Origin of the sequence: Bradyrhizobium sp. AZCC 2176, assembly GCF_036924645.1 — a bacterium.
Classification (GTDB): domain Bacteria; phylum Pseudomonadota; class Alphaproteobacteria; order Rhizobiales; family Xanthobacteraceae; genus Bradyrhizobium.
In genome coordinates, this window is sequence record NZ_JAZHRX010000001.1 from 2,803,300 (window position 1) to 3,030,384 (window position 227,085).

The window sequence follows — 227,085 nt, forward strand, 5'->3', positions numbered from 1 at the left end:
ATAGGCGACGAGGCCCATGCGGATGTCGGCGTCGGGATTGGAATCGACGATCGCGGTCGCGATCGACCAGATCTTGCGCTTGGCGCCTTCGAGCAGGCCACCCATCGAGCCCGTGGTGTCGAGCACGAACGCCACTTCGACGGCAGGCTTTGCAACGGCCGACGACAGGCCAGCGGATAGCGACAGGGCAGTGAGCGCGAGGGCAAAAGCGGGGGTAGCGATGCGTGGCATCGTCAAATCTCCTCCAGTGTTTTGTCCCTCAAAGCCAAGGTTCCCTGGCTTCACGGTGCGCTGAGGTCCAAAAATGGGCGGGCTGCAGACAAATTTGTCGCCGGCTTGGCGCCGGACTTAGCATCGCTGCTGGGTGGTCGCCGTGAAATCGGATAGGGTTCACGACCATGGAATCATCCGCCCGCCAGATCAGCCTCGTGCCTCCATTGGACCGCCGCCAATCCGAAACGGCGCTGGCGATCGCGCGCGGCACCGCGCGGCTGTTGCGGTCGCTGGGGTTTTCCTGCATCAGCGAGTTGCCGCTGCCCTCCGGGCGCCGCGCCGACCTGGTGGCGCTGAACGAGCGCGGTGAAATCTGGATCGTCGAGATCAAGTCATCGGTGGAAGATTTGCGCGCCGACCAGAAATGGCAGGACTACCGGATGCATTGCGACCGGCTGTTCTTCGCCTTCACGCAGGACCTTCCTTGCGAGATCTTTCCTGAAGGCACCGGCCTGATCATCGCCGACGCTTACGGCGCCCATCTGCATTGCGAGGCGCCCGAGCATCGCCTGCCCGCGGCGACGCGCAAATCGATGACGGTGCGTTTTGCGATGGCGGCAGCGCTGCGGATCAACCGCCTGGTCGATCCGCAGGGGCACGGGGAGTTTTAAGACGCGGCCGTAGGATGGGCAAAGCGAAGCGTGCCCACCATCAAGCAGCACGGTCGACGACAGATGGTGGGCACGGCGCAAGCGCGCCTTTGCCCACCCTACAATTGTTCGCAATCACCGCGGCGCGCGCTTGGCCAAAATCCGCTGCAGGGTGCGGCGGTGCATGTTGAGCCGCCGCGCCGTCTCCGAGACGTTGCGGTTGCACATCTCGTAGATGCGCTGGATGTGTTCCCAGCGGACGCGATCCGCCGACATCGGGTTTGACGGCAGTTCGGATTTCTCGGTGCCGCTGGCGAGCAGCGCCGCAACGACGTCGTCGGCGTCGGCAGGTTTCGAGAGATAATCCACCGCGCCCATCTTCACCGCGGTGACGGCGGTTGCGATGTTGCCGTAGCCGGTCAGCACGATGGTGCGCGCGTCCGGGCGCTTGCGCTTCAGCGCCGACACCACGTCGAGCCCGTTGCCGTCGCCGAGCCGCAGGTCCACCACGGCGAAGGCCGGTGCGGCCTTGCTGATTTGCGCCAGCCCGTCGGACACGGTGTCGCAGGACGTCACCGCGAAGCCGCGGGTTTCCATCGCGCGCGACAGGCGCTCGAGAAACGGCTTGTCGTCCTCGACGATCAGCAGCGAGCGGTCGGCGAGATCGTTCAATTCGGCGATGGCGTTCAAGGTCGGGTTCCCCCGGGGTTGCGGATGCAGGGCATGATATAGAGCATATGGCGCGGCAGTTTTGCACTGCCAAGGCCCCAAGTCGATCGGCTAAGTCGATCGGCGCGCTTTCCCCTAATCCGCTGGCCCGGCAGCACTTTCCTCAGCCTCGAAGCGGGCGCGGGGCCAGGCGATATGCACCACGGCGCCGTGATCGGGAAAGGTCCGGTTGGAGAAGGAAACCTTGGCGCCGGTCCGTTCCAGCAGCGTGCGGGCGATGAACACGCCAAGGCCGAGGCCGGTGCGTTCGCGGTCCGCCTCATCGGCGCTGCGACGCCTTGATAAATAGGGTTCCCCGATCCTATGCAGCATATCGGGGGCAATGCCTGGGCCATCGTCCGAAATGACGATTTCGACCGTATCGGCGTTCCACCAGGCGTTCACCTCCACCGTGGTCCGCGCGAAATCGACAGCATTTTCCAGGATGTTGCCGACGCCGTACAGGATAGCCGGGTTCCGGGCGCCGACCGGCTCGCGCGTGGCTGCGACAGCTAGCCGCACCTTGATGGCGACGCCGAAATCGCGATGCGGCGCCACCACTTCCTCGATCAGCGTCGAAATCGGCATGCGGTCGAACGGCGCGCCGGAGGAGGACAACTGGGTGATCTTGGCCAGGATGTCGCGGCAGCGCTGCGCCTGCTCGCGCAGGGTTTTCAGATCGGAGGCCAATGGGTCGTTGCCGTCGACCGTCTTTTCCAGCTCCCGTGAAATCAGGAAGATCGTCGACAGCGGCGTGCCGAGTTCATGCGCGGCGGCAGCCGCAAGTCCATCGAGCTGGGTCAGATGCTGCTCGCGCGTCAGCACCAACTCGGTCGCGGCCAATGCATCGGAAAGCTTTCGCGCTTCCTCGGTTGCCTGGAACGCATAGAGGCTGGTGACCCCGATCGCGAGCACGATCGAGAGCCAGACGCCGAACAGATAGATCGGCGGCAGCACCAGCGGATCTTCGCTGTCCCAGGGTAGCTGCAGATGGAAGAACACGAGCGCCGAGGCGCAGGCGACCGCAAGCAGGCCGAGACCGACCGTCATCCGGATCGGCAGCACCGTCGCGGAGATCAGGACCGGGCCGAGGAACAGAAATGAAAACGGATTCTGCAAGCCCCCGGTCAGGAACAGCAGCGCGGCCAGTTCGACGATGTTGAGTGCGAGCAGCGCCGCCGCATAGACCGGTTCCAGCCGCTGCATCGGGTTGAAGGCAATTTGCAGCGCGAGATTGAGCAGCGCCGAGACGCCGACAACGGCGACGCAGGCGATGACGGGAAAGTCGAATTCCAGCCCATGCCCCACGATGAAGATCGCGGTGAGCTGGCCGAGCGCAGCCAGCCAGCGCAGCCGGAGGATCGTATCAAGACGGACATAGCGGTGCGGAAGGCGGAAGTCGGAGGCAACGTCGGACATGGCTGGAGTTTAGCTGTCGGAGCGTGCGATCACAAATTCGCGCGGTCAGGTTCGCTTTCTCCGTCTTGGCCGGGCATAGCCGTCCGGAAGGACGGCGTCGCCGCCGCTCGCCTATGCCCGGCCATCCACGTGTTTCCTGCCGACGGATCGAAAGACGTGGATGCCCGGGACAAGCCGGGCATGACGACCTTGTATGACGAGCTTCTTGCGCTCACCTCCGCAATGGCTCAATGAACGGATCGCATGATGACGGGTGACGCCACGCCAGCCCAATCGCCCGCGGCAGGGCCGGAAGGCCCCGCCGCGATCGACGTCGCGCATCTCATAAAACTCTACAAGACCACCCGCGCGGTGGATGATTTGTCGTTTCGGATCGCGCGCGGCAGCGTCACCGGGCTGCTCGGCGGCAATGGCGCCGGCAAGACCACGACGATCGCGATGATCATGGGACTGGTGCTGCCGACCTCGGGACGCGTCCAGGTGCTCGGCCATGCGATGCCGGACCAGAGCGCCGACGTGCTCGGCCGGATGAATTTCGAGAGCCCGTATGTCGATATGCCGATGCGGCTCACGGTCCGGCAGAACCTCACCATCTTCGGCCGGCTCTATGCGGTGGCGAATCTCGCCGACCGCATCGAGCAGCTCGCCTCCGACCTCGATCTGAAGGATTTTCTCGATCGCGCCAATGGCAAGCTCTCGGCCGGGCAGAAGACCCGCGTCGCGCTGGCGAAGGCGCTGATCAACCAGCCGGAGCTGCTGTTGCTCGACGAGCCGACGGCCTCGCTCGATCCTGATACCGCCGACTGGGTGCGGCAGCATCTGCAGAATTATCGCAGGACCCACGACGCCACGATCCTGCTGGCATCGCATAACATGCTGGAAGTGGAGCGGCTGTGCGACCGCGTCATCATCATGAAGCGTGGCCGCATCGAGGACGACGACAGTCCCGACCAGATCATGGCGCGCTACAACCGCACCACGCTGGAAGACGTATTCCTCGACGTCGCGCGCGGCCGGGTGGCGGAGGGGACGCCATGAACAACGTCGCCCGCGAGGTCGGGATCGCCACGCATCATGGGGTTTCGGCGCATCGCATCCATGCGATGGTGCTGCGCTACTGGTATCTCCTGATGTCGTCGTGGCCACGGCTGCTGGAGCTGATCTATTGGCCGGCGCTGCAGATCATCACCTGGGGCTTTCTGCAGAACTACATTGCGCAGAACGACGGCTTCTTTGCGCGCGCCGGCGGCTCGCTGATCGGCGCGGTGATCCTGTGGGACATCCTGTTCCGCGGCCAACTCGGCTTTTCGATCTCGTTTCTCGAGGAGATGTGGGCGCGCAACCTCGGCAATCTGATGATGAGCCCGCTAAAGCCGATCGAGTTCCTGATCTCGCTGATGATCATGAGCCTGATCCGGCTCGCGATCGGTGTGATTCCGATGACGCTGTTGGCGCTGTTCTTCTTCGATTTCAATTTCTTCGCGATCGGGCTGCCGCTGATCGCATTCTTCTGCAACCTGATCTTCACGAGCTGGTCGGTCGGAATTTTCGTATCCGGCCTGGTGCTGCGCAACGGGCTCGGCGCCGAGAGCATCGTCTGGACGCTGATGTTCGGCCTGATGCCGCTCGCCTGCATCTATTATCCGGTCGCGGTGCTACCCACCTGGCTGCAAACCATCGCCTGGACGCTGCCGCCGACCTATGTGTTCGAGGGCATGCGCGCGCTATTGATCGATCACGTCTTCAGGGCCGACCTGATGGTCTGGTCGCTTGGCATCAACGCGGGCCTGTTCGCTGCCTCCTTTGCGACCTTCCTTGCCCTTTTGCGCAGCGCCAAACACCACGGATCTTTGCTCGGGGGTGGCGAATAAGTCACAGTTTCCCGTGGTTTCGCGGGGGTTTTAGGCCTTTTGATGCGTGGACATAACTAATCGGTCCATTGACGCATTATTACGCATTCTGCACTATGCTGCGGCGCAAAACAGAGGTCAGAAATAAAATGCCGATTGGTGAGTTTGGTGGCGCACCGCCACTGGTGGCAGAAGGCAGTCCGGCGCTTACGACGCCGATGTACTGGATGTACGAAATGGGCCACGCGTCGCTCAACCCGGCTCGCGCCGTGACCGATGCGACCAAGATCCTGTTTCAAAATCCGCTTAATCCCTTTTCGCATACGCAGTTCGGCAAATCGATAGCGGCGGCCTGCGAATTGTTCGAGCGCACCACGCGCCGCTACGGCAAGCCCGAATGGGGGCTCGACTTCACCGAGGTTAACGGCATCCGCACGCCGGTCGAGGTCCGCTCGATCTGGGAAAAGCCGTTCTGCCGTCTGCTGCATTTCGATCGCAAGCTGCTTCGGCCGCTGCGCAGCCCCCATCCGCGCGTGCTGATCGTGGCGCCGATGTCCGGCCACTACGCAACGCTGCTGCGTGGCACGGTCGAGGCCTTCCTGCCGACGCATGAAGTCTACATCACCGACTGGTCCGACGCGCGCATGGTTCCCCTCGCCGAGGGCCGTTTCGATCTCGACGACTATGTCGACTACGTCATCGAGATGCTGAACGTGCTCGGCGGCAACATGCATGTGATCGCAGTGTGCCAGCCGTCGGTACCCGTGGTGGCGGCGGTTTCCGTGATGGAAGCCGCGCGCGATCCATTCGTGCCGCTGTCGATGACGCTGATGGGCGGCCCAATCGATACAAGGCGCAATCCGACCTCGGTGAACAACCTCGCGGCCGAGCGCGGCAGTGAATGGTTCCGCAACCATGTGATTACCAAGGTGCCGTTCCCGCATCCCGGCGTGATGCGTGACGTCTATCCGGGCTTCCTGCAGCTCTCGGGCTTCATCACCATGAACCTCGATCGCCATACCGACGCACACAAGGCGCTGTTCAACAATCTGGTGAAGGGCGACGGCGACATGGTCGACAAGCACCGAGAGTTCTACGACGAGTATCTCGCGGTGATGGATCTGACGGCTGAATATTACCTGCAGACCGTCGACCTCGTCTTCGTCAAGCACGCGCTGCCCAAGGGTGAGATGACCCATCGCGGCAAGCCGGTCGATCCGTCGAAAATCCGTCGCGTGGCGCTGATGACGGTCGAAGGCGAGAATGACGACATCTCCGGACTCGGACAGACCGAAGCGACGCACGCGCTGTGCCCTGCGATTCCCGATCATCGCCGTGTGCATTACGTGCAAAAGGGCGTTGGGCACTACGGCGTGTTCAACGGATCGCGATTCCGTTCCGAAATCGTGCCGCGCATCTCCGATTTCATGCTGTCGGCAGCCAATACCAACATTTCAGCGGCTAGTACCAAGCCGACATTGGTCCGTGCAGCCGAATAGTGCCCCAGGCGGCATCGATTCCGAGCCGCCGATAAGCTGCTGAGAAGATTCAAACATTCCGGATTCAGGTCGAATCAAGGGGTGAGTTCAGACTCACTCCTTGAGGCCGCTTTTGACCCCCGGTTCCAACCAAAATTTTGGGTTCCAGCCCCTGCCGGTAGAGGCTATTTGAGCCCCAGCCCCTGTATATTGGGCAAATGATTTGTTTTTGCGCCGAGCAATTTAGATGCGATTTCCCTGGCGGCGGATATGGCAGAATCCGGGCGAACTCCTGCTCCCCGGACTCCAAGACATGGCTACTCGCGCCCTCCTTTATCGGCGGCCCGCCGAACCCGCGACTCTTTTGGTCAAACACGGCTCGCAAGTCTTTGCGATCAGGTTGCGCCGGCACCGCCGCGCGCGGCGTTACACCTTGCGCATTCATCCGACGGATCGCGAAGCCATCCTGACGATGCCCCCGCGGGGTACGATCATGGAGGCCAAGGATTTTGCGCAGCTCCACGGCGGCTGGATCGCCGCGCGCCTTGGTCGCTTGCCGAAGGCGGCGCCGTTTCAGGCCGGCACTGTCATACCGTTGCGCGGTGTTCCGCATCGGATCGTGCATCGCGCAGGCGAGCGCGGCACGGTATGGACCGAAACGCGCGACAGCGGCGAGAAGCTTCTCTGCGTGGCCGGCGGTTTCGAGCATATGGACCGGCGCGTCCACGACTTTCTCAAGCGCGAAGCGCGCAAGGATTTGCACAAGGCGTCGCTGGCCTACGCGGCGGATCTCGGTGTCCGGGTCCGACGGGTATCGATCCGCGACCAGTCGAGCCGCTGGGGATCATGCACCTCGGCCGGCTCATTGTCGTACTCCTGGCGATTGATCCTCGCGCCGCCCTATGTGCTGGACTACCTCGCCGCCCATGAGGTCGCCCATCTCGTCGAGATGAACCACTCGCCCAGGTTCTGGCGGGTCGTCGACCGTATCTGCGACCATGTCGAACGCGCCAAGCGCTGGCTCGACACCTACGGCAACGATTTGCATCGCTATGGGGCCGAGGATTAGGGGTCAATCGCAAGCGGGTAAACTGATCCCGGATTGCGCTGCGCTCCATCCGGGCTTCTGGCTCCGACTTAACTCATCTTCCAAACAACCGATCAACGAGCCAGCCATCAAGCCCCGCTGCCGCCTCGGGGCGCGCATTTGGATTCGGCGGCGGCGCGGAGTTGCGCGCCGACGGCGGCCGGTATGAGCCGCCTGAGGAAGCCGGCGCCGGCTGAGACGCCGCGCTGACTTGCGAGGTCTGGAACAGGTTCGACATGAAGCCGCCGCGCTGCGAGTTCGGCAAACCCGCTACTGCCACGCCCTGATGCGCCGTGCGCATGAAGCGGGTCCAGACTTCCACCGGCAGGCCGCCGCCAGTCGCCTTCTTGGTCGGCGAATTGTCGTCATTGCCCAGCCAGACGCCGGTGACGAGGTTCGCCGTATAGCCGATGAACCAGGCGTCGCGGAAATCCTGGCTGGTGCCGGTCTTGCCGGCGGCCATCCAGCCCGGAATCTCCGCCTTGCGGGCGGTGCCAGAGAGCAGGGTCTCCTGCATCATCGCGTTCATCATCGCGACATGGCGCGGTTCGATCACCTGGCCGAGCTGGTCGGGCTGCCGCGCATACAGCAGCTTGCCTTCATTGGTGCGGATCTTGGTCACGACATGCGGGGAGACGCCGAGCCCGCCATTGGCAAACGGCGCATAGGCGCCGACCAGCTCTATGACGGACACCTCCGAAGTACCCAGCGCGATCGAGGGATTGGCCTCGAGCTTCGATGAAATCCCGAGCCGGTGCGCGGTCCGCACCACGTTCTTCGGTCCGACTTCGAGGCCGAGCCGCACCGCGACCGTGTTGAGCGACATCGCCAGTGCCTGCGTCAGCGTCACTGCGCCGAAATATTCATGGGTGTAGTTCTCCGGGCGCCATCCCTTAAGATCGAGCGGCGCGTCCTGGCGGATCGTTTCCGGCGTCAGGCCGCCTTCGATTGCGGTCAGATAGATGAACGGCTTGAACGCCGAGCCCGGCTGGCGTTTTGCGGTCACCGCGCGGTTGTACTGGCTGTCGGCATAGTTCCGTCCGCCCACCATGGCGCGCACCGCGCCCTCGGGTGTCATCGCCACCAGCGCGCCTTGCGTGACGTTGAATTTCACGCTCTTTGCAGCGAGCTCGTCGATGATGGCGGCTTCGGCTGTGCTCTGCAGCTTCGGATCGATCGTGGTTTCGACCACGATGCTCTGGTCGATCTGGCCGACGAGATCGTCTAGCACCTCGCCGATCCAGTCGGCGACGTAATTGACCGTGCCGGCGCCGGCCGGCTTCACACTATAGGAGGGATGTCCGATCGAGGCCTTGGCCTGGGCGCTGGTGATGAATTTGGCCTCTGCCATTGCCGCGAGCACGATCTGGGCACGCGCTTCGGCGCCTTCGGGGTTGCGGTTCGGCGCCAGTCGTGACGGCGACTTGACGAGGCCCGCCAGCATCGCGGCTTCCGCGACCGTGACGTTTTTCGCGGACTTGCCGAAATAGCGCTGGGCCGCAGCCTCGACGCCATAGGCGCCGGAGCCGAAGTAGACGCGGTTGAGGTAGAGCTCAAGAATTTCGTTCTTGGAGTGCTTGCGCTCCAGCCACAGCGCGAGTTCCACCTCCTGCAGCTTGCGCGCCATGGTGCGTTCCTGGGTCAGGAACAGGTTTTTGGCGAGCTGCTGCGTCAGCGTCGAGCCGCCCTGCGAGACGCCGCGATGCAGGACGTTGGCGACCGCCGCGCGGGCGATGCCGACCGGGTCGATGCCGTAATGCGAATAGAACCGGCGGTCCTCAATCGCGATGAAGGCCTTCGGCAGATAGGGCGGCAGGTCCTTCAGCGCGACATTGGTGCCGGCCATTTCGCCGCGTGAGGCCAACAGGCTGCCGTCGACACCGACGATCTGGATGGTCGGCGGACGCTTTGGAATTTCCAGCGACTGGATCGCCGGCAAATGCGCGCCGACCCAGATCACGACGCCGATGATGGCGATCGCCGCCCACAGGCCGAGCACTGCGCCCCAATATACCAGCCGGCCGAACCTGAACCGGCCGCGCGATTTCGAGCGCCGCTTGGCGCCGCCTCTCGCTGCGCGCGGCTTGCGCTCGCGCGGCGGCGGCTCGTCGTCGTCCTCGTCGTGCTTGCGCTTGGGCACTGGCTTCTTGGGCTTGTCGTCGTCGACGGCGGCTGGAATCCGATCCTCAGGTGAAAGCCGCAAGTCCGCGAGCGCTGCCGGAAGCCCGAACAGCGGCTCCTTGCGTCCGCCGCTCTTTTTCCGTCCCCACGCCATGACAAACGCCGTTCACACCCGTCCAGCCGCAGGCTACCGGGCGCTGTTTAAGGGTCGGTTACGGAAAGGTTAATGCGGGATTAGGAGGTGCGGCGGGGCCATATTAGGATGACAGCAAACCACAGCGTTCCCAGGGAAACACCGCATGGGCCACATCGATCCGACCAAGGAAGTGTTCGCACAATTCAAGGCCAACGACCGGCCGGGGCCCATCCACATGCTCAACCTGGTCCGGTTGCGCGCCCAAGCTGCCTATCCCGACGGGCGCAAGGCGACCGGCGCGGAGGCCTATGCGGCCTATGGAAGGGAAAGCGGCCCGGTGTTCGAGCGGCTGGGCGGCAAGATCGTCTGGCAGGGCCGGTTCGAACTGATGTTGATCGGGCCCGAAGCCGAGCGCTGGGATCACTGCTTCATCGCCGAATATCCCAGCGTCGCTGCGTTCGCCGAGATGATCCGCGATCCCGTCTACCGTGAAGCCGTGAAGCACCGCCAGGCCGCCGTCGAGGATTCCCGCCTGATCCGGCACGCGGTGCTACCGGTCGGCAAGACGTTTGGGGAGATACCTGCCTAGATCGTCATGGCCGGGCTTGACCCGGCCATCCACGTCTTTCTTGTTGCTATATCGTCAAGACGTGGAAGCCCGGGCATGACGAATGCAAAAAAATCGGCGGCCCCGAGGGGCCGCCGATCGCTTCGTTCCGCCGATCGTTTCGATTGTGTTATCGGGGCTAGCCCGCAGGGCCTGCGTCCTCGAGGATCGGGCCGAACAGTTCCCAGCGCTCGCCATTGAACCGCATCATCTGCAACTGCTTGTTGACGCGATAATCGGTCGGCGACGTGTTGGCGAGGATGCCCGGCAGCGACAGATCGAGCACGACGTCCTTCAGGCTGGTCGCCTGCTTCATGACGTTTTCGCGGGTGAGGTTGTCGCCGCACTTCTGGAGCACATGAATCATCAACTGCGAGGTCGAGTAGGCATAGGAGTTGAAGCTCGAATCCTTGTCGCCGTCGGGATAGTACTTCGCCATGAACTCGAAATACTTCTTCATGCCCGGATCGTCCTTCCAGGTCGGATCGAGCGGATCCTTGCCGTAGTTGACGCTGATCACGCCCTTGGAGGCTTCAAGCCCTGCCGGCTTCATCACGGCGCCGACCGAGGTGGCGTTGATGTCGAGGATATGCACCGGCTTCCAATTGAGCTCGTGGATCTTCTTGATGGCCTGCGCCGCCTGCTTGGGCGTCGTCGCCGAGAAGAACAGGTCCGCGCCGGCGTCCTTGATCTTGAGGATCTGCGAATCGATGGTCGGATCGGAAACTTCGTAGGAGGCTTCCGTCACGATCATCTTCGCGGCCTTGTCGCCGAGGCCGGCCTTGATGCCGTTCAGATAATCCTTGCCGAGGTCATCGTTCTGATAGAGCACGCCGATCTTGGCGTTCGGATATTCCTTGATGATGTATTGGCCGTAGATGCGCCCTTCGACGAAGTAGTTGGGATTGAAGCCCATCGTCCAGGGGAAGTTCTTTGGGTCGGTGAACTTCGACGCGCCGGTCGCGGCGAAAAGCTGCGGCACCTTCTTCGAGTTGAGGTATTTCTGAACAGCCGCGTTCGAAGGCGTGCCGAGGAGCTGGAAGGTGAGCAGCACTTCGTCGCTCTCGACCAGCTTGCGCACCTGCTCGACCGCCTTCGGCGGCGAGTAGGCGTCGTCATACTGGATCAGGTTGATCTTGCGGCCGTTCACGCCGCCCTGATCGTTGATCATCTTCATATAGGCGGCTTGGGTCTTGCCGATGGTGGCATAGGCGGAGGCCGGTCCGGAGAATGGATTGGTCTGGCCGATCTTGATCTCGGTATCGCTCGCGCCGGTGTCGTATTTTTTCTGCGCGGACGCTGTCGAGACCGACAGCGCAAGCGCGAGCGCCGTGCCGGTGGCCAGATGGAAAATACCCTTCCTCATAATGCTGCATTCCTCGTGTGTTTTATGATTGGCGCTGATCGTGCCGCGGGCCGGTCCGGCCGCACGGATGTCGTCGCTGTCACAATAGTGGCGGAAGCCATATTGCAATGCAAGGCATCCAAAAGCCGGGTTTCGGACATCAGGTTCCGTCTGCCCAAAAAGAATCCACTACCTGGCGTCAGCCGTAAAATGATGCATGGGTGCGCGGGCAGGGACATCACGGGACTCAAAACAAAGGCCGTCGGCATCGTGGGCGACGCCGACGGCTTCTGTCTTGAATCAGGACAGGGATGCTAACCGGCCGGTCCGGTATCCTCGATGATCGGGCCGAACAGTTCCCAGCGCTCGCCGTTGAACCTCATCATCTGCATCTGCTTGTTGATGCGATAATCGGTCGGCGAGGTGTTGGTGACCATGCCGGGCAGCGACAGGCTGCCGGTGACGTTCTTCAGATTGGCGGCCTGCTTCATGATGTTTTCGCGGGTGAGATCGTCGCCGCATTGCCGCAGGATCTTCACCAGCAATTCCGCGGTCGCATAGCCATAGGTGTTGACGGTGTTGAGCTTGTCGCCTTCCGGGTAATATTTGTCCATGAAGGCGAAATAGGCCTTGATGCCGGCATCGTCCTTCCACTGCGGATCGCCCGGATCCTTGCCGTAGTTGGTCGAGATGATGTCCTTGGAAATGTCGAGGCCAGCGGGCTTCAGTGTCGCCGACACCGGGCTCGCGTTGATGTCGAGGATGTGGACCGGCTTCCAGCCGAGGTCGGCAACCTTCTTGATCGCTTGGGCTGCAAATTTCGGCGTCGAGGCGTCGTAGAGCAGGTCGGCGCCGGCCGCTTTCAGCCTGACGATCTGCGAGTCGATGGTCGGATCGGTCAGTTCATAGGAGGCTTCGGCGATGATCATGGTGGCGGCTTTGCCACCCAGGCCTTCCTTCAGGCCGGTGATGTAGTCGCGGCCGAGATCGTCGTTCTGGTAGAGAATGCCGATCTTGGCGTTGGGGTGATTTTGCAGGATGTATTTTGCGTAGATGCGCCCCTCGGACTGGTAGTTGGGATTGTAGCCCATCGTCCAGGGAAAGTTCTTGGGATCGGTGAATTTCGACGCGCCGGTCGCGGCGAGGAGCTGCGGCACTTTTTTGGCGTTGAGGTATTTCTGGACGGCGGCGTTCGATGGCGTGCCGATGATCTGGAAGGTGAACAGAACCTCGTCGCTCTCGACCAGCTTGCGCACCTGTTCGACGGCTTTCGGCGGCGAGTAGGCGTCGTCATACTGGATCAAATTGAGCTTGCGCCCGTTGACGCCGCCCTGCTCGTTGATCATCCTGAAATAGGCGGCCTGGGTCTTGCCGATGCCGGCATAGGCGGAGGCCGGGCCCGAGAACGGAACCGTCTGGCCGATCTTGATTTCGGTATCGCTGGCGCCGGTATCGTACTTCTTCTGCGCGCTTGCGGATGTCGCCGATAGCGCGATCGCAACCGCCGCGCCTGCAAGCAGATGAAGAATGCCACTTCTCATGTCGCTGCCTCCGTCGTGTTGACCGATGATCGTGTCCGGTCATCGGTTCGGATGGCCAGCCGTCATCGTTATCAGGGAGTTTGGCGGAACGGATTTGGCAACGCAAGGCAGGGACGGAAGCTGAGCCTCTCAAGCCAGCCAGAGCACGATCAGGGCGAGCGCTGCGGGCCCCGCCTGCACATAGAGGATCCGGCGGCTGACCGTCGCCGCGCCATAGGCGCCCGCCACGATCACGCAGAGCAGAAAGAACATCTTGATCTGGAAGGCGAAGCCTGGATTGGGGTGGAACAGGCTCCAGACAAGGCCCGCGGCCAGGAAGCCGTTATACAGGCCCTGGTTGGCAGCCAGCACCGCAGAATCCCTTGCCTTCTCGATTCCGTTGCGGAAGATCTTCAGGCCCAGCGGCTTGGTCCAGAGAAACATCTCCAGTACCAGAAAGAACACATGCAGCGCGGCAACCACCGCGACCAGAAAATTGGCGATGAAGATCATGTCGCGGTCCCCCAACCGGCTGCGGAATTCGGGTGGACGCTAGCACGGCACGTGTGAAAAATGCGATCGCGTGCCGATATTTTTCAGGGAATGACGATGACAGAGCGTTTTCCAGTGAAGTGGAGTCCGGTTCGTATCAAGAAAACGCGCCAAATCAAAAATCCAGCGACCCGTTCCGATTCCATCGGAACGGAAAAGGTTCTGGAAAGCTTCAACCTCGACCGCCTGCCAACGCCCATCGGGACGGCGCTTTTGGTCACCGATGCGGACGGCTTGCTCCGCGCGCTGGACTGGGAGGATTATGAGCTGCGCATGAAGCAGTTGCTGCGCCTGCATTATGGCGCGGTGGATTTGAAGGACGCGCGGGCGCCGCGCGAGCTGCGCGCCGCATTGACCGGCTATTTCAAGGGCGACCTCGACCGCCTCGCCGCCATCGAATGGCGCGTTGCCGGCACGCCGTTCCAGCAGAAGGTCTGGAACGCGCTGCCCCGGATTCCGGCGGGGACGACGCTGAGCTACGGCGCGCTCGCCGCGAAGCTGAAGATGCCGCGCGCCGTCCGCGCCGTCGGCCACGCCAACGGCTCGAATCCGATCAGCGTGGTCGTGCCGTGCCACCGCCTGATCGGCGCCAACGGCTCGCTGGTCAAATACGGCGGCGGGCTGGAGCGCAAGCGCTGGCTGCTCCAGCACGAGGGCGTGGAGATCTAGCTGTTAGCGTTGATCGGGGTCGCGCGGGGCGCTTCGCAGGTCTCGCAGGATATAGATGAATACAAGCAGCAAAGGCCCCCACGCGAGTATCGCTCCTATCATCATCGCATTTACGGTCGCCATGATAGCTCCTCGCAGGCGCTGGCTGCGTCAACGCTCGCTTCGGACGGCCTGCTCCGGCGCCTGGTAGAGCCACTTCCAGTAGGTCCGGTTGCGCTCCAGTTGGCGCTTGTAGATTTCGCGGCACCTCGCCGAGCAGAACTGTTCGAAGTACCAGCTACGCCGGACCAGCCCAAAGGGACGCTTGCAATCTGGATTGCTGCAGCAGTTTGTCATGACGCGACCTCCGCATTCGCCCGCCGCATCCAGCGGATAAAGTCGTCCTGACCTTTGTGAAAACAAAGCCGTCCGCAGTAGCGTTCGCGCGCAGGATTTCGCAGAGAGATGATTTTCGGATATTCGCTGTCACACTCCGAGCAACGCGGTTCTGTACGCATGGCGACCTCCTCCCGGGGAATTGCCACTTGCCAATTAAAATGTGTGATGCCTGCGCCTTCGCGCCTCGAAGGACGACGGTGCGAAGTCTCGCCGCGTCGCCGTTTTTCTTCAACTTGTCTAGATGTTTGGCGAAATCATCCTTGCGTATAACCCGCCCGCGCGGGCAGCGGATCGGCTCATTTGATCAGTGTCTCGCCGTTTCGCGCCAGCGCAGCTTCGAGGCACGTGATCAGGGCTTCTCCGTCAAACGGCTTGATCAGGAAGCAGGTTGCCCCCGCCTTCAGGGCCCGCGCGCGATCGCTCTCGACGGAAAAAGCCGTAACGAAGATGAACGGAAAGCGGCGACCGTTGGCAAGCAAATGGGCCTGCAGTTCAAGCCCGCTCATGGTGGGCATTCGGACATCCGTTATGACGCACGACGTGTCGTCAAGACCGGGCGATCGCAGGAACTCTTCGGCTGACGCAAATGCATGGACGACGTAGCCGAGCGACCTCACGAGGTTGCAGGTTGCGGCACGAACCGACCCGTCGTCGTCGATGATTGATATGACCGGCGGGTTGGACAAGGAAGTCCTTCCTGAAGACGACCGGAGGGTGTCCCTCGCTATGCTGTCGCGTCCCGGCAGAGTGCGTTGCGAATCAGGTGTGGAGAATCATACTTAGGTTTGCGCTTAGGTTTGGGATTTGCTCTTAGGTTTGCGGCCCGCCGGTGGAGGGGCTGATTCCGAGCACCTGGGCCATCCTCACCAGATCGGGCAGCGATTTCGCGGCCATTTTCCTCATGATGTGCCCGCGATGTATCTTCACGGTGATCTCGGCGACCCCGATTTCGGCTGCGATCTGCTTGTTCATGAGCCCGGCCGTGACGAGTGCCATCACCTGCCGCTCCCGGGGTGTCAGAGTCGCGAACAGCGCATGCACGTTTGAAACAACCTTTGCTTCGTCGCGGCTGCTCCGGTCGCGTTCGATGGCCGAGGTTACGGCATCCAGCATGTCCTGATCGCGGAATGGCTTGGTCAGGAAGTCGACGGCTCCGGCCTTCATCGCCCTGACCGTCATCGGGATATCGCCGTGACCCGTCATGAAGATGATCGGAATGTGGATGTCGGCCTTCGCCAGCTCGGCCTGAAAATCGAGGCCGCTCAGCCGGGGCAGCCTGATGTCGAGGATCAGGCAGCTTGGGACATTCGGCAGCTTGCCGCGCAGAAACTCGTGCGCCGAACCGAACACCTCGACACGCAAGCCTACGGATCGGAAAAGGCTGCTCAGGGCTTCACGCACCGATGCGTCGTCGTCGATGACGAAGACGACCGGTTCTTCGGCGCCTGCGGTTGTGTGAGGCAGTGTCGGGCGCCCGGTCACGGTACATTGTCCTTTTGATGCAATGGCAAGGTGAACTGAAACGTCGCGCCGGGCCCGATATTGTCGGAGGCTGACAGCCGTCCCCCGTGGGACTCGACGATCGAGCGGCAAATCGACAGGCCCATGCCCATGCCGCCGGATTTGGTGGTGAAGAAGGCGTCGAACAGCCGGTCGGCGTTCTCGGGGGCGACGCCGACACCGCTGTCCCTCACCATGACCAGAACGCGGTCGGGTTCATCCTGGCAGGTTCTGATTACCAGTTCCCGCGGCCGGTCCGTGACCGGCTGCATCGCTTCGATGCCGTTGATGACCAGGTTGAGGACGACCTGCTGTAGCTGGACCCGATCGGCAAGGACCGGAGGAAGGGCAGGCGCTAGCTCCAGTTGCAGCGCCACCCGGTGGATGGATAGCTCATGCTGCACGAGGCCGATGATCTCGTTGACGACGTCGTTGATGTAGAGTGGCTCTTTCTCGCCGGCGGTCTTGTTCACGAGCGCGCGGATGCGGAGGATGACTTCTCCCGCCCGATTGCCGTCCTTGACAATCGACTGCACCGTGCTGCGCGCCTCGTTCAAATTGGCAGGTTCGCGGTCGAGCCATCGCAGGCACGCCGCGGCGTTGGTGACGATGGCGGCGAGCGGCTGGTTCACTTCATGGGCGATCGATCCGGCCAGTTCGCCGAGGGCGGTCACGCGTGCGACATGGGCAAGGTTCGCCTGCGCTTCATGCAGTTCCGTCTCGGCTCGCTTGCGGGCAGTGACATCCGTCACCGCGCCGACAAATGCGATGCCGCCGGATGCATCCGTCACAGCACGCGCCGTGGCATGGACATGCTTGACCGAGCCGTCGGGCATCAGCAGTCGATATCCGTGCTGGAAATCCTTGGCGTCGCGGGAGGCACGGTCGATGGTCCGTTGTACGCGCGCGCGATCATCCGGATGGACACGTTGCATGACCGTGTCGTGCTTGACGATGGGGGCCCGCTCAAACTCGAAGATTCTGAAGGTTTCTTCCGACCAGACAATCTCGCCGCTGGCGACGCGCCAGCCAAAGCTGCCGGTGCGGCTCAATCGCTGGGCTTCCGCCAGATACATTTCGCTCTGCCGCAGCGCATTTTCGGCATGCTTGCGCTCGGTGATGTCCTCGCAGGCGATCAGGACGATCAATTGATCGTCCAGCCGCCGCACCGCTTTGGCGTTCTCGCGGACCCAAAGCGCTGAACCGTCCTTGCGAACCTTGCAGATCTCCCAACTGTGGGTTTGGCCGATGTTTGCGAGGCATACGGCAACATTGTTCTGGGCTGTGCGTCGCTCATCGGCAGGAAAGACTTTCAGCACGGATTGTCCGAGCAATTCGTTGACGGAGTAGCCAAGTTGTGCCGCGCCGAATGTGTTCACGGAAAGCACAGTCCCAGTCGCATCGACCATGAAGTACATGACCGGGTTGTGCTCAAACACTTCCTTCCATTGCGCCTCGCTGTTTCGCAGCGCCTCGATTGCGTGTTGCTCGGCCTTCGCTCGGCCGTGGAGCACGGCTTCCGTCTGCCTGCGGGTGCTGCCCACCAGGCGCATCATGATCAGTGAGGCAACCAGCGCGGCGAAGAGGAGTGCGACGGCAACCAGATAGGCGGGAGCCGTCGGTGCGGGGCCGAGGACAAGCCAGATGCAGGCGGACGTCGCCAACGCCAGCACCATGCCGCCGAGCACCCACTGTTCGGCCGAGCGCCAGGAACTCATCGTCTGGTTACGCATCATCGGCAGGACTACATACCGAGCCAAGCTCGCCGCGCCGCTAGGTGACCGAGATCATCAGCGGCCCGCAACGCCGCACTCCTAACGGATTGGATGTTAGCAGCTTTTCGTTGTCCGGAGGACAAAATGGAGGCCCCGTCAGCGACACTCGGTCGCCGGGCGGCCGTCTCGGGTCGCGCGGCGGGCCGGGCAGCGACCCTAAACCTGGGTATGATCCTCCCAACCAGAGGTAATGTTTCGATCAACCTCCGTTCAATGGCCGGTCCCATCTCAATGACTAAGCTGGTCGGGGTACCCCGATGGCGATCATCGAACCGCACGATCCGGAGGTTGAGATGTCGAAAGCACGCCTGCACCTGATCTGTTGCTCCGATGACGTCGAGCCCGAAGCAATGCATCGGAGACGCGGACGCGGCTTCCGGCTATCCGTTATCGACGGAGACAAGCGAGCAATCGCCGCGCCGGGAGAGAAGCTTTGGGAAGCCATGCTTGATCTGTTCGATCTGGGCATCCTGGTTTCCCAGGCAAACTATCTGGCCTTCGTCGCCGCGGGCCTGACAGCTATCGAGCTCCAGGGTTGGGCTGGTCCCAAACAGACCGGCTAGATCGCACGCGAGACCGCGGGTGCAGCAAGCACCCGGTCTTCCCTGCGCCCCCTGACAATGAGGGCGGGAAGTTATCCAGCAAACCTCGGGCGCAACGCGCCGCGAGATGGCGGAGGCACACTCCGTCGTCATTCCGGGCTCGCGAAGTGCGAGCTATGATGTGCGATTGCACATCAGAGAATCCATCGAGCCGCCGTGGTGCAATGGATTTTCCGGGCCTGCGCCCAAGGGCGCATCCTCAGGTGCGCAATTGCGCACCGGGGAATGACGAGTGGCGCGCAATGACGGCAAGGACCGTCCTACGCCGCCGGCTGCGCGACGTTGTCCTCGCTGGCGAGCAGATGAATCAGCGCGCTCTTGATCGCGGCCTGCCGGGTCGGTGCGTTGATCTGGGCGCCGAGCAGGTCCGTCACATAGAACACGTCGCGGGCGCGCTCACCGAAGGTCGCGACATGGGCGGAGGCAATGTTGAGGTTGAGCTTCGAGATCGCGGTGGTCAGTTGATACAACAGGCCGGGGCGATCGAGGCCGGAGACCTCGATCACGGTGTAGCGGTCCGACCACTGGTTGTTGATGGTGACCTCAGGCTCGACCACGAAGGCGCGCACCTTGCCGCGGTTGGCCGCCTTGCGGGCCACCACTTCGGGCAGCCGCAATTTGCCTTCGAGCACCTGCTCGATCATCTCGCCGATGCGGGTCGCGCGCCGTCCCTCGTCCTCGTCGCGGTCGTATTCCCTCGAGATCGCGATGGTATCGAGCGCGCGGCCATCGGTCGTGGTGTAGATCTGCGCGTCGACGATGTTGGCGCCGGCCGATGCGCAGGCGCCTGCGATGATCGACAGCAGCCACGGATGGTCGGTCGCCAGTATCGTCAGTTCGGTGACGCCGCGCGCCTCGTCGAAACCGACATTGATCGCGAGTTGGTGGCCGGCCTGTTCGCTGGCGCGGATGAAACGCGCCTGGCGGATCTTGCGTTGCAGGTCGACCTTGAGCCAGTAGGCGGGATAATGCCGCCCGATGTAGGCGTTGAGCTCCTGTTCCGGCCATTCGGTGAAGGCGGCGCGGAATTCGGATTGCGCGACCGCGATGCGCTGCGCGCGGTTGACTTCCGAGAAGCCGCCGGTCAGCACCGGTTCGGTTTCATAATACAGCGTGCGCAGCAACTGCGCCTTCCAGCCGTTCCACACGCCGGGGCCGACGCCCCGGATGTCGGCGGTGGTCAGGATGGTCAACAGCTTCATCTGCTCGACCGATTGCACGACGGCGGCGAAATTCTCGATCGTCTTGCGGTCGGAGAGGTCGCGCGACTGCGCCACCGTCGACATCGTCAGATGCTCTTCGATCAGCCATGCCACCAGCTCGGTATCAGCAGTGTTGAAGCCGAGCCGCGGGCACAGCCGCCGCGCCACCTTGGCGCCGGCGATCGAGTGATCCTCGAGGCGGCCCTTGGCGACGTCGTGCAGCAGGGTCGCGATGTAGATCACCGCGCGATGCTCGGGCTGGATCTTGCGGAACAGGTCGCTGGCGACCGTGAACTCGTCATTGCCGCCGCGCTCGATGTCCTGCAGGAAGCCGATACAGCGGATCAGATGCTCGTCCACCGTATAATGGTGGTACATGTTGAACTGCATCATCGACACGATCTTGCCGAAGGCGCGGATGAAGTGGCCGAGCACGCCGGTCTCGTTCATGCGCCGCAGCACGATCTCGGCGTTATCGGACGTCAGGATCTCCATGAACAGCCGGTTGGTTTCCGGATTTTCGCGAAGCTGGGCGTTCACCAGCTTCAGCGAGCGCGTCACCGTTCGCATCGCGTCGGGGTGAAAGGCGAGGTTGTTCTTCTGCGCCAGATGGAAGATCCGGATCAGATTGACCGGGTCGTGCTTGAAGACGTCGGGCGCGGCGAGATTGATGCGGTTGTTGTCGATGATGAAGTCGTCGCTGTCGGGCACCCGCCGCCGCTTGGTGCCCGGCCGCAGCCGCGCCACCATGCGGCTCAGCACCGGCGCGGGCTTGGCCTGCTCTTCCTCCAGCTTGGCGCACAGGATCGCGGTCAGATCGCCGACGTCCTTGGCGACCAGGAAGTAGTGCTTCATGAAGCGTTCGACATCCTGCATGCCGGGATGCGAGGTGTAGCCGAGCCTGACTGCGATCTCGCGCTGCATGTCGAACGACAGGCGCTCTTCGGCGCGCCCCGAGACGAAATGCAGATTGCAGCGCACCGACCACAGGAAATCGGCGCAGCGGCGGAAGGTGCGGTATTCCTGCGCGTCGAACACGCCGCGCTCGACCAGTTCGCCGGTCTCACGCACGCGGTAGACGTATTTGGCGATCCAGAACAGGGTATGCAGGTCGCGCAGTCCGCCCTTGCCGTCCTTGACGTTGGGCTCGACCAGATAGCGCGATTGCCCGGCGCGGCGGTGGCGTTCTTCGCGCTCGGCGAGTTTGGCGGTGACGAATTCGGAAGCGGTGCCCTGCACCACGTTCTTGTCGAACCGGGCGACAAGTTCGTCGTAGAGCGGCTGGTCGCCGGTCAAGAAGCGCGTCTCCAGGATCGCGGTGCGGATCGTCATGTCGCCGCGCGCCTGGCGGATGCATTCGTCGACCGAGCGCGTGGCATGGCCGACCTTCAATCCCATGTCCCACAGGCAATAGAGAATCGCTTCCGCGACCTGTTCGCCCCAGGCGGTCTGCTTGTAGGGCAGGATGAACAACAGATCGATATCGGATTCCGGCGCCATCAGCCCGCGGCCGTAACCGCCGGTGGCGACCACGGCCATGCGCTCGGCTCCGGAGGGCACGTGCGAGCGATAGAGGTGCCGGGTGGCGGCCGCGTAGAGGATGCGGATGATTTCATCCTGCATGAAGCAAAGCCGCTCCGCGCAGCGGCGGCCGTGGCGATCCTTCAGCAGGATGGCCTGCGCGGTGGCGCGCGCCGCGACCATCTCGGCCTTCAGGAGTTGCGCCAGCGCCGAGCGAAACACATCCTCGCGTCCGGCATGTTTTTCGGCCAGCGCATCGACCGCCGCGGTGATCCGCACGGTATCGAAACGATCATCCTCCCCCGAAGGGGCCTCAATCACGATGCTGTCCATGATCTCCCCGATATCGGACGGCGCAGGGGCTGTCACGGGCGATTGTACGATCAAATCAAAGCTATGCCGCCGTGCGTGCGAATGCCAGCCATAACCTGTTGGAAAAGCGTGGATTTCCGATGTTTCATGCGGACGGCGCGGAGACTGTGATGACAGCGCGTCGATAGCCCATTATATCCGATGCACAAACAAAAGTCGGGAGAACAAAATGGACGCCGCCGAACTTCGCGCGATGCAGGCGCCGATCAAGGAACGTTACAAGTCCGATCCTTCGGCCGCGGTCATCACCCTCAAAGCCAAGGGCTCGATCGACAATGAAGGCATCGCCTGCAAGGTCGAGACCGGCCGCGCGCTGGCGGTAGCCGGCCTCCACCCCGCTACCGGCGGCTCCGGCCTCGAACTCTGCTCCGGCGACATGCTGCTGGAAGCCCTCGTCGCCTGCGCCGGCGTCACGCTGAAATCGGTCGCCACCGCCATCGAAGTGCCGCTCAAAAGCGGCAACGTCATCGCCGAAGGCGATCTCGATTTTCGCGGCACGCTCGGCGTCGACAAGGAAGCCCCGGTCGGCTTCGAGGAGATCCGCCTGCGCTTCGAGATCGGCACCGACGCGCCGCAGGACAAGCTCGACCTGCTGTTAAAGCTCACCGAACGCTATTGCGTGGTCTATCAGACCATCAGGAACGGCCCGAAAATCTCGGTGTCGATGAAGCGGGTGTAGCTCGGTGTCGCCCCTGCGAAAGCAGGGGCCCATAGCCACCGAAGTTCATGGGTGCGGGAAGGGCCAACCCCGAATCCCTAAAATCGATAAGCCGCGGCGTATGGGTCCCTGCGTTCACAGGGACGACAGAAAAATGTCCCCCGAACTCGCCTTCATCCTCACGCTCGCCCTGCGCATGGCGGTCACCGCGGCGTTCGTGGTGACGGCCTCGATCGTCACCGAACGATCCGGACCCGTAATCGGTGCGCTGATCGCCACGCTGCCGATCTCGGCGGGGCCGTCCTATGTGTTCCTCGCGCTCGATCATGACGCGGCCTTCATCGCCGAGGGCGCGCTGGCGAGCTTGCCGATCAACGCCGCGACGATCCTCCTCGGCTTGACCTATGTCGTGCTGGCGCAGCGCCACGGCGCGCTGCTCAGTTGCCTCGCGGCCGTCGCCGTATGGCTCGTGCTCGCCACGGTCATCCGCTCGGTGCAATGGTCGCTAATCGGCGGGCTGATTGCCAATGTCATCGCTTACGCCATCTGCGTGCCGCTGCTCGCCCGCTATCGCCACGCCAAAATGCCGCCGATCCGGCGACGCTGGTACGACATCCCGTTACGGGCATCGCTGGTCGCGACACTGGTGGCAACAGTGGTCACGACATCGAGCTGGGTCGGTCCCAAGGTGAGCGGCATGATCGCGCTGTTCCCGGCGGTATTCACCAGCATGATGCTGATCCTGCACCCGCGTATCGGCGGCCCGCCGACCGCCGCCGTGCTCGCCAACAGCGCCTGGGGCCTAATCGGGTTAGGCATTGCGATCGCGGTGCTGCACGTCGCCGCGCTGCAGTTCGGCTCGGCGATCGGGCTGAGCCTGGCTCTGGCAACGTGTATCGGTTGGAATCTGAGCCTGTGGTGGATCGGGCGGAGGAAGGCGGCGCTTTGATGCCCGTTACCCCATCTACGAGTGCGTCACCGCTTCGGCAATTTCGCCTTCAGCGCATACAGCGCCTCCAGCGCCTCGCGCGGCGACATCTCGTCGGGATGCAGCGCCTTCACGGCTTCCATCATCTGCTCGGCTTCGCTCGGGGCTACGGGTTCGGCAGCGGCACGGGAAGGGACGGCGAACAGCGGCAGATCATCGGCGAGCGCGCGCGCGGTCTGGCCGCGGTCCTGCGCTTCGAGCTTGGCCAGCACCGACTTGGCGCGCGTGATCACCGCCGGCGGCAGGCCTGCGAGTTTCGCGACCTGGATGCCGTAGGAGCGGTCGGCCGAACCCGGCAGCACCTCGTGCAGGAATACGACGTCGCCCTGCCATTCCTTGACGCGCACGGTGGCGTTGAACATCCGCGGCAGCTTGGCCGAGAGCGCGGTCAGCTCGTGGTAATGCGTGGCGAACAGCGCGCGGCAGCGGTTGGCTTCATGGAGATGCTCGATCGCGGCCCAGGCGATCGACAGGCCGTCGAAGGTCGCAGTCCCGCGGCCGATTTCATCCAGGATCACCAGCGAGCGTTCACTGGCTTGATTCAAAATGACGGCGGTCTCGACCATCTCGACCATAAAGGTGGAGCGGCCGCGGGCGAGATCATCCGCCGCGCCGACGCGTGAGAACAGGCGATCGACGACGCCGATCCGCGCCCTCGACGCCGGCACGTAGGAGCCGATCTGCGCCATCAGCGCGATCAGCGCGTTCTGCCGCAGGAAGGTCGATTTACCCGCCATGTTCGGGCCGGTGATCAGCCAGATCTGGCCGGATTTTTGCGCAGGCCCCGGCGAGAGATCGCAGGCGTTCGCAATGAACGGCTGGCCGTCGCGCTTCAGCGCCTGTTCAACCACGGGGTGCCGGCCGCCCTCGACGGCGAAGCCGAGCGAGGTATTGACCTCGGGCCGCACGTAGTTGTCGTCGACCGCGAGCTTCGCCAGCGCGGTCGCGACGTCGAGCAATGCAAACGCATGCGCAGCGGCGCGGAGATCGTCGCTGGCCGCGAGCGCCATGGCGCAGAGCCGCTCGAAGATTTCCAGCTCCAGATTGAGCGCGCGGTCGCCGGCATTCGCGATCTTGGCTTCGATCTCGCCGAGCTCGGACGTGGTGAAGCGAACCTGCCCCGCCAGCGTCTGGCGATGGATGAAGGTCGCATTCAACGGCGGCGCCATCAGCTTGTCGCCGTGCTGCGCCGTCACCTCGACAAAATAACCGAGCACGTTGTTGTGGCGGATCTTGAGCGCCTTGATGGAGGTCACGTCGGCGTAGCGCGCCTGCATCGCGGCGACGACAAGGCGAGAAGCGTCGCGCAGGTTGCGGCTCTCGTCGAGGGCGGGCTCGTAGCCTTCGCGGATGAAGCCGCCGTCGCGCTTGATCAGCGGCAGTTGCTCGGCGAGCGCACGCTCGAACTCGCGGGCGAGATCGCGCGAGGGGCGGCGCAGTGCCTCCATCACCGCAATGATTTCAGATGGCGGCGCTTCGAGCTGCGCGAGCCGCGCCAGTGCCTGGTCGGCGGCAAGGATGCCGTCGCGCAGGCCCGCAAGGTCGCGCGGCCCGCCGCGTCCGACCGACAGCCGCGCCAGGGCGCGCGACATGTCGGGCGCCGCGCGCAGCGTGGTCCTGACATCGTCGCGCGCCGCGCTATCGGCGACAAAAGTGGCAATCGCATCCAGCCGCCGTGCGATTCCCGCGCTATCTGTGAGCGGCGCGGCGAGGCGTTGCGCCAATAGCCGCGAGCCGGCGGCGGTGACTGTGCAGTCGATCGCATCGAGCAGCGATCCACGCCGCTCGCCGGCCAGCGTGCGGGTCAGTTCGAGGTTGGCGCGGGTGGCAGGGTCGATCGCCATCGTGGTGCCGGCCGCTTCGCGCGAGGGCGGCGATAGCGGCGGACGCTTTCCGACCTGCGTGCGGTCGATATAGGTGACGGCAGCGGCCGCCGCGGTTGCTTCCAGCCGCGACATCGCGGAGAGACCGTCCATGGTCGCGACCGCGAAATAGTCGCATAGTCGGCGTTCCGCGGTGGCGCCGTCGAAGACGTCGCGGGTGAGCGGCGTTACCGACGGCAATTCGCGCAGCAGCGGGCCGAGCTCGGCATCGCCATAGAGCGCGTCGGTGATGATGGCCTCGTTCGGATTGATCCGCGCCAGCGTCGCCGCCAGTTCCACGGTCGAGCATTCCGTGACCATGAATTCGGACGTGGAGATGTCGATCCAGGCGAGCCCGATGCGGTCGCCGCCGGACGAGGCGCGGGCGCGCGCGATCGCCAGCAAATAATTGTTGGTCCGCGCGTCGAGTAGCGTGTCCTCGGTCAGCGTGCCCGGCGTCACCAGCCGCACCACGCCGCGGGCCACCACGCTCTTGTTGCCGCGGGCGCGTGCCGCGGCGGGATTCTCGGTCTGCTCGCACACCGCGACGCGGTGGCCGGCATTGATCAGGCGATGCAGATAGTCCTCGGAGCGCTCCACCGGCACGCCGCACATCGGGATGTCCATGCCCTGGTGCTTGCCGCGCTTGGTCAGCACGATGCCGAGCGTTTTGGAGGCGATTTCGGCGTCCTCGAAGAACAGCTCATAAAAATCGCCCATCCGGTAGAACAGCAAGAGCCCGGGATGGGTGGCCTTGATCTCCAAATATTGTTCCATCATCGGGGTGACGCGCGAATTTGCGTCAGCGGCGGGCGCAGTCTCGGGCGGCGCAGGGGCGGGGATGGATTGCTGGATCGTCATCAGAGCGTTTTCAAGTGAAGTGGGTACCGGTTCGCGTGAAGAAAACGCGTCCAAACGAGAAGCTGGAGCCGGCCAAGGTTCTAGGGCCAAGGCTCCAGGGGCGGCAAACTACAAAATTTCACCGCGCGGTCCTATTCCCATCCCCCCGTTGTCAGAGTTTTCCACGTATCACGCCAGCGTTGAGGGCATGACGGACCTCCCGCGAAAGCACCACCCGGGAACGATGCCTCAATTGACCTGCCGCGGGCACGCTCCTAAAACTCGCCATCAGTTCCGCGGGGCTCGACGCCTAAAGGCCGGCATTCAGGGAGAGATTCAATGCGTGATGTGTTCATTTGCGATGCCGTCCGGACCCCGATCGGCCGCTTCGGCGGCTCGCTCGCCAAGGTGCGCGCCGACGATCTGGCCGCAACCCCGATCAAGGCGCTGATGGCGAAGCACCCCAATCTCGACTGGTCGCAGGTGGATGAGGTGTTTTTCGGCTGCGCCAACCAGGCCGGCGAGGACAACCGCAACGTGGCGCGGATGGCGCTGTTGCTGGCGGGCATGCCGGAATCGGTTCCCGGCCAGACGCTGAATCGCCTCTGCGCGTCGGGCCTCGATGCGGTCGGCGCCGCGGGCCGGGCGATCCGCGCCGGCGAGATCGATTTTGCGATTGCCGGCGGCGTCGAATCAATGACCCGCGCGCCGTTCGTGATGGGCAAGGCGCCGGAAGCGTTCGCGCGCTCGGCAGAGATTTACGACACCACGATCGGCTGGCGCTTCATCAATCCCTTGATGAAGGCGCAGTACGGCGTCGATGCGATGCCGGAAACCGGCGAGAACGTCGCCGAGGAATTCCAGGTGTCGCGCGCCGACCAGGATGCGATGGCGATCCGCTCGCAGCAGCGCGCAGGCGCCGCGATTGCATCAGGCTATTTCGCCGAGGAGATCACGCCGGTGTCGGTGCCGGGCGGCAAGGCGGGACCTGTCATCGTCGACAAGGATGAGCACCCGCGTCCCGAGACCACGCTGGAGGGACTGACGAAATTGAAGTCGATCGTGCGCAATCCCGGCACGGTGACGGCGGGCAATGCATCCGGCGTCAATGACGGCGCGGCCGCGATGATCCTGGCGTCGGAAGCCGCCGTGAAGAAGCACGGGCTGACGCCGCGGGCGCGCATCCTGGGGTTAGCCTCGGCCGCAGTGCCGCCGCGCATCATGGGCATCGGCCCGGTGCCGGCGACCAGGAAACTGATGGAGCGGCTCGGCATCAAGATCTCTGATTTCGATTTGATCGAGCTTAATGAAGCCTTCGCCTCACAGGGCATAGCCTGTTTGCGGCAACTGGGCGTCAAGGACGATGCCGACTTCGTCAACCCGCATGGCGGCGCGATCGCGCTCGGCCATCCGCTCGGGATGAGCGGCGCGCGGCTAGCGCTGACGGCGGTGCACGGCATGGAGAAGCGGGGCGGGAAGCTTGCCTTGGCAACCATGTGCGTCGGCGTCGGCCAAGGCGTTGCGGTCGCGATCGAAAAGGTCAATTAAGACAATGATTTGGGAGGACAAAAAATCGCCCTTTCCCAAATTAGTTATGTCATATAATGATCCGGCGGCGCGGCTCAGCGACAAAATTGCAAAGTAATTTTGTGCTGCGAGCGCGATGCGAGGGAGGAATTCGTCATGACATTGGTCTATCCAGTGCAAAGTCTCGCGGCGCATCCGCCGCGGCTGTCTCCCGCCTACAAGAGCACGGTCAAGCGCTCGCCCTCCAAGCCGCTGATTCCAATGCGGCATACGCTGTCGGAATTGACCGGACCGGTCTACGGCCACGAGACGGTGCGCGCGAACGATCACGACCTCACCGTTCAGGGCAAGGGCGAGCCGATCGGCGAGCGCATCATCGTGCACGGCCATGTGCTCGACGAAGACGGCCGCGGCGTGCCGAACACGCTGGTCGAGTTGTGGCAGGCCAATGCCTGCGGCCGTTACGTGCATGTCGTCGACCAGCATCCCGCGCCGCTCGATCCGAATTTCACCGGCGCCGGCCGCGCGCAATCTGACGCCCAAGGCTATTACCGCTTCGTCACGATCAAGCCCGGCGCCTATCCTTGGGGCAATCACCACAACGCCTGGCGGCCGGCCCACATCCACTTCTCGGTGTTCGGCCACTCGTTCGTCTCGCGTCTCGTCACGCAGATGTATTTCCCCGGCGATCCCCTGTTCCCGTTCGATCCGATCTTCAATTCGGTCACCGACGAGAAGGCGCGCAACCGGATGATTTCCGCATTCGATCTGGAGAATACCAAGCCGGATTGGGCGCTGTGCTACCGCTTCAACATTGTGCTGCGCGGGCGCAACGCTACGCCGATGGAGAACAGATAAGTGCAACAGACCAAGCCCGACGGCGTTACCCCGTCGCAGACCGTCGGTCCGTATTTCGCCTACGGCCTGACCTCGAACGGCAGGTACGACTGGAACGACGCCTTCAGCAACAACCTCGCCACGCCTGATGCATCGGGCGAGCGCATTCGCATCGAAGGACAGGTGTTCGATGGCGACGGCGCGGTCGTGCCGGATTGCATGCTGGAGATCTGGCAGGCGGACGCGCAGGGCAGGTTCAGTGATCCGCAGGACAAGCGGGCGTTGCCGAATTCCACCTTCAAGGGATTCGGCCGCGTCGGCACCGATGCGAAGGGTGGTTACGCCTTCGACACCATCAAGCCGGGCTCCGTGCCCGATCCCGACGGCAAGCCGCAGGCGCCGCACATTGTGCTCGCCGTGTTCGCGCGCGGCATGCTCTTGCACAATTATTCGCGGATCTATTTCGAAGGCGAGGCCGCCAATGCCGCCGATCCCGTGCTGGCGCTGGTGCCGGCCGACCGCCGCTCGACGCTGATCGCGACCCGCCAGCCGGGCAGCGGCAATGCGGTCTACCGCTTCGACATCCATCTGCAGGGCGACAAAGAGACGGTATTTTTCGACGTGTAAGCCTCGACGTTGCAGCGTTTTGCCCTGTCATGGCCGGGCTTGACCCGGCCATCCATCCACCTTCGAGAGGCTTCATGCGAAGAAACGATGGATACGCGGGTCAAGCCCGCGTATGACATCGAGGGTGTGGCGCGTTGCGCTGCCTCATTGTGGGTTGTCAATGACACCTGACTCCTTGCCGCCGCCGGCCAATGCCGAACGTCTTACCGACGCGCTTCGTAAGTCCGGCGTTCTGGGTCCGGCGCGGGTTTGCAGCGTCGAGATGATGACACCTCCGATCAGGAAGTTGCGTTCACATACATTCCGCCTGCGTTTGAACTATGAAGGTCAGGCCGGAGACGCCCCGAACTCCGTCATTGTCAAGATGGGTCATCTCGATGATGCGGGTCGTTCAACATACACGAACGGTCGCGAGATTTCATTCTACCGCGACGTTGCCCCGGCATTGCCGGAACGATTGGTGCCGCGCTGTTTTGAGGCCGTCGAGGCGACGGATACCAGTGCGTGGCATCTCCTGCTGGAAGACCTGACGGATTCGCATTTCGTCGCAACCGCGTGGCCCCTGCCACCCACGACAAAGCAATCGGAGCAGATCGTGGAGGCTCTCGCGCGTATCCATGCCGCGTGGTGGGATGATCGACGTCTCGGTGTCTCGGTCGGGAGCTGGTACGACGCCGATGGCTGGGACAGGATTTTGCGAGATTTCGGCGTTCAGTTCGCGCGGTTCACCGACCGGTACGGAGAGATGATACCAGCCGAGCGGCGGAATCTTTACGAGAGATTGCTGGATCGCGGGCCTGAGTTGCTGGCGCGCTACCATGTGCGGCGCAACCTTACCATCATCCATGGTGACGCCCATCCATGGAATTTCTTCCTGCCCCAGGCGGTTGGAAGCGATAACCCGAGGCTGCTGGATTGGGAAGGTTGGAGCATCAATACGGCGACCGACGACCTCGCTTATATGATGGCGATGCTTTGGTATCCCGATCGCCGAAGGCGGATCGAGCAAACCATGTTGACCCGCTACCACGTAGCGCTATCGGCTTACGGCGTGACCGGTTATGATCTCCAGTCGCTGAGCGATGACTATCGGTTGTCGGTGCTCTGGCTGATCACGCGCCCGGTGAAGCAAGCGATGGCTGGGATCGGCGGTGGGGTCTGGTGGAATAATCTTGAGCGGATTTTTCTCGCGGTCAACGATCTCGGCTGTCGAGAACTGCTCGACTGATGGCATGAACAATTCACGCGACAGGGCAAGACCTCGCACATGATGACGCTTCGCCAGGTCGAGGTGATCCGCGCCGTGATGGTGACCGGCACGATCGGCGGCGCGGCGCGGCTTCTGAACGTATCGGCGCCGGGCATCAGCCGGCTGGTGAAATACACCGAGAAGTCGCTGGGCGTCCGCTTCTTCCAGCGCCAGAACGGGCGCTATTTCCCGACGGCGGAAGCTCGCAACATCTTCGAGCAGATCAACGGCGTCTACGAGAAGATGGATGATCTTTCCGAGATCATCTCCAAGATCGGGCGCGGCGATCTGTCCGAACTGCGTATCGGCTCGGTGCCCAGCATCTCGCAGGTCATGGTGCCGCGCGCGATCGAGCGGGTGCGGCGGCGCTATCCGGAACTGCGGATCGACATCAACATCCTCAAGATCGAGGAGGCGGTCGATTATCTGCTGCTGGGCCGTGGCGATTGCGTCGCCATGAGCTACCGGCTCGATCATCCCGGCCTCGACTTCCTGCCGCTGGCGTCGGGCGAATTGTTCTGCATCGTGCCGGCAGGACATGAGCTTGCCGGATGCAAGCAGGTCTCGGCCGCCGAGATCATCCGCTATCCCCTGATCGGCATCGATCCGAATGATCCCTATGGGCGGATCATGGCCGAGATATTTGCGCGCAACAAACTCGACTACGACATCACCATCCGCGCGCGGTTCGGCACCACCGTGTGCGCGCTGGTCAAGGCCGGCCTCGGCATTGCCGTGATCGACCAGTTCACCGTCGCCGATGGCGGCTATCCCGGCGTCGAATTGCTGGGGATCGTCGAGCCGACCAGGTTTGACACTTACATTGCGGTGAAGCGCGGCGCGCCGCTATCGCTTCACATCGAGCATTTCATCGAATGTCTGCGCTCGGAAATGCGGGCGGTGGGACCGGGAAAGGCTGCGCCGCGTAAGCCCGATGCCAAGCCCCGCAGGGAAGCAACATCCCGCAAGGAAGCCCGCAGGAAATAACATGATGTTATCTATCTGGCATAAATGGGTAATTGTGTTAGGTCGGCAAAGCGCTATCGTCTGGGCGGATCGGGCGTGCCCCGAACCGACCGCTGCCGTTAACGCGCATTGCGCCCGATGACGAGATCATGAGCCCTGCCGCCCGACCGCTTGCTCCAGCCGATCGCCGCTTTCTCACCGGCCTGATCGGCGCGCCGATCGCGCATTCGGCGTCGCCGGCGATGCATGAGCGGGCGGCCGAGGCACTCGGCGCACATTGCCATTATCAGCTCATCGAAGTCGCGGGCGCCGGCCGCGAGGAATTGCGGCTGCTGCTCGACGGCGCGCGCCGTCTTGGATTTGCGGGCGTCAACGTCACCTTTCCGTACAAGGAAGCGGTGGTGTCCCTGCTCGATGAGATGTCCCCAGGCGCGCGCGCGATCGGCGCGGTCAACACGGTCGTGGTCCGGGATGGCCGGCTGATTGGATACAATACCGACACAACAGGGTTTGCCCGGGCGATCACCGAGCTTGGCCGTGATCCCGCGCAGAGCCGCGTCGCCGTGATCGGCGCAGGCGGCGTCGGCAAGGCGATCGCCTTTGCGCTGGCGGCGACCGGCGTGAGCGAGATCAGGATCTTCGATACCGATCGCGCCAAAGCTGAGCAGCTCGCCACGCAGCTCAAGAGCCATGGCGAAGCAAGGCCCGCCGACAGCGTCGAGGACGCGATGCGCGGCGCCACCGGGGTCGTCAACGGCTCGCCGGTCGGCATGTTGCCGAACCGCGGCACCCCTGTGCCGGATGCCTTGCTGCATCGGGACATATGGGTGGCCGACGCGGTCTATACACCGCTGTGGACGCCGCTGCTGAACGCCGCCAAGGCAAAAGGCGCCGAGGTCATGACCGGGCGCGAGCTTGCGATCTATCAGGCCGCGGACGCATTCGAACTGTTCACGGGACTGAAGCCATCGGCTGTCGAGATGGGAAATGCATTCGACGCCGTGATGGCCAGGCGCTACGCTAAAGTGAACGCAGCTTAGAGCATGATCCGGAAAAGTGGGTACCGGTTTTCCCTCGCGACAAACGCGGCACGCGTTTGCGCGGAGATCATGCTCACTCCAAGAACACGGCCGGTCACAAGGCCGCTTATTGTAACGCGAAGAGGGGATGGAAATGAGATCTGGAATTTTTGCAGGACTCCTGCTTGCCACCGTGTCAGCCGCCGCCGCATTCGCGCAAGGGGCGCCGATCAAGCTCGCCAATGTCGCCGAACTGTCCGGCGGCGGCGCTACCGTCGGCAACAACTGGAAAAACGGCATCGACCTTGCGATCGAGGAGATCAACGCCAAGGGTGGGTTGCTCGGCCGCAAGCTGGAAGTCACGCATGCGGATTCGCAATCGAATCCCGGCGTCGCACGCGCGCAGGTGCAGAAGGCGCTCGACAACGAACCTTATGTGCTGCTCGGGCCCGGCTACTCCGGATCCGTCAAGGTTACTTCGCCGCTCGCCGCCGAAGCCGGTATCACCCAGATCATGGGCGGCGAAGCCGCCGAACTGACACAGGGCGGCAACAAGTTGCTGTTCCGCACCTCGTTCGGCCAGCAATCCTCGATGCCGAAGGTCGCCAAATACATCAACGACGAGCTGAAGGCGAAATCGGTCGCGATCGTCTGGGTCAACAACGACTTCGGCAAGGGCGGCCGCGACGTCATCACCAAGGAATTCGCCAAGTACAACATCAAGGTTGCCGCGGACATTTCCACGGAAGCGGGTCAAGCCGATTTCGCCGCCGACGTCAGCAAGATCAAGGCCGCGGCGCCCGATGCGGTGTTTGTCTATGTCAACGAGGAAGAGAGCGCGCGGATGCTCAAGGAGCTGAAGCGCCAGGCGATCACCGTCCCCCTGATGGGCGAGACAACGCTGGTCGGCCAGAAAGTGGTCGAACTCGCCGGCGATGCCGCCAACGGCGCGCGCGGCCATGTCGGTCTTACCACCGATGCACCGGTCGATCTGGTCAAGGCATTCAGGGAGAAGTTCGTCAAAAAGTACAATTACGTCCCTGATCATAACGGGCTGAAGGGCTATCTCGCGATCTACATGATCAAGGCCACCACCGAGAAGATGGGCAAGGTCGATTCCAAGGCGTTCGCCGACAACCTGCACGGTCTCACCATCAAGGCCGCGAGCGAGCCCGGCATCCTGATGGATGTGACCTTCGATGAGAAGGGCGACATCGATCGCCAGGGATTCCTGGTCGAGATCGTCGAAGGCAAGCAGGTCGTCAAGCAGGTGCTGCCGAAACTGAACTGAGCCGCGACGGGGCGTGCGCTTGAACGTCCGCCCCCGAGATCAGCATGGTGAAATGATTGACGCCGTCCACATGTGACGGGTGAGGGGAGGAGCATGTCCAATCTGCTCGATCTGCTCGTGGCAGGCCTTGCGACCGGGGCGATCTACGCTCTCGTCGCGGTCGGTTTCACGCTGCTGTGGCAGACGTCGCAAACCATCAATTTCGCGCAGGGCGAATTCGTGATGTTGCCGGCGTTCCTGATGCTGGCGGTGATGCATGCGGGTGCGCCGTTCTGGCTCGCGATCATTCTCGGCATCCTGCTGTCATTGCTGCTCTTGGGGCTCGGCTTCAAGCTGCTATTGGTCGATCCGATGCTGCGGCACGGCGTGCTGCCGCTGGCGATTGCGACCATGGCGCTCGCGATCGGCATGAAGGAGGCGGTGAAGCAGTTCTTCAGCGCCGAAGCATCGCCATTTCCCTCCATCGTGCCTGCCGGTGACGTCTGGATCCTCGGCCGGGTGGTATCGTTGCAGAGCCTCGGCGTGCTCGCGCTCGCGATCGCGGTCGTGATCGGCCTGACCGCGCTGTTGAACCGCACGTCGATCGGCCATCAGATGCAGGCGACAGCGCAGAACCCGACGGTCGCCCGCATCATCGGCGTGCCGGTCGAGCGCATGATCCTGCTGACCTTCCTGATCAACGCCTTCCTGGTGGCGCTGGCCTCGCTGCTGATCACGCCGATCTATCTGGCGAAATTCTCCTCCGGTGAAGTGCTGGGGCAGGCGGCGTTCATCGCGGCGATCGTCGGCGGCTTCAACCAGGTGCGCGGCGCCATTGCCGGCGGGCTTTTGATCGGCGTGGTCGACAATCTCGCCGCCGCCTACGTGTCGACGCAGTACCGCGCCGCGGTGCCGCTGATCCTGCTGATCGTCATCATCCTGTTCCGCCCGCAGGGACTGCTCGGCCGGCCCGAGGAGCGCACGGTATGACCGCAACGGGGAAATATTTGCGCATCGCGCTCGGCATCTTGGTGATCGCGGCATTGATCATCTTGCCCATGAACTTCAATCGCTACGGCCTGTTCATCCTGAGTCAGTGGGCGGTGATGACGATCGCTGCGATGGGGCTCAATCTGACGCTCGGATATGCCGGCCAGGTCTCGCTGGCGCAGGGCGCGTTCGTCGGCATCGGCGCCTATGCGGCGGCGATCATGACCACGCAGGGCCTGCCGTTGATCGCAGCGCTCGGCGTCGCCATCGTGCTGTGCTTCGCGATCGGATGGATCCTCGGCTATCCGGCGCTGCGCGTGCAGCATCACTACCTTGCCTTCGTGACGCTGGCGTTCTCGACGCTGGCGTTCCTGGTGTTCCGCAACGAGGATTGGCTCACCAAGGGCATCTACGGCATCTCCAATATTCCGCGGCCCAACGTCATGGGCTTCGCCACCAACCGGCCGCTGCCGTTCTATTATTTCTGCCTCGGCTCGCTTGCGCTCGTCTCGCTGGCGATGTGGTGGCTGATCCGCTCGCCCTGGGGCCGCGCTTTCGTGGCGCTGCGCGAAAATCCGGTGCGGGCGCTGTCGCTCGGCATCGATACGCGGCGTTATACGCTGATGGCGTTCGCGATCGGCTCGGCGCTCGGCGGTGTCGCCGGCACGCTCTATGCGCCGCTGACGCAATATATCGATCCGGTTCCCTTCAATCTCTCGCTCTCGCTCGATCTGCTGATGATGGTGATTGTCGGCGGCTCCGGATTCTTCTTTGGGCCGTTCCTTGGCGCGATGATCGCCGTGCTGTTGCCGGAATGGCTGCGCTTCACGCAGGGCTATTACCTGATGCTCTATGCGGTCGCGGTAATGCTGCTCTTGATCTATTCGCCGACCGGCATCCTCGGCATTCTCGATCGCTATCTGGCCGAGCGGCGCACCAAGGCGGCTTCCGCCTTACGCGCAGTCGCCAAATCCAGGCTGGAGACGGCGCCATGACCGCGGTCCTCGAAGTCACCAATGTCAAAAAGAGCTTTGGCGGCATCAAGGCCGTCGACGGCGTCAGCTTCGACGTGCAGGAAGGGGAGATCCTCGGCCTGATCGGCCCGAACGGTTGCGGCAAGTCAACGCTGTTCAACTGCATCCTCGGTCAGCTCGCGCCGACGGTTGGCGAGGTCAAGGTCGACGGCAAAATCGTCACCGGATTGCGACCGTCCGAATTGAATCGTCTCGGTGTCAGTCGCACCTTCCAGCTTCTGCAGGTATTCCCGAAACTGTCGGTGCGGGAGAACCTGATCCTCGCCGGGCAGGAACACCAGGGCAACATGATGTCGCGGCTGCTCGGTCCATCCGATGCCGGACTATCAGCAGCGGCCGACCAGATGATCGGCTTCTTCAAGCTCGATCATCTCGCGACCGAAGCCGCCGGCGGCCTGTCCTACGGCCAGCAAAAACTGCTCGATGCGGCGATGGCATTCATGGGCGGGCCGCGGCTGGTGCTGCTGGATGAACCTGCCGGCGGCGTCAACCTCACCATGCTCGGCGATCTCAAGGAGCGGCTGGCTGCGATCAACCGCGAGAAGCGCGCCACCTTCGTCGTCATCGAGCACAACATGGAGTTCGTGATGTCGCTGTGCACCCGCGTCATGGTGATGGCGGAAGGCAAGCTGCTGGCGATGGGCACACCAAGCGAAGTGCGCGCCAATCCCGCCGTCATTGAAGCCTATCTCGGTCATTAGAGGAACAGCCCATGAGCGACGCCATCCTCGATGTTCAAGGCCTCGTCGGCGGCTACGGCAAGATGACGATCCTCAACGGTACCACCTTCTCGGTGCCGGTGGGCTCCATCACCACCGTGATCGGGCCGAACGGCGCAGGGAAGTCCACCGTGTTCAAGGCGATCTTCGGCCTGTTGAAGCTGCGCGAAGGCAGGATCGTCTTCAAAGGACGCGACGTTACCGGGCTGAGCCAGCGCGAGTTGCTGACATCAGGCATTTGCTACGTGCCGCAGGGCCGAAATATTTTTCCTGAGCTGTCGGTACGCGACAACATCCAGCTCGGCGCCGTCGTGGCGGGGCGCGACATCACCGACCTGCCTGACCGGATCGAGGCGGCGCTCGACAAGTTCCCGGTGCTGCGCAAGAAGGCGACCCAGCAGGCGTCCACGCTGTCGGGCGGCGAGCAGAAGCAGCTTGAGGTCGTCCGCGGCCTGTTGCTTAATCCGCAACTGGTGTTGATCGACGAGCCGTCGATCGGGCTTTCGCCGCTGATGGTGCAGCAGACCTTCAACATTCTAAAGGATCTCCGCGACCGCGGCGTATCGATCCTGATGATCGAGCAGAACGCGCGCTCCGCGCTGGAGATTTCCGACTACGGGATCGTGCTCGAACTCGGCCAGACCCGGCTTGTCGATACCGCGCAACGCGTACTGAACGATCCACGAATCGGGCAATTGTTCCTGGGCGGCGCGATGACGGAAACAGCAGCATGAACAAGCGCTCGATCGCCACGGTATCGCTCAGCGGTGCACTCGACGAAAAGCTGCGCGCCATCGCCGCAGCGGGCTTCGATGCCGTCGAGATCTTCGAGAACGATTTGCTGTCGTTCAGCGGCAGCCCGCGCGACGTCGGCCAGATGTGCCGGGACCTCGGGCTTTCGATCTGCGCCTTCCAGCCATTCCGTGACTTCGAGGGCATGCCGGAGCCGCAGCGCACCCGCAACTTTGCGCGCGCCGAGCGCAAGTTCGACCTGATGCAGGAATTGCAGACCGACCTGATGCTGATCTGCAGCAACATCTCGCCAGCCTCGCTCGGCGGTATCGACCGTGCGGCCGCCGATTTCTGCGCACTGGGCGAACGCGCCGCCGCGCGCGGCCTGCGCGTCGGCTATGAGGCGCTTGCCTGGGGGCTTCACGTCAACGATTACCGCGACGCCTGGGAGATCGTGCGGCGCGCCGATCACAAATCGATCGGCATCATTCTCGACAGCTTTCATGCGCTGGCGCCGTCGTTTCCGACGCTGACGATCCAATCGATCCCGGCCGACAAGATATTTCTGGTGCAGCTCGCCGATGCACCAAAGCTCGGCCTCGACGTGCTGTCCTGGAGCCGGCACTTCCGCTGCTTCCCGGGTCAGGGCGACCTGCCGGTCGCGCGCTTCGCGGAAGCCGTGCTCGCCACCGGCTATGCGGGCCCGCTGTCGCTGGAGATCTTCAACGACCAGTTTCGCGCCGGCTCTGCGGTCCGCACCGCGACCGACGGGCTGCGCTCGCTGATCCTGCTCGAGGATGACGTTCGCGGCGCGGCGGCGGGCGCGCCGGCCATGCCGCTGCAGCCGAAGCCGAAAAGCCGCGGCGTCGGCTTCATCGAGTTCGCCGTCAGTGACGAAAAAGCCAACAGCCTCGCCGCGCTGTTCGGCCAGCTCGGCTTTCGCAAGACCGGCGCTCATCGCAGCAAGGACGTCGAACGCTGGTCGCAGGGTCATATTGACCTCGTGATCAATTGCGAACCCGATGGCTTCGCGCATTCGCACTTTGTCGCGCACGGCCCCGGCGTCTGCGCCATCGCCATCGACGTGGATGATGCCGGCAGGACCATGGCGCGGGCGGAAGCGTTGCAGGCGCGGACCTTCTACCAGCCGGTCGGGCCGGGTGAACTCGAGATTCCGGCGATCCGCGGCGTCGGCGGCAGCCTGCTGTATTTCCTGGAACAGGCCGGCAAGAACTGGGATCTCGATTTCGAGCCGCTGCGCAGCGATGCGGCTACCGATCGGCTCGATGCCGTCGACCATATCTCGCAGTCGATGCCTTATGACGAGATGCTGTCGTGGCTGTTGTTCTACACCGGCATTCTCGATCTGGAGCGCTTGCCGCAGATGGAGATCGCGGATCCGGTCGGGCTGGTGCAGAGCCAGGCGCTGATCAATGCCAATCAGGGCCTGCGCGTGGTGCTCAATGGCTCGTCGGCGACCCGCACGCTGTCGGCCCGCTTCATCCATGAATTCTTCGGCTCCGGCGTGCAGCACGTCGCGTTCTCCTGCCGCGATATCTTCGCCGCGGTTGCCGAGATGCGCTCGCGCGGTGCGGACTTCCTCAGGATTCCCGACAATTACTACAACGATATCGAAGCCAAATACGGCCTCGATGCCGCGACCATGACGGCGCTTCGCGAAAACCAGATCCTCTACGACCGCGAAGGCGAGGGCGAATTCTTCCAGGTCTATACCCACGCGTTCGACGAGCGGTTTTTCTTCGAGATCGTCGAGCGGCGCAACTATCACGGGTTCGGCGCCGCTAACGCCGCGATCAGGCTGGCGGCGCAGACGCGGGAATCGCGGCCGCTGACCATGCCCAAGGCGTGACACTTCGGGCTGAAAAAAAGAAGACTGAAAGGGGAGCGAGACGATGTCGATCAAAGGGAAGGGTATTCGCGCGGGATTACTGCTCGCCGCCTGCGGTTATCTGACGCCGGCGTTGGCAGATTCGCTTTCCTGCGATGACGGCATCAAGGCCGCCTTTCGCCCGGACACCGACACAAAGGTCGTCGCGGTTCGGCTGGTAAAGAAAGGCGAGGAGCTGAAGGCGCCCGACGCGCCGCAGCCGGTGACAGCGGCGGCCGACCTGTGTCTCGTGAAGCTGCTGGTCGGCCCCGGCGCGACGGCGGAAAAGGACAGGAACGCGCGCTCCTATTCGGAAGGCATCGGCATCGAGGTCTGGCTGCCGACGCAGGCCAACTGGAACGAGCGCATCCGCAATTACGGCGGTGGCGGCTGGGTCGGCGGCGGTCATCGCTATGCCGACAAGATCGGCAGCAAGGTGCCGGCTATCGTCAACGCCAATATCGGCTACGCGTCGGGCACGACGGACGCGGGTCAGCCCTGGTACCAGGATGGCTCGTTCGCGTTCCTGTCCGATGGCAAGGTCAACGTGGAATCGCTTCGCGATTTCTCGGTGCGAGCCATGGTGGAGCAGGCCGTCAAGACCAAAGCGCTGGTCAGCCTCTATTACGGCAAGGCGCCGAAATATACCTACTATGACGGCCATTCGCAGGGCGGCCGGCAGGGCATGAAGCTCGTGCAGGAATACCCTGAACTCTATGACGGCTACATGATCGCCCAGCCGGCGCTGAACATCGCGAAATTCGGCACGGCGGGACTGTATCCTCAAATCGTGATGAAGACCGAGCTCGGCTTCACGTCGGCGAACAAGATCGAAGCCGCCGCCTTCGCGGCCAAGGTCGCCGCTGCCAACAAGCGCGCGGTTGCGGTCTGCGACAAGGCTGGCCTCGGCTTCCTGCTCGATCCCCTTGCCTGCGACTACAATCCAGCGCGCGACGCCGAGCTGCTGTGCGCGCGCGAGGTCGGCGAGGGCGTCACCGGAAATAACGCCGACGCCGCGACCTGCATGAGCCTGAAGGAGGCGAACGCGCTGAACAGAATCTGGTACGGCGCCACCAGCGATGGAAGTTTTGATGTCGCGCAGGGCGCCGACGCGCGATCCGGTAAATCGCTCGGCAAGAACCAGCTCTGGTGGACATTCACCAGGAGCACCGGGATCGGGCCCCTGATCACCAGCGCCTCCTCCTACGGCGTCGCCTTGGCGCTGCAGGATGTCAGCTACGCGCCCGATGCCAGCACGGCGTCGTCAGGCGAACCGATTACCAACGGTTCGACGAATGTACGCAACAAATGGCTGGAGCTGGATTACGCCGGGCTCGCCGACGCCGTGAACAAGGGCGTCGCGTTGCAGCCGACGCTGTTCAGCGACCTCATCACGGACAAGGCGGACCTCGGGAAGCTGCGCGATCTCGGCCGCAAGGTTATCGCCTACAGCGGCCTGGTCGACGACGCGATCCCGCCAGCCGGCAACATCAATTATCACGAGCGCGTGGTGGCGGCGATGGGCGGGCACGCCGAGGTGCAGAAGTTCATGCGGATGTATCTCCTGCCGGGCTCGGCGCATTCCTCGCAAGGCCGGGCCTATACGGTTGGCGGCAAGAACGACACCGTGCCGCTGCCGAAATTGCCGGGTAATGCCAACCAGACGCCGACCCGCGAGCAGGACCAGTTCTTCACCGCACTGGTGGATTGGGTCGAGAAAGGCGCGACGCCGGGCGAGATCATGCTGACGTCGCGCGACAACAGCGTCAGCTATCCAGTCTGCGTCTATCCTTTGCGCACGACGTGGAACGGCAATGGGGATGCAAAGCAGGCTTCAAGCTATCGCTGCCGGTAGCCCGTAGGGGTAGGATCTTATCGTCGGGCATACAAACACCGGATTGAACATGACCGAAGCCAAGGAAGCCACCGGCAGGGCACGCGAAGTGCTTGGCTTGCTCGGCTTTCTGCTGGTTGCCACCGCCCAGGTCTCCAACATGATCCTGGCGCGCGGTGTTGCCGGGAGTGTTCCGCCATTCTCGATCGCGTTCTTTCGCTGGAGCATTGTGGCGCTCGGCCTGCTGCCGGCTGTCGTGATGGCGCTGCGGGAGAGCCCCGGCCTGTTGCGCAAGGATGGTTTCGGCATCGCGCTGGCCGGCTTTCTCGGTATGTTCATCTGCGGCGGTCCGGTCTATCTCGCCGGCGTTACAACCTCGGCCATCAACATCGCGTTGATCATGGCGCTATCGCCGCTTGTCGTGCTGCTGTTTTCCTTCGTGTCGGGTCGCGAAACGATCGACCGATGGAAAATCATCGGAATGATTGTTGCGCTGGCGGGCGCCTTGCTGATCATCACCAAGGGGCAAGCCGCCACCGGAGCGGGCCTGTCGCCCGGCGATCTGCTCGCATTGCTCGCGATGCTGGGCTGGGCGGGATACACGTTGATGCAAAACAACGTGGGCCAGGGTGCGAGCTTTCTGGCAAGGATCGGGCTGTTCGCAGCGGCAGGCGCGTTGTTCTCGCTGCCTTTTGCCATCCATGAAATCTGGTCGATGCCGTCGGCCGCGTTCAGCGGGCGCGCAGCGCTGGTGTACTTGTTCGCCGGACTCGTTCCCGGCCTTTTTGCGTATTCGGCCTATGCCTATCTCGGCTCGATGTTCGGCGCAGTGTCGACGTCCTTGAGTCTCTATCTGGGCCCGATCGTCAGCGCAGTGCTATCGATCATCTTCCTTGGCGAGGCACCGACCATGATCCATCTGATCGGCGGCGCGCTGTCGCTCGGCGGCATGTGGTTGTGCCTGCAAGCCGAACAGAGTGGATCGCGATAGACCGTGGCCGAGCCCCGGGCGGCGTGACCACCGCCGGTCCATCGCCGCATGAGCCGCCGCCGATCGATCGTCGTCGAATCTGGCTTGACAATGCGCAACTTGTTATATAACTGATATATTATATAAAGGGTTGAGCATATGCCAAATCTTGATGCGGCCTTTTCTGCGCTGGCAGACCCGACACGGCGGGCGATCCTTGCCCGCCTCGCATTGGGCGAAGCGACCGTCATGGAGCTGGTCGAACCGTTCGACCTGACCCAGCCCGCCATTTCCCGTCACCTCAAGGTGCTGGAGGGCGCGGGGCTGATCGTCCGCCGTATCGAGGGCACCAAGCGGCCGTGCCGACTGGCGCCGGCTGCCGTCACCGAGATCGACCAATGGCTTGGGATGCTCCGAAAGGCCCTGGCCGCAAATTACAACCGGCTGGATGACGTTCTGGCCGCCATGAAGGCCGAAGAGTGAAAGGCAAATCCATGAGCAAGATGACGCTGAAGACCGAAGGCGACCGCCATGTCGTCGTTACCAGGCGCTTCGCCGCCGCGCCGGAATCGGTGTATCGCGCGCATACCGAGCCGGCGCTGATCCAGAAATGGCTGCTCGGTCCGGACGGCTGGACAATGCCGGTCTGCATCAACGAGGCGCGACCGGGCGGCAAGATCCGCTACGAGTGGACGAACGGCGAAGGCGGCGGCTTCCATGTGACTGGCGAGTATCTCGAACTGGTGCCATTCAGCAGGCTCGTCCATGTCGAGCGGATGCACATGCCTGATGTGACGCCGGACAACCATGTTGAAACAACCTTCGCGCCGGACGGGGCCGGTACGTTGATGACGATGCGGATGACATTGCCCGATGCCGCGACGCGGGCCGCCATGCTGTCGACCGGCATGGAGCACGGAATGGAAGCGAGCTACGCCCGGCTCGAGACGACACTCAAATCATAAGCAGCGCGCAACCAGCGATGCATGCACCGTGCTCTACGTCAGCCGCGTGAAGCGACCGTGGGGCTCGTTTCGCCAACACGTCAAATCTGGAGGCCCACCGTGATCGAACCGCTTCGCGTCCTTCAAACCAAGCCGCAGCTCACCGCCTTGATTCCGATCAAGGTTCCGCGCGAAGACATTCGCAGGGTCATGGGACCCGGCCTTGTCGAACTAAAGGCCGCCGTCGCCGCGCAGAACGTTGCGATCGTCGGCCCATGGTTCACCCACCACCTTCGCAATCCCGGTGAGATTTTTGATTTCGAAATATGCCTGCCGGTCGCTGCGCCAGTCGCGCCGGCAAATCGCATGAAGCCAGGACAGTGGTCCGCGATGAATATCGTCCAGACCACCTATCACGGCGGCTACGAAGGGCTCGGCGGTGCGTGGGGTGAATTCATCGGCATGATCAAGGCCGCGGGACGCAGAACCGTGGATGGCCTCTATGAATCCTACGCGGTTGGCCCGGAGGAGAGCGCTGATCCAAACGCCTGGCGGACGGTGCTCAGCAAGGAACTGGTGGAGGTCTAGAACAATCCAGCCTCGAAGCGGAGAAAATTCGCGGCGGAACGTTCTACTCCATCACCGCGTGATCCGGCGCGGCCGACTGCTCGCGCAGCGTGGCTCTGGTCGAGCCGATCATGATCGCGAGCGGGATGGCGCAGGCGGTGAAGATCATCACCATCTGATAGTCGTGTGAGAACGCGATGATTTGCGCCTGCACCTTGACCATCATGTCCGCCATGGCGCGGCCCTTGTCGGTGGCGAGATCGATCATGCCGCGCACCGCGGGCATCTGCAGGGCGTGATTGAACGGGTTGATATGCTCCGACAGCACCGCGTAGGTATAGCGCGTGCCCTGCGTCAGTTGCGAGATGACGAGCGAGATCCCGATCGAGCTTGCGACGTTGCGCATCAAGGTCAGCATCGAGGTGCCGTCGGTGCGCAGATGATTGGGCAGCGTCAGGAACGCCACCGTGGAGAGCGGCACGAACACCAGGCCGAAGCCAAAGCCCTGGACCACGCTGATGACGACGATCTCGGTCACGCCGGTCTGGTCGGTCCAGCCGGTCATGTAGAACAGCGAGGCCGCGGTCAGGCTGAGGCCTGCGACGATCAGCGTTCGCGCCTCGATATGGCGCATCAGGCGGCCGACCAGCATCATCGCCACGAACGTGCCGCAGCCGCGGCTCGCCAGCAGAAGACCTGCCGTAATGATCGGGTAGCCGATCACGTTCTGCAGGAAGGGTGACGACAGCGCCATGGTCGAGAACAGCACCAGGCCCATGACGGCCATGAACACGCAGCCGCCGACGAAATTCTTGTCCTTGAACAGCGCGAACTGGATGAACGGCTGTGGCGTAGTCAGCGAATGCGCCAGGAAATAGTAGAAGCCGATGGCCGATATGATGAACTCGGCGATGATCTCGTTGGATTCCAGCCAGCCGAGCTGTTCGCCGCGGTCGAGCGCGAGCTGCAGCGCGCCGATGGCGATCGCCAGTGCCGTGAAGCCGAACCAGTCGAAGCGCAGCTCGAGGGCCTTCTTGGTCTCGTCCATGAAGATCATGAGGCCGAGCACGGTAAAGACGCCGAACGGCAAATTGACGAAGAACACCCAGTGCCAGGAATAGGTCTCGGTCAGCCAGGCGCCGAGTGACGGACCCATGATCGGCCCCATCATCACGCCCATGCCCCAGATCGCCATCGCTTTGGCCCGCTCATGCAGCGCGTAGGAGTCGAGCATCACCGCCTGGGACAGCGGCACCAGCGCCGCGCCGAACACGCCTTGCAGCAGGCGGAACAGCACCATCTGGCCGATATCCTGCGCCAGCCCGCACATCACGGAAGCAATGGTGAAGCCGGCCGAGCAGATGATGAAGATGCGCTTGCGGCCGAAGCGGTTGGCGATCCACCCCACAGGCGCGGTCATGATCGCGGCAGCGACGATGTACGACGTCAGCACCCAGTTGATCTGGTCTTGCGACGCCGACAGCGTGCCCTGCATGTAGGGCAGCGCGACGTTGGCGATGGTGGTGTCCAGCGCCTGCATGATCGTCGCGGTCATGGCGCAGATCGTCACCATGTTCCGGCGCAGGCCGGGAACGGCAGCCGATGGTGCGCCGGTCGTCATGGCGCTATTCGTGGTCCTGGTTCGCCGCCGCCGGCGACAGGCCTAGCAGGGCGGAAAGCGACCGGCGATGGTTGGTGTCGATCGTGGCGTAGACGCTCATGCCGGCCTTCAGTTTTCGGACGAACTTGTCGTTCTTGTCGAAATAGATCCGCACCGGGACGCGCTGCACTACCTTGACGAAATTGCCCGACGCGTTCTGCGGCGGCAGGATCGCGAACTGCGCGCCGGTGCCGGGCGAGAGCGAACCGACCGTGCCCTTGAACACATGATTGGGGAACGCATCGACCTCGAGCGTGACGGACTGGCCAACCGCGACATGGGTGAAATCGGATTCCTTCGGGTTGGCGTCGACCCAAGGGTTGGAGGTGTCGATGATGCTGAACACCGGGCTGCCTGCCATCACGAAGCGGCCGAGCTGAATCTGGTCCACCTGCGTGGCGATGCCGGCCATCGGTGCGCGCATCACCGTGTGATCGAGATTGCGCTGGGCCTGGTCGAGCGCCGCCTTGGCCTGGGCGTAGGGCGGGAATTCCTCGAGCGGCAGCTCAGGATTGCCGAGCAGTTGCGCTTTTGCGGTGGCAATCTTCTGCTGCAGTAACTGGAACTGAGCGCTCGCGGTGACGAGGGCGGTTGAGGCATTGTCGAGGTCGAGCTGCGAGCCGAAATTGTTCTTCACCAGTGAAGACTTGCGTTCGACGTCGCGCCGCTTCAGGTCCATGCCCTGCTGCGAAAGCTCGCTCATCTGGCCGTAGATCCTGAGGTCGGCGATCAGATTGTCATAGGTGACCTTGGCCTGCGCGAGGTTGGCCTTGGCCTGCGCCAAGGCGAGGCGGAACGGGACGGGATCGATCTCGAACAGCACATCGCCCGGACCGACCTGCTGGCCCTCCTTCACCACGACCTTCTCGATCTTGCCGGAGATGTCGGGTGTGATCAGAACCTTCTGCGCGCCGACATAGGCGTCGTCGGTGGTCACGTAGCGGCCGCCATTGAGATAGAACGTCACGCCGGCCACCAGTGCGACCAGCGGCAACACCACCAGCAGCAGGAAGCGCCGGTAGCGGCGCATGCCGGCCATCAGCCGGCGGCGCGGCTCGGCCGCCAGTTTCGGCCGCGGCGTCGCAGGACTGCCCTTCTGTTCGGGCGGGAATTTGAGCACGGGATCAGCCATAACGCTGCTCCTTTCGCGGAGGTTCGTTCGCCGGATGCTGGATCGCGTTGCGAACGTTTTCCTTGATCTGGTCGAGTTGGGCTAGCAGGCGGTGGGCGTCAGTGGGGTTGATGCCGTCGAGCGCGGTCGCCGTCAGTTCGGAGCGAAGCCCGGCGAGCTTGCCGAGCAAGGGACGCGCAGCCTTGCGCAGATAAAGACGGTTGACGCGGCGGTCGTTCTCGTCGCCGCGGCGTTCGATCCAGCCATTGTCGCAGAGCTTGTCGATCAGCCGCGTCAGCGTGATCGGCTGCATCTCCATCTGTTCGGCGAGTTCCGACTGCTTCAGGCCTTCGGTTCGCTCGACCTTGGCCAGGACCGCCCACTGCGCGCGCGTGATGCCGTAGCGCGCCGCCTGCCGGTCGGCGTAGGCGCGCATCATCCGCTGCACCTCGCCGAGCGTAAACAGGAAGTTCATATCCACGGAACCGCGCATCGTCCTCCGCCTCCATAAGCTTGCAATATAATAAGCTTGCTTATGAATTCCGCATGCCGAGTTAACAATGGCCTGATCCGCTTCCAGCACATGGCTGGGAACCAGCGGGGCGACCGGGCTTTGGAATTGGCTCCCAAACTGCTACAAAAGCCCGATATGACCCTGACAAAGCCGACGTTTCCCGCGCCCGACCACGATCACGGCCGCTGCACTGCGGAAGCGATCGCGCATGCCGAACAGGTTTGCGCGCGGCGGGCGCAGAAATTCACCCCGATCCGGCGTCAGGTGCTGCAGGCGCTGCTGTCGAGCCACCGCCCGCTCGGGGCCTATGAGGTGATCGACGAACTCGCCAAATCGATGCCGCGGCCGGCGCCGATCACGGTCTACCGCGCGCTTGATTTTTTGATGGAGAACGGCCTCGTCCACCGGATCGAGAGCCGCAATGCGTTCCTCGCCTGCGCGCATGACCATGACGAGACCTCGATGGTGGCATTCCTGATCTGCGACCATTGTGGCTCCGTCGGTGAAATCCCGGCAGCCCCCGTGGCGCAAAGCCTCAATGCGGCGGCGCGCGCGTCGGGTTTCGCGCCAAAGCTCTCCGTCGTCGAGATTGCCGGCACCTGCGCTCACTGTCAAAAATGAAGAACACGGCGCCAGGCCGGCCACGAGGATAGATGTCGTCCAAGCCAGTACAACTGTCCGCCGGGCGTGCGCTCAGCCCGGGCGCCGTCGCCTTGATGCTGATGCTGTGCCTGAGCTGGGGGTTCAACCAGATCGCGGTGAAGCTGGTGTTGGCAGACGTGCCGCCAATGCTGCAGGCGCTGATCCGCTCTGCCGGCGCGTTGCCGGTGTTGCTCGCGATCGGCTGGTTCCGCGGCGTGAAATTCTTCGAACGTGACGGCACGCTTTGGGCCGGCGTGACCGCAGGCGCGATCTTCGGCATCGAATTCGTGCTGATCTATCGCGGCCTGCTGCTGACATCGGCGTCGCGCGCGGTGGTGTTTCTGTATACGGCGCCGTTCTTCGTCGCGCTCGGCTCGTATGTCTTTCTCGGCGAACGGCTGCGGGCGCCGCAATGGGGTGGGCTGGCCCTGAGTTTCGCCGGCGTCGCGCTGGCGATCGGGGTCCCCCAGACCAATGTCGATACGACGGTTTTGCTGGGCGACCTCCTGATCGTCGCCGGCGGCGCGCTCTGGGCGACCACGACGCTGATCGTCAAGACGACGGCGCTGATCAAGGCCCCGGCGGAAAAGGGGCTCGGCTATCAGGTGGCGCTGTCGATCCCGATTCTCGCCCTTGCTGCGTGGATATCGGGCGAAACCATCACTCATGTTCCAGGGCTGCTGTCGCTGTCGTTGCTGGCCTATCAGGCGTTTTGGGTGGTGGGTCTGACGTTCCTGTTGTGGTTCGCATTGGTCAAAAGCTACTCCGCCAGCAAATTGTCAGCGTTCACCTTCGTCACGCCGCTGTTCGGCGTCGCCGCCAGCTATTTCATCTTGCATGATACGCTGACCATCGCCTTCGGCGTCGCGGCGCTGCTGGTCATCGCCGGACTCTATCTCGTGAACAAGCCGGATCCGAAGGTCGTGCCGGATCCGAACTTGCCGGCGTGATGGCGGACGGAGTCCGCTGCCAAGTTCGTCATTGCGAGGAGCGCAAGCGACGAAGCAATCCATCTTTCCTCACTCTCGGATGGATGGAGCTCCGCTCGCAATGACGTTGAGAGAGAGCGGGGAATCGCCTACCCCGTCTCGATCGGTAGCGACGTGTCCTTGGCCCACTCGCCCATCGAGCCATCATACAGCGTGAGCTTGTCGTAGCCGAGCTGGTAGAGCAGGAACAGATCGACGGTCGCCGAGATGCCGCCGCCGCAATAGGCGACCACGCGTTTGTCCTTGGTGATGCCCTGCGCCTTGAATTTGGCTTCCGCCTCGCCAAGCGGAACGAACGCCTTGGTCTTGGGATCGAGCAATGTCGCTGCCGACACGTTGCAACTGCCGGGGACGCGGCCAGGCCGGCCGTAGCGGCTGGGCTCAAGGCCCTTGTGGAATTGCGGGCCGAGCGCGTTGACGACGATGGTACCCTGCTCGGAGGTGGCCGCCAGCGTTTCGTGCTTGTCGACGAAAAATCCGTCCTTCGGTTTGGCCGTGAATGTTGCCGGCTTGTATCCTTTCGCCGGTCCGGTTTCGAGCGGGCGGCCTTCGAGCTTCCATTTGTCGAGCCCGCCGTCGAGCACTGCCGCATTCTCGAAGCCGAGCGATTGGAGCATCCACCAGAACCGCGTCGCCCACATCGGCGTGCCGATGCTGTACAGCACGACCTGGCTTCCGTTGGACACGCCGTGACGGCCGAACGCCCGTTCGAGTTGCGTAACATCCGGCATCATGAAGCGAAGCTCGGTGCTGAAATCGGAGAACTCGCCCTGCAGATCGAGAAAATCTGCGCCCGGAATGTGCCCGACCTCGAACGTGTGTCGCCCGGGTACGGCGAGATAGGGGAGGCCAGAGCCTTCGGGCGCGGGTTCGAGATAGGTTGTGCAGTCGAACAGGCGCAGATCGGCCTGGCCCAGAATATCAGCGAGTTCCGCCGTGGAGATGAGCCCGTTACGCCCCGACATTTGTTGGCCTCCCGTTGTTTCAGCCGATGCTAGGGCCCGCATCGAGCTATGAAAAGACGGCGGGGGCGTGCGCTCGCCCTTTCAATTCGGCGATTCCTGTCCAATATAGCGGTTGATCGAAGCCGAGGTATTTCTGTCCGGATCCCGGCTGCTGTGATCGCCCTAAGCTATTGAATGTGCAATAAAAAATCCGAAGCGTGACGAGGCGCACAGACCGTTCGCCACCCCCTTGGTGAATGTCACCAAAACCTGATATTCGAGGCCCCATGAACAAGCCCGAAATAATTCCGCAAGACGACGTCGCCGGCCCGAAGGCCCGGCATCAAACCACCCAGGTCATGGTCGGCAATGTTGCCGTCGGCGGGGGGGCGCCGATCGTCGTCCAGTCGATGACCAATACCGACACCGCCGATGTCGATGGCACGATCGCGCAGGTCGCGGCGCTGTCGCGCGCCGGATCGGAAATGGTGCGCATCACCGTCGATCGCGAGGAAGCCGCCGCCGCCGTTCCGCACATCCGCGACGGCCTGCGCAAGCGCGGCATCACCACGCCGCTGATCGGCGATTTCCATTATATCGGCCACAAGCTGCTCGCCGAATATCCGGCCTGCGCCGAGGCGCTCGACAAATACCGCATCAATCCCGGCAATGTCGGCTTCAAGAACAAGCGCGACACGCAATTCGCCGACATCATCGAGATCGCCAACAGGAACAACAAGCCGGTCCGCATCGGCGCCAACTGGGGTTCGCTTGATCAGGAGCTGCTGACCAAGCTGATGGACGAGAACACGGCGTCAGCCAACCCGCGCGACGCACGCGCGGTGACGCGCGAAGCCATGGTGCAGTCGGCCTTGCTGTCGGCGGCGCGGGCGCAAGAGCTCGGCGTGCCCAAGAACCGCATGATCCTGTCGGCAAAGGTTTCTGCCGTGCAGGACCTGATCGCGGTCTATCAGACCCTCGCCTCACGTTCGGACTACGCGATCCACCTCGGCCTCACCGAAGCCGGCATGGGATCGAAGGGCATTGTGGCCTCGTCGGCCGCGCTCGGCATCCTGCTACAGGACGGCATCGGCGATACCATTCGCATTTCGCTCACCCCCGAACCCGGCGGCGACCGTACGCTGGAAGTGCAGGTCGCGCAGGAGTTGCTGCAGACCATGGGCTTCCGCACCTTCGTGCCGCTGGTTGCGGCCTGCCCGGGTTGCGGCCGCACCACCTCGACCACGTTCCAGGAACTGGCACGCTCGATCCAGGATTTCATCCGCGAGGAAATGCCGGGCTGGAAGACGCAATATCCCGGCGTTGAAACCCTCAACGTTGCCGTCATGGGCTGCATCGTCAACGGCCCCGGCGAATCCAAGCACGCCAATATCGGCATCTCCCTGCCCGGCACCGGCGAGGCGCCGGCAGCGCCCGTGTTCGTCGACGGCAAGAAGTTCCGTACCCTGCGCGGGCCCACGATCGCCGCCGACTTCAAGGCGCTGGTGATCGATTATATCGACCAACGCTATGGCAGCGGTGCCAAGGCGCCGGAGACGACGGCGGCAGAGTAGAGCGTAGCCCGGATGCAGCGTTAGCGAAATCCGGGACACTTCTCGAAAGCTGATAGACCGATCCCGGATTGCGCTTCGCTCTATCCGGGCTACGATGTGTCCCAATCAAAAAGATTGGGAGAATCGCAGATGTCTTCGCTGTCCGGCAAGCAAGGTCCGCGCTATCGCCACGCCGCCGGCGACGCCGAACCCTACGAGACTATCGCCGTCGAGAAACTCACCCCCATCATCGGTGCGGAAATCTCCGGCGTCGATATCGGCAAGCTCGTCTCGGATGACTCGCGCTCCAATCGCCAGATGGGCGAGATCCACCGCGCGCTCGCCGAAAACCTCGTGATCTTCTTTCGCGACCAGCACATCAGCCCCGACCAGCATCTCGCCTTCGGCCGCAAGTTCGGCGAATTGCATGTGCATCCGGCGGCGCCCAACGAGGGCGACCCGGCGCTGATGAAGATCTATGCCGACAAGGATTCGCCACGCGCCAATGGCGAGGGCTGGCACACCGACGTGTCCTGCGACGTCGAGCCGCCGATGGGGTCGATCCTCTATATCAAGCAATGCCCGCCAAGCGGCGGCGACACGCTGTTCGCCAACATGTATGCGGCCTATGAGGCGCTGTCGGACCGGATGAAGGCCTATCTCGACGGGCTGACCGCGCTGCACGACGGCGAGCAGACCTATCGCGGGCTCTACGCCAATTACGGCGTCGCCGACCGGGTGGAATATCCGCGCGCCGAGCATCCGGTGGTGCGCACGCATCCGGTCACCGGCAAGAAAGCGCTCTACGTCAACCGCGGCTTCACCCGCTATATCGTCGGCATTCCCCGCGACGAGAGCGACGCCATGCTGGCCTATCTCTACCAGCACGCAGAAAACCCGCTGTTTCAGTGCCGCTTCCGCTGGACGGAAAACGCCATCGCGTTCTGGGACAACCGCTGCGCCCAGCACCGCGCGATGTGGGACTACTGGCCGCACACAAGATCGGGGACGCGCGTCACCGTGAAGGGCGAGCGGCCGGTGTAGAGACGCGTTGACGTCTCGCGCCTCCTGCGCCAAGCCTGGCCAAAAGCAATAACAATCGGAGGTCGCCCCATGCTCCGCGCTGAAGACAACAAATTCCTCACCGAAAGCGGTGCAGGTACCGGCATGGGAGAATTGCTGCGCCGCTTCTGGATTCCGGTGCTGCTGTCGGAAGAGTTGCCCGAGCCCGACGGCACGCCAAAGAAGATCGTCGTGATGGGCGAGGAGCTGCTCGCCTTCCGCGATACCCGCGGCGTGGTCGGCGTCATCGATCAATATTGCCCGCATCGCGGCGCCAATCTCTGGCTCGGCCGCAACGAGGAATGCGGTATCCGCTGCGTCTATCACGGCTGGAAGTTCGATACCGACGGCCGCTGCATCGACATGCCGACATCCTATCCCGATCTCAACGCAAAAGACCTGATCCGCATCAAGTCCTATCCGGTGCGCGAATGGGGCGACATGGTCTGGACCTATATGGGCCCGGCCAATCAGGCGCCCGAATTGCCCGATCTGGAAATGGCGCTGGTGCCGCCGTCCCACCGCTACGTCTCGAAGAAGTGGCAGGACTGCAATTGGGTGCAGGCGCTGGAAGGCTCGATCGACACCGCGCATTTCACCTTCGCGCATCTGTCGTTCGAGAAGGAAGAGAACGAAATCCTCGACATCAAGAAGCACTTTGTGAATCCATTGACGCGGGTCGCGACCGATCACATGCGATGGATCGCGGAAGACCCGCGCCCCGTCATCAAGATCAGGCCGCACGAGGCCGGCCTGACGGTCGCGGGCGGGCGGTTGACCGGCTCCGACAATATCTACTGGCGTATCGCCCAGTTTCTGATGCCGGTGCATGCCTATGCGCCAAGCTCGATGCCCGGCGAGAATATTTTCGGGCAGACCTTCGTTCCGGTGACGGATACCAGTTGCTGGATCTACACCTATGCGTGGAATCCGGAACGTCCGCTGACGGAGGCCGAGCGCGATGGTTACGATCGCGGCAATGGCGTGATGTCGGAGGTCGACGAGAACTATATTCCACTGCGCAACAAGTCGAACGATTACCTGATCGATCGCAAGCTGCAGAAGACCAAGAGCTACACCGGCATCAGGGGCGTGTCCGAACAGGACGCCGCCGTGCAGGACAGCCAGGGCCCGATCGCCGACCGCACCCGCGAACATCTCGGCCCGACCGATCTCGGCATCATGCATTTCCGCAAGCTGGTTATGGATGCAGCACGCGCGCTGCAGCAGGGCGAGGCGCCGCCGCATCTCAAGCATCAGGATCGTTATGCGGTGCGCTCCGGCGCCTGCGTCACCAGCAAGGCCAAGGACCTCACAACCGTTATGATCGAGCGGTTCGGCGACGCGGCCGGCTATGTCGGCCGTCCCGGCAGGAACGCGGCGGCGGAGTAGCTGCGCTCTCTCGGCGAGTCGTCCCCGCGGAACGCGGGGACCCATAACCACAGGCTTGCGTTGTGGAAGAAAACCGTCGACCGACGTGCCGGACAATTACCGCCGCGGCGTATGGGTCCCGGGTCGCGCTTCACTTGCCCAGGACGACGGAGCTACAACGTTATCTTCCGATACTCCCGATTGCTCAGGCTCGCTTCCTCCAGATCGAGGTCGCGTTCGATCCGCCGCCTGGTTTCGTCGGTGATCTTGCCATTGCGGAGCAGGACGTGGATGAATTTCCGTTCCGCCGCGATCAATTCCCGCGTCAGTGCGGTGCCGGCTGCCGTGATGTCGTGCGCGCCGGGGTCAAGCGAATTGGGTAGCTGGTTGGCGCGGATTTCATGCCGTGCCCTGAGCAGCTTCACGACTTCATCGGAGAGTTCGCGGTCGTCGGTGATGGCGTCGAGCGACTTGAGCGCGGCATCAAGCGCCTCGCGCCGGGCCGCGATCTCGGCCTGATGTTCCGCGACATGCTCGCTGCGGCCGTCTCTGGCGACCCCGAGCCATCGCACCACCGCCGGCAATCCAAGCCCCAATCCCACCAGGGTGATGAAGATGACGCCGAAGGCGACGAACAGGATCATGTCGCGGTGGGGAAAGCCCTCACCGCCGGGCAGTGCCAATGGCAACGCCAGGGCCGCTGCGAGCGACACCGCGCCGCGCACGCCGGTGAAGGCCACCACGAACACGGTCTGCCAGGATGGCGGCGGATCACGTTCACGGATTCGTCTGCTGATCAGACGCGGCAGATAGGTTGCGGGATACACCCAGGCAAAGCGCGCGACGACGACGATGATGGCGACCAGCGCGGTGGCGAACAGGATTTCCTGCAGCGGAAACGCCTTCGATTTCTCGAACAGCAGCCGCATCTGGAATCCCGTCAGCAGGAACAGCAAGCCTTCGACCAGATAGATCACGAGGTCCCAGAAGAAGATGCCCTGCAGGCGCGTCGCCGATGAAATCAAAAGCGGTCCGTTCCAGCTAATGTAGAGCCCGCAGGCGACCGTTGCGATCACGCCGGAGCCGCCGAGATGTTCGGGGATCCAGAAGGCGAGGTACGGGGTGATCAGCGACAGCGTGATCTCGACCTGCGGATCCCGCGCGCGGTGCCGTCCGCGCAAGGAGAGCCAGCCGATCGCCACACCGAACAGGATTTCGCCGAACACGATGACGGCGAAGGTGCCGGTGGCCTTCGGCAGCGAGAACAGCCCGGTCGAAATCGCCGCCACGGCGAATCGATAGAGGATCAGCGCGGTGGCGTCGTTGGCCAGCCCCTCGCCCTCGAGCACGACGAGGATGCGGCGCGGCATGCCGAGCTTGCGCGCAATCGCCAGCGGCGCCACCACGTCCGGCGGCGCGACGATCGCCCCCAGCAGGAAGCCGACACCCCAGGGCAGCCCGATCAGATAATGCGTCGCGGTCGCGACCGCGAAGGCAGTGAAGATCACGCAGCCGACCGACAGCAGGATGATCGGACGGAGATTGGATTTGAATTCGCGCCAGCTCATGGCGACGCTCGCCGAATAGATCAGCGGCGGCAGGAATACGAGCAGCACCAGCTCGGGCGGCAATTCCACCGTCGGCATGCCGGGCACGAAGGCGAGCGTGATGCCGGCGAGCAGCAGCAGGATGGCCGGCGCGACGTTGATCCGCCGCGCCAGCAGCGCTGTCCCTGCCAGCACGGCGAGCAGGATCAAGAAGATCTGAAATTTGGCTTCCATGATCGCCCCCATTCGCAGGGAAAAACCGCAAGGTCAATGCGCAAGGCGCGCGTGCTCACGGGCGAAGGGCGAAGCGGGTTCAGGCCGTCCCTGACAGATTTGTGACGCATGCATCAGAACCCGCCCCGATCGTTTCCCCGTACCAGCGAAGACCTTGCGGCGGCTGGCGGAAGAGGACGGGACGCCGACGGGTGCCCAAGCCCGAGTGGATATTACTCGCGCAGGTCGTAGCGGTAGGATTTCGAGACGATCTTCCAGCCGTCGCGCAGTTTCATCGCCACCAGATAGTCGGTGAAATAGCGCGGCGGCAACTGGCAGCGCACCTTGATGAAGGCGGTCTGATCGTCGGAGCGGTCGATGGTGACGATGAAATCCTCGCGCGGCTTGCCTTCAGCCTTGGCCGAGGGGCGCTTGCGCACGCGATCGAGCCAGTCCGGCACGGTGAGCACCTGCAACTCGCCTTTTTCAAGCCAACGCAGATCGGCAGTGGGGTCGAAGATCGCGCCGAGCTTCTCGGCATCGCCTTCATACAGGCCATCGAAATAGTTCTTGACCACGGCTTCGACGGACGATCGGTCAGGGCTCACGGCTGTCCTCCCGGCAAAAAGAAATTTGTTCGAGCTGAATTAAGCCACGAACCTCTTCGTTGCGCTAGGCTGACTTGATCACGGTTGCGAGGAGTTGTAGGTGGCGGGTTCAGCAAAATCGAATGCTCGCATTCTTGCCGGAGAATGCTTTTGCCGCGCGGTCAGCTATGCCGTGGCTGACGAATTCGGCTACGCCTTGAACTGCCATTGCTCGAATTGCCGGCGCACCACCGGTGCGGCGTTCAAGCCGTTCGCCGGCATCGCGCGCGACAAATTCAGCGTCACCAAGGGCGAGGACGATCTCATGATCTATGGCGACGAGGCCGGCCACGACGCGCATTGCCGGAAATGCGGCTCGTTGCTCTATTCGGTGGTGCGTGAAGGCGCTTTCGTCCATGTCGCCATGGGCACGCTGGTCGATGATCCCTCGATCCGCCCGACGGCTCACATTTTTGTCGGGTCCAAGGCATCGTGGTTTGCGATCACGGACGACCTGCCGCAATACCGGGAGCATGTCGTGCCGCGTTGAGCGGCTCACGCTGCTCCGGGAATACATGCTCGTCGCCGGAGGTTTATATCGGGGCGGGAACCCGGCGGAAAAGGTGATCGGCCACGGCCGAACCGACGGGGCGCTCGCCCGACTAAGGATATAGCGAGGGCGCGATTCACGTTGGCGTGGTTCGTGACTTAACTCACAAAGCCGGGCTGTGGCTTCTGATAGGCAGGCCGGAGTGGTAAAAAAGTACGAGGCTCCGGAGGAGTCACAATGATGTCTGGATCGCTAAAATTGTGCCGATGGGCCCTTGCAGCCGCCGCCTTCCTGCTGGTGAGCGGGCCGGCTTTTGCCGAGAAGCGCGTGGCGCTGGTGCTCGGCAATTCCAACTACCAAAATGTCGCCCCGCTGGCCAATCCGGCTAACGACAGCGCCAGGATCGCGGCGACGCTGAAAGACGCCGGCTTCGACGTCGTCGATTCCCGCCGAGACATGGCCGCAGCCGAAACCCGTCGCGCGTTGCGCGACTTCGCCGACCGCGCCCGCGATGCCGATATCGCGGTGGTCTATTATGCCGGCCACGGCATCGAGGTGGACGGCGCGAACTACCTGATTCCCGTCGATGCGCGGCTGGAACGCGACACCGATATCTACGACGAGGGCCTCTCGCTCGACCGCATTCTGATCGCGATCGAGCCGGCCAAGAAGCTGCGGTTGGTGATTCTCGACGCCTGCCGCGACAATCCGTTCTCCCGGACCATGAAGCGCACGGTCGCTTCGCGCGCGATCGGGCAGGGACTGGCCAAGGTCGAACCGACCAGCCCGAACGTCCTGATCGCCTATTCGGCCAAGGCCGGGTCCACCGCGGCCGATGGTGACGGCAAGAACAGCCCGTTTACGGCGGCGCTGTCGCACCATTTGACGAAGCCCGGGCTCGACGTGCGCCGCGCCTTCGGCTTTGTCCGTGACGAGGTGCTCAAGACCACCAACAACCGGCAGGAACCCTTTGTGTATGGTTCGCTCGGCGGTGACGACGTGCCGCTGGTACCGGCGCCGCGTCAGGCGCCCGCGGCGGCGGCCGCTCCGACGCCGGCCCAGAGCGCGCAGGCGGAGGCTCGCCGCGATTACGAACTCGCGCTGCAGGTCGGCAACAAGAGCGCGCTCAACGCCTTCCTCGCGCAATATCCCGATGGCTTCTATGCCAGCCTTGCCAAGCTTCAGCTCGACAAGATCGCCGCCGAGGAAACACGCGTCGCGGCGACTGAAAAAGCGCGGCTGGCCCAACAGGAGCGGGCGCGGCTCGCCGCCGAGGGCGCCCAGAAGTCACAGCAGGCCAAGGCCGAGGCCGAAGCCAAGGCTGCCGAGCAGGCGCGCATCGCGGCCGAAAAGGCCAAGCAACTGGCGCAGGAACAGGCGGCCGCGGCCGAACAGAAGCGCGTCGCTGCCGAAAGCGCTGCCGCCGACAAGGCGTCCGCTCCGGCGCCCGCTGACAAGGACAAGGCGGTGAACGTGGCTGCCCTCGCCGCGGGGCCGCCGCAGGCCGACGTCACCAAATCGGTGCAGGCGGAGTTGCGCCGCGTCGGCTGCCTGACCGGCAACGCCGATGGCAACTGGAACAGCGCCTCGCAGCGATCGCTGACGCTGTTCAACCGCTACGCCGGGACCAAGCTCGATACCAAGGTCGCCAGCGTCGATACGCTCGATACGATCAAGCTGAAGTCGTCACGGGTGTGCCCGCTGGTCTGCGAACATGGCTTCAAGGCCGAGGGTGAGCAGTGCACCAAGATCACCTGCGCTGAGGGCTCGTTCCTCAACGACGGCAATGAATGCGAGAAGCGTCGCGCCAGGAAGCCGGTCGCCACGCGCGAGAAGCCCGAACCGCGGCAGGCGCCGGAAGCGAGGCCGTATCGGGCGCCGCAGGCCAGGCAGGCTACCGCCGGACGTTATCAGGGACGGGATCCGAGCATTGGGGCCAATGGCCGCCCGCTCACCGGCCTCGAACGCCAGCAGGGCTGCACTGGCTACCAGGCCATCATGTCGGGCGTGTGCCCGTAACCGCGGCCGGCATCAGATCAAGCCCACATTGGTGCCGCGACAGCGGCACCAATTGCTTTTCAAATCGCGCTCGCGGCGATATTCACCATCAGCGCCAGCAAGGCCGTGTTGAACACGAACGAGATGATGCCGTGCACGGTCGCGGTGCGGCGGATGATCCTGTCGGTGATGCCGACGTCGGAGACCTGCGCGGTCATCCCGATCACGAACGAGAAGTAGACGAAGTCCCAATAATCCGCCTCGACCTGCGTGTCGCCGCTTGGAAACTGCAGGCCGCCTGGCTCGCTGCCGCGATAAAACTCGTGCGCGTAGTGCAGCGAGAAGGCGGTATGAACCACCGTCCATGACAGTACGATCGTCACCGTGGCCAGGATCAGCCCGGCCGGGTTGCCCTTCGAGGCGCCAAGCTCGAACACGATCGCGGCAAGGCTCGCAAAGGCGCCGAGCGCGGTGACCAGCAGCATCACGAAACGCCCATCGTCCTGCAAAACCGCGCTGCGCCTTATATGGCCGACGTCACAGCGCAGCATCATGCTGTAGGCGAGCACGAGATACAGTGCGGCGAAGACATCCCAGCCGACAACGAGCCGTGTCACCAGCCGCAGCGCATCAGGCAGCAGCAGGAACGCGACGATGCCGATCGCGATCGCGATGAAGGTCCGCGGTCTCGCGTACACGACGCGGACCGGCAACGGCAAGTTACGGAAGCGAACAAGGTGTTGTTCGAATTCCTTGTTCATCTCTCGCCTTTGGTTTGCGTTAGTTCTTGCGCTCCGCGACGAAGTGCGCGGCTGCCCGCAATACGTTGCCCTTTGTCCCGAAGATCGACAGCGCCGAATCCGCCCGCGCCAAGAGATCGCGCACGCGCTGCTTGGCGCCGTCGATACCGAGCTGGGTGACGAAGGTGGTCTTCCCGAGCGCCGCATCCTGCCCGGTCTGCTTGCCGAGCGCCGCCGCGTCGCCCTCGACGTCGAGCAGATCGTCGGCGATCTGGAAGGCCTCGCCGAGCGCGCGGCCGTAATCGTCGAGCGCCTGATACTCGCTCGGAGTGGACTGGCCGAGGATCGCGCCGGCGATACAGCCATAGCGCAACAGCGCGCCGGTCTTCATCTGCTGCAGCCGCGCCACGTCGACCGGTTCGCGGTCGCCGAACCGCCCCTCCCCGGCGAGGTCCAGGATCTGGCCGCCGACCATGCCGCCGATGCCGGAGGCGCGCGCCAGCGCTCGCGTCAGGAGCAGGCGTACCGTGGCGTCCTCGTGGATCTCGTCGCGGGTGACAATGTCGAACGCCAGCGTCAACAGACCGTCGCCGGCGAGGATCGCGGTGGCGTCGTCGGTCTTCTTGTGCAGCGTGGGCCGGCCGCGGCGCAGGTCGCTGTTGTCCATCGCCGGCAAATCGTCATGGATCAGCGAATAGCAATGGATGCATTCCAGCGCCGCGCCGACCAGTAGCGCCGCCTCGCGCGGAACACCGAACACCGCCGAACTTTCGGCCACCAGAAAGGGCCGCAGCCGCTTTCCGCCGCCGAGGCTGGAATAGCGCATCGCCTCCATCAGCCGCTTCGGCCGGGTGATCTCGTCGGGCAACAGCGTATCGGACAGCAGCTTCGCCAGCAGGGCTTCGGTGTCCTCCGCGGTCTGGTCCAGGCGTTTGGTAAAATCGGCTGTGGCGGTCGTCATTAAGAATAGCTCCAGATCAATTTGGCCGGACAATCGTTGATGGCAACGGCTTCGTCAATTCCATGACCCCGGTCACAAAAGCGCTGGAAAACGCACGAAATATCATGGAGATGTCACGTGATTGGGGCCAATTCATCGGCCCCGGGCCGGCCTGGGCTGAACCGGAAGCGTCCAATTTGCGCATTGTCCGAATTTTGCTGCTGATCCTGCTTGCGGTGCTGTTGCTGCCCTATCTGGTGACGCCGTTCTATCGAACGGGCCATCCGGTATCGGCGCTGATGGCCTGGCGCTGGCTCGAGGGCGCGCCGGTGTCCCGGCAATGGGTCGATTTCAAAGCGATTTCGCCCTCACTGCCGCGCTCGGTGGTGGGCTCCGAAGATGCCAGATTCTGCAGCCATCGCGGGGTCGATTGGGGCGCGCTGCAGGATGCGATCGACGATGCCGAGGACGGCGAGCCCGCCCGCGGCGGCTCGACGATTACCCAGCAGGTCGCCAAGAACCTGTTCCTGTGGCCCGGCCGCAGCGTGGTCCGCAAGGCGCTGGAATTGCCGCTGGCGATGTGGATCGATCTGGTGCTGCCCAAGCAGCGGATCCTGGAAATCTACCTCAACATCGCCGAACTCGGCCCGTCCGGGCAATTTGGGGCCGAGGCCGGATCAATGTACGCATTTGGCCGTCCGGCCGCGACACTTTCCGCGCGCGAGGCCGCTCTGCTGGCGGCGATCCTGCCCAATCCGGTCAGGCGCAGCGCCCGGAACCCCGGCCCCGGGGTGCGCCGCCTGGCGGGGACCTATATGGCACGGGCCAACGCCGTGCCCCGATGTTGGAGTGAAAATCGTGTTTTCTGAGCTAATTTTCGGCCGTTTTTAACGCAAGCTGGCCTAGCTTTACGCCATCCCATCCTCTATAAGCGCGGCCTTATCGGCATCGCAGCCCGTGCGCGACGCGCTGGGCTCGTCCGGTTGCGGACGATGCCTCCGACAACACCCCTAGAGGACCGTTATGGCCGTTCCCAGAAGAAAAACATCGCCCTCGCGGCGTGGCATGCGCCGTTCGGCGGACGCCCTGAAGAAGCCGACCTATGCCGAGGACAAGGATTCCGGCGAACTGCGCCGTCCGCACCACCTCGACCTGAAGACCGGCATGTACAAGGGCCGGCAGGTGCTGAAAAAGAAGGAATCCTGATCGGGTTCGGGGGACAAGGCGCCGTTTCCAGCGGCGTCTGCCCGAATTTGGCCAACGAGTAGGCCAACGGTTCCAGAGGGCGAAGCGATGCTTTGTCCGGGGACATTCCGGTATTCCTGGGAAGGCGCGATACCCATGGTCGGTTTTCCGCTGCTTCTGATTCCGCTCGCGATCTACAACATCATCGTCTTCCTGATGCCCGACGTGTCGTTCACCGATCCGTTGGTGAAGCTGACGTTGATGTCAGGGGCGGAATGGACGGTGACGCTGAGCGACGTGCTGCTTGCGCTCGCCATCCTGCTGTTGCTCGCCGAAGTGATCAAGGGCGCGCGTCCCGGCGCGAAATATCTCACCGACCATCTGCTGTCGCTGATCGTGTTCGGCGCGGCGGCGGCCGAATTCGTGCTGTGGCCGAAATTCGGCACGTCGACCTATTTCCTGATGACGGCGCTGTCGCTGGTGGATTTCCTCTCCGGCCTCGCATTGCGAACGCGGCGACGAGCGGTGGCAGCGGCACCTGCACCTACACCTACACCTACACCTACACCTACACCTGCGCCTCCGCCAAAAGCCGCCGAAAAGGTCGAGGCCCCGGCGGCCAAGCCTCAAATCGAGCCCGCGCCGGCAGCCGCATCTGCGCCTGCTGCGCTATCAGTTCCCCCGGCAGCCGCTGTTGCCGAATCGGTGTTGAAGGATCAGCCCGAGCCGACACCGGTGCAGCCCGCTGTCGCGCCGGAGGCGACCTCGCCGAAAACGCCGGCACCCGAAGTCCATTCACCGGATGTCGCTTCGCCGGAAGTTCCGTCACCAGAAGTCCCGTCACCGGGACTGCAGCCGGGCCCAGGCTTTCCGCCATCGCCGGATAAGCCGGACACGCCTCAGCGCTGATCCATCGCGTTTTCGAGCCAGGCTCTAGAGCCTGTTCCGTTCCGATGGAATCGGAACGGAGCTCTAGATTTTTGATTTGACGCGTTTCTTGACGCGAACCGGTCTCCACTTCGCTGGAAAACGCTCTAGATGGTTTGCCGCGTCCGGAAGCCGGTGTCGCAACGCCGGATCTGGCTGGCGCCATAGGCCGTCTGCGCATCTGCCGGCGAACCCCGCCTCAGGCCACGGGTTTGCGGCGCCTGGTCGGCGGTCGCAATCAACTGCGCGACGAAGGTCGGATCGGGCCGCGGCGCCCGTCTCGGCGACCAGCGCACGGACTGGGTCACCGGCACCAGTTCGACGCAGGCCGGCTCGTCGAGGTTGACGAACTCGCCGTCCGAAATTTCGTCTGATCGATCGATATCCAGCATCGCACACCGTAACCCGGCTAAACTGTCACGTTTTGGGACGTTACGCCCCACCTGCGATCTGACCTCGCAAGGCCTATGCCGCTCCCTTTCGATTCGTTCCTGCCGGGCCCGGGAAGTCGGTGAAACGTGGTTTCCGGATTATTTATGAACTTTGCCTAGCCTGCGATTCGAAAGACCCACTATCCTCAGGATGTTGGGAATCACCCGGTGGTGTCCCGAATTGAGGCGACCCGATGCCCCCTGTCCCGCCAGCCGCCAGCATCCTAGCCTCGCTCGGGCAGGCTGCGTTCGTCTGGGACCTGGCGGCCGACACCATCGCCTGGAGCGACAATGCCGGAGCGGTCTTTACCGACATTCCGGCGGCGGCGCTGGCCAGCGGCGCCGGGTTCGCCCGGCTGATCGAGCCCTCCCCTTCGATCCGCAACGAGGCGCTCGCTCAATCGGCGCCGGCGCGGGGCGGCGAAGGCGTCGCCTACCGGATCGAATATGGCGTGCGGGCCTCGACCGCCGCGCCTGTGATCTGGATCGAGGAGACCGGTTGCTGGTTTGCAGGGCCCGACGGCAAGCCGGCGCGCGCGCAAGGCATCGTCCGCGTCAACAATGAGCGCCGCGCCCGCGACGAACAGCTCATGCGGCTGTCGAGGCACGATCCGCTGACCGGTGAACTCAATCGCACGCATCTCATCGCCGCATTGGCCGAGGCGATCGAGGAAGCCATGCGGTTCCGATCGTCCTGCGCCTTCATGCTGATCGGCATTGATCATTTGGCGCGCGTCAACGACGCCTTCGGCTTCGACGTAGCGGACGCCGTGATCGCCGAAGTCGGAAAACGCATTCGCGCCAAGCTGCGCGGCGGCGACGTGCTCGGCCGGTTCTCCGGCAACAAGTTCGGGTTGGTCTTGAGGAACTGCTCGGTCGACGACACCAACACCGCGGCCGAGCGCTTCCTGGCAGGTATCCGCGACGAGGTGATCCCGACCAAGTCCGGCCCCGTCTCGGTGACGGCCTCGATCGGCGCCGTCACGATACCGCGCCACGCCCGCAGCGCGGATGAGGCCGTCAACCGCGCCCATGAAACACTTGACGACGCGAAGCGCCGCCGCGCGGGGTCGTTTGCGCTGTGGCGTCCGAATGTCGAACGCGATGCCCAGCGCCGCGTCAACATCCGCGTCACCGACGAAATCGTCACCGCGCTGAACGAGCGCCGCATCGTCACGGCGTTCGAGCCGGTGGTCGAAGCGCGCTCGCGGCAGCCGGCATTCTACGAATGCCTGGTGCGGATGGAGCAGGCGGACGGGCAGGCGCTGCTGGCGCCCGATATCGTTCCGGTCGCCGAGCGATTGGGCCTGATCCGGTTGGTCGATCACCGCGTGCTCGAACTCGCGGTCGCCGAACTTGCGGCGTCGCCGAACGTCCGGCTCAGCCTCAACATCTCGCCCGACACCACGATGGATCCGGATTGGTGGGCCGGAATCGAATCGCTGATGCTTGCCCATCCCGGCGCTGGCGAACGGCTGATTGTCGAAATCACCGAGACGGTTGCGATCCAGGATATCGACGATGTCCGCGGCTTCGTGGCCCGGTTGAAGAATTTCGGCAGTCAGATCGCGATCGACGATTTCGGCGCCGGCTACACTTCATTCCGGAACTTGCGCAAGCTCGGCGTCGATATCGTGAAGATCGACGGCGCCTTCGTGCAGAACATCGCGCGCTCCGCGGATGATCGCGCCTTCGTGCACACGCTGATCGATCTGGCCAACCGCCTGCAGATCAAGACGGTGGCGGAATGGGTGCAGGACGAAGAAGCCGCCGTGATGCTGCGCGAATGGGGCTGCGATTACATCCAGGGCCGCCTGATCGGGCTGGCCTCGCCGGAGCGGCCGTGGAGCACAGGGGGTGATGCGGCGCTGCCGGCGGCTGGCTAGACTAGGCTATCTCCTCGTACTGAAAAATCTCTCCGTCGTCCCCGCGAACGCGGGGACCCATACGCCGCGGCCTATCGGTGAGGCGATGGACGTAGAGATCGTCAGCTACAACAAATGTCGGTGGTTATGGGTCCCGCGTTCGCGGGGACGACGAGGGAGTGAACCCTCTCACTCTTCCTTCTTCGGCTCTTTCGACATGCGCTCGAGGCGTTCCTGCATGTCTTTCATCTGGCGGCGAAGGTCGTCGATATTGTCTTCGTCAGCCGCCGGCTCCGGCACCTTGTCCGGCTCGGTCGTGCTCGCGCCGGGGCGCGGCGGCACGAACGGCTTGAACATCGAGAACGTCTGCTGAAACAATTCCATGTTGCGGCGGACATGTTCTTCCAGTGGTGCGAACGGCGTTCCGCTGAACGTGTTGGTGAGCTGCTTGCGGAATTTTTCCTGCTCGCGCGTCAGCGTGTCGATCGACTGCTCCAGATATTTCGGCACCACCATCTGCATGCTGTCGCCGTAGAAGCGGATCAACTGCCGCAGGAATGTTGTCGGCAACAGATTCTGTCCGGCCTTGTTTTCCTGCTCGAAGATGATCTGCGCCAGCACCTGGCGGGTGATGTCGTCACCGGTCTTGGCGTCATAGACGAGAAAATCCTCGCCTTCCTTCACCATTGCCGCGAGATCCTCGAGCGTCACATAGGTGCTGGTGCCGGTATTATAGAGCCGCCGGTTGGCGTATTTCTTGATGGTCGTAGGTTGGTCTGACTTTGCCATAAGCTCACACATCGACACCGAGAGCGGGAACCCGACGGCATCGCCGACGGGCAGACGAGCAACGCAACGCAGCAAAGTAAGCATTTTCAATGCGGTTCGGCTACCGTTTTGTGCGGCACGGTTAATTCCAAGGCATGGACGCTGCTATGGAAACCCTCACGGGGATCAATTTGAATGCGCCGCGGCAGGAATTTGGGCCTTGGCCGATTGACATGGCTCAATGGGGTTAACAGGATAAGGTGAGAGACAGGCACGCCATCCGGCCCGCCCGCCGTCAAAGAAACCCAAGCCCAAGAAACCCCATAAGGAGATGTCCATGTCAGACGATGTCGTCATCGTCAGCGCCGCCCGCACCCCGGTCGGCAGCTTCAACGGCGCGTTCGCCACGACCCCGGCCCATGACCTCGGCGCCATCGCCATCAAGGCCGCGCTGGAGCGGGCGGGTGTCGAGCCGGGCCAGGTCTCCGAGGTCATCATGGGCCAGATCCTGACCGCGGCGCAGGGCCAGAACCCGGCCCGCCAGGCCTCGATCAATGCCGGTATTCCGGTGGAGAGCCCGGCCTGGGGCGTCAACCAGCTCTGCGGCTCGGGCCTGCGCTCGGTCGCGCTCGGCTATCAGGCGCTGCTCAACGGCGATTCGTCTGTCGTCGTCGCCGGCGGCCAGGAATCGATGAGCATGGCTCCGCATGCGCAATACCTGCGCGGCGGCGTCAAGATGGGTGGCCTCGAGCTGGTCGACACCATGATCAAGGACGGACTGTGGGATGCCTTCAACGGCTATCACATGGGCAACACCGCCGAGAACGTCGCCAAGCAGTGGCAGATCACCCGCTCCCAGCAGGACGAGTTCGCCGTCAATTCGCAGCAGAAGGCCGAGGCGGCGCAGAAGGCCGGCAAGTTCAAGGACGAGATCGTCGCCGTCACCATCAAGACCCGCAAGGGCGACGTGGTGGTCGACACCGACGAATATCCCCGCCACGGCGCGACGCTGGAGTCGATGGCCAAGCTGAAGCCGGCCTTCGAGAAGGACGGCACCGTGACCGCCGGCAGCGCGTCAGGCATCAATGACGGCGCTGCCGCCGTCGTGCTGATGACCGCCAAGGAAGCGGCCAAGCAGGGCAAGAAGCCGCTCGCCCGCATCGTGTCGTGGGGCCAGGCCGGCGTCGATCCCAAGATCATGGGCTCCGGTCCGATCCCTGCCTCGCGCGCCGCCCTGAAGCGGGCCGGCTGGAGCGTCGGCGACCTCGACCTGATCGAGGCCAACGAGGCGTTCGCGGCGCAGGCCTGCGCGGTCAACAAGGACCTCGGCTGGGATACCGGCAAAGTCAACGTCAACGGCGGTGCGATCGCGATCGGTCACCCGATCGGTGCGTCGGGCGCGCGCGTGCTGGTGACGCTGTTGCACGAGATGCAGAAGCGCGACGCCAAGAAGGGCCTCGCCACGCTATGCATCGGCGGCGGCATGGGCATCGCGATGTGCCTCGCACGCGACTGAACTAAAGGCAGAGTGACGGGTTGAATGATGAAAAGATCATCTCGTAACCGCCACTCGAATTGGTAAAAGATGAAATGCCCGGTCTCGCGCCGGGCATTTTCATCTTACGCAAGCGTTTTCGAGGGCGCTTGAAAACGAGAACGCTTCAAAGCCTGAAGATTGAGTTTCGTCAAAAGACCGGGACAATTCCGGCGTACCAGGAAGATTACCAAGGAGGACTACGACATGGCACGTGTTGCATTGGTTACGGGGGGTACGCGAGGCATCGGCGCTGCGATCAGCAAGGCGCTGAAGGCCGCCGGTTACAAGGTGGCGGCAAGCTACGCCGGTAATGACGCCGCCGCCGAGAAGTTCAAATCCGAGACCGGCATCCCCGTCTACAAATGGGACGTCAGCTCGTTCGACGCGTGCGCCGAAGGCATCAAGAAGGTCGAGGGCGACCTCGGTCCGGTTGACGTGCTCGTCAACAATGCCGGCATTACCAAGGACGGCGCCTTCCACAAGATGACGCTCGACCAGTGGAACGCGGTCATCAACACCAATCTCGGCTCGCTGTTCAACATGACGCGCCCGGTGATCGAGGGCATGCGCGCCCGCAAGTTCGGCCGCATCATCAACATCTCCTCGATCAACGGCCAGAAGGGGCAGTTCGGCCAGGTCAACTATTCCGCGGCCAAGGCCGGCGACATCGGCTTTACCAAGGCCTTGGCGCTGGAGAACGCCAAGGGCGGCGTCACCGTGAACGCGATCTGCCCCGGCTACATCAATACCGAGATGGTGCAGGCGGTGCCGAAGGAGGTGCTCGAGAAGAGCATTCTGCCGCTGATCCCGGTCAACCGGCTCGGCGAGCCCGAGGAAATCGCCCGCGCCGTGGTGTTCCTCGCCGCCGATGAGGCCGGCGGCATCACCGGCTCGACCATGACGATCAACGGCGGCCAGTACATGGTGTGATGGCGTCTCGTCCTTGCGAGGAGCGATAGCGACGAAGCAATCCATCTTAGCTATACAGGCAAGAAAGGTGGATTGCTTCGCTTCGCTCGCAATGACGGACTATATGACTCCCCGCACCGCCACACTGATCGGACTGACCGCGATCCTGATGTGGTCGCTATTGTCAGTGTTGACAGTTGCTACCGGGAAAATTCCCGCGTTCCAGCTCGCCGCGATGACGTTTGCGATCGGCGCGCTGGTCGCCTTTGCGAGCTTTTTGTTCCGGCCCTCCGCCTTCGGCGCATTGAGACAGCCGCCGGTCGCCTGGGTGGTCGGCGTTGGCGGATTGTTTGGTTATCACGCGCTGTATTTCCTCGCGCTGCGCTTTGCGCCGCCGGCCGAAGCCGGCCTGTTGAACTATCTCTGGCCGCTCCTGATCGTGCTGTTCTCCTCGCTTTTGCCGGGCGAGCGGCTGGCGCCGCATCACATCGTCGGTGCGTTGCTCGGGCTCGTTGGAACGGTGCTGCTGTTCGTCGGCAACACCGGCGCCTTCGCACCGGGCCAGATCCCAGGGCTGGCCGCAGCCTTCGTCGCCGCCTTCGTGTGGGCCGCCTATTCGGTGATGTCGCGCAAGCTCAAGGCGGTGCCGACCGACGCGGTGGCCGGCTTTTGTCTTGCGACCGCGCTGCTGGCCGCGCTCGTCCACGGCATGGTCGAGACCACAGTGTGGCCGGAGACGGCCGGGCAGTGGCTGGCGATCGTTGCGCTCGGCGTTGGCCCCGTGGGGGCCGCGTTCTTCGTATGGGACATCGGCATGAAGCGCGGCGATATCCGTGTGGTCGGCGCCGCGTCCTACGCGACGCCATTGCTGTCGACATTGTTTCTGATACTGGCCGGCTTTGCGCAGCCGACCGCCACGATCGCCATCGCCGCAATCCTGATCGCCGGCGGCGGCCTGATCGCGGCAAAGGATATGGTGTGGAAAAAGTAGGGTGGGCAAAGGCGCTCTTGCGCCGTGCCCACCATCTGCACTCCGGAGGTAATGGTGGGCACGCGGAGCCTGTCATCGGGCGCGCCATCGCGCGACCCGGTGGCTGTGTGCCGAGTATGAACGACAGCTTGGAGGTGGAAGTCCTCTGTCTAGCCTGATGACGGCGAAGGACTAGCGAAGCGCAAGGGCGTCACCGCGAGGTGGGGTCTGAAGAAAGCGTGGAGCAAAGCCGCGGCCCGATGGACAAACACCGGATAACGAGGCCTGCCCGGCCGGACGAGCGAGCAGCCAATCGCGAAGTCCATGGTCATCAAAGGTCGGGGTGGTAGATCCGGCGGGCGTGCGGTGAAGGCGGTCGGTCTTACCTCGGGAGGTCTGCGCTGCGTCCCAGCTTTGGGACTGAGGCCGCCGCAAGGCGGCCTGACCGCAGCGCAGAAGTCAGCAGAGGGCGTAGTAGGCGGCAGCGCGCCGCCGAAGGCCTGAACGGTGGAAGCGGTTAGTAGAGCGGCGATCTCGTGCGAGCCATGCGGCAGAAGAACCAGGTCGAGCTGAACTTGGGCACCGGAGCGGAGGGTGAAGCCCGAAGCGCCGCCGCCCGAGAGCCCGAAGCGCGCCCGGCGAGAGCCTGTCCCGAACGCCCGGCGGTTGCGGGACCGTCGATGGAAGACGTGGTTGAGCGTGAGAACCTGAAGAAAGCGTTGGCGCGAGTGAAGCGCAACAAAGGTACGGCAGGCATTGACGGTATGAATGTCGATGACTTGTCGGCCTACCTGAAGGAGCACTGGCCTACGGTTCGGGTCCAGTTGCTTGAAGGCATCTACAAGCCGCAGCCGGTGTGGCGCGTCGAGATACCGAAGCCGTCGGGTGGCATGCGGCTGCTCGGCATTCCGACGGTGCTCGACCGCTTTATCCAGCAGGCGGTGATGCAGGTGCTGCAAGCCGACTGGGACGGAACGTTCTCCGAGACGAGCTTCGGCTTCCGGCCGAAGCGCTCGGCGCATCAGGCGGTAGAGCGGGCGCAGACGTATATTGCGTCCGGACACGCCATCGTCGTGGACATCGACCTGGAGAAGTTCTTCGACCGGGTCAACCACGATATCCTGATGGGGCTTGTTGCCAAGCGGGTTGCCGACAAACGCATCCTGAAGCTGATCCGCGGCTTTCTGACCGCGGGTGCGATGGAAGGAGGCCTTGTCAGCCCGACGGAGGAAGGCACGCCGCAGGGTGGGCCGCTCTCGCCGCTGTTGTCGAACCTGATGCTGGATGTGCTGGACAAGGAACTGGAGAAACGCGGCCATCGCTTCGTGCGCTACGCCGACGATTGCAACATCTATGTGCGCAGTCAGAAGGCGGGCGAGCGGGTGCTGGCCGGGATCGAGCGGTTCATCGAGAAGCGCCTCAAGCTCAAGGTCAACAAAGCCAAGAGTGCGGTTGCCAAACCGAGCGTTCGCAAGTTCCTGGGCTTCAGCTACACGAGTGGACGAAAGCCGCGACGGCGCGTTGCGCCGCAGGCCATCGCCCGCTTCAAGGCGAGAATTCGGGAGCTGACGCGGCGCACGCGTGGACGAAGCCTTGCGCAGATCGTCAAGGAGCTGTCGGTCTACCTCATCGGGTGGCGGGGTTACTTCGGCTTCTGCCAAACCCCGTCGGTGTTGCGCGCGCTTGAGGAATGGATCAGGCGGCGGTTGCGCGCCATCGCCTGGAAGCAATGGAAGTGTGGACCTGCTCGCTTTGCCGAGCTGCGACGCTGCGGCGTCGGCCGGGACCTGGCGGCGCGAACCGCCGGAAGCCCGCGTGGCCCTTGGCGGCTCGCAAGCAGCCCCGCGCTCACCACTGCAATGCCAATTGCTTTCTTCGGTTCACTCGGCCTGACTTCCATCACAGAACTACGACATGCATAATCCACCGAACCGCCGTATACGGACCCGTACGTACGGTGGTGTGGGAGGGGAGGAGCCGAGAGGCTCCCCCCTATCCCGATTTGCCCACCTTACGAAATCACTTCGGCACCCAATCTTTCGGCGCCATCTCGAAATTTGCGAACTCAAACCCGGGCGCCACCGTGCAGCCGACGAGCGTCCAGTCGCCCGTGCTCTCGGCGGCCTGCCACGCATGAGCGGGCACGACCGCTTGCGGGACTTCACCGGCGGCGAGGTCGGCGCCGAGCGCGACGCTGCGCCCGCCGCTCTCATCAGCGATTCGCAACGTCAGTGCAGCGCCTGCGTAATAGTGCCAGGTCTCGACGGCATCGATGCGATGCCAGTGCGAGCGCTCGCCACGCGCCAGCAGGAAATAGATCGCAGTCGATCGTGAACGTCCATCGGCGTCCACGCGTTCATCGCGAAAGGTCTCGCGATAGTAGCCGCCTTCCGGATGCGGTTTGAGATCGAGCCGTGCGATGATGGCGGCGGCTTCCTCCGGCAGCGCCATCAGGACTTGTTCTTGCGTTCGCGCAGCTCGCCGAACACTTTGTCGGCGCTCGCGCCCTTCATGTGCAGCTTCGCTGCCACCGAGGGCTCGTCGGCACGCAGGAAGACGTTGGCTTTCTTCTCCTCGCCGAGCAGGACAGGGATCGTCGGCTTGTTCTCCGCACGCAACCGCGTCACTTCCTCCGCGCGCGCCTGCAGCGCGGGATTGTCGCCATCGACGGTCAGCGCAAACTTGACGTTGGAAGCGGTATATTCATGGCCGCAATAGAGTTTGAAATCGTCCGGCAGCGCGCGCAGCTTCAACAGCGAGTCCCACATCATCGGGTAGGTGCCCTCGAACACCCGGCCGCAGCCGATCGAGAACAGCGTGTCGGCGGCAAACACCGCCTTATCGGTATCGAACACGTAGGAGATATGATCGAGCGTATGGCCGGGCGTTTCCAGCACCCGCGCCAGCAGGCTGCCGACCTTGATCACGTCGCCATGGGCCGCGCGCAGGTCGACATTGGCGATCCTGGTGGACTTGTCATTGGGGGCAACGACCCGGCAATTATATTTCTGCTTTAGTTCAGCGACGCCGCCGACATGGTCGTGATGGTGATGGGTGATGAGAATGTCCGTCAGCGTCCAGCCCTCGCGCTCCAGCGCCTTGATGATCGGGCCGGCTTCCGGCGCGTCGATCGATGCGGTGGCTTTGGTCGCGGGATCGTGGATCAGATAGCCGAAATTGTCGTTGAGGCAGGTGAAAGTGCGAATGTCCGCGGCCATGACAGCTCCGTGAGTAAGGCTTTCAGCCCCATTACTTCTCCAGAAATATGGCGTTAACGCTGGCGCGGCAATGCCATTTTCGGCGCGCCGCAAGGAAACACGGTGTGGTAGATTGCGCTCATGACCATCGACGTCATCGATCTTCGCGATTTCTATTCGCAGCGGCTCGGCATCGTGGCGCGGCTGTTGATCAACCGCGGCATCCGGGCGCGCTGGCCCGATGCGGTAGGGCAACGCGTGCTCGGGCTCGGCTATCCGACGCCCTATCTCGGGCTGTTTCGCGAGGATTCGGAGCGCTGCATCGCCTTCATGCCGGCAGCGCAGGGCGTCTTGAAGTGGCCGACGGGGCGGCCTGCGCTGGCTTCCCTGATCGATGAATTCTCGATGCCATTGCCGGACGCTGCAGTCGACCGCATTCTGCTGGTTCATGCGCTGGAGATGTCCGACGATCCGGAGCGCTTGCTGCGCGAAGTATGGCGGGTACTGGCGCCATCCGGCCGCTTGATCGCGGTGATTCCGAACCGGCGCGGCGTGTGGACGCGCACCGACAATACGCCGTTCGGTCACGGCCGGCCCTATTCGCGGGCGCAGATCACGCAATTGCTGCGGCAGACCTGGTTCACGCCGGCGGCGTGGGGCGAAGCGCTGTTCCTGCCGCCGGTCGGCAACAGCTGGTTCCTGCGCTCGGCCATGGTCTGGGAGCGCGTCGGTGCTGCGTTGTCGCTGCCGTTCGCGGGCGTCCATATCGTGGAAGCGACCAAGCAGGTCTATCGTGCGATCCCCGCGGGCCGCGAACGCACGCGGCTGATTCCGTCACTTGAGCCGGTGCTGGTGCCGTCGTCGACGGCGACAAGGGATAAGGCGTAGACTCTCGGCTCGTCGTCCCTGCGAACGCATGCGAACGCAGGGACCCATAATCACCGTCGGTACTTGTTTTAAAACGTCGTCCACCCGCGTGCCTCAAATGAAGGCCGCGGCGTATGGGTCCCTGCGCCCCGTGCGCAATTGCGCACTAGGCAGGGACGACTACTGTCGGTGAACTACCTACTCGTTCCCCGGGTTGAAATCTTCGCTGGGGGCGGCCGGCGCGGCCATGCTGTCGGGACGCGGGCCATGCGGCCGGCGGCGACGGCGCGGGAAACGCTCGCCGCCACGGCCTTCTTCGTACCCGCCGGGCGCGCCATTCACCTGCGGCTGGGGGCCGGTGATGAAGGAGGGCAGGCGGTCGACGCCGCCGGTATCGGCTACCACCGGCTGCGGTTGGGGCTGCGGCTGATATTGCGGCTGCGGGCGGTGCTCGCGTTCGCGATGATGTTCGCGCGGCTGCTGGTCGCGCTGGTAGGGCTGGCCGTCGCCGCGCTGCTCGCGCGGGTTGTTGTCGCGGATATAGGGCTGCGGCTGCTGCGGGACGAAGCCCGGCTCCTGGCCGAAATGCGAGAAGCTCTCGCCCTCGTCGTCGCCATCTTCCGTCGGCGGCGCTTCGCTGTCGATGCGCGGCTGCGGCTGGTTCTGCCGGAACTGCTCCTGGGCGGCGGCGATCAGGCGGAAGTAATGTTCGGCGTGCTGGTAATAGTTTTCGGCCGCGACCGGGTCGCCGGAAGAGCGCGCGTCACGCGCCAATTGGACGTATTTTTCGGCGACGTGCGAGGCGGTGCCGCGGATCTTGATATCGGGGCCGTTCGATTCGAACACCCGGGTCATCGGGTTTTGACCGCGCCGGTTATTGTTGTTGTTATTGTTGTTGTTGTTCCGGTTACGCATCCGCTTGTTGTTCTGACCGTTTCTCATGTCTCGCCTTTATTCCAGCCCTGAAGTTATGCAGTTGCCGTTGTCGCCTGATCCGACCCGGCGCGCGCTTATGCGCACCGAATCACGATGCCATTCAGTTTCATGTCGTCGATTTCGCCAATCATCGCGTTCAGCAAAGACGCGTTCCCCACCCAGCGGCGTACATTCGCCTACCGGACCAAATCATTCAGCCTGCCAAAACCAACCTAATCGTCTTGCGTGACGGCTTCGCGTGACCAGTCTGTTGCGTAAGTCTTCAAGCGCAATATCAGGCTTTCGTTCGCTTTGCGGTCGAGAGCAGCACAGCTCCAGCTATTGCGCTCGATTCGACCTGCGTTTTGGAACCTTTCACCCGGCGGGCTCTCATTTCGAGAACTCTGGCCTCACCCGTACGATCTTACGGGGCCAGCGACCCTGGACCGATGTTGTGGCCGGAACGTAGTCGCTCCGGAGGAATATTCCCAAGGGGTTTTTTTGCGTTCCAAATGGACTTTATCGGGCCGTTTTGTGGCCTGCGACGGCCCTCGGAATACCCGCCAGATCGGCTTTCGGGGCAACCACAGGCATTAACCCTGCGGCCGCCATCAAAGCCTGGATCTGGGCGCTTTGACCCTCGCCGGCCTCCACAACAAGGGCCGCACCCGGGGCGAGGAGGCCGGCCGCCTGGGGAACCAGCGCGCGGTAGGCGTCCAGCCCGTCGGCGCCGCCATCGAGCGCGGCCGGCGGATCGTATTTCCTGACGTCAACGGCCAAGCCGCCGATGTCAGCCGTACGGACATAGGGCGGGTTCGAGACGATCAGGTCGAACGGGCCGGATAGTCCGCTGGCATAATCGCAGGCCACGAACGTCGCGCGCTCCGAGAGGCCAGCGCGTGCCGCGTTGGCCGAGGCCGTCTGCAGCGCGGCTTCGGCGGTGTCGGTCCCGAATCCTTGCGCCGCCGGCAACTCGGACAACAGCGCGAGCAGAATTGCGCCGGAGCCGGTGCCGAGATCGGCGATGCGCAACGCGCGATCGAGGCTCCCGCCGGCGCGCAGCAGTTCCAGCGCCAGCTCGACCACCGTCTCGGTATCGGGCCGTGGCACCAGCGTCGCGGACGAGAGCTGCAGCGGCAGACCCCAGAACTCCTTCTCGCCGAGAATGCGGGCGACCGGTTCTCCCGCCAGGCGGCGGCGGGCGAAGGCCTCGAGGCGTGCCGATTCGTTCCGTCTGAGTTGGCGCTGTGCGGCCGATATCAAGCCGGTCAGGTCGAGGCCGAGCGCATGGCCCGTCAGAATCCGCGCGTCGAGTTCGGCGGAATCGATGGCGGCGGATTTGAACTGCGCGGCAAGTACGCGCCGCGCAGCCTCGACGGTCTGGTTGACGAAGGAGCTCATGCGGCGTCCTCGCGCCCAACCATCCACGCGTCGTCCCTGCGAACGCAGGGACCCATACGCCGCGGCCCGTCAACTGAGGCGATGTGGGTTGATATCCTTGGTAGTAACGAACGCCCGGGGTTATGGGTCCCTGCGTTCGCAGGGACGACATCGAAACTGTTGATGGGTCCCCGCGTTCGCGGGGACGACAGCCGGTTGTTGCTCACGCCGCCGCGCCTTGGGCTGCAAGCTGGGCGGCCTGGTGCTCGGTCGTCAGCGCGTCGATCAATTCGCCCAATGCCTCGCCTGATATCACCAGCGGCAATTTGTAGAGCGTCAGGTTGATGCGGTGGTCGGTGACGCGGCCTTGCGGGAAATTATAGGTGCGGATGCGCTCGCTTCGGTCGCCGGAGCCGACCTTCTCCTTGCGGTCGGCGGAACGCGCCGCATCGACGCGCTGGCGCTCGGCGTCATAGATGCGCGAGCGCAGGATGTTCATCGCGGAGGCGCGGTTCTTATGCTGCGAGCGGCTGTCCTGCATCATGACGACGATGCCGGTCGGGATGTGGGTGATGCGGATCGCCGATTCGGTCTTGTTGACGTGCTGACCGCCGGCGCCCTGCGCGCGCATGGTCTCGATCCGCAAATCCTCGTTCTTGATGTCGACGTCGACATCCTCGACTTCGGGCAGCACCGCCACGGTGGCGGCGGAGGTGTGAATACGCCCCTGCGTTTCAGTATCAGGCACGCGCTGCACGCGGTGCACGCCGGATTCGAATTTCAGCTTGGCGAACGCGCCGCGGCCCTGCACTTCGGCGATGACTTCCTTGAAGCCGCCCATGGTGCCCTCGGAGGCCGAGATCACCTCGACCTTCCAGCCCTGCAGGGAGGCAAACCGCTCATACATCCGGAACAGATCGCCGGCGAACAATGAGGCCTCGTCGCCGCCGGTGCCGGCGCGGATTTCCAGCATCACGTTGCGGTCGTCCATGGCGTCCTTGGGCAGCAGCGCCACGCGAATCTTCTGCTCCAGTTCGGCCACGCGCGCCTGGAGAGTCTCGAGCTCGGCTTCGGCCATGCTGCGTATTTCCGGATCGCTGGCGGAATCCGCCAGCAGCGATTCGGCGCCGGCAATCTCGGCCCGCGCCGTGCGATAGGCCTTTACCGCATCGATCAGCGGATTGAGCTCGGCGAGCTCGCGCGTGATCTGGACGTATTTTTCGGAGTTCACCTGGCCCAGCAGTTCGGCCTCCAGCGAGGCGTGGTGGGCGAGCAGGACATCGAGTTTGGCTTCGGGTAGCATGGCGTTGTTCTCAAGGGCCGGATGCGGGCGGCTAAGTTGTCGGGACCGAGCCTCGCTACAATGACAACCCCTCGCGTTCGGCGAATTCCGTCAGCTTCTGCCGGATCGAGACGCTGCCGGCCGGCGCGTCGAGCAGCGGCATGATGACCGACTCGGCTTTTTTGGCGTCGAGATCGAGGATCATCGCCTTGACCGGGCCGTGACCGGTGGCGGACAGCGACAGGGAGCGGTAGCCGAGCGCGATCAGCGCCAGCGCGCCGAGCGGCTTTGAGGCCATCTCGCCGCACAGCGACGCCGTCTTCTTGGCCGCTTGCGCTTTTTGCACGATGTCGCGCAGCGCACGCAGGATCGGCGCGGACATGGTGTCGAACCGCTCGGAAACCTTGGCATTGCCGCGGTCGACCGCGAACAGGAACTGGAACAGGTCGTTCGAGCCGACCGAAACGAAATCGACCTTCTTCAGAAGTTCGTCGAGCTGATAGAGCAGCGCCGGCACCTCCACCATGGTGCCGACATCGATACGTTCCGGCAGCGCATGGCCGTGCTGGCGCAAGTATGTCAGCTCGCGCTCGACGATCGCCTTGGCCTGGTCGAATTCGGCGACATCGGAAATCATCGGGAACATGATCTTCAGCGCGCGCCCGCCGCCGGCCCGCAGCAGCGCGCGGATCTGGCCGCGCAGCAATCCCGGGCGGTCCAGTCCGAGCCGGATCGCGCGCCAGCCGAGCGCCGGGTTTTCCTCGATCACGGTCTCCATATAGGGCAGCGCCTTGTCGCCGCCAATATCGAGCGTCCGGAACGTCACGGGCTTGGAGCCGGCGGCGTCGAGCACCGTGCGATAGAGCGCCAACTGGTCCGAGCTGCGCGGCAGGCTCTGGCCGACCATGAACTGCAACTCAGTACGGAACAGCCCGATGCCGGCGCTGCCGGTATCGTCGATATGCGGCAGGTCGACCACAAGGCCTGCATTGATCATCAGTTCGACGGCCTGGCCGTCCTTGGTGACGCAGGGCTTGTCGCGCAGCGCGGCGTATTGCGCCTGCCGCCGCGCACGAAACCGTACCCGCTCGGCATAGGCCGATTCGATTTCGGCCGACGGGCGGACATAGATCGAACCCGAGGTGCCGTCGACGATGATGGCGTCACCGGGATCGGCGATGCCGGGGGCATTCGGCACTTCGCCGACCGCAGGGATTCCGAGCGCGCGCGCTACGATCGAGACATGTGAGTTGGCGGTGCCTTCCTCCAGCACCAGGCCCCGCAGCCGCTTGCGGTCGTAGTCGAGCAGCGCTGCGGGACCCATCGCGCGCGCGATCAGGATAGCGTTCTCGGGAAGCTGCTCGCGCGACGGCGCATGGTCCTGTCCGACCAGTTGCCGCATCAGGCGATGGCCGAGGTCTTCCAGGTCGTGCAGGCGGTCGCGCAAATAGGGATCGGTCGAGCGCAGCATGCGGGCGCGGGTATCGGACTGCACGCGTTCGACGGCGGCTTCCGCGGTGAGGCCGGTGGCGACCGCCTCATGCAGCTTGTGCGACCAGCCGTGGTCGTTGGCGAACATCCGATAGGCTTCGAGCACCTCGCGGTGCTCGCCGCCATCGGCGACGTCGCCGCGCTCCAGCATGCGGTCGAGATCGGCGCGCAGCTTGGTCAGCGCCGCGTCGAGTTTCTTGATTTCCTTCGGCAGGTCTTCGGCGATGTAGTTGGTGATGACGACGCGCGGCTCGTGCAGCACGACATGGCCAAGCGCGATGCCGTCGGAGAGGATCGCGCCCGTCTTGTGCAGGGAATGCCGCGCCGCCGGTTCCGCGCCGGGCTGCGCCAACGCCGCCAACTCGCCGGACGCGATCATTTCCGCCAGCACCATGGCGGTGGTCTGCAGCGCCTCGACTTCTTCCTCGACATAGGTGCGCTTGGCGCGGTTCTGGACGACCAGCACGCCAAGCGTGTTGCCGGCCCGCAGGATCGGCACGCCGAGGAACGAATGGTAGATTTCTTCGCCGGTTTCGGGCCGGAACGAGAACGCCGGGTGGCTTTGCGCGTCCGAAAGGTTGAGCGGGCTCGCCTCGCTGGCGACCAGGCCGACGAGGCCTTCATGCGCGTTCAGCACCGTTCGGTGCACCGCGTCGCGGTTCAAGCCTTCGGTGGCATAAAGTTCGAGCGTGTTATCGACGCGCAGCACGTAACAGGAGCAGACCTCGGCCACCATGTTGGCCGCGATCAGCACCACGATCTTGTCCAGGCGTTCCTGCGCCGAGACCTTCTCCGCCATGGTTTCGCGGAGCCGTCTCAACAAGACGCGGGGACCTCCCGACGTGCTCCGCATGTGCTGGTATCCTCCCCCGCGAGTCCAACCCGCCGGCTAGCCGGCGGCTGGCGTGAAACGCACGAAAACTACAATTTTATTCATTCGGCGCGGCCGCAGGCACCCTGATCCCGGCCGAATCGGGATCGCCAAAACCGTGGCGCAGTTTGCGGCAACCCACCTCACAGGCCGTATAGCCAATCGAGGCTTGCTTTGCCAAGCAAAACGCCTGCCAGAGCCAATAACGTGTGTGTCAGAGCCGATGCTGCGCCAGCGAAGCGCATGGTCCGCCAAAACGCAAGCGGTCTGGCGATCAGACCATGCGCCAAATTTGAGAGAAAATCGTTCTAAGTCTGGTCGAGCCCGTAGAGCGTGTGCAGCGTGCGCACCGCAAGTTCGGTGTAGGCGGCGTCGATCAGCACCGAAAACTTGATCTCGGAGGTGGTAATGGCGCGGATGTTGATATTGCGCTCGGACAAGGCCTTGAACGCCTTCGCCGCGACGCCGGCATGGCTGCGCATGCCGCTGCCGATCACGGAGACCTTCGACACGTCGGTGGCGCTGTCGAGCCGGGCGTAGCCGATCTTGCCCTTTGACGAGGTGATGGTTTCGCGGGCGCGGTTATAGTCGGAGGCCGGAACGGTGAAGGTGAGGTCGGTGGTCTTGCCGTCCTCGGAGACGTTCTGGACGATCATGTCGACGTTGATATTGGCGTCCGCCAGCGGCCCGAAGATCGCGGCGGCGACGCCGGGCTTGTCCTCGATCTGGCGCAGGGAAATCTGGGCTTCGTCCTTGGTGAAGGCGATGCCGGTGACGACGTGGCTTTCCATGATTTCCTCCTCGCTGCAGATCAGCGTGCCCGGCGGCGTGCCGTGCGGGTCGATATCCTCGGGCTTGTCGAAGCTGGAACGGACGAATACGGGGATGTTGTGCACCATGCCGAGTTCCACCGAGCGCACTTGTAGAACCTTGGCGCCCAGCGAAGCCAGTTCCAGCATGTCCTCGAAGGCAATCTTGTCGAGCCGCCGTGCCTTGGGAACCACCCGCGGGTCTGTGGTGTAGACGCCGTCCACGTCGGTATAGATGTCGCAGCGGTCGGCGCGGATCGCTGCCGCAATGGCCACCGCCGAGGTGTCCGAGCCGCCGCGTCCGAGCGTGGTGATTCGGTTGGTCTGCGGATTGATGCCCTGAAAGCCGGCCATGACGGCGACTTCCTTGCGATCCTTGAAGCGGGCGCTGATCTCGGTGCCGTCGATCTCCAGAATCCGCGCCGAGGCGTGGGCGTCGGAGGTCTTGATCGGGATCTGCCAGCCCTGCCAGGAGCGGGCCTGGATGCCCATGCCCTGCAGCACGATCGCAAGCAGGCCCGAGGTGACCTGTTCGCCGGATGCCACCACGGCGTCATATTCCCGCGCATCATGCAGCGGCGAGGCGTCGCGACACCAATCCACCAGCTCGTTGGTTTTGCCGGCCATGGCTGACACCACGACGGCGACATCGTGCCCGGCATCGACTTCACGCTTGACGTGACGCGCGACGTTGCGGATTCGGTCGATATTGGCGACGGACGTACCGCCGAATTTCATCACGAGGCGGCCCATGACGACGCGTGCATTCCCTGTGAGGATAAGTTAGATGACCGGCACGGAAATTGGAGCGCCCGGGCCGAAAGCGGCGTATACATAGCGGCGCGGTCCGGGGCAAGCAACCAGCTTCGTTTTTGGCCTAAAATGGCGCAAATTGCTGTGGTAGCGGGTTAATTCAAGGCAGGCGTATGGGCCGTTATATCGACGAAATCCTGCAGCCCGGCGAGAGGGTGCTGTATTCGACCAACGCGCACTGGATGTTTTTCCTGCCCGCGATGGCAGCGTGGGCCGTGGCGATCGCTTTCCTGGTGGCGTCGCGGATCGTTGCCGCCGACGCCTTGACCTTGGTCTGCCTGGCGCTAGCCGCCATCGCAGCCCTTGCGGCATTGTACTGGACGGCTACGGCCTGGTTTCATCGTTGGACCACCGAAACCGACGTGACCAACATGCGCATCGTCCACAAGACCGGATTCATTACGCGCAAGACGTTTGAAATGAGTCTCGACAAGGTCGAGAGCGTCGACGTCGACCAGAGTATTCCCGGTCGCATTCTCAACTACGGCAACGTCACGGTCCACGGCGTCGGCGAAGGCGAGGAAACCATCTCCACCATTGCGTCGCCGCTGGCGTTTCGCAATGCCATCACGACGCGACCCGCCGGTACGTAAATCATGGCCATGCAGCAAAATTCATCCGCGGGTTTCTCCGCCACAGGCTCCACGGTCGACCCGGCTGAAGTCGCAAAATTCTCGAAGTTGTCGGAGGAGTGGTGGGACCCCAGGGGCAAGATGGCCCCGCTGCACAAGATCAATCCGCTGCGGCTCGCCTATATCCGTGATGCCGCCTGCCGCAAGTTCGATCGCAACGCCAGGAGCCTGAGCTGCCTGTCGGGCCTGCGCATCCTCGACATTGGCTGTGGGGCAGGCCTGTTGTGCGAGCCGTTCACGCGGCTGGGCGCGCAGGTGATCGGGATCGATCCGTCCGCGACCAATATCGCCGCCGCGCGGCTGCATGCCGACAAGGGGCATTTGTCGATCGACTATCGCTGCACCACCGTCGAGGCGATGGACGTGCGCGAGCGCTTCGACGTCGTGCTGGCAATGGAAGTGATCGAGCATGTCACCGATGTCGGCGCGTTCCTTGCCCGCTGTGCGGCCATGGTCAAGCCGGGCGGCTTGATGGTGGTCTCAACCCTGAACCGCAACTGGAAGAGCTTTGCGCTTGCGATCGTCGGCGCCGAATATGTGCTGCGCTGGCTGCCGCGCGGCACCCATCAGTGGGACAAGTTCGTCACGCCCGACGAACTCGCCCAGCATCTCGCCCACAACAAGTTCACCATCACCGAGCAGGCCGGCGTGGTCTACAATCCACTTGCCGACCGATGGAGCATCTCGTCCGACATGGACGTGAACTACATGGTGGTGGCCGAGGGGGCGTAGCTCTGGCGATGCAATTTGTTCGGTGTTGAGACTTTGGCTTAATCGCAATCCTGTCATGACGCCGGTCCTGTTGACCTAACGCATCCCGCCCGGCACGGTACGCCAGCTTCCCGCCGGTATCCTTCATGCTCTCCGTCGCCTCGCTCTGGATTCCCTTCACCATCATTGCCGCGCTGGGCCAAGTCGCCCGCAATGCGATGCAGCGGTCGTTGACGGGGCCGCTCGGGACCTGGGGCGCGACCAATATCCGCTTTCTGTTCGGTTTTCCCTTTTCGATCATCTTCTTTGTGGTCGTGGTCGTCGTGACCGGCGACAGCGTGCCGTGGCCGACCGCGCCGTTCTGGCCGTGGCTCATGCTGGGCGCCCTCAGCCAGATCGTCGGCACGGGCATGATGCTGCTCGCGATGAACGACCGTTCGTTCGTGGTAACGACGGCATACCTGAAGACTGAGGCGATCCAGACCGCGATCTTCGGGTTCATCTTTCTCAGTGATCATTTGACGGTGCTGAAAGTGATCGCGATCCTGATCGCGACCGCCGGCGTGGTCATCGCCGCGCTGCGACCTGGCTCCGAGAAGGGCTTTGCGGATCTGAAGCCGACGCTGCTGGGCCTCGCCGCCGCCGCGGCGTTTGCGCTCTCCGCCGTCGGCTTTCGCGGCGCGGTCATCGTCGTGCCCGGCGTCTCGTTCGTGACGGCGGCATCCTACACGCTGGTGTTCGGCCTATTCGTGCAGACGCTGGTGCTGACGATTTATCTGTTGTTCCGCGCCCCTGATGTGTTGATGAAGATCATCGGACTATGGCGGCCCTCGATGCTCGCGGGCTTCATGGGCGCGTTCGCCTCGCAATTCTGGTTCCTGGCGTTCGCGCTGACGGCGGCTGCCAATGTGCGCACGCTGGCGCTGGTCGAGGTGCTGTTCGCGCAGGCGGTGTCGTACTATTCGTTCAAGCAGCCGCTGTCGGCGCGTGAACTGTCGGGGGGATCGTGCTGATCGTGGTGGGCGTCGCGCTGCTGGTGGCGGTGTAAAGACACTGTCGTTCCGGGGCGATGCGAAGCATCGAACCCGGAATCTCGAGATTCCGGGTCTGGTCCTTCGGACCATCCCGGAATGACGGTCTACGTCAGTTCAATTCCGGTCGTCCGGCAGCACCGGTAGCGGGGAGACCTCGACACCTTCGTCGATCAGCGCCCGGGCCTCGTCCGGCGAAGCCTCGCCGTAGATCGGGCGGTGCTCGATTTCGCCGTAATGCATCTTGCGCGCTTCGTTGGGGAAGCGTTCGCCGACATTGTCGGCATTCTTCACGATGTGATCGCGCAATTCCTTCAGCTTGGCGCGCAATTCGCGTTCCTGCGCCATCAACAGCGGCGTCGATTCGGATGATGCTGTTGCTTCCGCAGGCGCGGCCGGCGCAGGCGGGGCGGCCTCGCGGCCCTTCTTGCTCACGATCTGCGGGGCCATGATGGCGCGCTCGACCTTGACCGAGCCGCAGTTGGGGCAGCTCACCAGCCTGCGTTTCTCTTGGCTCTCATAGGCCGCGGAGCTTTGAAACCAGCTTTCGAACGCATGGCCCTTCTCGCAGCGAAGGTTGTAGCGGATCATGCCGAGCCCCGGACAATATGAAGATGCTCCGGGCCGGCCTTGGGGTCGGCGATGCCGAAGCGCCGTCCGTGCTGCAACGACGGCACGGCCGTGCGCGCGGCCTCAACCTTCGCGGGGTCGATCTCGGCAAGAAATACGCCGGGCTCGACGCCGCCCTCGGCAAGAATCTCGCCCCAGGGGGCGATGATCAGCGAATGGCCGTAGGTCTCGCGCTTGTTCTCATGCATGCCGGCCTGCGCGGCGGCGAACACGAAACAGCCGGTCTCGATGGCGCGGGCGCGGAGCAGCGTGTGCCAATGCGCCTCGCCGGTCTTTTTGGTGAATGCCGACGGCACCGTGAGGAACGACGCGCCGGCTTCCGCCAATGCGCGATAGAGCGCCGGAAAGCGCACGTCGTAGCAGATCGTGAGCCCGATGCGGCCCCACGGCAGATCCGAGATCACGGCCGTCTCGCCCGGCTGGTAGTTGGCGGACTCGCGATAGCTCTCGCCGCCGGGCAGATCGATGTCGAACATGTGGATCTTGTCGTAGCTGGCGAGCAAATTGCCGTCAGGCCCGATCAGGAAGGACCGATTGACCGCGCGCTCCGGCGAATAGCGCAGCGCCAGCGAGCCGATATGGAGATGGATCTTCAGTTCCGCGGCGAGCGCGCGATAGGCTTTCAGCGAGAGATCGTCCTGTTCCGATGCGAGATGCTCGAACAGCGCCTTGCGGTTCAGTTGCATCATGTTGCTCACCTCAGGGGTGAGCACGTAATCGGCGCCTTGCGTTGCCGCCTCGCGGATCAGCCTGGTGCCCTGCTCGAGGCTCGGCTCGGGCAGCAGCCCGGTGCGCATCTGCACCATGGCGGCGGTAAAGATCGAGCCAGCGCTCATGAGGAGGCCTCTTCTCCCGCCAGCAGGCCATCGAGCTTGCCCGCGCGGTCCAGCGCGTAAAGCTCGTCACAGCCGCCGACATGGGTTGTGCCGATGAAGATCTGGGGAAAGGTCGAGCCGTGGCCGGCGCGAACATACATCTGCTCGCGATAGACCGGGTCGGTCGCCACGTTCAATTCGGTGAACGCGGCGTTCTTGCGCGTCAGCAGCGATTTGGCGGCGGTGCAATAGCCGCAGCCCGGGCGGGTGTAGATTTCAATGGCAGTCATGGCGCGCTCTGGTTGGCAAGTATTTGAATTATATGGGAGCCCGGTGGCTGTCCACAACCCGCGCGAATACCAGTACGTCGACCTGCGCGGCCTTGGCGCGCAGCAGCGCGCGGGCACAGGCGTCGGTCGTGGCGCCTGACGTCAAGACATCGTCGATCAGGACGACGCGGCGGCCCTGGATATCAGCCATGCGATCGGCGGCGACCTTGAAGGCGCCCTGCACATTGCTGGCGCGTTGCGGCCGGGACAGCCCGATCTGCTGCTCGGTCGCCCGGATGCGCCGAAGCGCCTCGGTGGCCAGTTTCACACCGCTTTGGCGCGAAATCACCCGCGCCAGCGCGCCGGACTGGTTGTAGCGACGGCTCCAGCCGCGCCGCCAGTGCAGGGGAACCGGCACCAGCACGTCGGCCTCGTCGAGCAATTCCTGGCCCGCGCGGGCCATCCAGCGGCCCATCGCCGGCGCCAGATCGGTGCGGTCCTGATACTTCAGCGAATGCACCAGCGTGCGGGCGACGTCGTCATAGCGCACCGCGGCGCGGGCGCGCTGATACGCCGGCGGGTTGGCGATCGCCTCCATCGACAGCAATTCCGGACCGGGATCGTAGACAAAGGGAATGCCGAGCCGCGGACAGAACGGCGGCGCGATGAACGACAATTTGGCCCAGCACGCCGCGCAGACGCCCTCGCCATCGACCGGCTCGCGGCAGGACACGCATAGCGTCGGCAACGCGATGTCGAGCGCGAGCCGCGGAAGATGCGCGAATGCGTCGCGGCAGGCGCCGAGCGCGCCGCGCAGATGGCTGGAGATGGATCGTGGTGGTGATGCGTCGGCGTCCATGGGCCAAGGCTAGCGCTGGTGGCCAGCGTGCTCAAGCGCAGGATTGCCAGAGACGGGGCAGCCAGCGTACCAACCGGCATGGCTCAAAACCTGACCACCGCACCCAACCTGTTCGACCGCGCATTGCTGAGCGCACGGATCGAGCGCGCGCGGCGCAGTGGGCCGGTGACGTTCCTGCTTGACCGCGTCAGGGAGGACATGGAGGAGCGGTTGCAGGCGGTGATGCGGAATTTTGCCGATGTCGCCGATATCTGGACGCCGGGCGAATTGCTGCGAAAGCCTGCCGCGGATCGCTTCCAGTCGATCAGGCGCATCGATCCCGATCAATCGGAAATGCTGCGCTTGCCGCCGCAGTCGCTCGACCTCGCCGTCTCGGCGCTCGCGTTCCAGTTCGTCAACGATCTCCCCGGCGTGCTGGCGCAGATCCGCCGCGCGTTAAAGCCGGACGGGCTGTTGATCGCGGCGATGATCGGCGGCGATACGCTCACCGAACTCAGGCAATCCTTTGCCGCCGCAGAAGCCGAATGCGAGGGTGGGGTATCGCCGCGCGTCGCGCCGTTTGCGGATTTGCGCGATATCGGCGCGCTGCTGCAGCGTGCAGGCCTTGCACTGCCGGTGACCGACGTCGATCGCGTTGTGGTGCGCTACGACAGCGCGTTTGCACTGATGGCCGATCTCAGGCGGATGGGCGCCACCAATATCCTGATCGAGCGGCGGCGCACGCCGACCCGCCGCGGCACCCTGCTGCGAATGGCGCAGATTTACAGCGAACGTTTTGCCGACGCCGACGGCCGCATCCGTGCCACCTTCGATCTTGTCTGGCTGTCCGGCTGGGCGCCGCATGAAAGCCAGCAGAAGCCGTTGAAACCGGGCTCGGCGAAAGCAAGCCTGGAAGCGGCGGTGAAGAAAACTGCTCCCAAATAGACAACCCAAAGCGGGATGAGGTTGGGCCGTGTGTACGCAATCTGTCGGCGTGACGCGACGAAGGCTATGTCCGCTTTGCCCAGTTTGCGACCAGGCTCGCGCGGCGGCGCAATATGTCGCGAAGGGCAATAGCAGACGCAGCTACGATCCGAAGCCAAGCTCCGGTTCGATGCGACCAGTCGCGACATTGAGCAAGAACGACTGAGACCCGGGTTGAACTTTCACAGCTTCCCCGTCGAGTTTTGGCCTGCGATTGAAGTTGGCACTTGCCACCGAGCCGCCAGGGCTTGCCACAGTTCATCGGCCGTTTGGTTTCGGCAGTCGGGCGAGCGGAACAGCCTGATCTCAATCGGGATGTCTAAGTGTTCGGCGCTGGCGCGGACGAGGCGACCATGTTCCATGTCTTCCTTGGCCAGCGTTTGCGGGAGCCACGCGACACCATCCCCTGCGCGAGCCATGGTCATCAGCGTTGCGGCGAGATGAGACGTGAAGATTGCCTCCGTGTTTGCAATTGCATTTCCGCCGGTCTGATGGGCCGAAAGGATGCGGCCCAGGCCCGAGGCTTGGCTGTAACCGAGAAGACGAGCTGGGCGAGTAGGAGAAGCTGGCAACGGCCATGCAGGCTGCCCATCAGTTGCAGGCGCACACAGAGGCACTAGCAGATCGTCGCCGATCCGAATGCTTTGGAAGCGTTCGGGCTCGAAGCGGGTCGGCGCCTCCGGATGATAGTGGCACAGCAGGAAGTGGACTTCCCCGCTCAGCATGATTTGCTCACAAGCTTCCATACTCTCGGAGATCAAGCTGAGAGCGCCCAGCAGTTCAAAGCGAAGGTCCCTTATCCACGCAGGAAAAAAAGTGAAGGAAAGCGCATGCGTCGCCGCTATGGCCAAGGCGACCGTGTTTCGCTCGCCGACCGACCGGGTGTCCCGCCGCGCCCGCTCCAAGCTGCGGATCATGTCGGCGGCCATCGACTCAAAGTGGGTGCCAGCGGGCGTTAGATTGGCTCCCTGGGCGCTCCGGACGAAGAGCGGTGTTCCGATCCAGTCTTCCAGCGCGCGAATCCGCCGGCTGAAAGCCGGTTGGGTAACATTCCGCGCGTCGGCCGCCCGAGAAAAGGTTTTCAGTTCCGCAAGCGCCGAGAAGTCCTTGAGCCAGTCGAGATCCATGTCGATGCCGTTTGCGCATCAGGCGAACCGATCATGGCATTGGCCACCAAGGCCTGTCCAGCAGTACCTATCCGCACAGCTCCCCCAAATGAGGAGCCCTCTGAACTCTCGGTCAGAGCGTAGACGAAATGGGAGGTAGAAGCTTTGGGACCGTGGCTCAGCAGACTTTATGTACAAGTATTCATCGGCATCGTGCTCGGCGCGCTGGTGGGCTACTTCCTGCCCGACGTTGGTCTCAAGCTACAGCCTCTGGCCGACGGCTTCATCAAACTGATCAAGATGCTGCTGGCACCCGTCATCTTCGGCACGATCCTGGTCGGAATTGCCAAGATGGGAGACCTCAAGGAGGTTGGCCGCATCGGCGTGCGGGCGCTCCTTTACTTCGAGGTCGTCTCGACCCTCGCCTTGGTCATCGGTCTTGTCGTCGTCAACCTCATGCGACCGGGCGTGGGCATGAACATTGATGCGTCGCGGATCGACGGTGGTGCGATTGCCGGCTACGCCAAAGCGGCCGAAGCACAGCCCGGCTTCGTCGGCTTCCTGATGGATATCATCCCGTCCACGATGGTCGATGCTTTCGCCAAGGGAGCGATGCTGCAGATCATCTTGATCTCCGTCCTGCTCGGTGTCGCCTTGGTGCAAATCGGCGAGCGCGGCCGGCCCGTTGTGGTCGTCGTTGAGAGCTTCCTCGATGCACTGTTCCGTGTGGTGGCGATGGTCATGCGATTGGCCCCAGTCGGCGCGGGCGCGGGCATCGCCTTCACGATCAGCAAGTACGGTTTGAGTACTGTATGGTCGCTCGCCTACCTGATGCTGGGCGTGTACATCACCTCCATCGTTTTCGTCGTGGTCGTGCTGGGGGCCGTGACACGATGGGCCGGCGTGCCGCTCGGCAAGTTTCTTGGTTACTTCAAAGACGAGATTCTGATCACCTTCGGCACGTGCTCGACAGAGGCCGTCATGCCTCGCATGATGACAAAGCTGGAGCGGCTCGGTTGTGACAAGTCCGTGGTCGGATTGGTCTTGCCCACCGGTTACACGTTCAACGCGGATGGTACCTGCATCTATCTCACGATGGCGGCGATCTTCGTCGCGCAGGCGACCAACACGCCCCTGAACATCGGCGACCAACTCGTTGTCCTCGCCGTTCTGCTCCTAACGTCCAAGGGTTCGGCGGGCGTCGCCGGCGCCGGTTTCGTGACGCTCGCGGCGACCTTGTCGAGCATCCACACCGTACCGGTCACGGGCCTTGTCCTGCTGCTCGGCGTCGATCGCTTTATGAACGAAGCCCGCGCGGTAACGAACCTTATCGGCAACGGCATCGCAACGATTGCCATTGCGCAGTGGGAAGGCGCGTTCGATCACAGCAAGGCCAAGAAGGCTCTTGATGGCCGTGCCGCCCAGCCAATTCAGCAGACCCCGTACGTGACGCACACCGAGGGGACCGATGAGGCACCGATTCCGGTTGGCGGAAGCCCAGCATCGCTCCTATCGCGTCACTAAGGTGCAGAGAAATTCGAAACATCCAACAGACCAGGAGAATACCGTGCGCATCGTTGACGTCCGCGAAATCACCAAGCCGATCTCATCGCCCATACGGAATGCCTATATCGACTTCTCGAAGATGACTGCCAGCCTCGTCGCGGTGGTGACCGACGTAGAGCGCGACGGACGGCGCGTGGTCGGCTACGGCTTCAACTCGAACGGTCGGTACGGCCAAGGCGGTCTCATCCGTGAGCGTTTCCGCAATCGCATTCTCGAGGCGGATCCCAAGAGCGTCCTGAACGAGGCCGGCGACAACCTTGATCCGCACAAGCTATGGGCGGTGATGATGAGCAACGAGAAGCCCGGCGGCCACGGCGAGCGCTCGGTGGCCGTCGGAACGCTCGATATGGCGTTTTGGGACGCTACGGCCAAGATCGCAGGCAAGCCGCTGTTCAGGTTGCTCGCCGAGCAGAAGGGACGCGAAGCCAATCCGCGTGTTTTCGTCTACGCTGCCGGCGGGTACTACTATCCGGGCAAGGATAATACCGCGCTCAGGGCCGAAATGCGCGGTTACCTCAACCGCGGCTACAACGTCGTCAAGATGAAGATCGGCGGCTCTACGATCGACGAGGATCAACGGCGCATCGAGGCGGTGCTGACCGAGATCGGGTCGGAGGCGCAACTGGCTGTCGACGTCAATGGTCGCTTCGATCTCGAAACCGGCATCGCTTATGCCAAGATGCTCCGCCAGTACCCGTTGTTCTGGTATGAGGAAGTCGGCGATCCGCTCGACTACGCGCTCCAGGCGGCTCTCTCGGAGTTTTATCCTGGCTCGATGGCAACTGGCGAGAACCTCTTTTCGCATCAGGATGCCCGCAACCTTCTGCGTTACGGCGGAATGCGACCGGACCGTGACTGGCTGCAATTCGACTGTGCGCTGTCGTATGGTCTGGTTGAGTACCTGCGTACCCTCGACGTGCTTCATCAGTTTGGGTGGTCGCCCTCTCGCTGCATCCCGCACGGAGGTCATCAAATGTCCTTGAACATCGCCGCGGGGCTCGGGCTCGGGGGTAACGAAAGCTATCCGGATCTCTTCCAGCCCTATGGCGGCTTTCCGGATGGCGTGAAGGTGGAGAACGGGCACATCGTCATGCCAGAGCTTCCCGGCATCGGCTTTGAAGGTAAGTCCGATCTGATCAAGGTAATGCGCGAACTCGCCGAATAGGCTTTGGACGCGCACATGCAGCCTTAGAAGGCTGCATGTGCGTCTTTTTTATCGGACCTCCTGGATCTGTAGCGGACGTTCAAATTCGACGGGGCACGTCTGCTACGGGTCATTTTCGACAGATTCGCCGGCGCGTGTGGACTAGTCGATGTCAGCATTACCCCGAAAGCGCCAAAGCCGAGCCCGGGCCAGGCACGTTGCGTTTGCCCGGACGCCTGTGATTCAAACTCCCAAACGGGGAGGCTCGAATCATGCGCTATGAACTCGCCGATTATGACTGGGTTGCCATCAAGCCGATGCTGCTCAACAAGCCGCGTGGCGTTCCTCGGGTAAACGATCGTCGTGTCCTCAAGGCATCTGCTGGGTCTTGCGACCCGGAGCACCCTGGCGCGATCCACGCGGAAGCGTTTGGTCCCTACACAACTTGCTACAACGGCTTTGTTCGCTGGCGGCGGGCCGGAGTCTGGAGCCGCATCAAAGGTGCGCTTGCCGCCGCCCATGATGCAGATGATCGACACCTCCATTGTTCACGTGCATCAGCATGGGGCGTGCATCACCAGGAACCAGAGACAGTCGATGGAACGGTCACGGGGCGACTAACCAGCCCGTCCGCAAGCAGCAGGAGTGCTGCCATTCTACTTTGCATGGGGTTGTTTTCGCGATTTTGTGTCTGGGCTCTGCGTGCCGCCGAAGAGGCGCTGCGCATGACAGCGGTATGCGCCACCTCACATCAACAAATCGATCAGATGCGGGATCAGCGGAATGTCCGCGGGGGGCATCGGGTAATCGCGCAGCTTGTTGGCGCGGACCCAGGCCAGTTGCTGGCCTTCGCGCGCGATCACCAAGCCTTCCCAGCGCCGGCAGATGTAGAGCGGCATCAACAGATGAAAGCTGTCATAGGCATGGCTCGCAAAGGTCAGCGGCGCCAGGCACGGCTCGCTGACGTCGATGCCGATTTCTTCATGCAACTCGCGGATCAGGGTCTGCTCCGGCCGTTCGCCGGGCTCGACCTTGCCGCCGGGAAACTCCCACAGGCCGGCGAGCGCCTTGCCTTTCGGGCGCTGTGCGAGCAGCACGCGCTTGTCGGCGTCGACGAGGGCGCAGGCGACGACGAGGGTGAGCTTGATGTCAGCCATGCGCCACTGTCTCGCTCATGACCGATAGTCGCCGTTGATTGCGACATATTCCTTGGTGAGGTCGCAGGTCAGCACGCGGTCGCGGCCCTTGCCCAGGCCAAGCGCGACCTTGATCTGGATCTTCGGATTTTTCATCACCTCGGAAACTTCGGCCTCGTTGTAGGACGGATCGCGCGCGCCGCTCTTGGCGACGCGGATGCCGTTGAACGAGATCGAAAGCTTGTCGCGGTTGGCGGGCTCGCCGGCCTTGCCGACGGCCATCACCACGCGGCCCCAATTGGCGTCCTCGCCGGCGATCGCCGTCTTCACCAGCGGCGAATTCGCGATCGACATCGCGATTCGGCGCGCCGAGGTCTTGGTGGTCGCGCCTTCGACGATCACCTCGACCAGCTTGCGCGCGCCTTCGCCGTCGCGGGCCACCTGCTCGGCAAGATCGGCCAGCACGTCGCGGAACGCCTTGGCGAACGCCTTCAGGCGCGGGTCGCTGGCGCGGCTGATCTTCGGTGCGCCGTGGGCTGTGGCCGCGCCGGTCGCAAAGGCGAGCAGGGTGTCCGACGTCGAGGTGTCGCTGTCGATGGTGACGGCGTTGAACGTATCCTCGACGCCGCCCTTGAGCAGCGACTGCAGCACGGCGGACGACAGCGGCGCATCGGTGAACACAAAGGACAGCATGGTCGCCATATCGGGCGCGATCATGCCGGCGCCCTTGGCCATGCCGTTGATGGTGACCTTGGCCTTGCCGAGCTTCACCGTGGCGGTGGCGACCTTCGGGAAAGTATCGGTGGTCATGATCGCTCTTGCCGCGTCCATCCAGTGGTCGGGTGTGGCGGCCTCACTCAACGTCGCCAGCACGCCGTCGAATTTGGTGGCGTCGAGCGGTTCGCCGATCACGCCGGTGGAAGCGAGGAACACGTCGCCGGTGGCGCAGCCGACCGCCTTCGCCGCGATTTGCGCGGTCAGCGCCGTCGATTGCTTGCCGGTCTTGCCGGTGAAGGCGTTGGCATTGCCGGAATTCACCACCAGCGCGCGGGCAAATCCTCTCTTGGAAGATCCGCCGCGGCCGAGTTTGGCGCGGCACCATTCGACCGGAGCGGACGGACATTTCGACCTGGTGAACACGCCGGCCGCCGTAGTGCCCTTGTCCATGACGGCGAGCATCACGTCGGTTCGCCCCTTGTAGCGGATGCCCGCTGCGGCGGTTGCGAGCTTCACGCCCGCGATCGCGGGCATCTCGGGTACATCGGTCGGCGCGAGAGGGGAGACGGGTGTGGACATGGGGCACCTTCTTCGACCAGATCAACCGTAGCCGGACCTGGCCCGGCCATCCACGCCTTCAGGGCCGGTCAGCAGGTCCCCAGACATGGAACGGCCGGGCGCTTCGGCCCGGCCATGACGATGGTAGATACTATCGGTCTCGAAGAAGTGACAGCGATTTTTTACTTCTTCGCCGGGGGCGCCATCTTGGAATCAGCGGGCTTTGCCGCGTCCGGCTTGGCGGCTTCGGCCGGCTTGTCCATGCGCTCGACCTTGGCGGCTTCACGCAGCTTGGCGACGTATTCGGCCTGCGCCTTGCGCGTCACATAGGTCTCGATCTGAGCCCTGACCTGCTCGAAGTCGGGCGCTTTGCGGGCGCGCTTTTCCTCGACCTTGATGAGGTGCCAGCCGAATTGCGACTTCACGGGGTCCGAGATCTTGCCGGGCTCGAGCGTGAACGCGACGGCGGAGAATTCCGGCACCATCTGTTCCTTGGTGAAGAAGCCGAGATCGCCGCCATCGGAGGCGCCGGGGTCCTTGGACTTCTTCTTCGCCAGTTCGGCGAAGTCGCCGCCCTTCTTCAGTTCTTCCGCGATCGCCTTGGCCTCGTCCTCGGTCTCGACCAGGATATGCCGGGCGTGGACTTCCATTTCGCCTGTGATCTGCTTGGCGGCCTCCTCATAGACCTTCTTCATGGCATCGTCGGTGGTCGCAGCCTTGCCCTCGGTTGCGAGCAGGCTGTCCATCAGCAGGCGGCTGCGGCTGAACGCCAGGCGCTTCTTGAAGTCTTCGGAATTCTCGACCTTCTTGTCCTCGGCGGCCTTGGCGACGATTTTCAGGTCGATCAGGAAGGCCAGCACGTTGTCCTTCTTGGTTGCCGGGTCCATTTGCGCGAGGCTGGGGCCGAGTTCCTCTTCCGCGAGCGCGACGTCGCTCTGGCGGATCTCAACACCGTTAACCTTGGCGAGAATGGGGTTGTCCTGGGCACGAACCGGCAGGCTGGCGGCCAGAATCGCAGCCAGACAGGCCGTCGCGGCCAGGGAGGCGAGGCCGAAGCGCAGGCCGGTTTTCGTTTCCGGGAACGAGGTGGTCATGGAAAATCCTTGTCTTGAAGAGGGGGCGGCAAAGGCGGCGGGACACTCGCCCAATCATGCGGCCTTGGCAACGCGAAAAGTCTGTCAAAATGATGAATTCCTTGACAGATGACGCACGTTGACAAGGTCCGGACCCGGCCATATCTGTGCCGGATCGTACGGCGGCGACAGCGCTTATTTTACTGCGTTTTTTGCCGTTGAACCTTGGATTGCTTAATTCCCACTCACTAGGCGGATGATGCCCCGGAACGGGGTATTTGCCGCGATGCGTCACGGTGAGTTGATAGGCAACTTGGTGCACCACGTCACGGCTTGCAACGCAAGTAACGGCAAAGGCAGGAATTGGCATGATCGGCGCGCTCGCCCGCAAGTTTTTCGGCTCCGCCAACGACCGGCGGGTGAAGGGATATCAGTCCCGTGTCAACGCCATCAACGTGCTTGAGCCGGAACTCGCCGCGCTTTCCGACGAGGCGCTGAAGGCCCGCACCGGCGAATTCCGCCAGCAACTCGCCGACGGCAAGACGCTCGACGACATCCTGGTGCCGGCCTTCGCCACCGTGCGCGAGGCCGCCAAGCGCACCCTCGGCCAACGGCATTTCGACGTCCAGTTGATCGGCGGCATGGTGCTGCATGAGGGCGACATCGCCGAGATGAAGACCGGCGAAGGCAAGACGCTGGTGGCGACGCTCGCGGTCTATCTCAACGCGCTGGCCGGCAAGGGCGTCCATGTCGTCACCGTCAACGACTACCTCGCCCGCCGCGATAGCGAATGGATGGGCCAGATCTACCAGTTCCTCGGCCTGACCGTCGGCGTGATCGTGCACGGCCTCGACGATGCCGAGCGCAAGGAAGCCTATTCGCGCGACATCACCTACGGCACCAACAACGAATACGGTTTCGATTATCTGCGCGACAACATGAAATACCGGCTGGAGGACATGGTCCAGCGCGGCCATTTCTACGCCATCGTCGACGAAGTCGACTCGATCCTGATCGACGAGGCGCGCACGCCGCTGATCATCTCCGGTCCGCTCGACGACCGCTCGGAATTCTACAACACCATCGACACCTTCTTCCCCAAGCTCGACAAGACCGACTACGAGGTCGACGAGAAGCAGCGCACGGTGACGCTGACCGAAGCCGGCATGGAGAAGATCGAGACGCTGCTGCGCGACGCCGGACAGCTCAAGGGCGAATCGCTCTACGATGTCGAGAACGTCTCGGTCGTTCACCACATCAACCAGGCGCTGCGGGCGCACTCGCTGTTCACCCGCGACAAGGACTACATCGTCCGCGACGGCGAAGTCGTCATCATCGACGAATTCACCGGCCGCATGATGCAGGGCCGCCGCTATTCCGAAGGCCTGCACCAGGCGCTGGAAGCCAAGGAGCACGTCCAGGTCCAGCCGGAAAACCAGACGCTGGCCTCGATCACGTTCCAGAACTATTTCCGGATGTACGAAAAGCTCTCGGGCATGACCGGTACGGCGCTGACCGAAGCCGACGAACTGTTCGACATCTACAAGCTCGAGGTCGTGGAAATCCCGACCAACGTGCCGGTCGCGCGTCTCGACGAGGACGATGAAGTCTACCGCACCCAGAACGAGAAATACGCCGCGATTCTTGCCGAGATCGAGCGCGCCAACAAGCGGCTGCAGCCTGTGCTGGTCGGCACCGCATCGATCGAAAAGTCGGAAGTGCTGGCCGATTACTTGAAGAAGCACGGCTACAAGCAGATCGATTTCGGTTCGCAATCCGGAATGGAGAAGCTTTACGCCGCGGCGCGTGCCGGCAAGCCTGCAAAGCTGTTTGCGGTCTTGAACGCGCGCTTCCACGAACAGGAAGCCTATATCGTCGCCGAAGCCGGCGTCCCCGGCGCGATCACGATCGCGACCAACATGGCCGGCCGCGGTACCGACATCAAGCTCGGCGGCTCGCTCGATATGCGGATCCTGCAGGAGACCGCTGACATTACCGACGAGGCCGAGAAGGCCAAAAAGATCGAACAGATCAAGGCCGACATCGAACGCTTCCGCGAGATCGTGCTGAAAGCCGAGGACGTCATCGAAGTCGAGCCGGCCAAGGGCAGCAAGCCGGCCAAGACCATCACCAGGCCGGGTGGACTCTACATCATGGGCTCGGAACGGCATGAATCCCGCCGTATCGACAACCAGTTGCGCGGCCGTTCCGGCCGTCAGGGCGATCCCGGACGCTCAAAATTCTTCCTGTCGCTGGAAGACGATCTGATGCGGATCTTCGGGTCGGACCGGCTCGACACCATGCTGCAGCGGCTCGGCCTGAAAGAGGGCGAGGCCATCATCCATCCCTGGATCAACAAGGCGCTGGAAAAAGCGCAGCAGAAGGTCGAAGCCCGCAACTTCGACATCCGCAAGAACCTGCTCAAGTTCGACAACGTCCAGAACGACCAGCGCAAGGTGATCTTCGACCAGCGCGTCGAGCTGATGAAGAGCGACAGCGTGGCCGAAATGGTCGCGGACATGCGTCATGACTTCATCGACGACATCGTCGTCAAGCATGTGCCGGAACACGCCTATGCCGAGCAGTGGGATGTTGCAGGCCTCAAGGAAGAACTGAAGCGCGTGCTCGACGTCGACCTGCCGGTCGAGGAATGGGCCAAGGAAGAGGGCATTGCCGACGAGGAGTTGCTGACGCGGATCGAGCAGCGCGTCGACGAGCACATGGCGGCCAAGGTGGCGCAGTGGGGCCCCGAGGTGATGCGCTACGTCGAGAAGACCATCCTGCTGCAGACGCTGGATCACCTCTGGCGCGAGCACCTGATCATGCTCGATCACCTGCGTCAGGTGATCGGCCTGCGCGGCTACGGCCAGCGCGATCCGTTGCAGGAGTACAAGTCGGAAGCCTTCGGCCTGTATGAGGCGATGACCGCGCATCTGCGCGAGGCGGTGACCGCGCAGTTGATGCGCGTCGAGATCGTGCCGCCGGAAGAGCAGCAGCCGGTGCTCCCGGCGATGGAGGCGCACAAGTTCGATCCCAATACCGGCGAGGACGAGATGGCCTTCGCCAACGTCTCGCTGGTGCCTGAAGTCGGCGCCGCCGATCGCGATCCGAAAAACCCCGCGAGCTGGGGCAAGATCGGCCGCAACGAGGATTGCCCCTGCGGCAGCGGCAAGAAGTACAAGCACTGCCACGGCAAATACGCCTGAAAGCGGCTGCTGGTCAGGTTACGTTCGACAATCAGCACCGAGCAGAAACGCGCGGTTGATGGAAGGCTGTCCTGATTGGGTCACGATGTGTGCGTGACCGAAGTCACATCGTATCGCATTCGGCTCCTCTAGGTTGGATCATCGCAGAGCGATCCTCGCGCTGCACAACCAGGAGACGTTCATGACCAGGATCAAGAGCACGATTACGGCCGCTGTCGCGGCTCTGGCGCTGACCACCGCCTCTTTCGCCCTCCCAAGTCAGGCTTTCGCCGGTGGTCATGGCGGCCACGGCGGGCATGGCGGTCACGGCCATGGCCACGGCCATTTTGGGCATGGTCATTTCGGACACGGTCACTTCGGGTATGGCCATCGCTTCTACGCGTACAACAGTTGCTGGAAATGGACTCCCTACGGCCCGGTCAACGTCTGCTATCGCTATTGATTTGAGCCGACGAAGAGCAAACTTGCTCGGGCCTGGGCTCGGGCGAGTTTTCTCGATGCCGATGGTTCACCCACGATTCCTGCGCCGGCAGAGAACGGGAAGTTCCTACTTCACCGCCCCGAAGCGGCTGTCGAATGAGTTCGTCGACACGATCGGTGCGGAGCCGGAGACCAGATTGTCTTTGGCGGCGGGGGCCGGGGTATCCACCGACGGTTTCAGCGGCGGTCGGCTGGCGGCAGCATGCTTGGCGTCGGGCTTCGGCGCCGTAGCCTTCGGCGCTTCCGGCCGTGGCGGCTCGCTGCGCTTGGCCTCGGGCGCTTTCGGTTGCGAAGGCGGCGTGCTGGCGGTGGCGTCGGCTGCGCCGCCGAGGCCGACCTTGCGGGCGAGATTGGAGAAGAATCCGTCATTCTGCGCGGTTGGCGCCGCATTGGCGACGCGTGTCGGAGCAGGCGCCGGCGCTGTTGCGGGAGCTGCCGCGGCGACCAGCTTCGGCTGTTCCGGCGCGCCAGTCAGCAGATTCTCCGACGGCGTACGGCTCTCGGCCGGCGCCCTGGGCGGATTGACGTGGGATGGAATGGTGCCAGGGGCTCGCGCCATCAGCGACAGGGAGCCGTCGCCGGGTTCCGAAAGGCCGGTGTTGCCCTCAGGGACGCGCGCGGCAAATACCCGGTGCATGCCGCCGTCGATACCGGTGTTGGTGCGGGCAACCGGCGTTCCCTTGGCGATCAGCCGCGCGGTTTCGGCGAGGTCGGTGGCCTGCTTTTCGCGCACGGCGTCGGCGACTTCGTCGGGAATCACATAGGCCGGGCACTTGGCCGAAGCATCGAACACCGGGTCACGCGTCGCGTTCGGCGGCTTGACGGCATCGAACACGTACTTCTTTTCACAGAAATCGACCTTCGGCTCCTGCTTCGTCACCTCGAAATGATCATTGCCTTCCTTGATCATTTTCCAGAACGGCATGTTCGGGTTGTTGCGGTGCTTGGCCATGTTGGCCGGCGTCATCTTGAACGGATAGGCCTGCAACTGGAACGACTTCTGGCCGCCAAAGAAGGATTCGCGGCCCAGCGAATAGATTTCCGCGATCTGCTCGTCGGTCATCGCGTAGCAGCCGCGCGAGGAGCAGTCGCCATGCACCATCAACTGCGAGCCGGTGCGGCCGAGCGCCTTGTCGAACGCGTTGGGATAGCCGGTGTTGAAGGAAAGATAATAGGCCGACTGCGGGTTCATTTGCGCCGGCGAGATCGAATAGAAGCCTTCCGGCGCTTGGCGGTCGCCTTCGCGGACCTTGGGGCCGAGATCGCCCGACCAGCGGCAGATCGGATAGGTCTTGAGCAGCGCGAAGCGGCCGGAACGGTCCTGCTTCCAGATCTCCAGTTCGGCTTCCTGCTTGAACAGCCGGACCAGGATCGGCGATTGCAGGTCCATATCTTTCGCCGCCATGTCGGCGATCAGTTTCGGCGGGACCGGCTGGTTGGCTTTGGCGTTGTTGGCCAGTGAGATGTCATCGCCGTTGCAACTGGCCAGCAGCCCGCCCGCGCCCGCGAGGACAGCCGACGTGACGAGCGCGCGAACCAGCGAGCGGTTAATCAAAGGCTAAGCTCCACACCCACCGGGCATTTTCGCACCCCAAATCACAGCGAACATGCCCTGAAGCCATTGCATAAAATAGTATCCTTTGACCCTCCGCGCCGCAACCCGAACGCGATGCGCCAGCCGCTTCCACGGCAGGCATGGTCAACAGAGTTTAAAGAACGGGGTCGGGGCCTAATTAGGGCCGAATCAAGTGATTCGGCGAAATAAAGCACCTTTAAGGCGGCGGTAACGAATGGGATGCCGGGCCGGCCGCTCGATCCAAAGGGGACCAGGGCTAATCAGCCGAGCTTGCGGCCGATATCGAGGAATTTCTGCCGGCGATGTTGGCGGATGCCGGCCGCGTCCAGATTGCGGAGGTCGTTCAAGGCCTCCGCGATGGCATCGCCCGTGGCCGCGATCATGGCGGCCGGATCGCGATGGGCGCCGCCGGAAGGCTCTTTCAGGATCTGGTCGATCACGCCGAAGCGCAGCATGTCCTGGGCGGTGATCTTCATGCCGTTGGCGACTTCCTGCGCCTTGGTGCCGTCGCGCCACAGGATCGAGGAGGCCGCCTCCGGCGAGATCACGCTGTAGATCGCGTGTTCGAACATCAGCACCTTGTTCGCGGTGGTGATGGCGATGGCGCCGCCCGACATGCCCTCGCCGGTGATGATCGCGACATTGGGGACGCCGAGCGAGAGGCAGGTGTCGGTCGAGCGCGCGATGGCTTCCGCCACGCCACGCTCCTCGGCGCCGATGCCGGGATAGGCGCCAGCGGAATCGACCAGCGACAGCACGGGAATGCCGAAACGGTCCGCCATCTCCATCAGCCGGACGGCCTTGCGATAGCCTTCGGGGCGCGCCATGCCGAAATTGTGCTTGATGCGGCCGTCGGTGGTAGCTCCCTTTTCCTGGCCGACCACGCAGATCGCCTCGCCGCGGAAGCGGCCGAAACCGCCCATCAGCGCCTCATCTTCGGCGAACTTGCGGTCGCCGGCCATCGGCGTGAATTCCGTGATCAGCGCCCTGACGAAATCGGTGAAGTGCGGGCGCTGCGGATGGCGCGCCACCAGCGTCTTCTGCCACGGCGTCAAATTGGCATAGAGGTCAGCCAGCGCCTGCTGCGACTTGTCCTCGATGCGCGAAATCTCATCGCCGATGTCGCTGCCGGATGCCGCCAGCGCGCGCAATTCATCGACCTTGGCCTCGAGTTCGGCGACGGGTTTTTCAAAGTCGAGATAGCTGCGCATCTGATCCGGCATCGAGACAATATAGGTAACAACGTGCTTTGAGGCGAAGCGGTTTCGATTCGCTTAAGGAAAGCGCGCATCTTCAATGATTTAGCATGCATCTCGGTCCGGATGACCCGGTTTGCCGAAAGCGCGCCAAACAAGGCCGCGGGCGGGAGACGGCTGTTTCGGGGGAGACGCCGCGGAAGTCAAGGCGTCAGTCAGACTTGATCGCCGAATGCATTCCCGTACCCCGGATGGAGCGGAGCCAATCCGGGACCGCTGCTTGCTGCAAGACCCCGGATTTCGCTGCGCTCCATTCGGGCTACACTGGCTACGCGCCTTACTTCTCCGCCAGCGGGTGCAGGTCGCGCACCAGGCTTTTCAGCCGCTCCTCGACTACATGGGTGTAGATCTGCGTGGTGGAGATGTCGGTATGGCCGAGCAGCGTCTGCACGATGCGCAGGTCGGCGCCATTGTGCAGCAGGTGGCTGGCAAAGGCATGGCGCAGCACGTGCGGCGAGACCAGCCGCGGCGCGAGGCCCGATGCCGCTGCCAGTTCCTTCAGGTCGCGGGCAAAATGCTGCCGCGTCAGATGGCCGCTCTCGCCGAAGGAGGGAAACAGCCACTTTGATGCGACGGCGTTTTTCTTTTTTTCAGGTTTGAGCGCTTCCATCGCGGCGAGATAGTCGGCCATCGCCTGCCGCGACGCTTCGTTGAGCGGCACCAGCCGCTCCTTGTTGCCCTTGCCGCGGACCACGATCATGCGGGCGTCGCGCCGCGAGGCCGACAGCGGCAGCGCCACCAGTTCCGAGACGCGCAAGCCCGTGGCGTAGAGCACTTCCAGCAGGCAATACAGCCGCATCGCGCGCAGCCGTTGCTGTGGCGACGCGCTCTGGCCTAGCGTCAATTCCTTGGCCCGCGTCAGCATGCGGTCGACGTCCGCGATCGACAGCACTTTCGGCAAGCCCCGGCCGCGCTTCGGGCCGGACAGGATCGCCGCCGGATCGTCGCTGCGGATGCGCTCGTTCAGGAGGAAGCGGAACAGATGTCGCATCGCCGACAGCCGGCGCGCTACGCTGGAGGATTTGAAGCCGCGGGCATCGAGGTCGGCGAGGTAGTCGCGCAGCACGTCGGTCTCCGCGGCGGCAAAGTTTTGTCCCTTGCGGCCGAGAAATTCGGAAAAATCCGTGAGGTCGCGGCGATAGGCGTCAAGCGTGTTGTCGCCCGCCCCCTGTTCCGCCGCGAGCATGTCGAGGAACAGGTTGGTCAGTTTCGCGTCTGTGGCCGTTTTGCTGGAACGCATTGCCCCCGACATTCCGTAACGAGATGCCTCTCCCCGAATTCGTCCCTCACAAATCAGACGATAGCGGCTATTTCTTGAGGAACTTGTCTGCGGGGATGGTGACCGTCATTTCCCGTGACTTTGGCGTGACGAAGTTCGCCAGCGAAAAAATCACGCCATAGATCACCCCGGCGATGATGCCGACGGCCGTCAGAAAGCGGAACAAACTGGGCATAGGGCGCTCAGGGCGGCGAATTAACCAATGAAATCATCCAACATGTTCCCACCCCCGTGGCAAGAGTCTCTGGCAACGGCATCGATGGGGGTAGTATAGGTGTCGCAGCCGCGGGCAAATCCCGCAAAACGATCGAGTTTTTGATGTCCGAGACCGCCGCACCGGCACAACCGAGTCCCGCCCAGGAGGCCGACATCACGTCGGCGCTGGGAAGGCGCTCGATCGTGCTGGTCGGCATGATGGGCGCGGGCAAGTCCACCATCGGCCGGCGACTGGCGGCCCGGCTGCGCCTGCCGTTTCTCGACGCCGATGTCGAGATCGAGGCGGCGGCCGGGATGTCGATCCCGGACATTTTCGAAATCCATGGCGAGGCGCATTTCCGGGACGGCGAGGCGCGGGTGATCGCGCGGCTGCTCGATGGCGGCCCGGCCGTGATCGCCACCGGGGGCGGCGCCTTCATGCGCGAGGAGACCCGCAACCGCATCCGCGACAAGGCGGTCTCGATTTGGCTCAAGGCGGATGTCGACGTGATCATGAAGCGCGTCAGACGCCGCGCCGACCGGCCGCTGCTGCAGACCGAGGATCCGGTTGCCACCGTCAGCCGCCTGCTCGAAGCGCGCGAACCGGTCTATCGCACCGCCGACCTGACGATCGGCTCGCGCGACGTGCCGCACGACCGCGTCGTCGACGAATGTATCGATGCGCTGCGCGGCCGGCTGTGCGCCGGCGCGCCTTCTGCCCAGCCGACAACCGACGGGATCAGCGTTACGCCATGACTGCGCCACTGAAACATTCCGCCGACATCACCGTCGACGTAGCTCTCGGCGACCGTGCTTATGACATCGTCATCGGCCGCGGCGTGCTGGCCTCGCTCGGTGCGCGCGTCGCCGCGTTGCGTCCCGGCGTGCGCACCGCCATCGTCACCGACCGCACCGTGGCCAAGCATTGGCTGGAGCAAGCCGAGCGTTCGCTGACGGAAGCCGGCATCCCGACGTCGCGCGTCATCGTCGAGGAAGGCGAGGTGTCGAAGACCTATGCCGGGCTCGAAAAGGTTTCCGAGGCGTTGATCGCGGCCAGGATCGAGCGCAACGATCTGGTGATCGCGCTCGGCGGCGGCGTGGTCGGCGATCTCGCCGGCTTCGCGGCGGCGATCCTGCGCCGCGGCGTCGATTTCGTGCAGGTGCCGACCTCGCTGCTGGCGCAGGTGGATTCCTCGGTCGGCGGCAAGACCGGCATCAACTCGCCGCAGGGCAAGAACCTGCTCGGCGCGTTTCATCAGCCGGTGCTGGTGATCGCCGATACATCGGTGCTCGACACGCTGTCGCCGCGCCAGTTCCGTGCGGGCTATGCCGAGGTCGCCAAATATGGCGTGCTCGGCGATGAAGCCTTCTTCACCTGGCTCGAAACCAACCACGCCGACATCTTCTCCGGCGGCGCGGCGCGCGAGCATGCGATTGCGACCTCCTGCCGCGCCAAGGCCGCGATCGTCTCCCGCGACGAACGCGAGAACGGCGAGCGCGCGCTGCTCAATCTCGGCCACACGTTCGGCCATGCGCTGGAAGCCGCGACCGGCTTTTCAGATCGCCTGTTCCACGGCGAGGGCGTCTCCGTCGGCATGGTGCTGGCAGCGGAATTTTCCGCCAAGCTCGGCATGATCTCCGAAGCCGATGCCGCCCGCGTCGAGCGCCATCTTGCTTCGGTCGGCCTGCCGACCCATTTGCAGGACATCGCGGGCTTCGCCCAGGAGGGGCTTGCGGATGCCGACGCGCTGATGGCGCTGATGGCGCAGGACAAGAAGGTCAAGCGCGGCAGGCTGACCTTCATCCTGCTGCAGGCGGTCGGCCGCGCAGTGGTCGCAAACGACGTCGAGCCGGCGCCGGTGCGCGATTTCCTGCAACAGAAGTTGTCGGGATGAGGACGGGATTGTCGGGGCGCAGCTTGACGCAGGCGTCGCGCGGGGCCGGGGCCGTCACGAGGCATATATGAGTTCGACTGCGTTTAATCTGCTGCTCGCGATTCTACTGCTCGCGGCCAACGCGTTTTACGTGGCCGCCGAGTTTGCGCTGGTCAAGAGCCGCGGGTTTCGCATCAGGGCGATGGTCGAGCAGGATCGTTTCGGCGCGCGCCTGCTGCACAGCATGATGGGCAATATCGAGGCCTATCTCGCCTGCTGCCAGCTCGGTATCACCATGGCCTCGCTCGGCCTCGGTTGGGTCGGCGAACCCACCGTTTCGGCGCTGCTCGAGCCGCTGCTCGTGCCAATCGGCATGTCAGAACGCACTCTGCACTTCGTGTCGTTTCTGACCGGGTTCCTGGTGTTCTCCTCGCTGCACATCGTGATCGGCGAGCAGGTGCCGAAGACGCTGGCGATCCGGGAGCCGATGCCGGTGTCTCAATGGATCGCCTATCCGCTGCATCTGTCCTATCTGGTGTTCTGGCCGCTGAACTGGCTGCTCAACACCGCCTCCCGCGGGATCTTGCGCCTGCTCGGCGTCAAGGAATCCTCTCAGCATGAAATCCTCACCGATTCCGAGATCGAGGGGCTGGTGGAGGAATCGGCCGAGCACGGCGGGATCGAAAGCGGTGAAGCCGAATACATTCAAAATGTCTTCCGCTTTGGCGACCTGGCCGTGTCCGACGTCATGGTTCATCGCACGGCGATGGTGATGATCAATGCCGATCTGCCGCCGGACGAACTGGTGGGCGAGGTGCTGGCCACCGAATACACTCGCATCCCATTATGGCGCGACAAGCCGGAGAACATCATCGGCGTGCTGCACGCCAAGGATTTGCTGCGCGCGATCCGCGCGTCCGAAGGCGACACCTCGCACATCAATGTTTCGGCGATCATGCTGCCGCCCTGGTTCGTGCCGGAGATGCGGCCCTTGTCCGAACAATTGAAGGCGTTTCGCCGCCGCAAGACCCACTTCGCGCTCGTCGTCGACGAATATGGCGAGGTCGAAGGCATGGTGACGCTGGAAGACGTTCTGGAAGAGATCGTCGGCGATATTTCCGACGAGCATGATGTCGTCGTGGCCGGCGTCCGCGTCCAGGCTGACGGCTCCGTGGTGGTCGACGGCTCGGTGCCGATCCGTGATCTCAACCGCGCGATGAATTGGCACCTGCCGGACGAGGAGGCAACCACGGTCGCCGGGCTGGTGATTCACGAGGCGCGCTCGATCCCCGAGCGTGGCCAGAGTTTCACCTTCCACGGCTGCCGCTTCCGTGTGCTGCGCCGCGAGCGCAACCGCATCACGGCGCTCAAGATCACGCCGCTGCCGCGCGAAGCCGACGGCGAGGATCCGAAGCCGAAGCGGGCGGGGACGGCGTTCTGAGCGTTAAGCCGGGATGGCGCGATTGCCGAGATAGTCATAGGCGACCGCCGCCTTGAAGTCGTCGATCCTGCCGATGATGAGTTGCCGATAGTCTTCGGCGGACCTTGAGCGATCCCGTACCAGCGTCAAGCCGCGTGATACCGGAATCAGCAGGTCGCCTGGCGTGTCGCCGCGCAACGAGTGAATGGCCGCAGCATCTCCACCCTGCGCGCCAAGACCCGGCGCCAGGATGATCGAGCGGGGCAGCAATTGCCGCAGGCGCCGGCCTTCGTGCGGCACCGTCGCGCCTACCACGGCGCCCACGGCATTCAGCCGGGAATCATTGTTGGCATTGGCCCCCATTACGGCAATGAGATCGGCGAGGCGATCAGAAACAAGGCGATTGCCCGTCATCTTGTCCTGAAGCCAGCCCGCTCCGGGATTGGACGTTCGGCAGAGCACGAACAGGCCCTTGCCGAAGCGGTTCGCGCATTCCACGAAGGGTTCAAGCGTATCCGGCCCCATCAAGGGATTGACGGTCAGGCAGTCGGCTTCAAAGTCGCCGCTACCGCCGGCCGACGCGGGAGTCAGATAGGCGCGGGCATAGGCTGCGGCGGTCGCGCCAATATCGCCTCGTTTGGCGTCGAGAATGACACCGATGCCCGCCGCCCTTGCTTTCCTGATCCCGGCAGAGAGCGCCGTCAGGCCCGTCAGTCCACATGCTTCAAAATAGGCCGACTGAAATTTGACGAAGCCGACGCGTCCTTCGATCGATTCGATCATGAAATTGACGAACCGCTCGATCCACGTGCCGTCGTGGCCGAAAAACTCGGGAATGTCGGAAAGCGAGGGATCGATGCCGGCGACGAGGTCGCCAAACCTCGCAACGTTTCTTTCGACCAACTCAATCCATGAAGGAGATTCCATCTCTTGCCTTCCCGGGAAAAGACGCCGTCATCGCTTGATTCTGGAGATCGAATAGCATTTCCGGTCGGCAATCTGGCATGAAGTTCGAGTTTCACACCGTTGATTGCCTCCGGGGCGGCATCCCTTTGTGGCCACGCCGTCCGCGCGCCTCCCAACAGCGCTGATCATTCGATATCGATGGTGATGCCGCTGAGTTTCCACTGGCCGTCGGAGGGGATGAACCCGAGCTGGTACTTCACCTTCTTGGGGCTCGTGTCGAAACGGCCCTTGAGGCGCAGTACGCCCTTCTCGTCGATTTTGGCTTCCTCCTCGGGAATGACCGGGCTCGCGACGATCGCGTCGAACACGGCGTGCTTCTCGACCAGGTCCTTGAAAACGGTCCGCAGCTTGTCGGGCGGAAACTGATCGCGGAACGGCTTTGAAATCTTGGCGTGCAGAACCGTGAAATTATCCGAAGCCACCGCGTCGTTGAGCGTCACCAGAATGCTCTTGATCAGCACTTCCTGGACAAAGGAGCTCGGCATATCCAGCGCGTGCGCCTTGATCGAGGAGGCCGCAACCAGCAGTGCCACGGCGACGGCCCATCTGAAGCGTGCCCAATATCGCATCGGACGACCCCATCGACCTGCGATGGCATCGGGGTCAGCCCGACCCAGCGTCCGAACGGAACCTCATCCATCGCGGCGGCAATTGTCTCACAGTTGCGGAAACGGTTCTACCGTCCCTGCCGATCTACACAGGAAGCTGGCGGACACCTTGCGGCGGGGTTGCCAATTACCGGCTGGCGGTTTCTCCCGGCGCCTGCGCCTTGATGGCCAGCGCATGGACGGACCCCTTGAGTTCCACTGCAAGCGTCGCATTTACCATGCGATGGCGTTCGACCCGGCTCTTCCCTTCGAAGGCCGGAGATACGATATAAACCCTGAAATGCGTCTCGCCGCCCGGCCTGTGGCCGGCATGGCCTTCATGCAGATGAGATTCGTCCGCAACGTCGAGGCTTTCCGGCAAGAAAGCTTCACGCAACTTGTTTATGATAGCGTCTTTGGTGCTCATGATGACGGCAGATAATTCTGCATCAGCTTTCCGTCAATGGCGCCGTCGAAGAGAGGGATTCGCAATGTCAAGACTTGAAGCCGCGGGCATTGCGTAGTCAAAGTCAGCCATGCCGATTGATTCATCAAAGTTCTTCGATTCCATTCGCATCAAGCCCAACAAGCTGAGCGCGAAGCAGCAGGCGCAGGCGCGCGAGGAAGCCGCCATGTGCGAATGGGCGGGTTGCCAGAACAAGGGGCCGCACCGCGCGCCCAAGGGCCGGGAGAATTCGCGGGAGTACTGGCACTTTTGTCTCAACCATGTGCGCGAATACAACCAGTCGTACAATTTCTTCCAGGGCATGAATGCCGATGCCGTCGCGCGCTATCAGAAGGATGCGCTGACCGGCCACCGCCCGACCTGGAAGATGGGCGCCAACACCGCCGGCAAGAAGGGCAAGCAGGCTGCCGAGGATCTCGAGGGCGCCGCCGATCCGTTCAGCATGTTCTCCGAGCTCAACGGCCGTGGCCGCTGGCGGCCCGGCCCGGGCGCGCAAGCCAAGACAGAAACCCGGAAAGTCATGAACGCCGAGCGCAAGGCGCTGCAGGTGATGGGGCTTTCCGCCGAAGCGACCCTTGAGGACGTCAAGGCCAAGTACAAAGCGCTGGTCAAGCAGCACCACCCCGACGCCAATGGTGGCGACCGCTCCACCGAGGACCGCCTGATCGAGATCATCAAGGCGTATAATTATCTGAAGACGGTCGTGCGCGGCGCGTAGCTCGTCCTGTAGCTCGGATGGAGCGCAGTTACCCCGGCATCGCCCCGATATAGGCCGAACTCGGCCGGATCAGCCTGCCACCACGCTGCTGCTCGCGGGCGTGTGCGGTCCAGCCGGCGGCGCGGGCCACGGCAAAGATCGGTGTAAACGCCTGCCGCGGGATTTTCAGCGCGTCGAGCAGGATCGCCGTGAAGAACTCCACATTGGTGTCGAGCGGCCGATCCGGATTCTTTTTTCGCAACGCGCTGCGGATATAGGCCTCGACCTCACTCGCGAACGGCAGATCGGTGCCGTCACCGGCAAGCCGCTCGATCGCGCCCTTCAATACGTCGGCGCGGGGATCGCGGACGCGATAGACGCGGTGGCCGAATCCCATCAGCCGCTCGCCGCGGGCCAGCGCGCTGTCGACCCACGGCTTGATGCGCTCGGTGGAGCCGATTGCGTCCAGCATTTCCAGCACCGGTTCAGGCGCGCCGCCATGCAGCGGCCCGATCAGCGCGCAATAGCCGGCGGTGACGGCTGCGAACAAATCCGCCTGCGTTGAGGCCACCACGCGCGTCGTGAAGGTCGACGCGTTCATGCCGTGATCGCACACGGTGACGAAATAGGCGTCGAGTGCCGCGGCTTCCCGCGCGTCGGGATTGCGGCCGAGCATCATCGACAGCGTGTCGGCGGCATGGCTCGCCGTTGGATCGGGTGCGACGGGGTCGTTACCCCTCATGCGCTGAACCAGGGCGCCGGCGATGACCGGAAACGCGCCGACGATCGTGGCCTCGTGCGCCAGCCCCGCTTCCGCACGCAGCCCCGCGACTGCCGCGCGGAATCCGTCGACGATCGATAGGCCGCGCGTGATGCCGAGCAGGTCCGGCAGCCGGGCGAAGGCGCGTTCGCGACCCGTACCGAGGGCGGCGCGCACGGCGGCTTCGCCGACCGGCTGGCCGGTTCCGCCGCTCCAAAGCCGGGCGGTTACACCCTCAAAGCCGGTCTTGCGGGCGAGATCGCCGACCCTCTCGCCGGCGATGATCAGTTCGCCGCGCTCGCCATCGACATGGCTGAGCACGGTTTCGGCGGCGGGAATCCCGTCCAGGCCGATCGGGGTCTTCGAAAGCTGCATATTCATGAAGGCTCTCCTTTGTCCTTGTCGCCAGCAAAGGTCGGGTCCCTCGACAGATTGATCAATCTTGATTATGTAAATCAATATGAAAAAATCCTCCGGCCTTTACCTTTCGGCCCGCGAGGCCTCCGCCGAACTCGCGATCTCGCAGGCAACGCTCTACGCCTATGTCAGCCGCGGGCTGATCCGCTCGGAGCCGTCGCAGGATTCGCGCAGCCACCGCTACCGGGCCGAGGACGTCCGCACGCTGAAGGAACGGCGGACGCCGTCGCCGGAGCCACGGGGCCTGCGCAGCTTCGACGCCGATCTGCCTGTCATGGATTCGGCGGTCGCGACCATCACCGAGGACGGGCCGATCTACCGCGGCGTCAACTGTGTCGACCTCGCCGAGCGCGACACGCTCGAACATGCCGCGACGCTGCTATGGGACGTCACCGGCGTCGATCCCTTCGAACAGGATAATTGCCCGGTTGTGTCGAACGAAATGCGCGCCGTGGCTGAGGCTACACGCGGGGCCAATGCGATCGATCGGACGATCGCTGTGCTGGCGCTGGCGGCGAGCGCCGATCCGCGCGCGTTCACCCGCGCGCCCGAAGGCCGCGCCATGCTCGGCGGACGCATCATGCGGCTGGTGGTCGCGACCATGCTGAACGCAAAGTCGTCGGCAAAGCCGCTGCATCTGCAGATCGCACGCGTCTGGGCGCCGGAGCACAAGCACGCCGCCGATCTGATCCGCCGCGCGCTGGTGCTGTTGGCGGATCATGAATTGAACGCCTCGACCTTCACCGTGCGCTGCGCGGCTTCGACCGGCTTGAATCTCTACGACGCTGTTATCGCCGGCCTCGTCGCGCTGAAGGGCCCCAAGCACGGCGGCGCCGGCGTGCTGGCGGCGCAGCTTCTGAAGACGCTCGCCAATGGCGAGGTCGCCCCCGTCATCCGCGAGCGCGTCGCGCTCGGCGAACGCTTCGCGGGCTTCGGCCACGGCGTCTACAAGCATGGCGATCCCCGCGCGCGGGCGCTATTGGAAGCGCTGGCGCGCTCTGGCGCTGACCGCAAGCTTACCCACGAAATTCCGGAGCGCATCGCGGAGGCGACCGGCGAGTTCGTCAATATCGATTATGCCCTCGCGGTGCTCGTGCACACGCTCGGCCTGCCGCCCGGCCATGAACTGGTGGTGTTTTCCATGGCGCGAACCGTCGGATGGATCGCGCATGCCTGCGAGCAATTGCGGCACGGCCGGCTGATCCGGCCCCGCGCCCGCTATGTCGGCCCTGCGCCGGGACGGAGCCCGGTCCGGGCCTGACGGCGGCGCAGCTTCCAGACGCCGAGCGCGATGATCGCCGATGCGAACACGGCCACTATCCATAGGTGTTTGCCGGTGTGCTGGTGGTGCGGCAGGCCGGCATATTCATGCAATGCCGAGATCGCGAGCACGCCCGGCAGCACATGCGCCAAAGCCCAGGCGAGTACGGCGGGAATATTGACGCCGAAGAAAACCATCGGCGGCATCCCGAGCGCACCCGCCGTCACCGGCACAAAGGCGCGGATCGGCGGCACGAAGCGGGCGAACAGCACAGCCAGCGTTCCCCAGCGGTGGAAGAACGCCTCGCTCTGCGCCATCACGGCCGGATATCTCGACATCGGCCAGGCGCCCAGAATTTCGCGTTGCGAGCGATGGCCGGTCCAGAACGCCGAGCCATCGCCGAGCACGGCGCCGCCGATCGCCGCCGCCAGCACGCCCCACAGTTTCAGTTCGCCGCCGGGCACCAGCGCGCTCAGGGCCAGGATGATGGTCGAGCCCGGCACCAGCGCCCCCACCACCGGGATCGCCTCCAGCAGGGCCGCGAGAAATAGCGTCACGTAGGCCAGCCATGGATGGGCCGAAACCAACGCAATGACGGGATCGAGGAATGAAGTCACAATCGTACTGTCCGGTAGGTGGGCCGCCTGAACTCAGCTACCAAGCCCGGACGGGAGCTGGAAGTGCCGCGGATCTCCGGTTTTGAGCCCGGCAGCGTGATCAAGCCGGCAAAAGTGCGGCGTGATTCGCAGGGCAGCCCTCCAAAAACCTGATACACGACCTATCTCAATGATAAGGCAATGGAACTTTGATTGCGCCGCGGGCTTCTGCCGGCCCTTGCTCTCTGCTAGGTTTGTATTAGCCCCCATCCGCAGCCATTCAACAGATCTGGTTTCGGGAACGCCCGGGACCTCGGAGGATTGATGACGACCGCCGCCATGAGCAAAGTTACGGAGCCCGCCGGCTTGCCCGACATGAAGGTGTCGGTCCGGCAGGTTTTCGGTATCGATAGCGATCTCGAAGTGCCGGCCTATGCCGAAGTCGACCCGCACGTGCCGGAAGTCGATTCGGATTATCGCTTCGACCGCGCCACCACGCTCGCGATCCTCGCCGGTTTCGCCAAGAACCGCCGCGTCATGGTCACCGGCTATCACGGCACCGGTAAATCGACCCACATCGAGCAGGTCGCCGCACGGCTGAACTGGCCCTGCGTGCGCGTCAACCTCGACAGCCACATCAGCCGTATCGACCTCGTCGGCAAGGACTCGATCGTCGTCAAGGACGGCAAGCAGGTCACCGAATTCCGCGACGGTATTCTGCCTTGGGCGCTGCAGCACAATATCGCGCTGGTGTTCGACGAATATGACGCCGGCCGCCCCGACGTGATGTTCGTGATTCAGCGCGTGCTGGAAGTTTCCGGCCGCCTGACGCTGCTGGACCAGAACAAGGTGATCAAGCCGCATCCGGCGTTCCGCCTGTTCTCGACCGCCAACACGGTCGGCCTCGGCGATACCTCGGGCCTCTATCATGGCACCCAGCAGATCAACCAGGGCCAGATGGACCGCTGGTCGATCGTCACCACGCTGAACTATCTGGCGCATGACGAGGAAGTCGAGATCGTGCTTTCCAAGGCGCACCACTACCGCACCCAGGAAGGTCGCGACATCGTCAACAAGATGGTGCGTCTCGCCGACCTCACGCGCAACGCCTTCGCCAACGGCGATCTGTCGACGGTGATGAGCCCGCGCACGGTGATCACCTGGGCCGAGAATTCCGAGATCTTCGGCGATATCGGCTTTGCGTTCCGCGTCACCTTTCTCAACAAGTGCGACGAACTGGAACGGCCGCTGGTGGCCGAATTCTATCAGCGCTGCTTCAACGCGGAGCTGCCGGAATCGGCGGTCAACGTGGCGCTCAGCTAGTTGTCGTCCCTGCGAACGCAGGGACCCATGCGCCGTGACGTCTCAGTAGTGCGACGGAGCCAGAGTTTGAACACAATGATCGCCGGTGGTTATCTGTCCCTGCTTTCGCAGGGACGACGGCGGTGAGGTGGTAATGACGACGTCGAACTCCAAATTCCGTACCGGATCCAAGGAAGCTCCGACCGAGCCGTTCAAGCGCGCGGTGACCTCGTGCCTGCGTGCCATCGCAAGGGCGCCGGAACTGGAAGTAACGTTTGCCGCCGAGCGCCCGGGTTTGGCGCCGGGCAAGGCGCGGTTGCCGGAGCCCGCCCGCAAGATGACCAAGCGGGATGCGGCGATCGTGCGCGGTCACTCCGACTCGATCGCGCTCAAGCTCGCCTGTCACGATCCCAAGGTGCACCGCAAGCTGATGCCGGGAAATCCGCAAGCCCGCGGCGTGTTCGAGGCGGTGGAGCAGGCGCGCGTCGAGGCGATCGGGTCGCGGCGGATGTCAGGCGTTGCGAAAAACCTCACCGCGATGCTCGACGATCATTTCCACCGCGGCAAATACGACGAAATCACTGACCGCGCCGATGCGCCGCTGTCGGACGCGCTGGCGATGCTGGTGCGCGAACGGCTGACGGGGCTCGCGCCGCCCACCGCTGCCAAGAAGATGGTCGATCTCTGGCGGCCGGTTCTGGAAGACAAGATCGGCGCCCGGCTCGACAAGCTCAGCCGCGTCACCGAAGACCAGGCGAAGTTCGGCGATCTCGTGCACGACCTGCTGTCGGCGCTCGATCTCGGCGACGACCGCGATGCCGACGCCGATGATGACGAGAACGACGACGAGAATCAGGACGGCGAGAGCGACCAGTCCGGCGCCGAGGGCTCGCCCGATTCCGACGCGGCGCAGGAAATGAGCGCTGACCAGGCGCAGGCGTCCACCGACGAAATGTCTGAGAGCGCGATGGAGAGCGCGCAGGCCTCCACGTCAGATACATTCGACGACGGCGAGCTCGGCGACGACGAGACGCCGGGCGAGGCGACGCGGCCGAATACCCGCCACGCCAACGAGCCGCGCGGGCCGGAATATCACGCCTTCGCGCCGAAGTTCGACGAGGTGATCGCCGCCGAGGATCTCTGCGACCATGACGAGCTGGAGCGCTTGCGCAGCTACCTCGACAAGCAGCTCGCGCATTTGCAGGGCATCGTGGCGCGGCTCGCCAACCGGCTGCAGCGCCGCCTGATGGCGCAGCAGAACCGCGCCTGGGAGTTCGACCTCGAGGAAGGCATCCTCGATCCGGCGCGGCTGTCGCGCGTGGTCACCGATCCCTATCATCCGCTGTCCTTCATGCACGAGAAGGAAGCGACGTTCCGCGACACCGTGGTGACGCTGCTCCTGGACAATTCCGGTTCGATGCGCGGCCGCCCGATCACGGTGGCGGCAACCTGTGCCGATATTCTCGCGCGCACGCTGGAGCGTTGCGGCGTCAAGGTCGAGATTCTGGGCTTCACCACCCGCGCCTGGAAGGGCGGGCAGTCCCGCGAGGCGTGGCTCGCCGCCGGCAAGCCGGCCAATCCCGGACGGCTGAACGATCTGCGCCACATCATCTACAAGTCTGCCGATGCGCCCTGGCGGCGCTCGCGCAAGAATCTCGGCCTGATGATGCGCGAGGGCCTGTTGAAGGAGAACATCGACGGCGAAGCGCTGGATTGGGCGCACAAGCGGCTCTTGGGCCGGGCCGAACAGCGCAAGATCCTGATGATGATTTCGGACGGTGCGCCGGTCGACGATTCCACGTTGTCGGTCAATCCCGGCAACTATCTTGAGCGGCACCTGCGCTACATCATCGAGGAGATCGAGACTCGTTCGCCGGTCGAACTGATCGCGATCGGCATCGGTCACGATGTCACGCGCTATTACCGCCGCGCCGTCACCATCGTCGATGCCGAGGAGCTCGGCGGCGCCATCACCGAAAAACTCGCCGAATTGTTCAGCGAGACCCAAGGCGCCGCGCCCGCCACCACGGGCCACCACCGGCCGCGCCGCCTGCATTCGTGAGAGCATGCGTCCGCTCATAGGCCGTCGCCGCCTTCTGAAATATGTGGCGGCGGGGCTTTCGGTGGCGGCCGCGTCTGGGGCGGCGCTGGCGCAAACGGCCGTTCAGCGGCCCCCGAAGAAGACCGTTCCCGACGAATTCTCCGTCACCACGCCGGTCTCGATCGAGGTCAATGCCCGGCCGCTGCCCTCGTTCGACACCCGCGACCGCTCGCGCCTGCGGTTTGGCGAGCTCGAATATCGCAGCGGGCTCATTCTGACCTCGCGGTTTCGCGGCTTCGGCGGATTGTCCGGCCTGCGGCTCGACACCAAGGGCGAACGCTTCGTCGCGATCAGCGACAAGGGAGGCTGGTTCACGGGGCGCATTGTCTACAAGGGCCGCGAGATGACCGGGCTCGACGACGTCGAGGCCTCGCCGATGCTCGGTCCCGACGGCAAGCCGATCACCTCGCGCGGCTGGTTCGATACCGAGGCGCTCGCGCTCGACGGCTCGCTGGTCTATGTCGGCCTCGAGCGCGTCAATCAGATACTGCGCTTCGACTTCGCCAAGGGATTTACGCGCGCGCATGGCGAATTGATTCAGTTGCCGCTGGGCGTGCGCAAGCTGCCCTACAACAAGGGAATCGAGGCGCTTGTGGTGGCGCCGAAGGGCTTGCCGCTGGCGGGAACGCTGATCGCGATCTCCGAACGCGGGCTCGACGCGCAGGGCAACATCACGGGCTTCCTGATCGGCAAGACGCTGGGGCTGTTCAGCATTCGCCGCACCGACAATTTCGATGTCAGCGATGCGGTGCTGCTGCCGTCCGGCGGGCTGTTGCTGCTGGAGCGCAAATTCTCATGGCTCGGCGGGGTCGGCATCCGCATCCGCCGCTTTGCGCTCGCCTCCATCGTCCCCGGCGCTGTCATCGACGGGCCTTCGATCTTCGAGGCCGATCTCGGCCACGAGATCGACAACATGGAGGGCATCGACGCCCACGTCACGCCGGAGGGCGACACCGTGCTGACGCTGGTTTCCGACGATAATTTTTCGATGATCCAGCGCAATCTGCTGCTGCAATTCACGCTGGTGGAGTGACGGTCTCGGGCGGCATGGCCAACGATGAATCGCCCGGCAGGGTTGCAGCCGGCGCGGGTTGAGCGGCGCCGAGCGGCTCGCTAGACATTGAGGGGTCGCTTTCCCTCCGGTCCGGATCCCTTAGCCCATGAGCGCTTTGTTTACCCCGATCAAGCTGCGCGGCCTTGACCTTGCCAACCGCATCATGGTGGCGCCGATGTGCCAGTACTCGTCCGTCAACGGCGAGGCCAATGACTGGCACTTCACCCACATCAACTCGCTGGCGCTGTCGGGGGCTGCGATCTTCTGCATCGAGGCCACCGCGGTGGAGGCGACCGGCCGCATCACGCCGGGCTGCCTCGGCCTCTATAACGACGCCACCGAGGCCGCGCTGAAGCCCATTCTCGCCTCGGTGCGCAAGCGCTCGAAGGCCAAGGTGATGATCCAGCTCGCGCATGCCGGCCGCAAGGCCTCGAGCCACACGCCGTGGGACGGTGGGCAACTGATCCCGGCGTCTGAGGGCGGCTGGCGGGCGGAGGGGCCCTCGGCGATCCCGCACAAGGAGAGCGAGCCGCCGCCTGTGGCGTTCGACGCGGCGGGACTGAAGCGCGTTCGCGAGGCCTTCGTCGCGGCGGCCAGGCGCGCCGAGCGGCTCGGCATCGACGCCATCGAGCTGCACTCCGCGCACGGCTATCTGCTGCATCAATTCCTGTCGCCGATCGCCAACCGGCGCACCGATCAATATGGCGGCTCGTTGCCAAATCGCATGCGCTTTCCGCTCGAAGTGTTCGACGCGGTGCGCGATGCGTTCCCGGCCGAGAAGCCGGTCGGCATTCGCGTCTCCTGCACCGACTGGGTCGAGGGCGGCTGGGATATTGAGCAGACGCTTCAATTTGCGCAGGCCTTGAAGGGCCGCGGCGTCGACTGGATCGACGCGTCCTCGGGCGGCGTGTCGCCCTTGCAAAAAATTCCGCTCGGCCCCGGCTACCAGGTGCCGTTCGCGCAGGCGATCCGCGAGGCGACCGGCCTTCCCACCATCGCCGTCGGCCTGATCACGGAAGCCAGGCAGGCCGAGGAGATCATCGCCTCCGGCAAGGCCGACATGGTCGCGCTGGCGCGCGCCATGCTCTACGACCCGCGCTGGGGCTGGCATGCGGCGGCCGAACTCGGCGGCGAAGTGTTCGCCCCGCCGCAATACTGGCGCTCGCAGCCCTCGACCCAGAAGGCGCTGTTCGGTGCCACCACGTTCGGGACGCGGTAGCTTGTCATTCCGGGATGGTGCGCCAGCACCAGACCCGGAATCTCGAGCTTCCGGGTTCGATGCTTCGCATCGCCCCGGAATGACTCGTCCCTCAATGCGGCTTCGGCGGTGCATCGGCGGCGCGGACTTGCCAGAATTTCAGGAGGCGGCGGGCGTTTTCGACCGTCAGTCTGGCGTATTGCTCTTTGGCTTTCGACAATTCATGGCGGCCGATGCTGCCGGAGGCGAAGCGGCTGTCGAGCACGGCGGCGACGGTTTCCCAGTTCAAGCCGGCGACGCGGCAGGGGATCAGCACGCCGTCGTCGCGCAGGCTCTGCATGACGGGGCGGATCACCTCGAGGCTCGAGCCTGACAACTCGGCCAGCGCTGCAACCGTCTCGGCGTATTTCCGCGCTTTCGCGAACGCCAACAGCGCCGGCTCGTTGAGCTTGCCGTGCTTGGCGAGCGCTGCGACGAAGCGACGGGCCGCAGTGAAATCGCGCGTGCGCGACATTTCGCGGTTGGCGCCGGCAGAAGCAGCCGCGATCGCGTTCCGGATTTCCTCGAACAGATGCGGCGGCGCGCGCGACAACAGCCGGGTGCGCACGGCTTCGGTGGCGCTCTTCAATAGCTCGTTGCGCTGCTCGGCCGGCAGGTCGACGCGAATGCCGGTCTCGACCGCCAGATGAGGATCGCTTTCCGCCTGCTTCAGCACGATGGCATAGCCCGAGGCCGACATCCGCGCGCCGGGATTGGTGACCAGCCGCAGGCTGACGGAAGGGTAATGCCGCTTCAACAGCGCGTCGGTGACGACCTCGGTCAGCCACCAGCGCCCGGAGATCGCCAGCAGATGCTGCTCGCCCTTGCTCTCGGCCAACTCGACCAGATCCTCGGCCGACAGCCGCGCCGATTCGGTCAACACGGGCCGCGCGATCGAAATCTCGTCATTGTGCGCGAGGCGGCGGACCACGGCGGCCGGCGCCTGCTTGATCGAGGCGAACTGCGTGCTCATTTCGGCGAGCGCAATGCGCGCGGAAACATCGGCCAGCGCGCGCAGCTCGATGGTCCGGATCAGCCGTTCCAGCACGTCGCCGAACAGCTCGATCTGCTCGCCGGAATAGCCGTCGGCGGACTCGAGAAACAGGTCGGTGACCTGTCTCAGCGTATCCAGATGTTTTTCCGTCGAGCCGGCCTTGATGGCCGCCTCGACCTCCTCAGTGATTGATCGTTCCAGCATCGCTCGTCCTGAGCGGTTGAAGCCAGTTCTGGCAGCAGAGCGTCGAGAATAGGGTTGAGAGTTGAACGATCCGTAAACCATTTGGGTCGCGCGTGGGCTGGAATGGGGCGGCAAGATTGCGGGGGGTGGTCGGCCAGTGGCCGAGTGGTCTGCCGCGGCCCATCTACGTCATTGCGAGCGAAGCGAAGCAATCCATGCTGCGGCACACAGAAAGAATGGATTGCTTCGTCACTTCGTTCCTCGCAATGACGCGGATACAGTTTCGCATTCTCGCGGCGCGAATTGCGCCCGAGCTTTGCTCAAATTCTTCACCCCCAAAACGAGAGGGCGCAGGGAATGCCGGGTGCTTGCTGCACCCGCGGTCTCGTGTGCAATGTAGGTAGAAGTGCGCACACGAGCATACAGGTACAGCCGGGGCACGCCGGCATTCCCTGCGCAGTGGTTTTACGGCTTATACCGCGCTCTCCCTGGAGACGAATTCCTTTTGCCTCCATCGCCGGCGGATTGAAGGCTTGGCGAAACCCGGTTGGATTTCTCAAAACCTCCGCCGGCTTGACACCAGCAACGGGTGCCAGGACCACACGGCTTTGCCGTCCGCGCACATCGCGTTCGTCGGCGCGCGGCCCTCGCTCACAGGCCAAAAGCCCGCCCTGCGAAAACCTCCTTGCGCGCCCGCGCTGCCGCGGCCACCGCTCCCCGCACCCAACGTCCGTGACGATCGCGATACGCCCCTCTTGTGGGCGCGGGATGGCGGGAGTTGTAGGGGTGATTTGGGGGAAACGCGAAGCGGAATATTTTTCGCGCGAGGGCTGGACTCGACTTCGCGCGAGACGAAAAGTGATTTGCCCGTCGGGCAGTCACAGACGACGTCACACAGTGATGTGCACGTATGCGACGGCGTTCTTCCCTTCTCCCCTTGTGGGAGAAGGTGCCTTCACGAAGTGAAGGCGGATGAGGGGTTCTCTCTGCGGAGACAGACCCCTCATCCGTCTCGCCGCCGCTTTCGCGGCGTCGATCCACCTTCTCCCACAAGGGGAGAAGGGAAGGATGCTCCGCTCTCTCGCCGTCATTGCGAGCGTAGCGAAGCAATCCACAGCGCGGCATAACGGATCGATGGATTGCTTCGTCGCTTCGCTCCTCGCAATGACGGTGGATGGAGCGACCTGCGCGTCCACAATCTCACGAATCCTCCTCCGTCTCCGCGCTCGCATGCGCAGGCCGCACCGGCATCGGAAATTTCTCGAACTGTTTTGGCAAATTCACCGGCCGGTAGCTCGGCATCGCGTCCATGCGCTGCAGCGCAGATTCGTGGATCACAGCGCCGTCGGGAATCAAGCGTGGTTCGGCGTCGGGGATGTAATAGCCGAAATGGACTTTGCGCGCCGGCCACTCCTTGTAGCTCGCGCTCTTCGGAACGTATTCGAGGATCCACCACGCGCCCGACAGCGAGGTGTGCAGCTCGCCGCGCACATCGGGCGCGACATAGGAGTATGGGCTGCCCTTGCGCTGAATGCCCCAGGCGAGTTGGTTGACATTGGCCTGGTTGACCATGAGTCCGCACTTTGTCGCCTCGTCGATCATCCAGAGCAGCGGATATTTGGAAAGCCCGCTTTGCTTTTCCGGATAGCCGCCGCCGATGTCGGCATGCACGCCGGCGAACCACACCTGCAGGATATCCTGCGGCTCGGCATGCGCATCGTTGAAGCGGTTGTGCTTGAAGGTCTGCGGGTCGTCCCACTTTTTCAAGCGGAACATGCAGCGGCGCTCGTCGATCGAGATCGCCTGCCGGAACGTCTGCACGCTCGGGTTCAGAAGCGTGAACGCCAGCTCCTCCAGGCTCGGCCAATAGAACCGATCGGCCCGCGGCACGATCACGCTCGCGACCGTATCCCAGACGCCGACGAAGCGGATGGTGGGCCAGCGCGCCGAGGTGATGCGCGCGAACTGCGCGGCGTTGTCGAACGCGGTCTGCGGCAGCGGCCCTTGCGCGTCGCCGGTCTCGGTGAGCAGTTTTGCTTCGGCGCGCAGCTTCGGCGCCTCGTCGGAGGAGAACTGCTTGTAGGCGATCAGGCCGCTTCCTGCGAGATTGACCTGCTCCGGCGCGATCAGCCCCACCTTGTGGATCAGCCCCGCCAGCACCCGCACGGTATAGGCGCCGCGGGAAAAGCCGAACAAATAGATCGCATCGCCTTCCCTGTAGTTGCGGACCAGAAAATCGTAGGCCGCGAGCACGTTGTCATCGAGCCCATAGCCGGTGGCTAAGCCCAGGATGGCGTTGAAATCCTGGCGTAGCTTGTGCCACGGATCCGGCCGCTCCAGCGTGCCGACCCCCGGATCGTAATAGACGAGCTGCCGCGGCTGTGTCTTCTCCGTCTTGCGCAGGCAGCGATAGAGCTTCAGCACATTGGAGATGTTCTCGGAAATCTCGTTACCGGTGCCGTCGCAGCAGATGATGATGTTGCGCATGGTGAGGCTCCGCGGTGCTACCTCAGCGAGTATAGCGCAATTTGGGGATTTTGGATGACGCCGTGAGTGCCGGACGTGCCTCGTCCAGGGCATTCCCGGAGGCCCTTGTCAGGCCGCCTCGGTGACCGCGCGAATCTTCAGGTGTACGCCGGTTTCTTCCTGCAGCGCGCCGATAACGCCGAGCAGGTTTTCGGCCGTGGGATTGCCGTCCGGTCCGAACATCCGCATCAGGCTTTTCGGCGAACGCCCCAGCACCTCGCCCAGCCGGTCGAACCCGACCGTGGCATTGATATAGGCCCGCAGCGCCGCGCGGCCCTGATCGGTCTCGCCCTGCAGCAGGGACTGCACCGCCTCCTGAAACAACGCCCTGCGGAACGCAGGCTCGCGCTCCGCCCGTGCCCGCACTGTGTCGCGAAAATTCCGGGTCAGTGGCATGGCATCATCCTTCGCTGCGCTTTCGATATTTCTCATGGGGGCACGACAGATGCCGGCTCTCGCGATGGCGATACGCAACCTAGCTCCTGCCACTACGAACGAACCTATATAGCAAGAATAATTTCGTCAGCCTCGAACCACCCGCTCTCAATCATCTGCATTCGGACTGAAGCGGGCGCGGAAGAATATGCAACTAAGGCGAGACTCCTCTTCGCCCTGCTACAAGTTACATAAAAAAGGCGCCGGGTCCTGCTGATGGCACTGTCACGACCCTCTGCCTCATTTGTGAGGTCGGTGGTTGTTAGCTGCTTTGCTCCGAAAAATTTCTCATAACCGAACATGAAGCCGCGTGCTTCCGCGTCATCCATCACGACCATGACGCGATCAAACTCTAGCCCCTTCACACCTTGATGGGTTCCGAATTCGGCCATGTCAGAAACATACCGCGCATATGGCGCGATCTCAGAGAACGGCGCTTCGAGGAAGCTTTCGATGGCAGCATTCTCTGGAGCCAGTGGATCCGTACTTTCTGCCTCCGCATTCGCCGCGTCTCCCTCAAGAGGGTGCTTGCCCGGAACGAATGCTTTCAGGCTCTCGGGGATCAAAAAGAGATTGTTCTTGGCTACGTAGCGGAGAACTGCACCGCACCTAGGTTCTCCCTTGTCCCACAGCATTGCAAGGCCTTCGGCTGCATCTCGAGCCGTTCGTAGCTGTTCGCTCTGATTGGATGCGTCCTTGATCGTCTGCGCACTGAGCAGAGGCGAAAAATCGCGCATCACCTTTGCGGCTGAAAACTTGTCGCGCTTCTGCTGAGCAATTACGAGGGGAAGAATGTTTGCTGTGAATAATCGGATCGCTGGTAACGTTCCATCAAGAAGCCCCGTCCTGAAATCGTCAATATTGCTGAGCGCTTCAAACACGGTTGCAAATCCCATCCGCTTTGCTGCCATGTGGTGCTCAAGCGTCAGGATTTTGCATTTCTCCCGTTCATTCCAATCGGCGTCTCCGGTCACTGTCGCCATGTGGGATCGTACCGAGCTTTCTAGGGCCGCCTTATCGGCAGCGTCCGCAGGAAACACAAACAATCTGAGGATGCCTTCGATACTGTCCGAACGAGCTTCCTGTGTGTGACTGTCGACCTGGCCGCGAACTTGGTTGATAAGGCGGACTATCCGTTTCGGACAGCGATGATTGAGGCGCTTCGCCGGTCTCGCCCAATCTACGGGAAGCTCTTCTTCAATTCTCTCCTTACCGTCGTTGTAGATCCTCTGCATGGTGTCGCCGATGAAGCCAAGGCTGAACTTCCCAGCATGCGAAGCTTGTGCGATGAGAAGTGCATCGACTATCCGCTTGTTCGTATCTTGGCTTTCGTCGACCAGGAGAAATGGAAACTGATTTACGAGGATGCTTTGCATGAGCGGCTTCTCAGTCAGGAAGCTTGCAAAGATTTCGATAACCTCCGCGTGGTTCAGCGAGCCGCGTTCCTTGTTATCTCCAGTAGGACTGTACGTAAATTTCTTGATTTCGTTGAGACGATTGAGCCGATTGCCCTTGGCTTCGATCTGCGCCAGACGTGCAATAGAAGCCTTGGTTCCGACGCGACCGTTCGCCTCTTGCTGCTGAATCTCCCGAATTTCGCTCTGCAATTCTTTGCGTAACCATTCCCTGATATCCTTATTGAAGCCACTTATCAGGCTCCACGCGAAGCTATGGATTGTGGACACTTGGTATGTAGGATCAAACTTCAATCGTCGCACGATCTCATCGCACGCCGCATTTGTATATGTGATGACGGCGACCCGTTGTCCTCCCAGCCGCATTCGCGCGATGTTTTTCTCTTTGATAAATTCAAGCGCGTGGATGAGCGAGCTCGTCTTTCCCGACCCTGCCCCCGCGTAAAGAAAAAAGCTTCTAGGGTGCTCTAAGTCGAGACATGCGGCGATCTCGCTTTCAACATGATCATCGAGGGCGATGTTCGAATTTGCAATGACTTCACCCATCACGCTGCCTCCGCCGTATTCGGGGTCTCTTCTGGTACAGCGAGGCCGAGCTCTTTTTGTCGTTCGCGAACCTGTCCCGCTAGCCAAAGTAATCCTTCGCGGATGTAAGGTGGTGGCTTTAGCTTACTCGCGTCGTCAAATTCGAGGAGATCCAGGGCAAGCTCGGCCTTGCTGCCAGTCCTTAAACTATCTGAGAGCTTTTCGCTGAGTTCAGCAACCGTTGTGCTTGTCTCAATAGCAGTCTTGAACTTTGCAAAGAGACCCGTACCTTCCAAGTCGCGGAAGAGATCGATATTTTCGTACAAGAGTGCGTCTTCGAGCGTGTTCGCGAGCGCTTCGACCATCGTCTCACCAAATTTGATTTGGACGGGCGACTGATAAGCGACTCGTATCGAGAAGCGTTGATCCGTGTACCTCTTGATCTTGTCTTCCTCCTTTTTGTCGAGGAGATCGTCAAGTGCACTTGCGTTTGGGCACCAGGTGTTGAGGGTCTGGTTCCGGGAAGTTTGATTCGCTCCTCTCTGCGGGCGTACTGATTTGTTGCCGGCGCCCACTGCGTCAAGGTCCGTAATGATAAGGGTTGGTATTGAGAGGCACTCTACGAGTCCGCGCAATCGATGTGCGTGGCTACCGCCAATCTCAAGCCAAGTTATGTAGCATTCCCGAAGGTCTTTGAATTCGGAATGCTCTCGGACAAAGTGGGGAGTAAGAATGCGTTCGGCAGGGCCTTCAATCAATACGGCGGCATCAGCGAAGAAGAGGTCGCAATGCGTAACTTTTAAGTACCGGGTGACGAATCTCTTCGTCTCAGCATTCGTGCCGAAGGCCTTTGAGACGTCGACAACGCAGGAGCTCGGTATCTCTTTCTTGGCCGCGGCGACGCGACGAAAATAGCGTAGGGAGGTGAATTCACACTCGTGCGCGACATGGCTGGAATGTGTGCTTACAACTAGCTGAGTTGTAAATGCTGGGTTCGTACCGAGATCGCGATGTTTACGAAGGATACTGTACGCTTCTCTAATGAAAACTTGCTGCACCTGAGTGTGAAGATGCGCTTCCGGTTCTTCAATGAGTACCAAATGCAACGGCGGTCTGAAGGAACTGGCCGCTACGGCCCGAGACTCTGCCTTGCCGACTAGCATCCATGCGTCGCGATAACTCATCAACCGAAAAACCATGGAGATCAGATTCTGGTACCCCAGACCGTTGGAGCCTTCTGGCAAGTGCAAGGGCGTGCTCTCCGTGCCGTCGTTCATTTGAATCACATAGCGCACGGCGGCTTCGTGATTAAGACCTTCAACAGGACGAAGGCGCGTGGAAATCTCTAGCTTTGGGTCCGTTACGCCCGGGTATCCAAGTTGCTCCAGTTCTCTCAGCGCGGCTTCAAAGCCTTCATTCAAACGTGTATCGAATGCCTTTTGTGCTTGTTCAATCGCCTGGAGAGCTTTCATGTCTTTGCTGTCCGGATTGTCATACGGATCGAGATGCCGATTATAATATCGGCGGAGCTGTTCGGACAGCTTGCGCGTGCCGCTCTTAGCCGAGATTACGCTGTTGTCGTCGTCATCAACTGCGCCCTCTAGCTCATGGCCGAAACCGCGCTGTGCGCTGATTTCGTTGATCTTGATCAGGCCTTTGAAAGGGTCGTCGTCAAGTGCAGTCGCGTCAGCAAGTAGGTCCTGTGGCTTTGCCGCGCCGTGCGCTGGTTCTTGGCGCTTCGCGGGATCCAAGATGTATGCCCTAACCGCGAATAGACGTCCAAGGCGTCGACTGAGAAAGTCGGTAAGATCGTTTGGCCAAAGTGCAACGTCCAGTTTCGCTTCTGCTGGTTGTCCTTCCACAACCGGGCCACCTAACTTGGCTCTTTGGGCGTCTTCGCGCGCCGAGAGGTATTCCTTTTGAAGTGCAGCTGCATCTTTCGGTTCGTACCGCAGTCGAACCCCTAGCTGCCCGCCCTCCCAGTCCAACGTTGGAAGGATCTTCTGAACGTAATGGACTTCGTTATTGTTCACGTGCAGCCAGACATCGAGCGCAGGGATAACTTCTTGCAGGTTCGGCTCCGGCAGTGGCGTACCGTTTTCAATCGCCGCCTCCCAAGCGTTCCCCAGCGCCACGATGGTGGGCCAGTGAGAGACGGTAAAATCGTTCAAGGTGAAGCTCGACCGCTCGTGGTCTACGAGAAAATAGCGCAGAGCAACCATGGCGGAAGTCTTGCCGCTGTTATTTGCCCCGACAAAGACAGTCTTATCTTTGGCGAGATTAACTCGGGTCGAGCGTAGCTTTCGAAAGTTTGCAATTTCTACGAACTCAATATGCATCATCGGCCCCCGATGCCGTAGAACATAAGCTATGTCATGAGCGCAACTAATGGATGCATATATAGAGCCTCTTCACCCGACCGCTGTGATGTTGTCACGATATCCACATACAAAAGCGGCCGGGTCTTTCGACCCGGCCGCTTCAAACTCCGATCCGCCGATTTTAGCTTAGATCTCAGCTCGCCTTCTTCACGAACGCGGGCTTACCCACCTTCTTCTCGATCGCGCGCTTCAGATCCAGCGCCCGCGGCGACAGCACGTCGGCCTTGGCTTTAATGAGGTACGCATCGAGGCCGCCATTGTGGTCGACGCTCTTCAGCGCATTGGTCGAGACGCGCAGGCGCACGTTGCGGGCGAGGGCGTCCGAGATGAAGGTGACGTTGACCAGGTTCGGCAGGAAGCGCCGCTTGGTCTTGATGTTCGAGTGGCTCACCTTGTGGCCCACCTGGGGGCCCTTGGCCGTCAGTTCGCAGCGCCGGGACATTGCAAAATCCTCTTCCATCCCCGCCATAGCAAGCGCATCACGCGCCTCGCGCGGGGGTCCAAAATCGCGTCCATTTCCAGGAACTGCGGTCGTATAGGGGGAGATGGCCATCTGGTCAAGGTTTTTGGGGCGGCCCTTGGCCCCCGTCCGGGGCTCAAGCCCTTATTTTGATGCGTTTTCTTCAGGCGACCAGGAAGTCCGCCCAGGGACCCAGATCCGGGCAAGCCTTGCTTGAAAACGCCATGGGCAGAATCGGCCGGTTTCCAAGGGCTTCCAGCCACTTAAGGGATCATATAAAGGGCGCAATCCCCGCCGACACCATGGCTTTCGTTAAGTAGGCCTTGCGTTAAGTAGGCCTTGGCCTTCCGCAAAACAGGCGGGGGCGAAGCGAGGTCTGATTGAGCGCGGTTTTCGCCAAGCTTGCGCGTTGTTTGCCGGATATTTCTGCCTAAATGAACATCAGCTCGCGCCGATCCCGGGACCATTCATTCGTGACTGCAAAACGCGCTGTTTCACACCCCGCCAAGCTCGTTTTCGGCCTGTGCGCCGCCGCGTTCGTCGGGCTTGCGCCGCAGGCCGCCTCCGCGCAGGGGCGGCTGGATGCGCAATATGAGGCGACGCTGGCGGGCATTCCGGTCGGCAAGGGCGCCTGGACCATTGAAATCGGCGACGACACGTTTTCGGCGTCCGCCCAAGGCGGCACCGCGGGCCTCCTGAAGGCGTTTTCGGGCGGCACGGGCGCGGGCGCCAGCCAGGGCCGCGTCGTCAATGGCGCGCTGGTGGCGAACGCCTATACTGCGACCACCACCACGCAGAAGAAGTCCGAAACCATCCGCCTCGTGCTGGCCAACGGCATTGTGAAGGATTTTTCGATCGATCCGGTGCCGCCGGTCGATCCCGACCGCGTCGTCGTCACGGATGCGCACCGCAAGGGCGTGCTCGATCCCATGACCGGCTCGATGCTGCGCGTGCCCGGCAATGGCGAGGTGCTATCGCCGGATTCCTGCCGCACCGGCGCGGGGATCTTTGACGGACGGCTGCGCTACGACGTCAAGCTCGATTACAAGCGCATGGAAACGGTGAAGGCCGAGCGGGGCTATCACGGGCCCGCGCTGGTCTGCGCGATCTATTTCACGCCGGTTGCGGGCTATATCCCCGACCGCCCCGTGATCAAATATCTCGCCACCGAGCGCCGGATCGAGATCGCGTTCGTGCCGATCGCGGGAACCCGCGTCCTGGTTCCATTTCGCATGACCATCCCGACGCCGCTCGGCCTGGCGATGCTGGAAGCGACGTCGTTTGTGACGAGCGCGATGCCGCCAAGGGTGGCGAAGACGAATTGAGGCTGGAAGCGGGGCGCCCCTTTCTTCCTTCTCCCCTTGTGGGAGGAGAAGGTGGCGCGAAGCGCCGGATGAGGGGTTGTCTCCACGGGCGGGACTCGCGGAGAGAACCCCTCACCCGTCTCAATCGCGCTTTGCGCGATTGATCCACCCTCTCTCATAAGGGGAGAGGGGGGCACCGAGCCCGCGTGAATCATGTTGACTCTTGCCCGGTTCTGATTCGACTCCGCTCTTTAAGGATTTGACCCGAACACCGCCGCTTGTGGAGCCCGTGCAAACTTGATCTAGTGCCGCCTCGATCGCATCAACGCGAGATGTTGCGGTGAACGTATCGGGTTTCGGGAGGAGTCAGCGATTCGGACGCGATTCGTTCCAGACTCGTTCCAGAGCTTAAGCCGCGACCGCATCGCCGTCGCAAAGTGAAACAGAATCGGCGGAATTGACGCCGAGGAACCAGAAGGGCTTCCCGTCATTGCGAGGAGCGTAGCGACGAAGCAATCCATTCCTCCGCTTGCCGCGCTATGGATTGCTTCGCTTCGCTCGCAATGACGGTTCGGGCGCCGCCAGTTAAAAGAAACATCTGCAAGACATGGCTTTCTCACCATCCACGTTCGCGACCGATCGCGCGCCCGGCGCAGGCGTTACCGCCGTGCTGGGGCCGACCAACACCGGCAAGACGCATCTGGCGATCGAGCGGATGCTGGGGCATTCGTCCGGCGTGATCGGCCTGCCGCTGCGGCTCTTGGCGCGCGAGGTCTACAACAAGATCGCGGCTCGCGCGGGCGTCGAGGCGGTCGCGCTCGTCACCGGCGAGGAGAAGATCAAGCCGAAGAACCCTCGCTATTGGGTCTCCACCGTCGAGGCGATGCCGCGCGACCTCGACGTGTCGTTTCTCGCCGTCGACGAAATCCAGATCGCCGCCGATCTGGAGCGCGGCCATGTCTTCACCGACCGCATCCTGCATCGCCGTGGTCGCGACGAGACGCTGCTGCTGGGTGCTGCGACCATGCGGCCGATCATCGAGCGGCTGCTGCCGGGCGCTTCCATCGTCACGCGGCCACGGCTGTCGCAGCTCGAATTCGCCGGCGACCGCAAGATCACGCGCCAACCCAGACGGACCGCGATCGTCGCGTTCTCGGCCGATGAAGTCTACGCGATCGCGGAATTGATCCGCCGCCAGCATGGCGGCGCCGCCGTCGTATTGGGCTCGCTGTCGCCCCGCACACGCAACGCGCAGGTCGCGATGTTCCAGAACGGCGACGTCGATTATCTCGTCGCCACCGACGCCGTCGGCATGGGGCTGAACCTCGACGTCGATCACGTCGCCTTTGCCTCCGACCGCAAATACGACGGCTATCAGTTCCGGCGGCTCAATCCGTCCGAGTTCGCGCAGATCGCCGGCCGCGCCGGCCGCGCCACGCGCAACGGCACCTTCGGCACCACCGGGCGCTGCGCGCCGTTCGAGCCGGAACTGGTGAACGCGCTGCAGAACCACACCTTCGACAGCGTCAAAATGCTGCAGTGGCGCAATTCAAAACTGGATTTTTCCTCGCTGGGCGCGCTGCAGGTGTCGCTGGCGCTGTCGCCCGGGCATGAGGCCTTGACCCGCGCGCCGATTGCTGAAGATTTGCGCGTGCTCGATCATGCGGCGCGCGACGGCGAGGTGAGGGACATGGCCCACGGCGCGCCCGCGGTGGAACGGCTGTGGGACGCCTGCCAGATCCCGGATTACCGCAAGATCGCGCCGGCGGCCCATGCCGAGCTCGTGACCACGCTTTATGCATTCCTGATGAAAAAGGGCCGGATCCCTGACGCATGGTTCGCCGCCCAGGTCGACCAGGCCGACCGCGTCACCGGCGATATCGACACGCTGTCGGGCCGGATCGCGCAAATCCGCACCTGGACCTTCGTCGCCAACCGGCCGGACTGGCTGTCCGACCCCGACCACTGGCAGGGGATCACCCGTGAGGTGGAAAATAAATTATCCGATGCGCTGCATGAACGCCTTACGGAGCGTTTCGTTGACCGGCGGACCAGTGTATTGATGCGCCGCCTGCGGGAGAACTCAGTTTTGAATACGGAAATTGGCAAGACCGGCGAAGTGATCGTTGAAGGACATGCGATCGGCCGCCTCGATGGATTTACCTTTGCACCCGATGCGGCGGAAGCCGGCTCGGATGCGAAAGCGTTGCAGGCCGCAGCGCAGCAGGTGCTCGCCAGCGAGATCGACGCGCGCGCCACAAAGCTTGCCGCGGCCCCCGACGATCAGTTCGTGCTGACAAGCGACGGCACCATCCGCTGGACTGGCGACGCGGTGGCAAAGCTCGTCGCGGCCGACGACGCGCTGCATCCGCGCATTCGCATCATTTCCGACGAGCGCCTCTCCGGCGCGCCACGCGAGGCCGTGCAGACGCGGCTCGATCTGTGGCTGAAGACGCATATCGAAAAGCTGCTGGGGCCGCTGTTCGGGCTCTCCAAGGCCGAGGACATCACCGGCATCGGGCGCGGCATCGCGTTCCAACTGGTCGAGGCGCTCGGCGTGCTGGAGCGCTCGAAGATCTCCGCCGAGATGAAGGATCTCGACCAGGCCTCGCGCGCCAGCTTACGCAAATATGGCGTGCGCTTCGGCGCCTATCACATCTATTTCCCCGGGCTCCTGAAGCCCGCGGCGCGCGCGCTGGCCTCGCTCTTGTGGGCCGAGAAGCAGGAGAACGTCGACATGTCCGCGCTCTCGGGCGCGCAGCATCTGGCGAGCTCGGGGCGCACCTCGTTCCCCGTGGACAAGGCGCTGCCGCGCGACGCCTATCGCGTGCTCGGCTATCGCCAGTGCGGCGAGCGCGCGGTGCGCGTCGATATCCTGGAGCGGCTCGCCGATATCATTCGCCCCGCGCTGGCCTGGCGCGAATCTTCGCCCGGCGAAAAGCCGGCCGGCGCGTTCGACGGCCGCGGCTTTGTGGTGACGCAGGCGATGACCTCGCTCACGGGATCTGCCGGCGAGGACTTTGCCTCGATCCTGCGCGCGCTCGGCTACCGCATGGACCGCCGCCCGCCGCTGCCGCCAAAGCCCGCGCCGGTCGAGGTGGTCGAGACCGTCGCCTCCGAGACGCCGCCGGTGGAAGCCACCGCCGAAGCAACATCCGAGACACCGGCAGAAGAAGTCGCTGCCGAAGTGCCGGTGGCGAGCGAGCCCGTGTCATCGGCCTCGCTGCTGCCCAACGTCACGCTGGTGGCCGAAGAGCCTGCGGCGGCGGCCGAGGCTACTCCCACCGAGACCACGCCGGCGGACGCCGCGATTGCGGACGCGCCCCCGGAACAGGAAGCGGAGCCAGCGATCAGCGCCGCGGAAGCTGCGGCCGAGCCTGCCACCGCGAGCGAAGCGCCTGCCGAAGGCGCTGTTACACAAGCTGTTGCCACAGAAGCCGCGCCCGCAGAGACAAAACCCGAGACGCCGGCCGAGCCGCAGCTCGTCGAAGTCTGGCGGCCCGGTGGCCGATCCGACGAGCGCCGTCCGCATCACGACCGCAACCGCCAGCGCCATCACGGACGCCCGGCCGAAGGCGCGCAAGCCGCCAGCGGCGAAGGCGCCGAAGGCGCGCCGCGCGAGCAGCGCCATCGCCGCGGCCGCCGCAATGACTTCAGAAAGCCCCGCGAGGGCGCGCCGGCGGATGTCACCGCAGCGCCCGCGACTGAGGGTGCACCGGCGGCCGAAGCGCGCGAGCAGACGCGTCAGGACCGTCCGCCCCGCGAGCGTTTCGAAGGCAAGGGCCGCGACGGCGATCGCCGCGACAAGTTCGATCGCAACAAGGGCGACCGCAACAAGGGTGGTGGTCGCGACAAGGGCGAGCGCGGCGGACGCGATTTCGGCGGACGCGACAAGGGCGGCCGCGACAAGCGCGACTCAGGCCCCTCGCACCGTCAGTGGGCGACCAGCGCGAGCCCACGCGATCGCGACCGGCCGGTCGATCCCAATTCGCCATTTGCAAAACTGGCGGCGCTGAAGGAACAGCTTGCGGGCCGCAAAGAATAACCTAGCAAGGAATAACGGGAAGGTCGTTGGAGCGGCAGCGTCTCGATAAATGGCTGTGGCACGCGCGGGTGGTGAAGGCCCGCACCTCCGCCGCCGCGCTGGTCCAGGCCGGTCACGTCCGCATCAACGGTGTGCGCGAAATGGCGCCGGGACATTCAGTGAAGGTCGGCGACGTGCTGACGATCGCGCTCGATCGCAGCGTGCGCATCCTCAAAGTGGTGGGATTTTCCGAGCGGCGGGGCGACGCTGCGGCCGCGCGCGTGCTCTACGATGATTTGCAGAACGGCAAACAATAACTATCTGGATTGGGCGCGCAGGAGCGCCTGAAAAACGGCCGTTTGAGGCTGGCTGCTTCCCTTGCGGCAGCGCACCGCATGCGCTACGCAAACCCCGGAAAACTATCCGTTTCGGAGCCTTGTTCGGAGCCCTGGATGACTTACGTCGTCACTGAAGCCTGCATCAAATGCAAATATACCGACTGCGTTGAGGTCTGCCCCGTCGACTGCTTCTACGAGGGCGAGAACATGCTGGTCATCCATCCGGACGAATGCATCGACTGCGGCGTCTGCGAACCCGAATGCCCCGCCGACGCCATCAAGCCCGACACCGAGCCCGGCCTGGAGAAGTGGCTCGAGGTCAACACCGAGTACGCCAAGAGCTGGCCCAACATCACCCAGAAGAAGGAAGCGCCGACCGACGCGAAAGAATTCGAGGGTGTAGAGGGCAAGTTCGAGAAATATTTTTCCAAGGAGCCCGGTAGCGGCGACTAGGCTGTGGATAAGTTTAAGGGCTCATTGAGCCTGTTTTCGGCCCCAAACTGAACCGAACCAGCTTGGCGGATTTAACCCTGTTAGCGGACTTATGGCGGATACGGCCCGTAAAGGCCCGGAACCCGGCGTAAATCATTGATTTTTGCGGAAAATGTGCTATATTGGGCACATTATAAGCCGAACCTGGCCATGCGTATCCTTGGCCCCGGTGGGTTTCCGTAAAAACATCGAACAGGGGCGTGGCAGTTCCGCGCGCAGGCTGTGTCACAGAAAACGCGTAAAAAGAGTGCTTCCAAGACCACGAAAAAAGCCGCTCCGGCCAGCCGCAGCGCAACCAAAGGCCGTGCCAAGGCAACCGTAAAGGTGGCCAGGAAGGCTGCGGCCACAAAGTCCTCAAAGAACAAAAGAAGCGCAATGCCAGAAAAGACTGCCAAGACTGCCGCGAAAGCGACGGGTTCGAAGACCACTGCGTCGAAAGTTGCCGCCAAAGCTCCGGTGAAGACCCCTGTGAAGGCTGCGCCCTCGAAAGCCGTTGCGCCGAAGGCTCCCGTCAAGCCGGCCGCCGCCGCGCCGCGCGTCGAGGAGCCGAAGAAGGTCGTGACCCAGCGCCAGGGCTTCAAGGCCAATGAATTCGTGGTCTATCCGGCTCATGGCGTCGGCCAGATCCTGGCCATCGAGGAGCAGGAGATCGCCGGCGCCAAGCTCGAGCTGTTCGTGATCAATTTCATGAAGGACAAGATGACGCTCCGCGTGCCGACCGCCAAGGTCGCCAATGTCGGCATGCGCAAGCTGTCCGAGCCGGCGCTGGTCAAGAAGGCGCTGGAGACGCTGAAAGGCCGTGCGCGCGTCAAGCGGACCATGTGGTCGCGCCGGGCGCAGGAATACGAAGCGAAGATCAATTCGGGCGACATCGTCGCGATCGCCGAAGTGGTCCGCGACCTCTACCGTTCGGAATCGCAACCCGAGCAGTCCTATAGCGAACGCCAGCTTTATGAAGCCGCGCTCGATCGCCTGTCGCGCGAAATCGCCGTCGTGCAGCATTCGACCGAGACCGAAGCGGTCAAGGAAATCGAAAGCCAACTCGCCAAGAGCCCGCGCCGCGGCGCCAAGGCTGAGGCGACGGAGGCTGACGGCGAAGCCGACGAGGCTGATGTCGAAGCCGACGGCGACGATGCGGCCGTGGCGGACGAAGCCGCCTGAAAGGGTTCGACGGATTGAGATAAAAGCCCGGCTGAAATGCCGGGCTTTTTGTTTGGGGCGTGCGCGAACACAAGAAACGGCGGAGAGCGCTGCGCGCGCGGGACTTCAAGCGCCAAGGGCTATTTCTACTTCAGAAGTAAACGCGTTCCGGATATCTGCTGCCCCCGAGCGGGGTCTCGTCCGGAACATCAGGGTAGGCCCACCAACGGCCGCAGCAGGAGTGTGACGCCCGCGACCAGCGTGCAGCAACTGCTCAACAGTATGAAGAGAAGAAAATTTTCCATGCCACGATCCCTTTTCCCTTCGGAAGCCGACGCTTGAGCCCGCAATCCGTTCCGGTCATTTTTGCGGAGTACATTTGCAATAAAGGCGGCCGACGTCCGGTTCCGCAGCGGAACTTGACGCGATGTCGCCGTTCGAATCGGTGCTGGCCAGCGCTCCATTTGGGGCAGGGCAATTGGAACTGGTCGGCAAGGAGAGGGCCGCTGGCCATTTTATCTCCGGCTTGCGGCCGAAGCCGACGCGGCTGATGTCGATGCCGATTTGCTCGGCGTGGATTGTCTGCAACTTCGCGCCGGCGTGCCGCGGCGGACAACTCGCTTGTGCCCGCAATGATGAGTAACTCCTGCCGCGCCTCAACCTGTCGCGCCGCCGTTCGCCCGGAATGTGGTCAGATTTCCGGCCTCTTGTGACCAAATTTAAAAGTAAGTCTGGCATTCCACATCCAATTGAACCGCAGGGATGTTCGATGAAAACGCAAATTCGGCTGGTTGTTTTCGCCGCCTGCATTGCCGCTCTCGCACCGATCGGCATGCCGACTGTGCAGGCGAAAGCGCAGATCAAGGAATGCAGCGTTGCGCCGCCATCAAATGCACGCGGGCCTTGGTCCTGGCGCCTGATTGATGGACGAAAATGCTGGTACGCCGGCAAGACTGCGATCTCGAAATCATCGCTGCGGTGGGCCGCAGCGGCGCCCGCGCAAGCCAAGGCCGACGCCGTGCCCGTCGTTGTCGCTACAGAGAAACGTAGCGACCCCATGGATGCGCAGGCGCGAATGCTCAACGACGATAGTTTCGAGTCGCGGTGGCGCGCGCGTGTGACTATTGAGTAGATTTAGTTCGTACGAACTTTCTCAACACGTCGCTCCTGCTCAAGGCCGGGGCTACGTGGTGAACATGTCGCTCTCTCCGCGTCATTGCCTGCGGCAAACGCGAAGCGTTTGCGCAAGGGAGCGTAAGCGACGAAGCAATCCACACTGTTTGCGTAGCCTTGGGATTGCTTGCGCCTTCGCCCGGTGGGCTACGGCGGACAATTCGCTTGCGTTCGCAATGACGGGCTAGCTATTCGCCATCGCAAATGAACCCATTACAGACTCTCGAGCGAGCGAGCCCGCTCACGTTCAAGATGTCTCCGGAGACATGCTTCCAGAACGGTAACGCTTAGCCTCATTCACGGGAGCGCGGGGTCATGTGCCCAAGCCATGCCGTGAGCCTTGATCTTTCCCTGACCAAACCATCCTGATTGAAGTGGTGAACACAGAAGTGCGCCCATGAATCTTCGAACGCCATTTCCATGTCACCTGTGACCGACGTGGTACCTAGCCCGATTTCTGCGTAAGTAAACTCGAAACTGCCACTAGGACGCGCCAGCGCAATGTGGAATGGTTGACCAGTAAACTCGTTGATCTGCGGCCTGCCGGTGCTCCGCATGACGCCTTGTATCTCTACCCTTGCGGTTCTGAGTTCCAAGTCCGCGTCGAGATCAATCGGTAGGAACAACGTCTCGCAAAATTCCGAGCATGTGGACGCGAATACGGCGAAAAAGTTGCTCAATGGTTCGCATGCCTCGCCTGAGATGATCGTTACAAGCGCGATTCGTTGAGCTTCATCCGCACGCTCGTCGATAACGATCTGGCGCCGGCCGGTTCCGTCCTTGATTTCGCCGGGCCACTTGTACAGCGCCGCCCAGTTCAAGCCTGAGAGCGGAGTATCGTTGAAGTGGCCTTCAACGATGGTGCCGACGAAGGCCGACTGACAATAGCCGTGAGTGCTCGGCAGGTTGAACTGGCAACCACAATTCATAGCGCAATTGCAGTTATCATAAGTCTCGCTCTTGAATAGCCATTGATCGTCCATCTGACTGCCCTTTCCGAAAGCGATGACGCTCAACTCGATTCTGCGCGAGCTTCAAGTCGGAACGAAGCGATAGGCGCCATCCTTGCGCTCGACGAAGCCGGTGCCAGGGAACGGAAGGTGAGCGCCGATCAGCCGGCGCTTGTCAATGACGAGTCGATCAAGCAGGCGCAGGCGGGTCGAGATGCCACGATCGGGCTCATGGTCGACTGGCACCGGCCACGACGGATACTGGAATGAGATCACAGCGTGCGTAAGCGCATCCGCAACGACGACGAGACCATCCCTACCGGCGATTTCGACCGAGATGTGGCCCTGCGTATGCCCTGGCGTATCGATGACCTGCACGCCACTGACAATCTCATCGCCATCCCGTACCGTCCTCATCCTGTCCTTGACGTGCGAGAAATGGTTCTTGGCGCCATTGATGATGCGATCATTGGTTGCCAGGACTGCCGGTAACCTTCGCATCACATCCGGGTCGGCCCAAAGGTTCCATTCGATGGCCGAAACGAGATAGCTCGCATTCGGATAGATCGGGTTGTCATTCGCGTCGAGGATGCCCCAAAGGTGGTCGGGATGGCCATGGGTCAGGACGATCTTGGTCACGGCCGCAGGTGGAATGCCGGCAGCTTTGAGGTTCTCCGCAAGCTTTCCCGCCGTGGGCTGGTGGCGCGGGCCGGTGCCCGTGTCGACCAGGACCACATCGGACTGGCTACGGATCACCGCGACAGTGTTCACAAGCTGGAGCTGTTCGCCGGTTTGTCCTGCTGCGTTCAGGGCGGCTTCGCGCTCGGCGGGCGGAGAGTCCGGCGTCACGAGGAAGCCCGCCGGAAGGAAGAAATGGCCGTCGCTTACGACCAGAGTCTCGAGGCTGCCTGATTTGTGGACCGGTACCATATGGACGGCTGCGCTTGCCGGTCGCAGCGAAGAAACGCACGCAGCTGCGGCCAGAGCCGCTGCAGCCGATTTACCCAGAAATTGGCGACGAGCTATTCTGTGAACATGCCCTGCAGTCACGACGCTTCCCTCCTCGATGGGCCACCCTTATCGATAGGCATCGCCCCCGTTGGGCACGAAACTTAACTGGCGCATTTGGGCGCCAGATATCCGATTGCCGCGAGGGCCTATCCGGAAAGCGCGTAAAACGTGGAAATCGCCCCCTGGCAAGCGCCAACGATCATTATCCAAGAACTGCAAGAATGATCGGGCAATTCCCGGGCCCCGGTACCCATACCTCGGCACGCATGGTATGCTCGATCAACACGGAGGCGAGCATGCAGCTTGGCACAGCGCCGCTTCTGGAGCAGATGCCCATCTTCCACAGCCGCAATGTGGAAGAGACCGGTGCGTTCCTGCGCGCGAAAGGCTATCGCTTCGACATCGCAGGGCGGCAGGCCCGCCAGCTCGATGCGCGCCTCAACGGCGTTTACACGCCGGGCCTCTACATGGGTTACGTGCAATACGGCGGCGCATCGGTTGTCCTGTCTCCGAGCCCCGCCCGCACGGACACCTGGATTCACCTGCCGCTTCGCGGGCAACTTGAAGCCACCATTGGCCGTGACAACATCGTTTGCAATTCGAACCTTGCCACGATCATCTCGCCGATGCGCGAGAGGTGTCGGCTGGTATCGGAGGCCGATAGCAGCCGCATCCAACTGTCTTTGACCAAATCCAGCCTTACAGGTCAGCTTGCCGCCCTGCTCGGCGAGCCACCAACCGCTCCCCTCGATTTTGCGCCCAGCATCGACCTCGCCGCGGGGTATGGCCGCAGTCTGACACGCTACGTGCTGATGGCCGTCGCGGACCTGGAACAGGCGGGATCGGTGCTCTGGAGCCCGACGACGATGAGCAAATTCGAGCAGTTCATTGTTACCGCACTGCTGCTGTCGCACCCGCACAATTACAGCAACGCGCTGCGACGCCTCGAGAGGCCGATTGCGCCGCGTGACGTGAGGCGCGCGGTCGACTATATCGAAGCCCACCTCGACCAGGCAGTCACCGTGGCCGACCTCGTTACGGCGACCGGCGTGGCGGGCCGAACGCTCTTTATGCACTTCAGGGATTTCAAGGGCGTCTCGCCGATGCGCTACCTGCGGAACGCCCGCTTGAGGCAAGTTCGCCAAGCCTTGCTGCGGGCCGATCCGGAAGCGAATGTCACCGACATTGCCATGAGCACGGGGTTCGCCCACATGGGCCGGTTTTCGGTCACGTACCGCGCGTACTTTGGGGAAAGTCCTTCGGAGACGCTGAGAGGTCAGACGCAGCAGCTTCGGAAGCAACCGTAGTTTGGCAAGCTCCAGGCCAGCACTTGCGTTTGCGAGTGCCTGCGTCTCAATCCACCACGATCTTCACGCGATCCCTTGGCTTGACCTGTGCGTGCTGGTCGAGGCCGTTGAGGATACGGAAGCGCTCGGCGGGGCGGTCGATGTTGGCCATGCGGTGGGCGAGAGATTCCACGGTGTCGCCGGGCTGCACGGTGATGACCTTGATGCGCAGGGGGCGCGCCGCCTGGATTTCTTCAAGCGTCAGGCGGCGGAACGAGTTGACGGTTTCGCGCGCGTTGCGCTCGCTCTCGGTGTTGCGATGCTTGGCGGCAAAGATGAAACGGTAGACGTCGCTGCCGTAGCGCAGCGCATAGACCTTGAACTGCCATTGATCGCCGTTCGCGGAAGCCGAAGCCACCGGGAAACCGTTGATCATGAGGTCTTCCGTCGAGCCCTTGTCGACGCCTTCCATCCAGCCCGAATTGAGATAATCGGCGAGCGACTGTTCGGCCGGCACGCGCACCACATCGAAGCGCATCGCCTGCGTGCCGCCTTCGCGCACGCCGATCACGGCCTGCGCCGTGTTATCCAGCGTGAACGTCTCGGGGGCTTGGAAGGTGAAGCCGAGCTTGGGGTGCAGGAAGCGCCGGCCGCGCACGAAACCTTCGCTGGGGTCCTCGCCATAGACGATGTTGTCGATCGCGGCGAGATAGGTCTCGCGGTCGCGCTCGCCGCCCTGGGGCGAGGTGTATTGCCGGGCGCTGGCCTGCGCGTTCTGCACGCGCTCGGGGGTTGCCGGATGCGAGGACAGGAAATCCTGCGCGCGCGGATCGAGCGAGGTCTTGCCGGCCTTCAGCGCCGCGTTGCGCTCCATCGCCGACAGGAAGCGCGACGCGCCATAGGGATCGAAACGGGCGCGCGCCGAAATCCCGACGCCGATGCCGTCGGCCTCGAATTCCTGCGCGCGCGAGAAGCTCGCCATCGTCAGCTTGGTCTTCGCCAGCGCCAGCGCCGTCAGATCGGGGTCGTTGCTCATGTCGGTGACGACCCGCGTCACCACCGCGGCCTGCCGCGCCTGGTCTTCCCGGATCGAGGCGTGTTTTGCGATGACATGCGCCATCTCGTGGCTCAGCACCGAGGAAAGTTCCGAAGTGTCGCTGGCGAGCGCCACCAGGCCGCGCGTCACATAGAGCTGGCCGGTCGGCAGCGCGAAGGCGTTGACCGCGCCGGAATTGAGGATGGTCACGCGGTAGGCCTGCTCGGGACGGTCGGAGGCCGCGACCAGGCGGTCGACCGTCTTGCCGATCAGGGTAGCGAGCTTCGGATCGTCATAGGCGCCGCCATAGGAGGCGAGAATGCGCTCATGTTCGCGCTCGCTGGCAGGCGTCTGCGCGACGGTGCGGCTCGGCTTCGGCGCCGCTACCGTTGGCGCGGCGGTCTCGAGTTTTCCAAGATTTCCACAGGAAGAAAGCGTGAGCGCGGCGCATAGCAGCGCCGGCGCAGCCAAGAGGCGGCCGCCCGTAGTTCCTTCGCGCCGTTGTGCACGATGCGTCAAATCAGCCACTGGACCACGATCCGATTGGAATCGTGATCTCATCCCTTTTTTGCGCGTGATCCAAACGAAAACCGGTGCCCAGTCCTCGGATCAAGCGCTATTTCCCGCCCAGCACCTCAATCTGCCCCACCCGGAACAGTTCAATCCGTGGTCCTCCCCGCGACGACACAACGCCGCGGACACGAATCCGTCGATTTTCGAGCAACTTAGGTCCAAGGCCGGCGCCCTCAAACGCCGGAATGATGCGCCTTGAAATAGTCGCAGCAAAGTCCCGTGTCCAGTTCCGCCCGAAATTCAGGTAGATTATCGCCCCTGCCTGCCGAACGGACAGAACTCTGCCCTCGACCACCGTAAAGTGCCCAATCGCGGACAGAATATCGCCCGGACTTTCCGTGTTTTTTATGGCCGTGGTTTCAGCCCAGATGCCCAATTTGGCATCGCGTGCGGCGCCCTCGGCGGTGGTCAGTGCTGCAGCGCAATTTTTGTCGGCGATATCGGCCGAAAACAGCGCTTCGCCGCGACGCAGCAGATCGCCTTGCACCGAGTGTTCCGAGCCGGTCACGAACACAACGGCGACCTGTCGGCCGTAGCGATCCGGCGAATCGTCTTCGCCATGCAGCGTCACGTCACGGCCGCCGGCGATGGCCGACAGTGCGGCTCTGCCGCTGGCCCGGTCGGTTCCACCACGTTCGATGCCGGCGAGGCGGATTTCGCGGCCGTCTTCAAGGCGGAGGCTGCGCCCATCGATCACGGTGGCGACACGGCCTTCGCCCTGTCGCTCAAGCGCGCAATCGGCAGCGCCGGCCGGCCCGGCGACCGAGGCCAGCACGAAAAGCGATGCGGCGCATGCCGGAAGCGCACCGCTGCCGCACGATGCCGGTCCGATCATAACGCCGCCCTCCGACCTGTTCCTGTACGCTCGATTGTCAACGGCATTGCTACCTTAGATTGCCACGCAGGGGAAGACGATGGAAGTCAACGGCATCGCACATATTTTCCTCACCGCCTCGGATTACGAACGCTCGCGCGATTTCTATCGCAAGCTGTTGCCGTTTCTCGGCCTGAAGCCGGTCATCGATACCGACACGACCTATTACTGCGTCGGCGGCCGGACCGCGGTCGGCATCAGCGCGCCGTCAGCCGCGCATGAAGGCGCGGCATTCGAGCAGAAGCGTGTCGGTTTGCATCATCTCTGCTTCCGCGCCCGCGAGCGCGCCGACGTCGATGAGCTGCACGGCTTTCTGCAGGCGCTCGGCGCAAAGATCATCCGCGCACCACGCGAGGACCAGTGGGCGCCGGGGTATTACTCGATCCTGTTCGAAGACCCCGACGGCATCCGGCTTGAGCTCAATCATGTGCCGGGGAAGGGGTTGTTGGCTTAATTCACGCGTTGGTGCCGTAGGATGCGGAGAGCGCGGCCAAACCCATCACGCCACAGCGTAACGACTGATCGATTCCGGTTCGCTCCACTCATTCTACGCACTGGTTGTGCAACGCTGCTTGATGCAAATCGCGCGCGTATCAAAATCCAGTTGTTGGCATCGTGTCATGCGCTGCTTGGTAGTGAGCATCTGTAGCCGAGCACCGCTTCGCAAGAAATAGAGAGCTGATCGCAATCGAATTGCTGCATCAAGGCGTGCCAACTGAGGGACATTGGGATAAGTTTTCGTCGCCGTGGCCCAACATTCGGCCTGCTGTCAACCACACATTCCGGTGGACCCCAATGCAGCAGATTTCAGAGTGGCTCGAGAAACTTGGGCTTGAACAATACGCGCTGCGCTTTGCCGAGAACGGGATCGATCTTGATGTCCTTCCCGAACTGACGGATCAGGACTTCGACAGGCTCGGTGTCCTGCTCGGCCATCGACGTAAAATGCTGCGCGCGATCGCCGAACTCAATCAAAGCGAACTGGTCGCCGGGCCGGCGCTTCAGGATGATGCCGAGCGACGCCACCTCACCGTCATGTTCTGCGATCTGGTAGGCTCGACTGCGCTCTCGGCTCGCCTCGATCCCGAGGACATGTGGGAGGTGATCCGCGCCTATCGGGCTGCCTGCGCGAAGGTGATTGCCACTTACGACGGCAGTCTCGCCAGGTTTGTGGGCGACGGGATACTCGCCTATTTCGGCTATCCACGCGCACACGAGGATGACGCGGAGCGTGCGGTGCGCGCGGGGCTCGACATCATCGCCGCAATAGGACCGCTCGAAACGCGCGCGGAACGGGTCGAGGTGCGGATCGCGATCGCCACCGGGCTGGTGGTGGTGGGCGATCTCATCAGCGGAGGCGCGTCAGAGCAACAGGCAATGGTAGGCGATACACCGAACATCGCTGCCCGGCTGCAGGGCCTGGCAGAGCCGGGGGCGGTCGTCGTTGCTGCTTCGACGCGCGAGCTGCTTGGCGATCTATTCATTTTTCGCAACCTCGGCCTCCGAGAGGTCAAGGGCATCTCCGAACCCATCGCGGTCTGGGCAGTCGAAGGCGGAGCTGCGTCGGAGAGCCGCTTCGAGGCGGTGCGTACCGCGCGCTCGATGGGCTTTGTCGGCCGCAAGGCAGAGATCGAATTCGTGCTCTTGCGCCAGCAACTGGCGTGGCAGGGCCACGGCCAAATGGTGCTGATTTCCGGCGAGGCCGGGATCGGCAAATCGCGCATTGTGGCAACGCTCTCCGAAAGCCTCGCATTGGGGACCCACCGCCGGATACGGTACCAGTGCTCGCCCTACCACACGAACAGCGCGCTCCATCCCTTTGTCGCCCAGCTCGAGCGCGCTGCCGGCATCGGCTCACAGGATACATCCGAGCAAAAGCTCGACAAGCTTGAGGCAATGCTTGCGCTTGGAACGGACCAGGTCGCTAACGCGACACCGCTCATTGCCGCGCTCCTTTCGATTCCCTGCGGCGAGCGCTATCCGCCGCTCGGCTTGAGTCCTGCGCAGCAGCGGCGACAGACATTTGCTGCCCTTCTCGACCAGCTTGAGGGTTTGGCGCGGCAGCAACCTGTGCTGATTGTCTGCGAGGACATGCATTGGGCTGATGCTACCACGCTTGAGCTGTTTGATCTTACAGTCGACCGGATCAGGGGTTTGCCGATACTCGTGCTCATGACCTTCCGGCCCGAGTTCGAGCCGCCCTGGGCGGGTCTTCCCAATGTCAGCCTGTTGCGGCTCGACCGGCTTGACCGGCAGGACACGCGCGCTCTGGTCGAGCAGGTGACCGTCGGCCGGCATCTGCCAGGCGAAATGATGACGCAGATCATCGACCGGACGGATGGTATCCCGCTGTTTGTCGAGGAACTGACCAAGATGGTGCTGGAGTCTGGATTGCTTGTGGACGATGCCGGACGCTATCGCCTCGATAGCCCGCTCCCGCCGCTCGCCATCCCCGCGACACTGCAGGACTCGCTGATGGCGCGCCTTGACCGGCTGGCGCCGGTCAAGGAAGTGGCACAGATAGGCGCTGCCATTGGCCGTGACTTCTCATATAGGCTGTTGCGAACTGTGGCCGGTCGCGATGATCTGACGCTGAGTGCCGCGCTGGGCCAGCTCGAAGAGGCTGAACTGCTCTCGCGCCGCGGGACGCCGCCGGAAGCGAGTTATAGTTTCAAGCATGCGCTGGTTCAGGAAGCAGCTTACGAGAGCCTGCTGAAGAGCCGCCGGCAACTGCTCCATAAGCATATTGGCGATGTCCTGCGCGATCAGTTTCCGGTGATCGCCGGGACCGAGCCGGAAGTCGTGGCATATCACTTCACTGAAGCGGGGCTGGGCGAGGTAGCCCTCGAGTGGTGGCGCAAGGCCGGTCAGCAAGCGCTGAAACGCTCGGCATATTCCGAGGCAATCGCACATCTCGGCAAGGCGGTTGCGATCGCCGATGGGCTGTCCGATGAGCCGGGCCGGACAATGAACCGGCTGCAGCTTCAAATCGCATATGGCCGCGCGCTGCGGGGCTCCCTTGGGCACAGCGCTCCCGAAACGGTAGCTGCGTGGAAGCGCGCCCGACAATTCGCTGCCGACATCAATGATCCGGTCGAACTGGCGCCGGTCCATTCCGGCCTGTTCAATGCCTGCCTGACCCATGGCGAGATCGCGCCGATGCGGGAGTTGACGGAGGCCATCAGGGGCGTCGCCAGGCAGCGACCGGAATCGCCGGTGGCCGCAGTCCTCGCACACTGGACAACCGGGGTAACCTGCTGGTTCGGCGGCGACTACCTGAACGCGCGACTGCATCTCGAGCGCGCGCTTGCGATCTATGAGGCTGAACCTGACCCGGCGACCTTCAAGGCGTCGGCGCTGGACCTGCCTTTCGTCATCATGCGGTTTCTTGCGCTGGTGCTTTGGCCGCTCGGCAGGATTGATCGATCGCGCCGGCTCGCCGCCGAAGCGGTGCGCGCCACCGGAGATAAGCCGGCGCTTTCTCAAGCCAATGCGCTCGTTCACAAGGCGGTCTTCGATGGACTATGCGGGGGCATGTTGCAGGAAACGGAGACTATACTGGCTCTCGGCCTCGCGCGCGAGCATACGATGCCGTTGTACGTAGCCGCCGGCAGCTACCTGAACGGCCTGGCAAAGTGGCGCGCCGGTGACCGTATGGGTGGGCTTTCGGAAATGCAACGGGGCTGGACATTACTTCACGAGAATGACTGCTATCTCTGCGAACCATTTTGGGGGATGCAGGTTGCCGCGGCGAATGCAGAGGCCGGACAATTTGAATCCGGGCTGGAAATCTTGCGGGAGTTGATCTCCTCGACAGAACAATCCGGCCAGCATTGGCTCGATGCCGAACTCCATCGCAGCCAGGGTGAGCTGTTGTTGCGTCTTGATCCGCCAAACGTTTCGATGGCCGAAGACACATTCCGCAGAGCCCTGGAAATCGCCCGAACCCAACAAACAAAGACTTTCGAGCTGCGCAGCACAATTGGACTTGCGCACCTCTACCGTGCAAACGGGCGAGCCGCGGCAATACCCGAGGTGCTCGCACCAGTTCTTGCTGATTTCGGCACGGAGCGAGATCTGCCCGAAATCGAAGAAGCGGAAACCTTGCTCAAGCGAGGACAAGTGGCCCGGCCCGGCAACTGGTGATCGTTGCTGTCGAGCCAGCGCGCAGGATGCGGATTGCCGGTTAGCCATTCCGCTTAGCGGAAAACTTCAGCGCCTTGCCGCTGCTGACCCCATGCGGCATGATCGCGTCGAGCAAAATTCAAAGCCGCAGGCAATGCGGCAGCCGACAAGGGAGGCCATCCATGAAGAGAGCAGCAACGGGCATTGTCGCCGCGATCCTGGCGATGTCGGCGACGGCGGCATGGGCGCAGAGCAAGCCACCGCTCAAGCTCGGCGGCATTCTCGACATGTCCGGGCTTTATGCCGATATCACGGGGCCGGGCTCGGAGACGGCCGCGAGGATGGCGGTGGAGGACTTTGGCGGCGAGGTGCTGGGACGCAAAGTCGAGATCGTTGCGGCCGATCATCTCAACAAGGCCGACCTTGCCGCCAGCATCGCGCGCGACATGCTCGACAACCAGGGTGTTGAGATGCTGTACGACGTGGCGGCGTCTGCCACCGCGCTCGCCGCCGGCGAGATTGCGAAGGCGCGCAACAAGATCGTGATGTATAGCGGGCCGGCATCGATCCGCCTGAGCAACGAGGCGTGCGGCCCCTATACCGTGCATTATTCCTATGACACGTTTGCGCAGGCCAACGTCACCGGGCTTGCCACCGTGAAGTCCGGGTTTGAGACCTGGTTCTTCCTCACCGCTGACTATGCGTTCGGCCAGGACCTGGAAAAGGACACCACCAATGTGGTGGTGAAGGCCGGCGGCAAGGTGCTCGGCGGCGTCAAGCATCCGCTCAACACGTCGGACTTCTCCTCGTTCCTGCTGCAGGCGCAGAGTTCGAAGGCGAAGGTGGTGGGGTTAGCGAATGCCGGCGGCGACACCATCAACGCGATCAAGCAGGCGGCGGAATTCGGGCTGACCAAGAGCGGCGGCCAAAAGCTCTCGCCGCTGCTCGCCTTCGTCACCGACATCGACAGCGTCGGCTTAGAGACGGCGCAGGGCCTGCTGCTGGCGGAGGCGTTTTATTGGGACCTCAATGACGATACCCGCGCGTTCTCAAAGCGCTTCATGGACCGCGTCAAGCGGCCGCCGACCGCGGCTCAAGCCAGCGTCTACTCTTCGGTCGGCCATTACCTGAAAGCGGTGAAGGCCGCGGGCACGACGGACGCGGCCGCGGTCATGAAGGTCATGAAGGAGACGCCGGTCAACGACATGTTCGCCAGGAACGGCAAGATTCGCGAGGACGGCCGCATGGTGCACGACATGTATCTGTTCGAGGTGAAGAAGCCGTCTGAATCGAAGGCGCGCTGGGACTATTACAAGCTCCTGGCCACGGTCCCCGGCAGCGAGGCGTTCCAGCCGCTGGAAGCCTCGCGCTGTCCACTGGTGAAGAAATGACGCGAAGCGTCATCCCGGGGCGATGCGAAGCATCGAACCCGGGATCTCGAGATTCCGGGTCTGGTGCTAACGCACCATCCCGGAATGACGGAGTAACCAACCAACAACAACGAAAGCACGACACATGAGCGCAAACGAAATGGTCCTCCAGAAGCTCGACGCGGGGCTGCTCACCATCACCATGAACCGGCCGGACCGGCGCAATGCGCTCAACCCGGACATGACGCGCGGGCTGGTCGAGGCGGCGCGGCGCGCGGCGGAGGATCACGAGGTGCGCGCGGTGCTGGTCAAGGGCGCGGGCGGCACGTTCTGCGTCGGCGGCGACGTCAAGTCGATGGCCGAGGGCAGGGCGCCGCTCGGCTTCGAGGCCAAGATGGCCAATCTGCGCCGCGGCATGGAAGTCTCGCGCCTCCTGCACCAGATGCCGAAGCCCGTGGTGGCGCAGCTCGATGGCGCAGCCGCCGGCGCGGGGCTGTCGATCGCGCTGTCCTGCGACCTGCGCGTCGCCAGCGCCTCCTGCAAGATCACGACCGCGTTCGCCAAGGTGGGATTGTCGGGCGACTACGGCGGCACCTATTTCCTCACCCAGATGCTCGGCAGCGCCAAGGCGCGCGAACTGTACCTGATCTCGCCGGTGCTGAGCGCGACGGAGGCCTATAATCTCGGCATGGTGACAAAGGTGGTACCGGACGCCGGCATCGACGCCGAGGCGCATGATCTCGCGATGTCGTTGGCGCAGGGGCCGTCGGTGACGCTGGGCTACATCAAGCGCAACATCAACAACGCCGAGACGATGTCGCTGGAAGCCTGCTTCGACGCCGAAGCCATTCACCATTCGCGCTCTGGCGATACCGCCGACCACAAGGAAGCGGCGAAGGCCTTTGTCGAAAAGCGCAAGCCGGTATTTCAGGGACATTGAAAATGGCCGAGGGCATTGAGACGGCCGAATATCTCAGGCTGCGGCAAATCTGCCTGGTGGCGCCGCATCTGGAGCCGGTGATCTCGGATATCTCAGGGATCATGGGCCTCAATGTCTGCTACCGCGACGGCAACGTCGCCAAATACGGGCTGGAAAACGCGCTGCTGCCGGTCGACAGCATTTTGCTGGAAGTGGTGGCGCCGACCCGGCCGGGCACTGCGGCGGGGCGCTTTCTCGACAAGACCGGCGGCCGCGGCGGCTACATGGCGATCTTCTGCTGCGACGATCCCGATGCGCGCGGCAGGCGCGCCAACGGGATGGGCGTGCGCACCGCCAACGTGATCACGCACGCGCCCTATCACGGCGTGCAACTGCACCCGCGCGATTGCCGCGCGGCGTTCATCGAGTTCAACCACTCCGACGGCAGCGATGACGTGCTGGGGCCCTATCCGCCGGCGGGACCTGATTGGCAGAAGGCGATCGCCAAGGATGTGACGCAGGCGCTGCTAGGGGTCGAGATGGAAAGCCCGGATCCGCAAGGGCTGGCGGAGCACTGGGGGAAGATTTTGGGGATTGCCGTCAGCAGGAATGCGGGCGGTGAGCCTGAACTGAAACTGCCTAACGCCAGCTTCCGCTTCGTCAAGGGCGCTAGCGATTTGATGAGCGGGTTGATGTTCAGGGTTGCCGATATCGACAAGGTGCGCGATGCGGCGAAGGCGATGGGCTGCAAGGTGTCCCGCGATACGTTCGATCTTTGCGGGGTGGCATTCAAGCTGGTGGTGTGAGCCGTCATTCCGGGGCGCGCGCAGCGCGAGCCCGGAATCCATGGGGCCACGAGCACGAGCTGAGAAATGGATTCCGGGCCTGCGCCCTGCGGGCGCATCCCGGAATGACTGGGGAGATTGTTTTACCTTCCCTTGAAATTCGCCGCGCGGCGTTCGGCGGTGGCCTTGACGCCTTCCTTGAAATCCTCCGTCGCGCGCAATTTCGTCTGCTCGGCGAGTTCGTGGTTGGTGGCGGCCATGACGCGGTCGGCGAGGCCGGCGCGCATGGTGGCGCGGGTCGAGATCAGGCCGAGCGGCGAGCATTCAGCGATTTCGGCGGCGAGCTTCATGGCTTCAGCGCGCACCTGATCTTGCGGCACGCAGAGATTGGCAAGGCCCATCTTTGTCGCTTCCTCGCCGGTGACGCGGCGGCTGGTGTAGAAAATCAGCTCCGCATTGTTCTTGCCGACCAGTTCGGGAAGCGTCGTGGTCAGGCCGAAGCCGGGATGGAAGCCGAGTTTGGTGAAATTGGCGGCGAAGCGCGCCTCGGGGCAGGTGACGCGGAAGTCGGCGGATACGGCAAGACCCAAGCCACCGCCGATGGCGGCGCCGTGGACGGCGGCGACGACCGGCTTCTTGTTGCGGAAGATGCGCACGGCTTGCACATAGAGATGGTTGATCGGCAGGTTCGCCGCCGGGTCATTTTGCGCGCTGGCTTCCTGCTCCTGCCGCTTCGGGTCGGAGAAATCGGCGCCGGCGCAGAACGCCTTGCCTTGGGCCGCGAGCACCGAGGCGCGGATTTCGATGTCCTTGTCGAACTCCTCCAGCGCATCCGCGATCTGGTTGATCAGCGAGACGTCGAAGAAATTCAGCGGCGGTTTGCGGATTTCGATCAGGCCAACATGGCCATGCTTCTCGACGCCGATATCAGTGTATTTGCTCATGAACTTTCCTCGTTGAATTAGCGCAGACCGAGCGCGCGCTCAGCGCAGACCAAGCCCGCGGGCGATGATGCCGCGCAGCACCTCGGTGGTGCCGCCCTGGATCGTCAGCTTGGGCGCGGTCTTGATGGCGAAGTCGAGCTGCTTTTCCAGCGTCTCGCGGTTGGTGGCGGTTTCCTCGACGAAGGCGGCGAGGTCGCGTACTCGGTGCGGCAGTTGCTGCTCCCACACCGTGCCGATATCTTTCACAATGGAAGCTTCGACCACCGGCTCCTTGCCGGCCTGCAGCATGCCGGCGACCGACACCGACATGCGCCGCATGGCGTGGACCTGCGCCACCAGCCGCCCGATGCCTTCGGCACTTCGGGCGTCCGGGTTGTTGCCGACGGCGCGGACCAGTTCGGTCAGCACGTAATAGGTTTCCAGAAAACGCTCGGGGCCCGAACGTTCATAGGCGAGCTCGGACGTCGCCTGTTTCCAGGCGCCGTCGATTTCGCCGAGCACGTGATCGTCGGGAATGAAGTGGTCGGTGAAAACCACTTCGTTGAATTCATATTGCCCGGTGATCTGGCCGATCGGATTCACCTGGATGCCCGGCTGCTTCATCTTGACCAGAAACTGCGTCAGGCCGTGGCGGCGGTTCTCTTTGGTCGGCGGTGACGTCCGGAAAATCGCGATCATGTAGTCGGCGATATGGGCCGAGGAGGTCCAGATCTTGGTGCCGTTGATCAGATAGCCGCCGTCGGTCTTGGTGGCGCGCGTCTTGGCCGCGAACAGATCGGAGCCGGAATTCGGCTCGCTCATGCCGATCGCAAAGCACACCTCGCCGCGGCAGATGCGCGGCAGGATGTCCATCTTGATGTTCTCGGGCGCGTATTTCAAAAGCACCGGGCCGCTCTGGCGGTCGGCGACGAAGAAGCGCCGCGTCGGCGCATTCGCGACGCGCATTTCCTCGGTCACCACATAGCGCTCGAGGAACGAGCGCTCGTGGCCGCCATATTTCTTCGGCCAGGTCATGCCGAGCCAGCCGCGTGCGCCGACTTTTCGGGAAAATTCCGGCACGTCGGTGTCTTCGCGGTTCGGCTTGTGCGGATCGAAGGTGCCGGCGGCGATTTCTTCCGCAAGGAAGGCGCGCACTTCCTTGCGCAACTGCTCGCATTCGCTCGGCAGGCGGATCGGATCGAAACGAAGGGCTGCGGTCATTGTTGGTCTCGACTTCTATCTGGGCAAATCGGTGATGTCAGCGCGAGGCCACCAGCGGCCACAATTCATCGGCGCCGCGGTTGCATACGAGCTTGCCGAGCTCGACCGCCCAATAACTTTCGGAACCGAAATCGTCGCGCCACGCCAGCGCGCGCAGCGAATAGCGATGCAGGACGTGCTCGTTGGTGAAGCCGATCGCGCCATGCACCTGATGGGCGATGCCGCCGCCTTTCTCCGCCGCCTCCGCGCAGCGGATCTTTGCCGCCACCGCTTCGAGAAACACTTCGTCATCGAAGGACGTCGCATTGGCGATGGCGTCCGCCGCGGAGGTCGCCGCGGCCAGTGCCGCCGCGGACTCGCCGGCGAGCCGCGCCAGATTGTGCTGCACAGCCTGGAATTTTGAGATCTTCTTCTCAAAGGCGACGCGCTCGTTGGAGTAGCGCACCGAAATGTCCAGCATCGATTCCAGCGCGCCCGCGATCTGCAGGGACCGCGCGACGCCGCCCATCAGCATCAGCCGGGTCTGGTCGAAACTTTTGGGCGCGGGCTTGATCGTGACCGGCTGCGCCTTGTCCAGCGTCACGGTATCGGAATTGTCGCCGCCGAGATTGAGCCCGGTCTCGATCCGGCACTTTGTAGCATCGACCAGCGCGATGGAAACACTACCCTTCGCGTCGCTTGCGAGCACCGCAAAATGCCTTGCCGCCTTGGCAAACGGCACGCCGCGGGCCCTGCCCGACAGGCTGCCATCGCCATTGACGACAATCCGGTCCTTCGGGCTCGCCGGCACCACCGTCATCTCGCCATCGGGCGAAGCAATTTTGGCCCGCGCCAACAGCCAGCCTGCCAACATGGTCTCGGCGAGCGGCACCGCGACCGCAAATCGCCCGGCGGCACTCAGCACGCTGAAACCTTCGGCAAGCGAGGCACCCGAGCCGCCGCAATCTTCGTCCACCCACGACAGCGGCAGGCCGGCGTCCGTCAGCGCCTGCCAGAGCGGCGCTTTCCATTCGCCCGTCTTGTCGCGATTGATGGTTTGGGCGTCGGCGAGATCGGCGAAAATTTTCTCCGCGGTCTCGGCAACGATGTTCTCACTCTCCGCCACAGCGTTCCCCGATTTGAAATTGGCATGCCAATCCCAACGGCTATGCCGGGGTCGGCTGCGGTCTTTTCTTGCGCTTTATGATGGGCAAAAGCCATAGCCGTGACAAGCGCTGTCCGCAGGGCGGCATGTGGCGGTGGCATGAAGGCCATCAGGCAAAGAATAAATTCCGCGCAACGGATTTCCCGAGTTTGCACGCCATTCATCGCGGGATATGGTAGCTCGAAAGCTTGTCCACGGGCGGTTCGAAACCCAGCCAAAAGCAACAAGAGGAAATGCGGATGTCGAAGGATGGTTTGTGCGCGATTGTCACCGGTTCTGCTTCGGGCCTCGGAGCCGCTACCGCCGCCATTCTGGCAAAGGGCGGCGCGCGCATCGTCGTCAACTATTCCAGCAGCAAGGCGGAAGCTGAAGCGACCGCCGACCTCTGCCGCAGCGCCGGCGCCGAAGTCGTGGTGGTGCAGGGCGACGTCTCGCGCGATGAGGATTGCAGGAAGATTGCGGCCGCGGCCGCAGCCTGGGGCCGGCTCGATGTGCTGGTCAACAATGCCGGCACCACCAAGCATGTGCCGCATCACGATCTCGACGGGCTTTCGGCTGAGGATTTCCAGCGCATCTACGCCGTCAACACGATCGGGCCATTCCAGATGATCCGCGCGGCGCGCGGGCTGCTCGAGGCCGGCGCCAAAGCCTCAGGCCTGCCGTCGGCGGTGGTCAATGTGTCGTCGGTCGCCGGCATTTCCGGCGGCGGCTCCTCGGTCGCCTATGCCGCCAGCAAGGGCGCGCTCAACACCATGACGCAATCGCTGGCGCGCGCGCTGGCCCCCTTGATCCGCGTCAACACCGTGTGCCCCGGTTATATCGATACGCCCTGGTTCACCAAGGGGCGCGGCGAGGCCGGCGCCAAGGCGGTGCGCGACGCCGTGGTGGCGAAGGTGCCGCTGAAGGTCGCCTCGACGGCGGAGGACATCGCGCAACTGGTGTGCTTCCTCGCATCGCCCGCCTCGAGCAACATGACCGGCGAGTTCGTGCGCATGGATGCGGGAATGCATCTGGTGTTGTGAGGACGGAATCGTAAACCCGGATGGAGCCAACGGGTCGCGCGAATGCGCGCCCCGTTGACTCCATCCCGGCTACGGTCTGATGCGGCTACCCCGTCACCGGTTACCCGGATCGGAAATCATGCCCCGCGCCACCAGTCTGTTCCAGATGAACAGCACCACCAGCGCGCCGATGGTGGCGGTGATGAAGCCGGCGCCCTGATCGGGGCCATAATGGCCGATGGCCTGGCCGATGAAGGTCGCCAGAAACGCGCCCGCGATGCCGAGCACCGTGGTCAGGATAAAGCCGGTCGGGTTGTTCTGGCCCGGCGAAAGGATGCGCGCGATGATGCCGGCGACGAAGCCGACGACGATGATCCAGATGATGCCGCCCATTTTTGTCCCTTTCCAATGCATCGATGGTGAAGTGGCGCGGCGTGCAGGGCGCCGCGTTAGATTCTTGTTTGACGCGTTTTCTGCGCAGATAAGCCTACGCAATCTGCGTAAACTTGATTGCTATGCGAACCGGTATCCACTTCGCTCGAAAACGCTATGGAGCGGCATCAAATCCGGCCCGACAGTTCGTTCTCGTTCGGCAGCCGTCCGTCCGGTGTCAAATGATTGACGACGTCGGGCAGATACTGGCTGAGGCCTTGCAGCAAATCGTCGCGCGACAGGCCGCTCTGCGCCGACAGCTGATCGATCTGGTCGGCGCCGAGGGCGTTAGCGAGGTCGCCGGGCGCGATCTGCTTGTTGGGGCCGTTGCTGACCCAGGAATCGGCCTGGTCGCCAAGTCCCTGCTGCTGGAATTGCTTCAGGAGATCGCCAAGGCCGCCGCTGAGAATGCTGCCGGCGGCGCCGCCCGCCAGAAGGCCGCCCAAGCCGCCCTTGAGCATGTCGCTAAGTCCGCCACCGTCCATGCCGGCGTTCACATTGCCGGGTGCGGGCGCCGGTTGCGGCGCGGAGCCGGTCTGGTTGCCGCTGAAATGCTTGATGCCTTTCCAGGCCAGCAGCGCCAGGATTGCCATGGTCAAAGGCGACATTCCGCCGCCGCCGGATTGCTCGCTGGGGCGGCTCAGGCCGCGCGGACCATTCATCATGCCGTTGAGTACGTCGAGTAAACCCATGGTTGTCTCCTCTGCGTAGCCCCGCGTGAAACATAACGGTGGCGTATGACGGTTACAAGGAGCGGGCGGCCAGCGCCTGCGATAGGCAGGCTCCGCGCGCTCTGCTATTTGGAGCCCGGTGCAACGCGGTGGGTGGCGAATGGTTTCGGGCCAGACGATCGGTATTGCAGGGGCAGGCAGCATCGGCTGCTTCACCGGCGGCATGCTGGCGGCCGGTGGCCGCCGCGTCGCGCTGCTGGCGCGCCCGCGCGTGATCGCGGAAATCGATGCCAACGGCTTGCGGCCGACGAGTTTTGAAGGGTTTGACCAAACCATCACGCGCGATCAGTTCGCATTGTCGGAAAATCCGTCGATATTCGAGGGTGTCGACATCGTGCTGGTCACGGTCAAGAGCGCGGATACCGCCGCCATGGCCGACATCATCGCGAAGCATGCGCCATCAGATGCCGTCATCGTCAGCCTGCAAAACGGCGTCGGCAATGCCGCTGTCCTGCGCCATCATCTGCCGGGGCGGCGCGTGCTCGGCGGCATGGTGCCGTTCAACGTGATCGCGCTCGGCCAGGGGCGATTTCATCGCGCGACCTCAGGCGACATTGTCGTCGAGCAGGATGAGGCACGCACCGCCGACAAGCTATCGGTGCACGGCCTGACGATACGGCCGACCGACAACATTGACGGCGTGCAATGGGGCAAGCTCGTGCTCAATCTCAACAACGCGCTCAATGCGCTGGCCGACCTGCCGCTGCGTCGGCAACTCAGCTCACGGCCATGGCGGCGATTGTTCGCCGACCAGATGGCGGAAGGCCTGGCTGCGATCCGCGCCGAGGGTATCAGGCCGGTCTCGCCGACGCCGATCCCGGTAGGATTAATGCCGCCGCTGCTGCGCCTGCCCAATTTCATCTTCGAACCGATGCTGGGGCGGACGATGAAAATCGATCCCGAGGCGCGGTCGTCGATGTGGGAAGATCTCAAACATGGCCGCCGCACCGAGATCGATTATCTGCAGGGCGTCATCACCGAGATCGCCGGGCGCCGTGGCCTGGCGGCGCCGCTGTCACGCCGAATCGTGGAACTGATCCGGCAGGCCGAGCGGGACGCCAAGGGCTCACCCGGCCTGACGCCGGAGCAGATTCGCGCGGCGAATTGATTTGGCAGAGTGCGCCGGGCTTGCTTGAAATGGGCTGGTCGAGCGATTTCGGGAAGCGCCGGGGGGAGATGCGAATGAAACCAACAGGTCTGGCGCTAATGGCGGTGGCCGCTCTGGCTGTCTGGACGTCGCTGTCTCCCGCCCATGCCGTGCCGCCGACAGCGACGCCGTCGCCGGGCTATGACGCGCGGTTGCAGGAGCAGCGGGCGGCGCAGCGCAGGCATGTCGAGCCTGCGCTCAAGCCTGCCCCAAAGCGCCCCGGCAAGAAAGCGCCCGCGCATTGATGCCGAAGTCGCCCTACCGGAATTTTCTGGGCGATGGTGATCGCGGTGACGCGAGTCGTCCCTGCGAACCGCAGGGACCCATACCGCATGATCTATCGATAGGTCAGAACCGCCAGACGTCATCTCACGACAAGTGACGCCGTCCACATATCGGTCCCTGCTTTTTTCGCAGGGACGACAAAAAATATCTAGCCCTTCTTCTGCTTGGTCGGCGGCTGCTGCTGCTGTGGGTTGAACAGCCTTTTAATCTCGTTGATGCTCTCCGAGAGCCGCGGCCATTCACACGAGAATTGGCTCTTGGCGCATTGGGCAGCCTTGATGCGTGCCGCCTGCTTGACCGGACTTGCCACCGGCACCGGCACTCTTTCGATTTCAGGCGGCGGAGAAGCGGCCTGTTCGCTGCGCAGCGAAACCTGCTGCAGCCCCTGCGCCGGCTCTGGCTGTTGCTGCTTGGCCGCCAGCGCCGCGGCGATGTGGCTGCGCCGTTCGCGCTCGAGGTAGGCGGTGTATTGCTCGTCGATTTTCTTCTGCTCTTCCGGCGTCGGGTTGGGGCCTGCGATGTCGAAAGTGCGGTCCTGCATGAAATCGTAATAGGTATAGCCGCCGCCGGGCTTGCGGCGGCCGGCGAATTTCGCGTTGCATTCGGCGAGTTGCGCCGTCTTTTCTTCCTTTGTCTTCGCTTTCTCGGCCACATCGGCGCAGGATTCGAAATCGACAGGCGCGCTGCGCCACCACTGCGCGTCGCAGCGCACCGGGGCCAGCACGACGAGGCTCCCGACTGCGGCAACAACAAACGAAGATGCACGTGAGGCGATCACGGACGGTATTCTCCAGTCGAATTCTCGGGAACTTTGATTGAGTCGATTGTCATCATTTTGGCAGCGCTGTCACGCCGAAACTGCACGGTTTTCCCGCTGTCGTTGTAACTCTACCCGGTGGATGTGACCGATGGAACACAGTGCTATGTCGTTGAAAGTTATCGAGGAAATTCAACGGTAAAGCACGCTGCGCGCACGATGCTGCAGCGACCGGCTCGCACACTATCGATGGACGAGCGGATAAGCGCGCCACATTGTGGCAAGAATCAGTCGGTTCCTCGCGCGCGGGCCAGCGTACGCGATGCCGTTTCATGAAACGTTGCGCGATAGAGCCTGGCGAACTCACCCATGTGATGGAAGCCGTTAGCGCGGGCGCACGATGTCACGGTGATGGCGTCGGACCCTTTGACGAGTTGAGCGCGGGCCGACCAAAGCTGCTTGAGACGCAAGTAGCGATGCAGGCTCATGCCGCGAACGCTTGCGACCGCCGTGCCCAGCGTTCTGACCGACACGCCGCATTGTTCGGCGAGGTCGGCGCTGTAGATCGCCGAAGCGGCATGAAAGGCGACATACTCGTCGACCCTGCGAACGAGGCGGCAATAGCTCCTGCTTGCGAGCCGGCCCGCCACTTCCGGCGTCCTGCTGCGGCGGAACATCTCGTCGATGGCGAGCAGCAGGCTTTCCTGGACGGCAAGCGCCGAGCGCGGCTCCTGCAATAGGTCGGGTCTGACGGAAGCCGTCTGCAAAATACCTGTCGTTACGGATCTGACGGTGGCCAGCGCGTCGGGGTCCGCCGTGAACGGGCATAGCTCGTCCGGCGTATCGAACCATTCCCGATCCTGCACGCCGGCGCCAAGGGTGACGATCGCGTGCAGCGATCCACGGGGTTCGACGAACTGCAAATCCACATTGCCCCGCATGCCGACAAAGGCCGGGCGGTCTACCGACAGGCCGTTGACGGACACCTCGTAGGCGTCCTCGATCTGGAATATGACGACGCCGTGTGCCGCCCGGTAGCTGACATCGAGAATACGGGGAAACGAGGTGAGCACGGCGATCTGGCAGAACGGCAACTGCACGATCGCGCGCGCGGTATGGAAATTCGCGAGATTCAGCGGCACGCTGCGCGCATCGGCGACGAACTCGACCGGCCGGAAGGCGTCGATGTCGAAAAATTGCGTGATCGAAAGCGCCGGTGAAGGCGAAAGGTTCTGGAACAGCATATCGAAATAACCGGCGGCCGAATCGTCGAATCCGGTCGTTAGCGTCGAACGCTCTGGTTAACTTCGTGTTAACAAGTGTGGCCGGTGGAGGTGCGATTGCAGGACGGCTGCACGAACATGGCTGCGCGTTCGATATCGCATGCAGCGGAAAGCTGCCGAGGAATTCGAAGGGCTTAGCCGACGCCCGGGCCGCCAGTCCAGGCGGTGGGCGACGCGTTGCAAATCCATTATAGCTGCTCCTGAGGAATGCTATTTGTTTTGCGGCACCGGAAGATTTCATGGTGTTGCGCCAGGCGGTGGCCCGAGCCACCGGTTGAGTTGCGCAACTTCGCTCAACCCTGCGCAGGCGGGCGAAGTGGCAGAACAGTCGCAAGGGGGAAACAGTCTGCATGAGCATCACCACGGCCTTGACGAGCGTGCCGAAGCCCGCACCTGAACTGATCGAGGCGTTCAGAGGCGCGCCGACCTCTGTGATCTCCGACAACCTTGACCGGCTGCCGGGCGCCGTGGGCCTGCGGCCGTTCCATCGCGGCTGCAAGCTGGTGGGCATAGCCTTCACCGTGCGCACGCGGCCCGGCGACAATCTTGCGATCCACCGCGCGCTCGAACTGGTCGGGCCGGGTGACGTCATCGTGGTCGATGGCGGCGGCGACGAGACGCGGGCGCTGGTCGGCGAAATCATGAAGAACATCGCCGAATACCGGGGCGCCGCGGGCTATGTGATCGACGGCGCCATCCGGGACGTCGCTGCATTTGCCGCATCCGACTTTCCCTGCTTTGCCCGTACGGCGATCCACCGCGGGCCCTACAAGAGCGGACCAGGCGAAATCAACGTGCCGGTTTCGATCGGCGGCTCGGTGATCGCGCCCGGAGATATCGTGGTCGGCGACGAGGACGGCGTGGTGTCGTTTCCCGCCTCGATCGCAGCCACCGTGCTGGAGGCGGTCCGCGCCCAGATCGCGCGCGAGGAAGGCACGATCACGGCGATCCGCGAAGGCCGCTACCAGGGCAGCTACGGCAAACCTTGACGGATAAGTTTTGAACGAAGCGCCAAGATCGAAGCGCAACCGCGCTTGAGGGAGGGACGATGAGCCAGAAGAACGAATTTCACAATCTGGATAACCCGGTCGACGGTCTGTTTCGCGAACTCGCGTCCGGCGTGACGACGCGAATCTTCTCCGGCGAGCATGCGATGCTGTCGGTGGTGATGCTGGCGCCGCACGCGCAAGGTACCCTGCATCATCACCCCGAGGAGCAATGGGGCGTGCTGCTCGACGGTTCGGCCATCCGCGTTCAGGGGGATGAGGAAATTCCGGTCAAGAAGGGCGATTTCTGGCGCACGCCCGGAAACGTGCCGCACACGATGCGGGCTGGACCGGAAGGGGCGCGCGTGCTTGACATCTTCAGCCCGCCACGGCCCGAGTACAAAAAAGCCGGGTCCGGCTTCGGCACTTAAACGAAGTCTGCGAACAAAACAAAAAAATCGCAGCCACAATCGGGAGGAGACACCAGGTGAAGATTACCAGACGCAATTTGCTTGCGGCATCGGCCGCGTTCGCGGTCACGCCAGCGCTGGCGCAGCCGGCCAAGAACATGACGCTGGTGGTGCCGTTCCCGCCGGGCGGCTCCACCGACGCGCTGGCGCGGCTGTTGCAGTCCCATCTGCAGACCAGGCTCGGCCGGACCGTGCTGGTGGAGAACAAGTCCGGTGCGGCCGGCTCGCTCGGCGCCATACAGGTCGCCAAGAGCGCGCCAGACGGCGCGACGTTCCTGGTGACCTTCGACTCGCACGCGGTGATTCCTTCGATCCTCGAAAAGCCGGGGCTGGATGTCGAGAAGGATCTGGTGCCGGTGTTCCTGGTCGGCACCGCGCCTTACGTCCTCGCTGCGAACGCCGAGCGGCCGTACAAGAGCTTTGCTGACGTGGTCGCCGCCTGCAAGGCAAGCCCCGGCGCGGTGAAATACGCCTCCGTCGGCATCGGCACGCTCGGCCATCTCGCGATGACGGTGCTCGGCAAGAAGGCCGGCGTCGAGATCACGCATGTGCCCTACCGCGGCGGCGGCCCGGCGATGAACGACGTGCTCGGCGGCCATGTCGATATGATCATCGGATCGGCGGCGCTGATCACGGCGCAACTCGGCACCAACAGGCTGCGGCCCATCCTGCAATTGGGGCGCGAGCGGATGGCTGCGCTGAAGGACACGCAGACCGCGATCGAGGCAGGCTTCCCCGACTTCGAGACGCTGGCCTGGTGGGGCATTTTCGCGCCCAAGGATACGCCTGCCGATGTCATCGCCAGCATGGCGAAATCGGTAAAGGAGATCCTGAGCGAGCCGGCGGTAGCCTCGCAACTGCGCGAGACGCAGCAGATGACGCTGCTGCTCGCCGACGGCAAGGAGTTCTCGACGTTCTTCGCCAGGCAGGTCAGCATCTGGGGTCAGGTCGTGCGCGAGAATAATATCAAGGCGTAGCGGCGGCGGACCGGCTATCCCGGCATCTCCGGCCCGGAACCAGTACCTTCCGACGCGGCCGGACAGGCCGCGTCGGAGGGCTGGCGATGCCACGTCCGCTTTGCTATGAAGCGGCCAAGCACCCGCTCAACGCGGGTTCGCGGTCCCGTAGCTCAGCCGGATAGAGCGACGGTTTCCTAAACCGTAGGTCGGAAGTTCGAGTCTTCCCGGGATCGCCATTCCTCAAGGGTGCAAAGCCCAACTAAAGCCGGTCCTAACCGGGGTCCGGATAGATTTGCAGGAACGCCATCGTTGTGTCCCGCGCCCGTCGCGCGATCTCGCTGGCGCTCGGACGATTGGTCAGCTGAAGCAGCAGGCCGGTCATCAGGTCGCCCCACAGCAACCCTAAGAATTTTTCGGCCATCGCGTCGGGATCGCCAACGACAAGCCGGGCTGAATTGGCGCTCGCCATGATCGCGCGCAATGCATCGCGCGTGGGCTTGCGCGCGATCGAATCCAGCGCTTGCGCCACCTTTGGCGCGCGCACGGTTTCGGATATGGCCAGCCGGAACACCGCGACGACGACCGGCTCGGTGGTTTCCGTCAGGAGCCTCGTTCCAAAAGCGGTCAGCACTTCGGTCAGGATTTTCCTGTCGCGCAGTTCAGGAAGATCGGCCGGTGCTTTCAGCCGCCGGGCGCGCTCGGTGATGCAGGCGACCAGCATCGCCTCCTTGTTGCCGAACAGCGCGTAAAGCTCCCGCTTCGAAACCCGCGCGCGTGTCGCAATCTCCAGCGTGCTGGTCTGCGCATAGCCGCCCTCCATGAACGCCGAAAGGGCCGCGCCTAGAATCCGCTTCCGGACCTCGGTCCCGTCGGTTTCCGCCTCGCGCGCCTTCATCCTTGGATTCATCGCCTCATTTTTCCACTTGACTTGGTACCATACGGTACCATATTTCGATTTATCCGGTACCGGATCGTACCAAAACCGACCCGGATGTAAAGGATGGGAGATCATGAACAGACGTCAGCTACTGGCTGCGGCATTGGCGCCGCTCGCATGGCGGATTGCCTCTGACGCGCTCCTGTCAACGGCATCTGCGGCAAACGTGGAGCGAGATGGAAAGATGAGCAAGACAACGCAGCGCATCATCGAATGCAACGGGATCCACCTCAACATCGCCGAGCAGGGCGAGGGGCCGCTGGTGCTGCTGGTGCACGGCTTCCCTGAATCCTGGTTCTCGTGGCGGCACCAGATCGACGCCGTTGCCGCCGCCGGCTTCCGTGTTGTCGCCCCCGATATGCGCGGCTACGGCAAGAGTGAGGCGCCGCGGGCGATCGACCAGTACACGATCCTGCATCTCGCCGGCGACATGGTCGGCATTCTCGATGCCCTGGGCGCGGCAACCGCCGTCATCGTAGGTCATGATTGGGGCGCCAGCGTCGCCTGGCAGGCCGCTCTCATGCGGCCCGATCGCTTCAGGGCGGTTGCAGCGCTCAGCGTGCCATTCCGGCCGCGCGGCAAGGCGCTGCCGACCAGCCTGATGCCGCGGACCGAGAATGCGCAGTTCTATCAGCTCTATTTCCAGGAGCCGGGGCCGGCGGAGGCGGAGCTGGAGCGCGATCCGCGCGCGACCATTCGCAACATGCTGTTCGGGGCGTCCGGCGACGGCGTCGCCGCGGCCCGCGCGGCCGCAGCCGCCGGCGGGCCCGCGCCGAACCTCGGCATGGTGCCGAAGGGCGGCGGCTTTCTGCAAGGACCCGGCGCGCCAAAAACCCTGCCACCATGGATAGAAGAAAGCGCCATCGATTTTTACGGCGAGGAGTTTCGGCGCAGCGGCTTTCGCGGCGCGCTCAACTACTACCGCAACATCGACCGCAACTGGGAAATCACCGGCGCGATGGCCGGCCTGCAGATAACGGTGCCGGCACTCTACATCGCGGGCGATCGCGATTTCGTGGTCGCCTTCCCGGGCACCGACCAGTTGCTCGCCAACCTGAAGAGCTACGTTCCCGGCCTGCGCAAGATCCAGATGCTTCCCGGTTGCGGACACTGGACCCAGCAGGAGCGGCCGAGTGAGGTCAGTGCCGCGCTCGTCGAATTCATTCGAGCCCTGCCGAGCCGCTCATGACAACGCTGACATCCCAATCCTCGTCGCCGGGAAATCAAGCGGTGAAGATCAGGCAGAAGACGATGCTCGATGGCCCGGTGCTGCCGACGCTCCTGAAGCTTGCTCTGCCGACCGTCGTGGTCCTGGTCGTGCAGACCCTTGTCGGGGTGGCGGAGACGTATTTCGTCAGCTTCCTCGGGACGGAGGCCCTGGCCGGGGTCAGCCTGGTGTTTCCCATCTTCATGCTGATGCAAATGATGTCGAATGGCGGCATCGGCGGCGGCGTCGCATCGTCGATCGCGCGTGCGATGGGGGCAGGCAAGGCGGCCGAGGCCGAGGCGCTCGCACTGAACGCCCTGGTTCTTGCCATCGTCTTCGGGATTATCTTTGCAGGCGCCGAATGGTTGTTTGGCGAGGCTGTGTACCGGTTGCTTGGCGGTCAGGCGGGAGCGCTCGGCGCGGCCCTCGCATATGGCCATGTCATCTTTTCCGGCGCGGTGCTTGTCTGGGTCGTCAGCCTGCTGGCGGCGGCCCTTCGCGGCGCGGGCAACACCGTCGCGCCGGCGGCCGTCATTCTGCTGGGCGTGTTCGTGCTGCTTCCGCTTTCGCCGGCGCTGATTTTCGGCTGGGGTCCTTTTCCCCGGCTGGGCGTGGCGGGAGCCGGGGTCGCTGTCGTCGTCTATTATCTCGTCAGCGCGATTGTGTTGATCGTCTACATGCGTTCCGCCAGAACCTCGTTGCACTTGCCCTTCGACGCAAGGCTCATCAAGTGGCGGCTGCTCGGCGATATCCTTCGCGTCGGCGGATTGTCCGCCATCGGCACCATCCAGGCCAATTTGACCGTGGTGCTGGTCACGGGCGCAGTCGGGCTGTTCGGCACGGACGCCATCGCAGGCTACGGAATCGCCTCGCGACTCGATTACATCCAGATTCCACTGCTGTTCGCGCTCGGCAGCGCGGCGCTGACCATGGTCGGGGTGAACATCGGGGCCGGTCAGGTCAGGCGGGCGGAACGCATCGCGTGGGTCGCCGCGTTGTTCGCGGCTGGCGTCACCGAGATCCTTGGACTTTTCGTCGCACTGTTTCCCCACGTCTGGCTAACGCTGTTCAGCGCCAAGCCCGAGGTTCTCGCGGCAGGCTCGATCTATTTCCAGACCGTAGCGCCCTTCTACGGAATTTCCGGTCTCGGGATGCTGCTGTATTTCGCGAGTCAGGGGGCAGGTCGCGTGACATGGCCGGTTTTTGGCGGAACGGTTCGGCTGTTCATCGCCGCTGGAATCGGCTGGATCATTGTCGTCGATCTTGGCGGCGGATTGCGGGAGCTCTTCATGGCAGGTGCCGTCGGCTCGATTGTTTCCGCAGCCATTGTCGCCGGCGCACTTTGGCTTCGCGGCTGGGGACCGGCCGGGGAGGTTTCGAAATAGTTTCCGGTTTGCCGACGGCTTCGGCTTGCTGCTGCTCGCGATCTCACGTCTTAGGCGCCCTTTTCCAGCAGCGCCTTGAAATCTGCCCGCGCGCGTTGCGCTTCGCGCTTGGCGGTGTCGGAGGCTTCGCCGAGTCCGAAATAGCCGTGGATCAGGCCGGGGCCGTCATAATAGCTAGTCGGCACGCGGGCGGCGGCAAGCGCGTTGGCGTAGGCCTTGCCCTCATCGCGGAGCGGATCGAACCAGGCGGTGCAGACGATTGCAGGTGCTACCCCTGTGAGGTTTTTGGCGCGCAGCGGCGACGCGCGCCAGTCGGCGCCGTGGCTCCTGTCGGCGAGATAGTGGCCGCAAAACCATTCCATGGTGGTGCGGGTCAGAAAATAACCTTCCGCGTTCTCGCTGCGCGAGGGAAAGCGCGCGTTCTCGTTTGCATCCGCGAAATTTCCGAAAACGTCGGTGACGGGATAGACCAGCAGTTGCGCCGCCAGTCGGATGCTGGCGTCGCGGCAGGCGATCGCGGTAGTGGCCGCCAGATTGCCGCCGGCGCTGTCACCGGCCACGCCGACGCGTCGCTCGTCGCCACCAAATTCGGCGATGCGGGCGATGATGTCTTTCGTGGCGGCGAAGCCGTCCTCGAAGGCGCCGGGAAACCGCACCTCGGGCGGGCGGCGATAGTCGACCGAGACGACGACCGCGCCGGTCTCGATCGCAAGCCAGCGTGCCTGCCGGTCATGGGTCTCGAGATCGCCGGCGACCCAGCCGCCGCCGTGGAAGAACACCACCGTCGGCGACTTGTCGGTGGAGTTCCGGTAGGCCCGCGCGTTGAGGAATCCGGCGGCGCCCTTCACCTTGATGTCTTCCGTGCCCATCACCGGCGGCGGCGGAACCGCCGCGCGGGAGGCCGCCAGCGCACGTAGCGCATCGCGCGCGCTCTGCGGCGTCATCGTCGCGGGATCGCGCAGCGGCAGCAGCGGAATGATCTGGGCGACGACGGGATCGAGCGGCGTAATCATGCAGGGTGTCTCGTTGCGGAACAAGGCGGCAGCATAGGTAACGGTCGCGGCCGCCGCAATCGCGGCGTTCGGTACGAGCAGGCCGGCCGATTTTCTCCAACCGATGGTGGTTCCTGCAGGCAGATGCGGGGGCCGCGCGTTGATAGAATCGTGCTTCGTTTACTTTTCCTTATCCTTAAACGGGCGTTTGCGGGGAACGGCCGGGCGCGCCGCTCATTACTCCTTACCAGAGGGAGTGGTGCGATGAATCAATTTGCCGGAGTGGACCGGGCGCTCGACGAAATGCTGGTGCAACTCGGCGGCATGGTGCTGAGGCTGTCCAGCCCGCAGGTGACGCGGACGCCCGAAGAGCGGCACGCGCTGGCGTGTTCGGTCAACCAATATTCGGTGTGCGCGGCGCGCTCGGGCGATCCGCGCGTGCACCAGCTCAAGGCCGAACTGGAAGAGACGATCAAGCCGCATCTGCGGCTGGTCGCCAGCCGCTAGAGGCGGCGCCCGATCCATCTGTGAGGCGAACAGCGACGGAAAGGGCGCGGCCGGGTCCGGCCGCGCGGAGCGTTCGAACGACCTCAGAGCGTCTTGAGGTATTCGATCAGCGCCTTTCGATCGTCTGCCGACAGCGCCGGCCCGATGACACCTTTGATTTCCTTGTTCTTGTCGAAGTCCTTCCTGAATTCGTGGCCTCTGTTCGAGTTGCCGCGAATTGAGGTGTCGAACTCGAAACCGTTCGCGATCTTGTCAAACGTGTAACCGAGGTTCACCGGATCGTATTCGCGGTTGCCGAGATAGAATTTCGTCGGCCTGTCCTCGGGCGGACCAAGCAGGGCTTCGATGGTGGGGACCGAGCCGTTATGAAGGTAAGGCGGCGTCGCCCAGACGCCGTTGAGCGGGCGCACCTTGTAGGCGAGCTCGCCGCGAAGCTCGTTCGGCATATAGCCGTCGATCCGCTTCCGCTCGGCAGGGCTCACCGGCGGCTTCTTCTGGTCGAAGACGTAATTGACCGTCTTGGCGACCACGATGCCGAGAGCGTCGGCGAAGCCGCTTTTGTCAACGCCGAGATGCGCGGGGAGCGCAACCGTCCGGCTGATCATGTCGGCGGCCTGCGCAGGGTCGGTCCCGATATGCGAGATCGGAACGTTCTCGACCTTCAGGATGGGTTCACCGGCCTCGTTCTTTGTCCACCAGTCCTTGTTGTTGAAGTCCCAGAACGCAGCATTCGATACCGGCGGGCGGTGACATTCCTGACAATGGGTCTTGTAGAGTTCGGCACCCTTGTCCGCCAATTTCTGGTCGATCGGTGGCAGAATATCGTTCGGCCATTTCGGAGACCGCAGGCCCGGGAATCCGTCCTTTGCGTTCGGCAGCGTGTTGCCCTTGATCATCTGCTCCATCTCGAACAGCTGCTCCACGTTCACGCTCGATTTGTAGAGTCCCTTGGACGGATCGGTCAGATTGAGTTCGGCAGACACGCCAAGCGACTCGCCGGCGTTGCGCACCATCGGCTGCATGATCGAGCCGTTGTACTGCACCCAGTCGAACCACGGCGTGTTCCAGATCCGGGGATAATGCACCGGCGCGGTCGAGCCTGCGTAGTTTTCCGGCTTCTTGAGGTCGAGCGAAAACACCTGGTTGCCGATCCGGTTCAGCGCATCAAGCCGTCCGTAGCCTTCAAGGACGCTCTGCGAAGCGACGCGCTTTTCCAGCGCCTGGACTTCGCCATATTGCTTCAGGACCTGGCTGAGCTGGTCCTTCAGCGCCTCGCGGTCGGCGACCGTGGAATCCGGTCCCAGGATATTCTCGGCGAACCGGTTGAAGCGGGTTGGGATAAAGCGCGTCAGCAGCAGAGAGATACCCATGCCCTGCTTCATCGCAAAGAGATTGGTGAGCGCCGGTCCCCCGTCGATGACGACCGCCGTGTCCTTGTAGGTGAAGCGTCCGGTATGACAGCCTGCGCAGGTCAGGCCTATTCCGTTCATGGTCTCCTTGGTGCGCGGGTTCTTCCACGGCGCGCCCGAGGGGTCCAGCATCGGGCCGCCCTTTGCGAAGCCGATCGGAAGCGCCTTTTTGCCCGGGATGACGGTATCCGGAATGAAGCCATAGCGATCGAGATAGGCGGTCTCGCTGAAATCGCCGACCTTGTTGAAAATCAGCCATGGAATCGTCGGCTGCTCCAGCGCCATGAACCACTCGTAAGGGAAGCTGAACGTCCGCGTGCCCTGGTCGGCATGATAGAACCAGCTCAGTTTTTCCTTGGCGATGCCCTGGTCGAGCCAGACGGTCTTCTTCGGCTCCGGATACTCTGCGATCTTCACATGAAGATTGTTCCAGAGGTTGGCGATATCGTCCTTCACGGCGACGTAAATGCCGCCGACGATCAGTACTCCGATCACAATTTTTGCAATCGTCTTGCCACGCATGGCCTGCCCCTTCCCAAAACTGCGCCAGTTGCGCGCAATATCCGTCTGCTATCAAAAAACGCCGGAAGGCGAATCACCCTCGGCGTGCGGTTCAATATGATGCCATCTTATAGTGCGCTAAACACCTGTCCATAAATCCGATTTCCCGGACCAGGAGGTTTCCGGCCGGTTCGGCTTTCGCCAGGCTGTTTCCAGTATAGAGTCTCGATCATGCAGTTGAATATTGGGTAGATCACATGAGTGCCGCCGAGGCGCAATCGATCCGAATCGAGACCGGCCCCGATGAAGCGGTTTCCGCGCTGCTGATCCAGCCACCGCAGACGCGCGCATGTTACGTGTTCGCACACGGGGCCGGCGTCGGCATGGCCCATGCGTCGATGGAGACGGTTGCGGCCGGCCTCAGCCAGCGCGGCATTGCGACGCTGCGCTATCAGTTTCCCTATATGGAAAAAGGCAGCAAACGGCCCGATGTGCCGCCGGTGGCGCACGCCGCCGTTCGCGCCGCCGTGGCGGAAGCCGGACGATGCTGCCCCTCGCTGCCGCTGATCGCGGGTGGCCGATCGTTCGGCGGGCGGATGACCTCGCAGGCGCAAGCGCTTTCTCCTTTGCCCGGCGTGCGCGGGCTGGCGTTTCTCGGTTTTCCGCTGCATCCGGCCGGAAAGCCATCCAGCGACCGCGCCAGGCATCTCACCGATATCAAAATCCCGATGCTGTTCCTGCAGGGCACGCGCGACGCGCTGGCCGAATTGAATCTGCTCGAGCCTGTCGTGAAGGGCCTGGAATCGCGGGCGACACTGCATTTGCTTGATGGCGCCGATCATTCCTTCCATGTGCTGAAGAGTTCGGGACGGAATGATCGCGCGGTGATGGAAGAGGCGCTGGATGCGTTCGCGAAGTGGGTTGACGGCATCGTAGACTAGGCATTCTGCTGTCGTCCCTGCGAACGCACTAGGGTTTCTACACGCTTTCGATGGCTCTGGCAGCGACGATGGTTTGGAAGCGAGTCATTCCGTTGTGGAATGTGATTGGTCCGGGTGGCCGATGCGAGGCGTAGCCGGTCCATCCGCCGAGCTTGGCGATGATCCATGCCGCCCACTGAAGCGTGTGGGGGCGATGTGGGTTCCTCTGAAGCTCGGTCCGGCCTTTCATGGTTTTGTTGATGGCGGCAAGTGCTTCGGTTTCTTCGGGCGTGAAGGCACATTTGACCGACAATTGTTCACCACCATTGCGGGCCTGAACGAGTTGAATGACGATACATGCCGCTTTAGTGGCGATTGCCACGAGCTTGATTAGAGCCTCGGAGCTTTCGAGCTGACTGTCCTCGATACGCAGACCCTGGTTCTTCAGCGAGCGAAAGAGCTGTTCGATGATCCAGCGCTGCCTGTACCAGGAGACGATCCGCCAGGCATCGGTTGCATTGGCGATCGAATGAGTGGTCAAGAGCAGCCAATGAACGGGCTCAGCCCCCTTCGGAGGGTGCAACTCGACGACTTCCACGAAGCTGACTTTGACGCCCTCCGGCAGGTCCTTCACGCCGGGTCGCGCCGGCCGCTTGAGCACGACGGTTCCGAAGCGCAGCGAGAGATGGGCTTGGCGACCGCGGCGATCCATCCGCTGCGGCAGATCGATTACCGCCTTGTCGCCGAAGCGGGCTCGCTCTACCGCTTGATAAAGTGTTTTGCCGTCGGCCAGTGCATGATCATGCATGGCCCGCGTCAGCAGGTGGACATTGCCGCCGGGCGTCAACGCCCAGTGCGCAAAGAACTCCCCCTCGCGATCATTGATGACAGTGATCATGCGCGCCGCAGCCAGAACCTCGCAGCCCTGTTCGGCCGTCGTAACCCAGCGCGCCGACTCCTTGTTGGCCAACTCCCGCTCGTCGTGAGGGGTCTTAACCTTGCCCCTGCGCGTCCACACCTTGCCGCCCGTGAGGCCGAGACAGGCCCCGCTGTCGGCATCGACGGCCATCATGGCATGCAGCAACACGCCGCGGGCATTGCCTTTGCCGACTTTGCCCAGTCCACGCCGACATCCCTGTCGCGTCTGAAACTTGATCTCGCTGGTGCCCTGGATCGCCAGCACATGACGCCCGTTGACCACGGTCGCTGTCTGCCTGCTCCAGCCTTCAATCAGTCGATCGGTCGTGACTTGCGGATTGTTCACGAACCGCCAGTACGCCATGTACGCGGCCCAGTCTCCCTGCGCCATCTGGCGCAAGCAGACACTGCGCGTGCAAAGCATAGCCTGCACAAACGCCGCCCCCTTTTATCGAGGCGAACGTCGCCAAACTCGCCCAGTGACAAATCCGGCTCGTGCTGCATCTCCGACGCTCCTTCGAATCAAGCGTCAGAAACAGAATCATACAAACCCCAAAGGCGGGATAACATCATGACTCACCGAGTCAATCTGTCGCGCCAGACGTGTAGAAACCCTAGTGCGAACGCAGGGATCCATACGCCGCGGCGGCTATGTGTGGCGCCGTGGCAATCGCTTTGCCCAATCAACTTGTCTTGTGGTTATGGGTCCGGGCGTTCGCAGGGACGCTGAGAGAGTTGCGCTTCGTCCCATCCCGGCTACCATGCGCCCATGACAAAAATCATGATCGTCAATCCGAACACGACTGCCTCGATGACCGAAACGATCGGCGCCGCGGCGCGCGCCGTCGCCGCGCCTGGCACCGAAATATCCGCAGTGACGTCGGCGATGGGGCCGGTCTCGATCGAGGGCTACTACGACGAGGCCTTTGCGGTGCCGGGCCTGATCCAGGCGCTGATGAATGCGCCGGACGCCGACGCGGCAATCGTTGCATGTTTCGACGACACCGGCCTCGACGCCGCACGCACCGCCGCGCGTTTTCCGGTGGTCGGCATCTGCGAGGCGGCGCTGGTGACCGCAGGTCAGATCGCAAAACGCATCGCCATCGTCACCACACTGCCGCGCTCGATCGTCCCGCTGGAGGAACTCGTGCGCCGCTATGGTTTTGCCGAGAGGGTGCAGGTCACCGCCTGCGACGTCGCAGTGCTCGATCTCGAAAAGCCCGGCTCGGGCGCGGAAGCAAAGCTTGAAGCCGAGATTTCCCGCGCGCTCGACAAGGGCGCGGAAGCGATCGTGCTGGGCTGCGCAGGCATGGCCGATCTCGCGCAAAAACTGTCGCGGAAATTCGGCGTTCCCGTCGTCGACGGCGTGGCGGCCGCGGTGAAGCAGGCCGAGGCGCTGGCCGGCTTGAAGCTGGCGACGTCGCGCCGCGGGTCGTACGCGTCGCCTGGCGCGAAGGCCTACACCGGGATATTGGCGCCGTTCGCGCCAAGGACGTCAAGCTGATTGCGGCGCGCCGTAGATCTTGTCGCGCAGCCGGCGCATGCCGCTGAGCCAGCGGTCGCGGTTGGAGGCCTTGCGCTGCATGTATTCGGCGACCTGCGGGTGCGACAAAATGAGAAAACGCTCTTCCGCCATCGCCTCGATCACCATGCGCGCCACTTCCGGCGGCTGCAGCACGCCGTCGACCCTCGCGGCGCTGGGGCCAGGCGTCGTCATGCCGGTTTGCACCGATTGCGGACACAGCACGGACACGCGGATGCCGCGGTCGCCATATTGAATGGCGAGATGCTCGGCGAGCGCTACCGCAGCATTTTTCGTCACGCCATAAGGCATCGAGTTCAGCGACGCCAGCAGGCCCGCCGCGGAAGCGGTGTTGAGGAGATAGCCGGAGCCGCGCGCGAGCATGCCCGGCACCAGCGCGCGCGCCGCGAACACATGGCTCATGACGTGCACGCGCCAGCTCACGTCCCAATCGGCGTCGGAGGCGGTCTCCTGTCCCTTGCGCGAGAGGCCGGCATTGGAAAAGAACACATCGACCGGCCCATACTTGTCCTCGGCCGCGGCGATCAGCGCCTTGATGTCTTCCTCCAGCCCGACATCTGCCGTGATCGGCAATCCGTCGATGTCGCCCGCCACCTTCGCCAGTCTGTCGCGCGAGGTCTTGAGGTCGGCGACGACGACGCCGCGCGCACCGGCCTCCGCATAGGCGCGCGCCACTGCTTCACCGATGCCGCTCGCGGCACCTGTGATGACACAGACCCTGCCTTTGACGTGCATGTTCGGTTCCGTTTCTTTTTCTCGAACGTGGGGCGAGAGTGATACGACCTCCGCTGCGCGGTCAACGCCGGTTTGCGCCGGCGATCAATTTTTTACCAGCACGCGCGCGGCGCTGGCGTCGGCTTCGCCAGCGTGCGATGACGACCGGGCGGGGCAGTCAGGATCGGGAGAATTGAAGGATGCTCGAAGTGCGGGATGAGTTGGCTATGACGGCGCCGCTTGCGGATGCCGTGGAGTGGACGAGCGAGGCGGCCTGGTCGCTCTACCGGCTGCCGTTCAACGATCTCTTGTTCAAGGCACAATCGACTCATCGCCGGCATTTCGATCCCAACCGCGTGCAGCTCAGCAAGCTGCTCAATATCAAGACCGGCGGCTGCCCGGAAGATTGCGGCTATTGCAGCCAGTCCTCGCATCATTCGACAGGTCTTGCCGCCTCGAAGCTGATGGAGGTCGAAAAGGTCGTCGCCGAGGCGCGCAAAGCCAAAGCCGGCGGCGCAACGCGCTACTGCATGGGCGCAGCATGGCGCAATCCGAAGCCGAGAGATATGGATGCCATCGTTGAAATGATCGGCGCGGTGAAAGCGCTCGGGCTCGAGACCTGCATGACGCTGGGAATGCTGGACCGCGATCAGTCCGACCGCCTCAGCGCGGCGGGGCTCGACTACTACAACCACAATATCGATACGTCGGCGCGCCACTACCCGCAGGTGACCTCGACGCGCAATTTTTCCGATCGTCTCGATACGCTGGAGAATGTCCGGCAATCCGGCATGAAAGTGTGCTGCGGCGGCATCCTCGGCATGGGCGAGGAAGAAGCCGACCGCGTCGAAATGCTGGTGACGCTTGCGAATCTGGCCGAGCCGCCGGAAAGCGTTCCGATCAACATGCTGATTCCGATCGCCGGCACGCCGCTCGCCGAGGCGGCGCCGATCGCGCCGATCGAGTTTGTCCGGATCGTTGCACTGGCGCGCATCATGATGCCGAGATCATATGTCCGCTTGTCGGCGGGCCGCTCGGCCATGACCGACGAGATGCAGGCGCTCTGCTTCTTTGCGGGAGCGAATTCGATCTTCGTCGGCGACACCTTGCTGACGGCCGGCAATCCCGAGGACGAGGCCGACCGAAAACTGTTCGCGCGGCTGGGACTGCAGGCGATCTGATCGGGTTTGGAAACGGCCCGCCCCTCAGCCCTGATAGAGGCGCTTGTCGCGCGCCTGGCGGATCGCGAGGGCCGCCATCATGTCGAGCATCGGCGTCGCAAGTCCGGCAGCGCGCGCGAACGCGGCGGGCGCGCGGACCAGCACGTCGATCTCCATGGCGCGGCCGAGTTCGTAATCCTGCAGGAGTGAAGGCTTGTGGTCCGGTGCGGGGCCGGAGCGCGCGACGCGCTTGACCTCGGGAAAACAGCTCTGCGCCACGCTGTTGGCCTCGTCGAGCAGGTGCGGCACGATGTCGGCGAGATCAGGATCGTCGCGCACGGCGCGCGCGGTCTGCCCGGTCAACAGGCACAGCACCGACATCGACATGTTGGTCAGCAGTTTCGACCAGATCGTCTCCCGGATCTGCGTGACCTCGGCCGACTCGATCGAAGCTTCGTTCAGCGCCGCGCGCAGTTTCGCGACCCGCTCGCTTGGGCGGTCGTCGCATTCGCCGATCAGGAGCCGGTTGCGGTCGGGCGAAAGGTTCGCGACCACGCCGGGTGCGACGACTTCGTTGGACGAAAACACCACGCCGCCGACAATAAGCGGCTTTGGGATGGCTGCACGCAGGCGTCCGCCGGGATCGAGGAAGGCCAGATCCGGCACTGGCGGATGCCCTGGTGAAAGCCCGATATCGTACCACCAGGGAATGCCGTTCTGTGCGAACACCACGGCGGTATCTTCGCCGAGCAGCGGCTGCAGCCCATCCGCGAGGCTGGAGAGGCTAGTTGCCTTCAGCGTGCAGATGACGGCGTCCTGACGGCCCAGCGTGGCCGGATCGCTCGATGCGCTCACCTTCGCCTTGAACTCGCCATTTCCAACACGCAGCGTCAGCCCGTTGGCTTTCACGGCATCCAGATGCGCGCCCCGCATCACGCAGGACACGTCATGGCCCGCCAGTGCGAGCCGCACCGCAAAATGGCTGCCGACGGCGCCCGCGCCGAAAACGCAAATCCGCATGGTAGAGGTCCTGCCGGAGGGATGGTCATTGCTAGTTTTCACAGGCCGTGATCAGGCGCAACCGGTCCGCCGCACAGGGCGGGTTGCGGAGGGTGCGGCCCTGGCGGCGCCGGGAACCCTGCCGTTCAGTCGGCGTTCATCCATGTGCCGTCAAGCTCGCGGCATAGCGACAATGGGACGTGCGGCGATGATGGGACGTGCCATGTCAAAGATCGCGATGGGAATTGCCGCCATTGTCTTCGCAACGATGCTGTCGGTGGCGGACTTTGCGATCGCGAAAGGTGGTCATGGAGGCGGCCACGGCGGTGGTCGCGGCGGCGGTCATCATGGCGGCGGTCATCATGGCGGCGGCCATCGTGGCGGGGGTCATGGCCACCATTTCGGCGGCCGGCATCATGGCGGCGGCCATTTTCATGGCAGGGCGGCGCATCACCGCTCATTCTCCACCCACCGCATGAACTTCGCAGGCGGTGGCCGCGCGCTGAACTCGCGCGCACTCGCCCGCAGCTATCGCCATACCGCAGCGCTGCATCGTCCCGCGGTACGGGCCAGCGTTACTGCGGGCGCGGCGCTCGCAGGGTGGCAATACGGACGGTCCAGAGGCGGCGGCTGGTGGCGCCACGGCAATGGCGGGTACGGCTGGGTTGGGCCGCTGTTCTGGCCGTTCGCCTATTTCGATATCTACGATTATGCGCTGTGGGGACCGCGTGTCGGCGCGCCGTTCTGGTACTACGGCTACGACGACATTTATGCCGGTCTGTTCAGCCCCTACGACTATCAGGGGCTTGCGGGCTACCTGCCGCCGCGTGGTTCTCGCGACGCCGGACCGGACCGGCTGGCGCTGTTATGCGGCGAGGACAGCCGCGACATCGCCGGCCTGCCGATCGACCTGATCGCGCAGGCGATCGAGCCGACCGAGGCGCAACGCGCAGCGCTCGACGATCTCGCCAATGCATCGGTGGCGTCGGCGCAGAAGATCAAGGCGGCGTGCCCGACCACAATCGCGCTGACGGCGTCCGGCCGGCTCGCCTCGATGCAGCAGCGCATCGAGGCGATGATATCAGGCGTCGCGACCGTGCAGCCGGCGCTGGACAAGCTTTACGGCCTACTGAATGACGAGCAGAAGGCGCGGCTGAACGTGATCGCTGAAGATCAGGAAAGGAAGACCGAGCGGCGCCGCAACAGGTCGGTTGCGCGGCCCTGTGACGTCACGCAATCCTCGAGCTTGCAATGGCCGGCCGAGGAGATCGAGGCGCGCCTGCATCCGACCGATGCGCAACGCACCGGCCTCACCGCCCTGCAGAAAGCCAGCACCAAGGCGGCCGACATGCTGGCCACCTCGTGCCGGCTCGAGGAAGCGGCCACGCCGCCGGTGCGGCTCGCCGCCGTCGGCAAGCGACTCGACGTCATGCTGGAATCGGTCAAACTCGTGCGCACCGCGCTCGATGATTTCTATGCGATACTGAGCGACGAGCAGAAGGCCCAGTTCGAGGCGATCGGCCCGCGGCGGACATCTCTTGCCGACAGGGCAGTGCAGCGGTACGGCCGCCGATAGATCGGCGGCGGTGACAACACCTGCGATCCCGGCCTATTGTCCGGCCCAACAAGATGCCGAATAAAGGGGCCGCTGAATGACTGCCAATCCGGTTTTGTGGGATCTCGACGCGCGCGGCGTCGCGACCGTTACGTTGAACCGTCCCGAGGTGAACAACGCCTATGACGCCGGGCTCATCAACGGCGTGCTCGCGGCGATGGATGAACTCGGCAGCAAGCCGAACCTTCGCGTCGTGGTGCTGAAGGGCAATGGCAAGCATTTCCAGGCCGGCGCCGACCTGAAATGGATCAACGGCGTGCGGCCTAAATCGGCCGAAGAAAATGAGGCGGTGTCGCGCGCGACGTTCGAAGCCGTGCAGCGGCTGAATACGCTGCCGATCCCGACGGTGGCGCTGGTGCAGGGCGGCTGCTTCGGCGGCGGCACCGGCGTGATCTCGGCGTGTGATGTGGTGGTCGCCGCCGATAACGCGCTGTTCTCGATTACCGAAGTGCGCTGGGGGCTGACCGCCGCGATCATCATCCCGCAACTCTGCGATGCCATCGGCGTCCGCCAAGTGCGCCGCTACGCGCTGACCGGCGAACGGTTTGGCGCGGAGGAGGCGCGGCGCATTGGACTGGTGCACGAGGTGGTGCCGCTGGCCGAGCTGGAGACGGCGGGCGCCAAGGTGGTCGAGCAACTGCTTGCCAACGGTCCCGAGGCGCTCGCGGAAACCAAGCGGCTTGCCATGGAAAGCTCATTCGGCGGCATGGACGTGGACGATGAGGCCTATGCGCGGCTGGTCAAGATGCATTCGGACAGGCGGCAGACCACGGAGGCGTCGGAAGGGCTGGCGTCGTTTGCGGAGAAGCGGGCAGCGAATTGGAGCGACGCATAGGCGTTAGGCGCTGCCACGCTCAATGACGTTTCTTGCAGGAGTATCGGATTTGCCTTCCAAACGCATCGCCGTTGCCGGGTTGGGGGAGATCGGCAAAACCGTGGCGCGCAAGCTGGCGCAGGGGTTGCCGGGGCTTGCTCTCGTGGCGATCGTGGCAAGGGACCAGGCGAAGGCGAAAGCGTGGCTTGATCGCGAAGGCATCGCCTGTCCGCTGGTCCCGCTCGATGAACTGCCTGACCATGCCGATCTCGTGGTCGAGTGCGCACCGGCGGCGATTCTTGACCAGATATGCCGGCCGATGCTGGGCGCCGGCAAGCAGGTCATGGTGCTGAGCGCCAGTGCGCTGCTGCCCCGTCCCGATCTCGTCGATCTGGCCCGGGCGCATGGCGGCCAGATCATCGTGCCGACCGGTGCCTTGATCGGCTTCGATGCGGTATCGGCTGCCGCCGAGGGCACCATCAATTCGGTGCAGATGATCACGCGCAAGCCGCCCCGCGGTCTCGCCGGCGCGCCCTATCTCGTCGAGAACGGGATCTCCATGGAGGGGCTGACATCTGCCCTCTGTGTGTTCAGGGGCTCGGCGCGCGACGCGGCCGCGGCGTTTCCCGCCAACGTCAATGTCGTGGCGGCGCTGTCGCTCGCGGGCATCGGCCCCGATCGCACGACGATCGAAATCTGGGCCGATCCGGCCGTGACGCGCAACTGCCATCAGATCAGGGTGGAGGCCGACTCGGCCTCGTTCACAATGTCGATCGAGAACGTCCCATCGGAGAACCCGAAGACCGGCCGCATCACGGCGCTCTCGGTGATCGCGGCGCTGCGCAAGCTGACTTCGCCGCTGCAGGTCGGGACTTGAGCCCTTATGCGCTCTACAGCGTCGGCGAGAGCGCGCGTTTCAATTGCTGAAGCAGCGCCTGCACGGCGGCTGCGTTGACGCGCCGCTCGGGAATCGTTGCCTTGACCCACAAATCGGGGATCGGGAATTCGGGCAGCACGGCCTGCAGCGACCCGTCGCGCAGCGCGTCCGCTGCAAGATAATGCGAAATGAAAGCAATGCCGTTTCCGGCGATCGCGCTTTTCACCAGTACGTGACCCTCGTTCGAATTCAACAGCGGGCGTACCTGAATGGTGATGCGGCCGCGCGGGCCGTCGAATATCCACTCGGGTCCGGTCGGAAGAAAGCTCAGGCAGCGGTGTTCGACCAGATCGCGCGGGTGCCGCGGTGTGCCGTGTGATTTGAGATAGGCGGGCGCTGCGCACAGCAGGCGCTTGAGCGCGCACAAGGGCTCATCGACGACACCGCCGAACGAGTGCGGAAATGCGCCGATCGCAACGTCAAAACCTTCCGTGACCGGATCGACCGGCCGGTCGATCAGCACGACTTCCAGTTTCAGCCGCGGATTTTCCGTCTGGAAGGCGCTGAACACATCGGCCAGCCGGGCGATGGTCAGCGATGTCGGCGCCTTGATGCGCAGGTGATCGATCAGGTCATGGTCCTTTTCGCCCATGCGCGACAGAAGATCGCCGACGTCAGCCACCACGCTGCGCGCGCGGTGCACATATTGCTGGCCGGCTTCGGTCAACCGCAATTGACGGGTCGACCGATGAAACAGCGCGATGCCGATCTGATCTTCGAGCTGGGTGACGCGCTTGGCCACGACCGACGTCGAGACCTTCAGCTTGCGGGCGGCCGCCGAGAAGCCGGCGGCGTCGGCGGTCGCCAAAAAGGCCTGGAGATTGACGAGCGTATCCATCCACTTTTCTCGATTCGAGAAAGCTGATCGTGTAATTTGCCCGATTGTAGTCCGTTTCGCGTTAATTCATAGTCCCACGAAACAAAATCATCAGGGATGGGATCGCTGCCGTGTCGGCAAAAACGATTGAAGAACCCGCTCGCCAGATTCCGCTGTACGGCGAATATGAAGTCGTCGTCCTCGGTGGCGGGCCCGCGGGCATCGCCGCTGCGGTTGCTGCCGCGCGCGCAGGCCGCCGTACGCTGCTGATCGAGCGCTACGGCTTTCTCGGCGGCATGGGCACGGCCGCGGGGGTGACGAATTTCTGCGGGCTGCACGCCAACGTCCATGGCGAGATGCATCGGGTGGTGCAGGGCATCGCCTCCGACCTGCTCGCGCGCATCGACCGGCTCGATGGGCTCAACACGCCGCATCTGATCCTCGGCAAGATTTTTGCGCAGGCCTACGACACCGCGGCCTACAAGATCGCGGCGGATGATTTGCTCGCCGCGCACAAGGTCGACATTCTCTTCCATGCGCTGGGCGCCGGCGTGGTGATGGATGATGAGAAGCGCATCCATGCACTGGTGGTGGAGACCAAGGCCGGGCGTCAGGCGGTGCGCGCCGGCATCTTCATCGATTGCTCGGGCGATGGCGATCTGGCGGCTTGGGCGGGGGCGCCGTTTGAGGTCGGCGACAATGCCGGCGGCATGCTCTACCCCTCGATGATGTTTCGCCTCAACGGCATTGATCCGGAGAAGGCGGGAGAAGCGTGGCGGACCATTCCGGCGCTGATGGAAAAGGCGGAAGCGGCGGGCACGCATCGGTTTCCGCGCAAGACCGCAATCGTGCGGCCGCAGCGCTCGGCGATCGAATGGCGGGTGAATTTTACTCAGCTTGCGCGCGAGGACGGCAGAGCCGTCAGCGGGATCGACCCCGACCAGATGACGCGCGGCGAAATCGAGGGACGGCGGCAGGCTCTCCAGGCGTTCGAATTCCTGCGCACGGTGCCCGGCTTCGAAAAATCCTACATTGTCGATTTGCCGCCGCAGCTCGGCATCCGCGAGACACGGCGCGTGATTGGCGGCTACATGCTGTCGGGCGAGGACGTGCTCGGCTGCGCCTCGTTTGAGGATTCCATCGGCGTCAATGGCTGGCCGATGGAACAGCATGTCGCGGGCGATGTGACGTTCACGTTTCCGCCGATCCCGGAATCCCGCGGCTTCAACGAATTGCCGTATCGCATGCTGGTGCCCGAAGGCATAGACAATCTCCTGATGGCCGGGCGCTGCGCCTCGATGACCCATGAGGGCCAGTCGGCAGCGCGGGTCTCCGGCGCCTGCTTTGCGATGGGGGAGGCGGCAGGCTCCGCGGCGGCACTGGCGCTGTCGGGCAATACGATTCCACGCGACATTGCGGTTGAAAAGTTGCAACAAAGCCTGAAACAACAGGGCGCGTTCATCGGGCGGGACCAGAGCGTGCCCGAGGGGCTATAAAAGGGTTACGGAGGAGACCGGATGACGAAGTTTGCACGGCTCGCGCTGGCGGGTCTGTTGGCCATTGCGGCAAGCGGGATCGCACGGGCCGATGACGCGCAAAAGGCCAAGATCGGCGTGCTCAGGCTGTCGTCGTCGGCGCCGGTGTTCATTGCGCAGGACAAGGGCTATTTCCGCGAGGCAGGCCTCGATATCGAACTGAAATTCTTCGACGCGGCGCAGCCGATCGCGGTGGCGACGACCTCGGGCGATGTCGATTTCGGCATCACGGCGTTTACCGCCGGCCTCTACAACCTCGCCGGCAAGGGCACATTGAAGGTGATCGGCGGCATGAGCCGCGAGAAGGCCGGCTATCCCCTGATCGGCTACTTCGCCAGCAATAACGCCTATGCGGCGGGGCTGAAGACGCCGAAGGACCTTGCGGGCAAGCGCATCGCGGTGACGCAGGTCGGCTCCAGCTTTCATTATTCGCTGGGGCTGCTCGCCGACAAATACGGCTTCAAGCTTGCGGACGTGAAGGTGCTGCCGCTGCAATCGTTATCGAATGCCGCGGCGGCGCTGAAGGGCGAAACCGTCGATGCCGCACTGCTGCCGATCTCGACCGCGCGGGCGCTGGTGGATTCCGGCGGAGCAAAGTTCCTCGGCTGGGTCGGCGACGAGACGCCGTGGCAGTTGGGAGCCGTGTTCGCCGCGCCGAAGACGCTGACCAACAAGGCGATGGTGACCAAGCTTCTCGCCGCATTGCTGCGCGCCGACCGCGAATATCACGACGTGATCCTGGCATCGGTGAAGGACGGCAAGGCCGACATCAACGACAAGACAAAGCCGTTGCTGGAAATCGTCGCCAAGTACACCAATCTGCCGGTCGAGCAGGTGGTCGGCAATTGCGCCTATATCGACCCCGACGGCAAGCTCGACGTCAAGAACGTCGACAACCAGATCGCGTGGCTGCAGGAGCAGGGTTTTGTCGACAAGGGGTTTGCAGCGGACGCGATCATCGCGAAGGAATATGTCAAGGCGGATTGAGTTCTCCGTCATGGCCGGGCTTGACCCGGCCATCCACGTCTTTGTGGCTGTTGGACCGTAAAGACGTGGATGCCCGGGACAAGCCCGGGCATGACGACCTAAGACGAGTTCTTGAGACGAGAAACCTGATGGACCTGATCGCCGATCAAATCAGCCACCGCTTCGGCGGCCTCGACGTGCTCGACAAGGTGTCGTTCACGGTTGCCTCCGGCGAGGTGGTCGCGATCGTCGGTCCCTCCGGCTGCGGTAAGAGCACGCTGCTGTCGATCCTCGGCGGGCTGCTGCGCCCGAGCGAGGGAGGGGCAGAGCTGCGCGGCGCACCGCCGGCCGACAGCCTCAATCCGCTGACCTTCGTGTTCCAGGATTTTGCGCTGCTGCCCTGGTGCACGGTGGAAGCGAACGTGGAGTTTCCGCTGGTCCATGCCGCACTCGACGCCGCCACGCGCCGCGCCGTCGTCGATGACGCGCTGCGCCGGACGGGCTTGTCCGATTTCCGCGGCGCCTATCCAAAGCAATTGTCGGGCGGCATGCGCCAGCGCGTCGGCATTGCCCGCGCGCTCGCGGTGCGGCCTGCGATCCTTTTGATGGACGAGCCGCTGTCGGCGCTGGATTCGCAGACCCGCGAATTGCTGATGGAGGATTTCATCCGCCTCCTGGCCGACGGGACAATGGGCGCGGTCTATGTCACGCATAATCTCGAGGAAGCGGTGCGGCTTGCCGACCGCATCGTGGTGCTGTCGCGTCGTCCGGGACGCGTCAGGGAGATCGTCGAAATCCCGATGACGCGCGCCGAGCGCGGTGCGATCGATGCGCGCGGCAAGTTGCTGGCGCTGCAGAACGATTTGTGGTCGCTGATCCGCGAGGAGGCGATTGATGCCGAGCGCGAGGTCCAGCATGCTTGAGCGCGCACCGTCGCAGGATAAACAACAGGAAGAGAGGGTATCGCGGCCGGTCGTCTTCCGCGGCGCGGGCTTCGTGCCGGGCGGTGGGCGCGCTTCGGGCTGGGTTGCGCTGGCGCTGGTGATTGCGCTCTGGCAGCTCGCCGGCAGCGCCGGCTGGGTCAATCCGCTGTTCCTGCCGGCGCCATCGGCCATTGCGGTTGCGATCTACAAGCTCGCGATATCTGGTGCGCTCTGGCAGCATGTATCGGCTTCGGTCGTTCGGATCGGCAGCGGCTGGCTGCTCGGCACCGTGGCCGGCGTGATCGTCGGTTTTGCGATCGGGCTGTCGACGCTGGCGCGCGGCGTCGGCATCACCTTCATCTCGGCGCTGTTTCCGATACCGAAAATCGCGCTGCTGCCGCTGTTGATCCTCTGGCTCGGGATCGGTGAAGAGCCGAAGATTGCGACCATTGCGCTCGGCGTGTTCTTCTCCACCGCCATCTCGGTCTATAGCGGCGTCGATACGGTGCCGCGCAATCTGATCCGGATGGCGCAGAGTTTTAACGTGCCGTTCCACGCCATCGTCCGCCGGGTGATCTGGCCGGGCGCGCTGCCCTCGATCCTCGCGGGCTTTCGCATCACGGCCTCAGTCGCGCTGCTGCTCGTCGTCAGCGCGGAAATGATCGGCGCCCAGTTCGGCATCGGTGCCTTCGTGCTGCAGGCCGGCAATCTGATGCAGACTGATCAGCTATTGGCCGGGGTCGTCATCCTGTCGCTGTTCGGACTGGCGGTGGGGAAGGCGATCAACGTGCTGGAAGCAAGGCTGCTGCACTGGCGGTGAGGAGACTGATGCCGTCATTACGGGATGGTCCGAAGGACCAGACCCGGAATCTCGAGATTCCGGGTTCGATGCTATGCATCGCCCCGGAATGACGGCTCTCTCACTCACGCGTTCCCGCGGTCCTCGCGGAACAGGTCGAGCTTCTGCTGCACCGGACGGTCCGAGAACGAGAACAGCACCGCGTCGGTGTCGGCCTCGTGCGTGACCCAGTGCCAGCTCGGCACCACGAACAAGTCGCGCGCGCCCCACTCGAACGTCTGATCGCCGATCCGAGTGCGGCCCTTGCCCTCGATCGCGGCAAATACCGTGGCGTCGGTCGCGCGGTAGCGCGCGGTCTTGAAGCCCTTGGGCAGCAACTGAATGAAGGTGCCGATCGTCGGCATCGCGAAATCGCCGGTCTCAGGATTGGAGAATTTCAGCTTCAGGCCGTGGCAGGCGTCCCATTCATTGCGCGTCTTGGCCAGCTCCAGCGCCTCGCGCGTATGATGATAGGGATAGTTGAAGATCGGCGAGGTCTTGGATTTGCGCTTCTCGTCGACCGGCAGCAAATTGTGGCCGTAGCGGGCAAAGCTGTCGCCGGCGGGTTTTGAGATCTTCTGCTGGTCCTCGTTCGAGCCTTCGGCAAAGGACGCATCGAAGAACTGCACCATCGGGATGTCGAGCCCGTCGAGCCAGAACATCGGCTCGGATGTTTCGTTGGAATGATCGTGCCAGGTCATCGACGGTGTGATGACGAAATCACCGGGCTCCATCGCGGTGCGCTCGCCGTCGACGGTGGTATGGGCGCCCTTGCCTTCGAGCACGAAGCGCAGCGCCGACTGGCTGTGCCGGTGAGCCGGGGCGACGTCGCCCGGGACCACCATCTGCACGCCGGCAAACAGCGATGTCGTGACCTTCGACTGGCCGCGCAGGCCGGGATTCTCCAGCACCAGCACCCGCCGCTCGGCTTCCTTGGCGGTGATCAGCTTGCCGGCTTCGGTCATGTATTCGCGGATGGAATCGAACTTCCACAGATGCGGCCGGCAGGCGCTTCGCGGCTCCGGCGTGACAAGATCGCCCAGCACGTTCCACAATGCGGAGAGATTTTCGCCGTCGATCTTCTTGTAGAACGCTTCGCGTTCCGGCGTCTTCTGCACGGCTTCCATCGCCAAGCCTCCCATCATTTTTGTATCGTCTACGGATTGACAGTATACTTACAATGTGGGTAGCGTCAATGACAGGCCGCGAGGCAAACGATAAAATCCGAGGGAGGTTCCGATGAAGCTGCATGGCTATTTCCGCAGCAGCGCGGCGTATCGGGTCAGGATCGCGCTCAACCTCAAGGGACTGACGGCGGAGCACCTGCCGCATCATCTTCGCAAGGGCGAACAAATTGCGCCCGCCTATCTCGCCATCAACCCGCAGGGGCTGGTGCCGACGCTGGAAGACGGCACGGGTGGCGTGCTGACCCAATCGCTCGCCATCATCGAATGGCTGGACGAGACCCATCCCAATCCACCGTTATTGCCAAAGGATCCGCTGCGCCGCGCCAAGGTGCGCGCGTTCGCCATGGCGCTCGCCTGCGATACGCATCCGGTGCAAAACCTCAAGGTTCTGGCGCGCCTGCGCCAGCTCGGCCTGCCCGAGGAGAAGGTGACGGAGTGGGCGGCCTGGGTCAATCGCGAGGGATTGTCCGCCTGCGAAACGCTGGTCGCGGGCGAAGCCGGGCCGTTCTGCTTCGGCGACAAGCCTACCCTTGCCGACCTTTGCCTGATCCCGCAGCTCGGGAACGCGCGGCGCTTTGGCGTTGATGTTTCGGCCTATCCGCGTTTGCTGAAGGCAGAAGCCGCGGCCAGGGAAATGAAAGCGTTCGCCGATGCCGCGCCGGACAAGCAAGCCGATGCCGAGTAAGCCCTCACCCATCACCATGGATGCGGTCTATACCGCGCCCGGCTACCTGTTTCGCCGGATGCAGCAGATCGCGGTCTCGATCTTTGTCGAAGAGTGTAACGCGTTCGACCTGACGCCGGTGCAATATGCCGCGCTGGTGGCGATCCACACCCATCCCGGCATCGATGCCACGCGGCTGTCGGCGGTGATCGCATTCGACCGCTCCACGCTGGGCAACGTGATCGAGCGGCTGGAGAGCAAGGCGCTGATCGAGCGCAAGCCCTCGCGGGAGGACAAGCGCGTCAAGCAGCTCCATCTGACCAAATCAGGTGCCGCCGTGCTCCGCGACATCATGCCGTCGGTGGAACGCGCGCAGGCGCGAATGTTGCAGCCGCTGAAACCGGCCGACCGCAAGACCCTGCTGGCGCTGCTGACGCAACTCGTCGATCTCAACAACGAGGCCTCGCGCGTTCCGCTGCGCGCCGAAGACGCGCTGGAGCATCTGGGGAAGGCGGGGTGAGGGGCGTGGAGACGGGAAGTTGGCGTCAAAAACTCCGCTGTCGTCCCGGCCCTGAGCCGGGACCCATAACCACAAATATCTGAATTAGGCGGGCCGTGGCTGCAGCCCAAGGCCGCAATTGACAGCCGTGGCTATGGGTTCCTGCATTCGCAGGGACGACACCGAATCTGTTGAAGCAGCCCGCTACATCTTCATCAACGCCTGGCGGTCGATCTTGCCCGTTCCGGTCTTCGGCAATTCCCCGATAAACCTGATCTCGCGCGGATATTTGTAGGGCAGCAATTTTTCCTTGACGTAGTCCTGCAGCTTCTTCGTGGCTTTGTTCGGATCGAACTCACCCTTGTTCATCACCACCACCGCCTTCAGTGTCATGCGCCGATCCGGCAGTTCAGCGGCGAAAACCGCGCATTCCCTGATGTCGGGGTGTTCGGCGAGGCACAGTTCGACCTCGAGCGGGTAGACCCACTGGCCGGATATCTTGACCAAATCGTCGGCGCGACCGCGGAAGAAATGGAAACCGTCGGCATCGCGCAAGAAACGGTCGCCGGTGTAGATCCATCCCCCTTCACGGATGGTTTCCGCCGATTTGTCCGGCCGGTTCCAGTACAGCGGCGTGTTGGAATCGCCGCGCACCCACAAAATGCCTTCCTCATTGTCGCCGACCTCGCGCCCATCCTTGTCCTTCAACAGGATTTCGTAGCCGGGCACGCGCAGGCCCGCCGCGCCGAGCTTCTTCCTCTCGGGGCGGTTGGAAAGATAAATGTGCAGGGCTTCCGTCGAGCCGAGCCCCTCAATGATCTCGAGCCCCGTCAGCGCCTTCCAGCCGTTGAAGACGTCAGCCGACAGCACCTCGGCGGCCGACAGCGCCATTCGGAGCGAAGAGAAGTCCGTCGCCGCCGCACCCTCGGCCTTGGTCAGTGAGGTGTAGAGCGTGGGCAATCCGTAGAACACCGACGGCCGGTATTTTCCGATCGCCTCGAAGATCGTTGCCGGCTTCGGCTGGCCCGGCAGCAGCAGCGTCGCCGCGCCGACCGAGAACGGGAAGGTGATGGCGTTGCCAAAGCCGTAGGCGAAGAAAATCTTCGGCACCGAGAAACAGATGTCATCGGGTGTAAGCTTGAGCACGTTGCGCGCAAACGCCTGTTCGCTATAGGCCATGTCGTGCTGCAAGTGCACGATGCCCTTGGGGCGGCCGGTCGAGCCGGATGAGTACATCCAGAACGCCATGTCGTCGCGCTTGGTGTCGGCTTCCGGCACATCGGTCGGAAAGCCTTGCAGCCATTGCTGCGCAACCAAGGCTTTCGACACGGCGTGTTCGCCCGCTGCGCCATTGACCACGATCAGCGTCTGCAGCGGCGTGTCCTTGCAGGCCTCCGCATTGAACCGCGGCGCAAATTCGGCCTCCGCGACCGCGACCGCCGCACCGGCGTCCGAAAGGTAGAACTGCAGCAAATCCGGCGGCGTCAGCGTGTTGATCAACAACGGCACGAAGCCTGACCGCACCGCGCCGAAAAACGCCGCAGGATAGACCGCCGTATCGTCGAGGAACATCAGGATGCGGTCGCCGCGCTTCAGGCCCAGCGACTGAAAGCCGTGCCCCCATTGCGAAGCCTCGGCGCAGAGCTCTGCGTAAGTGCGCGCGCCGCCGGGGCCGGTCAGCGCCAGCCGGTCGCCGCGGCCATGGCTGAGATTGTCGAACAGGATGCGGCCGGCGTTATAATTTTCCGGAATCGAAAAGCCGATCTCGCGCGCGCCCGGATTGTCGCGCGGGACCAAATCGAAAATTTGCGACGTCATGCCTGGCTCCCGATGTTCTTTTTCGCCTCGTAGCGCGCCATGAATTCCGGCGACATCGCGCGCAGCCGCGCGTCGGCGATCCGCCCGGAGCGGGTGATATAACTGTAGGCAAAATCCATCAGGTCGAGCTTCATGTGTTCGGGGAAATGTTCGTACCAGTCCGCGCTGGTGCGCGCCGCCGTGACCAGCTTCTGCACGATCGGCTTGCGCTCGGCCTGGTAACGGGCGAGGGCCGCAGTGATATCGTTCTCCGCCTCTAGCGCCTTGGTCAGCGCGATCGCGTCTTCGATCGCGAGCCGGGTGCCCGAGCCGATCGAGAAATGCGCGGTATGCAGGGCGTCGCCGATCAGCACCATGTTGCCGTGCGACCAGTTCTCGTTCCAGATCCAGGGAAAATTGCGCCACACCGATTTGTTCGAGACCAGCGCATGGCCGTCGAGGGTGCCTGCGAATATCTCCTCGCAGATCGCCTGCGACTGCTCGATCGTCTTGTCCTCGAAACCGTAGGCCTGCCAGGTCGCCGCATCGCATTCGACCAGGAACGTGCTCATGGAGGGCGAATAGCGATAATGGTGGGCGTTGAATGATCCGAGACCGGTCTTCACGAAAGTCTGCGACAGCGTAGCAAAACGCTTGGCCGTGCCATACCAGGCGAATTTGTTGGTCGAGTGCGAAACCGAGGCGCCGAATTCCTTCTCAAAGCCACGGCGCACCAGCGAGTTCAGCCCGTCGGCGGCGACGATCAGGTCGTATCCGCCGAGCTCGTCCAATGACTGGATCGTGGTGCTGTATCGCGCCGCGATTCCTGCTGCGCGCACGCGCTGCTGCAGGATGGTCAAGAGTTCGAGCCGGCCGATCGAGGAGAAGCCGATGCCGTCGATTTCGACGCTTTGCCCACGCAAATTGAGCGTGATGTTCTTCCAGCTCTCCATCCGGGGCGTGATGGCATCAACGGTCTCGGGATCGTCGGCGCGCAGAAATTCCAGCGCCTGTTCGGAGAACACCACGCCAAATCCCCAGGTCGCGCCTTCGGGGTTCTGTTCGAACAGATCGATACGCGCCTCCGGATGACGCCGCTTCCAGAGATAGGCGAAGTAGAGACCGCCGGGGCCTCCGCCGATGACGGCGATACGCACGTCTCCCTCCCAATCGACAGTATACTGATTAATTTGGGTCGGAGACTAATCCGCGCCGGAAATTTGCGCTACAGAAAAATTATTAGAGAGCGGGCGCCAACGGCCTGTTTCAGCTCCGCCGGTTCTGTCCGCGAACGATTGTCCGCTCTGCGGCAGGTCCGGCTTGACGTTGCCTTCGGCCAAGACACCTGTGGCTCAGGTGCAGCGGCGAACCTTCACGCCGTTCACCACCACGGTCCTGCAGACCACGGCAGGCTTGCGGACGACGACGGCGCCGCGCGCTCCGGCGCAGCCGGCCCGAACGACGCCGCGGGCACAGACCACGGCGTTGGCCTCGGTGGTTTCGAACGTCATGGTGGCGGAAAAGGACAGCACGGCGGCTGCCATCAGCAGGAAGGAACGCATGTTGGTCTCCCGGACTATGACTGGTTGATGTTCAGGTTTTGAAAGTCCTTTTCGTGAAAGTTTCTTCGCAAGGTTCTGCGGATGCCTGTCACGGCGTGTTGGCACGCCGATCTGGTTTCGGTGCCGGCCAGCATGAACGCCGGCCATCCCTCGCTTCGTCCCGGACTATCCGCAAACCAGGCAGGCGGCGTTCTTGCTTCCTGATCGTGGACCCGCTGTAGTGATGCGCCCATTCATTGTTGAGGAAAACCCAAGGAAAACCCATGACGGAGGTCAGAGCCAAATGGCTGGCGTTCTATTCCGAACATGTCGAGCCGGTCTCCAAGGAAGTATTTTCTCACGTCGAGAAGCTGATCATCGGGACGTTGATCGTCTCGGCCGGCGCCCATGTCTCGAGCAGTGAGCCGGCGATCGTGCTGTTCGGCTATCTGCGCCATGGCCTCGTCGGCCGCGGCGTCATGTTTTTCGGCGTCATTCTCCTGCTGCTGAACTTCGTCGACGGCCTCTACAAGCTCGCCAAGCTCAATTGGCATATTGCGTACCAAACCCTGATGGCGATCCTTTATGTCGCGCTGTCGATACGGCTCATTCAGCTTATCCTCGCCTTCCGCGGCGGCGAGTGACCGGCGGCCCCCGGATCAATGAAGGACCGCCGCGGGGCGCGTGACTATCGTGCCGCGAACTGGGACAGAACGTCCTTGCAGGCCGGCGAAAGCTGGGCGGCATTGGTCGCCAGGCACTGCACGATACGGCCGCCGCCCGGCGCTACGCCGCCGCAAATCGTGCGGACGTCGGCGCCGCAGGCCGACCGCAGCACGAACAGTTCTTCACGCGGCCGCATCGGCCGCAGCACGATGGCGGCCGGCGCCGTGCCTGCCGCAGGTGCAGCCGCTGGCGCTCCACCGCCGCTGGCGGCGGCGACGGCCTTCTCGCAACCGGCCGAAAGCTTCGCCTTGTTCTTTTCCAGGCATTGCAGGGCCGGCGCGCCGCCGGTCGGCACGCCCGCGCAGACCTTTGGATAATCGGAGCGGCACGCGCTGCGGATGGCGGAAATCTGTGCGCTGGTCGGCTCTCCGGCTGCGGGGGCTGCTGCAGCCTTTGGTTCGGCAGCTTTGGGCGCCGCAGTCGTTGCAGCCGCAGGAGCAGCGGTTTTCGGCGCCGCGGTCTCGGCCGGCCTGGCTGGCGCAGCCGCCGGCGCTTCCACGGCGCGCACCGCGCTCTGACAGCTCGATGATAGCCCCGACATGTGCTTCTGCAGGCATTGCAGCGACGCCTCGCCGCCCGGCGGCACGCTGGAGCAATGCGCAATATAATCGGAGCGGCACTGCGATTGGATGGCGTCGCGTTGCGCCTGGCTCGGCGCTTGCGCCAGCGCGGGTGCTGCGGTTGCGAACAGGGCGGCCGCCAGTAACGGTCCAAGCTTTCTCGCGCGCGTCAACGTGTTGATCATTTGAATAAATCCTTTGTCGTCGCCGGAAGCCGCCGCTTCGACCGAAGTGAAATCTTTGAATGTGTCTTTCAGAAAAAAGCGGGCTGCATCATTTTCGCTTTCCGATTCCGCTGCAAGCGGATTGTTGCTATTTTCATGGGGTGGCGGAAAGCCAGTTTTTGAATAAAGCCTTTTCCAGAACAAACCTATTGGGGCACCAAAAATGAAGGCTTCGCGTTCGCCTGCACGCTTCAGATCATACGGCACCGCCGCACAAAGAGGCGCCGTAGCCTGCCGCGCAGGTTTCGCAATTGCGGCGATGGGCTTCTTAAGTGCCTGCGAACAAAATACTTTCGTCCCACCACCGCCGCCGAAAGTCGATGTCGCGGTGCCGGTGCAGCGGCCTTTCACGCGCTATCTGGAAACGACCGGCAATACCGCCGCGATCAAGAATGTCGATCTGGTCGCGCGCGTGCAGGGCTTTCTGCAATCGATCAACTACAAGGACGGCGCCTTCGTGAAGGAGGGCACCTCCCTGTTCACGATCGAGCCTGACACCTACAAGCTGAAGCTCGATCAGGCGCAGGCTGCGGAAAGCGGCGCGCAGGCATCGGTGAGACAGACCGAGGCGGACTTCAAGCGCCAACAGGAGCTGGTGCAGCGGCAAGCCGTTTCCCAGGCCACGCTGGACAATTCCACCTCCGCCCGCGACAACGCGCAGGCGAACCTGCTGCAGGCCCAGGTCAATACCAAGATCGCGGCGGTCAATTACGGTTATACCAACGTGACCGCGCCGTTTGACGGCGTCGTCAGCGCGCATCTCGTTTCCGTCGGCGAACTCGTCGGCGCCTCGTCGCCGACACAACTCGCCACCATTGTGGCGCTCGATCCCATCTATGTGAATTTCAACGTCAACGAACAGGACGTGCTGCGGATCCGGGAGGAAGCTCGCCGACGCGGGATGACGCCGGACGATCTCAGGCAGTTGCCGGTCGAGGTCGGATTGCAGACCGAAACCGGCTTTCCGCACCAGGGCAAGCTCGACTACGCCGCGGCGACGCTGAACCAGTCGACCGGTACGCTTCCGGTGCGCGGCGTGCTGCCCAATTCGGACCGCGTCCTGCTGCCGGGTTTCTTCGTACGCGTCCGCGTCCCCATGGACCAGGTGCAGAACGCGCTGTTCGTGCCTGATGTTGCGCTGGGCAGCGATCAGTCCGGACGTTACCTGCTGGTCGTTAACGGCGAGAATATCGTCGAGCAGCGCAAGGTTCGAATTGGGCCGCTGGAAGGCGAACTGCGCGTGATCGAGGAGGGGCTCAAGGCCGACGACCGGGTGATTACCGCCGGGCTGTTGCGCGCGATTCCCGGTCAGAAGGTCGATCCGCAACTGAAGACAGTCGAAGCGCAACCGGCGTCGGCCAGATAGGAGCCGGCCATGATTTCAAAATTTTTCATCGAGCGACCGGTTCTTTCCAACGTCATCGCGATCCTGATGATCCTGATCGGCGGCGTCAGCCTGTTCCGGCTCGCCGTCGCGCAATATCCCGACGTCGTGCCGCCGACGGTGCAGGTGACGACCCGCTATCCCGGCGCCAGCGCGAAAACCGTGGTCGACACGGTGGCGCTGCCGATCGAGCAGCAGGTCAATGGCGTCGAGGACATGCTCTACATGCAGTCCTATAGCGGCGCCGACGGCTCCTATTCACTGACGGTGACGTTCAAGATCGGCACTGACCTCAACTTCGCGCAGGTGCTGGTGCAGAACCGGGTCTCGAGCGCGCTCGCGCAACTGCCGCAATCAGTGCAGAACCAGGGCGTCACCGTGCAAAAGAAGTCGACGGCGATCCTGCTGTTCGTGACGTTGACGTCGCCGAAAGCGACCTATGACAGCCTGTTCCTGTCGAACTACGCCACCATCAATATCCGCGACGAGCTGTCGCGTCTGCCCGGCGTCGGCAACGTCACGGTATTCGGCGCCGGCCAGTATTCGATGCGGGTCTGGCTCGATCCGAACAAGCTGCAGGCGCGCAACCTGATGCCGCAGGACGTCATCTCGGCGATCCAGCAACAGAGCCAGCAGGTCACCGCGGGCCAGGTCGGCGCGCCGCCGGCGCCTTCAGGGCAGGCGTTCCAATATACGCTGAACGTCAGCGGGCGGCTCGACGATACCAGCGAGTTCGAGAACGTGATCGTCAAGACCGGCAATAGCGGCGACGTCACGCGTGTGCGCGACGTCGGCTGGGTCGAGCTCGGTGCCCAGACCTACAGCCAGATCTTCTCGCTCAACAACAAGCCGGCCACCGGCATCGGCGTGTTCCAGTCGCCCGGCGCCAATGCGCTGGAGGTAGAGCAGGCGGTCAAGAAGAAGATGGAGGTGCTGGCGAAGGCGTTTCCGCAGGACGTGGTCTACGACGCGCCGTTCGATACCACCAAATTCGTCACCGAATCGATCAACGAGGTCTACAAGACGCTGATCGAGGCCGGCCTCCTCGTGCTGATCGTGATCCTGATCTTCCTGCAGGACTGGCGCGCGATGCTGGTGCCGGCGACCACGGTGCCGGTGACTATCATCGGTGCCTTCGCGGCGATGGCGGCGCTCGGCTTCACCGTCAATATCTCGACGTTGTTTGCGATCGTGCTCGCGATCGGCATCGTGGTGGATGACGCCATCGTCGTGGTGGAAGGCGCGGCGCACAATATCGAGAAGGGGATGTCAGGCCATGACGCGGCGATCAGCGCCATGGACGCGCTGTTTGCGCCGATCATCGGCATCACGCTGGTGCTGATCTCGGTGTTCCTGCCGTCGGCCTTCCTGCCGGGACTGACCGGCCGGATGTATTCGCAGTTCGCACTGGTCATCGCTGCGACGGCGCTGCTGAGTGCCGTCAACGCCGCGACATTGAAGCCGACCCAGTGTGCGCTATGGCTGCGCCGTCCGGTGCCGCCGGAACAGCGCAACTTCTTCTACCGCGGCTTCAATGCGGTCTATAACCGCGTCGAGGCCGCCTATAGCCGGCTGATCGGCGGGCTGGTCGCGCACAGCAATGTTTCTGTCATCTGTGCGCTGATCCTGATCGCGATCGGTGGTTACGGCCTGTCGCGGGTGCCGACCGGCTTCATTCCGATCGAGGACCAGGGCTATCTCCTGGTGGCCGTGCAACTGCCCGATGGGGCTGCGCTGGATCGAACCCAGCGCGTGCTGACGCGGGTTAGCGAAATCACCGGCAAGTCGGCAGGCGTCGAGCAGGTGATCACCATTGCCGGCATCTCTGCACTGGACAATTCTTCCAGCCTCGCCAATGCCGGCGTGGCTTATCTGATCCTGAAGGAATGGAGCGCGCGCGGCGAGGGCGAGGATCTGCGATCGCTGTTCGTCGGCCTGAACGAAAAACTGTCAGTGATCAAGGAAGCGCGGATCCTGGTGGTCCCGCCGCCGCCGATCCAGGGCATCGGCAACGCCGCCGGCTTTGCGATGCAGGTCCAGCTCCGCGACGGCAATTCCGATTTCAGCAAGCTGCAAGCCATCACCGGCGCTGTGGTTTCCAATGCGTCGACGCAGAGCGCGCTGCAGCGGGTCAGCTCGCCGTTCCGTTCGATGGTGCCGCAGTTCGACGTCGAGGTGGACCGGGTCAAGGCCCAAACCATGCACGTCACCACCGACCAGATCTTCTCGACACTGTCGTCTTACATGGGGTCGAGCTACGTTAACCAGTTCAACAAGTTCGGCCGTACCTTCCAGGTCTATGCACAGGGAGACGCGCAGTTCCGCCTGACGCCGCGCGACATCGAAAAGCTGACGGTGCGCAACAGTCAGGGCGACATGATCCCGCTCGGCGCGGTGGCGAAGATCACGTCCGCCGTCGGCCCGTCGCTGATCAGCCTGTACAACCTCTATCCGTCGGCGACCATCATCGGCCTGCCGGCCACGGGTTACAGTTCCGGCCAGTCGATGAATCTGATGGAAGAGATCGCCGCAAAGACGCTGCCGCCGGGCACCGGTTTCGAGTGGACGGCGATGTCGTACCAGGAGAAGGTCGTCGGCGGTCAGATCTACTGGGCGTTCGGCCTTGCCCTGCTGCTGGTGTATCTCGTGCTGGCTGGACAATATGAGAGCTGGTACGCGCCGGTCTCGGTAATCCTCGCGGTGCCGTTGTCGCTGCTCGGCCCGATGGCGGTGCTGACGGGACTAAGAATCGAGAACAATCTCTATACCCAGATCGGCATCATTCTGCTGATCGCGCTATCGGCCAAGAACGCCATCCTGATCGTCGAGGTGGCGCTCGAGTTACACGTGCGCGACCGCAAGCCGCTGTTGGAATCCGCGATCGAGGCGGCGCGTGCCCGGTTCCGGCCGATCCTGATGACGTCGTTCGCCTTCATCCTCGGCGTCGTCCCGCTGGTGCTCGCCACGGGCGCCGGCGCCAATGCGCGGAAGTCGATCGGCATCACGGTGTTCTCGGGCATGCTGGCCTCGACGTGCCTGGCCGTGCTGTTCGTGCCGACCTTCTTTGTCGTGGTGCAGCGGTTCGAGAACTGGCTCAAGGAGCGCAAGGCGAAGCAGGCAGGGGCGCAGGCGGCAGGTGTAGCGCATTAGATTGTAGGGTGGGCAAAGCGAAGCGTGCCCACCATCATGAGCGCGAATGTAGATGGTGGGCACGGCGCAAGTGCGCCTTTGCCCACCCTACGGATCGCAATCTACACCCTCACCATCCGTTTGCCGCGGTTCTCGCCGGCGAGCAGGCCGATCAACGCTTTCGGTGTGTTCTCGATCCCGTCGATCACGTCTTCCTGCACTTTCAATTTGCCTGAGGCGACCCAGGACTGCAGGTCGGCGAGCGCCGCGGCGCTCTGGTCCATATAATCCATCACGATGAAGCCTTGCATGATAAGGCGTTTCACCACGATCAGGCCGGGCACGCCGCGAGGGCCGTGGGCGGATGGAACGCCGTCATATTGCGAGATCGCGCCGCAGCAGGCGATGCGGCCGCGGTTGTTCATCAGCGAGAGGCAGGCTTCGAGAATGTCGCCGCCGACATTGTCGAAATAGACGTCGATGCCCTTGGGGGCCGCAGCGCGAAGCGCCTTGAAGGTCGCGCCGTCCTTGTAATCGACCGCGGCGTCGAAGCCGAGTTCGGAGGTCAGCCACTGGCACTTGTCCTTGCCGCCGGCAATGCCGATGACGTTGCAGCCCTTGATCTTGGCGATCTGCCCGACGATCGATCCGACCGAACCGGCGGCTGCCGACAACACGACAGTCTCGCCTTCCCTGGGCTTGCCGACGTGCAGGAGACCGAAATAAGCGGTGAGGCCGGCGATGCCGTAGACGCTGAGCAGATGCGTCATCGGTTCCATCCTCGGCATCTTCGTGAGATGTTTTGCCGGTACGGCAGCGTAGTCCTGCCAGCCGGTGTCGCCGAACACGATATCTCCAGGGGCAAGTCCGGGCGCCCTCGAGGAAACGACCTCAGCGATGCTGCCGCCGGCCATCACGGTGTTGGCCTCGACGGCGGCGCGATAGGTGGCGCCGTGCATCCACGCCCGGTTGGCGGCATCGAGCGAGATATAGCGCGCCTTCACCAGCACCTCTCCGTCCTTCGGCTCGGGCACCTTCCCGTTGACCATTTTGAAATGCTCGGGGCCGAGCTTGCCGGCCGGCTTCTCGACCAGCAGGATTTGACGATTGACCGTGTCGCTCATGATGTTCTCTCCCCTCGACGTTGTTGTTCTGGCGTTTCCGGATGCAATTGACTGCGCACGAGGCGTTCAACTGCACAGATTGTGCGCTGCATGAACGCTAGTCGGCGTGTGGACTTTCCACAACAGGAACATTTGAGCAAATCCGCCGGTCTCTGTTGTCTGTTGCAACGGTTGTGAAATCTGCCAAGCTCACCCTTTGCCGGTTGCAAAAAGACGGGGGCAAAATGTCCAGCAGGTTCACGCAACTCATCCTGATCGCGATGGCGCTTGGCATCGTCATGGGGACGGTGGTCTTCAACTATATGCCCGACAGCCGCGTCGAGATCGCGTCATCGGTAAACTTGATCGCCATGCTGTTCCTGCGGCTGATCAAGATGATCATCGCGCCGCTGGTGTTTGCGACCCTTGTCGGCGGCATCGCGCATATGGGCTCCGGCTCGAAGCTGGGCCGCGTGTTCGCCAAGACGATGGGCTGGTTCGTCAGCGCCTCCTTTGTCTCGCTGCTGCTCGGCCTGGTGATGGTCAATTTGCTGCAGCCCGGCGCCAACTTTCCCGGCACGCTGCCTGACAAGACACAGTCGACCGGCCTGCCGGTCTCGGCCTTCTCGATCGAAAAGTTCCTGACGCATCTGATCCCGACCTCGATCGCGGACGCGATGGCGCAGAACGAAATCCTGCAGATCGTGGTGTTCGCCGTGTTCTTCGCGGTCGCGCTCGGCGCGTTGCCGGATCGCGCCAAGCCGATTCTCGGGCTGATCGACGACCTCGCCCACATCATGCTGAAAGTCACCGGCTATGTGATGCTGTTCGCGCCGATCGCGGTATGGGCCGCGATCATGGCCACCGTGTCGAAGAACGGCCTCGGCGTGCTGTGGAAGCTGATCGTGTTCATGGGCGGCTTCTATCTGTCGCTCCTGATCCTGTGGGTCATCCTGGTCGTGGTCGGCTTCATCGTGATCGGGCCGAGATACAACCATCTCCTGCGCTTGATCCGCGAGCCGCTGATGATCGCGTTCTCGACCGCGTCGTCGGAGGCCGCTTATCCGAAGACGTTGGAGGGCCTCAACCGCTTCGGCGCCTCGTCGCGGATTTCCGCCTTCGTGCTGCCGCTCGGCTACTCGTTCAACCTCGACGGCACGATGATGTATTGTACCTTTGCCAGCGTCTTCATCGCGCAGACCTACCAAATCGACATGTCGCTCGGCACGCAGTTGGCGATGCTGGCAACGCTGATGATCACCTCAAAGGGCGTTGCCGGCGTGCCGCGGGCGTCGCTGGTGGTGATCGCCTCGACACTCAGCCAGTTCGGCATTCCCGAGGCTGGCCTGCTGATGATCATGGGCATCGACACGTTCCTCGATATGGGACGCAGCGCCACCAACGTGATCGGCAATTCGCTGGCGACCGCCGTGGTCGCGAAATGGGAAGGCGAGCTGAAGCCGGAGCACGAGCTCGGACCGGATGACGTCGTTCCCGACGATGTGGTTCCGGGTGATCCGGTGGCCGCTCATTGATGGGGAGATGCATGCATCGATACCCAGGGAGGTTGGCAGGAGTCGGCGGGATGCTGCTGGCCGCCTGCCTGCTGGCCACGCCGGCGTCCGCCCAGACCGCCAGCGAAGGGCTCAGCCCGACGCTTGCCAACATCAAGCGGACGCATACCGTGCGTCTCGGCTATCGCGAGAGCTCGCCGCCGTTCTCGTTCTTGGACCACTCCAACCGTCCGATCGGCTACAGCCTCGAACTCTGCGAGGCGATCGTCGAGGAGATTGGCGTCGAGGTCGACGACGCCAACCTCAAGGTCGAATACGTCAAGGTCACCTCGGACGACCGCATTCCGGCGGTGACGGAGAACAAGATTGATCTCGAATGCGGGTCGACCACGGCCAATGCCGAGCGCGCCAGGCTGGTGGCGTTCTCGCCGCTGATATTCGTGGCCGGCACCAAGCTGATGGTGCCCAAAGCGTCTTCGATCTCGGCGCCCACCGATCTGAAGGGCAAGACCGTGGTGGTGACCAAAGGCACCACCAACGAGCAGGCGATGCACACCATCGACAAGAAGTTTTCGCTCGGGCTGAACATCGTAACCGCGCCGGATCACGAACAATCCTACCGGATGCTGGCGGACGGCAAGGCCGACGCGTTCGCGACCGATGATATCCTGCTCCATGGCCTGATCGCGCGGCACAAGGCGCAGGCCTACTTCAAGGTCATCGGCGAGTATCTGTCCTACGATCCCTACGGCATCATGTTCCGCAAGGGCGAGCCGCAGATGAAAGCTGTGGTCGAGCGCACCTTCCAGAAGCTTGGCTCGGGCCGTGATCTGATTCCGCTCTACAACAAATGGTTCGTCGCGCGGTTGCCGACTGGCGAGAAGCTTGGCGTCTCGATCTCGCCGCAACTCGAGGAAGCCTTCAAGGTGCTCGACGGGACGCAGGGGAACAATTAGTTCAGAAGAAATGCAGGTCTTGCGGACGCCCGCCGCGGGCGGCCGTTGCGTATTCGATCGCCAGAAAAAGTCCGCCGGCGACATAAATTTTTCGTTGCTGCAGCTTGGCCAGTTCCTGCGCCAGTCGCACCGCGTCCTCGATTGTCGGGGCGACATGAATATCCGCTTCGGGATTGCCGCGCCGTGCCGCGGCAGCGATGCCTTCGGTTTCGGCGCCCTTGTGGTACGCCGCCGCGCAGATGATGATGCTGAAGGAGGGCGCTAGCGCGCCAACAATTTCGTCCGCCTTCTTGTCTCGCGATGCGCCGGTGACGAGAATCCAGCCATCCGCGCCGTGGATCGTCAGCAGACTTGCGAGCGATTGCCGAATGCCGTCGGGGGTATGGCCGACGTCGATTACGGTGAGCGGATCGTGCTGGATGATTTCGAGCCGGCCGGGCCAGCGCGCATCGCGCAGACCGGCACGTATCGCGATCTCGATTCGATCGGCAGCCTTGCGGGGCCGCTCGCGTTGCAGCCAGAGCAGGAACACGGCGACCGCAATGGCGGCGTTGTTGAACTGGAATGCGCCGGGGAGGCTCACTTCGAGGTGGCGATAATCATGATGCCCGAACCGGAAATCGAAATGCTGGCCTGAGGCCGCTGTGATCTCGTTGTCGATACCGACTTCATCGCGGACGAATAGCGAAGTGCGTCTGGCTGAGCGATTATACTCGACGAGATGCGGCCGCAGGTTTTGACAGTTCTCGCCATAGACAATCGTCCCACCGGCGGTGCAGGCGTCGCTCTTGTCCGATACGATCAGTTCAAGCGAATTGCCGAGCAATTCGACATGTTCATAGTCGATCGAGGTGACGCAGGTCTGGCGCGCACCGACCATACGCGATACGTCGTAGCGCCCGCCGATGCCGGCCTCGAACACCACGAAGTCGCATTGGCTCTCCTGAAAGTGCAGGCAGGCCAGTGCAAACAGCGCTTCGAAAGCACCGAACTTCTGGCCCATCGCTTTCGAGACGTTTGCGATGGCAGCTTCGACCCGCAGTTTCAGGCGAGTGAGCGCATCGTCTTCTATCTCGACGCCGTCGATCTGAATCCGTTCGTTGAAACGAAAAAGATGCGGGGAGGTGAAGAGGCCGGTCCGCAGGCCATACGCGTGGGCGATAGCGGCGCACATCGCCGCGGTGCTGCCCTTGCCGTTCGAGCCGGTCACCACCACCGAGGCGCGCTGCAGCCGCGCGCGATCGATTCCGAGCGCCTCCAATAATCCGGCCATGCGCGCGAGGCAGATGCCATCGCCATATTTCGGCAGGTCGAACACTACAGCAGCCCCATGGCGGAGAAGGTGTGATGCCAGATTTTTAGAATGAGATCGCCGCGATTGGATTCTTCCAGCAGCCGGATCGCGGGATTGGAGTTGACCTCGATGATCTCGATAGCCTCGGGATTGCCGCCGATATCGACGAACATGTCGATGGCCGCGACGCGAAGTCCGATCGCACGCGCGGCCTGCCGCGCCAATGTGATGGCCTTTTCGGATGGCGTCGGCGCCAGCACCATGGTGCCGCCGGCGCTCAGATTCATGCGCCCGGGAATCTCCCGCCGCTCTGCCTTTGCAGGAATGGCATCGAGCGACGGATCGCGGTCCGGCATTGAAGCTGGCGACAGGCCGCGGGCGCGCAGGGCGTCGTTATGGGCGGTGAGCAGTTCACGAACGGTGTGCACGCCGTCACCCGTGACGGACGGCGGATATTTTCGCGCGCAATAGAGCACGTCATCGTCGAGCAGGAAAACGCGATACTCGGTACCTTCGACGATCGGCTGGATCAGCACCGCGTCGTAATACTTCATCACCTCATCGAGATAGCGAACCAGCGCGGCTTCGCCGTGGACGGCTTGCGCGAAATCGCCGCGCGATCCCGCAAGCGGCTTGACAAAGGCCGATCCGCCCAACCTCCTGAAACAGTCGATGGCGTCGCTGCGCTCATGGCCCGCCGGGCGATGTGCACGGTGGCGGGCGTGCAGGAAGAAATACTCACCGGCGAGCGCCGGTACGCCGGCTTCCCGCAAAATCCTGCTTGCAAAGTGTTTATCGGACGCCAGCGTCGAAGCGGTCGCGTTGTTCTGCGGATACCAGGAGCATCGGCCGGCGCCGAAATAAAGCCGCCTGTCGCGCGAGGCCGTGCTGAACAACAATCCCGATCCGCCGTCGAAGTCGCGAAATTCCAGCCCGAATTCGGCAGAGGCAAATTCGGCATAGACCGCCTGGTCCGGATAGAAGCCCGGTTTTCCCTTTCGAAACTCAGTTGGGCTTCGCATGCGATCTCTTTCGAAACGCTCTTAATTCGACGTGGTCATTTATTGCCAGATCGGCGCCGAATTCAGCAAGTTAATTGCGTGAGAAAGCGTTAACGAAGCGAATCGAACCTTTTTGCAAATTAGACCGACAGCCATTCCGAGTTCTCAATTGTGCTGCAGGTCATATTGACTATGTGTCTGCCGTGCGCAAATGAAGCGCCAAATCGCCGATGATTTCACTGATTTTTGGCTCTTCGAGGCCCGAAAGCCGAAACGTTCTACATCGAGACGTCAGGAAAAACGAAAACCCATGAGCGCATTCTATAGAGAGAAGGTTCTTTCTGTTCGTCACTGGACCGATACGCTTTTCAGCTTCCGGGCTACCCGCGATTCCGGTTTTCGCTTCCAGAACGGTCAATTTGCGATGATCGGCCTCGAGGTCGAGGGCCGGCCGCTTCTGCGCGCCTATAGCATGGCGAGCGCCAATCACGAGGAAGAACTCGAGTTCTTCTCCATCAAGGTCGCAGACGGGCCGCTGACCTCGAAGCTGCAGAAGATCCGCGAAGGCGATGAGATCCTGGTGGGCCGCAAGGCGACCGGCACGCTGATCACCGACAATTTGATTCCGGGCAAGCGCCTGCTGCTGCTCTCGACCGGAACCGGTCTCGCGCCGTTCGCGAGCCTGATCAAGGATCCCGACGTCTATGAGCGGTTCGAGACCATCGTGCTCGTTCACGGCTGCCGCCAGGTGTCCGAACTCGCCTATGGCGAGGAGCTGGTCGCCAAGCTGCGCGAGGACGAACTGTTCGGACCTCTGCTGTCGGAGAAACTGCTGTATTACCCGACGGTGACCCGCGAGCCGTTCCGCAACCGCGGCCGCATCACCGACCTGATCTCGTCGGAGCAGTTGTTCAACGACATTCACCAGGCGCCGCTCAATATCGAGACCGACCGCATCATGATGTGCGGCAGCCCGGGGATGCTGGAAGAGCTGAAGCAGATGTTCGAATCCGGCGGATTCCTCGAAGGCAGCGGCAACACGCCCGGCCATTTCGTGATCGAAAAGGCGTTCGTCGAGCGTTGAGACGATCGAACCTTTATTCTTTGTCGTCCCTGCGAAAAGCAGGGACGACGTGCCGCGAGATCCTCGCTCGCACCCAGTAGTTCCCCCCACGCTCTCACTGCTATAATCACCCCTGCACGCCGCGCGGCCTGACTGGCCAGGGGGCCTGGCCGTTACGCTGCACTGCAAAAGCGACAGGTTTATTAAAGCCGCCAACTATTTTTTTGAGCCGACGTCACTTCCGCGAGTGCCGCGCCGTATATCGTGTAGCGCTCGTTCCCGCGGTTGGACTAAGCTGGCGCCGGCGACGCGACAATACGGCTGAGGGATTCCATGGAAACGCTGCTGCTTCCGTTCTCGCCACGCTACATCGTGCTGACGGTCTGCGCCGTCGTGACGGCATTGCTGATCGGCATCGGGCTTTTCGACCACAACACCAAGGTGTGGGAGCTGCTGCTGTTCCCGATCGTGATTTTCGGCGCCCTCACCTTGCTCGGCATTCGCGATCTCCTGCAGAAGAACCATGCGGTTTTGCGCAATTATCCGATATCAGCGCATATTCGTTTCCTGCTCGAGGAAATTCGCCCGGAGATACGGCAATACTTCTTCGAGAGCGAGAAGGACGGCATGCCGTTCTCCCGCGACACCCGCGCTCTGGTCTATCAGCGCGCCAAGATGCAGCTCGACAAGCGGCCCTTTGGCACCCAGGAAGACGTCTATCGCGAGGGTTACGAATGGATGCATCATTCGGTGGCGCCGAAGGCTCGCAGCGGCGCTGAATTCCGCGTCACCATCGGCGGACCGGATTGCACCAAGCCGTATTCGGCATCGGTCTTCAACATCTCGGCGATGAGTTTTGGCGCGCTCAGCCCCAACGCGGTGCGCGCGCTGAACATCGGCGCCAAGAAGGGCAGCTTCGCGCATGACACCGGTGAGGGCGGCGTCAGTCCCTATCACCGCGAAAACGGCGGCGACCTCATCTGGGAGATCGGCTCCGGCTATTTCGGCTGCCGCAACCGCGATGGTTCCTTCAACCCGGAAGAGTTTGCCCGCGTTGCGTCCGACGACCAGATCAAGATGGTCGAGCTCAAGATCAGTCAGGGCGCCAAGCCCGGGCATGGCGGCGTGCTGCCGGCGGCCAAAGTGTCGCAGGAGATCTCCAAAATCCGGGGCGTCGCGATGGGCGAGGATTGCATTTCGCCGGCCAACCACCGCGCGTTTTCGACACCGCTGCAGATGATGGCGTTTATCGGCGAGATGCGCAGGCTGTCGGGCGGCAAGCCGGCCGGGTTCAAGATGTGTATCGGCCATCCCTGGGAATTCCTAGCCATCTGCAAGGCGATGCTGGAGACCGGCATTTATCCGGATTTCATCGTCGTCGACGGCAATGAGGGCGGCACCGGCGCGGCGCCGCTGGAGTTCATGGACCATCTGGGCATGCCGATGCGCGAGGGCGTCAGTTTCGTTCACAATGCGCTGATCGGCATCAATGCGCGCGACCGCATCAAGATCGGCGCCGCCGGCAAGATCGCGACCGCCTTCGACATGGCGCGCGCCATGGCAATCGGCGCCGACTGGTGCAATTCCGCACGCGGCTTCATGTTCGCGCTGGGCTGCATCCAGTCCTTGAGCTGTCACACCGATCGCTGTCCGACCGGTGTAAGCACGCAGGATCCCTCCCGCGCCCGGGCGCTGGTGGTGCCACTCAAGACCGAGCGGGTCTACAGCTACCATCACGCCACCCTGCACGCGCTGTCCGAGCTTCTCGCCGCCGCCGGTCTCGAACACCCGCAGCAACTGCGGCCTATTCACTTCTCGAAGCGAACGTCGAGCACCGAGGTCATGTCATTTGCGAAGCTCTATCCGTCGCTGCGGCCGGGCGAGTTGATCGAAGGCACCCAGGATCCGCGCTTCCGCGACGCCTGGGCGATGGCGCGCGCGGATTCGTTCCAGCCGGTGGGATGATGAGCGGACAGTTCGGTTGGTGAGCACGCCTCTCCCCGTCGTCACTGCCTAGTGCGCAATTGCGCACGGGCGCAGGGACCCCCGCGTGAGCGCATCGCGTTCATCGCGATACCGCGTGATCTATCGACAAGGCAGAGTGGCAGAGTGCCGTTGCAAAACAATTTTGGCCGGTGGCTATGGGGCCCTGCGTTCGCAGGGACGACGAAAAATCTCTAAAACTCTCCGTGCAGCCTCCCGGAAAATACATGGACCGGGCCGCGATCGGCATTGTACGCAGGATTGGTGACGAACTGGTAGTCCGCCGTCAGCGTGATCTGCTTGGTGAGCGCATAGGCGTAATAGGTTTCGAGGATGCGTTCCTTGCGGTAGTTGAGCCGTCCGTCGCCGATCAGCGGGCCGAGCCCGCCGGCGGCGATGAAGTCGCGATGATCGCGCGACAGCGCGTTGACCGCACCGGCCAATCCGATCGTGTCGTCCGGCCGCCCCCATTTCGTGCCCTTGATCGAGGTGCCGAGCGACAAGGAGGCATCGATGTCGGTGAACGACATGATCTCGGTCTTGCCGTTGTTCCAGCTCCAACGGCCGAACAGGCCGATATCATCCGTGACCGACTGTTCGACGTTGATGACGTAGCCGTATTTGAGGCGGCCCATGCGCGTCTGCTCGATGTCGAGATTGAGTGCGGGATTGTCCAGCGTGTCGCGATAGCTGCCGGAATTGGCGCTGCTCAGCCAGCCGATGGTGCGCAACTTGCCCGGCCGCGAGAACAGCGTGTATCGCGTCTCCAGTTCGGCCACATACTGGCCGCGGCGAAACACCTGCGTGTCAAAATTGTTGGAGTTGGATACCGCGCCGATCATGAAATAGCCGCCGCGCAACGCCCATTGCTTCTGGTTGAGTTCGGCGGTCACGCCGTAGGTCAGCCCAAGCTTGTCGGCGGTATAGTCGAACGCGCCGGGCGCCCAGATCGACCAGTTCATGAAATCACGGCGGCTGTCCTTGGCGTAGGAGTTGCCGTCGAAGACGTCGCCGACCGAGAACTTGCCGGCCTGCAGCGTCAGCCGGTTGACGTCGACCTTGCCCGCAAGCTGCTGCTGTCCGGCGGCAAGCTCTTCCTGGTCGCCGCCAAATTCGAAGGTCTGGCGCACATACAGCCGCGAGGTGTTGTAGTGCGGGTAGGGGAAGTTCGACTTCTGCGCCTCGCCGCTGGAAAATCCGGCGATGCCGACGGTGTCGCTCAGGCCAAAACCCTGCAGCAGTTCGGGGTTGTAGTAGACCTCGCCGCCTTCCCAGAGCCGGGCGTTCAGATAGAGGCTGTTGCTCCAGGTGGCCTGCGCCTGTCGCGCGGGCGTCAGGCTGTTGGTGCCGGTATAGGGCGCGCGGAACGCGGGATAGCCCTGACCGAGATAGGTGGTCTGGCCATGAATTTCCCAGCGATCGGACTCAGGATCGGTCAGGTCGGACTTCGGCGTGCGGCTGTTCGATCCAGGCCAGTCAACCTTGCGGTTGAGGCCGATACGGATCTGCTGGAAATCGAGGGTGGAATTGTGCTCCGCGCCCGTGGGAAAGCGAATGTTGGCGCGATCAAACTGGCTGTAGAGATATTCGAGCTTGACGCTCCAGTGCGGCGCGAAGGCGTATTCCACGCCGGCGCCGGCGGCCCAGCCGGGGCGGACGTTGATGTGTTTCTGGTCGGCGCCGACGTCGGGCGTATTGATGAAACGCTCGCCGGCAAAGGCGAAACCACCCGTAGCGTAGAAGAGCCAGTGTCCGCTGGCGTAGCCGATGCGGCCTCGCGCAGTGCCGAAATAATCCAGTTTCTCGATCACGTCGGAGCGCGCGCCGGCGAGCGTCGACACGATCGAGTTCGAGGTGATGTAGTTCGGAAAGGTCAGGTCGGCTTCGATGCCGAGCACCAGGCCGGAAGGCAACTGAACATTGTAGCCGCCCTGGACGCCGCCGATCACGCCGCTGAAGACGCTGTTGGCTGAAACCGCCAAGGGATCGGAAAGCACCGCGGCCGAGGCGCCGCGGCCGTAGCCGGTATGGCCGCCGATGTAGAAGCCGCTCCAGTCGAACGCCGGGCGAAGATGCGGCGCCTTGAGCGGCATGTCGGCTGCCATCGCCGGCGTGCCGAGCGCCAGCGCGCCGAACGCGGCGCCGGCCAGTGCATGTTCCAGGGATCGGCGGTTGCGGCTCACAGTCTGGACATTCCGGCTCGACGCGTTGCCTGCCATCTCTGCAGATTCGAATGCCTGCCGCCACCCAACAAATGAAGTCATCAAATCCCGTCGCCCTCGATCGAATTCTCGCGGTTCTTCCGGGGCGGCCGCCAGACCGGAATTATCCACCATTTACCGCCCGACTTTTATTGCGAATAATTCGCAACAGCAAGAAGGGGCTGGCAATTGCGTTTAATGGCACCGTTACGTGACCTGGTTGCAACATCGCCATTAGCGCCGATGCCGTTCTGACAGACGACTGACGGGTGTTCGGAGACATCGCTGACACATTGCGACAGGTCGGGTTCTGGCGGTCGACCTGCATCCCAAAAAGGTTGACCCGCCCGGGGGGACAACCGGGCGGGTCGGGTTCGGCACGGGGTGGATGAGGCGCCCGTGCCGGACGCAAATCCACGACAAAAGCGTTTTCGAGCGAAGTGGTATTCCGGTTCGCGTGAAGAAAACGCGTCGAACAAGAAGGAGCGTTTTCGAGCGAAGCATGCCCTCGGACTTGATCCGTGAGTGGCATTCGGATTCGAAAACGCGTCAGACAAGAAGAAGCGTTTTCGAGGTCTGAAGTGGTTTGCCTGGAAAGAGGACGCTTCTCAAACAGCAACCAAGTTAGCCGCAGAAGTCAGTAACCGCAGGTCCGCACGCGGCCGATGTAATTGCCGAAAGCGTCGAACTGGCGAACCCAGCCGCAGCGGCGATAGCCGTCATAGTAATAGCCGGGGCCGGAAGCTGCGATCGCGGTGCCGACAATGGCGGCGCCAACGAGGCCGGCTCCGACACCCCAGTGCAGCGGCTTGGCTTGCGCCTGGGTGGTGGACGCGATGGTGCCGGTAACGGCAAGGGTAGCGAGAGCGAGAGCGGCGAACTTGGTCTTGATCGACATGGAAGTCTCCATCCTGTGTTAAGCGGCCATTTTGGTCCGCATGCCCAGTTGGACGGAGGCTCCTCGAAAGCGGTTCGAGATGACGGCTGGAAATATGGTTTCGTCGTTTATTTCTTCGATATTTCAGATAGTTACGATAATAAATCGGGATTCTATGCTTTACGAAGAAACAATTCCGGATCGAATTTGTCGACGTCGTCGAGCAATTCGCAGAACGCGCGCGCGCCGTGGTCAAGCAGTTGTTCGCCTTTCTCCGCAGAGGCTTTGGTGGCGTCGCCGACCGCGCCGCTTTCATGCAGATCCTGCGCCTGCCAAGCGAACGGCGCGGGACGATGTGCGGAGAGCCAGCGAAACTTCTGCTCCATCGCGATGCTGGCGGGATGAAAATCGGCTATCGCTTCCTTGCGCACGGTGTGCGGATAGCGCGCCAGCATGATCGACGTCTCGACCGCGCCGCCATGAATGCCGTGACGCAGCTCTTCCGCGGAAAACAATCCATCCGGCGCCCCAAAGCGCGACCAGCTCGTGGTCACCACGAGAAGCCCGTGATGGGCGCGCAAATCCTGCGCCACCAGCGACATCGCCGCGCTGTTGCCGCCATGGCTGGTCACGATCACCAGCTTGCGGAGGCCGGCTTTCGCAACGCGCTCGCCGATCGCCATCCACTCCTTCAATGCGACATCGGTCGGCAGCGTCAGCGTGCCCGGATAATCGATATGCTCGGTGGAAATGCCGACCGGCTGCAGTGGCAGAAAGGTGACGGGAAGTGCTGCAGGCAGCAACTCGCGCACCCGCGCCAGATAGGCCTCGCCGATCAAGACGTCGGTTTCCAGCGGCAGGTGGGGGCCGTGCTGTTCCGTCGCCGCCAGCGGCAATACCGCGATCCAGCGCGCGGCATCGGCCTTGGTGCCGGCCTTGGCGATGTCGGGCCAGCGGATCTCGGTCCAGTCGCGGGGCGGAACGGTTGAAGCCATCGAGCGAAGCGTTTCTTTGGATGAATTTGCAGGGTAGTTTGTTAGATATTCCGGGAACGTTATCCGCGCTCTGGATAACGCCCCGAGGACGTGATTCACGTCCATAGCCTCCCCATCATGGGCCAGAACGATCGACGGAGTCCAACCATGAACCCTGCCTTTTTGCCGCGAGCGTTAACTGCAGGTCTTCTGGCGCTGCTGACGGGGCTGATGCCCGCGCGCGCGGAAACCCTCGACAAGGTGTCATTTGGAACCAACTGGGTGGCGGAGGCCGAGCATGGCGGCTTCTTCCAGGCGGCTGCCGACGGCACCTACAAGAAATACGGCCTCGACGTCACGATCGTGCCGGGAGGCCCCAACACCAACAACCGCATCCTGCTGACCGCCGGCAAGCTTGATTTCTTCATGAGCGCGAACACGCTGCAATCGTTCGATGCCGTCACCAATAACGTGCCGCTGATCGCGGTTGCCGCGATGTTTCAGAAGGACCCGCAGGTCTTCCTGACCCACCCCGAAAGCAAGATCACCAAGCTCGAAGAACTCAAGCCGCTGACGCTGCTGGTTTCCAAGGAAGGCGTCGCGAGCTACTTCCAGTGGCTGAAATCCGAATACGGGTTCAGCGAGAGCAAGGTGAAACCCTACACTTTCAATTCGCAGCCCTTTATCGTGAACAAGCAGAGCGCGATGCAGGGCTATGTCACGTCGGAGCCCTACGCGGTCGAGAAGGCGGCGGGCTTCAAGCCCGGCGTGATCCTGCTCGCCGATCACGGTTTCAACGCCTATTCGACGCTGATCGAGACCCGCCGCGAGATCGTCGACAAGAAGCCGGACCTCGTGCAGCGCTTCGTCGATGCCTCCGTCATCGGCTGGTACAATTATCTCTACGGCGACAATTCGGCCGGCAATGCGATGATCAAGCAGATGAACCCGGAAATGACCGACGAATTGCTCGGCTATTCCGTCACCAAGATGAAGGAATACGGCATCGTCGATTCCGGCGATACCCTGCGCGACGGCATCGGCGCCATGACCGACGCGCGCGTGGCGAGCTTCTTCGACAAGATGGTGCGGGCCGGCGTGGTTCGCCGCGATATCGATTTCCGCCAGGCCTACACGTTGCGCTTCGTCAACAAGGGCGTCGGTCTCGATCTGCGGCCGAAGAACTGACGCGGGATGGCCGGGCCCGCTTTGTCCGAGACGGATATCGATGCGGCCGGCCTTGCCGTGCGTCTGCGCGCCGCGACCAAGATCTATGATAACGGCGTGTCCGCGCTCGGGCCGCTCGATCTCGACGTCGCAAAAGGCGAATTCGTCTCGTTGCTCGGGCCTTCCGGTTGCGGAAAATCGACCGCGCTACGGCTGATCGCGGGGCTCAGCGCGCCGAGCGCAGGCATGGTGAGCGTTTCTCATCGCGCCAAAGGGGCGAATGGGCGGCATCCCATCGGTTTTGTATTTCAGGAGCCGACGCTGATGCCGTGGGCGAGCGTGCGCGACAACGTTCGCCTGCCGCTGAAGCTTGCGCACGCGCCGGCGACTGATGCCGACAGCCGCATCGAGGAGGCGCTGGCGCAGGTCGGCCTTGCCGAATTTGCCGATGCCTACCCCCGCGAATTGTCCGGCGGCATGAAGATGCGGGCCTCGCTGGCGCGCGCGCTTGTCACCGACCCGGACATTCTGCTGCTGGACGAGCCGTTCGCCGCGCTTGACGAGATCACGCGCTTTCGGCTCAACAACGATCTGCTGGATCTGTGGCGCAAGCTGCACAAGACCGTCATCTTCGTCACCCATTCGGTATTCGAGTCGGTCTATCTGTCGCAGCGGGTGACCGTGATGACCGCGCGGCCGGGCCGCTTGGCAAGCGAATTTCGCATCGCCAGCGTGGAGCCGCGCGGGGAGGAGTTTCGCACCTCGGCCGAATATGCCGGCTATTGCCGCGAGGTTTCCAGCGCGCTCGCGCCTTCCTATTCCGGGCAGCGCAGCGCATGAGCGCCTTCCAGAATATCGGCCGCATGCTGCTGCCCATCGCCGTGCTCGCCGCGGGCCTGGGCTTCTGGGAACTCGTGGTGCGCGTCAACGGCATCCAGCCCTACGTGCTGCCGAGCCCTTATCTCGTGTTCCGGACGCTCGTCAGCGACTGGACGGTGCTGTCGGAATCGCTCGGCGTCACCTTGCTCACCACGCTGGAAGGTTTCATCGCCGCGGCCGTCGGCGGCGTCGCGCTGGCGCTGTTGTTCAATCAGTCGAAATGGCTGGAATATTCGCTGTTTCCCTATGCTGTCATCCTGCAGGTCACGCCGGTGATCGCAATTGCGCCGTTATTGCTGATCTATCTGCCGCAGCAGACAGCGGTGATCGTCTGCGCCTGGATCGTCGGATTCTTCCCGGTGCTGTCCAATACCACGCTCGGGCTGAATTCGGTGGACCGCAATCTGGCCGGGCTGTTTCAGCTCTACGGTGCATCGCGGCTGCAGACGCTGCGGTACCTGAAATTGCCGGCGGCGTTGCCGTATATTCTCGGCGGCCTGCGGATCGCGGGCGGCCTGTCGCTGATCGGCGCCGTGGTCGCCGAAATCGCAGCGGGCACCGCGGGCGCCGGCTCCGGGCTTGCCTTCCGGATCGCCGAGTCCGGTTATCGCCTCAACATTCCCCGAATGTTCGCGGCGTTATTGTTGTTGTCCGTGGCCGGGATTGTCATCTATGGGCTGCTGGCGCTAGTTTCGCACCTGGTACTACGGCGCTGGCATGAGAGCGCGCTTGGAAAGGAAAATTGATGGCTGCCGCGAATATTCCGTCCGAACAGATCGATCTCCTGATCTATGGGCCCGTCCGGCCGATCCTGGAAAACGGCTTTTCGGATCAGTTCGTCCTGCATATGGCGGAGAGCCGCGCCGACCTTGAGCGGTTGACGCCCGATACGATAGCGAAGATCCGCGGCATGGCGGTGACCTATCACATGGTGCCGGCCGATGCGAAGGCGCTGTCGCAATTTCCGAAGCTCGAAATCATTGCGAGCTTCGGCGTCGGCTACGATCATGTCGATTCCGCCTATGCACGTGAGCACAATATCGTCGTCACCAACACGCCCGACGTGCTGACCGAGGAGGTCGCCGACGTCGCTATGGGCTTGCTGATCTCGACCCTGCGAGAGTTTGTCAAGGCCGACCGCTATCTGCGCTCCGGCCAGTGGCAGACGCAGAATTATCCCTTGAGCGTCGGCTCGCTGCGCGACCGCAACATCGGCATCGTCGGCATGGGCCGCATTGGCCAGGCCATCGGACGCCGGTTAGAGGCCTCGCGCGTGCCGGTGTCCTATCACTCGCGTAATCCGTCTTCGGCCGTCTCCTACAAGCACTATGGCGACCTGATGGAAATGGCGAAGGCGGTGGACACGCTGATCGTGATCGTCCCCGGCGGCGCCTCTACCGCAAAGATGATCAATGCCGACGTGCTGAAGGCGCTCGGTCCGCGCGGCGTGCTGATCAACGTCGCACGTGGCTCCGTGGTTGACGAGCCGGCGCTGGTTGCGGCGCTGAAATCCGGCACCATCCTCGCGGCAGGCCTCGACGTGTTTGCCAACGAGCCGAACGTGCCGGACGAGCTGAAGGCCATGCAAAATGTCGTGCTGTTGCCACACATCGGCTCGGCTTCGGTGGTAACGCGCAACGCCATGGATCAACTCGTCGTCGATAACCTGAAAAACTGGTTTGCCGGCAAGGCGCCGTTGACGCCCGTGCCGGAAACCCCGGTAAAGAGACGCTGATGTCGCGCAGGCGTTCGAGCATCACGGCGGCAGCGCTGACGGCGCTGCTCGCGCTTGCGCCGCAGGCCGCGGCGCAGGATGCCTCGACGCTGAAGAAGGACATGATCGGGCAGTGGGAGCTTGCCACCACCGAGCGCAGCAAGACCTGCGTCGTCACGCTGAAGGGCGATACGACGGCGCAGGGGCTGAAGCTTGAGCTCGAGCCCGGCTGTGTCAAGGCGTTGCCGTTTACAAAGGATATCACCGCCTGGAATATCAAGGGGCTGGATATCGTGCGGCTGCAGGACGCGGCAGGCCAGCCGGTGATCGACTTCACCGAGGTCGAGAGCGGCATTTTCGAAGGCCTGCGGACCGGCGAGGGGGTCTACATCCTGCAGAACCTCGCCGCCGCCCGCTCGCTTGCCAAGTCGATGGACCAGATGATCGGCGACTGGTCGATGGTCCGCGGCAACGGCCAGACCATCTGCGGGTTGACGCTGACCAATACCGAGGCGACCGGCGATAATTTCCAGGTGTTTTTGAAGCCGAAATGCGATCCGGCGATCGCAGCTTTTGCGCCGAACCAATGGCGGCTGGACCGTGGGCAGATGATCCTGATGTCGGCGACAGGCCAGACCTGGCAGTTCGAGGCCGATGACAATGCGCAGTGGCGGCGGGTGCCTGACACGGCCGATCCCCTGATCATGGTCCGGGGGCAGTAGGACCCAATTGTCCGTGAATCAGGGCGTCCACTCATAAAGGCGATGCCGGCTTCTGACGGCCAAGCGGAAAGCTTCTGATCGGTTACAGCATTACCGCTCGTGACCCTGAGCGGACAGCCCGGTCGCATCAATTGAAATGAAAATAAAAAAAGCCCCGGCAAAGGCCGAGGCTTCTGATTCTTATCGGATCGATCGATGAAAATAGATCAGTATTTCGCGACCACGGGGCCGCCGAACGTGTAGTTGATGCGGATCGTTCCCATGTCGATGTTCTGCCGGATGTTGTCGCTGCGCGTGACCGCAATCGCCGACTGCGGGAACGTCACGTTGGAGTTGCCCATGAACAGGTGGTTGTATTCGACGGCAACCGACCAGCGCGGCGCAAAACCGATTTCAATTCCGGCCCCGACGGTGCCGCCCCAGCGGGTGTCGCTTGCCTGATTGAACGGGACACCGGCGGCGGCGAAGCCGTTTCCTACCGGAAAGAAGCTGCTGTATTTGTTATGGGTGACCGCAGCGCCGCCCTTGACGTACAGCAGAACGCTGTTGAAGGCGTAGCCGACCTGACCGGTGAACAGACCGATGGCGTCGACCTTAGTCTGGTTCACGTACGGAATGAGCGCGGTCAGGCTCGAATTCGATCCCTTCAAATTGGCCCAATCGCCCTGGGCCTCGACGCCGAACACCCAATTGGCGGCCTGCCAGCGATACCCGATCTGGCCTCCGGCCAGGCCGCCGGTCGCATCGTGACAGCCTTCGCTCGGGGTATTGGCAATCGGAAGGCCGGCAACGCTGGTGAGCGTGTAGCATTCACGGCTCGAGGCGCCCCCGCCGTTGATGCCGACGTAGAAGCCGCCCCAATTGTAGATCGGTGCGATCACCGGAGGCGCCTTGGTGTAGACCCTGGCGGGAAGATCGGCGGCGGAAGCTGTGCCCGAAAAGCCAGCCATCGACGCAAGCGCAAAGCCAACCACTGCAACACGACGCATTCCAACTCCCCCAGCGCAATCGAAAATGGTAACGCGTTCTGGCATGGACTCGCCAAGTGCGCCAGACTGCCGCACTTCCAGGTTGCAGCTTTCTGAGATGTGTTGCGAAAACGCCTCAAGCGCCCGCAGCGAACTTCCATCCGACGAAGCGCCTGCTATTGGCCCCAAGCCGCCAGTAAAGGACGGGCAGAGCATTTCCGCTCTGCCCACCAAGTTCAGACGTCTACTTGTTCTGCTATTGCGAGCGCGTCGTCGACCTCAATTCCCAGGTAGCGGACGGTGCTCTCGATTTTCGTATGCCCCAGAAGAAGCTGCACGGCCCGCAGGTTGCCTGTGCGCCGATAGATGAGGGTCGCCTTTGTTCGACGCAGTGAATGCGTTCCGAACAGGTGAGGATCCAACCCTATACCGGCCAGCCAACCCGACAACAGCCGCGGGTACTGCCGAGTGGTCAGGCTGCACTCGGGTCGCCTGCGGCCGGTGAACAGACAGTCGCCCGGCTTCTTGCCGGTTGCCCTTAGATAGTCATCGATGGCCTGGCGGGTGGACTCAGTAAGCTCGAATTTGACCGGCCGTCCGGTTTTCTTCTGGCGGACGCTTGCCCTGTCGGCTGCATAACCGCTTGGTGCGACCTCATCGACTTTCAGGGCTACCACATCGCAGCCACGAAGCTTGCTGTCGATGGCAATGTTGAACAACGCCAGATCACGGAGTCGACCTTCGACCTGGAGCTTCGTCCGGATGGACCAGACGTGCTTCGGGCGGAGTGGCGGCTTCGCGCCGACGATCTTTCCCTTGTTCCACGGGACGTGCTTGGACGCGCTAGTGCTCGGGACATCGGCCATGATGACCTCCTCAGTTAATGAGGCTGGTCATTCTCTAGCCGGTAACCTTCTGAACAGCGTCGGCTTTCGGAGGATTGCAGGCGTACTTGGTCCAATTCGATCGATCGGAAGGGCGCAAATGACCCGTAGCAGAACTTCGAGACTGACGCGCTAGCGCGGTCGCTGCTGCCACTCCCTCAAGCTCTTCCAACACTCCGATCCGATGTCGGTACTAGACAATTTTTGCTTTATCTTTTTCATCGCGTCATCAGATTGATCAAAGTCGGCCGTACTCAAGCTGTTGGCGAGCGTATTCTTGTCCTGGTATCGCGCACCATCGAGCATAAAGCAGGAGTAGTATGGTATCCAAGGCAGCTTTTCTTCGATCCCTTTTGTGATGGGTTCATCTGTGACTTCCAACGTGATTTCGTTCCAATTAACGCCCGGCGCCAGCGTCGCCTGCAAATTATTTGGATCGACCTCGGTTACGGTGCTTGGGTCATTCACGTTTGCGAAAGTGACAAGGTCAGGCAGTTCATTCGGGGCAATTGTTCGAGCGCCGCGCTTGCGGGCAATTTGAGCCAGGGTATCCATGACGTCAGCCGAGAGAGGGATGTCGTAGAGCCGGGATAATTGCGTGGTTGGCCTCCACTGCCTAGAAGACGGTTGAGTTTGCCTCCCGATCAAGGCGATCAACGGCGGCGCACCTGGACCAAGGTCCAAATACAACGCTTCGCCGCGAAGCTTGTGCATAATTCCTCTTGCAGGAATCGAGACCTCAAAAAAAGTCACCTCCGCTACGCTTGAACCACGCTTGACGCCATCGGCTGTATTGACTGCCAACGTCAGCTTGTAGCGGTAGCTCTCGCTTCTCCCGCATCCTGCGAGCGCGAGGGCCACCGCGAGCACCGCTGAAAAACGGATGTGTAAACGTACCATCACCGCGTTGACCCCATTTGACCTCTTCAACGAGCGCCTGTTGCGGACGCGACAGGTTCGGATAGTCATTCCTCCATATGGCATGCACAAGTTGTAAGGTGCGTTAGCTCCCGGCGGCCTTTTGATGCTTTGGCTTTACCGCTCGTTAACCGGGCGGCTGTGGCATCCAGAGCGAGGTCGGGTTATGGCACCTTTGAGACATGCCGACGGACTCTGAACTTGTCTGCTTATCGGGGTAGACCGGAAGTGCTCGGCGCCCCGTCAGAACGACGCGAATGACCGGTTACCATTCAGCGGCCTGAAGCGGAACTAGAATGGTGTTGAAGCCGTGCGCCTCTAGCATCCGATGGCTTGCCCTTCGACTAATAACGAGGTGCAGGATCTGTTTGCGAAACTGTTAGAAAAACGATTTGACCGTCAGCCCTGCTGCGCGGGCATCCTGTATGAATGTATGCGCTTCCTCATTGGACATTGTAAGGTCAACGCCGCCGAGGAATTTCTCTCCTTTGGGTGTGTTCGCACGGAACGTCGTCTCGTGTCTGCCTATATGAACCGTATAATCAATATCGCTTGGTGCTTCGGGCATGGCATCCTCCTCGATCCCGAAGCGAGTATATTGTGTCCATTTCAACCGGTCCTACAAGGCGGCAATTGCGAGATAACGCTGCGGCGCGGTCGATCGTGATTGTGGGGTGAAGAATCGTGCTCAGTATATCTGCGGGCAGACCGGCCGTATTGGTCCGCTATTGTGCACAAAGCAGACCTCTGGTGAGGTCTGCCATCGCACCGCTATCAGGGGGTGCAGCAGACATCCGCGCCTCAATCTGCCGCGGGATCTATGAGTGCGTGTCCTAGCGCCCGATCACGCCTGCCACTTGAGATGCAATATGTTCGGCGAGCATGTGATATCCTTCCGGGGTGAGATGCTGGCCGTCGGGCTGATGCGGTAATCCCCTGAAACTGCTGTTTGGAATCATGATCACCGGGATGCCGCGCGCACTTAACTGGCTCTGAATTTCCGATGTCCGATCGGGCGAGCCCTTGCGCCGGTCGTTGCCGCCCGGCTGTAGGATGACGGCGCTGGTGCCTTTCGGTACGGCCTGGTCCAGACGCCGCAACATGCCTTCCGTGGTGTCGCCGTTAATGCCGGCGTTTACGACACGGACGTTGGCCCCTTTGGCCCGCAATATCGCCTCGAGTTGCGCCGGATAGGCCTGCCCCCGCGCGACCCCCTTGCCATAAGTGTTACTGGCGCCCAGCGCCACGATGGTGGCGGCGCCGGCTGGCGCGGTTGCGAAAAGGAAGAAGGCCGCCAGGATGACACCCGGGATAGCGGGCCGAAAAGAGTGCGGTTTCATACTTGCCCCCATTTGCATCGGTGCAGGAAGCCTACAGGCCCAATATCCTCTGGCGCAACCGGATGGGCGGGGCGGTCCGTGGGAAGCCGCCAAAATTTAATTCAGGGTCCTGTCGATCCGACGCCCTCCCGTTCGTCGTCTTCCATAGCGAGACAGTTTCGTGGCGATTGCCGCCGCGGCTCGCCTCAACGGGAGTTCTTCGATGCGCTTCATGTCTATCGTTACCTCACCCCAGCCTGACAAAGCCCCGACCCCCGGCCTGATGGAAGCGATGGGCAAGCTCGCCGAGCGCGAGATCAAAGCCGGCCGCATGCTCGATATGGGCGGCCTGATGCCGATTGCCATGGGCGGCGCGCAGGTCAGGATCACCAATGGCAAGCTCAGCGTAACCGACGGGCCGTTTGTGGAAAGCAAGGAGCTGATCGGCGGCTACGCGATCTTCGAATTCCGCGACATGGAGGAGGCGGTGGCGGCCGCGAGGGAATTCATGCAACTGCACCTCGAGCACATGCCGGGCTGGGAAGGCACCTGCGAAGTTCGCGTGCTGGCGACGCCGGGCGTGGATGGCGCATGTGAGGCCGGCATTCGCGCCCACGCGTGATGTGCATGCTTGGCAGACGCAGTCGGCGGCGATGACGGCCGCCGACGTCCATCGCACCATCCTCGCGGTCTGGCGCGTCGAACAGCCGCGCCTGATCACCGGCCTGTCCCGGATGTTGCGCGATGTGACGCTGGCCGAAGACCTGACGCAGGAAGCCCTGGTGGCGGCGCTCGAACATTGGCCCGCCACCGGCGTTCCGGAAAAGCCCGGCGCGTGGTTGATGGCCACCGCCAAACGCCGCGCGCTTGATGATTTGCGCCGCCGCAGCATGCTCGCGCGCAAGCACGAGATGCTGATACGCGACCTGGAGCAGGAGCAGCAGGCGATGCCCGATCCGGACGCCGGCCTGGACGACGATATCGGCGACGAGCTGCTGCGGCTGATCTTCACTGCCTGCCATCCGCGACTGTCGCGCGAGTCGCGGGCAGCGCTGGCGCTGAAGATGATCTGCGGCCTGACCACGGAAGAGATCGCCCGCGCCTTCCTGCAGCCGGAGGCGACGATTTCCCAGCGCATCGTGCGCGCCAAGCGCACGCTCTCGGAGTCCGGGCTTAGTTATGAAACCCCGCGCGGCGCGGAGCTTTCGGAACGGCTGGCCTCGGTGCTGGAGGTCGTCTATCTCATCTTCAACGAGGGCTATACGGCCGCCCGCGGCGACGAATGGCTGCGGCCGCAGCTTTGCCACGACGCGCTGCGCATGGGCAGGGTGCTGATACAGGTCGCGCCGCGGGAGGCCGAAGCCCACGGCCTGCTCGCGCTGATGGAGCTGAACGCTTCGCGCACCGCGGCGCGCACCGATGCTGCCGGCGATCCGATTCTCTTGATGGACCAGAACCGGATGCTGTGGGACCGGCTTCAGATCCGCCGCGGCTTATCGGCGTTGGCGCGGGCATGCGAACTCGGCGACGGGCGAGGATTCTACGCGCTGCAAGCCGCGATCGTCGCCTGTCACGCCAGAGCCGTCACGCCTGACGACACGGAGTGGCCGCGCATCGCGAGGCTCTATGGCGAGCTCTCAGGTCTGGTGCGCTCGCCGATCGTCGAGCTCAACCGCGCGGTGGCGATCGGCATGGCCGAGGGGCCGGCGGCGGCGCTCGCGATCGTGGACGGATTGGCGGGCGAGCCTGTGCTGAAGAACTATCATCTCTTGCCGAGCGTCCGCGGCGATCTGCTTTTCAGGCTCGGCCGCGTTGCGGAAGCTCGTGCGGCGTTCGAGCTGGCATCGGCGCTTGCGGCCAACAAGCGCGAACGCGAATTGTTGAAGCGGCGGGCCACCGAAGCAGGCGGTGGCGCACCGGAGCCTTCTTGATTTCAGATGTAGCGGAACTGCTGCCGCTCGCGCCTCGCGAGTTTCGGAATTGCCTGCCCGAGGATGATGTTCTTGAAGTGATCGGTCTGCTGATGCTCGGCGAACGCCGCCTCACCCGCGAACACCTCGTAGAAGAAGAATTCTCTCGGCTTGGCGACATTCTGGTGAATCCGGAATTCCTTTACGCCCGGTTCCCGCTGCGCCTGGGGAAGAAAGTCTTTCAGAAGTGCTGCGACCGTAGCTTCCTCTCCGGAATTGACCTCCCAGAATGCGGTGACGATCAGGTGCTGGTTCGCGCTGTCGGTGGTTGTCATGCTGCTCTCCTGTGAAGCCCGGCGCCGTTCGATTCCGGCACCGGCAACTGAATCACCATGCCCGATTTTCTGACGTCGATGCTTCGGCAACAGTCGAACTATAATATCTGTATCCTGTTCGGAACCGCGCGCGTGCCGAGCGCGTTTTCCGGGCGTTCGTTGGCAATGGAGCAGACGCATGGCGAAAAAGACCGTGCTCGCGATCGGCGTCGAGCCTTCCTTGGTCGACTTCAGTGCCTTCCCGGGGCTCACGGCCGAACTGGTGAGGAGCTACATCGACGCTCAGATCGCGCAGCTTCGTGCGATGGGCTATGAGGCCGATAGTTGCCTGATCGACCTCGGCGACACGGCCGAAGCCGTTGCTGCTGCGGCGCTGGGCGCAAAGCATTATGATTGCGTGGTGATCGGCGCCGGCCTGCGCGAGCCGCGGGAGCGGCTGCTTCTGTTCGAACGGATCATCAATCTGGTTCACCTCGGCGCGCCGCAAACCCGTATTTGCTTCAACACCACGCCGGCCAACACTGCCGAGGCGGTGCGGCGATGGGTCGAGCCGTAAGCGCGCCTGCGCTTCCAGGTCATCTGACTGATGCGCCGTCGCAGGCAGTGAGAGCTGGCCGCCAACGGGGGCCGCGATGGCACTACAAGCTCAGTTGGATTTGGCGCGAAGACCCCAAAGTATCAGCCCGAACGCAATGATGCCGGTTGGCGCGGCCGGATACATTATTGCCTGGATCATCGCTTCCTGGAGGTCGCTTCCACGCACCCCCTGGGCTGCGATCGGTATGATCGAGCCGCCGGCTCCCAAAAACGCCGCCACAACAAATCCCGCGATCGTCGCCAGCGCCGAATAGATAAGGAACCAGAACGCTACTCTTGATGCCGTGGTGCCAAGCCTGAGCATCGGCCACGTCAGTCCCATCGTCAGGAACGAGACTCCGGTAAAGCCGGATAGCGTATGAACCGAACGGCCGAGATTGGGGGCCGCAAGCGCAGGAATGATGAAGCCCTCAAACGACGTGAACAGAAACAGGATAACGCCCAGTTGAAGGAGATGACGTCCTTGGCGTGACAACATTTCCGATGAGTTCATAGCGCCTCCTGTACGATGGGCATTGATCTGCAGAAGCCGTGCAGCCCAGCCAAACCGGCCGCCGGAAGGAACTCCGGGAGAAGGCGGCTTTCCGCGTTCTGGAACGACTGAACAGCTTTGCGTTCTCGGTACCCGCCTGTCGCCCAGCGGTGAACTGTCAGCGTCCTCGCCCGTTACTAGCCGCGGCCTTCCAAATCGTCAGAAGGGGGTTCCATGAATCAAGCCATAAACCAATCGTCGGAGACGACCGCCGGTTCCGCGAGGAGCTTCGTCCGAAGCCTTTGGGGTGTCCGATACCAGGTCAAAGATGTCGACCGCTCGGCTGACTTCTATACAAAACAGCTCGGCTTCAAGCTGGATCGCAAGAATTTGCCTGCCTTTGCTCAGGTCTCGATCGGCAACCTCAAGCTCATCCTCAGCGGCCCCGGCGCGTCGGGTTCGCGTCCGATGCCGAGCGGACATCGTCAGGAGCCCGGGGGGTGGAATCGGGTCGTTCTTGAAGTCGCCGATCTTCCCTCGCGGATCGAGAATTTGAAAACGGCGGGACTTCATTTTCGCAACGAGATGGAGAGCGGACCGGGCGGCAAGCAAATCCTGTTGGAGGATCCGGACGGCAATCCGATCGAACTTTTCGAGCCGGCGCACTAGAGGCGAATTTTGCGGAGCCGGGCTGGCTGATCCTCATCAGCACCGCTTGGACGTGCTCAGAGTTTGGACCATAAGCTGACATCGTTAAATCAGCTTCACCCCCTTTCAAAGCCGTATGCCCGCTCTTGCCGACGATGATGTGGTCGTGCGCGACGGCGCCTGCCGCGGCGGCGCCTTTGTATCAAGCGCCGCAAGCTCATTTTGTGCTACAGGATCTTTTCGAAGTAATATCGACGAATGCCGCCTCCCAGCGTCTTGTTGCTCGCCTGCTCGGCGACGGCTTCGTTCAGCAACCGATATTCCGCGTGCCTATACAGTTCGAGCGCAGCCGGCTGTAATTCAGACGTGCTCAATTCAAGCCTTTTAATGTTAAGCCGACGGCACTCAGCTTCTGCAAATCGCAGCATCGACCGGGCGATCCCGCTACGCCGGGCGGACGGGTCGACATACATGCGACGCAGCTCCATGGCGTCAGACGCTGCGGGTTCAAGGCCAAACATGCCGACGACCTTCGCTTCCCCGAGCGCGACCCAAAAGCCGCCGCCTCGCTCACCGTAGTAAGCGGCGACCCGATCGATTTCCTCGATCAATGAACGAGCGATGTAAGCTTCAAAGGCATCGCGCATATGCGGCGGCGATAGCAGTCGGTTGACGACAATGAATAGCTCGCGCACTTGAGATGCGTCTTCCTCTTGGAACGGTCGGATTGCTACCTCGGTGCTCACGTTCGGTTCTCCCTGACGTCGCCCTTTGCGTACATTCGCGCGGGCGGAGGCGATCCGCGCCGGCGGATGATCGTCCAGATCCAGGCTGCAGCGGCGAGCGCCAGGGCGGCATAAGGGGCCCAGGCTTGCGGCTCTCCCATCGTGCTGAGGGTTATGCCGCTCAAGAGGCACCAGAGAACAGGAATTGGCAGCAGCACTGGCAAAAGCTTGCCGCGGGCCAGCAGCAGAACGCCGAGCGTCGCCATAGCGGTCGGATCCGGCGCGATGCCAAAGACCTCGGACGAGGCCCAGCCGCGTCCCTGTAGCGGCGCCAGCAACGGCTGTCCGGCGAGTGCGAAGCCAAGGATGAGACCCCCTATCCAACCGGCAGGCCCGCGCCGATCGAAGGCGAGACCATCGCGCAACGACCCGATGACGAGCAGCAACACGCCTTCAACGGCGAACGCCGGCGCGACATAGGCGGCTGCCCAATTGATGGTCGCGTAGCGATCCCACAGGAAGGACCACCCGACAAAGGTCCAAAGGAGCATGAGGATGAGCGCGAGCCAGCGTGCCCCGGTTCTCGGCTGCCACGCGATGAGCAGGATGATGGCGAGGCCGGCGGCGAGCGCCAGCACGTGCAGAGGCCAGAGCGCCGCATTGTGCAATTCGAACATGCGCCAATAGACGCGCGGCGAAAACAGCAGGAAGTCCTGTGCCCGGTAGGTCCACCACTCCGACATCAAAGCGCTTTCACGTGGGCCGAGATGCGCTCCCGCATGGCCGGATCAGGCATCGGGCCGGCGGCGGCCGAGAGGTTTTCACGCACGTGCTCGACGCGGGTGGTCGCCGGAATTGCGACGGTGACGGCCGGGTGAGCGAGGATGAACTTCAGGATGAGCTGTGCCCAGCTCGACACCCCGAATTCGCGCGCCCATTCGAGCAGCGGCTCACGCTTGAGGCGGTCAGTCAGCGCGCCCTGCCGGAACGGGCGGTTGACGATCACGGCAATGCCGCGCTCCGACGCCAGCGGCAGTAGCCGCGCCTCCGCCTCGCGATCAACAACGTTGTAGGTGAACTGCACGAAGTCGACAGGCTCGCTCCGCATGATCTGTTCGAGGAGATCGTGACGGCGGCCTTCGGACGTGGTGATTCCAACATAACGCACCGCGCCCGCCGCCTTCATCTGGAAGAGCATCTGCAGATGCGCCTTCCAGGCGAGGAGATTGTGAACCTGAACCAGGTCGAACTTCGGCACCCCCCAGTAGCGACGCGATTGCTCGATCTGGGATGGACCTGCCGCGCCTGAGGACGTCCAGACCTTTTCGGCCGAGAATAGCGCAGAAGGTCGCCCGAGCTTTTGAAGGCCGTAGCCGATCACCGGCTGCGACGAGCCATACATGGGGGAGGAATCGATCATGCGGCCGCCCGCCTCGAAGAAGGCGGCCATGACACCGGCGCATTCGTCCCTAAGCACCGGATCGCCGCCGACGTTGAAGGTGATCCAGGTCCCTAGTCCAACGATCGGTATCTCCTCGCGGGTCGAGGGGATGGCACGGCGGGCGGGCGAGCCCTCCTGGGCGCGCAGAGACACTGGCAGCAGTGTCGCGGCGGCCGCCGCCGCCAGGGAAGCCTGCACGAACGTTCGGCGTGTCGTCCGCATTCGATGCTCCATCATCGCGGCGGGTAAACCGGCGCGCAAGAAATGCGCGAGAGTAACGGTACGCCGCCGCCACCGTCGCAATATGATCAAGGCGCTGGACCAAATATGCAGTCGCGCGACGTCCTCAATCTGCGATGGACAGTTGACATCGCAAAATCACCTTCAGTCCCCTCAAACTTGCGTGACCGTTCTTGCCGAAGATGACGTGGTCGTGCACGGAAAAGCCGAGTGGGTGGCGATCTGGACGGTCGCCTTGATCATATGGATCATCGGCCTGCGACGGCGTGGGAGAAGTGGTTTCCCCTCAACATCGAGTGCATTGATTTCACGAGGATATGCCGGCAGGAGAACCTAGAACGATCCTGCAGCCGAGCCGAGCGCGATGACGACCGTGAGGGCGATGAGCGCGCCGACGATGCCGACCATGACGATGTCGCGATAGCTGCCTCGGTGCGTCGATCCGCAGACTGCGAGCAGCGTAACGACCGCGCCGTTATGGGGCAGGCTGTCGAGCGTACCCGAACCGATCACCGCCACGCGATGCAGCAGCGCGGGATCGAGTCCGATCTCCGCTGCGCGCGTCATGTAGCTCGCTCCGAGTGCGTCGAGCGCGATGGTCAGTCCGCCCGACGCCGAGCCGGTCAAGGCTGCGAGCACGTTGGTGGCGACTGCCAGCGACACCAGCGGTCCGCCGCCGATGCCGAGCACGGCGTCGCGCACCACGGCGAAAGCAGGCATCGCCGCCACCACGGCGCCGAAGCCAACCAGGCTCGCCACGCTCAGCGCCGGCAGCACCGAGGCGTTGGCGCCGGCGTCCATGGTCGCGCGCAGGGCCGGCAGTCGCCGATAGCTGACCGCGAGCACGGTCAGAATCGCGCAGGCAAGCGCCGTGATCACGGCCCACACGCCGCCGACAGCGGCGAGCGACGTCCCGCCCCAGCGGGCCTCGGCGAGAAAGCGGGTGTCGAGTGCCGGCAGGACCAACAACGACATCGCGAGATTGACGGCAATGACGACGATGAGGGGCAGCGCGGCGAGCATGGCCGGAGGCGGCACGTCGGCCGTCTTGCCATGGACGATCTCCGCCGGATCGAACTCGCGCGCGGTGGTGGCGCGTTCGCGCAACTTTTCGTCGGCGGCGAGACGGCCGGACGGCATCGGCGCGCCCTCGCCAAAGCCTTCGCCGTTCATCTTTGCGAGCGCCTCCTGGCGATTGAGCCACCACAGGCCAAAGCCGAGCATGATCAGCGATGCCAGGATGCCGAGGCCGGGCGCGGCAAAGGGCGTGGTGCCGAAGAACGGCATTGGAATCGCGTTCTGGATTGACGGCGTGCCGGGCAGTGCCGACATGGTGAAGGTCGAGGTGCCGAGCACGATAGTTGCCGGCATCAGACGCCGCGGGACGCCGGCCGCACGAAACAGCTCCTGCGCCATCGGCGCCAGCACGAAGAAGGCGACGAACAGACTGACGCCGCCATAGGTGACGAGCGCGCCGGCGAGCACGACCGCCAGTACGGCCCGCTGTGGGCCGAGCCGCTCGGTCATGAAGCTCGCGATCGCGGCGACCGATCCGCTGTCCTCCATCAGCTTGCCGAACAGCGCGCCAAGCAGAAACAGCGGAAAGAACTGGGCCAGAAAGCCCGCCGCGCTGACCATGAAGGTCTGGGTCCAGTGGGCGAGCAGCGGCTCGCGGGAGAACAGCGCTGCGATCAAAGCGGCTAGCGGCGCAAGCAGCAATACGCTCCAGCCCCGGAAGGCGAACGCGATCAAAAGACCGAGTCCGATCAAGATGCCGAGAAGCCCGAACACTGTCATGACTCAGCATTCCGCGAGCAGCGCGTCGAGATCGGTCGTGGATTGCTTGCCGATATCCTCGCCGTGGGCGTTAAGGAATGCGTCGGCGCTCTTGCGGCCCTCTTCCTTCAGCAGCGAGACGAACGCCCACTCGGCGTTGAGCTTCGACGACGCTCCGAACTCCGTGAGCGTGTCGGTCATGATCCGGTGCGTGCGCATGCCGGCCCAGCGCGCGCCTTCGCCGTGCCCGGGGTCCGCCACCTGGCGCAGCAGCGCCATCATGCGCAATTCCTTCATCAGCGGCGAGTTGAAGGAAATCTCGTTGAGCCGGTTGAGGATTTCATTTGCCGTGCGCGGTGGCTCCGGCCGCTCGCGCGGATTGATCTGCACCAAAATGGTGTCGTGCGCATCGCTTTCGCGCACCAGCGGCGTCAGCGTCGGATTGCCGGCATAGCCGCCATCCCAATAGGGTTCGCCATCGATCTCGATCGCATGGAACATGGTCGGCAGGCAGGCCGAGGCAAGCAGGACATCGGCGGTGATCTCCTTGTTGCGGAAGATGCGGCCGCGGCCGGTGCGCACACTGGTCGCAGTGACGAACAGCCTGATCGGTGCGCGGGCCAGCCGGTCGAAATCGATGCTGTCGGCGAGGATGGCGCGCAGCGGATTGAGGCCAAGTGGATTGAGATCATAGGGCGAAACAACGCGGGCCATCAGGTCCATGGCGATGTAGGCGGGCGAGGTGTCGAGCGTCCAGCGACCCATCAGCCGGTCGAGCGGCGAGCGCTGCAGCGGGCTGAACGCCGCAGCCTGCGACACCCGCCGCCAATAGGTCGCGAGCGCCGCCCGCGCACCTTCGGCTCCGCCTTGCGTCCATCCGTCGGCCACCAGGACTGCATTCATCGCGCCCGCCGACGTGCCGGAGATCGCTTCGATCCGCAGCCACGGCTCCTCGATCAGCCGGTCGAGCACACCCCAGGTGAACGCGCCGTGGGAGCCACCACCTTGCAAAGCGAGGTCAACCAGCACAGGTTCGCGCGCTGTTTCGTCCATCGTCACCCTCGTCGGTCGGAGATGAAACGACACTCAACCCAGGACGCTGCTACATCCCTCTCGACCTTTCGTAGGATCGACGCAGCAACGCGAACAGGCTGCCACCCGTCGCCGCGCCCAGCAGGTAGGCGACGGCGACCAGCAGCGCGAGGGGCACGCGGGCATTGATGCCGAGGAAAGACATGGTGACGACCTCGAAGTTCTGCACCGCGAAGATGACGGTCGCAGCGACGAACAGAATGATGACGGCGAGGTAGATCCAGCGCATGGCGCCTCCCTTTCGTCGATTGAGAGACTGCGCCGCGCGCAGTCCGCCAAACTTGCCTCAGCGAGGGCGGCGCAAGCCGAAGCCGAGTCCGATCCAGCCAGCGCCGGCCATGATGAGATCGATGCCGAGGAACAGGCCGAGGATATAGAGGCTCGACACCGGCCAGCGCGCCAGGATCAGCAGGCCGAGTACAAGCGTGATCACACCGGAAAGCACCACCCAGATCCAGGGTGTTTCCCGCTTCATGCTGAACGCCAGCACGATCCGCATGATGCCCGAGACCACCAGCGATGCGCCGAGGATGAGGGTGAGCAGCGCCGCGGCGAGCAGCGGATTCTGGAACGTGACGAAGCCGGCGATGATGTAGAGCACGCCGAGCAGGGCCCAGAGCAGGAATTTACCCCAACTCCTGATTTGGAAGGCGCTAAAGACCTCGGCGACACCGGCGATAATCATCATCATGCCAACGACGAGGACGCTCGCGACGGTGGCCATCGCGACGCTACCCAGCGCGATAAATCCGGCGATGAGATAGACGACGCCGAGTGCGATGATCCAGCCCGACTTGGCGCGCAGCGGCACCATATCCGAACCGGCCTGAGGGCTTTTCACAGTGTCTGAAGTGCTGGTCATGACGGTCCTCCGATACGAAAAACCTATCCGACGTTAGTTTGTCGGTCCCTCGACGCGACGGCACGCGGCGCAGAATGTTCGACGCTCAGGTACTAGCACAACTGCGCGTTGCGATCACCTGATTTCAATATCGTCGGTCGTGATTTTATCGTGCGAGGTCTCGCCGCGGCATGATGCTGGCCGCCTCGTCGGGATAGGCGATCACCGAGCGGTGGCGGTACGCTGGATCAGCCGCCTGTTGGGGCAAACATCCACTCCATTTGGCCCGGTGCAGACTTGTCTCAACGGCTTTGTGCGATCGCACCTGGCCAATAACAATAAGAAGCTAAAGCACGATGGCGGCTCGGCCGTGCCATCGCGCTTTAGTCGTCGCGTCAATCGAACAGCACCCTGGTTCGCACCTCGTTGCGGGCCAAACTGTTGATTTCAGCAAGCGCCATCGCGCCCCTCAGTTCCTCGAGCCAGTCCAGAAATTTGTCAACCAAGTGCTCCGGGCTCATCGAAAGAGCCGCGACCCTCATCCGCTCTGCTAGCTGATTCATCATCGATCCCCCTCATTCGAGGATGAGCTACCCCCTCTCATCCGATGAACCACTCTCTCACGCGTTCGCCAAAGCGCGAAGCGGATAGTTAATAGATGGTAAATGCAGGCGATAGCTAGATCAGCTTCATCCCTTTCAGGCTCGCATGCCCGCTCTTGCCGACGATGATGTGGTCGTGCACGGAAATGCCGAGCGGGGTGGCGATCTGCACGATCGCCTTGGTCATGTGGATATCAGCCTGCGACGGGGTCGGATCGCCCGAGGGATGGTTGTGCACCAGGATCAGCGCGGTCGCCGACAGTTCGAGCGCGCGCTTGATCACCTCGCGCGGATAGACCGGCGTGTGGTCGACGGTGCCGGTCTGCTGGATTTCGTCCGCGATCAACTGGTTGCGCTTGTCGAGGAAGAGCAGGCGGAACTGCTCCTTGTCGGCAAACGCCATCCCGCTCCGGCAATAATCGATCACGTCGTTCCAGGACGACAGTGCGATCTTGCGCCTGATCTCGCCCTTCGCCACCCGGCTTGCGGCGGCCGCGAGCAATTTGATCTGGTTGATCGAGGCCTCGCCGATGCCGTCGACCTCGCGCAGGCGGGCAACCGGCGCGTGGATGACTTCGGCGAACGAGCCGAATTTTTTCAACAACGCTTTCGCCAGCGGCTTGGTGTCGCGCCGGGGCAGGGCCGGGAATAGCGCCATCTCCAGCAGTTCGTAATCGCTCAGCGCTTCCGGTCCCGCACTATAAAAGCGCTCGCGCAGCCGCTCGCGATGGCCGTGATAATGCGGCGTCTCGGCGGCGGGTTGAATGGGGCTGTCGTTGGATTTGGCGGGCATCGCCGCTAACCATGCCGCAGCGGCCAGCTTTTGCAATCACGAATTGTGGAAAATCCAGTGCATGGGCGACTGCCTTGGGCCTGCGCGGGCGCGGCGCGCTTCGGCCCAACTACGTCGTAACCAGCGGCTTCTCACCGTTGCGCTCTGACAACGTGAAGATTTCGACGCCGTTGGCGGTCACGCCGACCGAATGCTCGAACTGCGCCGACAGCGAGCGGTCGCGCGTCACCGCGGTCCAGCCGTCGGACAGGATTTTTACATGCGGCTTGCCGAGATTGATCATCGGCTCGATGGTGAAGAACATGCCGGGCTTCAGCATCACGCCTTCGCCGGGCCGGCCGATATGGATGATGTTCGGCTCGTCATGGAACATGCGCCCGAGGCCGTGGCCGCAGAAATCGCGCACCACGCTCATGCCCTGCGGCTCGACAAAACTCTGGATGGCGTGGCCGATGTCGCCGGTGGTGGCGCCGGGCTTCACCGCGGCGATGCCGCGCATCATGGCTTCATAGGTCACTTCAATCAGCCGCTCGGCCTTGCGCGCGACCGGGCCGATCACATACATGCGGCTGGAATCGCCGTACCAGCCGTCGACGATCAAGGTAACGTCGATATTGACGATGTCGCCTTCCTTCAGCGCGCGGTCGCCGGGCATGCCGTGGCAGACGACGTGATTGATCGAGGTGCAGGTCGAATAACGGTAGCCGCGGTACATCAGCGTCGCCGGATAGGCGCCATGGCTGAAGGCGAAGTCGCGGACGAAGTCGTCGATCCGTGATGTCGGAACGCCCGCCTTGACGATGTCGGTGAGCTCGTCGAGGCACTTGGCGACCAGTGCCCCCGCTTTGCGCATGCCGGCGAACCCGCTCGCGCCATGCAGCTTGATCTGGCCGGTTTTTCGCAAGGAGGTATCTGACGCTTCGATATAGCTCATGGGCGGGTCATGCTTTGGCGAACAGGAATAGTTGATAATGGTCTAATTTAGTGATCGGAGCGGTCAGCGGCAAGCCGGGGTTGAGGTGCCGGAGACTCTAAAAAAGCTTGCATCTAGCCGGAAACTTCCACCACGGGCTCGACCGGCAGCGCACCGCCGCGGACGCGGATTTCGCGGACCGGATAGGGAACACGGATCCCCTCGCGCTTGAAGGCGTCCCACAGCGCCAGCATCACCTCGCTCTTCACGTTGTCCAGGCCGTCGGGGTCGGGCAGCCAGAAGGTCAGGGAGAACTTCATCCCGATCTCGGCGAATTCGGTCAGGATACAGTTCGGCGGCTTGTTCTTGATGGCGCGCGGCACCGCGCCGGCAATATCGATGGCCAGCTTGCACACCGCCCGCGGATCGGCGTCGTAATTGGTGCTGAACAGCACCTTCACCAGCGTGTTCTTGTCGGTATAGGTCCAGTTCACGACCTTCTGCGTCACCAGATCCTCGTTCGGGATCAGGAACTCGCGGCCGTCGCCGGCGGCAACCGAGATGTAGCGCGTCTTCATCGTGCTGATGCGGCCGGTGTTGTCGCCGATGGTGACGAGGTCGCCCGGTTTCACCGATTTGTCGACCAGCAGGATGATGCCGCTGATGAAGTTGGCCACGATCTTCTGCAGGCCGAGGCCGATACCGACGCCAGCCGCCCCGGTGAACACCGCGAGCGCCGCGAGGTTGATGCCGACCGCGCTCAAGGCGACCGCAACGGCAAATACCATCAGCGTCAGCCGGACGATCTTGACCAGCAGCACCTGGATCGACGGGGTCAGATCGCCGGATCGGGTGATCCGGCCTTCCACGAAATTGCTGGCGATGTTGGTCAGCCACAGCGCCACGATCAGGAGCGCGCCGAGCTTGATCAGCAGCAGCGGTGTCAGCCGCAGGTCACCGAGCACGATCGAGACCGAGTCGAGCGCTTCGATCACCGGCTCGAGCTGGCCCAGGATGCTCAAGGCCACCACCAGCCATGCCGATATCGACACCAGCCGGACCACAAAGGTATTGCGGATTACCGAGGTAACCAGGTTGATGACCAGCCACGCGACGGCGAGCTTGGCGGCCACCGCGAGCAGATAGCTGCGGCTCGGCCAGGTCGACGCCGTCATGACGCCGCGCGCCAGCATCATCAGCACCGCGAACACCGCCGTCGACGTACTGCCGACCAGAACGCGGATGAACAGCCGGAGCGGCGCCGGCCACCCCATCGCAACCGACGATACGTCGATCCTGGAGCGGACCGCCGCGCCGCCGGCCCAGGCGAGCCCGGCCGCAGTCAGGATCAGCCCGAGCTGCAGATAGAACCAGGGCGAGGTGACCTCCGCACCGACCGATCGCGCGGCGTTGTGCAGGGTCTCGATGATCTCGTTCAAATCCATCGGCAAAATCTCGTTCGAGGCCACCCGGCCTCATCAGGCACAAATTGATTCGCGCGTAGCAGGCAGATTCCCACAAGCGGCGTGCGGATGCCATCGATACGCAGCTACGGGGATAGGTCAGGCCCGTAAATCGGGCACATTGCCGCTATCGAAGAAATGGGTTGGCGTTCAACTGTGGCAACGATAAGGAAGGATGCAATTGCAGGTATTTGCGGCGATTGCGAAGGTTATTGCGGAGGTTCATGGCTTCTCTCGACTCGGTCAGCATAGCCATCTTTCTGGGCGCCATCCTGGTGATGGCGGGCATCCTGTCGAGCCTGCTCGCGCTGCGCTTCGGGGCGCCGCTGCTGCTGGTGTTCCTCCTGATCGGCATGCTGGCGGGCGACGCCGGGCCGGGCCAGCTCTCCTTCGATGACGTCCGCACCACCTACCTGGTGGGATCGGTGGCGCTGGCGCTGATCCTGTTCGACGGCGGCCTGCGGACCAAGTTTCAAAGCATCCGTATCGTGCTGGGGCCATCGATGGTGCTGGCAACCATCGGCGTGCTGCTCACCGCTCTGATTGCCGCGCCGGCCGCCAAATATGCGCTCGATCTGAACTGGACCGAGTCGCTGCTGGTCGGCGCCGTGGTGGCATCGACCGATGCCGCGGCGGTGTTCCTGCTCGTGCACACCCAGGGCCTGCGCCTGCGCCCCCGTGTCGGCGCGACCCTGGAAGCCGAATCCGGTACCAACGACCCGTTTGCGATCTTTCTCACCCTGATGCTGGTCGAATTCATTTCACTCGGTGAAAGCTCGCCCGCGCATGTTGTCATGGAGCTCGCGCGCGAAGGCCTGCTCGGCGCCGTCGTCGGTGTGACCGGTGGCCGTCTGGTGGTGCTGGCGCTCAATCGCATGGCGCTGCCGCAA

At 63.1% G+C, this 227,085-nt stretch carries 209 protein-coding genes, 1 tRNA gene and 3 pseudogenes (2 of these 213 cut by a window edge); 112 read left to right on the forward strand and 101 right to left on the reverse strand.

The features are described 5' to 3' along the window. Positions 1-231: the 5' portion of a vWA domain-containing protein gene (locus V1288_RS12950; protein ID WP_334357401.1), read on the reverse strand. It extends 888 nt beyond the left edge of the window; 231 of the gene's 1,119 nt are visible here — the first part of the coding sequence; it begins with the start codon at positions 229-231; the stop codon falls past the left edge of the window. A 167-nt stretch (positions 232-398) separates the two neighbouring features. Here V1288_RS12950 and V1288_RS12955 point away from each other — a divergent pair, with 167 nt between their 5' ends. Further along, entirely contained in the window at positions 399-884 is a 486-nt protein-coding gene (locus V1288_RS12955; protein ID WP_334357402.1) for an MmcB family DNA repair protein, read from the forward strand. Positions 885-998: 114 nt separating this feature from the next. Here V1288_RS12955 and V1288_RS12960 read toward each other — a convergent pair whose 3' ends face one another. Both V1288_RS12960 and V1288_RS12965 read right to left on the reverse strand, forming a co-directional pair. Beyond that, positions 999-1,553, reverse strand: a complete 555-nt coding sequence (locus tag V1288_RS12960) for an ActR/PrrA/RegA family redox response regulator transcription factor (protein WP_334357403.1) — start codon at positions 1,551-1,553, stop codon at positions 999-1,001. A gap of 114 nt (positions 1,554-1,667) precedes the next feature. Beyond that, on the reverse strand, positions 1,668-2,990 hold the full coding sequence (locus tag V1288_RS12965; RefSeq protein WP_334357404.1) for an ActS/PrrB/RegB family redox-sensitive histidine kinase: 1,323 nt from the start codon (positions 2,988-2,990) through the stop codon (positions 1,668-1,670). Positions 2,991-3,236: 246 nt separating this feature from the next. Between V1288_RS12965 and V1288_RS12970 the strand changes: the two genes are divergently transcribed. From V1288_RS12970 to V1288_RS12985, 4 genes and pseudogenes are all read left to right on the forward strand, one after another. Then, the gene (locus V1288_RS12970) at positions 3,237-4,028 is read left to right on the forward strand and encodes an ABC transporter ATP-binding protein (protein WP_334357405.1); all 792 of its coding nucleotides are present in this window, start codon (positions 3,237-3,239) and stop codon (positions 4,026-4,028) included. 65 nt (positions 4,029-4,093) lie between these two features. Then, the gene (locus tag V1288_RS12975; RefSeq protein ID WP_334361296.1) at positions 4,094-4,861 is read left to right on the forward strand and encodes an ABC transporter permease; all 768 of its coding nucleotides are present in this window, start codon (positions 4,094-4,096) and stop codon (positions 4,859-4,861) included. A gap of 128 nt (positions 4,862-4,989) precedes the next feature. Continuing rightward, positions 4,990-6,339 carry a polyhydroxyalkanoate depolymerase gene (locus V1288_RS12980; protein ID WP_334357406.1) on the forward strand — a complete coding sequence of 450 codons (1,350 nt, stop codon included), beginning with the start codon at positions 4,990-4,992 and terminating at the stop codon, positions 6,337-6,339. A 197-nt stretch (positions 6,340-6,536) separates the two neighbouring features. Beyond that, positions 6,537-7,387, forward strand: a pseudogene (locus tag V1288_RS12985) (M48 family metallopeptidase). A gap of 73 nt (positions 7,388-7,460) precedes the next feature. Here V1288_RS12985 and V1288_RS12990 read toward each other — a convergent pair. Then, positions 7,461-9,680, reverse strand: a complete 2,220-nt coding sequence (locus tag V1288_RS12990) for a PBP1A family penicillin-binding protein (RefSeq protein WP_334357407.1) — start codon at positions 9,678-9,680, stop codon at positions 7,461-7,463. 145 nt (positions 9,681-9,825) lie between these two features. Between V1288_RS12990 and V1288_RS12995 the strand changes: the two genes are divergently transcribed. After that, on the forward strand, positions 9,826-10,251 hold the full coding sequence (locus V1288_RS12995; RefSeq protein ID WP_334357408.1) for a DUF1330 domain-containing protein: 426 nt from the start codon (positions 9,826-9,828) through the stop codon (positions 10,249-10,251). A gap of 157 nt (positions 10,252-10,408) precedes the next feature. On the opposite strand, the gene V1288_RS13000 is transcribed toward V1288_RS12995, so the two are convergent. The 3 genes from V1288_RS13000 to V1288_RS13010 form a co-directional block, all read right to left on the reverse strand. Continuing rightward, a complete protein-coding gene (locus tag V1288_RS13000; RefSeq protein WP_334357409.1) occupies positions 10,409-11,635 on the reverse strand; it encodes an ABC transporter substrate-binding protein in 1,227 nt (408 codons plus the stop codon). Between the two features lie 293 nt (positions 11,636-11,928). Continuing rightward, complete coding sequence (locus V1288_RS13005) at positions 11,929-13,155, reverse strand: ABC transporter substrate-binding protein (protein WP_334357410.1); 1,227 nt, start codon at positions 13,153-13,155, stop codon at positions 11,929-11,931. 129 nt (positions 13,156-13,284) lie between these two features. Beyond that, entirely contained in the window at positions 13,285-13,647 is a 363-nt protein-coding gene (locus tag V1288_RS13010) for a DUF1304 domain-containing protein (protein ID WP_334357411.1), read from the reverse strand. 96 nt (positions 13,648-13,743) lie between these two features. Between V1288_RS13010 and V1288_RS13015 the strand changes: the two genes are divergently transcribed. Continuing rightward, positions 13,744-14,355 (forward strand): methylated-DNA--[protein]-cysteine S-methyltransferase, encoded by a 612-nt coding sequence (locus tag V1288_RS13015; protein ID WP_334357412.1) that lies wholly within the window; start codon positions 13,744-13,746, stop codon positions 14,353-14,355. 150 nt (positions 14,356-14,505) lie between these two features. On the opposite strand, the gene V1288_RS13020 is transcribed toward V1288_RS13015, so the two are convergent. The 4 genes from V1288_RS13020 to V1288_RS13035 all read right to left on the reverse strand — a co-directional run bounded on the left by V1288_RS13020 (position 14,506) and on the right by V1288_RS13035 (position 17,993). Continuing rightward, positions 14,506-14,691 (reverse strand): hypothetical protein, encoded by a 186-nt coding sequence (locus tag V1288_RS13020; RefSeq protein WP_334357413.1) that lies wholly within the window; start codon positions 14,689-14,691, stop codon positions 14,506-14,508. A gap of 338 nt (positions 14,692-15,029) precedes the next feature. Continuing rightward, the gene (locus tag V1288_RS13025; RefSeq protein WP_334357414.1) at positions 15,030-15,419 is read right to left on the reverse strand and encodes a response regulator transcription factor; all 390 of its coding nucleotides are present in this window, start codon (positions 15,417-15,419) and stop codon (positions 15,030-15,032) included. A 124-nt stretch (positions 15,420-15,543) separates the two neighbouring features. Then, entirely contained in the window at positions 15,544-16,215 is a 672-nt protein-coding gene (locus tag V1288_RS13030) for a response regulator transcription factor (RefSeq protein WP_334357415.1), read from the reverse strand. Beyond that, complete coding sequence (locus tag V1288_RS13035) at positions 16,212-17,993, reverse strand: PAS domain-containing sensor histidine kinase (RefSeq protein ID WP_442893945.1); 1,782 nt, start codon at positions 17,991-17,993, stop codon at positions 16,212-16,214. The genes V1288_RS13030 and V1288_RS13035 overlap by 4 nt, the downstream gene beginning before the upstream one ends. Before the next feature lie 272 nt (positions 17,994-18,265). On the opposite strand from V1288_RS13035, the gene V1288_RS13040 reads away from it, so the two are divergent. After that, on the forward strand, positions 18,266-18,571 hold the full coding sequence (locus V1288_RS13040) for a hypothetical protein (protein WP_334357416.1): 306 nt from the start codon (positions 18,266-18,268) through the stop codon (positions 18,569-18,571). Between the two features lie 299 nt (positions 18,572-18,870). Here the strand turns inward: V1288_RS13040 and V1288_RS13045 are convergent, their stop codons facing one another. Continuing rightward, positions 18,871-21,666 (reverse strand): [protein-PII] uridylyltransferase, encoded by a 2,796-nt coding sequence (locus V1288_RS13045; protein ID WP_334357417.1) that lies wholly within the window; start codon positions 21,664-21,666, stop codon positions 18,871-18,873. 208 nt (positions 21,667-21,874) lie between these two features. Between V1288_RS13045 and V1288_RS13050 the strand changes: the two genes are divergently transcribed. Together V1288_RS13050 and V1288_RS13055 are read left to right on the forward strand one after the other, a co-directional pair. After that, the gene (locus tag V1288_RS13050) at positions 21,875-22,384 is read left to right on the forward strand and encodes an OsmC family protein (protein ID WP_334357418.1); all 510 of its coding nucleotides are present in this window, start codon (positions 21,875-21,877) and stop codon (positions 22,382-22,384) included. Positions 22,385-22,517: 133 nt separating this feature from the next. Beyond that, positions 22,518-23,312: a hypothetical protein gene (locus V1288_RS13055; protein ID WP_334357419.1), complete on the forward strand. Its 795-nt coding sequence runs from the start codon at positions 22,518-22,520 to the stop codon at positions 23,310-23,312. A gap of 26 nt (positions 23,313-23,338) precedes the next feature. Here V1288_RS13055 and mutS read toward each other — a convergent pair whose 3' ends face one another. Continuing rightward, positions 23,339-26,074: a DNA mismatch repair protein MutS gene (mutS, locus tag V1288_RS13060; protein ID WP_334357420.1), complete on the reverse strand. Its 2,736-nt coding sequence runs from the start codon at positions 26,072-26,074 to the stop codon at positions 23,339-23,341. Between the two features lie 318 nt (positions 26,075-26,392). On the opposite strand from mutS, the gene pcaF reads away from it, so the two are divergent. The 17 genes from pcaF to V1288_RS13145 all read left to right on the forward strand — a co-directional run bounded on the left by pcaF (position 26,393) and on the right by V1288_RS13145 (position 43,247). Continuing rightward, the gene (pcaF, locus tag V1288_RS13065; protein WP_334357421.1) at positions 26,393-27,601 is read left to right on the forward strand and encodes a 3-oxoadipyl-CoA thiolase; all 1,209 of its coding nucleotides are present in this window, start codon (positions 26,393-26,395) and stop codon (positions 27,599-27,601) included. A 135-nt stretch (positions 27,602-27,736) separates the two neighbouring features. After that, the gene (gene pcaH / locus V1288_RS13070; protein WP_334357422.1) at positions 27,737-28,438 is read left to right on the forward strand and encodes a protocatechuate 3,4-dioxygenase subunit beta; all 702 of its coding nucleotides are present in this window, start codon (positions 27,737-27,739) and stop codon (positions 28,436-28,438) included. Beyond that, positions 28,439-29,044 (forward strand): protocatechuate 3,4-dioxygenase subunit alpha, encoded by a 606-nt coding sequence (pcaG, locus tag V1288_RS13075; protein ID WP_334357423.1) that lies wholly within the window; start codon positions 28,439-28,441, stop codon positions 29,042-29,044. A 160-nt stretch (positions 29,045-29,204) separates the two neighbouring features. After that, the gene (locus V1288_RS13080) at positions 29,205-30,272 is read left to right on the forward strand and encodes a phosphotransferase (RefSeq protein ID WP_334357424.1); all 1,068 of its coding nucleotides are present in this window, start codon (positions 29,205-29,207) and stop codon (positions 30,270-30,272) included. A gap of 39 nt (positions 30,273-30,311) precedes the next feature. Further along, entirely contained in the window at positions 30,312-31,280 is a 969-nt protein-coding gene (locus V1288_RS13085; RefSeq protein ID WP_334357425.1) for a LysR family transcriptional regulator, read from the forward strand. Positions 31,281-31,408: 128 nt separating this feature from the next. Next, positions 31,409-32,299, forward strand: a complete 891-nt coding sequence (locus tag V1288_RS13090) for a shikimate dehydrogenase (protein ID WP_334357426.1) — start codon at positions 31,409-31,411, stop codon at positions 32,297-32,299. 133 nt (positions 32,300-32,432) lie between these two features. Continuing rightward, positions 32,433-33,569 (forward strand): ABC transporter substrate-binding protein, encoded by a 1,137-nt coding sequence (locus tag V1288_RS13095; RefSeq protein ID WP_334357427.1) that lies wholly within the window; start codon positions 32,433-32,435, stop codon positions 33,567-33,569. 93 nt (positions 33,570-33,662) lie between these two features. Beyond that, positions 33,663-34,538 carry a branched-chain amino acid ABC transporter permease gene (locus V1288_RS13100; protein ID WP_065746554.1) on the forward strand — a complete coding sequence of 292 codons (876 nt, stop codon included), beginning with the start codon at positions 33,663-33,665 and terminating at the stop codon, positions 34,536-34,538. Next, positions 34,535-35,533, forward strand: a complete 999-nt coding sequence (locus V1288_RS13105; RefSeq protein ID WP_334357428.1) for a branched-chain amino acid ABC transporter permease — start codon at positions 34,535-34,537, stop codon at positions 35,531-35,533. Before V1288_RS13100 ends, V1288_RS13105 begins: the two co-directional genes overlap by 4 nt. Further along, a complete protein-coding gene (locus V1288_RS13110; protein WP_334357429.1) occupies positions 35,530-36,273 on the forward strand; it encodes an ABC transporter ATP-binding protein in 744 nt (247 codons plus the stop codon). Before V1288_RS13105 ends, V1288_RS13110 begins: the two co-directional genes overlap by 4 nt. 11 nt (positions 36,274-36,284) lie before the next feature. Next, positions 36,285-37,025, forward strand: a complete 741-nt coding sequence (locus V1288_RS13115; RefSeq protein WP_334357430.1) for an ABC transporter ATP-binding protein — start codon at positions 36,285-36,287, stop codon at positions 37,023-37,025. Beyond that, positions 37,022-38,893 (forward strand): bifunctional sugar phosphate isomerase/epimerase/4-hydroxyphenylpyruvate dioxygenase family protein, encoded by a 1,872-nt coding sequence (locus V1288_RS13120; RefSeq protein WP_334357431.1) that lies wholly within the window; start codon positions 37,022-37,024, stop codon positions 38,891-38,893. Before V1288_RS13115 ends, V1288_RS13120 begins: the two co-directional genes overlap by 4 nt. A 43-nt stretch (positions 38,894-38,936) precedes the next feature. After that, positions 38,937-40,766, forward strand: coding sequence for a tannase/feruloyl esterase family alpha/beta hydrolase (locus V1288_RS13125; protein ID WP_334357432.1), 1,830 nt, complete (start codon positions 38,937-38,939; stop codon positions 40,764-40,766). A 49-nt stretch (positions 40,767-40,815) separates the two neighbouring features. Beyond that, positions 40,816-41,736 (forward strand): DMT family transporter, encoded by a 921-nt coding sequence (locus V1288_RS13130; RefSeq protein ID WP_334357433.1) that lies wholly within the window; start codon positions 40,816-40,818, stop codon positions 41,734-41,736. A gap of 138 nt (positions 41,737-41,874) precedes the next feature. Then, a complete protein-coding gene (locus V1288_RS13135; protein ID WP_334357434.1) occupies positions 41,875-42,198 on the forward strand; it encodes an ArsR/SmtB family transcription factor in 324 nt (107 codons plus the stop codon). 11 nt (positions 42,199-42,209) lie between these two features. Then, complete coding sequence (locus V1288_RS13140; protein WP_334357435.1) at positions 42,210-42,680, forward strand: SRPBCC domain-containing protein; 471 nt, start codon at positions 42,210-42,212, stop codon at positions 42,678-42,680. A gap of 99 nt (positions 42,681-42,779) precedes the next feature. Beyond that, entirely contained in the window at positions 42,780-43,247 is a 468-nt protein-coding gene (locus V1288_RS13145) for a GyrI-like domain-containing protein (RefSeq protein WP_334357436.1), read from the forward strand. Between the two features lie 43 nt (positions 43,248-43,290). On the opposite strand, the gene V1288_RS13150 is transcribed toward V1288_RS13145, so the two are convergent. Genes V1288_RS13150 through V1288_RS13160 form a run of 3 tightly spaced genes read right to left on the reverse strand, consistent with a single transcriptional unit; the run spans position 43,291 to position 46,490 of the window. Next, the gene (locus V1288_RS13150) at positions 43,291-44,847 is read right to left on the reverse strand and encodes an MDR family MFS transporter (RefSeq protein ID WP_334357437.1); all 1,557 of its coding nucleotides are present in this window, start codon (positions 44,845-44,847) and stop codon (positions 43,291-43,293) included. 4 nt (positions 44,848-44,851) lie between these two features. Then, positions 44,852-46,018, reverse strand: a complete 1,167-nt coding sequence (locus tag V1288_RS13155) for an HlyD family secretion protein (protein ID WP_334357438.1) — start codon at positions 46,016-46,018, stop codon at positions 44,852-44,854. Beyond that, positions 46,011-46,490: a MarR family winged helix-turn-helix transcriptional regulator gene (locus tag V1288_RS13160; protein WP_334357439.1), complete on the reverse strand. Its 480-nt coding sequence runs from the start codon at positions 46,488-46,490 to the stop codon at positions 46,011-46,013. The genes V1288_RS13155 and V1288_RS13160 overlap by 8 nt, the downstream gene beginning before the upstream one ends. 156 nt (positions 46,491-46,646) lie before the next feature. On the opposite strand from V1288_RS13160, the gene V1288_RS13165 reads away from it, so the two are divergent. Both V1288_RS13165 and V1288_RS13170 read left to right on the forward strand, forming a co-directional pair. Then, complete coding sequence (locus V1288_RS13165) at positions 46,647-47,132, forward strand: Fur family transcriptional regulator (protein WP_214488869.1); 486 nt, start codon at positions 46,647-46,649, stop codon at positions 47,130-47,132. Between the two features lie 32 nt (positions 47,133-47,164). Further along, a complete protein-coding gene (locus V1288_RS13170) occupies positions 47,165-48,103 on the forward strand; it encodes a DMT family transporter (RefSeq protein ID WP_334357440.1) in 939 nt (312 codons plus the stop codon). A 128-nt stretch (positions 48,104-48,231) separates the two neighbouring features. On the opposite strand, the gene V1288_RS13175 is transcribed toward V1288_RS13170, so the two are convergent. Continuing rightward, positions 48,232-49,107: a sulfurtransferase gene (locus V1288_RS13175; RefSeq protein WP_334357441.1), complete on the reverse strand. Its 876-nt coding sequence runs from the start codon at positions 49,105-49,107 to the stop codon at positions 48,232-48,234. Between the two features lie 266 nt (positions 49,108-49,373). Here V1288_RS13175 and ispG point away from each other — a divergent pair, with 266 nt between their 5' ends. The 3 genes from ispG (at position 49,374) to V1288_RS13190 (ending at position 53,093) form a co-directional block, all read left to right on the forward strand. Further along, a complete protein-coding gene (gene ispG, locus V1288_RS13180) occupies positions 49,374-50,660 on the forward strand; it encodes a flavodoxin-dependent (E)-4-hydroxy-3-methylbut-2-enyl-diphosphate synthase (RefSeq protein ID WP_334357442.1) in 1,287 nt (428 codons plus the stop codon). 129 nt (positions 50,661-50,789) lie between these two features. Then, positions 50,790-51,683, forward strand: a complete 894-nt coding sequence (locus V1288_RS13185; protein ID WP_334357443.1) for a TauD/TfdA dioxygenase family protein — start codon at positions 50,790-50,792, stop codon at positions 51,681-51,683. 69 nt (positions 51,684-51,752) lie between these two features. Then, positions 51,753-53,093, forward strand: a complete 1,341-nt coding sequence (locus V1288_RS13190; protein WP_334357444.1) for a Rieske 2Fe-2S domain-containing protein — start codon at positions 51,753-51,755, stop codon at positions 53,091-53,093. Positions 53,094-53,245: 152 nt separating this feature from the next. Here V1288_RS13190 and V1288_RS13195 read toward each other — a convergent pair whose 3' ends face one another. Then, positions 53,246-54,853 carry a Na+/H+ antiporter gene (locus V1288_RS13195; RefSeq protein ID WP_334357445.1) on the reverse strand — a complete coding sequence of 536 codons (1,608 nt, stop codon included), beginning with the start codon at positions 54,851-54,853 and terminating at the stop codon, positions 53,246-53,248. Positions 54,854-55,065: 212 nt separating this feature from the next. Next, positions 55,066-55,440, reverse strand: coding sequence for a nuclear transport factor 2 family protein (locus tag V1288_RS13200; RefSeq protein ID WP_334357446.1), 375 nt, complete (start codon positions 55,438-55,440; stop codon positions 55,066-55,068). Between the two features lie 100 nt (positions 55,441-55,540). Here V1288_RS13200 and V1288_RS13205 point away from each other — a divergent pair, with 100 nt between their 5' ends. Both V1288_RS13205 and V1288_RS13210 read left to right on the forward strand, forming a co-directional pair. Further along, a complete protein-coding gene (locus tag V1288_RS13205) occupies positions 55,541-55,969 on the forward strand; it encodes a GFA family protein (protein ID WP_334357447.1) in 429 nt (142 codons plus the stop codon). Positions 55,970-56,209: 240 nt separating this feature from the next. After that, entirely contained in the window at positions 56,210-57,988 is a 1,779-nt protein-coding gene (locus tag V1288_RS13210; RefSeq protein ID WP_334357448.1) for a caspase family protein, read from the forward strand. A gap of 59 nt (positions 57,989-58,047) precedes the next feature. Here V1288_RS13210 and V1288_RS13215 read toward each other — a convergent pair whose 3' ends face one another. Next, positions 58,048-58,728, reverse strand: coding sequence for a DUF1345 domain-containing protein (locus V1288_RS13215; protein WP_334357449.1), 681 nt, complete (start codon positions 58,726-58,728; stop codon positions 58,048-58,050). Positions 58,729-58,747: 19 nt separating this feature from the next. Further along, on the reverse strand, positions 58,748-59,668 hold the full coding sequence (locus tag V1288_RS13220; RefSeq protein WP_334357450.1) for a polyprenyl synthetase family protein: 921 nt from the start codon (positions 59,666-59,668) through the stop codon (positions 58,748-58,750). Between the two features lie 176 nt (positions 59,669-59,844). On the opposite strand from V1288_RS13220, the gene mtgA reads away from it, so the two are divergent. The 3 genes from mtgA to V1288_RS13235 all read left to right on the forward strand — a co-directional run bounded on the left by mtgA (position 59,845) and on the right by V1288_RS13235 (position 61,741). Then, entirely contained in the window at positions 59,845-60,516 is a 672-nt protein-coding gene (mtgA, locus tag V1288_RS13225; protein WP_334361298.1) for a monofunctional biosynthetic peptidoglycan transglycosylase, read from the forward strand. Between the two features lie 154 nt (positions 60,517-60,670). Beyond that, on the forward strand, positions 60,671-60,853 hold the full coding sequence (gene rpmF, locus V1288_RS13230; RefSeq protein ID WP_028347701.1) for a 50S ribosomal protein L32: 183 nt from the start codon (positions 60,671-60,673) through the stop codon (positions 60,851-60,853). A 135-nt stretch (positions 60,854-60,988) separates the two neighbouring features. Beyond that, positions 60,989-61,741, forward strand: a complete 753-nt coding sequence (locus V1288_RS13235; RefSeq protein ID WP_334357451.1) for a hypothetical protein — start codon at positions 60,989-60,991, stop codon at positions 61,739-61,741. 125 nt (positions 61,742-61,866) lie between these two features. Here V1288_RS13235 and V1288_RS13240 read toward each other — a convergent pair whose 3' ends face one another. Then, positions 61,867-62,151, reverse strand: coding sequence for a hypothetical protein (locus V1288_RS13240; RefSeq protein WP_334357452.1), 285 nt, complete (start codon positions 62,149-62,151; stop codon positions 61,867-61,869). A gap of 233 nt (positions 62,152-62,384) precedes the next feature. Here V1288_RS13240 and V1288_RS13245 point away from each other — a divergent pair, with 233 nt between their 5' ends. After that, a complete protein-coding gene (locus V1288_RS13245) occupies positions 62,385-64,076 on the forward strand; it encodes a bifunctional diguanylate cyclase/phosphodiesterase (protein ID WP_334357453.1) in 1,692 nt (563 codons plus the stop codon). Between the two features lie 168 nt (positions 64,077-64,244). Here V1288_RS13245 and phaR read toward each other — a convergent pair whose 3' ends face one another. Continuing rightward, positions 64,245-64,844 (reverse strand): polyhydroxyalkanoate synthesis repressor PhaR, encoded by a 600-nt coding sequence (gene phaR / locus V1288_RS13250; protein ID WP_334357454.1) that lies wholly within the window; start codon positions 64,842-64,844, stop codon positions 64,245-64,247. A gap of 316 nt (positions 64,845-65,160) precedes the next feature. On the opposite strand from phaR, the gene V1288_RS13255 reads away from it, so the two are divergent. From V1288_RS13255 to ltrA, 4 genes are all read left to right on the forward strand, one after another. Beyond that, a complete protein-coding gene (locus V1288_RS13255; RefSeq protein WP_334357455.1) occupies positions 65,161-66,339 on the forward strand; it encodes an acetyl-CoA C-acetyltransferase in 1,179 nt (392 codons plus the stop codon). A 225-nt stretch (positions 66,340-66,564) separates the two neighbouring features. Continuing rightward, complete coding sequence (gene phbB, locus V1288_RS13260; protein ID WP_334357456.1) at positions 66,565-67,290, forward strand: acetoacetyl-CoA reductase; 726 nt, start codon at positions 66,565-66,567, stop codon at positions 67,288-67,290. A gap of 103 nt (positions 67,291-67,393) precedes the next feature. Beyond that, entirely contained in the window at positions 67,394-68,260 is an 867-nt protein-coding gene (gene yddG, locus V1288_RS13265; RefSeq protein ID WP_334357457.1) for an aromatic amino acid exporter YddG, read from the forward strand. Positions 68,261-68,784: 524 nt separating this feature from the next. Continuing rightward, positions 68,785-70,161 carry a group II intron reverse transcriptase/maturase gene (ltrA, locus tag V1288_RS13270; RefSeq protein WP_334355225.1) on the forward strand — a complete coding sequence of 459 codons (1,377 nt, stop codon included), beginning with the start codon at positions 68,785-68,787 and terminating at the stop codon, positions 70,159-70,161. Positions 70,162-70,258: 97 nt separating this feature from the next. On the opposite strand, the gene V1288_RS13275 is transcribed toward ltrA, so the two are convergent. Together V1288_RS13275 and gloB are read right to left on the reverse strand one after the other, a co-directional pair. Next, the gene (locus V1288_RS13275) at positions 70,259-70,690 is read right to left on the reverse strand and encodes a cupin domain-containing protein (protein ID WP_442893946.1); all 432 of its coding nucleotides are present in this window, start codon (positions 70,688-70,690) and stop codon (positions 70,259-70,261) included. Beyond that, on the reverse strand, positions 70,690-71,457 hold the full coding sequence (gloB, locus tag V1288_RS13280) for a hydroxyacylglutathione hydrolase (protein ID WP_334357458.1): 768 nt from the start codon (positions 71,455-71,457) through the stop codon (positions 70,690-70,692). Before gloB ends, V1288_RS13275 begins: the two co-directional genes overlap by 1 nt. A 120-nt stretch (positions 71,458-71,577) precedes the next feature. Here gloB and V1288_RS13285 point away from each other — a divergent pair, with 120 nt between their 5' ends. Next, positions 71,578-72,324: a methyltransferase domain-containing protein gene (locus V1288_RS13285; RefSeq protein ID WP_334357459.1), complete on the forward strand. Its 747-nt coding sequence runs from the start codon at positions 71,578-71,580 to the stop codon at positions 72,322-72,324. 177 nt (positions 72,325-72,501) lie between these two features. Here the strand turns inward: V1288_RS13285 and V1288_RS13290 are convergent, their stop codons facing one another. The 5 genes from V1288_RS13290 to V1288_RS13310 all read right to left on the reverse strand — a co-directional run bounded on the left by V1288_RS13290 (position 72,502) and on the right by V1288_RS13310 (position 79,804). Then, positions 72,502-73,245: a DUF4167 domain-containing protein gene (locus tag V1288_RS13290; protein ID WP_334357460.1), complete on the reverse strand. Its 744-nt coding sequence runs from the start codon at positions 73,243-73,245 to the stop codon at positions 72,502-72,504. Positions 73,246-73,737: 492 nt separating this feature from the next. After that, positions 73,738-74,619, reverse strand: a complete 882-nt coding sequence (prmC, locus tag V1288_RS13295) for a peptide chain release factor N(5)-glutamine methyltransferase (protein WP_334357461.1) — start codon at positions 74,617-74,619, stop codon at positions 73,738-73,740. A 202-nt stretch (positions 74,620-74,821) separates the two neighbouring features. Continuing rightward, entirely contained in the window at positions 74,822-75,901 is a 1,080-nt protein-coding gene (prfA, locus tag V1288_RS13300; protein WP_334357462.1) for a peptide chain release factor 1, read from the reverse strand. A 55-nt stretch (positions 75,902-75,956) separates the two neighbouring features. Then, positions 75,957-78,224: a phosphoenolpyruvate--protein phosphotransferase gene (gene ptsP / locus V1288_RS13305; RefSeq protein ID WP_334357463.1), complete on the reverse strand. Its 2,268-nt coding sequence runs from the start codon at positions 78,222-78,224 to the stop codon at positions 75,957-75,959. 326 nt (positions 78,225-78,550) lie between these two features. Beyond that, on the reverse strand, positions 78,551-79,804 hold the full coding sequence (locus V1288_RS13310) for an aspartate kinase (protein WP_334357464.1): 1,254 nt from the start codon (positions 79,802-79,804) through the stop codon (positions 78,551-78,553). A gap of 173 nt (positions 79,805-79,977) precedes the next feature. On the opposite strand from V1288_RS13310, the gene V1288_RS13315 reads away from it, so the two are divergent. The 3 genes and pseudogenes from V1288_RS13315 to V1288_RS13325 all read left to right on the forward strand — a co-directional run bounded on the left by V1288_RS13315 (position 79,978) and on the right by V1288_RS13325 (position 82,255). After that, positions 79,978-80,457: a PH domain-containing protein gene (locus tag V1288_RS13315; RefSeq protein ID WP_334357465.1), complete on the forward strand. Its 480-nt coding sequence runs from the start codon at positions 79,978-79,980 to the stop codon at positions 80,455-80,457. Positions 80,458-80,460: 3 nt separating this feature from the next. Then, entirely contained in the window at positions 80,461-81,228 is a 768-nt protein-coding gene (ubiG, locus tag V1288_RS13320) for a bifunctional 2-polyprenyl-6-hydroxyphenol methylase/3-demethylubiquinol 3-O-methyltransferase UbiG (RefSeq protein ID WP_334357466.1), read from the forward strand. Positions 81,229-81,353: 125 nt separating this feature from the next. Then, positions 81,354-82,255, forward strand: a pseudogene (locus tag V1288_RS13325) (EamA/RhaT family transporter). A gap of 100 nt (positions 82,256-82,355) precedes the next feature. On the opposite strand, the gene V1288_RS13330 reads toward V1288_RS13325, so the two are convergent. The 4 genes from V1288_RS13330 to V1288_RS13345 are packed head-to-tail and all read right to left on the reverse strand — an operon-like array spanning position 82,356 to position 84,811. Further along, positions 82,356-82,829 (reverse strand): DUF1178 family protein, encoded by a 474-nt coding sequence (locus V1288_RS13330; protein WP_334357467.1) that lies wholly within the window; start codon positions 82,827-82,829, stop codon positions 82,356-82,358. Then, positions 82,826-83,704 (reverse strand): carbon-nitrogen hydrolase family protein, encoded by an 879-nt coding sequence (locus V1288_RS13335; RefSeq protein WP_334357468.1) that lies wholly within the window; start codon positions 83,702-83,704, stop codon positions 82,826-82,828. Before V1288_RS13335 ends, V1288_RS13330 begins: the two co-directional genes overlap by 4 nt. Then, positions 83,701-83,973, reverse strand: a complete 273-nt coding sequence (gene grxC / locus V1288_RS13340; protein ID WP_334357469.1) for a glutaredoxin 3 — start codon at positions 83,971-83,973, stop codon at positions 83,701-83,703. The genes V1288_RS13335 and grxC overlap by 4 nt, the downstream gene beginning before the upstream one ends. A gap of 28 nt (positions 83,974-84,001) precedes the next feature. Further along, positions 84,002-84,811, reverse strand: coding sequence for a ComF family protein (locus V1288_RS13345; RefSeq protein WP_334357470.1), 810 nt, complete (start codon positions 84,809-84,811; stop codon positions 84,002-84,004). Positions 84,812-84,889: 78 nt separating this feature from the next. Between V1288_RS13345 and V1288_RS13350 the strand changes: the two genes are divergently transcribed. Further along, on the forward strand, positions 84,890-85,735 hold the full coding sequence (locus tag V1288_RS13350) for a methyltransferase domain-containing protein (RefSeq protein WP_334361300.1): 846 nt from the start codon (positions 84,890-84,892) through the stop codon (positions 85,733-85,735). Between the two features lie 221 nt (positions 85,736-85,956). On the opposite strand, the gene V1288_RS13355 is transcribed toward V1288_RS13350, so the two are convergent. Beyond that, positions 85,957-86,901: a LysR family transcriptional regulator gene (locus V1288_RS13355; RefSeq protein WP_334357471.1), complete on the reverse strand. Its 945-nt coding sequence runs from the start codon at positions 86,899-86,901 to the stop codon at positions 85,957-85,959. A 144-nt stretch (positions 86,902-87,045) separates the two neighbouring features. Here V1288_RS13355 and dctA point away from each other — a divergent pair, with 144 nt between their 5' ends. From dctA to V1288_RS34060, 3 genes and pseudogenes are all read left to right on the forward strand, one after another. Then, on the forward strand, positions 87,046-88,404 hold the full coding sequence (gene dctA / locus V1288_RS13360) for a C4-dicarboxylate transporter DctA (RefSeq protein WP_334357472.1): 1,359 nt from the start codon (positions 87,046-87,048) through the stop codon (positions 88,402-88,404). A gap of 43 nt (positions 88,405-88,447) precedes the next feature. Beyond that, positions 88,448-89,611 (forward strand): mandelate racemase/muconate lactonizing enzyme family protein, encoded by a 1,164-nt coding sequence (locus V1288_RS13365; RefSeq protein ID WP_334361301.1) that lies wholly within the window; start codon positions 88,448-88,450, stop codon positions 89,609-89,611. Positions 89,612-89,862: 251 nt separating this feature from the next. After that, positions 89,863-90,205, forward strand: a pseudogene (locus V1288_RS34060) (transposase); the annotation flags it as partial. Positions 90,206-90,336: 131 nt separating this feature from the next. Here V1288_RS34060 and V1288_RS13375 read toward each other — a convergent pair. The 3 genes from V1288_RS13375 to V1288_RS13385 form a co-directional block, all read right to left on the reverse strand. Further along, entirely contained in the window at positions 90,337-90,747 is a 411-nt protein-coding gene (locus V1288_RS13375; protein ID WP_334357473.1) for a (deoxy)nucleoside triphosphate pyrophosphohydrolase, read from the reverse strand. Positions 90,748-90,762: 15 nt separating this feature from the next. Next, complete coding sequence (gene argJ, locus V1288_RS13380) at positions 90,763-92,022, reverse strand: bifunctional glutamate N-acetyltransferase/amino-acid acetyltransferase ArgJ (protein ID WP_334357474.1); 1,260 nt, start codon at positions 92,020-92,022, stop codon at positions 90,763-90,765. Positions 92,023-92,183: 161 nt separating this feature from the next. After that, positions 92,184-93,095 carry a peptidylprolyl isomerase gene (locus V1288_RS13385; protein WP_334357475.1) on the reverse strand — a complete coding sequence of 304 codons (912 nt, stop codon included), beginning with the start codon at positions 93,093-93,095 and terminating at the stop codon, positions 92,184-92,186. Between the two features lie 347 nt (positions 93,096-93,442). On the opposite strand from V1288_RS13385, the gene secA reads away from it, so the two are divergent. Both secA and V1288_RS13395 read left to right on the forward strand, forming a co-directional pair. Then, positions 93,443-96,280, forward strand: a complete 2,838-nt coding sequence (gene secA / locus V1288_RS13390) for a preprotein translocase subunit SecA (protein WP_334357476.1) — start codon at positions 93,443-93,445, stop codon at positions 96,278-96,280. 181 nt (positions 96,281-96,461) lie between these two features. Beyond that, complete coding sequence (locus V1288_RS13395) at positions 96,462-96,722, forward strand: hypothetical protein (RefSeq protein ID WP_334357477.1); 261 nt, start codon at positions 96,462-96,464, stop codon at positions 96,720-96,722. 105 nt (positions 96,723-96,827) lie between these two features. On the opposite strand, the gene V1288_RS13400 is transcribed toward V1288_RS13395, so the two are convergent. The 4 genes from V1288_RS13400 to V1288_RS13415 form a co-directional block, all read right to left on the reverse strand. Beyond that, positions 96,828-98,315 (reverse strand): L,D-transpeptidase family protein, encoded by a 1,488-nt coding sequence (locus V1288_RS13400; RefSeq protein ID WP_334357478.1) that lies wholly within the window; start codon positions 98,313-98,315, stop codon positions 96,828-96,830. Positions 98,316-98,596: 281 nt separating this feature from the next. After that, the gene (locus V1288_RS13405) at positions 98,597-99,559 is read right to left on the reverse strand and encodes an acetyl-CoA carboxylase carboxyltransferase subunit alpha (protein ID WP_334357479.1); all 963 of its coding nucleotides are present in this window, start codon (positions 99,557-99,559) and stop codon (positions 98,597-98,599) included. 310 nt (positions 99,560-99,869) lie between these two features. Then, positions 99,870-100,832, reverse strand: coding sequence for a site-specific tyrosine recombinase XerD (gene xerD / locus V1288_RS13410; RefSeq protein WP_334357480.1), 963 nt, complete (start codon positions 100,830-100,832; stop codon positions 99,870-99,872). Positions 100,833-100,899: 67 nt separating this feature from the next. Further along, positions 100,900-101,046: a histidine kinase gene (locus V1288_RS13415; RefSeq protein WP_334357481.1), complete on the reverse strand. Its 147-nt coding sequence runs from the start codon at positions 101,044-101,046 to the stop codon at positions 100,900-100,902. A gap of 143 nt (positions 101,047-101,189) precedes the next feature. Between V1288_RS13415 and V1288_RS13420 the strand changes: the two genes are divergently transcribed. The 3 genes from V1288_RS13420 (at position 101,190) to V1288_RS13430 (ending at position 104,381) form a co-directional block, all read left to right on the forward strand. After that, the gene (locus V1288_RS13420; protein WP_334357482.1) at positions 101,190-101,822 is read left to right on the forward strand and encodes a shikimate kinase; all 633 of its coding nucleotides are present in this window, start codon (positions 101,190-101,192) and stop codon (positions 101,820-101,822) included. Then, positions 101,819-102,961 (forward strand): 3-dehydroquinate synthase, encoded by a 1,143-nt coding sequence (gene aroB, locus V1288_RS13425; protein ID WP_334357483.1) that lies wholly within the window; start codon positions 101,819-101,821, stop codon positions 102,959-102,961. The genes V1288_RS13420 and aroB overlap by 4 nt, the downstream gene beginning before the upstream one ends. Positions 102,962-103,028: 67 nt before the next feature. Next, positions 103,029-104,381, forward strand: coding sequence for a hemolysin family protein (locus tag V1288_RS13430; protein WP_334357484.1), 1,353 nt, complete (start codon positions 103,029-103,031; stop codon positions 104,379-104,381). A gap of 3 nt (positions 104,382-104,384) precedes the next feature. Here V1288_RS13430 and pyrF read toward each other — a convergent pair whose 3' ends face one another. The 3 genes from pyrF to V1288_RS13445 all read right to left on the reverse strand — a co-directional run bounded on the left by pyrF (position 104,385) and on the right by V1288_RS13445 (position 106,340). Next, positions 104,385-105,287, reverse strand: a complete 903-nt coding sequence (pyrF, locus tag V1288_RS13435; protein ID WP_334357485.1) for an orotidine-5'-phosphate decarboxylase — start codon at positions 105,285-105,287, stop codon at positions 104,385-104,387. A gap of 164 nt (positions 105,288-105,451) precedes the next feature. Beyond that, positions 105,452-105,895 carry a hypothetical protein gene (locus tag V1288_RS13440; protein ID WP_334357486.1) on the reverse strand — a complete coding sequence of 148 codons (444 nt, stop codon included), beginning with the start codon at positions 105,893-105,895 and terminating at the stop codon, positions 105,452-105,454. A gap of 166 nt (positions 105,896-106,061) precedes the next feature. Then, positions 106,062-106,340: a BolA family protein gene (locus tag V1288_RS13445; RefSeq protein WP_334357487.1), complete on the reverse strand. Its 279-nt coding sequence runs from the start codon at positions 106,338-106,340 to the stop codon at positions 106,062-106,064. A 109-nt stretch (positions 106,341-106,449) separates the two neighbouring features. On the opposite strand from V1288_RS13445, the gene V1288_RS13450 reads away from it, so the two are divergent. After that, entirely contained in the window at positions 106,450-107,097 is a 648-nt protein-coding gene (locus tag V1288_RS13450; RefSeq protein ID WP_334357488.1) for a J domain-containing protein, read from the forward strand. A gap of 28 nt (positions 107,098-107,125) precedes the next feature. On the opposite strand, the gene V1288_RS13455 is transcribed toward V1288_RS13450, so the two are convergent. Further along, complete coding sequence (locus V1288_RS13455; RefSeq protein ID WP_334357489.1) at positions 107,126-108,217, reverse strand: citrate synthase/methylcitrate synthase; 1,092 nt, start codon at positions 108,215-108,217, stop codon at positions 107,126-107,128. 79 nt (positions 108,218-108,296) lie between these two features. Here V1288_RS13455 and V1288_RS13460 point away from each other — a divergent pair, with 79 nt between their 5' ends. Further along, complete coding sequence (locus tag V1288_RS13460) at positions 108,297-109,514, forward strand: citrate synthase family protein (protein WP_334357490.1); 1,218 nt, start codon at positions 108,297-108,299, stop codon at positions 109,512-109,514. On the opposite strand, the gene V1288_RS13465 is transcribed toward V1288_RS13460, so the two are convergent. Then, positions 109,472-110,131, reverse strand: coding sequence for a DedA family protein (locus tag V1288_RS13465; RefSeq protein ID WP_334357491.1), 660 nt, complete (start codon positions 110,129-110,131; stop codon positions 109,472-109,474). The genes V1288_RS13460 and V1288_RS13465 overlap by 43 nt on opposite strands. 303 nt (positions 110,132-110,434) lie before the next feature. Between V1288_RS13465 and cobS the strand changes: the two genes are divergently transcribed. The 4 genes from cobS (at position 110,435) to V1288_RS13485 (ending at position 115,786) form a co-directional block, all read left to right on the forward strand. Next, positions 110,435-111,433: a cobaltochelatase subunit CobS gene (cobS, locus tag V1288_RS13470; RefSeq protein WP_334357492.1), complete on the forward strand. Its 999-nt coding sequence runs from the start codon at positions 110,435-110,437 to the stop codon at positions 111,431-111,433. Positions 111,434-111,566: 133 nt separating this feature from the next. Continuing rightward, on the forward strand, positions 111,567-113,474 hold the full coding sequence (gene cobT, locus V1288_RS13475; protein WP_334357493.1) for a cobaltochelatase subunit CobT: 1,908 nt from the start codon (positions 111,567-111,569) through the stop codon (positions 113,472-113,474). A 4-nt stretch (positions 113,475-113,478) separates the two neighbouring features. Next, positions 113,479-114,546 carry an esterase-like activity of phytase family protein gene (locus tag V1288_RS13480; protein WP_334357494.1) on the forward strand — a complete coding sequence of 356 codons (1,068 nt, stop codon included), beginning with the start codon at positions 113,479-113,481 and terminating at the stop codon, positions 114,544-114,546. A 127-nt stretch (positions 114,547-114,673) separates the two neighbouring features. Beyond that, complete coding sequence (locus tag V1288_RS13485; RefSeq protein ID WP_334357495.1) at positions 114,674-115,786, forward strand: NADH:flavin oxidoreductase/NADH oxidase; 1,113 nt, start codon at positions 114,674-114,676, stop codon at positions 115,784-115,786. A 91-nt stretch (positions 115,787-115,877) separates the two neighbouring features. Here V1288_RS13485 and V1288_RS13490 read toward each other — a convergent pair whose 3' ends face one another. From V1288_RS13490 to rpmB, 6 genes are all read right to left on the reverse strand, one after another. Continuing rightward, positions 115,878-117,002 carry a DUF2336 domain-containing protein gene (locus tag V1288_RS13490; protein ID WP_334357496.1) on the reverse strand — a complete coding sequence of 375 codons (1,125 nt, stop codon included), beginning with the start codon at positions 117,000-117,002 and terminating at the stop codon, positions 115,878-115,880. 1,179 nt (positions 117,003-118,181) lie between these two features. Beyond that, complete coding sequence (locus V1288_RS13495; protein WP_334357497.1) at positions 118,182-119,468, reverse strand: DUF2235 domain-containing protein; 1,287 nt, start codon at positions 119,466-119,468, stop codon at positions 118,182-118,184. A 108-nt stretch (positions 119,469-119,576) separates the two neighbouring features. Beyond that, on the reverse strand, positions 119,577-119,903 hold the full coding sequence (locus V1288_RS13500; RefSeq protein WP_334357498.1) for a transcriptional regulator: 327 nt from the start codon (positions 119,901-119,903) through the stop codon (positions 119,577-119,579). 104 nt (positions 119,904-120,007) lie between these two features. Continuing rightward, on the reverse strand, positions 120,008-121,903 hold the full coding sequence (locus tag V1288_RS13505; RefSeq protein ID WP_334357499.1) for a UvrD-helicase domain-containing protein: 1,896 nt from the start codon (positions 121,901-121,903) through the stop codon (positions 120,008-120,010). Beyond that, positions 121,903-124,221, reverse strand: coding sequence for an AAA family ATPase (locus V1288_RS13510; RefSeq protein WP_334357500.1), 2,319 nt, complete (start codon positions 124,219-124,221; stop codon positions 121,903-121,905). The genes V1288_RS13505 and V1288_RS13510 overlap by 1 nt, the downstream gene beginning before the upstream one ends. 175 nt (positions 124,222-124,396) lie before the next feature. Next, entirely contained in the window at positions 124,397-124,705 is a 309-nt protein-coding gene (rpmB, locus tag V1288_RS13515) for a 50S ribosomal protein L28 (RefSeq protein ID WP_334357501.1), read from the reverse strand. A 452-nt stretch (positions 124,706-125,157) separates the two neighbouring features. On the opposite strand from rpmB, the gene V1288_RS13520 reads away from it, so the two are divergent. The 6 genes from V1288_RS13520 (at position 125,158) to V1288_RS13545 (ending at position 133,153) form a co-directional block, all read left to right on the forward strand. Further along, positions 125,158-126,048 carry a DUF3108 domain-containing protein gene (locus V1288_RS13520; protein WP_442893947.1) on the forward strand — a complete coding sequence of 297 codons (891 nt, stop codon included), beginning with the start codon at positions 125,158-125,160 and terminating at the stop codon, positions 126,046-126,048. Between the two features lie 586 nt (positions 126,049-126,634). Continuing rightward, on the forward strand, positions 126,635-130,072 hold the full coding sequence (locus V1288_RS13525; protein ID WP_334357502.1) for a helicase-related protein: 3,438 nt from the start codon (positions 126,635-126,637) through the stop codon (positions 130,070-130,072). Between the two features lie 26 nt (positions 130,073-130,098). Further along, positions 130,099-130,368, forward strand: coding sequence for an RNA-binding S4 domain-containing protein (locus V1288_RS13530; RefSeq protein WP_334357503.1), 270 nt, complete (start codon positions 130,099-130,101; stop codon positions 130,366-130,368). Positions 130,369-130,503: 135 nt separating this feature from the next. Then, the gene (gene fdxA / locus V1288_RS13535; protein ID WP_108512449.1) at positions 130,504-130,842 is read left to right on the forward strand and encodes a ferredoxin FdxA; all 339 of its coding nucleotides are present in this window, start codon (positions 130,504-130,506) and stop codon (positions 130,840-130,842) included. A gap of 414 nt (positions 130,843-131,256) precedes the next feature. Further along, positions 131,257-132,042 carry a CarD family transcriptional regulator gene (locus V1288_RS13540; protein WP_334357504.1) on the forward strand — a complete coding sequence of 262 codons (786 nt, stop codon included), beginning with the start codon at positions 131,257-131,259 and terminating at the stop codon, positions 132,040-132,042. A 688-nt stretch (positions 132,043-132,730) separates the two neighbouring features. Continuing rightward, on the forward strand, positions 132,731-133,153 hold the full coding sequence (locus V1288_RS13545; protein WP_334357505.1) for a hypothetical protein: 423 nt from the start codon (positions 132,731-132,733) through the stop codon (positions 133,151-133,153). Between the two features lie 334 nt (positions 133,154-133,487). Here V1288_RS13545 and V1288_RS13550 read toward each other — a convergent pair whose 3' ends face one another. Beyond that, positions 133,488-134,210: a DUF1326 domain-containing protein gene (locus V1288_RS13550; protein ID WP_334357506.1), complete on the reverse strand. Its 723-nt coding sequence runs from the start codon at positions 134,208-134,210 to the stop codon at positions 133,488-133,490. 18 nt (positions 134,211-134,228) lie between these two features. Continuing rightward, positions 134,229-135,074: an MBL fold metallo-hydrolase gene (locus tag V1288_RS13555; protein ID WP_334357507.1), complete on the reverse strand. Its 846-nt coding sequence runs from the start codon at positions 135,072-135,074 to the stop codon at positions 134,229-134,231. Positions 135,075-135,451: 377 nt separating this feature from the next. Here V1288_RS13555 and V1288_RS13560 point away from each other — a divergent pair, with 377 nt between their 5' ends. Further along, positions 135,452-136,462, forward strand: coding sequence for an AraC family transcriptional regulator (locus V1288_RS13560; protein WP_334357508.1), 1,011 nt, complete (start codon positions 135,452-135,454; stop codon positions 136,460-136,462). Positions 136,463-136,508: 46 nt separating this feature from the next. Here the strand turns inward: V1288_RS13560 and V1288_RS13565 are convergent, their stop codons facing one another. Together V1288_RS13565 and V1288_RS13570 are read right to left on the reverse strand one after the other, a co-directional pair. Further along, positions 136,509-137,996 (reverse strand): M48 family metalloprotease, encoded by a 1,488-nt coding sequence (locus V1288_RS13565; protein WP_334361303.1) that lies wholly within the window; start codon positions 137,994-137,996, stop codon positions 136,509-136,511. A 97-nt stretch (positions 137,997-138,093) separates the two neighbouring features. Further along, complete coding sequence (locus V1288_RS13570) at positions 138,094-138,885, reverse strand: thermonuclease family protein (protein ID WP_334357509.1); 792 nt, start codon at positions 138,883-138,885, stop codon at positions 138,094-138,096. A gap of 79 nt (positions 138,886-138,964) precedes the next feature. Here V1288_RS13570 and V1288_RS13575 point away from each other — a divergent pair, with 79 nt between their 5' ends. The 5 genes from V1288_RS13575 (at position 138,965) to V1288_RS13595 (ending at position 146,144) form a co-directional block, all read left to right on the forward strand. Beyond that, positions 138,965-139,378: a VOC family protein gene (locus tag V1288_RS13575; RefSeq protein WP_334357510.1), complete on the forward strand. Its 414-nt coding sequence runs from the start codon at positions 138,965-138,967 to the stop codon at positions 139,376-139,378. A 341-nt stretch (positions 139,379-139,719) separates the two neighbouring features. Next, entirely contained in the window at positions 139,720-143,070 is a 3,351-nt protein-coding gene (locus V1288_RS13580; protein WP_334357511.1) for an adenylate/guanylate cyclase domain-containing protein, read from the forward strand. A 161-nt stretch (positions 143,071-143,231) separates the two neighbouring features. Continuing rightward, the gene (locus tag V1288_RS13585) at positions 143,232-144,440 is read left to right on the forward strand and encodes an ABC transporter substrate-binding protein (RefSeq protein WP_334357512.1); all 1,209 of its coding nucleotides are present in this window, start codon (positions 143,232-143,234) and stop codon (positions 144,438-144,440) included. Between the two features lie 124 nt (positions 144,441-144,564). Continuing rightward, on the forward strand, positions 144,565-145,359 hold the full coding sequence (locus V1288_RS13590) for an enoyl-CoA hydratase (RefSeq protein WP_334357513.1): 795 nt from the start codon (positions 144,565-144,567) through the stop codon (positions 145,357-145,359). Positions 145,360-145,361: 2 nt separating this feature from the next. Further along, positions 145,362-146,144 (forward strand): hypothetical protein, encoded by a 783-nt coding sequence (locus V1288_RS13595; protein WP_334357514.1) that lies wholly within the window; start codon positions 145,362-145,364, stop codon positions 146,142-146,144. 122 nt (positions 146,145-146,266) lie between these two features. Here V1288_RS13595 and V1288_RS13600 read toward each other — a convergent pair whose 3' ends face one another. The 3 genes from V1288_RS13600 to V1288_RS13610 are packed head-to-tail and all read right to left on the reverse strand — an operon-like array spanning position 146,267 to position 149,372. Continuing rightward, positions 146,267-147,067, reverse strand: coding sequence for an enoyl-CoA hydratase/isomerase family protein (locus tag V1288_RS13600; protein WP_334357515.1), 801 nt, complete (start codon positions 147,065-147,067; stop codon positions 146,267-146,269). A 39-nt stretch (positions 147,068-147,106) separates the two neighbouring features. Further along, entirely contained in the window at positions 147,107-148,267 is a 1,161-nt protein-coding gene (locus tag V1288_RS13605; protein ID WP_334357516.1) for an acyl-CoA dehydrogenase family protein, read from the reverse strand. Between the two features lie 37 nt (positions 148,268-148,304). After that, entirely contained in the window at positions 148,305-149,372 is a 1,068-nt protein-coding gene (locus V1288_RS13610; RefSeq protein ID WP_334357517.1) for an acyl-CoA dehydrogenase family protein, read from the reverse strand. A gap of 278 nt (positions 149,373-149,650) precedes the next feature. On the opposite strand from V1288_RS13610, the gene V1288_RS13615 reads away from it, so the two are divergent. Next, entirely contained in the window at positions 149,651-150,433 is a 783-nt protein-coding gene (locus tag V1288_RS13615) for an SDR family NAD(P)-dependent oxidoreductase (protein WP_334357518.1), read from the forward strand. Positions 150,434-150,526: 93 nt separating this feature from the next. Here the strand turns inward: V1288_RS13615 and V1288_RS13620 are convergent, their stop codons facing one another. Then, positions 150,527-150,805 (reverse strand): GlsB/YeaQ/YmgE family stress response membrane protein, encoded by a 279-nt coding sequence (locus tag V1288_RS13620; RefSeq protein ID WP_334357519.1) that lies wholly within the window; start codon positions 150,803-150,805, stop codon positions 150,527-150,529. A gap of 167 nt (positions 150,806-150,972) precedes the next feature. Continuing rightward, positions 150,973-151,536, reverse strand: a complete 564-nt coding sequence (locus tag V1288_RS13625) for a YidB family protein (protein ID WP_334357520.1) — start codon at positions 151,534-151,536, stop codon at positions 150,973-150,975. Positions 151,537-151,675: 139 nt separating this feature from the next. Between V1288_RS13625 and V1288_RS13630 the strand changes: the two genes are divergently transcribed. Together V1288_RS13630 and V1288_RS13635 are read left to right on the forward strand one after the other, a co-directional pair. Next, on the forward strand, positions 151,676-152,683 hold the full coding sequence (locus V1288_RS13630) for a 2-dehydropantoate 2-reductase (RefSeq protein ID WP_334357521.1): 1,008 nt from the start codon (positions 151,676-151,678) through the stop codon (positions 152,681-152,683). Between the two features lie 74 nt (positions 152,684-152,757). Next, positions 152,758-152,967 (forward strand): hypothetical protein, encoded by a 210-nt coding sequence (locus V1288_RS13635; protein ID WP_334357522.1) that lies wholly within the window; start codon positions 152,758-152,760, stop codon positions 152,965-152,967. A 188-nt stretch (positions 152,968-153,155) separates the two neighbouring features. Here the strand turns inward: V1288_RS13635 and V1288_RS13640 are convergent, their stop codons facing one another. Next, entirely contained in the window at positions 153,156-153,794 is a 639-nt protein-coding gene (locus V1288_RS13640) for a hypothetical protein (protein WP_334361304.1), read from the reverse strand. Positions 153,795-154,051: 257 nt separating this feature from the next. Beyond that, positions 154,052-155,008, reverse strand: coding sequence for a helix-turn-helix domain-containing protein (locus V1288_RS13645; protein ID WP_334357523.1), 957 nt, complete (start codon positions 155,006-155,008; stop codon positions 154,052-154,054). A 389-nt stretch (positions 155,009-155,397) separates the two neighbouring features. Between V1288_RS13645 and V1288_RS13650 the strand changes: the two genes are divergently transcribed. The 4 genes from V1288_RS13650 to V1288_RS13665 all read left to right on the forward strand — a co-directional run bounded on the left by V1288_RS13650 (position 155,398) and on the right by V1288_RS13665 (position 157,698). Then, complete coding sequence (locus V1288_RS13650) at positions 155,398-156,036, forward strand: RraA family protein (RefSeq protein ID WP_334357524.1); 639 nt, start codon at positions 155,398-155,400, stop codon at positions 156,034-156,036. Positions 156,037-156,095: 59 nt separating this feature from the next. Beyond that, positions 156,096-156,464 carry a dimethylsulfonioproprionate lyase family protein gene (locus V1288_RS13655; protein WP_334357525.1) on the forward strand — a complete coding sequence of 123 codons (369 nt, stop codon included), beginning with the start codon at positions 156,096-156,098 and terminating at the stop codon, positions 156,462-156,464. Positions 156,465-156,520: 56 nt separating this feature from the next. Next, positions 156,521-157,480 (forward strand): Bug family tripartite tricarboxylate transporter substrate binding protein, encoded by a 960-nt coding sequence (locus V1288_RS13660; protein WP_334357526.1) that lies wholly within the window; start codon positions 156,521-156,523, stop codon positions 157,478-157,480. A gap of 141 nt (positions 157,481-157,621) precedes the next feature. Further along, positions 157,622-157,698, forward strand: a tRNA-Arg gene (locus V1288_RS13665). A 35-nt stretch (positions 157,699-157,733) separates the two neighbouring features. Here the strand turns inward: V1288_RS13665 and V1288_RS13670 are convergent. Continuing rightward, positions 157,734-158,369 carry a TetR/AcrR family transcriptional regulator gene (locus V1288_RS13670; protein ID WP_334357527.1) on the reverse strand — a complete coding sequence of 212 codons (636 nt, stop codon included), beginning with the start codon at positions 158,367-158,369 and terminating at the stop codon, positions 157,734-157,736. 214 nt (positions 158,370-158,583) lie between these two features. On the opposite strand from V1288_RS13670, the gene V1288_RS13675 reads away from it, so the two are divergent. Together V1288_RS13675 and V1288_RS13680 are read left to right on the forward strand one after the other, a co-directional pair. Next, entirely contained in the window at positions 158,584-159,588 is a 1,005-nt protein-coding gene (locus V1288_RS13675) for an alpha/beta fold hydrolase (RefSeq protein ID WP_334357528.1), read from the forward strand. 41 nt (positions 159,589-159,629) lie between these two features. Further along, positions 159,630-160,991, forward strand: coding sequence for an MATE family efflux transporter (locus V1288_RS13680; RefSeq protein WP_334357529.1), 1,362 nt, complete (start codon positions 159,630-159,632; stop codon positions 160,989-160,991). 50 nt (positions 160,992-161,041) lie between these two features. On the opposite strand, the gene V1288_RS13685 is transcribed toward V1288_RS13680, so the two are convergent. After that, positions 161,042-162,004, reverse strand: coding sequence for an alpha/beta hydrolase (locus V1288_RS13685; RefSeq protein WP_334357530.1), 963 nt, complete (start codon positions 162,002-162,004; stop codon positions 161,042-161,044). A 243-nt stretch (positions 162,005-162,247) separates the two neighbouring features. On the opposite strand from V1288_RS13685, the gene V1288_RS13690 reads away from it, so the two are divergent. After that, positions 162,248-162,490: a hypothetical protein gene (locus V1288_RS13690; RefSeq protein ID WP_334357531.1), complete on the forward strand. Its 243-nt coding sequence runs from the start codon at positions 162,248-162,250 to the stop codon at positions 162,488-162,490. Positions 162,491-162,573: 83 nt separating this feature from the next. On the opposite strand, the gene V1288_RS13695 is transcribed toward V1288_RS13690, so the two are convergent. Beyond that, the gene (locus V1288_RS13695; protein WP_334357532.1) at positions 162,574-164,421 is read right to left on the reverse strand and encodes a di-heme-cytochrome C peroxidase; all 1,848 of its coding nucleotides are present in this window, start codon (positions 164,419-164,421) and stop codon (positions 162,574-162,576) included. Positions 164,422-164,657: 236 nt separating this feature from the next. On the opposite strand from V1288_RS13695, the gene V1288_RS13700 reads away from it, so the two are divergent. After that, positions 164,658-165,341 (forward strand): alpha/beta hydrolase family protein, encoded by a 684-nt coding sequence (locus tag V1288_RS13700; RefSeq protein WP_334357533.1) that lies wholly within the window; start codon positions 164,658-164,660, stop codon positions 165,339-165,341. A 37-nt stretch (positions 165,342-165,378) separates the two neighbouring features. On the opposite strand, the gene V1288_RS13705 is transcribed toward V1288_RS13700, so the two are convergent. After that, entirely contained in the window at positions 165,379-166,629 is a 1,251-nt protein-coding gene (locus V1288_RS13705) for an IS4 family transposase (protein WP_334361279.1), read from the reverse strand. Positions 166,630-167,007: 378 nt separating this feature from the next. Here V1288_RS13705 and V1288_RS13710 point away from each other — a divergent pair, with 378 nt between their 5' ends. Next, positions 167,008-167,742 carry an aspartate/glutamate racemase family protein gene (locus V1288_RS13710; protein ID WP_334357534.1) on the forward strand — a complete coding sequence of 245 codons (735 nt, stop codon included), beginning with the start codon at positions 167,008-167,010 and terminating at the stop codon, positions 167,740-167,742. On the opposite strand, the gene V1288_RS13715 is transcribed toward V1288_RS13710, so the two are convergent. After that, the gene (locus V1288_RS13715; protein WP_334357535.1) at positions 167,734-168,516 is read right to left on the reverse strand and encodes an SDR family oxidoreductase; all 783 of its coding nucleotides are present in this window, start codon (positions 168,514-168,516) and stop codon (positions 167,734-167,736) included. The two genes, V1288_RS13710 and V1288_RS13715, sit on opposite strands and share 9 nt — an antisense overlap. Before the next feature lie 206 nt (positions 168,517-168,722). On the opposite strand from V1288_RS13715, the gene bioB reads away from it, so the two are divergent. Beyond that, on the forward strand, positions 168,723-169,676 hold the full coding sequence (bioB, locus tag V1288_RS13720) for a biotin synthase BioB (RefSeq protein ID WP_334357536.1): 954 nt from the start codon (positions 168,723-168,725) through the stop codon (positions 169,674-169,676). Between the two features lie 24 nt (positions 169,677-169,700). Here bioB and V1288_RS13725 read toward each other — a convergent pair whose 3' ends face one another. Together V1288_RS13725 and V1288_RS13730 are read right to left on the reverse strand one after the other, a co-directional pair. Then, complete coding sequence (locus V1288_RS13725; protein ID WP_334357537.1) at positions 169,701-170,675, reverse strand: ketopantoate reductase family protein; 975 nt, start codon at positions 170,673-170,675, stop codon at positions 169,701-169,703. Between the two features lie 205 nt (positions 170,676-170,880). Continuing rightward, positions 170,881-171,105, reverse strand: coding sequence for a hypothetical protein (locus V1288_RS13730; RefSeq protein ID WP_334357538.1), 225 nt, complete (start codon positions 171,103-171,105; stop codon positions 170,881-170,883). Between the two features lie 24 nt (positions 171,106-171,129). Here V1288_RS13730 and V1288_RS13735 point away from each other — a divergent pair, with 24 nt between their 5' ends. From V1288_RS13735 to V1288_RS13745, 3 genes are all read left to right on the forward strand, one after another. After that, complete coding sequence (locus tag V1288_RS13735) at positions 171,130-172,230, forward strand: Spy/CpxP family protein refolding chaperone (protein ID WP_334357539.1); 1,101 nt, start codon at positions 171,130-171,132, stop codon at positions 172,228-172,230. Between the two features lie 76 nt (positions 172,231-172,306). Further along, on the forward strand, positions 172,307-173,104 hold the full coding sequence (locus V1288_RS13740; RefSeq protein WP_334357540.1) for an enoyl-CoA hydratase-related protein: 798 nt from the start codon (positions 172,307-172,309) through the stop codon (positions 173,102-173,104). A gap of 22 nt (positions 173,105-173,126) precedes the next feature. Continuing rightward, positions 173,127-173,960, forward strand: coding sequence for an aspartate dehydrogenase (locus tag V1288_RS13745; RefSeq protein WP_334357541.1), 834 nt, complete (start codon positions 173,127-173,129; stop codon positions 173,958-173,960). Positions 173,961-173,973: 13 nt separating this feature from the next. On the opposite strand, the gene V1288_RS13750 is transcribed toward V1288_RS13745, so the two are convergent. Beyond that, the gene (locus tag V1288_RS13750) at positions 173,974-174,858 is read right to left on the reverse strand and encodes a LysR family transcriptional regulator (RefSeq protein ID WP_334357542.1); all 885 of its coding nucleotides are present in this window, start codon (positions 174,856-174,858) and stop codon (positions 173,974-173,976) included. A gap of 110 nt (positions 174,859-174,968) precedes the next feature. On the opposite strand from V1288_RS13750, the gene V1288_RS13755 reads away from it, so the two are divergent. The 4 genes from V1288_RS13755 (at position 174,969) to V1288_RS13770 (ending at position 179,081) form a co-directional block, all read left to right on the forward strand. After that, on the forward strand, positions 174,969-176,333 hold the full coding sequence (locus V1288_RS13755; protein WP_334357543.1) for an FAD-dependent oxidoreductase: 1,365 nt from the start codon (positions 174,969-174,971) through the stop codon (positions 176,331-176,333). Positions 176,334-176,354: 21 nt separating this feature from the next. Then, the gene (locus V1288_RS13760) at positions 176,355-177,359 is read left to right on the forward strand and encodes an ABC transporter substrate-binding protein (protein ID WP_334357544.1); all 1,005 of its coding nucleotides are present in this window, start codon (positions 176,355-176,357) and stop codon (positions 177,357-177,359) included. A 128-nt stretch (positions 177,360-177,487) separates the two neighbouring features. Next, a complete protein-coding gene (locus V1288_RS13765) occupies positions 177,488-178,261 on the forward strand; it encodes an ABC transporter ATP-binding protein (protein ID WP_334357545.1) in 774 nt (257 codons plus the stop codon). Further along, the gene (locus V1288_RS13770; protein WP_334357546.1) at positions 178,254-179,081 is read left to right on the forward strand and encodes an ABC transporter permease; all 828 of its coding nucleotides are present in this window, start codon (positions 178,254-178,256) and stop codon (positions 179,079-179,081) included. Before V1288_RS13765 ends, V1288_RS13770 begins: the two co-directional genes overlap by 8 nt. Before the next feature lie 104 nt (positions 179,082-179,185). On the opposite strand, the gene gtdA is transcribed toward V1288_RS13770, so the two are convergent. Beyond that, complete coding sequence (gene gtdA, locus V1288_RS13775) at positions 179,186-180,226, reverse strand: gentisate 1,2-dioxygenase (RefSeq protein ID WP_334361305.1); 1,041 nt, start codon at positions 180,224-180,226, stop codon at positions 179,186-179,188. A 112-nt stretch (positions 180,227-180,338) separates the two neighbouring features. Between gtdA and maiA the strand changes: the two genes are divergently transcribed. After that, complete coding sequence (maiA, locus tag V1288_RS13780) at positions 180,339-180,971, forward strand: maleylacetoacetate isomerase (protein WP_334357547.1); 633 nt, start codon at positions 180,339-180,341, stop codon at positions 180,969-180,971. Beyond that, on the forward strand, positions 180,961-181,470 hold the full coding sequence (locus V1288_RS13785) for a MarR family winged helix-turn-helix transcriptional regulator (RefSeq protein ID WP_334357548.1): 510 nt from the start codon (positions 180,961-180,963) through the stop codon (positions 181,468-181,470). The genes maiA and V1288_RS13785 overlap by 11 nt, the downstream gene beginning before the upstream one ends. Positions 181,471-181,653: 183 nt before the next feature. On the opposite strand, the gene V1288_RS13790 is transcribed toward V1288_RS13785, so the two are convergent. The 3 genes from V1288_RS13790 to V1288_RS13800 all read right to left on the reverse strand — a co-directional run bounded on the left by V1288_RS13790 (position 181,654) and on the right by V1288_RS13800 (position 184,808). Continuing rightward, entirely contained in the window at positions 181,654-183,267 is a 1,614-nt protein-coding gene (locus tag V1288_RS13790) for a benzoate-CoA ligase family protein (RefSeq protein ID WP_334357549.1), read from the reverse strand. Beyond that, the gene (locus V1288_RS13795; RefSeq protein ID WP_334357550.1) at positions 183,264-184,403 is read right to left on the reverse strand and encodes an FAD-dependent monooxygenase; all 1,140 of its coding nucleotides are present in this window, start codon (positions 184,401-184,403) and stop codon (positions 183,264-183,266) included. Before V1288_RS13795 ends, V1288_RS13790 begins: the two co-directional genes overlap by 4 nt. Before the next feature lie 195 nt (positions 184,404-184,598). Next, entirely contained in the window at positions 184,599-184,808 is a 210-nt protein-coding gene (locus V1288_RS13800; protein ID WP_334357551.1) for a hypothetical protein, read from the reverse strand. 263 nt (positions 184,809-185,071) lie between these two features. On the opposite strand from V1288_RS13800, the gene V1288_RS13805 reads away from it, so the two are divergent. Then, a complete protein-coding gene (locus V1288_RS13805; RefSeq protein ID WP_334357552.1) occupies positions 185,072-185,431 on the forward strand; it encodes a hypothetical protein in 360 nt (119 codons plus the stop codon). A 44-nt stretch (positions 185,432-185,475) separates the two neighbouring features. On the opposite strand, the gene V1288_RS13810 is transcribed toward V1288_RS13805, so the two are convergent. After that, positions 185,476-186,258, reverse strand: coding sequence for a hypothetical protein (locus tag V1288_RS13810; RefSeq protein ID WP_334357553.1), 783 nt, complete (start codon positions 186,256-186,258; stop codon positions 185,476-185,478). A gap of 298 nt (positions 186,259-186,556) precedes the next feature. On the opposite strand from V1288_RS13810, the gene V1288_RS13815 reads away from it, so the two are divergent. Continuing rightward, complete coding sequence (locus V1288_RS13815) at positions 186,557-187,663, forward strand: efflux RND transporter periplasmic adaptor subunit (protein ID WP_334361306.1); 1,107 nt, start codon at positions 186,557-186,559, stop codon at positions 187,661-187,663. A 9-nt stretch (positions 187,664-187,672) separates the two neighbouring features. Continuing rightward, a complete protein-coding gene (locus tag V1288_RS13820; RefSeq protein WP_334357554.1) occupies positions 187,673-190,831 on the forward strand; it encodes an efflux RND transporter permease subunit in 3,159 nt (1,052 codons plus the stop codon). A 101-nt stretch (positions 190,832-190,932) separates the two neighbouring features. Here the strand turns inward: V1288_RS13820 and V1288_RS13825 are convergent, their stop codons facing one another. Next, a complete protein-coding gene (locus tag V1288_RS13825; protein ID WP_334357555.1) occupies positions 190,933-191,934 on the reverse strand; it encodes an NADP-dependent oxidoreductase in 1,002 nt (333 codons plus the stop codon). A gap of 224 nt (positions 191,935-192,158) precedes the next feature. Between V1288_RS13825 and V1288_RS13830 the strand changes: the two genes are divergently transcribed. Together V1288_RS13830 and V1288_RS13835 are read left to right on the forward strand one after the other, a co-directional pair. Further along, positions 192,159-193,448: a dicarboxylate/amino acid:cation symporter gene (locus tag V1288_RS13830; RefSeq protein ID WP_334357556.1), complete on the forward strand. Its 1,290-nt coding sequence runs from the start codon at positions 192,159-192,161 to the stop codon at positions 193,446-193,448. A gap of 50 nt (positions 193,449-193,498) precedes the next feature. Beyond that, positions 193,499-194,383 carry an amino acid ABC transporter substrate-binding protein gene (locus V1288_RS13835; protein WP_442893948.1) on the forward strand — a complete coding sequence of 295 codons (885 nt, stop codon included), beginning with the start codon at positions 193,499-193,501 and terminating at the stop codon, positions 194,381-194,383. 1 nt (position 194,384) lies between these two features. Here the strand turns inward: V1288_RS13835 and V1288_RS13840 are convergent, their stop codons facing one another. Together V1288_RS13840 and V1288_RS13845 are read right to left on the reverse strand one after the other, a co-directional pair. Continuing rightward, positions 194,385-195,701, reverse strand: coding sequence for a bifunctional folylpolyglutamate synthase/dihydrofolate synthase (locus V1288_RS13840; RefSeq protein WP_334357558.1), 1,317 nt, complete (start codon positions 195,699-195,701; stop codon positions 194,385-194,387). Further along, positions 195,701-196,699 (reverse strand): hypothetical protein, encoded by a 999-nt coding sequence (locus V1288_RS13845; RefSeq protein WP_334357559.1) that lies wholly within the window; start codon positions 196,697-196,699, stop codon positions 195,701-195,703. The genes V1288_RS13840 and V1288_RS13845 overlap by 1 nt, the downstream gene beginning before the upstream one ends. Before the next feature lie 289 nt (positions 196,700-196,988). Between V1288_RS13845 and V1288_RS13850 the strand changes: the two genes are divergently transcribed. Both V1288_RS13850 and V1288_RS13855 read left to right on the forward strand, forming a co-directional pair. Beyond that, complete coding sequence (locus V1288_RS13850; RefSeq protein WP_334357560.1) at positions 196,989-197,762, forward strand: ferredoxin--NADP reductase; 774 nt, start codon at positions 196,989-196,991, stop codon at positions 197,760-197,762. A 312-nt stretch (positions 197,763-198,074) separates the two neighbouring features. Next, positions 198,075-199,706 carry an FMN-binding glutamate synthase family protein gene (locus tag V1288_RS13855; protein ID WP_334357561.1) on the forward strand — a complete coding sequence of 544 codons (1,632 nt, stop codon included), beginning with the start codon at positions 198,075-198,077 and terminating at the stop codon, positions 199,704-199,706. A 212-nt stretch (positions 199,707-199,918) separates the two neighbouring features. Here the strand turns inward: V1288_RS13855 and V1288_RS13860 are convergent, their stop codons facing one another. From V1288_RS13860 to V1288_RS13870, 3 genes are all read right to left on the reverse strand, one after another. After that, positions 199,919-201,943 (reverse strand): carbohydrate porin, encoded by a 2,025-nt coding sequence (locus tag V1288_RS13860; RefSeq protein WP_442893949.1) that lies wholly within the window; start codon positions 201,941-201,943, stop codon positions 199,919-199,921. 619 nt (positions 201,944-202,562) lie between these two features. Continuing rightward, entirely contained in the window at positions 202,563-202,823 is a 261-nt protein-coding gene (locus V1288_RS13865; RefSeq protein ID WP_247781790.1) for a hypothetical protein, read from the reverse strand. Positions 202,824-202,975: 152 nt separating this feature from the next. Next, complete coding sequence (locus V1288_RS13870) at positions 202,976-203,797, reverse strand: creatininase family protein (RefSeq protein ID WP_334357562.1); 822 nt, start codon at positions 203,795-203,797, stop codon at positions 202,976-202,978. 147 nt (positions 203,798-203,944) lie between these two features. On the opposite strand from V1288_RS13870, the gene V1288_RS13875 reads away from it, so the two are divergent. The 5 genes from V1288_RS13875 to V1288_RS13895 are packed head-to-tail and all read left to right on the forward strand — an operon-like array spanning position 203,945 to position 208,258. Continuing rightward, on the forward strand, positions 203,945-204,964 hold the full coding sequence (locus V1288_RS13875) for an ABC transporter substrate-binding protein (RefSeq protein ID WP_334357563.1): 1,020 nt from the start codon (positions 203,945-203,947) through the stop codon (positions 204,962-204,964). 6 nt (positions 204,965-204,970) lie between these two features. Beyond that, positions 204,971-205,783 carry an ABC transporter ATP-binding protein gene (locus tag V1288_RS13880; protein WP_334357564.1) on the forward strand — a complete coding sequence of 271 codons (813 nt, stop codon included), beginning with the start codon at positions 204,971-204,973 and terminating at the stop codon, positions 205,781-205,783. Between the two features lie 23 nt (positions 205,784-205,806). Next, entirely contained in the window at positions 205,807-206,568 is a 762-nt protein-coding gene (locus V1288_RS13885) for an ABC transporter permease (RefSeq protein WP_334361308.1), read from the forward strand. After that, the gene (locus V1288_RS13890; protein WP_334357565.1) at positions 206,568-207,557 is read left to right on the forward strand and encodes a 2-hydroxyacid dehydrogenase; all 990 of its coding nucleotides are present in this window, start codon (positions 206,568-206,570) and stop codon (positions 207,555-207,557) included. Before V1288_RS13885 ends, V1288_RS13890 begins: the two co-directional genes overlap by 1 nt. Then, entirely contained in the window at positions 207,557-208,258 is a 702-nt protein-coding gene (locus tag V1288_RS13895; RefSeq protein WP_334357566.1) for an AprI/Inh family metalloprotease inhibitor, read from the forward strand. The genes V1288_RS13890 and V1288_RS13895 overlap by 1 nt, the downstream gene beginning before the upstream one ends. 206 nt (positions 208,259-208,464) lie before the next feature. Here V1288_RS13895 and V1288_RS13900 read toward each other — a convergent pair whose 3' ends face one another. The 5 genes from V1288_RS13900 to V1288_RS13920 all read right to left on the reverse strand — a co-directional run bounded on the left by V1288_RS13900 (position 208,465) and on the right by V1288_RS13920 (position 212,386). After that, positions 208,465-209,247, reverse strand: a complete 783-nt coding sequence (locus tag V1288_RS13900; RefSeq protein WP_334357567.1) for an outer membrane protein — start codon at positions 209,245-209,247, stop codon at positions 208,465-208,467. Positions 209,248-209,462: 215 nt separating this feature from the next. Further along, complete coding sequence (locus tag V1288_RS13905) at positions 209,463-210,092, reverse strand: tyrosine-type recombinase/integrase (protein ID WP_334357568.1); 630 nt, start codon at positions 210,090-210,092, stop codon at positions 209,463-209,465. 150 nt (positions 210,093-210,242) lie between these two features. Further along, positions 210,243-211,079, reverse strand: a complete 837-nt coding sequence (locus V1288_RS13910) for a hypothetical protein (protein ID WP_334357569.1) — start codon at positions 211,077-211,079, stop codon at positions 210,243-210,245. Positions 211,080-211,407: 328 nt separating this feature from the next. After that, positions 211,408-211,596 carry a hypothetical protein gene (locus V1288_RS13915; RefSeq protein WP_247832873.1) on the reverse strand — a complete coding sequence of 63 codons (189 nt, stop codon included), beginning with the start codon at positions 211,594-211,596 and terminating at the stop codon, positions 211,408-211,410. A gap of 265 nt (positions 211,597-211,861) precedes the next feature. Then, positions 211,862-212,386: a GDSL-type esterase/lipase family protein gene (locus tag V1288_RS13920; protein WP_442893950.1), complete on the reverse strand. Its 525-nt coding sequence runs from the start codon at positions 212,384-212,386 to the stop codon at positions 211,862-211,864. 142 nt (positions 212,387-212,528) lie between these two features. On the opposite strand from V1288_RS13920, the gene V1288_RS13925 reads away from it, so the two are divergent. After that, positions 212,529-212,969, forward strand: coding sequence for a YciI family protein (locus tag V1288_RS13925; protein WP_334357570.1), 441 nt, complete (start codon positions 212,529-212,531; stop codon positions 212,967-212,969). Positions 212,970-213,000: 31 nt separating this feature from the next. After that, complete coding sequence (locus V1288_RS13930; RefSeq protein ID WP_334357571.1) at positions 213,001-214,278, forward strand: RNA polymerase sigma factor; 1,278 nt, start codon at positions 213,001-213,003, stop codon at positions 214,276-214,278. A gap of 2 nt (positions 214,279-214,280) precedes the next feature. Here V1288_RS13930 and V1288_RS13935 read toward each other — a convergent pair whose 3' ends face one another. Continuing rightward, positions 214,281-214,592 (reverse strand): putative quinol monooxygenase, encoded by a 312-nt coding sequence (locus tag V1288_RS13935; protein WP_334357572.1) that lies wholly within the window; start codon positions 214,590-214,592, stop codon positions 214,281-214,283. Positions 214,593-214,770: 178 nt separating this feature from the next. On the opposite strand from V1288_RS13935, the gene V1288_RS13940 reads away from it, so the two are divergent. Further along, positions 214,771-215,148, forward strand: coding sequence for a hypothetical protein (locus V1288_RS13940; protein WP_334357573.1), 378 nt, complete (start codon positions 214,771-214,773; stop codon positions 215,146-215,148). Between the two features lie 90 nt (positions 215,149-215,238). Here the strand turns inward: V1288_RS13940 and V1288_RS13945 are convergent, their stop codons facing one another. After that, the gene (locus V1288_RS13945; RefSeq protein WP_334357574.1) at positions 215,239-215,682 is read right to left on the reverse strand and encodes a hypothetical protein; all 444 of its coding nucleotides are present in this window, start codon (positions 215,680-215,682) and stop codon (positions 215,239-215,241) included. Positions 215,683-215,895: 213 nt separating this feature from the next. Here V1288_RS13945 and V1288_RS13950 point away from each other — a divergent pair, with 213 nt between their 5' ends. Then, a complete protein-coding gene (locus V1288_RS13950; protein ID WP_334357575.1) occupies positions 215,896-216,330 on the forward strand; it encodes a VOC family protein in 435 nt (144 codons plus the stop codon). 206 nt (positions 216,331-216,536) lie between these two features. Here V1288_RS13950 and V1288_RS13955 read toward each other — a convergent pair whose 3' ends face one another. The 11 genes from V1288_RS13955 to V1288_RS14005 form a co-directional block, all read right to left on the reverse strand. Beyond that, positions 216,537-217,055 carry a GNAT family N-acetyltransferase gene (locus V1288_RS13955; RefSeq protein WP_334357576.1) on the reverse strand — a complete coding sequence of 173 codons (519 nt, stop codon included), beginning with the start codon at positions 217,053-217,055 and terminating at the stop codon, positions 216,537-216,539. Then, a complete protein-coding gene (locus V1288_RS13960; protein ID WP_334357577.1) occupies positions 217,052-217,777 on the reverse strand; it encodes a DUF6064 family protein in 726 nt (241 codons plus the stop codon). The genes V1288_RS13955 and V1288_RS13960 overlap by 4 nt, the downstream gene beginning before the upstream one ends. Next, positions 217,777-218,697, reverse strand: coding sequence for an aldo/keto reductase (locus V1288_RS13965; RefSeq protein ID WP_334357578.1), 921 nt, complete (start codon positions 218,695-218,697; stop codon positions 217,777-217,779). Before V1288_RS13965 ends, V1288_RS13960 begins: the two co-directional genes overlap by 1 nt. Before the next feature lie 351 nt (positions 218,698-219,048). Then, positions 219,049-220,512, reverse strand: coding sequence for a GntP family permease (locus V1288_RS13970; RefSeq protein ID WP_334357579.1), 1,464 nt, complete (start codon positions 220,510-220,512; stop codon positions 219,049-219,051). Positions 220,513-220,515: 3 nt separating this feature from the next. After that, positions 220,516-221,544 (reverse strand): patatin-like phospholipase family protein, encoded by a 1,029-nt coding sequence (locus V1288_RS13975; protein WP_334357580.1) that lies wholly within the window; start codon positions 221,542-221,544, stop codon positions 220,516-220,518. Between the two features lie 49 nt (positions 221,545-221,593). Continuing rightward, on the reverse strand, positions 221,594-221,812 hold the full coding sequence (locus tag V1288_RS13980) for a hypothetical protein (protein WP_334357581.1): 219 nt from the start codon (positions 221,810-221,812) through the stop codon (positions 221,594-221,596). A 57-nt stretch (positions 221,813-221,869) separates the two neighbouring features. After that, positions 221,870-222,445: an HdeD family acid-resistance protein gene (locus V1288_RS13985; protein ID WP_334357582.1), complete on the reverse strand. Its 576-nt coding sequence runs from the start codon at positions 222,443-222,445 to the stop codon at positions 221,870-221,872. A 374-nt stretch (positions 222,446-222,819) separates the two neighbouring features. After that, positions 222,820-222,990, reverse strand: coding sequence for a hypothetical protein (locus tag V1288_RS13990; RefSeq protein ID WP_334357583.1), 171 nt, complete (start codon positions 222,988-222,990; stop codon positions 222,820-222,822). 112 nt (positions 222,991-223,102) lie between these two features. Beyond that, entirely contained in the window at positions 223,103-223,819 is a 717-nt protein-coding gene (radC, locus tag V1288_RS13995) for a RadC family protein (protein ID WP_334357584.1), read from the reverse strand. A 109-nt stretch (positions 223,820-223,928) separates the two neighbouring features. Next, positions 223,929-224,753, reverse strand: a complete 825-nt coding sequence (gene map, locus V1288_RS14000; protein WP_334357585.1) for a type I methionyl aminopeptidase — start codon at positions 224,751-224,753, stop codon at positions 223,929-223,931. A 113-nt stretch (positions 224,754-224,866) separates the two neighbouring features. Further along, on the reverse strand, positions 224,867-226,177 hold the full coding sequence (locus V1288_RS14005) for a mechanosensitive ion channel family protein (protein ID WP_334357586.1): 1,311 nt from the start codon (positions 226,175-226,177) through the stop codon (positions 224,867-224,869). 242 nt (positions 226,178-226,419) lie between these two features. Between V1288_RS14005 and V1288_RS14010 the strand changes: the two genes are divergently transcribed. Beyond that, a protein-coding gene (locus V1288_RS14010; RefSeq protein WP_334357587.1) for a potassium/proton antiporter crosses the window boundary here: on the forward strand, positions 226,420-227,085 show its 5' end (the start). 1,128 nt of this gene lie beyond the right edge of the window; the window shows 666 of its 1,794 coding nt (coding positions 1-666); its start codon is at positions 226,420-226,422; its stop codon lies beyond the right edge, outside the window.

Bases quoted from the DNA above. Each gene is read 5' to 3' on its own strand.
- V1288_RS13830 (WP_334357556.1), top strand. From the start codon at position 192,159: ATGTCCAGCAGGTTCACGCAACTCATCCTGATCGCGATGGCGCTTGGC.
- V1288_RS13005 (WP_334357410.1), bottom strand. From the start codon at position 13,155: ATGAGAAGTGGCATTCTTCATCTGCTTGCAGGCGCGGCGGTTGCGATC.
- V1288_RS13345 (WP_334357470.1), bottom strand. From the start codon at position 84,811: ATGGACGCCGACGCATCACCACCACGATCCATCTCCAGCCATCTGCGC.
- V1288_RS13235 (WP_334357451.1), top strand. From the start codon at position 60,989: ATGGTCGGTTTTCCGCTGCTTCTGATTCCGCTCGCGATCTACAACATC.
- V1288_RS13220 (WP_334357450.1), bottom strand. From the start codon at position 59,668: ATGACGACCGCCACAGCCGATTTTACCAAACGCCTGGACCAGACCGCG.
- V1288_RS13600 (WP_334357515.1), bottom strand. From the start codon at position 147,067: ATGAGCAAATACACTGATATCGGCGTCGAGAAGCATGGCCATGTTGGC.
- V1288_RS13935 (WP_334357572.1), bottom strand. From the start codon at position 214,592: ATGACAACCACCGACAGCGCGAACCAGCACCTGATCGTCACCGCATTC.
- V1288_RS13790 (WP_334357549.1), bottom strand. From the start codon at position 183,267: ATGACGTCGCAAATTTTCGATTTGGTCCCGCGCGACAATCCGGGCGCG.
- secA (WP_334357476.1), top strand. From the start codon at position 93,443: ATGATCGGCGCGCTCGCCCGCAAGTTTTTCGGCTCCGCCAACGACCGG.
- V1288_RS13500 (WP_334357498.1), bottom strand. From the start codon at position 119,903: ATGCCACTGACCCGGAATTTTCGCGACACAGTGCGGGCACGGGCGGAG.
- V1288_RS13920 (WP_442893950.1), bottom strand. From the start codon at position 212,386: ATGCAAATGGGGGCAAGTATGAAACCGCACTCTTTTCGGCCCGCTATC.
- V1288_RS13910 (WP_334357569.1), bottom strand. From the start codon at position 211,079: ATGACTATCCGAACCTGTCGCGTCCGCAACAGGCGCTCGTTGAAGAGG.
- V1288_RS13560 (WP_334357508.1), top strand. From the start codon at position 135,452: ATGCAGCTTGGCACAGCGCCGCTTCTGGAGCAGATGCCCATCTTCCAC.
- V1288_RS13725 (WP_334357537.1), bottom strand. From the start codon at position 170,675: ATGCGGATTTGCGTTTTCGGCGCGGGCGCCGTCGGCAGCCATTTTGCG.
- V1288_RS13290 (WP_334357460.1), bottom strand. From the start codon at position 73,245: ATGAGAAACGGTCAGAACAACAAGCGGATGCGTAACCGGAACAACAAC.
- V1288_RS13355 (WP_334357471.1), bottom strand. From the start codon at position 86,901: ATGGATCTCGACTGGCTCAAGGACTTCTCGGCGCTTGCGGAACTGAAA.
- V1288_RS13595 (WP_334357514.1), top strand. From the start codon at position 145,362: ATGGCCGAGGGCATTGAGACGGCCGAATATCTCAGGCTGCGGCAAATC.
- grxC (WP_334357469.1), bottom strand. From the start codon at position 83,973: ATGACTGCCATTGAAATCTACACCCGCCCGGGCTGCGGCTATTGCACC.
- V1288_RS13485 (WP_334357495.1), top strand. From the start codon at position 114,674: ATGAGCGCTTTGTTTACCCCGATCAAGCTGCGCGGCCTTGACCTTGCC.
- V1288_RS13490 (WP_334357496.1), bottom strand. From the start codon at position 117,002: ATGCTGGAACGATCAATCACTGAGGAGGTCGAGGCGGCCATCAAGGCC.
- V1288_RS13740 (WP_334357540.1), top strand. From the start codon at position 172,307: ATGACTGCCAATCCGGTTTTGTGGGATCTCGACGCGCGCGGCGTCGCG.
- V1288_RS13875 (WP_334357563.1), top strand. From the start codon at position 203,945: ATGAACCCTGCCTTTTTGCCGCGAGCGTTAACTGCAGGTCTTCTGGCG.
- V1288_RS13190 (WP_334357444.1), top strand. From the start codon at position 51,753: ATGCTCCGCGCTGAAGACAACAAATTCCTCACCGAAAGCGGTGCAGGT.
- V1288_RS13735 (WP_334357539.1), top strand. From the start codon at position 171,130: ATGAACTTCGCAGGCGGTGGCCGCGCGCTGAACTCGCGCGCACTCGCC.
- V1288_RS13210 (WP_334357448.1), top strand. From the start codon at position 56,210: ATGTCTGGATCGCTAAAATTGTGCCGATGGGCCCTTGCAGCCGCCGCC.
- V1288_RS13765 (WP_334357545.1), top strand. From the start codon at position 177,488: ATGGACCTGATCGCCGATCAAATCAGCCACCGCTTCGGCGGCCTCGAC.
- V1288_RS13860 (WP_442893949.1), bottom strand. From the start codon at position 201,943: ATGGCAGGCAACGCGTCGAGCCGGAATGTCCAGACTGTGAGCCGCAAC.
- V1288_RS13895 (WP_334357566.1), top strand. From the start codon at position 207,557: ATGTCGCGCAGGCGTTCGAGCATCACGGCGGCAGCGCTGACGGCGCTG.
- maiA (WP_334357547.1), top strand. From the start codon at position 180,339: ATGAAGCTGCATGGCTATTTCCGCAGCAGCGCGGCGTATCGGGTCAGG.
- V1288_RS13710 (WP_334357534.1), top strand. From the start codon at position 167,008: ATGACAAAAATCATGATCGTCAATCCGAACACGACTGCCTCGATGACC.
- V1288_RS13635 (WP_334357522.1), top strand. From the start codon at position 152,758: ATGAAACCAACAGGTCTGGCGCTAATGGCGGTGGCCGCTCTGGCTGTC.
- V1288_RS13430 (WP_334357484.1), top strand. From the start codon at position 103,029: ATGAGTTCGACTGCGTTTAATCTGCTGCTCGCGATTCTACTGCTCGCG.
- yddG (WP_334357457.1), top strand. From the start codon at position 67,394: ATGACTCCCCGCACCGCCACACTGATCGGACTGACCGCGATCCTGATG.
- V1288_RS14005 (WP_334357586.1), bottom strand. From the start codon at position 226,177: ATGGATTTGAACGAGATCATCGAGACCCTGCACAACGCCGCGCGATCG.
- V1288_RS13240 (WP_334357452.1), bottom strand. From the start codon at position 62,151: ATGCTGGATATCGATCGATCAGACGAAATTTCGGACGGCGAGTTCGTC.
- V1288_RS13010 (WP_334357411.1), bottom strand. From the start codon at position 13,647: ATGATCTTCATCGCCAATTTTCTGGTCGCGGTGGTTGCCGCGCTGCAT.
- pcaH (WP_334357422.1), top strand. From the start codon at position 27,737: ATGACATTGGTCTATCCAGTGCAAAGTCTCGCGGCGCATCCGCCGCGG.
- prfA (WP_334357462.1), bottom strand. From the start codon at position 75,901: ATGCTACCCGAAGCCAAACTCGATGTCCTGCTCGCCCACCACGCCTCG.
- V1288_RS13590 (WP_334357513.1), top strand. From the start codon at position 144,565: ATGAGCGCAAACGAAATGGTCCTCCAGAAGCTCGACGCGGGGCTGCTC.
- V1288_RS13650 (WP_334357524.1), top strand. From the start codon at position 155,398: ATGAGCATCACCACGGCCTTGACGAGCGTGCCGAAGCCCGCACCTGAA.
- V1288_RS13055 (WP_334357419.1), top strand. From the start codon at position 22,518: ATGTCCCCCGAACTCGCCTTCATCCTCACGCTCGCCCTGCGCATGGCG.
- argJ (WP_334357474.1), bottom strand. From the start codon at position 92,022: ATGTCCACACCCGTCTCCCCTCTCGCGCCGACCGATGTACCCGAGATG.
- pcaF (WP_334357421.1), top strand. From the start codon at position 26,393: ATGCGTGATGTGTTCATTTGCGATGCCGTCCGGACCCCGATCGGCCGC.
- V1288_RS13645 (WP_334357523.1), bottom strand. From the start codon at position 155,008: ATGCTGTTCCAGAACCTTTCGCCTTCACCGGCGCTTTCGATCACGCAA.
- V1288_RS12995 (WP_334357408.1), top strand. From the start codon at position 9,826: ATGGGCCACATCGATCCGACCAAGGAAGTGTTCGCACAATTCAAGGCC.
- V1288_RS13405 (WP_334357479.1), bottom strand. From the start codon at position 99,559: ATGCCGGATCAGATGCGCAGCTATCTCGACTTTGAAAAACCCGTCGCC.
- V1288_RS13045 (WP_334357417.1), bottom strand. From the start codon at position 21,666: ATGGACAGCATCGTGATTGAGGCCCCTTCGGGGGAGGATGATCGTTTC.
- V1288_RS13120 (WP_334357431.1), top strand. From the start codon at position 37,022: ATGAACAAGCGCTCGATCGCCACGGTATCGCTCAGCGGTGCACTCGAC.
- V1288_RS13890 (WP_334357565.1), top strand. From the start codon at position 206,568: ATGGCTGCCGCGAATATTCCGTCCGAACAGATCGATCTCCTGATCTAT.
- V1288_RS13810 (WP_334357553.1), bottom strand. From the start codon at position 186,258: ATGATCAACACGTTGACGCGCGCGAGAAAGCTTGGACCGTTACTGGCG.
- V1288_RS13170 (WP_334357440.1), top strand. From the start codon at position 47,165: ATGTCGTCCAAGCCAGTACAACTGTCCGCCGGGCGTGCGCTCAGCCCG.
- V1288_RS13440 (WP_334357486.1), bottom strand. From the start codon at position 105,895: ATGCGATATTGGGCACGCTTCAGATGGGCCGTCGCCGTGGCACTGCTG.
- V1288_RS13135 (WP_334357434.1), top strand. From the start codon at position 41,875: ATGCCAAATCTTGATGCGGCCTTTTCTGCGCTGGCAGACCCGACACGG.
- V1288_RS13085 (WP_334357425.1), top strand. From the start codon at position 30,312: ATGATGACGCTTCGCCAGGTCGAGGTGATCCGCGCCGTGATGGTGACC.
- V1288_RS13415 (WP_334357481.1), bottom strand. From the start codon at position 101,046: ATGCCCAGTTTGTTCCGCTTTCTGACGGCCGTCGGCATCATCGCCGGG.
- V1288_RS13715 (WP_334357535.1), bottom strand. From the start codon at position 168,516: ATGCACGTCAAAGGCAGGGTCTGTGTCATCACAGGTGCCGCGAGCGGC.
- V1288_RS13040 (WP_334357416.1), top strand. From the start codon at position 18,266: ATGGCGATCATCGAACCGCACGATCCGGAGGTTGAGATGTCGAAAGCA.
- V1288_RS13150 (WP_334357437.1), bottom strand. From the start codon at position 44,847: ATGACGACCGGCGCACCATCGGCTGCCGTTCCCGGCCTGCGCCGGAAC.
- bioB (WP_334357536.1), top strand. From the start codon at position 168,723: ATGACGGCGCCGCTTGCGGATGCCGTGGAGTGGACGAGCGAGGCGGCC.
- V1288_RS13815 (WP_334361306.1), top strand. From the start codon at position 186,557: ATGGGCTTCTTAAGTGCCTGCGAACAAAATACTTTCGTCCCACCACCG.
- V1288_RS13675 (WP_334357528.1), top strand. From the start codon at position 158,584: ATGAGCAAGACAACGCAGCGCATCATCGAATGCAACGGGATCCACCTC.
- V1288_RS13450 (WP_334357488.1), top strand. From the start codon at position 106,450: ATGCCGATTGATTCATCAAAGTTCTTCGATTCCATTCGCATCAAGCCC.
- V1288_RS13285 (WP_334357459.1), top strand. From the start codon at position 71,578: ATGACCATCGACGTCATCGATCTTCGCGATTTCTATTCGCAGCGGCTC.
- V1288_RS13760 (WP_334357544.1), top strand. From the start codon at position 176,355: ATGACGAAGTTTGCACGGCTCGCGCTGGCGGGTCTGTTGGCCATTGCG.
- V1288_RS13835 (WP_442893948.1), top strand. From the start codon at position 193,499: ATGCTGCTGGCCGCCTGCCTGCTGGCCACGCCGGCGTCCGCCCAGACC.
- V1288_RS13460 (WP_334357490.1), top strand. From the start codon at position 108,297: ATGAAAAAATCCTCCGGCCTTTACCTTTCGGCCCGCGAGGCCTCCGCC.
- V1288_RS13985 (WP_334357582.1), bottom strand. From the start codon at position 222,445: ATGACCAGCACTTCAGACACTGTGAAAAGCCCTCAGGCCGGTTCGGAT.
- V1288_RS13930 (WP_334357571.1), top strand. From the start codon at position 213,001: ATGACGGCCGCCGACGTCCATCGCACCATCCTCGCGGTCTGGCGCGTC.
- radC (WP_334357584.1), bottom strand. From the start codon at position 223,819: ATGCCCGCCAAATCCAACGACAGCCCCATTCAACCCGCCGCCGAGACG.
- phaR (WP_334357454.1), bottom strand. From the start codon at position 64,844: ATGGCAAAGTCAGACCAACCTACGACCATCAAGAAATACGCCAACCGG.
- V1288_RS13175 (WP_334357441.1), bottom strand. From the start codon at position 49,107: ATGTCGGGGCGTAACGGGCTCATCTCCACGGCGGAACTCGCTGATATT.
- V1288_RS13705 (WP_334361279.1), bottom strand. From the start codon at position 166,629: ATGGCGCAGGGAGACTGGGCCGCGTACATGGCGTACTGGCGGTTCGTG.
- V1288_RS13950 (WP_334357575.1), top strand. From the start codon at position 215,896: ATGAATCAAGCCATAAACCAATCGTCGGAGACGACCGCCGGTTCCGCG.
- V1288_RS13015 (WP_334357412.1), top strand. From the start codon at position 13,744: ATGACAGAGCGTTTTCCAGTGAAGTGGAGTCCGGTTCGTATCAAGAAA.
- V1288_RS13865 (WP_247781790.1), bottom strand. From the start codon at position 202,823: ATGTCGATCAAGACCAAGTTCGCCGCTCTCGCTCTCGCTACCCTTGCC.
- V1288_RS13625 (WP_334357520.1), bottom strand. From the start codon at position 151,536: ATGGGTTTACTCGACGTACTCAACGGCATGATGAATGGTCCGCGCGGC.
- V1288_RS13140 (WP_334357435.1), top strand. From the start codon at position 42,210: ATGAGCAAGATGACGCTGAAGACCGAAGGCGACCGCCATGTCGTCGTT.
- V1288_RS13825 (WP_334357555.1), bottom strand. From the start codon at position 191,934: ATGAGCGACACGGTCAATCGTCAAATCCTGCTGGTCGAGAAGCCGGCC.
- V1288_RS13445 (WP_334357487.1), bottom strand. From the start codon at position 106,340: ATGAGCACCAAAGACGCTATCATAAACAAGTTGCGTGAAGCTTTCTTG.
- V1288_RS12980 (WP_334357406.1), top strand. From the start codon at position 4,990: ATGCCGATTGGTGAGTTTGGTGGCGCACCGCCACTGGTGGCAGAAGGC.
- V1288_RS13880 (WP_334357564.1), top strand. From the start codon at position 204,971: ATGGCCGGGCCCGCTTTGTCCGAGACGGATATCGATGCGGCCGGCCTT.
- V1288_RS12990 (WP_334357407.1), bottom strand. From the start codon at position 9,680: ATGGCGTGGGGACGGAAAAAGAGCGGCGGACGCAAGGAGCCGCTGTTC.
- gloB (WP_334357458.1), bottom strand. From the start codon at position 71,457: ATGGCCGCGGACATTCGCACTTTCACCTGCCTCAACGACAATTTCGGC.
- V1288_RS13480 (WP_334357494.1), top strand. From the start codon at position 113,479: ATGCGTCCGCTCATAGGCCGTCGCCGCCTTCTGAAATATGTGGCGGCG.
- V1288_RS12965 (WP_334357404.1), bottom strand. From the start codon at position 2,990: ATGTCCGACGTTGCCTCCGACTTCCGCCTTCCGCACCGCTATGTCCGT.
- V1288_RS13855 (WP_334357561.1), top strand. From the start codon at position 198,075: ATGGAAACGCTGCTGCTTCCGTTCTCGCCACGCTACATCGTGCTGACG.
- V1288_RS13155 (WP_334357438.1), bottom strand. From the start codon at position 46,018: ATGGCTGATCCCGTGCTCAAATTCCCGCCCGAACAGAAGGGCAGTCCT.
- V1288_RS13095 (WP_334357427.1), top strand. From the start codon at position 32,433: ATGAGATCTGGAATTTTTGCAGGACTCCTGCTTGCCACCGTGTCAGCC.
- V1288_RS13125 (WP_334357432.1), top strand. From the start codon at position 38,937: ATGTCGATCAAAGGGAAGGGTATTCGCGCGGGATTACTGCTCGCCGCC.
- V1288_RS13605 (WP_334357516.1), bottom strand. From the start codon at position 148,267: ATGACCGCAGCCCTTCGTTTCGATCCGATCCGCCTGCCGAGCGAATGC.
- V1288_RS13330 (WP_334357467.1), bottom strand. From the start codon at position 82,829: ATGATCCGCTACAACCTTCGCTGCGAGAAGGGCCATGCGTTCGAAAGC.
- V1288_RS13520 (WP_442893947.1), top strand. From the start codon at position 125,158: ATGAACATCAGCTCGCGCCGATCCCGGGACCATTCATTCGTGACTGCA.
- V1288_RS13730 (WP_334357538.1), bottom strand. From the start codon at position 171,105: ATGCGCCGCCCTGCCATGAAAATGGCCGCCGCCATGATGCCGGCCGCC.
- V1288_RS13215 (WP_334357449.1), bottom strand. From the start codon at position 58,728: ATGAACAAGGAATTCGAACAACACCTTGTTCGCTTCCGTAACTTGCCG.
- V1288_RS13695 (WP_334357532.1), bottom strand. From the start codon at position 164,421: ATGCGTGGCAAGACGATTGCAAAAATTGTGATCGGAGTACTGATCGTC.
- V1288_RS13570 (WP_334357509.1), bottom strand. From the start codon at position 138,885: ATGATCGGACCGGCATCGTGCGGCAGCGGTGCGCTTCCGGCATGCGCC.
- V1288_RS13745 (WP_334357541.1), top strand. From the start codon at position 173,127: ATGACGTTTCTTGCAGGAGTATCGGATTTGCCTTCCAAACGCATCGCC.
- V1288_RS13990 (WP_334357583.1), bottom strand. From the start codon at position 222,990: ATGATGAATCAGCTAGCAGAGCGGATGAGGGTCGCGGCTCTTTCGATG.
- V1288_RS13905 (WP_334357568.1), bottom strand. From the start codon at position 210,092: ATGGCCGATGTCCCGAGCACTAGCGCGTCCAAGCACGTCCCGTGGAAC.
- V1288_RS13885 (WP_334361308.1), top strand. From the start codon at position 205,807: ATGCTGCTGCCCATCGCCGTGCTCGCCGCGGGCCTGGGCTTCTGGGAA.
- V1288_RS13495 (WP_334357497.1), bottom strand. From the start codon at position 119,468: ATGCGCAACATCATCATCTGCTGCGACGGCACCGGTAACGAGATTTCC.
- V1288_RS13540 (WP_334357504.1), top strand. From the start codon at position 131,257: ATGCCAGAAAAGACTGCCAAGACTGCCGCGAAAGCGACGGGTTCGAAG.
- V1288_RS13310 (WP_334357464.1), bottom strand. From the start codon at position 79,804: ATGGGCCGCCTCGTGATGAAATTCGGCGGTACGTCCGTCGCCAATATC.
- fdxA (WP_108512449.1), top strand. From the start codon at position 130,504: ATGACTTACGTCGTCACTGAAGCCTGCATCAAATGCAAATATACCGAC.
- V1288_RS13510 (WP_334357500.1), bottom strand. From the start codon at position 124,221: ATGCATATTGAGTTCGTAGAAATTGCAAACTTTCGAAAGCTACGCTCG.
- rpmB (WP_334357501.1), bottom strand. From the start codon at position 124,705: ATGTCCCGGCGCTGCGAACTGACGGCCAAGGGCCCCCAGGTGGGCCAC.
- V1288_RS13275 (WP_442893946.1), bottom strand. From the start codon at position 70,690: ATGGCGCTGCCGGAGGAAGCCGCCGCCATCATCGCACGGCTCGATCTC.
- V1288_RS13255 (WP_334357455.1), top strand. From the start codon at position 65,161: ATGTCAGACGATGTCGTCATCGTCAGCGCCGCCCGCACCCCGGTCGGC.
- V1288_RS12975 (WP_334361296.1), top strand. From the start codon at position 4,094: ATGGTGCTGCGCTACTGGTATCTCCTGATGTCGTCGTGGCCACGGCTG.
- V1288_RS13020 (WP_334357413.1), bottom strand. From the start codon at position 14,691: ATGACAAACTGCTGCAGCAATCCAGATTGCAAGCGTCCCTTTGGGCTG.
- V1288_RS13850 (WP_334357560.1), top strand. From the start codon at position 196,989: ATGAGCGCATTCTATAGAGAGAAGGTTCTTTCTGTTCGTCACTGGACC.
- V1288_RS13960 (WP_334357577.1), bottom strand. From the start codon at position 217,777: ATGTCGGAGTGGTGGACCTACCGGGCACAGGACTTCCTGCTGTTTTCG.
- V1288_RS13800 (WP_334357551.1), bottom strand. From the start codon at position 184,808: ATGCGTTCCTTCCTGCTGATGGCAGCCGCCGTGCTGTCCTTTTCCGCC.
- prmC (WP_334357461.1), bottom strand. From the start codon at position 74,619: ATGAGCTCCTTCGTCAACCAGACCGTCGAGGCTGCGCGGCGCGTACTT.
- V1288_RS13940 (WP_334357573.1), top strand. From the start codon at position 214,771: ATGGCGAAAAAGACCGTGCTCGCGATCGGCGTCGAGCCTTCCTTGGTC.
- V1288_RS13335 (WP_334357468.1), bottom strand. From the start codon at position 83,704: ATGAGCGCTGGCTCGATCTTTACCGCCGCCATGGTGCAGATGCGCACC.
- V1288_RS13245 (WP_334357453.1), top strand. From the start codon at position 62,385: ATGCCCCCTGTCCCGCCAGCCGCCAGCATCCTAGCCTCGCTCGGGCAG.
- V1288_RS13130 (WP_334357433.1), top strand. From the start codon at position 40,816: ATGACCGAAGCCAAGGAAGCCACCGGCAGGGCACGCGAAGTGCTTGGC.
- V1288_RS13620 (WP_334357519.1), bottom strand. From the start codon at position 150,805: ATGGGCGGCATCATCTGGATCATCGTCGTCGGCTTCGTCGCCGGCATC.
- V1288_RS13105 (WP_334357428.1), top strand. From the start codon at position 34,535: ATGACCGCAACGGGGAAATATTTGCGCATCGCGCTCGGCATCTTGGTG.
- ltrA (WP_334355225.1), top strand. From the start codon at position 68,785: ATGCGGCAGAAGAACCAGGTCGAGCTGAACTTGGGCACCGGAGCGGAG.
- V1288_RS13315 (WP_334357465.1), top strand. From the start codon at position 79,978: ATGGGCCGTTATATCGACGAAATCCTGCAGCCCGGCGAGAGGGTGCTG.
- V1288_RS13555 (WP_334357507.1), bottom strand. From the start codon at position 135,074: ATGGTACCGGTCCACAAATCAGGCAGCCTCGAGACTCTGGTCGTAAGC.
- V1288_RS13375 (WP_334357473.1), bottom strand. From the start codon at position 90,747: ATGGCTGACATCAAGCTCACCCTCGTCGTCGCCTGCGCCCTCGTCGAC.
- V1288_RS13970 (WP_334357579.1), bottom strand. From the start codon at position 220,512: ATGACAGTGTTCGGGCTTCTCGGCATCTTGATCGGACTCGGTCTTTTG.
- cobT (WP_334357493.1), top strand. From the start codon at position 111,567: ATGACGACGTCGAACTCCAAATTCCGTACCGGATCCAAGGAAGCTCCG.
- ispG (WP_334357442.1), top strand. From the start codon at position 49,374: ATGAACAAGCCCGAAATAATTCCGCAAGACGACGTCGCCGGCCCGAAG.
- V1288_RS13820 (WP_334357554.1), top strand. From the start codon at position 187,673: ATGATTTCAAAATTTTTCATCGAGCGACCGGTTCTTTCCAACGTCATC.
- V1288_RS13915 (WP_247832873.1), bottom strand. From the start codon at position 211,596: ATGCCCGAAGCACCAAGCGATATTGATTATACGGTTCATATAGGCAGA.
- V1288_RS13580 (WP_334357511.1), top strand. From the start codon at position 139,720: ATGCAGCAGATTTCAGAGTGGCTCGAGAAACTTGGGCTTGAACAATAC.
- phbB (WP_334357456.1), top strand. From the start codon at position 66,565: ATGGCACGTGTTGCATTGGTTACGGGGGGTACGCGAGGCATCGGCGCT.
- V1288_RS13395 (WP_334357477.1), top strand. From the start codon at position 96,462: ATGACCAGGATCAAGAGCACGATTACGGCCGCTGTCGCGGCTCTGGCG.
- V1288_RS13525 (WP_334357502.1), top strand. From the start codon at position 126,635: ATGGCTTTCTCACCATCCACGTTCGCGACCGATCGCGCGCCCGGCGCA.
- V1288_RS13965 (WP_334357578.1), bottom strand. From the start codon at position 218,697: ATGCGGACGACACGCCGAACGTTCGTGCAGGCTTCCCTGGCGGCGGCG.
- V1288_RS13770 (WP_334357546.1), top strand. From the start codon at position 178,254: ATGCTTGAGCGCGCACCGTCGCAGGATAAACAACAGGAAGAGAGGGTA.
- V1288_RS12955 (WP_334357402.1), top strand. From the start codon at position 399: ATGGAATCATCCGCCCGCCAGATCAGCCTCGTGCCTCCATTGGACCGC.
- V1288_RS13115 (WP_334357430.1), top strand. From the start codon at position 36,285: ATGAGCGACGCCATCCTCGATGTTCAAGGCCTCGTCGGCGGCTACGGC.
- V1288_RS13110 (WP_334357429.1), top strand. From the start codon at position 35,530: ATGACCGCGGTCCTCGAAGTCACCAATGTCAAAAAGAGCTTTGGCGGC.
- V1288_RS13975 (WP_334357580.1), bottom strand. From the start codon at position 221,544: ATGGACGAAACAGCGCGCGAACCTGTGCTGGTTGACCTCGCTTTGCAA.
- V1288_RS13505 (WP_334357499.1), bottom strand. From the start codon at position 121,903: ATGGGTGAAGTCATTGCAAATTCGAACATCGCCCTCGATGATCATGTT.
- V1288_RS13160 (WP_334357439.1), bottom strand. From the start codon at position 46,490: ATGCGCGGTTCCGTGGATATGAACTTCCTGTTTACGCTCGGCGAGGTG.
- V1288_RS13655 (WP_334357525.1), top strand. From the start codon at position 156,096: ATGAGCCAGAAGAACGAATTTCACAATCTGGATAACCCGGTCGACGGT.
- V1288_RS13185 (WP_334357443.1), top strand. From the start codon at position 50,790: ATGTCTTCGCTGTCCGGCAAGCAAGGTCCGCGCTATCGCCACGCCGCC.
- V1288_RS13900 (WP_334357567.1), bottom strand. From the start codon at position 209,247: ATGCGTCGTGTTGCAGTGGTTGGCTTTGCGCTTGCGTCGATGGCTGGC.
- gtdA (WP_334361305.1), bottom strand. From the start codon at position 180,226: ATGGAAGCCGTGCAGAAGACGCCGGAACGCGAAGCGTTCTACAAGAAG.
- V1288_RS13455 (WP_334357489.1), bottom strand. From the start codon at position 108,217: ATGAATATGCAGCTTTCGAAGACCCCGATCGGCCTGGACGGGATTCCC.
- V1288_RS13575 (WP_334357510.1), top strand. From the start codon at position 138,965: ATGGAAGTCAACGGCATCGCACATATTTTCCTCACCGCCTCGGATTAC.
- V1288_RS13690 (WP_334357531.1), top strand. From the start codon at position 162,248: ATGAATCAATTTGCCGGAGTGGACCGGGCGCTCGACGAAATGCTGGTG.
- V1288_RS13100 (WP_065746554.1), top strand. From the start codon at position 33,663: ATGTCCAATCTGCTCGATCTGCTCGTGGCAGGCCTTGCGACCGGGGCG.
- V1288_RS13870 (WP_334357562.1), bottom strand. From the start codon at position 203,797: ATGGCTTCAACCGTTCCGCCCCGCGACTGGACCGAGATCCGCTGGCCC.
- V1288_RS13385 (WP_334357475.1), bottom strand. From the start codon at position 93,095: ATGACCACCTCGTTCCCGGAAACGAAAACCGGCCTGCGCTTCGGCCTC.
- V1288_RS13980 (WP_334357581.1), bottom strand. From the start codon at position 221,812: ATGCGCTGGATCTACCTCGCCGTCATCATTCTGTTCGTCGCTGCGACC.
- V1288_RS13050 (WP_334357418.1), top strand. From the start codon at position 21,875: ATGGACGCCGCCGAACTTCGCGCGATGCAGGCGCCGATCAAGGAACGT.
- V1288_RS13615 (WP_334357518.1), top strand. From the start codon at position 149,651: ATGTCGAAGGATGGTTTGTGCGCGATTGTCACCGGTTCTGCTTCGGGC.
- V1288_RS13785 (WP_334357548.1), top strand. From the start codon at position 180,961: ATGCCGAGTAAGCCCTCACCCATCACCATGGATGCGGTCTATACCGCG.
- cobS (WP_334357492.1), top strand. From the start codon at position 110,435: ATGACGACCGCCGCCATGAGCAAAGTTACGGAGCCCGCCGGCTTGCCC.
- ptsP (WP_334357463.1), bottom strand. From the start codon at position 78,224: ATGCGGAGCACGTCGGGAGGTCCCCGCGTCTTGTTGAGACGGCTCCGC.
- V1288_RS13700 (WP_334357533.1), top strand. From the start codon at position 164,658: ATGAGTGCCGCCGAGGCGCAATCGATCCGAATCGAGACCGGCCCCGAT.
- V1288_RS13420 (WP_334357482.1), top strand. From the start codon at position 101,190: ATGTCCGAGACCGCCGCACCGGCACAACCGAGTCCCGCCCAGGAGGCC.
- V1288_RS13630 (WP_334357521.1), top strand. From the start codon at position 151,676: ATGGTTTCGGGCCAGACGATCGGTATTGCAGGGGCAGGCAGCATCGGC.
- V1288_RS13670 (WP_334357527.1), bottom strand. From the start codon at position 158,369: ATGAATCCAAGGATGAAGGCGCGCGAGGCGGAAACCGACGGGACCGAG.
- V1288_RS13750 (WP_334357542.1), bottom strand. From the start codon at position 174,858: ATGGATACGCTCGTCAATCTCCAGGCCTTTTTGGCGACCGCCGACGCC.
- xerD (WP_334357480.1), bottom strand. From the start codon at position 100,832: ATGCGTTCCAGCAAAACGGCCACAGACGCGAAACTGACCAACCTGTTC.
- V1288_RS13585 (WP_334357512.1), top strand. From the start codon at position 143,232: ATGAAGAGAGCAGCAACGGGCATTGTCGCCGCGATCCTGGCGATGTCG.
- ubiG (WP_334357466.1), top strand. From the start codon at position 80,461: ATGGCCATGCAGCAAAATTCATCCGCGGGTTTCTCCGCCACAGGCTCC.
- V1288_RS13165 (WP_214488869.1), top strand. From the start codon at position 46,647: ATGACCCTGACAAAGCCGACGTTTCCCGCGCCCGACCACGATCACGGC.
- V1288_RS13845 (WP_334357559.1), bottom strand. From the start codon at position 196,699: ATGCGAAGCCCAACTGAGTTTCGAAAGGGAAAACCGGGCTTCTATCCG.
- V1288_RS13000 (WP_334357409.1), bottom strand. From the start codon at position 11,635: ATGAGGAAGGGTATTTTCCATCTGGCCACCGGCACGGCGCTCGCGCTT.
- V1288_RS13090 (WP_334357426.1), top strand. From the start codon at position 31,409: ATGAGCCCTGCCGCCCGACCGCTTGCTCCAGCCGATCGCCGCTTTCTC.
- pyrF (WP_334357485.1), bottom strand. From the start codon at position 105,287: ATGGAATCTCCTTCATGGATTGAGTTGGTCGAAAGAAACGTTGCGAGG.
- V1288_RS13350 (WP_334361300.1), top strand. From the start codon at position 84,890: ATGGCTCAAAACCTGACCACCGCACCCAACCTGTTCGACCGCGCATTG.
- V1288_RS12970 (WP_334357405.1), top strand. From the start codon at position 3,237: ATGACGGGTGACGCCACGCCAGCCCAATCGCCCGCGGCAGGGCCGGAA.
- map (WP_334357585.1), bottom strand. From the start codon at position 224,753: ATGAGCTATATCGAAGCGTCAGATACCTCCTTGCGAAAAACCGGCCAG.
- V1288_RS13080 (WP_334357424.1), top strand. From the start codon at position 29,205: ATGACACCTGACTCCTTGCCGCCGCCGGCCAATGCCGAACGTCTTACC.
- V1288_RS13945 (WP_334357574.1), bottom strand. From the start codon at position 215,682: ATGAACTCATCGGAAATGTTGTCACGCCAAGGACGTCATCTCCTTCAA.
- V1288_RS13805 (WP_334357552.1), top strand. From the start codon at position 185,072: ATGACGGAGGTCAGAGCCAAATGGCTGGCGTTCTATTCCGAACATGTC.
- mutS (WP_334357420.1), bottom strand. From the start codon at position 26,074: ATGACGATCCAGCAATCCATCCCCGCCCCTGCGCCGCCCGAGACTGCG.
- V1288_RS13685 (WP_334357530.1), bottom strand. From the start codon at position 162,004: ATGATTACGCCGCTCGATCCCGTCGTCGCCCAGATCATTCCGCTGCTG.
- rpmF (WP_028347701.1), top strand. From the start codon at position 60,671: ATGGCCGTTCCCAGAAGAAAAACATCGCCCTCGCGGCGTGGCATGCGC.
- aroB (WP_334357483.1), top strand. From the start codon at position 101,819: ATGACTGCGCCACTGAAACATTCCGCCGACATCACCGTCGACGTAGCT.
- V1288_RS13195 (WP_334357445.1), bottom strand. From the start codon at position 54,853: ATGGAAGCCAAATTTCAGATCTTCTTGATCCTGCTCGCCGTGCTGGCA.